This window comes from Peptostreptococcus anaerobius VPI 4330 = DSM 2949 (genome assembly GCF_000381525.1).
GTDB lineage: Bacteria > Bacillota > Clostridia > Peptostreptococcales > Peptostreptococcaceae > Peptostreptococcus > Peptostreptococcus anaerobius.
Window position 1 is genome coordinate 1 of sequence record NZ_KB906605.1, and the last position, 168,347, is coordinate 168,347.

Annotated in this window: 144 protein-coding genes, 1 pseudogene, 2 riboswitches and 2 other annotated features; of the genes and pseudogenes, 22 read left to right on the forward strand and 123 right to left on the reverse strand. The window is 36.5% G+C overall.

Going from position 1 to position 168,347, the window contains the following annotated elements; genetic code table 11:
* Window positions 1–366: 366 nt before the first annotated feature.
* The 15 genes from brnQ to F823_RS0100075 all read right to left on the reverse strand — a co-directional run bounded on the left by brnQ (window position 367) and on the right by F823_RS0100075 (window position 16,929).
* Complete coding sequence (gene brnQ / locus F823_RS0100005; RefSeq protein ID WP_002845536.1) at window positions 367–1,662, reverse strand: branched-chain amino acid transport system II carrier protein; 1,296 nt, start codon at window positions 1,660–1,662, stop codon at window positions 367–369.
* A 700-nt stretch (window positions 1,663–2,362) separates the two neighbouring features.
* On the reverse strand, window positions 2,363–4,342 hold the full coding sequence (locus F823_RS0100010; protein WP_002845537.1) for a C39 family peptidase: 1,980 nt from the start codon (window positions 4,340–4,342) through the stop codon (window positions 2,363–2,365).
* A gap of 64 nt (window positions 4,343–4,406) precedes the next feature.
* A complete protein-coding gene (locus tag F823_RS0100015) occupies window positions 4,407–4,844 on the reverse strand; it encodes an RrF2 family transcriptional regulator (protein ID WP_019595218.1) in 438 nt (145 codons plus the stop codon).
* Between the two features lie 276 nt (window positions 4,845–5,120).
* Window positions 5,121–6,431 (reverse strand): phosphomethylpyrimidine synthase ThiC, encoded by a 1,311-nt coding sequence (gene thiC / locus F823_RS0100020; protein WP_002845541.1) that lies wholly within the window; start codon window positions 6,429–6,431, stop codon window positions 5,121–5,123.
* Window positions 6,432–6,550: 119 nt separating this feature from the next.
* Window positions 6,551–7,180, reverse strand: a complete 630-nt coding sequence (gene thiE / locus F823_RS0100025) for a thiamine phosphate synthase (protein ID WP_002845544.1) — start codon at window positions 7,178–7,180, stop codon at window positions 6,551–6,553.
* 48 nt (window positions 7,181–7,228) lie between these two features.
* Window positions 7,229–8,059: a bifunctional hydroxymethylpyrimidine kinase/phosphomethylpyrimidine kinase gene (gene thiD, locus F823_RS0100030; RefSeq protein WP_002844022.1), complete on the reverse strand. Its 831-nt coding sequence runs from the start codon at window positions 8,057–8,059 to the stop codon at window positions 7,229–7,231.
* A gap of 106 nt (window positions 8,060–8,165) precedes the next feature.
* Window positions 8,166–8,271: riboswitch (TPP riboswitch) on the reverse strand.
* 126 nt (window positions 8,272–8,397) lie between these two features.
* Window positions 8,398–9,324: an AEC family transporter gene (locus F823_RS0100035; protein WP_002844008.1), complete on the reverse strand. Its 927-nt coding sequence runs from the start codon at window positions 9,322–9,324 to the stop codon at window positions 8,398–8,400.
* A gap of 108 nt (window positions 9,325–9,432) precedes the next feature.
* Window positions 9,433–10,017, reverse strand: coding sequence for an ATP-binding cassette domain-containing protein (locus F823_RS0100040; RefSeq protein WP_002843990.1), 585 nt, complete (start codon window positions 10,015–10,017; stop codon window positions 9,433–9,435).
* Window positions 10,018–10,057: 40 nt separating this feature from the next.
* Window positions 10,058–10,846 carry an ABC transporter permease gene (locus F823_RS0100045; protein WP_002845546.1) on the reverse strand — a complete coding sequence of 263 codons (789 nt, stop codon included), beginning with the start codon at window positions 10,844–10,846 and terminating at the stop codon, window positions 10,058–10,060.
* On the reverse strand, window positions 10,818–11,816 hold the full coding sequence (locus F823_RS0100050) for an ABC transporter substrate-binding protein (protein WP_002845547.1): 999 nt from the start codon (window positions 11,814–11,816) through the stop codon (window positions 10,818–10,820). The genes F823_RS0100045 and F823_RS0100050 overlap by 29 nt, the downstream gene beginning before the upstream one ends.
* 171 nt (window positions 11,817–11,987) lie before the next feature.
* Window positions 11,988–12,551 (reverse strand): alkyl hydroperoxide reductase subunit C, encoded by a 564-nt coding sequence (gene ahpC, locus F823_RS0100055; protein WP_002843996.1) that lies wholly within the window; start codon window positions 12,549–12,551, stop codon window positions 11,988–11,990.
* 168 nt (window positions 12,552–12,719) lie between these two features.
* On the reverse strand, window positions 12,720–14,174 hold the full coding sequence (locus F823_RS0100060; protein ID WP_242831483.1) for a PH domain-containing protein: 1,455 nt from the start codon (window positions 14,172–14,174) through the stop codon (window positions 12,720–12,722).
* A gap of 69 nt (window positions 14,175–14,243) precedes the next feature.
* Entirely contained in the window at window positions 14,244–14,636 is a 393-nt protein-coding gene (locus F823_RS0100065) for a GntR family transcriptional regulator (RefSeq protein ID WP_002843974.1), read from the reverse strand.
* A 370-nt stretch (window positions 14,637–15,006) separates the two neighbouring features.
* Window positions 15,007–15,579, reverse strand: a complete 573-nt coding sequence (locus F823_RS0100070) for a xanthine phosphoribosyltransferase (protein WP_002844015.1) — start codon at window positions 15,577–15,579, stop codon at window positions 15,007–15,009.
* Window positions 15,580–15,600: 21 nt separating this feature from the next.
* Window positions 15,601–16,929, reverse strand: coding sequence for a nucleobase:cation symporter-2 family protein (locus F823_RS0100075; protein ID WP_002845551.1), 1,329 nt, complete (start codon window positions 16,927–16,929; stop codon window positions 15,601–15,603).
* A gap of 67 nt (window positions 16,930–16,996) precedes the next feature.
* Window positions 16,997–17,093, reverse strand: a riboswitch (purine riboswitch).
* A 355-nt stretch (window positions 17,094–17,448) separates the two neighbouring features.
* On the opposite strand from F823_RS0100075, the gene F823_RS0100080 reads away from it, so the two are divergent.
* A complete protein-coding gene (locus F823_RS0100080; RefSeq protein ID WP_002843978.1) occupies window positions 17,449–18,159 on the forward strand; it encodes a YwaF family protein in 711 nt (236 codons plus the stop codon).
* Between the two features lie 10 nt (window positions 18,160–18,169).
* Window positions 18,170–18,790 (forward strand): ECF transporter S component, encoded by a 621-nt coding sequence (locus tag F823_RS0100085; protein ID WP_002845553.1) that lies wholly within the window; start codon window positions 18,170–18,172, stop codon window positions 18,788–18,790.
* A gap of 88 nt (window positions 18,791–18,878) precedes the next feature.
* On the opposite strand, the gene F823_RS0100090 is transcribed toward F823_RS0100085, so the two are convergent.
* The 11 genes from F823_RS0100090 to F823_RS0100140 form a co-directional block, all read right to left on the reverse strand.
* Window positions 18,879–19,550, reverse strand: a complete 672-nt coding sequence (locus tag F823_RS0100090; RefSeq protein WP_002845554.1) for a Crp/Fnr family transcriptional regulator — start codon at window positions 19,548–19,550, stop codon at window positions 18,879–18,881.
* 145 nt (window positions 19,551–19,695) lie between these two features.
* Window positions 19,696–20,061 (reverse strand): DUF1667 domain-containing protein, encoded by a 366-nt coding sequence (locus tag F823_RS0100095; RefSeq protein WP_002845555.1) that lies wholly within the window; start codon window positions 20,059–20,061, stop codon window positions 19,696–19,698.
* The gene (locus F823_RS0100100) at window positions 20,051–21,310 is read right to left on the reverse strand and encodes an NAD(P)/FAD-dependent oxidoreductase (RefSeq protein WP_002845556.1); all 1,260 of its coding nucleotides are present in this window, start codon (window positions 21,308–21,310) and stop codon (window positions 20,051–20,053) included. Before F823_RS0100100 ends, F823_RS0100095 begins: the two co-directional genes overlap by 11 nt.
* 8 nt (window positions 21,311–21,318) lie before the next feature.
* Window positions 21,319–22,752 (reverse strand): NAD(P)/FAD-dependent oxidoreductase, encoded by a 1,434-nt coding sequence (locus F823_RS0100105; RefSeq protein ID WP_002845557.1) that lies wholly within the window; start codon window positions 22,750–22,752, stop codon window positions 21,319–21,321.
* Between the two features lie 164 nt (window positions 22,753–22,916).
* The gene (gene glpK, locus F823_RS0100110) at window positions 22,917–24,422 is read right to left on the reverse strand and encodes a glycerol kinase GlpK (protein ID WP_002845558.1); all 1,506 of its coding nucleotides are present in this window, start codon (window positions 24,420–24,422) and stop codon (window positions 22,917–22,919) included.
* A 101-nt stretch (window positions 24,423–24,523) separates the two neighbouring features.
* The gene (locus F823_RS0100115; protein ID WP_002845559.1) at window positions 24,524–25,225 is read right to left on the reverse strand and encodes an MIP/aquaporin family protein; all 702 of its coding nucleotides are present in this window, start codon (window positions 25,223–25,225) and stop codon (window positions 24,524–24,526) included.
* 170 nt (window positions 25,226–25,395) lie between these two features.
* Window positions 25,396–25,977: a glycerol-3-phosphate responsive antiterminator gene (locus tag F823_RS0100120; protein WP_002843360.1), complete on the reverse strand. Its 582-nt coding sequence runs from the start codon at window positions 25,975–25,977 to the stop codon at window positions 25,396–25,398.
* 156 nt (window positions 25,978–26,133) lie between these two features.
* Window positions 26,134–27,015 (reverse strand): nucleotidyl transferase AbiEii/AbiGii toxin family protein, encoded by an 882-nt coding sequence (locus tag F823_RS0100125; protein WP_019595220.1) that lies wholly within the window; start codon window positions 27,013–27,015, stop codon window positions 26,134–26,136.
* Between the two features lies 1 nt (window position 27,016).
* Complete coding sequence (locus F823_RS0100130; RefSeq protein WP_019595221.1) at window positions 27,017–27,604, reverse strand: type IV toxin-antitoxin system AbiEi family antitoxin domain-containing protein; 588 nt, start codon at window positions 27,602–27,604, stop codon at window positions 27,017–27,019.
* Between the two features lie 59 nt (window positions 27,605–27,663).
* Window positions 27,664–30,120, reverse strand: a complete 2,457-nt coding sequence (locus F823_RS0100135; protein ID WP_002845563.1) for an ABC transporter permease — start codon at window positions 30,118–30,120, stop codon at window positions 27,664–27,666.
* A gap of 10 nt (window positions 30,121–30,130) precedes the next feature.
* On the reverse strand, window positions 30,131–30,841 hold the full coding sequence (locus tag F823_RS0100140) for an ABC transporter ATP-binding protein (RefSeq protein WP_019595222.1): 711 nt from the start codon (window positions 30,839–30,841) through the stop codon (window positions 30,131–30,133).
* A 370-nt stretch (window positions 30,842–31,211) separates the two neighbouring features.
* Here F823_RS0100140 and F823_RS0100145 point away from each other — a divergent pair, with 370 nt between their 5' ends.
* Window positions 31,212–31,622: a TOBE domain-containing protein gene (locus tag F823_RS0100145; RefSeq protein WP_019595223.1), complete on the forward strand. Its 411-nt coding sequence runs from the start codon at window positions 31,212–31,214 to the stop codon at window positions 31,620–31,622.
* A 338-nt stretch (window positions 31,623–31,960) separates the two neighbouring features.
* Here the strand turns inward: F823_RS0100145 and F823_RS0100150 are convergent, their stop codons facing one another.
* From F823_RS0100150 to F823_RS0100175, 6 genes are all read right to left on the reverse strand, one after another.
* Complete coding sequence (locus F823_RS0100150; RefSeq protein WP_002845566.1) at window positions 31,961–33,352, reverse strand: ABC transporter ATP-binding protein; 1,392 nt, start codon at window positions 33,350–33,352, stop codon at window positions 31,961–31,963.
* Complete coding sequence (locus tag F823_RS0100155; RefSeq protein ID WP_002845567.1) at window positions 33,349–34,077, reverse strand: energy-coupling factor transporter transmembrane component T; 729 nt, start codon at window positions 34,075–34,077, stop codon at window positions 33,349–33,351. Before F823_RS0100155 ends, F823_RS0100150 begins: the two co-directional genes overlap by 4 nt.
* A complete protein-coding gene (locus tag F823_RS0100160) occupies window positions 34,077–34,667 on the reverse strand; it encodes an MptD family putative ECF transporter S component (RefSeq protein ID WP_002845568.1) in 591 nt (196 codons plus the stop codon). Before F823_RS0100160 ends, F823_RS0100155 begins: the two co-directional genes overlap by 1 nt.
* Window positions 34,668–34,692: 25 nt before the next feature.
* Window positions 34,693–36,417, reverse strand: coding sequence for an ABC transporter ATP-binding protein (locus F823_RS0100165; RefSeq protein ID WP_002845569.1), 1,725 nt, complete (start codon window positions 36,415–36,417; stop codon window positions 34,693–34,695).
* Window positions 36,414–38,183: an ABC transporter ATP-binding protein gene (locus F823_RS0100170; protein ID WP_002845570.1), complete on the reverse strand. Its 1,770-nt coding sequence runs from the start codon at window positions 38,181–38,183 to the stop codon at window positions 36,414–36,416. The genes F823_RS0100165 and F823_RS0100170 overlap by 4 nt, the downstream gene beginning before the upstream one ends.
* A 107-nt stretch (window positions 38,184–38,290) precedes the next feature.
* Window positions 38,291–39,076 (reverse strand): TetR/AcrR family transcriptional regulator, encoded by a 786-nt coding sequence (locus F823_RS0100175; protein ID WP_019595224.1) that lies wholly within the window; start codon window positions 39,074–39,076, stop codon window positions 38,291–38,293.
* Window positions 39,077–39,791: 715 nt separating this feature from the next.
* Between F823_RS0100175 and F823_RS0100180 the strand changes: the two genes are divergently transcribed.
* Window positions 39,792–40,064 (forward strand): type II toxin-antitoxin system Phd/YefM family antitoxin, encoded by a 273-nt coding sequence (locus tag F823_RS0100180; RefSeq protein WP_002846676.1) that lies wholly within the window; start codon window positions 39,792–39,794, stop codon window positions 40,062–40,064.
* Entirely contained in the window at window positions 40,051–40,365 is a 315-nt protein-coding gene (locus F823_RS0100185; RefSeq protein ID WP_002846677.1) for a type II toxin-antitoxin system RelE/ParE family toxin, read from the forward strand. Before F823_RS0100180 ends, F823_RS0100185 begins: the two co-directional genes overlap by 14 nt.
* Window positions 40,366–40,621: 256 nt before the next feature.
* Here F823_RS0100185 and F823_RS0100190 read toward each other — a convergent pair whose 3' ends face one another.
* The 6 genes from F823_RS0100190 to F823_RS0100215 all read right to left on the reverse strand — a co-directional run bounded on the left by F823_RS0100190 (window position 40,622) and on the right by F823_RS0100215 (window position 47,068).
* Window positions 40,622–41,518 (reverse strand): GIY-YIG nuclease family protein, encoded by an 897-nt coding sequence (locus tag F823_RS0100190; RefSeq protein ID WP_002846678.1) that lies wholly within the window; start codon window positions 41,516–41,518, stop codon window positions 40,622–40,624.
* A gap of 11 nt (window positions 41,519–41,529) precedes the next feature.
* On the reverse strand, window positions 41,530–42,888 hold the full coding sequence (gene rlmD, locus F823_RS0100195; protein WP_002846679.1) for a 23S rRNA (uracil(1939)-C(5))-methyltransferase RlmD: 1,359 nt from the start codon (window positions 42,886–42,888) through the stop codon (window positions 41,530–41,532).
* A gap of 107 nt (window positions 42,889–42,995) precedes the next feature.
* A complete protein-coding gene (locus F823_RS0100200; RefSeq protein WP_002846680.1) occupies window positions 42,996–43,730 on the reverse strand; it encodes a pseudouridine synthase in 735 nt (244 codons plus the stop codon).
* Window positions 43,731–43,815: 85 nt separating this feature from the next.
* Window positions 43,816–44,691, reverse strand: coding sequence for an Hsp33 family molecular chaperone HslO (gene hslO / locus F823_RS0100205; RefSeq protein WP_002843323.1), 876 nt, complete (start codon window positions 44,689–44,691; stop codon window positions 43,816–43,818).
* A 118-nt stretch (window positions 44,692–44,809) separates the two neighbouring features.
* Window positions 44,810–45,574 (reverse strand): class I SAM-dependent DNA methyltransferase, encoded by a 765-nt coding sequence (locus F823_RS0100210; protein WP_002843309.1) that lies wholly within the window; start codon window positions 45,572–45,574, stop codon window positions 44,810–44,812.
* 300 nt (window positions 45,575–45,874) lie between these two features.
* Window positions 45,875–47,068 (reverse strand): L-serine ammonia-lyase, iron-sulfur-dependent, subunit alpha, encoded by a 1,194-nt coding sequence (locus F823_RS0100215; RefSeq protein WP_002846683.1) that lies wholly within the window; start codon window positions 47,066–47,068, stop codon window positions 45,875–45,877.
* 282 nt (window positions 47,069–47,350) lie between these two features.
* On the opposite strand from F823_RS0100215, the pseudogene F823_RS11515 reads away from it, so the two are divergent.
* A pseudogene (locus F823_RS11515) lies at window positions 47,351–47,644 on the forward strand (helix-turn-helix domain-containing protein); the annotation flags it as partial.
* Here the strand turns inward: F823_RS11515 and F823_RS0100225 are convergent.
* From F823_RS0100225 to F823_RS0100235, 3 genes are all read right to left on the reverse strand, one after another.
* Window positions 47,624–48,124, reverse strand: a complete 501-nt coding sequence (locus F823_RS0100225) for an ABC transporter ATP-binding protein (RefSeq protein ID WP_019595226.1) — start codon at window positions 48,122–48,124, stop codon at window positions 47,624–47,626. The pseudogene F823_RS11515 and the gene F823_RS0100225 sit on opposite strands and share 21 nt — an antisense overlap.
* 128 nt (window positions 48,125–48,252) lie before the next feature.
* Entirely contained in the window at window positions 48,253–48,810 is a 558-nt protein-coding gene (locus F823_RS0100230) for a hypothetical protein (RefSeq protein WP_002843235.1), read from the reverse strand.
* A gap of 479 nt (window positions 48,811–49,289) precedes the next feature.
* The gene (locus F823_RS0100235; RefSeq protein WP_002845046.1) at window positions 49,290–49,508 is read right to left on the reverse strand and encodes a helix-turn-helix transcriptional regulator; all 219 of its coding nucleotides are present in this window, start codon (window positions 49,506–49,508) and stop codon (window positions 49,290–49,292) included.
* 625 nt (window positions 49,509–50,133) lie between these two features.
* On the opposite strand from F823_RS0100235, the gene F823_RS11520 reads away from it, so the two are divergent.
* Together F823_RS11520 and dapA are read left to right on the forward strand one after the other, a co-directional pair.
* Entirely contained in the window at window positions 50,134–50,334 is a 201-nt protein-coding gene (locus F823_RS11520) for a transposase (RefSeq protein WP_080547779.1), read from the forward strand.
* A gap of 346 nt (window positions 50,335–50,680) precedes the next feature.
* Window positions 50,681–51,565: a 4-hydroxy-tetrahydrodipicolinate synthase gene (gene dapA / locus F823_RS0100250; protein WP_002843189.1), complete on the forward strand. Its 885-nt coding sequence runs from the start codon at window positions 50,681–50,683 to the stop codon at window positions 51,563–51,565.
* Between the two features lie 89 nt (window positions 51,566–51,654).
* Here dapA and F823_RS0100255 read toward each other — a convergent pair whose 3' ends face one another.
* Complete coding sequence (locus F823_RS0100255) at window positions 51,655–51,873, reverse strand: hypothetical protein (RefSeq protein ID WP_002843301.1); 219 nt, start codon at window positions 51,871–51,873, stop codon at window positions 51,655–51,657.
* Between the two features lie 226 nt (window positions 51,874–52,099).
* On the opposite strand from F823_RS0100255, the gene hpt reads away from it, so the two are divergent.
* Entirely contained in the window at window positions 52,100–52,645 is a 546-nt protein-coding gene (gene hpt, locus F823_RS0100260; protein ID WP_002843192.1) for a hypoxanthine phosphoribosyltransferase, read from the forward strand.
* A gap of 214 nt (window positions 52,646–52,859) precedes the next feature.
* Here the strand turns inward: hpt and yihA are convergent, their stop codons facing one another.
* The 20 genes from yihA to F823_RS0100365 form a co-directional block, all read right to left on the reverse strand.
* The gene (gene yihA / locus F823_RS10450) at window positions 52,860–53,483 is read right to left on the reverse strand and encodes a ribosome biogenesis GTP-binding protein YihA/YsxC (protein ID WP_026333289.1); all 624 of its coding nucleotides are present in this window, start codon (window positions 53,481–53,483) and stop codon (window positions 52,860–52,862) included.
* Window positions 53,484–53,648: 165 nt separating this feature from the next.
* A complete protein-coding gene (gene lon, locus F823_RS0100275) occupies window positions 53,649–56,021 on the reverse strand; it encodes an endopeptidase La (protein WP_002845050.1) in 2,373 nt (790 codons plus the stop codon).
* Window positions 56,022–56,264: 243 nt separating this feature from the next.
* A complete protein-coding gene (gene clpX, locus F823_RS0100280) occupies window positions 56,265–57,533 on the reverse strand; it encodes an ATP-dependent Clp protease ATP-binding subunit ClpX (protein WP_002843242.1) in 1,269 nt (422 codons plus the stop codon).
* 24 nt (window positions 57,534–57,557) lie between these two features.
* Window positions 57,558–58,142, reverse strand: coding sequence for an ATP-dependent Clp endopeptidase proteolytic subunit ClpP (gene clpP / locus F823_RS0100285; RefSeq protein ID WP_002843239.1), 585 nt, complete (start codon window positions 58,140–58,142; stop codon window positions 57,558–57,560).
* A gap of 198 nt (window positions 58,143–58,340) precedes the next feature.
* On the reverse strand, window positions 58,341–59,624 hold the full coding sequence (tig, locus tag F823_RS0100290) for a trigger factor (RefSeq protein WP_002845052.1): 1,284 nt from the start codon (window positions 59,622–59,624) through the stop codon (window positions 58,341–58,343).
* Window positions 59,625–59,735: 111 nt separating this feature from the next.
* Window positions 59,736–60,212 carry a metallophosphoesterase family protein gene (locus F823_RS0100295; protein WP_002845053.1) on the reverse strand — a complete coding sequence of 159 codons (477 nt, stop codon included), beginning with the start codon at window positions 60,210–60,212 and terminating at the stop codon, window positions 59,736–59,738.
* A gap of 108 nt (window positions 60,213–60,320) precedes the next feature.
* A complete protein-coding gene (gene rph / locus F823_RS0100300; RefSeq protein ID WP_002845054.1) occupies window positions 60,321–61,748 on the reverse strand; it encodes a ribonuclease PH in 1,428 nt (475 codons plus the stop codon).
* Window positions 61,749–61,860: 112 nt separating this feature from the next.
* Entirely contained in the window at window positions 61,861–63,963 is a 2,103-nt protein-coding gene (gene ligA / locus F823_RS0100305) for an NAD-dependent DNA ligase LigA (RefSeq protein WP_019595230.1), read from the reverse strand.
* Between the two features lies 1 nt (window position 63,964).
* Window positions 63,965–64,450, reverse strand: coding sequence for a thioredoxin-dependent thiol peroxidase (gene bcp, locus F823_RS0100310; RefSeq protein WP_002845058.1), 486 nt, complete (start codon window positions 64,448–64,450; stop codon window positions 63,965–63,967).
* Window positions 64,451–64,597: 147 nt separating this feature from the next.
* The gene (locus F823_RS0100315) at window positions 64,598–64,867 is read right to left on the reverse strand and encodes a hypothetical protein (RefSeq protein ID WP_002843178.1); all 270 of its coding nucleotides are present in this window, start codon (window positions 64,865–64,867) and stop codon (window positions 64,598–64,600) included.
* A 15-nt stretch (window positions 64,868–64,882) separates the two neighbouring features.
* On the reverse strand, window positions 64,883–65,608 hold the full coding sequence (locus tag F823_RS0100320; RefSeq protein WP_002843289.1) for a YebC/PmpR family DNA-binding transcriptional regulator: 726 nt from the start codon (window positions 65,606–65,608) through the stop codon (window positions 64,883–64,885).
* A gap of 181 nt (window positions 65,609–65,789) precedes the next feature.
* Complete coding sequence (gene nadE / locus F823_RS0100325) at window positions 65,790–66,548, reverse strand: NAD(+) synthase (RefSeq protein ID WP_002843231.1); 759 nt, start codon at window positions 66,546–66,548, stop codon at window positions 65,790–65,792.
* A 120-nt stretch (window positions 66,549–66,668) separates the two neighbouring features.
* The gene (locus F823_RS0100330) at window positions 66,669–67,313 is read right to left on the reverse strand and encodes a YigZ family protein (RefSeq protein WP_002845064.1); all 645 of its coding nucleotides are present in this window, start codon (window positions 67,311–67,313) and stop codon (window positions 66,669–66,671) included.
* Between the two features lie 236 nt (window positions 67,314–67,549).
* Window positions 67,550–67,972 carry an NUDIX domain-containing protein gene (locus F823_RS0100335; RefSeq protein WP_019595231.1) on the reverse strand — a complete coding sequence of 141 codons (423 nt, stop codon included), beginning with the start codon at window positions 67,970–67,972 and terminating at the stop codon, window positions 67,550–67,552.
* 57 nt (window positions 67,973–68,029) lie between these two features.
* Window positions 68,030–68,707, reverse strand: coding sequence for a HEAT repeat domain-containing protein (locus F823_RS0100340; RefSeq protein ID WP_002845066.1), 678 nt, complete (start codon window positions 68,705–68,707; stop codon window positions 68,030–68,032).
* Between the two features lie 117 nt (window positions 68,708–68,824).
* The gene (locus tag F823_RS11385; protein WP_002845067.1) at window positions 68,825–68,956 is read right to left on the reverse strand and encodes a hypothetical protein; all 132 of its coding nucleotides are present in this window, start codon (window positions 68,954–68,956) and stop codon (window positions 68,825–68,827) included.
* A 134-nt stretch (window positions 68,957–69,090) separates the two neighbouring features.
* Window positions 69,091–69,696 (reverse strand): 30S ribosomal protein S4, encoded by a 606-nt coding sequence (gene rpsD, locus F823_RS0100350; protein WP_002843206.1) that lies wholly within the window; start codon window positions 69,694–69,696, stop codon window positions 69,091–69,093.
* A gap of 262 nt (window positions 69,697–69,958) precedes the next feature.
* A complete protein-coding gene (locus F823_RS0100355; RefSeq protein WP_019595232.1) occupies window positions 69,959–70,429 on the reverse strand; it encodes a YbaK/EbsC family protein in 471 nt (156 codons plus the stop codon).
* A gap of 28 nt (window positions 70,430–70,457) precedes the next feature.
* Window positions 70,458–72,191: a phospholipase D-like domain-containing protein gene (locus tag F823_RS0100360; RefSeq protein WP_002843237.1), complete on the reverse strand. Its 1,734-nt coding sequence runs from the start codon at window positions 72,189–72,191 to the stop codon at window positions 70,458–70,460.
* Between the two features lie 4 nt (window positions 72,192–72,195).
* Window positions 72,196–72,456: a cysteine-rich small domain-containing protein gene (locus F823_RS0100365; protein WP_019595233.1), complete on the reverse strand. Its 261-nt coding sequence runs from the start codon at window positions 72,454–72,456 to the stop codon at window positions 72,196–72,198.
* Between the two features lie 171 nt (window positions 72,457–72,627).
* On the opposite strand from F823_RS0100365, the gene hflX (F823_RS0100370) reads away from it, so the two are divergent.
* Both hflX (F823_RS0100370) and hflX (F823_RS0100375) read left to right on the forward strand, forming a co-directional pair.
* On the forward strand, window positions 72,628–73,941 hold the full coding sequence (hflX, locus tag F823_RS0100370) for a GTPase HflX (protein ID WP_002845071.1): 1,314 nt from the start codon (window positions 72,628–72,630) through the stop codon (window positions 73,939–73,941).
* 13 nt (window positions 73,942–73,954) lie between these two features.
* Window positions 73,955–75,247, forward strand: coding sequence for a GTPase HflX (gene hflX / locus F823_RS0100375; protein WP_002843297.1), 1,293 nt, complete (start codon window positions 73,955–73,957; stop codon window positions 75,245–75,247).
* 105 nt (window positions 75,248–75,352) lie between these two features.
* Here hflX (F823_RS0100375) and F823_RS0100380 read toward each other — a convergent pair whose 3' ends face one another.
* On the reverse strand, window positions 75,353–75,961 hold the full coding sequence (locus F823_RS0100380; RefSeq protein ID WP_002843226.1) for a Maf family protein: 609 nt from the start codon (window positions 75,959–75,961) through the stop codon (window positions 75,353–75,355).
* A 1-nt stretch (window position 75,962) separates the two neighbouring features.
* Window positions 75,963–77,234 carry a D-alanyl-D-alanine carboxypeptidase family protein gene (locus F823_RS0100385; RefSeq protein WP_019595234.1) on the reverse strand — a complete coding sequence of 424 codons (1,272 nt, stop codon included), beginning with the start codon at window positions 77,232–77,234 and terminating at the stop codon, window positions 75,963–75,965.
* A 307-nt stretch (window positions 77,235–77,541) separates the two neighbouring features.
* Here F823_RS0100385 and F823_RS0100390 point away from each other — a divergent pair, with 307 nt between their 5' ends.
* A complete protein-coding gene (locus tag F823_RS0100390; protein WP_002843179.1) occupies window positions 77,542–78,063 on the forward strand; it encodes a DUF4364 family protein in 522 nt (173 codons plus the stop codon).
* Between the two features lie 87 nt (window positions 78,064–78,150).
* Here the strand turns inward: F823_RS0100390 and F823_RS0100395 are convergent, their stop codons facing one another.
* The 6 genes from F823_RS0100395 to F823_RS0100420 form a co-directional block, all read right to left on the reverse strand.
* Window positions 78,151–78,765 (reverse strand): hypothetical protein, encoded by a 615-nt coding sequence (locus tag F823_RS0100395; protein ID WP_002845078.1) that lies wholly within the window; start codon window positions 78,763–78,765, stop codon window positions 78,151–78,153.
* A 233-nt stretch (window positions 78,766–78,998) separates the two neighbouring features.
* The gene (gene hcp / locus F823_RS0100400; RefSeq protein ID WP_002845079.1) at window positions 78,999–80,645 is read right to left on the reverse strand and encodes a hydroxylamine reductase; all 1,647 of its coding nucleotides are present in this window, start codon (window positions 80,643–80,645) and stop codon (window positions 78,999–79,001) included.
* A gap of 278 nt (window positions 80,646–80,923) precedes the next feature.
* Window positions 80,924–82,336, reverse strand: coding sequence for a bifunctional folylpolyglutamate synthase/dihydrofolate synthase (locus F823_RS0100405; protein WP_002845081.1), 1,413 nt, complete (start codon window positions 82,334–82,336; stop codon window positions 80,924–80,926).
* Between the two features lie 150 nt (window positions 82,337–82,486).
* The gene (locus tag F823_RS0100410; RefSeq protein ID WP_019595235.1) at window positions 82,487–83,917 is read right to left on the reverse strand and encodes an aminoacyl-histidine dipeptidase; all 1,431 of its coding nucleotides are present in this window, start codon (window positions 83,915–83,917) and stop codon (window positions 82,487–82,489) included.
* A 150-nt stretch (window positions 83,918–84,067) separates the two neighbouring features.
* Window positions 84,068–84,694 (reverse strand): GntR family transcriptional regulator, encoded by a 627-nt coding sequence (locus F823_RS0100415; protein WP_002843254.1) that lies wholly within the window; start codon window positions 84,692–84,694, stop codon window positions 84,068–84,070.
* 257 nt (window positions 84,695–84,951) lie between these two features.
* Window positions 84,952–87,603: a valine--tRNA ligase gene (locus tag F823_RS0100420; protein WP_019595236.1), complete on the reverse strand. Its 2,652-nt coding sequence runs from the start codon at window positions 87,601–87,603 to the stop codon at window positions 84,952–84,954.
* 67 nt (window positions 87,604–87,670) lie between these two features.
* Window positions 87,671–87,960, reverse strand: a binding site (T-box leader).
* Between the two features lie 537 nt (window positions 87,961–88,497).
* Between F823_RS0100420 and F823_RS0100425 the strand changes: the two genes are divergently transcribed.
* Window positions 88,498–90,045, forward strand: a complete 1,548-nt coding sequence (locus F823_RS0100425) for a 4Fe-4S dicluster domain-containing protein (protein ID WP_002843191.1) — start codon at window positions 88,498–88,500, stop codon at window positions 90,043–90,045.
* Window positions 90,046–90,278: 233 nt separating this feature from the next.
* Here the strand turns inward: F823_RS0100425 and F823_RS0100430 are convergent, their stop codons facing one another.
* Window positions 90,279–90,521 (reverse strand): DUF1653 domain-containing protein, encoded by a 243-nt coding sequence (locus F823_RS0100430; protein WP_002845088.1) that lies wholly within the window; start codon window positions 90,519–90,521, stop codon window positions 90,279–90,281.
* 7 nt (window positions 90,522–90,528) lie between these two features.
* On the reverse strand, window positions 90,529–92,079 hold the full coding sequence (locus F823_RS0100435; RefSeq protein ID WP_002845089.1) for an ABC-F family ATP-binding cassette domain-containing protein: 1,551 nt from the start codon (window positions 92,077–92,079) through the stop codon (window positions 90,529–90,531).
* A gap of 152 nt (window positions 92,080–92,231) precedes the next feature.
* Here F823_RS0100435 and F823_RS0100440 point away from each other — a divergent pair, with 152 nt between their 5' ends.
* Entirely contained in the window at window positions 92,232–94,982 is a 2,751-nt protein-coding gene (locus tag F823_RS0100440) for a transglycosylase domain-containing protein (RefSeq protein WP_019595237.1), read from the forward strand.
* Window positions 94,983–95,139: 157 nt separating this feature from the next.
* On the opposite strand, the gene F823_RS0100445 is transcribed toward F823_RS0100440, so the two are convergent.
* From F823_RS0100445 to F823_RS0100490, 10 genes are all read right to left on the reverse strand, one after another.
* On the reverse strand, window positions 95,140–96,783 hold the full coding sequence (locus tag F823_RS0100445) for a DEAD/DEAH box helicase (protein ID WP_002845095.1): 1,644 nt from the start codon (window positions 96,781–96,783) through the stop codon (window positions 95,140–95,142).
* A gap of 226 nt (window positions 96,784–97,009) precedes the next feature.
* Window positions 97,010–98,020, reverse strand: coding sequence for a D-2-hydroxyacid dehydrogenase (locus tag F823_RS0100450; protein WP_002845406.1), 1,011 nt, complete (start codon window positions 98,018–98,020; stop codon window positions 97,010–97,012).
* Window positions 98,021–98,100: 80 nt separating this feature from the next.
* Window positions 98,101–99,114, reverse strand: a complete 1,014-nt coding sequence (locus F823_RS0100455) for an electron transfer flavoprotein subunit alpha/FixB family protein (protein WP_002843234.1) — start codon at window positions 99,112–99,114, stop codon at window positions 98,101–98,103.
* 22 nt (window positions 99,115–99,136) lie between these two features.
* Window positions 99,137–99,922 (reverse strand): electron transfer flavoprotein subunit beta, encoded by a 786-nt coding sequence (etfB, locus tag F823_RS0100460; RefSeq protein WP_019595238.1) that lies wholly within the window; start codon window positions 99,920–99,922, stop codon window positions 99,137–99,139.
* A gap of 15 nt (window positions 99,923–99,937) precedes the next feature.
* Entirely contained in the window at window positions 99,938–101,080 is a 1,143-nt protein-coding gene (gene acdB / locus F823_RS0100465; RefSeq protein ID WP_019595239.1) for a putative isocaproyl-CoA dehydrogenase AcdB, read from the reverse strand.
* A 23-nt stretch (window positions 101,081–101,103) separates the two neighbouring features.
* Complete coding sequence (locus tag F823_RS0100470) at window positions 101,104–102,225, reverse strand: 2-hydroxyacyl-CoA dehydratase subunit D (RefSeq protein ID WP_002845409.1); 1,122 nt, start codon at window positions 102,223–102,225, stop codon at window positions 101,104–101,106.
* Complete coding sequence (gene hadB / locus F823_RS0100475; protein ID WP_002843284.1) at window positions 102,225–103,457, reverse strand: (R)-2-hydroxyisocaproyl-CoA dehydratase subunit alpha; 1,233 nt, start codon at window positions 103,455–103,457, stop codon at window positions 102,225–102,227. The genes F823_RS0100470 and hadB overlap by 1 nt, the downstream gene beginning before the upstream one ends.
* 108 nt (window positions 103,458–103,565) lie before the next feature.
* Entirely contained in the window at window positions 103,566–104,777 is a 1,212-nt protein-coding gene (locus F823_RS0100480; protein ID WP_002843229.1) for a CaiB/BaiF CoA transferase family protein, read from the reverse strand.
* Window positions 104,778–105,371: 594 nt separating this feature from the next.
* A complete protein-coding gene (locus F823_RS10455) occupies window positions 105,372–106,541 on the reverse strand; it encodes a YkvI family membrane protein (RefSeq protein ID WP_019595240.1) in 1,170 nt (389 codons plus the stop codon).
* 112 nt (window positions 106,542–106,653) lie between these two features.
* A complete protein-coding gene (locus tag F823_RS0100490) occupies window positions 106,654–108,366 on the reverse strand; it encodes a sigma-54 interaction domain-containing protein (protein ID WP_019595241.1) in 1,713 nt (570 codons plus the stop codon).
* A gap of 254 nt (window positions 108,367–108,620) precedes the next feature.
* Between F823_RS0100490 and F823_RS11110 the strand changes: the two genes are divergently transcribed.
* Window positions 108,621–108,770 (forward strand): hypothetical protein, encoded by a 150-nt coding sequence (locus F823_RS11110; RefSeq protein WP_002843245.1) that lies wholly within the window; start codon window positions 108,621–108,623, stop codon window positions 108,768–108,770.
* Between the two features lie 90 nt (window positions 108,771–108,860).
* Here the strand turns inward: F823_RS11110 and F823_RS0100500 are convergent, their stop codons facing one another.
* The 3 genes from F823_RS0100500 to F823_RS0100510 are packed head-to-tail and all read right to left on the reverse strand — an operon-like array spanning window position 108,861 to window position 112,153.
* Window positions 108,861–109,763: a patatin-like phospholipase family protein gene (locus F823_RS0100500; protein ID WP_002845415.1), complete on the reverse strand. Its 903-nt coding sequence runs from the start codon at window positions 109,761–109,763 to the stop codon at window positions 108,861–108,863.
* A 17-nt stretch (window positions 109,764–109,780) separates the two neighbouring features.
* Entirely contained in the window at window positions 109,781–110,962 is a 1,182-nt protein-coding gene (gene thiI / locus F823_RS0100505; RefSeq protein ID WP_002845416.1) for a tRNA uracil 4-sulfurtransferase ThiI, read from the reverse strand.
* Window positions 110,963–110,989: 27 nt separating this feature from the next.
* Window positions 110,990–112,153 carry a cysteine desulfurase family protein gene (locus F823_RS0100510; protein ID WP_002843225.1) on the reverse strand — a complete coding sequence of 388 codons (1,164 nt, stop codon included), beginning with the start codon at window positions 112,151–112,153 and terminating at the stop codon, window positions 110,990–110,992.
* A gap of 219 nt (window positions 112,154–112,372) precedes the next feature.
* On the opposite strand from F823_RS0100510, the gene F823_RS0100515 reads away from it, so the two are divergent.
* From F823_RS0100515 to F823_RS0100525, 3 genes are all read left to right on the forward strand, one after another.
* Window positions 112,373–113,326, forward strand: a complete 954-nt coding sequence (locus F823_RS0100515; protein ID WP_002845417.1) for an AEC family transporter — start codon at window positions 112,373–112,375, stop codon at window positions 113,324–113,326.
* Between the two features lie 113 nt (window positions 113,327–113,439).
* The gene (locus tag F823_RS0100520; protein ID WP_002845418.1) at window positions 113,440–113,946 is read left to right on the forward strand and encodes a PH domain-containing protein; all 507 of its coding nucleotides are present in this window, start codon (window positions 113,440–113,442) and stop codon (window positions 113,944–113,946) included.
* Window positions 113,947–115,509 (forward strand): PH domain-containing protein, encoded by a 1,563-nt coding sequence (locus F823_RS0100525; RefSeq protein WP_002845419.1) that lies wholly within the window; start codon window positions 113,947–113,949, stop codon window positions 115,507–115,509. It abuts the gene before it with no gap.
* A gap of 176 nt (window positions 115,510–115,685) precedes the next feature.
* Here the strand turns inward: F823_RS0100525 and F823_RS0100530 are convergent, their stop codons facing one another.
* From F823_RS0100530 to F823_RS0100565, 8 genes are all read right to left on the reverse strand, one after another.
* A complete protein-coding gene (locus F823_RS0100530) occupies window positions 115,686–116,426 on the reverse strand; it encodes an amino acid ABC transporter ATP-binding protein (protein ID WP_002845420.1) in 741 nt (246 codons plus the stop codon).
* An 8-nt stretch (window positions 116,427–116,434) separates the two neighbouring features.
* Window positions 116,435–117,100, reverse strand: coding sequence for an amino acid ABC transporter permease (locus F823_RS0100535; RefSeq protein WP_002843292.1), 666 nt, complete (start codon window positions 117,098–117,100; stop codon window positions 116,435–116,437).
* Window positions 117,101–117,141: 41 nt separating this feature from the next.
* The gene (locus tag F823_RS0100540; protein WP_002845421.1) at window positions 117,142–117,987 is read right to left on the reverse strand and encodes a transporter substrate-binding domain-containing protein; all 846 of its coding nucleotides are present in this window, start codon (window positions 117,985–117,987) and stop codon (window positions 117,142–117,144) included.
* Between the two features lie 158 nt (window positions 117,988–118,145).
* Window positions 118,146–118,348, reverse strand: a binding site (T-box leader).
* 100 nt (window positions 118,349–118,448) lie between these two features.
* Window positions 118,449–120,326 (reverse strand): ATP-dependent helicase, encoded by a 1,878-nt coding sequence (locus F823_RS0100545; protein ID WP_002845422.1) that lies wholly within the window; start codon window positions 120,324–120,326, stop codon window positions 118,449–118,451.
* Window positions 120,327–120,364: 38 nt separating this feature from the next.
* Complete coding sequence (locus F823_RS0100550) at window positions 120,365–121,930, reverse strand: ClC family H(+)/Cl(-) exchange transporter (protein WP_019595242.1); 1,566 nt, start codon at window positions 121,928–121,930, stop codon at window positions 120,365–120,367.
* 25 nt (window positions 121,931–121,955) lie between these two features.
* The gene (locus F823_RS0100555; protein WP_002845424.1) at window positions 121,956–122,873 is read right to left on the reverse strand and encodes a bifunctional 5,10-methylenetetrahydrofolate dehydrogenase/5,10-methenyltetrahydrofolate cyclohydrolase; all 918 of its coding nucleotides are present in this window, start codon (window positions 122,871–122,873) and stop codon (window positions 121,956–121,958) included.
* A gap of 16 nt (window positions 122,874–122,889) precedes the next feature.
* On the reverse strand, window positions 122,890–123,513 hold the full coding sequence (locus F823_RS0100560; RefSeq protein WP_002845426.1) for a cyclodeaminase/cyclohydrolase family protein: 624 nt from the start codon (window positions 123,511–123,513) through the stop codon (window positions 122,890–122,892).
* A 306-nt stretch (window positions 123,514–123,819) separates the two neighbouring features.
* Window positions 123,820–125,496, reverse strand: a complete 1,677-nt coding sequence (locus F823_RS0100565; RefSeq protein WP_002845428.1) for a formate--tetrahydrofolate ligase — start codon at window positions 125,494–125,496, stop codon at window positions 123,820–123,822.
* A gap of 529 nt (window positions 125,497–126,025) precedes the next feature.
* Here F823_RS0100565 and F823_RS0100570 point away from each other — a divergent pair.
* Both F823_RS0100570 and F823_RS0100575 read left to right on the forward strand, forming a co-directional pair.
* Window positions 126,026–127,006 (forward strand): hypothetical protein, encoded by a 981-nt coding sequence (locus tag F823_RS0100570; RefSeq protein WP_019595243.1) that lies wholly within the window; start codon window positions 126,026–126,028, stop codon window positions 127,004–127,006.
* A 43-nt stretch (window positions 127,007–127,049) separates the two neighbouring features.
* Window positions 127,050–127,262 (forward strand): helix-turn-helix domain-containing protein, encoded by a 213-nt coding sequence (locus tag F823_RS0100575; protein WP_002843201.1) that lies wholly within the window; start codon window positions 127,050–127,052, stop codon window positions 127,260–127,262.
* Window positions 127,263–127,368: 106 nt separating this feature from the next.
* On the opposite strand, the gene F823_RS0100580 is transcribed toward F823_RS0100575, so the two are convergent.
* The 9 genes from F823_RS0100580 to F823_RS0100625 form a co-directional block, all read right to left on the reverse strand.
* A complete protein-coding gene (locus tag F823_RS0100580; RefSeq protein WP_002843287.1) occupies window positions 127,369–127,797 on the reverse strand; it encodes a flavodoxin in 429 nt (142 codons plus the stop codon).
* Window positions 127,798–127,812: 15 nt separating this feature from the next.
* Window positions 127,813–128,397: a DUF3793 family protein gene (locus F823_RS0100585; RefSeq protein WP_002843200.1), complete on the reverse strand. Its 585-nt coding sequence runs from the start codon at window positions 128,395–128,397 to the stop codon at window positions 127,813–127,815.
* A gap of 246 nt (window positions 128,398–128,643) precedes the next feature.
* Window positions 128,644–129,969 (reverse strand): cytochrome c biogenesis protein/redoxin, encoded by a 1,326-nt coding sequence (locus F823_RS0100590; protein ID WP_002845433.1) that lies wholly within the window; start codon window positions 129,967–129,969, stop codon window positions 128,644–128,646.
* Complete coding sequence (locus tag F823_RS0100595) at window positions 129,951–131,084, reverse strand: tetratricopeptide repeat protein (protein WP_002843217.1); 1,134 nt, start codon at window positions 131,082–131,084, stop codon at window positions 129,951–129,953. The genes F823_RS0100590 and F823_RS0100595 overlap by 19 nt, the downstream gene beginning before the upstream one ends.
* A 1-nt stretch (window position 131,085) precedes the next feature.
* A complete protein-coding gene (locus F823_RS0100600) occupies window positions 131,086–132,138 on the reverse strand; it encodes a hypothetical protein (RefSeq protein ID WP_019595244.1) in 1,053 nt (350 codons plus the stop codon).
* Window positions 132,139–132,469: 331 nt separating this feature from the next.
* Window positions 132,470–133,924, reverse strand: a complete 1,455-nt coding sequence (locus tag F823_RS0100610; RefSeq protein ID WP_002845437.1) for a carbon starvation CstA family protein — start codon at window positions 133,922–133,924, stop codon at window positions 132,470–132,472.
* Window positions 133,925–134,251: 327 nt separating this feature from the next.
* Window positions 134,252–135,964: an arginine--tRNA ligase gene (gene argS, locus F823_RS0100615; protein ID WP_019595245.1), complete on the reverse strand. Its 1,713-nt coding sequence runs from the start codon at window positions 135,962–135,964 to the stop codon at window positions 134,252–134,254.
* A gap of 123 nt (window positions 135,965–136,087) precedes the next feature.
* Window positions 136,088–136,564: a 2-thiouracil desulfurase family protein gene (locus F823_RS0100620; protein ID WP_002845439.1), complete on the reverse strand. Its 477-nt coding sequence runs from the start codon at window positions 136,562–136,564 to the stop codon at window positions 136,088–136,090.
* A gap of 16 nt (window positions 136,565–136,580) precedes the next feature.
* The gene (locus tag F823_RS0100625; RefSeq protein WP_019595246.1) at window positions 136,581–139,004 is read right to left on the reverse strand and encodes an endonuclease MutS2; all 2,424 of its coding nucleotides are present in this window, start codon (window positions 139,002–139,004) and stop codon (window positions 136,581–136,583) included.
* A gap of 207 nt (window positions 139,005–139,211) precedes the next feature.
* Here F823_RS0100625 and F823_RS0100630 point away from each other — a divergent pair, with 207 nt between their 5' ends.
* Window positions 139,212–140,663, forward strand: a complete 1,452-nt coding sequence (locus F823_RS0100630; protein WP_002845441.1) for an aminoacyl-histidine dipeptidase — start codon at window positions 139,212–139,214, stop codon at window positions 140,661–140,663.
* Window positions 140,664–141,075: 412 nt separating this feature from the next.
* On the opposite strand, the gene F823_RS0100635 is transcribed toward F823_RS0100630, so the two are convergent.
* The 13 genes from F823_RS0100635 to trkA form a co-directional block, all read right to left on the reverse strand.
* Window positions 141,076–141,924 carry a DegV family protein gene (locus F823_RS0100635; protein ID WP_002843183.1) on the reverse strand — a complete coding sequence of 283 codons (849 nt, stop codon included), beginning with the start codon at window positions 141,922–141,924 and terminating at the stop codon, window positions 141,076–141,078.
* 12 nt (window positions 141,925–141,936) lie between these two features.
* Window positions 141,937–142,407, reverse strand: a complete 471-nt coding sequence (trmL, locus tag F823_RS0100640; protein WP_002845442.1) for a tRNA (uridine(34)/cytosine(34)/5-carboxymethylaminomethyluridine(34)-2'-O)-methyltransferase TrmL — start codon at window positions 142,405–142,407, stop codon at window positions 141,937–141,939.
* Window positions 142,397–143,077 carry an endonuclease III gene (gene nth, locus F823_RS0100645; RefSeq protein ID WP_002843203.1) on the reverse strand — a complete coding sequence of 227 codons (681 nt, stop codon included), beginning with the start codon at window positions 143,075–143,077 and terminating at the stop codon, window positions 142,397–142,399. The genes trmL and nth overlap by 11 nt, the downstream gene beginning before the upstream one ends.
* Entirely contained in the window at window positions 143,077–144,729 is a 1,653-nt protein-coding gene (locus F823_RS0100650; protein WP_002843274.1) for a nucleoside kinase, read from the reverse strand. The genes nth and F823_RS0100650 overlap by 1 nt, the downstream gene beginning before the upstream one ends.
* Before the next feature lie 103 nt (window positions 144,730–144,832).
* Window positions 144,833–145,435, reverse strand: a complete 603-nt coding sequence (gene lepB, locus F823_RS0100655) for a signal peptidase I (RefSeq protein ID WP_002843246.1) — start codon at window positions 145,433–145,435, stop codon at window positions 144,833–144,835.
* Between the two features lie 33 nt (window positions 145,436–145,468).
* Window positions 145,469–146,887, reverse strand: coding sequence for an RsmF rRNA methyltransferase first C-terminal domain-containing protein (locus tag F823_RS0100660; protein ID WP_002845445.1), 1,419 nt, complete (start codon window positions 146,885–146,887; stop codon window positions 145,469–145,471).
* Window positions 146,874–147,479, reverse strand: a complete 606-nt coding sequence (locus tag F823_RS0100665) for a DUF3867 family protein (protein ID WP_002843216.1) — start codon at window positions 147,477–147,479, stop codon at window positions 146,874–146,876. The genes F823_RS0100660 and F823_RS0100665 overlap by 14 nt, the downstream gene beginning before the upstream one ends.
* Window positions 147,480–147,569: 90 nt before the next feature.
* Window positions 147,570–148,520, reverse strand: coding sequence for a DUF975 family protein (locus tag F823_RS0100675; protein ID WP_019595249.1), 951 nt, complete (start codon window positions 148,518–148,520; stop codon window positions 147,570–147,572).
* Between the two features lie 89 nt (window positions 148,521–148,609).
* On the reverse strand, window positions 148,610–149,440 hold the full coding sequence (locus F823_RS0100680) for a carbon-nitrogen hydrolase family protein (protein WP_019595250.1): 831 nt from the start codon (window positions 149,438–149,440) through the stop codon (window positions 148,610–148,612).
* A gap of 140 nt (window positions 149,441–149,580) precedes the next feature.
* A complete protein-coding gene (purB, locus tag F823_RS0100685) occupies window positions 149,581–151,005 on the reverse strand; it encodes an adenylosuccinate lyase (RefSeq protein ID WP_019595251.1) in 1,425 nt (474 codons plus the stop codon).
* Between the two features lie 112 nt (window positions 151,006–151,117).
* Window positions 151,118–152,395 (reverse strand): adenylosuccinate synthase, encoded by a 1,278-nt coding sequence (locus F823_RS0100690; RefSeq protein WP_002843211.1) that lies wholly within the window; start codon window positions 152,393–152,395, stop codon window positions 151,118–151,120.
* A 331-nt stretch (window positions 152,396–152,726) separates the two neighbouring features.
* On the reverse strand, window positions 152,727–154,178 hold the full coding sequence (locus F823_RS0100695) for a TrkH family potassium uptake protein (RefSeq protein ID WP_019595252.1): 1,452 nt from the start codon (window positions 154,176–154,178) through the stop codon (window positions 152,727–152,729).
* A 10-nt stretch (window positions 154,179–154,188) separates the two neighbouring features.
* Complete coding sequence (gene trkA / locus F823_RS0100700) at window positions 154,189–155,544, reverse strand: Trk system potassium transporter TrkA (protein ID WP_002843304.1); 1,356 nt, start codon at window positions 155,542–155,544, stop codon at window positions 154,189–154,191.
* A 249-nt stretch (window positions 155,545–155,793) separates the two neighbouring features.
* On the opposite strand from trkA, the gene F823_RS0100705 reads away from it, so the two are divergent.
* Window positions 155,794–156,513, forward strand: coding sequence for a PepSY domain-containing protein (locus F823_RS0100705; RefSeq protein ID WP_002845453.1), 720 nt, complete (start codon window positions 155,794–155,796; stop codon window positions 156,511–156,513).
* 78 nt (window positions 156,514–156,591) lie between these two features.
* Here the strand turns inward: F823_RS0100705 and F823_RS0100710 are convergent, their stop codons facing one another.
* From F823_RS0100710 to F823_RS0100745, 8 genes are all read right to left on the reverse strand, one after another.
* Window positions 156,592–157,650, reverse strand: coding sequence for a galactitol-1-phosphate 5-dehydrogenase (locus F823_RS0100710; RefSeq protein ID WP_002843295.1), 1,059 nt, complete (start codon window positions 157,648–157,650; stop codon window positions 156,592–156,594).
* Between the two features lie 98 nt (window positions 157,651–157,748).
* Window positions 157,749–158,789: a zinc-binding dehydrogenase gene (locus tag F823_RS0100715; protein ID WP_019595253.1), complete on the reverse strand. Its 1,041-nt coding sequence runs from the start codon at window positions 158,787–158,789 to the stop codon at window positions 157,749–157,751.
* A 189-nt stretch (window positions 158,790–158,978) separates the two neighbouring features.
* Window positions 158,979–160,253, reverse strand: a complete 1,275-nt coding sequence (locus tag F823_RS0100720) for a PTS galactitol transporter subunit IIC (RefSeq protein ID WP_002845456.1) — start codon at window positions 160,251–160,253, stop codon at window positions 158,979–158,981.
* A 73-nt stretch (window positions 160,254–160,326) separates the two neighbouring features.
* Complete coding sequence (locus tag F823_RS0100725; RefSeq protein WP_002843240.1) at window positions 160,327–160,605, reverse strand: PTS sugar transporter subunit IIB; 279 nt, start codon at window positions 160,603–160,605, stop codon at window positions 160,327–160,329.
* A gap of 18 nt (window positions 160,606–160,623) precedes the next feature.
* Complete coding sequence (locus F823_RS0100730) at window positions 160,624–161,082, reverse strand: PTS sugar transporter subunit IIA (protein WP_002845458.1); 459 nt, start codon at window positions 161,080–161,082, stop codon at window positions 160,624–160,626.
* A gap of 246 nt (window positions 161,083–161,328) precedes the next feature.
* Entirely contained in the window at window positions 161,329–164,250 is a 2,922-nt protein-coding gene (locus tag F823_RS0100735; RefSeq protein WP_019595254.1) for a sigma 54-interacting transcriptional regulator, read from the reverse strand.
* A gap of 103 nt (window positions 164,251–164,353) precedes the next feature.
* Window positions 164,354–167,440 (reverse strand): ABC transporter permease, encoded by a 3,087-nt coding sequence (locus F823_RS0100740; RefSeq protein ID WP_019595255.1) that lies wholly within the window; start codon window positions 167,438–167,440, stop codon window positions 164,354–164,356.
* A 10-nt stretch (window positions 167,441–167,450) separates the two neighbouring features.
* Window positions 167,451–168,152 (reverse strand): ABC transporter ATP-binding protein, encoded by a 702-nt coding sequence (locus tag F823_RS0100745; protein ID WP_002845462.1) that lies wholly within the window; start codon window positions 168,150–168,152, stop codon window positions 167,451–167,453.
* Window positions 168,153–168,347 lie beyond the last annotated feature (195 nt).

Genomic DNA, 168,347 nt, shown 5'->3' on the forward strand with positions numbered 1-168,347 from the left:
GACTTCTCACAGTTCGTTGTTACTAGGTTTTCCCTCTGTGAGACCTCACGGGATAAGTCGTCAGTCTTTCCTCGTCTACCTGCCTAATTTACTTACATAAGTTACGTTTGCCTTTTGGACTTCGTGACTTTGGGCCCACTCATCCTTTATGTAAGCCTTTATATTAGGTTTCTGTACGTCAGGCTACGATTTTGCTATTGCTTCTTCTCGCCATCACCTCACGGTGATAACCTTGCAAGTTGCTATGAGGTTCGTCGGCAACTACGCCCTACGTGGACTTTCACCACAGACTGACGGCATGCCCGTCATACCCAAAAAAAGAAGCCCACAGTATATAACTGAGGGCTTGTATCTTCTATTATTTTATTAAATAAACTCGGCTGCCTTTACCTTTGAAGGTATAAATTTACCTATAACACCACCTATGATAGCTGGTACTACCCAGTTGAATCCTAGGAATCCAAGTGGTAGGTTGTTTACAGGTGCTAGTGATGGTATACTTGCTGATAATAGTGTAAGAGCACTTGTTATCACAGTAAATAGTACAGACACCTTGTAGATGTTGTCGTTCTTGATCTTGTCATTGAAGAATGCAAGAACTATTAGAACTATTGTTGGTGGGTATACTATTGCAAGTATTGGGCTTGCTACCTTTACTAGTCCAGATACACCTAGTGTAGCTGCTGCTGTAGAGAATAAACAAACAAATAGTACAACTCTTTCATAAGTTACCTTTCTACCTGATAATTCTGATAGGTAGTCAGCTGTGGCTGATGTAAGACCTATTGAAGTTGTCAAACAAGCAAGTGACACTGCTATTGCAAGTATTGTCTTACCTGTGTTACCTAGAAGAGCTTTAGTAATATTAACTATTACCTTAGCAGCCTGTACATCTTGGTTGTATACTGTAGATACTGTAGCACCTAAGTAAGTAAGTCCACCGTATATTAATGCTAGACCAACACAAGCAACTATACCAGCCTTTATAAGAACTGAAACCTGATGTTTAGCATCTGTGTAACCCTTGTTTATAAGAGTTAATATTAGAACTGAACCAACTGCTATTGATACGAAACAGTCCATTGTCTGGTAACCATCCGCTACACCTCTAGCGAACACCTGGTTAATCATTGGAGCAGAGTTTATTGGTCCAACTGGTGTTATAATACCTTTTACTATGATTACAGAAAGTGCGATTATAAGGAATGGTGTAAGTACCTGACCTATAATGTCTATAACTTTTGATGGTCTTACCGTTAAGAAGTAAGTAAGTGTAAAGAATATCACTACAACAAGTAAGATTGGAACACCTTCACCAAATAGTGGCTGGATGCCCATTTCGAAAGTAGTAGCACCAGTTCTAGGTATTATTAGAAGTGGTCCAACACACATTATATCTGCGAAACTTAGTAAAATTGCTGGGACCTTGCCAATTCTCTCAAACAATGACATAATCTTACCATTACATAGAGCTATAGCTATAACTGCTAGTAATGCTAGACCAGCATCAGCAAATGTGAATCCTGCGAACCCTATCATCCACTGTGGTCCTGATATAATTCCTAAATATGGTGGAAATATTAGATTTCCTGCTCCGAAGAACATAGCGAATAGTGCAAAACCAAAGGTTAGGATGTCCTTAATGCTTCCATTTTTTTCCATTTTGAAATTCTCCCTTCATATTACCTTTAAACACAAAAAATACAAAAAATATTATTTCATTAAAATATAAGTTTGACTTATTTTTTAATCCATGTTTTTATTATAATTTTGCTTTATAAAGTTGTCAAGCTACTTTTTATAGTAGAACTTTTTTTTGTTAATCTTATGCTTTTTAAGAAATTATGGGATTTTATTTACTTAATAAGGTCTTTAATCATTCTTACATACGTTTTCATAGAATTATCACCTTATCAATCTATACATTTTGTTATTTACTTAATTAATCTTTGTTGAATGTCAACTTGAAAACAATGTGAAAACGTTATCGAAACACCCTGTGTTTATTGATTTAACTTATAGTTGCAACTTATTATGCAATTATAGAAATATTTCAATTGTTATAAAAATAACGCTAGAATTACTAATATATATTATATGTTTTTTAGTGTTTCTTTTATCTTTTCCAGTTAAAAACCAAAAAAAGTATTCTTTAGTTTAGTATATTTAATTTTATTTCTGGCAATACAATAAATCAAAAAACTATTTACAATGTATAATACTATAAATACAATCAAAAAAAGGGCTAACTAATATTCAGCCAACCCTTTATTAAGCGATTTTACAACAATATTTGAATTATGCTAACTACTAATTTATTTTTAAAAAACTTGTAACTAGGCATAAGACTAATAATTGTTAATTATTCTATATCTTGTATTATGCTTGGATCCGAACTGTCTCCATCCCCACCAGAGCTTTGTTTTTTATCTTCATTATCTCCAGTTGAGTCTCCACCTCTTGACATAGAATTTGAGACATCTTCATCAGATGATTTTATCCTACTAACCCCCCAAATCTTTCTTAGGTAGTTTTTAAGCTCATCAAATGACCAAGCCTTATTTGTATTTACAATACTGTTAGGATCATTAATCAAAAAGTCTCCATCTGAATTATAGCCCTTTATTACAATTATATGCCCTCTAGTAGAAAATAGACCTGGATTTAAACTTGCTATCAATACATGACCACCATCAAGAGATTTCTTCATTTTGGCCTCTACTGGTAATACATCAACGGATTGTAGGTCAAACTTCTTTATACCGTCTTCAAACAACTTCCAGCTTGTAGTATTTGTATTTGATACATAATTGTTATCCTGACTATACTTGGCTATATCATATGGGTTTACAGCGGACTTAGAATCAAAATGTCTGATAACCATGGCCAAAGATGTAGGACCACAGCCTGATAGACCTATCATTTCGCTTCCGTAATTCCTATACCCCCATCTTCTATCCCATTGTAAGAACAGAGGTACTTCTCCATCTACATGATAGCTTGATGTAACATTCTTGGCAAGTTTTCTAGCATTATATTTTTCCTTGTCCTTGTAACTATATACATAATCAACTGTCTCATTATTTCTTAAAAGTAGATCTATTAAATCTTCAGGATAAGAACCTATATTCTCAATTATATACTCAAGTCTCTTAGCTTCGTCATAATTGAGTTTAGACTTGATATTTTCAAGCTTTTTCTTCTTATCTTCAAGGCTCACTTTCTTTTGAGTAGTTTTAGGACTAGTCTTTTCCTTAGCCTTATCCTTAGTTTTACTTGTTTCAACCTTAGTAATAGGATTTTCTCTCTTGTAAGTCATATATTTATCTGCAGCTGCAGCTATAAATATACCTATCAAGGCAAGAAGGATAAGCAAGGTAACTATTCTCTTAACATTTAGCTTACTTGATTTATCTTGTCTTCCCCTCTTGTATACCTCAGCCCTAGATGTACCCGCATTGCCAATAGACTGGTTAACTCTCCTAATTGCTTCTTGCTCCTGTCTCTTGGCCTTTCTGGACCTCCTGCTCTCTTTTTTGTCCCTAGCCTCCTCAGCCTTCTTACGTCTCATTATCTCTTCAACAGCGGACTCCTGAGCCCTTACTTCATCCCTGTAATAGTCTTCCTCAGGTTCTACTTTTTCTAGGTCAAACCTAAAGTCCTCAAGATTTATCTTCTTAGTCTTATTTTTTAAATCTTCTATACTATAACTATTATTAGGTTCTTCTATACTAGTTCTTTCAAAATCAGAGTACTCTTTAAATATTTCGACATCTGACTTGTCCATAGAGACCCTTTCTTTGGCCTGTATTTTTACAACCTCAGGATCATTATTAAAGTCATCAATCAAGACCTTTTCTTCTTCACTTGAACTAGCCTTCCTCCTAAGCTCATTTAGGATTTCATCCAGGCTCATATTTTTAGTGTCTTCCATTGTGGATTGCTTTGACGCCCTTTTTTCTCTTTTTAATTTTTCAAGACTTAGCTCCCTATCCAGCTCTGGTGTCTTTCTTTTTGAAACAACAGGACTAGACTTTTGCATAGCCAAGCGCCTCTGGTTTTTTATTGATTTTTTTCTCTCCTGTGCATTCAGTTCCGCTTCTTCATGACTGACCTCTCTTACAGTCGACTTTATATGGTCGTCTATAGACTTTACGGTCTTTTGTACTTCTATTGGCTCACCATTTTCATCCAAGCTAGTATTTGACAAATTCATGCTATTGTTGTAGAATGCATCTTTTTTCTTTTCTATATCTTCATATATATTGGCATACTTATTATTTAGTTTTGAATTACCCTTAAAAGTATACTTAGTCTCAAATTTCGATTTTTTTGAAGCCATACTTGCCTCCTTTCACTCTACTCATAACCTATAATACCATAATTTTTTTTATTTGTACATTCTACTAGTCGCCCTGCTCAAGCCTTCTGTCTCTTATTTCCTCTAACTTGCCATCTATATCTCCAAGGCTTATTTTCTCAAGCAAAAATACAACTTCTTCATTTAGGTAGGCAAACAAATTGTCTACATACTCAGACATACCACTAGCATATATACACTCTGAATCTATATCTCCTGAATGCCATTTAGACTCCACTATTGGTTGACCTATCGCATCATATATCTGCTTAAGATTTATATTTTTTCCATTTTCAACAATTTGGTATCCACCATTGACACCAGCTTTGGTCTCTACTAGATTAGCCCTCTTGCACTTTGCCATCACCTTCCTAATCCTTGCCGGGTTGGTACATAGGTTGTTGGCTAAGGCCTCACTTGACCAAGACTTAAAATCATGGGCCAAAAGACACAGTGCATGAATAGCTATTATAAATTCACTCATTCAGTTCACTTCCTATTAAATTCTATAACAAATTTCTTTACTAATACTAAATACATTCTCTCCATCATATTATACCACACTATCTAGCAATTAAAAACATTCCATCAAAAAAGAACCCATAATAAGTCTATTTCTGCCTAGGTTAGGTATTTATATCTAGTCCTAGTATCAAGCATAGGTTATTCGGGCCCTTTTCTGGTTTATTTGCATAAAATGGTATTGGTTTACTTGCCCCTCATGGTATGAGGTCTATTACACCTTTTAAGGTCTATTTAGTTAATTATCGTCTCTAAGTATGTTTAGGTCCTCTCCAGACATTATCTTCTTCATTGTCCTCATTGAACACATCTTACCACACATAGTGCAAGTGTCATGGTGCTCAGGAGTAGACTCTTCTCTATATCTTCTAGCCTTTTCTTTATCAATAGCCAAATCAAACATGGCATCCCAATCTATATCTGCTCTTGCCTTTGCCATCTTGTTGTCCCAATCTCTTGAATGAGGAACCTTCTTGGCAATATCTGCAGCATGGGCAGCTATCTTAGTAGCTATTATACCCTCTTTCATATCTTCTAGGTTTGGTAGTCTTAGGTGTTCTGCTGGTGTTACATAGCATAGGAAGTCTACACCTGCAGCGGCTGCAATAGCCCCACCTATAGCTGATGTGATATGGTCATAGCCTGGTGCAACATCTGTTACAATTGGTCCTAGGACATAGAATGGTGCGTTGTGGCATAGTCTCTTTTCAAGCTTAACATTAGCTTCTATCTCGTCAATTGCCATATGACCAGGTCCCTCTATCATAACCTGTACATTCTTCTCCCAAGCCCTTAGAGCAAGTTCTCCAAGAGTTGTAAGCTCCTTAATCTGGCAAGCATCTGTAGAATCATCTAGACATCCTGGTCTCAATGCATCACCAAGGCTAAGTGTAAGGTCGTACTCCTGGCATATGTCTAGCAATTCATCATATCTTTCAAAGAATGGGTTCTCTGCGTTGTTTAGCTCCATCCATGCATACATCAAAGAACCACCCCTAGAAACTATGTTAGTTATTCTCTTGTTTCTCTTGAATACATCCATAGCTTCCCTGTTCATGCCAGCGTGGATAGTTACAAAGTCAACACCGTCTTTTGCGTGCTTTCTTACAACATCCAAGAATTCATCAGCTGTTATGTCCTTTAGTTCCTTATCATAAAAACCTATAGCATCATACACAGGTACAGTACCTATCATAGCAGATGACATAGCTATTAACTTCTGTCTGAACTCTTCTGTCTTACCAAAAGAAGATAGGTCCATTATTGCTTCAGCCTCCATTTCTATAGCTTTTTTAACCTTTTCAAGTTCCTTGTCTACATCTGGACAGTCTCTTGATATACCAAGGTTAACATTTATTTTTGTGCTTAGACCAAGACCAACACCTTCTGCAAGTAGACTCTTGTGGTTTTTATTTGCAGGTATAGCTATTTCTCCCTTGGCTACCCTTTGCATCAATAGCTGTGGATCCATATGCTCCTTTTCAGCTACTCTCTTCATCTGTTCAGTTAATATTCCCTTTTTTGCTGCATCAATCTGTGTAGTATACATTGTATCCTCCTAAAATTTAAATCAATATTGTTTTCTTTATATTTAATTAATTATTGCCAATCACTATAAATAGGTTGATATTACTTCTCGCTAATAAGTTTTATATAGCAAGCAAGCGACTACCTATTGTTAATCTTATCAAAAATCTGCCTAGACCTAGCCTCACAATCATCACTTGCAAGTATGTCCGATATTATACAGACCCCATCCATATCATAGGACCTGATCTTATCCACATTATCAAGACCTAGTCCACCGATTGCATATTTCTTTATTCTGACTCTTTCAAGTATCATATCTAGCTGAGACCTGTCTAGGAGCACTGCGTCCTTTTTAGACGGTGTCGGAAAAAATGCTCCCACACCAATATAGTCAGCTCCTGCCTCCTGAGCATCAAGGGCTTGGTCAATGGTCTTGGCTGTTATACCTATTATCTTGTCTGGACCTAATATCTCTTTGGCTACCTCAATAGGCATATCCGTCTGACCTAGGTGGACCCCGTCAGCACCTATGGCCTGGGCTATATCCAACCTGTCATTTACTAGTAGGGTCACCCCATAGTCTTGGCATAGCTTTTTGAGTTTTAGACCCTTTTGGTAAAAGTCTCTAGTAGATAGGTTTTTCTCCCTTAGCTGAACTATGGATACTCCACCCCTTATGGCAGCCTCTACCGATTCAAAAAAGTCCTTGCCCCTACAAGCAGCCTCATCTGTTACAAGGTATAATATTTTATCACCTATATTTGCCATATTTTATCATCTCCAATATTCTAGTTGTTACAAACAATCTCTAGGACCCTAGTCGCCCTTTATCATATCTAATTTATCGTATATATCCCCCATAGGATTGGTAGGACCTGCCCCCCTGCCTATATCTAGTGAATGTTCAATAGCCTTGGTTATAAAGTCTTTGGCCAATGACACAGCTTCCTTTAATTGGTAGCCTAGTCCTAGATAGGCGGCAATGGCAGAAGATAGGGTACAGCCAGTCCCATGGGTATTTTTTGTATCTATCCTTTTGTTTTTGTAGTATATTAAATTGTCTCCATACAAGAGTAGGTCACAGGCATCGTCCTCTAGGTGGCCTCCCTTGATCAGGACTGCCTTATTGGTATGATTTAGAATTTTTCTACCTACATAGACCATATCATCCGTATTCTTTATTGAATAATCTTCATCCGGTTCCAATATAGATGCTATTGCAATAGCCTCATGGATATTGGGTGTAACAAGGTCAGCGATTTTAAATAACTTCTCTATCATAGCACTCTTGGCCATTTGGTCTATCAGGTCATATCCTGAAGTAGATATCATGACTGGGTCTAGGACAATATTCTTGGCACCATACTTGGTCAAACCCTCGTAAACACTGTCTATAATAGAGCTCTCAGACAGCATACCAATCTTTACTGCATCTACTTCTATATCAGAAAATACAGCACTCATTTGGGAAGAAACCATACTTGGAGATACATTTTCCACACAAGTCACTCCCATGGTATTTTGTGCTGTAATCGCCGTAATAACGCTCATACCGTAAGTCCTACAAGCAGAAAAAGTCTTCAAATCTGTTTGTATACCTGCGCCACCTGATGAATCAGAACCAGCTATTGTGAGTATTTTTCTCATAGTCTCCTCCTTATTTTTTTGACAAGATCAAAGATGATATCCGACTGAAACTAGACTTATAATCAATAAAATCATATAAAAAAGCACCTACCCGTCTGATAGATGCTTGGAAAGTTCTACAAATTCCTACGCTGGCATTATCCAGATCAGGTCAAAGGTCAAGGCTCAATATCCTTATCTCAGCCGATTTATCAGCTCCCTATAGATATATAGTTGTCTGTCTACGTTTATATAGTACCATAGTAAGAAAAGTATTTCAATGATTTTTATAAACAAAGTGTTTTTTATAAACAAATAGTATAAAAGGGCAAGACCATACAATCTCACCCTCAATATCACTAAAGCATACCAGCTAGAACCGGTACTGTAATTATACTTATTATTGTTGTTATAAAGACGCACTTAGACGAGAATTCTATACTCGTGTTATACCTCTCAGCCATTATAGTAGTAAAGGCTGGTGCTGGTAGTACAGCTGTAAAATATAGGATTGCTAGCGGCAAATCCTTGTTGGCATTTATGCCCAAGCCCTTGTAGGCAAGTAGCATGATGATCGGTATAATCACCATTCTTATGGCAGTTAACCTATATACTTCACCATCTGTAAACATGTTTCTAACATCATACCTAGACAGGGATAGACCTACTACTATCATTGATAGGGGCACTGTCAAGTTAGACACATATGTTATCAAAGTTACAATAGGCTTTGGTATTGCTATTTGAGTAAAGAATATTATCAGACCAATCACTACAGCTATATTCTGCTTTGTGATTATAATATTCCTCAATCTCACATGTTCATCTTTTCCGTAATTCAAGTTTGTCATCTTAACGCCTATCGAGAATATAAGTATATTCTGTACTATATTACCCATAGCCATCAAGAATAGACCGTCATTTCCGTATAATGCATACATTAGAGGATATCCAATAAAGGCATTATTGGAAAATACTAGGGCAAATATCCAACTTCCCTGCTTTAACTTGTCTACCTTTAGGATCTTGGACAGGCCATAAGAAATACCTGTCATAACCAAGTGGAAAATTAAGATACATAGACATACCTTGATAGTATCACCTATCAACCTCTGGCTAAATGGCCTAATCAAAGACACAACTATCGTACATGGGATACTTACATCGATTAGAATATTTGTGATGTCATTAATAGACGAGTGGGCAACAATCTTCTTTGTCCCCATTATAAATCCCAGGAATAATAGCATGAATAATATTAAAACATTAATAAAAATTACCTGCACATTATCATCTCCTTAAAAAAAATACCTTGTTAGTATACCACATATCCCAATAGGATTCTAGGTCAAAAACAAGGTTTTAGCAAAGTTTAAGAATAATCAAGATTATTGTTAGTCCATGCACTTTAGGAATACATTATCCTTTAATTTTTTTCTAAAATACCTATATTCACTTTCATCATGACTGACGATAATGGCACTTTTTGTCTTGTCTATTATATAGTCCATGACTATTTTCTTGTTATTTTCGTCTAGCCCCTTAAAGGGTTCGTCCATTATAAAAATATCAGACTCATAAAGCGATGCCCTCAAAATTGCTACCCTTCTCTTTTGTCCACCACTCAAGTCTCTTACCCTCTTTCTGATGGACATATCCAGTCCAATTTTTTGCATTTCACTTTTTAGGTCATTTTCAGAAATTGAGTCATTTACCAGTTTTATGTTGTTGTAGATACTCATATTCTCAAGAAGACTATCAGCTTGACCAACATAGGATACCCTTGAGCTTGATATAGGAGTCACGCTGCCAGCCTCGTAGCCTTCTAGTCCCATTATAATCCTAATAAGACTTGTCTTGCCACAACCAGATGGCCCCATCAAAAAGTTGATTTTGCCTCCATAAAACACATGGCTAAATCCATCAAAAACAGTATAGTCCTTGTATCTTTTACATAGGTTATTTACCTCTATATCCATAGTCACATCCCTTTCAATAGTAATTTGCAATTAAATATACCTAAAGTTCCAAGCTCTCAAATATACATCCTAATACCTTCATAAAGACCCACTTAAATAATAGACTTAGAAGTATTATAGTGATAGTCCATGCAAATAGCTGGCTAGTGTTTAAATATATCTTTGACTCGTACAATTTCTCACCTATGGTATTGGTTGGCATACCTATGACTTCCGCTGCTATACCGGACTTCCAGCAAAAACCTAGACCAACCTCGCACGCTGCCCTAATAGATGTCTCTATCCGTGAAAAATATATATACCTAATCTTCTTGTAGGTGCTGACCTTGTATCCCCTAGCAAGGTCCAATATTTCCCTATCAATAGAAGATAGACCACCATATACATTCCTATAAAATATCGGACTCACCATCAAAAAAGACACCAGTACAGATAGGTTTGAGGGCTTGATCCATATAAGAAATATTATTATAAACGACACTACAGGAACAGTCTGGATAGTCAAGATCAGGGGTTCAAGTAGAATCTTTATAGTCCTTGACCTATAAGACATAATTGCAAGGCCAGTCCCCAGGACAAACCCTAAAAATAGGCCTAAAAAGACCCTTACAAATGAGTTAAATATCGACTGCCAAAACGATATATCAGCAGCCATCACAAACATAGTCTTTACAGCCAAAAGAGGAGACACCAATAGTATCTCCTGATCGACAACCATACTTAGAATCTGCCATACCAATAGCCAGAATATAAGCGACAAGGTATACTTTATGAACTTGTCATGCCTCTTATCAAGCACCTTATTTCTGAATATAGTAGAAATCTTCACCTGGCAACTTTCCTCCTACAGATTTTGGGTTAGCATCAAAAAGCACCTTTAGGTACTTGTCCATGCTAGTCTTCATTTCCTGTCCGTCTATATATTTGATATTGCATTTTGGGATGGCAAGCTTGGCAATTGGACCCGGTACGATCTTTTTGTCACCAATAAGCTTCGACGCATCCTCTATGTTAGTATTCGTATATTCAATAGAAGCCTTGTACTTCTTTAGGAAGTCTCCTATCTTTTCAGGGTGATCCTTAATAAAGTCCTTCTTGGCAACTACGACACCAGTTACAAGGTTAGACTTGCCACCGTTGATCTTATCCCATTCCTTAGTCATATCAAGGGCTATATTTAAGTCCTTATTTTTTGCCTTGGCAACACTTACAAAAGGCTCCGGCAACATAGCTATTCCATTTGGATCATTGACTAGGGCTGCTAGGGCCTCAGTGTGTTCAGTCTTATAGACTATATTTAGGTCCTTGGCTGGATCTATCTTGTTAGACTTTAGGATATAGTTCAATACATACTCTGGACTAGCCCCCTTACCACTAGTGTAGATAGTCTTACCCTTTAAATTAGATACATTCTTTATAGACTCATCCTTGGACACAATATATAGGACTCCAAGCGTGTTGATAGATAGGGTCTTTATGCCACCCTTTGTATTATTGTAGACAACAGATGCTAGGTTGGCTGGCACTGCTGCTATATCAACCTCACCCTTCACAAGTTTTGGAGTTATTTCATCAACAGAATTGGCAATGGTAAATTCATATGCCTTGTCCTTACTAGTCTCCTCATCCTTGATAAACTTGACCATGCCCATAGATGTAGGCCCCTTTAATGAAGCTACCCTAGCTACTACTGGTTCCTGACTTGGCTTAACCTCTTCCTTGGCAGACTTTTGACCACACGCCACAAGAGAGGTCATGACCATTATAACCGACAATATAAGCGATAATTTCTTTTTCATAATACACCTCCATATTTTATTACCTATTCTTATTTTCAATTATACTATTCATAGCTAGTATCTGCAATCATATATAAAAAACTGGTGCATATCTTTTAGACTCATGTGAGTTTTAGATAGCACCAGCTCCTCTTAAAAATTTATTATAATATTTTGTTGGTAAATCTTTTACTAGATCTTTCCTACTAGGTCTAGGCCTGGCTTTAGAGTTTCCTTACCCGGCTTCCACTTGGCTGGGCAAACCTGGTCTCCGTACTTAGTTACAAACTGAGCTGCCTGAACCTTTCTCAGTAGTTCACCTGCATCTCTACCAATTGGTGTGTCGTTGATTTCATAAGCCTTGATCACACCATCTGGGTCTACTACAAATGAACCCCTAAGTGCCTGACCCTTGCCTTCGATCATTACGTCAAAGGCTCTAGCTAGTATACCTGCAGGGTCTGCAAGCATTGGGTACTTGATCTTTGCTATTGATGGTGAAGCCTCTGCCCAAGCCTTGTGGACAAATTCTGTATCACAAGATACTGAGTATACTTCACAACCAGCTTTTACGAATTCCTCATAATTGTCAGCTAGGTCGCTTAGCTCTGTAGGGCAAACAAATGTGAAGTCTGCTGGATAGAATACAAATACAGACCACTTACCCTTTATTGATTCATTAGTTACTTCTTCTATGTTACCTGAATGAAAAGCATTTACCTTAAACTCAGGAACAGTCTTATTAATTAAACTCATACTATTACCTCCTTTTTAGTAATGATTACTGCTTTCTTTTATATACCCATTATATTTTTTCGTAATCATTTTTATTGAAATATTTAAATTAAATTTAATCCTGCTTTATAGAGTTTGCTTTGCTTACAGAACTATACTTAACTGTGGAGATATCCTTAACAAGACTGCTTATTTTTTTGATGATATATTATCGTATATTTTTTTGACATCTAAATCATCATCACTAGATATATAAACAAACCTATCCTTCAACTTAATTTTCAAAAGCGGCCTTTTACTGCTGTTTATATACAGCATTAGCTTGCCCTCTTTTTTGCCAAGGTAGTGTCCAATATCTATATCACCTATGCTGACACCATTTGTTCTGATTACAGAAGTATCCTTCAAGTCGTCAACAAGGCTCATCTCCTCTATATCAGAAAGATCAAAGCTTGTCTTGTAAAAAGACGAACTTACACTTACCCTATCACCATTCATAACTAGTTCTATATTATTTGAGCCACTTGTCAGACTAAAAACAAGTACCATAGACCCTACAAGTATTAGACCAAGACCTATATTTATGACCTTGGCAGACTTTTTAGCCATATTAAATGTAAGGTTAGTCGAGCTAAACCTGTCCTGGACCATCAATTTTTTGCTATCTGGATTATAGTAATATCCCTTCCTCCAATAATAATCATCGTCCACATACTCAATGTCTTTGGCTAGTCTTAGTATATCATCTCTCTTAGTATCTACAAGCTTGACAACATATATAGTGACTATACTTGTCATTGTCAAAATACCTATATATATTATAATATCAGAATTGTATATCCAACCCTTCATAGATATAGCCACCAGCATATATACATGGGTTACAAGGTTTAATACACCACCTATAAGCATGGCAAAAGACCAATACCACTTGTCTACCATGTTGGCCCTGTAGTTTATATCGGTGTTATCACAATAGACTATGTTAGCCTTTTTTGCATGCCACTTATGCAAGATATAATACGTTACAGCTATAAATAAGCCAAGTCCAAATATCAATACCAAGGTCATCCTAATATCATTTGCTCCTGTTAGGCTACTGGCATGAGTCATATCTTTAAATACCGACCTATAAATGAAGGACTTCATAAATATATCCAATACTATATAGGAAAATATCAATATAAAAGCTAAGTGTATGTTAGGATTTATGTACATCCTATGCACCATGGCTGAAACCCTAGTATCTACCTTCACTAGGTTCTTGGTATCAGAGTTAATCCAGCCCTTAGTCTCTTTCAAGGAATACATCGACCTCATTGCAGATGTAGAAAAAAACTGGCTATAGGCACATATGACCATAATCCATACCATAAACACCCTTATAAATATCTCGGTGTCATACCATATTAAGAAAATAGTGAAAACAACCCCAAACAAAACAATCTTGTTGAGAACCCTAAACCTCTTTTTGTACTTATCCACTAAAGACACAAGGTCTTGATCTTCAATAGATTCTTTTGGAACGTGCATACCAAGGATCATACCGTTCCTATAATCAAAAACCCCCTTTAAAGAATGCTTGATTGCAAAATAAACAATCAAATTACATATAGCAAATATTATAGTTAAAGCAATTTCCATATCCATACCTCCCCCTTAATTGAGTCAATAGTTTTGTCGATTTTCTTTTACTCTTCAACTTCTCCATAACTATACTCCTTCTGCACTAGCAAGCTTGAAATTGGAAAATGCATCTTCACACATCTTCATAAATTCTTCCTTGCTAAGGCCCTTGACACTAGCCTCAGCCGATAGTAACTCTAGCTCATCTTCTAGCTTGTCTTTGAAGTCAATATCAGCATACTGGTTTGTAGCTACAACGGCCCCCCTTCTTCTGTCAATCTCTATAAAACCTTCAGATTTCAAAATTTGGTAGGTCTTATTGACCGTCATAGTATTGACCCCAATGTCCTTTGCCATTTGCCTTACAGATGGTAATCCCTCGCCAAGCATAAGGTCTCCTCTGCCTATACCCATTACAATCTGGTTTCTCAGCTGAACATATATGGGTGTAGTCGAACTGGTATCAAGTGTAATTATCATAATTGTCCCTCCTAATCATTATTTTTGTCGTGTATGTATTATTATATATAATACTTAATTGTTACAATCATACGTCTATAGGCTCCTTAATTACTATAGCTATTCTAGTAGATATAAGTTTTATTGTTATACGTGTATTAGTTTGTATAATACTTAATTGTATTACTTATTATAATACTTAATTGAGAAAAAAGCAAGAAAAATATTTAAATAATGTATTTGATATCAACTTATCTGCATAAAAATAGCGAGGTAGCCGAAGCTGTCTCGCTAATAAAGTCTAACTTTTTATGTTTACATAATTTGTTGAATTTAGCATTTTTTATACTTTCTAAGACTTATGAATCAGCCCCAGTAAATTTCCTACTAACTATCTCTTAAATTTTACACTATCCTCAGTAAACTCTTCTATCATAGCCTGACTATATACATCATAACCCATCTCTCTGAACTTCTTACCTCCGTCCTGGAAAGATTTTTCGATTGCTATACCTATTCCCTTAACCTCAGCTCCAGCCTGGTCACACAAGCCAACTAGACCATGTAGAGCCTGTCCTGTAGCCAAAAAGTCATCTATTATTAGAACCTTGTCATCCTTAGTCAAGAAGTTTTTGTCTACCTTGATATCGTACTCTTTCTTCTTTGTATAAGATATCACCTTGCTTGAATATACATCATCTGCCAAAGTAAGTGACTGAGACTTCTTGGCAAATACAACTGGGCACTTAAAATATGTCGCTGCTGCAAATGCAACTGCTATTCCTGATACTTCTAGTGTAAGTATCTTGTTAATACCCTGTCCTTTAAAATGTTCATAATAGTCCTTTCCCATCTCCATAAATAATTCTGGATCTATCTGATGGTTTAGGAATTTGTCAACTTTTAATATGTTTCCTGGTAGGATTCTTCCGTCCCTCAAAATTCTTTCTTCTAATAACTTCATTTTCATTCCTCACTTAAAATATTAATTAGTTTTTCTCTTGTCTACCAATATGATATTTAGTATCAAGGCTGCCAAAGTACCTGTTGAAATACCTGAAGATAGGATCATCTTTAAGGCATTTGGTAGTCCCTGTAGTATTTCTGGCTTGACTGTAACACCTATACCTAGTGCAAAGGCAACAGATATTATCAATAACTCACGGTCTCCAAGATTTATTGATGATAAAGTCTTGATACCCTGTGCTGCAACAAGACCGAACATTATAACTCCAGCTCCACCTAGAACAGGTGATGGCATTACTGCTATTAGGGCACTCAACTTTGGAAATACACCTAGTATAGTAAGTATTATACCAGCAATTATCATTATATGTCTACTCGCAACTTTTGTAAGTGTAATCAATCCAACATTCTGCGAGAAGGCAGTGTTTGGCCCAGCACCTAACATACCTGATATCATAGAACCGATACCGTCGCAAAGTACACCGGCTGCTGCTCTATCTGAAGTGATTCTTTCATGTGATGCTTCACCTATAGCCATCATTATACCGACTGTACCAATTGTTGAAACAAGATAAGCTGGAACAAATGACAAGGTAGAAGCCATGTCAAAGTGGAAGCCATATCTTAATATGTTTGGTATAGCTATCCAATCAGCATTGGCTACTGAAGCAAGGTCTACCATTCCTAGAGGTATACACACTATATAACCGAATATCATACCTATAAATACCGCAGCAGTAGATAAGATTCCCTTTCCGAAGTGGTTTAAAAATAGGGTGAATAACATTATTACAAATGCAATAGTCAAGTTCTTCAATGAACCGTAGTCAGCAGAACCAACACCACCTGCTGCCCAGTCTATACTTACTGGTAGTAAAGTAATACCTATTAGAGATACAACTGTACCTGTGATTAGCGGTGGGAAAAACTTCATCAATGGCTTTATAAACCTACTCAAAATAATTTCTACAAGCGAACCTGTGATAGTAGCTGCTACTATACCAGCTATACCAAACTTGGCTCCTACACTGATTGACGGATTAACAAACGTAAAGTCCGTTCCCATCATCCCTGATACTCTCGATCCAACCGGACCTAGACCCCTTGACTGCAATATTGTTGTAAGTCCTGATGCGAATATTGTAGCACCTACCATTATAGTAGTCTGCTCTACACTCAACTTAAGGGCTGCACACACAACTAGTGGCACAGCAATTATACCTGCAAAAGCAGCTAGTATATGCTGTAGCGCCAATAATATTGATACACCTAGTGGTGGTACAGACTCAATAGAATACTTCAATTCTTCCATAGGTCTATCTGTAATGTTTTTTGTCTGATCTTCCATTTTACCTCCTAGATTCCCTCATAAAATATTTACCAATAAAAATAGGCTCCTAGCTACTATGAGTCAGAAGTCCACGTTTCTGACTCATAGTCCCTGATTAAGGTCAGGGGTAGAGACACTCCACCAAATTTGGAGCATATATGAGCCTATATTAACTTATAATAAACTATTATATACAAAAAAACGAAAATTGTCACCATAAAACACAAACATTATTCATGATTTTCAATTTAATATTGGTAAAATAATAAAAAATGGTACATATCTCCTACTACCTGAACCTAAAATATATTCATATCTAAATAATAGCTTTACTCGATTAAAAATATATGTTACACTAGAATATGTATTTAGGCTAGACGGAAAGTGACCCTCTAGCCAATATTTTCTTTAATTAATAAAGGAATTCTAATGCTTAAAGTAATACTATAGTCTAGTGGATTCGTATTAAAAAGTTAGACTATATATTAAAAAGATAATTATAGATAATTATAATAGTAGAAAAATAGGAGATTAGTTATGAATATGGAATATTTTTTTAGGGCAGTACAAGACCCAAACTTTTTCATGCCATCTTGGATGAAGATTTCAGTAACAGTAGGACTAATAGTAGTAATGCTACTAAGTCTATTTATAAAGAACAAGGAAAGAGCTATCAAGATAGGTCTATGCCTATCATTATGTCAGCAGTTTATACTCTACTCATGGTATATAGGTACAGGCTACCACCTTGCAACAGAAGGCCTACCCCTATTCCATTGTAGAATATGTATGCTTGGTCTAGCATTTGCCTACTTCGCAAAAAAGGAAAAGCTAGTCAACTACTTCGCTATTCTAGGGCTAATTTGTGGAAGTATGGCATGTATAGTAGTAGACCTTGATCACTTTGTATTCCCACACTGGACAAACTTCTCATATGTAGTAGGCCACTATCTACTAGTATTCAACGCATTTATGCTAGTTAGGGAAAGATCAAAAATACAGGTTAAGGACATCATCATCATAACACTAATAATGAACCTATTTATACTTGTAGCAGACCTTAGTCTAAAGGCAAACTATGGCTTCTTGATGAAACTACCTAGTTCACTTAGCTTCGTTCCTTTGACAGGAGTATCTGTAGGAGTATTTATAAGCCTACTGATGATACTTGTACTTGCAATATTTAACAAGGTACTTCCTTACAACAAGTTACTACTAGAAGACGAGGAAGAATATATCAGAGCATAGAGGAGAAACAATGAAAAACAAGAAAAACAATACTCGTTGGAGTGTACAAGTTGCACTTATGGCAGCCATCATTATCCTATTGGCAAATACTCCACTGGGAATGATTCAGCTACCTATCATCAAGGCGACAACAGTACATATACCAGTTATTGTCGGTGCAATAACACTAGGTCCAGTCGCCGGTGCGATACTTGGTGGTGTGTTTGGACTGTGTTCACTAGTTAGCAACACTATGGCTCCTAGCCTACTGTCCTTTGCATTTTCACCATTTCTTAGTACAACAGGTCTAGTGGGAGTAATCAAGGCACTTTGGATATCAGTTGGATGCAGAATCCTAATAGGATTGGTCGCAGGCTGTGTCTGGACCGGATTGAAGGGTCTAAGGGTCAATCAAACAATATCCCTAGTCATAACAGGATTTGTTGGATCAATTACCAACACCATACTGGTAATGTCCAGTATATATTTGCTATTTGCCCAACAATATGCCGCAGCCAAGCAAGTGGCTATATCAGGAGTCTTCAAGCTGATAATGGCAACTATACTAGGATCTGGAATACCAGAGTCAATCGCAGCAGCTGTGATTATAGCACCTATCTGCAAGGCTATATTTAAAAACTTGAAATCATAGGTATAGGTTGAGAATTATTGAAATTTAAGATAAAAATAAAGGACTGATTCATAAGCGTTAAAAATCGCTTTTGGGTCAGCCCTTTTTCTTATGCCTTAAAATATCTCTCAGTGTCCTTCATATTGACGTAGAACTTCTTGCCCTGCCTCTTTACTATGCCCCTCTCAAGGAGTATCTTCAGGGCTCTAGAAAGGGATTCTCTCTGACATCCCATGGTCCTAGCTAAATAGGTTACAGATAGGTCTATAGATATTAGTACTAGCCCATCTTCTTGGTCTTTGCCATGTTCTAGGCCAAGTCTATACAGCTTGGCTGCCAGTCTCTTATCTAGGTTGGATGTGACAGAGTTCTTGAGCTGTCTGTATAATCTCCTGATCCTGTTCTCCATATAGAGGATGCAGTTCCTAGCAAGTGTGTAGTCGCTCTGCATGATGGAATCAAAGTCCTCAAACTTAATCCTCATAATCTTGGAGTTTTCAAACCCCCAACACTCGACTGCAGAGGTGTTCTTCCTCATGATAGGCTGGTTGATCATGTCCCCTGGCTTGAGGGTAAAAATGATCCTAGACTCACCGTTCTCATTGCACTTGGACAAGGTGACCATGCCCTCCAGTAGAAAATATACATAGTCCAGCTTCTCCCTATCCATATATAGGCTCCTATTCTTCTTTAAACATATCTCATCAGATAATTCGTATATTCTCTCAAGTGTAGAATCTGATATGCCTTCAAATACACCAATATCCTTAATTTCAATCATAATATTCCTCCACTAAGTACATGATATCATCAGAGTATATAAAAGTAAATAGAAAACAGAACGGTCGATAGTGCTGACCGTTCTGTCTTGTTGTTTGTTTAATTGTATCCTAGTACTAGTCTATATGCCTTGTAGCTATTGTTGGCTATTTTTTCCCTATATTCCTCGTTGCTACTATATTTGATCCTGTTCCAAGAACGTCTTCAATCAAGATGTCCCCTACCTTGATTGGGGCCTTTACCTTATGCTGGTTTATTTCCTTCATCACATCAAATATCAGTTCTTTTGGTATCTGCTTGTCTGTCTTTACTGGTACAAGCTTTAAGAATCCGTCTTCTACCCTGATTGTAGATGCGATATTACGCTTAGGTGCTATCATTTCCTGCTGGGCGTAATTTTCTCCCCTCTTACAAGTGTTGCCTGTCACCTTGTACTGGTCATCTTCACTTGTAACTGTCAAGTGACAGCCTACAGGACATACTATGCAAGTAAACTCTCTCTTATTTTCCAATTTCTTCCACCTCCACTATTATCTTGTCGTTTAGGTCTTTTATATCCTCTGGGCTAAGTGGTATGTTGACCATTTCAGATGGTATCATTGCAGGCATCTTCTTTATCTTGATGAGTTTGTCTCCTATGCTGACCTTGACCTCAACCTTTTTGAATGGCTTTCTTGACCTAAAGAATAAATTGGCTCCATCCTTGCCACCAGCTACAACATAGTTTGGTATTACATAGGATATTCCATTTCCTGCCTGTGTTTCAAATAGGTCCTTGCCATCGGAATCATTCATCCCCTTTATATAGTCTGCTGCATTTTTGCCAGCAACCCTAGATTCCTTTGTAACAAAGTCCACTATATCATGGACATGGAGTACGTTACCACAACTGAATACACCATCCATGCTTGTTTCCATATTTGATTTTACCTTTGGTCCATTTGTCACCTGACTTAGCTCTATACCAGCATTGACTGTCAATTCGTTTTCAGGTATTAGGCCTATAGATAGTAGCAGGGTATCGCATGAGAAGTATTCTTCTGTGCCCTCTATTGGCTGCCATTTTTCATCAACCTTACAGATAGTCACTCCCTCTATCCTCTCCTTACCGTGGACCTTGTTTATATTGTGGCTTAGGTATAGTGGTATATCGTAATCGTTTAGGCACTGGGCTATATTTCTGTTAAGTCCACTAGACTGTGGAGATATCTCAACAACGCACTTGACCTTGGCTCCTTCAAGTGTCATCCTTCTAGCCATTATAAGACCTATATCACCTGAACCGTAGATAACAACTTCCTTACCTACCATTAGGCCTTCCATATTCATCATTCTCTGAGCCATACCTGCAGTGTATACTCCAGCTGGTCTATAGCCGTTCATAGCTACTGCACCTGCAGTTCTCTCCCTACATCCCATAGCTAGGACTATAGACTTTGCACCTATATTTACAAGTCCGTTTTCGCTCATAGCTATTATCTCTTTGTCTGGTGTAAGCTCTATAACCATAGTATTTAGGATGTATTCTATTCCAAGCTCGTCTACCTGGTCTACAAACCTCTGGGCGTATTCAGGTCCTGCTAACTCTTCCTTGAACTCATGAAGACCGAATCCACTGTGGATACACTGGTTTAGTATACCGCCCAATTCCCTGTCTCTCTCTATAATTAAGATAGAATCTATTCCATTTTTTTTAGCTTCAACCGCAGCTGCAAGTCCAGCTGGACCTCCACCTATCACTACTAAATCGTAATTTAACATATTTCCCCCTATTTTTTCAAATGTCTTTCTACTATTTTTGAACCAGAAAGGTCTTTTCTTACTTCTGTAGGATCTATATTCAATTCTCTTGCAAGAATCTCTATTACCCTAGGTCCACAAAATCCGCCCTGGCATCTTCCCATACCGGCTCTTACCCTTCTTTTTACTCCATCTACTGTCTTTGCTCCAGCATTTCTCCTGATAGCCTCTATTATCTCGCCCTCAGAAACTGTTTCACACCTACAGATGATCTTTCCATAGGCTGAGTTTTCCTTTATCTTTACAGCCTTTTCTTCGTTTGTAAGCTCGGAGATTCTAACTATGCCCTTTCTTTTTGGATTGTAGTTAGACTTTTTCTTTGTATCCATTCCATTGTCTATTAGGATTTCTTCTACATATTCAGCTATTGCAGGAGCAGATACTAGACCTGGAGACTCTATACCTCCACAGTGTACTAGGCCTTCCATATTTTTAGATGCATATATCATGAAGTCGCCTGTGTCTGGTTTTGCCCTTACACCAGTAAATACACGGATGGTATTCTTAGGATTTAGGCTAGGTACAGATAGTTTTCCTAGTCTATCTATTACTGCAAGTGATTCAGCCTCTGTTGTAGTATCTTCTACTGTTCCTATCTTGTCTGAAGTAGGTCCTATCATAGTGTTTCCGTCATATGTTGCAGTTACTAGTACTCCCTTACCCCTCTCAGTTGGAGTCTGGAATAGGACTGTATTTAGGTTGTCCCCCTTTTTCTTGTCAAATAGTCTATATACTCCCTTTGTAGGTATTATGTTAAAGTCAAAGTCCCCACCCATGTTGGCAACCTTGTCTGAGTATAAACCTGCTGCATTTATAACGTATTTAGCCTGGTAGTCTCCCTTGTTAGTCTTTACAAGTATACCCTCTGAGTTCTTTTCAAGGCCTATTAGCTCTGTCTCAGTAAATAATTCTACCCCATTGTCCATTGCATTTTCCATCATGGCATAAGTAAGGTTGAATGGGTCTACAACACCTGCTGAACCACAGTAAAGGGCTCCAACTACCTCATCTGATACCTTTGGCTCTATCTCTTTGACCCTCTTGGCATCAATTATTTCTAGGTCCCTAGCGCCATTTGCAAGACCCCTCTGGTATAGTTCTTCAATCGTTTTCATTTCCTCTTGACTAAAGGCAAGGACTAAAGAACCTATCTTGTTAAATGTAAAATCTAACTCCTTGCTAAGTTCTGGGTACATAGCATTACCCCTTACATTCATCTTGGCTTTTAGTGTTCCTGGCTTACAATCGTATCCACCATGGACTATGGCTGAATTTGCCTTTGTAGTCTCCTGGCATATTTCATAGTTCTTCTCTATAAGAGCTATCTTCTTATCGTATTTTGATAGGGTTCTGGCAACTGAACATCCAATTACACCGCCACCTACAATTATAATATCGTACATATTACCTCCATAAAATTAAAAAAGAGTACACAAAACAAGTTGAATCTGTTTCGTGTACTCTTTTAATTCAATAAATATATTTTTATTAATTTTTCTTACATATTATATCACAAAACTGATTTGTTTGCTAGTTATCTTGTAAAGTCTATTTATCTACTAAATTACTATTCGTCTTCTTTGTCAACCCAATCCATAGATCTCTCTACAGCCTTTTTCCAGTACTTGTAGTTCTTTGCTCTCTTTTCTTCTGACATTTCAGGAAGGAATTCCTTGTCTATTGCAAATTCTTCAGATATTTCTTCTAGGTCCTTCCAATATCCAACTGCAAGACCTGCAAGATAGGCTGCACCTAGGGCTGTTGTTTCAAGAGTCTTAGGTCTATGAACCTGTGTATTTAGCATATCTGCCTGGAACTGCATCAAGAAGTTGTTGGCAGATGCTCCACCGTCAACTCTTAGATAAGCAAGTGGTAGACCTGCATCTTCCTGCATTGCATCTATTACATCCTTAGACTGGTAGGCAAGAGATTCAAGTGTAGCTCTTACAAGGTGCTCTCTCTTAGTTCCTCTTGTAATACCGAATATTCCACCCCTAGCATACATATCCCAGTATGGAGCTCCAAGGCCTGTAAATGCTGGAACTACTACTAGTCCATCTGTATCTTCTATCTTGTTGGCATAGTATTCAGACTGTGGTGAGTCATATACCAATCTCAATTCATCTCTTAACCACTGGATGGCAGCACCAGCTATAAATACTGATCCTTCAAGTGCATAGTGAACCTTGCCATCTATACCCCAAGCTATAGTTGTAAGTAGGCCATTCTTTGACTGGATCATCTCTTCACCTGTGTTCATAAGTACGAAACATCCTGTACCATAAGTGTTCTTTACCATACCAGGTTCAAAACAGTTCTGTCCAAATAGGGCTGCCTGCTGGTCACCAGCTATACCTGCGATTGGTATCTGGGCACCACCGTATGTACCAGTGTCAGTATGTCCGTATACGTCACTTGAGTTTCTAACTTCTGGAAGCATTGACTTAGGTATATTTAATCTTTCTAGGATTTCGTCATCCCACTTTAGTTCCTTGATGTTGTATAGCATAGTTCTTGAAGCATTTGAGTAATCTGTAACATGGACCTTACCCCTAGTCAAGTTCCATACTAGCCAAGTATCAACTGTACCGAAAAGTAGTTCTCCTCTTTCAGCCTTTTCTCTAGCTCCCTCAACATTGTCAAGGATCCAAGCTATCTTTGTACCTGAGAAGTATGCGTCTACTACTAGACCTGTTTTGTCCTTTATCTTTTCTGTCCAGCCTTCTTCTTTTAGCTTTTCACAGTAGCTAGCTGTTCTTCTACACTGCCATACTATAGCATTGTAGACTGGCCTTCCAGTGTTCTTGTCCCATACTATTGTAGTCTCTCTCTGGTTTGTTATACCTATAGCTGCTATCTGTTCTGGTCTTATAGCTGACATCTCTAGAACCTCTCTAGCAACACCAGACTGAGATGCCCATATTTCCATCGGATCATGCTCAACCCATCCAGCCTTTGGATATATCTGCTTAAATTCCTTCTGGGCAACGTTGATTATTTCACCCTTTTTATTGAAAATTATCGCTCTAGAACTAGTTGTTCCAGCGTCAAAAGATAATACATACTTTTCCATTATTCAAATCCTCCTTTTTATAATTGAGTAACCTGTCTTTTTTGTAATTAAGCAATCTGTTATTTTATACAATATTACTTATGATCTGGTAAGCTATTTTTCTATACAAATAGCATCTTGAATAGTACAGCTCCTACTACTCCACCTACTAATGGTCCAACGATAGGAACCCAAGCATACTTCCAGTTACAGTCTTTCTTTCCACCGATTGGAAGGAACATATAGGCGATTCTTGGTCCCAAGTCTCTTGCTGGATTGATAGCATATCCTGTTGCACCACCGGCAGATACACCCATTGCTAGTATCAATAGACCTATTGCTATGGCTCCAAGACCGTCACTTATCTTGTTGTTGTTGATTAGCTGTATACAGAAAACCAACATAAATGTACCTACTGCCTCTGAGATAACGTTTAACATAGGCCTGTCAATAGCTGGTCCTGTTGCGAATATACCAAGCTTGTTACCCTCTGTTTCTTTCCAGTGTGGTGCATAGATTAGGTATACTAGACAGGCACCTAATATAGCCCCTATAACCTGTGCTATGCAATACCCTATTACCTGCGACCAAGGGAATGCTCCAACAACTGCTAGACCTAGAGTTACAGCTGGATTTAAGTGAGCCCCACTGATGCTTCCGACAGCATAGACACCTAATGTAACACCCAGTGCCCAACCAAAAGTTATAGTTAACCATCCCGCACCGTTTGAATACGATTTCTTCAAGTTTACAGATGCACAGACACCCACACCAAAGAAAATCAAAATCATTGTTCCCACTACTTCTGCTAAATAAACTGACATACTAGTCCTCCTGATTTACCTTGCTGAACCTAAAAAAGAGTATAGAGGGTCCACATTGAATAGACTCTGTATACTCTTATATTCATGATCTCAGCAAATATTTATTTTTCTCAGGAAAATGATATCATGAATCAGGGGTCAGTGTCAACGTTTTCTTTTTTAAATTTTATTTAATCTTGAAGCAGTTTTACACTACTTGTTGAAATTGCATCAGCTCCACTATTGATGATTTCATAGATTTCTTTTTTGTCTGTTACTAATCCACCGGCAATTATAGTCATCTTAGGCAACTTGTCCCTAACCTCTCTGATGACTGAGTGAACCATGGCTGGCATAATTTCAACTGCATCTGGCGTAAAATTTTGAGTAATATTATCTAAAAATATATTCTTAGACTTTGAATCCACCATAAAGGCCCTGTGGATTACCCTGATATTTTCACTGATTGCCTTTTTGACTAGGGCTGGCTTTGTAGTTATTATACCGATCTTTTTGTCAAATATGTCACCTATATACTCGACAACTGCAGGTGAACTAGACATTCCGGATATCATGTCTATATGGACAAATACTAGCTTGCCCTTGTCCAGTAACTTATTGACAGTCACCCTCAAATCAGATATTGTCCCCGATAGCAGGAACACTATTTCATTGGTCGAATTTAAGGCAAACCCTAGGGTAGCTTCATTGGTTACAGCCACTACCATAGGATTGTCTTCGAATTTCTCTTTTAACTTTCTTGCTGATATCATTGCTTCTCCTCACCTTAACTATAAATTATCCAAAACTAAGACCTATTTTTTATACATTAGTTGATTTCACTTAATTTTACTTTAAATTCCTTTACTTAACTTTATTTAACTCAATCAAATTTATTTAAATCAATCATCTTCTTTAACTCAATCAAGTTAATAAACTTGCTCCTCTAAGTACCTGTCTGTTATGTCAGTAAAAAAATCAGCATCCCAAATACTCAGGCCCTTCTGTTCTTTCGGACCTAGGAAGTGTAATACATCCTCTCTTGCGTTATCAAAGTCAATAACTTTAAAACGGTCATTTAAAAGATTCTTCAGGGTTCCTATATCTAAAGTTCTGCTAGGAGCCCAATGATCCGATTGTTCCATTCTTTTCTGAAGGTGATATATATTTACCCTCGTCCCCCTCTTTAAGTACCATATATAGTCAAAAAAATCTCTACCCTTAACCCTATTTTTATAATCTCTACACAGGACTGCATGAATCTTTCCCGCAAATAAGGATGGCATATCGTACAATTTGGCTCTATAGGTATCTGGTAGAATTGCGTTTACATATTGAAACTCAGCTCCCTCAGGTGTATTTGTGTCTATTTCGAACTTTATCCTTATCAAAGCATTAGAATTAAATCCATATGTCATAGAGTCATCAGATGTTATTTCTAATACATTTTGAATAGTATTGCCTTTTATAAATGCAGATTGTATGGCTGTTTGTTTAGATTTATTCTTTTTTTTAACTGTCATTTTAAAGTTGTACGAAGTCAGTTCCTTTTCAACATAGGATAGGTACTTGTCCAGATTAAAATCTGCTTCTGGCCTTTCAAGTGAAAAATCTAAATCCTCACTATACCTTGGAAGACCGTAAAATATTCTGAGTGCAGTCCCACCATAAAAAGCTGCCTTGGTAAAAAAGTCACTCCTAGACAGCCCCATTAGAGCAACCTCTTGTACAACCTCTTTTAGTGCATTTTCGTAGTCTTCACTACTTTTACAAGTATACTTGTCAATCATGGCCATTATTGCATCATTCATGCTAATAACCCTCCTTGTCAATAAACCTGATAAGCTGATTCAAGTTGGTCTTATGGTACATTGGAGCTATCCTTCTAATTTTATCAAACTCAAGTTCTTCAAATATATCTTCATCAAGCCTCATACCATCAAAAAGATAATCCTCAAAATCTTTCAACCCCCTTATAGGTTTTAAGATACTAAGTATGTCGCACAAGGCCTTTTCCCTACTAGCAATATTAAATGAACGGTTGTTTACTATTTCACGTGTATAATAAAATGGAAACACTTGCTTGGGTACATCTTGATACGTATAGATGCCAAATACATTTTCAAACTTTTTATTCTTTTTTAGATCAAAAGAGGCAGAAGTATATGTATGCACTCTCTCTGGTATCATCCCATAATAGGACAAGGCCCACTCAAAAGATAAGTACGATGGGCCTAAAATATCATTTGCCAGAACGTAGCCTGGTATTTCGGGATCCGTTTCATACAGCCCTCTTTTTACAGGCAACAATTCCTCTTTTTCTATCAAGGACTTAATTTTTTGATAAGGTACCTTGTATTCCTTATACTTGTATAAAAGCTCGCTTGTATCTTGTATCATGTCTATTTCCTCCACTTATTATATATAATACTATATTTAGTGGAGGAAATCAACATCTACTACCTATCTTTTAAGACATCTGTCATATTGATTTTTTTGATTCTCCTAGTCAGTATCCACCTATCCACCATATATACTAATATCCCGCAAGCTATAGTTGCAAAGTATATGTACATTGGTATGTCAGCATTGACATAGCCATTGAATTTGTAAAAAGCTACTTTTATAAGTTTGTTTACCAAATACTTCTCAACAGGTATAAGTATCAGCAAAAATATTACTACTGCAAGGCTTGATACCCTAATAAATATCTTTTCTATCTCCTTGTCGTGGTAGCCAAATATTCTAAGATAGGATATAGACTCTTTGTACTTGTCTATAATTGCCTTGGTCAAAACATACATGACCACAAGGTATATAACTAGGGCAACCATCATAATAGTAGGCATAACATTTTTGAAGTTATTTAAAAACTGGTCAGCAATCTTCCTCATGCTCTTCCCATCTATAAGTGTAGATAGGTCCTTGTCATCAATCTTCAGGGCCCTGTCTGAAAAGGCGCCATTGTAATAAAACTCGTCCATACCTAGCATCTTGTTGCAGGACTTTCGATCCATTATTATGGAAAATGAAGTCTTTAGTTGCTGGCTAGTTCCAACTATTCTCATCCTGTATTCCCTGTCCCTGTTTTCATCATTGACAGTAAAATAATCTCCTATACCTAGACCGAACTTGTCCTTGATGCCCTCAGTTACGTATACATCATAGGTCTTGCCCTCGCTAGATCTTGTACTAATATTTTTTATATTATTTCTTTTTAGGCCATCCTTTACATAGCTTCCATCAAGGTCAGTCCCATAGATACTAGCCCTTGTTTGATCGTCAACTTTTTTACCCCTTATTTTAACTTGGTATAGGGTGAATAGGTTTGTATCTACCTTGCCGCCGACTAATTTGTTTTGGTAGTCATAGCTAGGATGGTCAAATATATTTTTATCCTTCTTGCTTAGAGAGTCTTTTAACCTCTCCTCTACTTCCTTTCTTATAGGCCCCTTAAATACCGTCTGATAACTAGATGGCATGGACTCTTGAGTCTTATCCATGTAGTCATTGAGTATACCCTTGATTGACATACCATATATCATCAGGATATTTGCCAGCAGTAATCCCAACAAGAGTACAAGGTAGTTGCCCTTGTTTCTAAGGAAGATCCTCAACCTAAACCTGGATATAAATGACACATTTGGCAGTTTGACAGCCTTTTTATTCCTAGACCTAGATAAATCACGCCTTAGAAACTTTAGGGGACTCATCCTTAGCTTCCTAGTTATAAATACGAGATTCACTAGTAGCATAAGACCTATAGGTATAAGCGTTGTCAAAATAAAGGCATAGGCTGACCACACAAGTTCAACTGGAAATAGGGAGTATGAAATTGTATAAAGGCTCAAATACATGTCCTTCATAAATGTATAAGCAAATATGTTGCCCAAAAGCGCAGAAAACACTGTAACATATAGGGGTAATTTGATGTAGTGCCATACTAGGCTTGGTCTTTTGTAACCAAAGGCTAGGAGTGTACCTATAACAGCCGATTCCTCTTCTATCATATTCTGGACTAAGACGGCAAATATAAATGACATCACCAATAAAACAATAACCATCAGACTAGTAATCATTGGAACATCACCACCCATATCATCCATGACATAGGATATACGAGAGTTTGTATACTTGGTCTGGGCATCAATTGGAATTATACCCTTTGAAGAAAATCCCTTTATTATATCCTTTAGCTTATCTGTTTGGAGTTTCTTATCGTCCTGACCATATTTATAACCTTGCCTATTCTTATCATACTGATTAGTCTTATCTCTCCTTTTACCATCATCAAGACCATGCCTATATGAGTAGCTATACTTTAGTCCCGCACCACTTTTGACCAGCCTATCAAAGCCACCTGAACTAAGGCTTGCAACACCGAAGTTTTTGTTGTCCATCAAAAGGTCACCAGGTCTCCTAAGTAGACAGCTATAATCTGGAAAGGCACCTATACCAGATATCTTGAATTCTTGACCAAGCAAGCTTATCTTATCGCTTATTTTTAATTTATTTTCTCGTGCAAAATTTACATTTAAAAATATCTCTTCACTATTTCTAGGCATTTTACCCTCATGAATTGCTGGTATATCTATCTTTTCCCTATTTTGATACACCCTAATTGTTTTGCCCTTGTCATAGTCAAGAGCCATAAAATAGTTGGGATAGGCCCTCACACCATTATCCGTAAATATCTTTTCTTCTTGGCTAGTGAGCTTCCTATCAAATTCAATGTAGCCATCCTCAATCCTTCCTAGCTTATGGCTATCGTAGTAGGTCTTTTCAATAGATTTTTGAGCTATAAAAAATGATGATACAACAGATATAGTAATCAGCATAATTATAAATATGGCTCCGTACCTACCTATATTGGACTTGAGGTCTCTAAAAATTCTCTTGTTAAGTGGATTTTTCATGAGACACCTCCTACCAAACCAACTGATCTGCCATTAGTGGATTCTCATTTATCCTATGGTCCAAAATCCTACCATCATGTAGGTTGAGAACCTCGTGCGACATCTGTGCAATAGCTATATTGTGTGTAGCTATAATAATTGTAGAGCCGTACTCTTTGTTGATCTTTTGTATCATCTCGAGGACCTGCTTGGCTGTAGAGTAGTCAAGGGCACCTGTAGGCTCATCACAAATCAATAGGTCCGGTCTCTTCGCCAAAGCCCTAGCTATAGCAGTCCTCTGTTGTTGACCACCAGATAATTGGTTAGGAAACTTCATCTCATGTTCTCTTAAACCCAAGATATCTATCAATTCATCAATATCAAGCGGATTCGGACTAAGGTAGGCTCCAACTTCAATATTCTCCCTTACTGTGAGATTGGATACCAGATTATAAAACTGGAATACAAATCCCAACTTGTCCCTCCTATAGTCCAACAATTGAGACTTTGACAGGCTATTGAGTTCATAGTCATCAACCCTTACGCTGCCATCTTCAAATGATTCAATTCCCCCTAAAATATTCAAAAAGGTAGACTTGCCCGAACCAGATGGACCTAAAAGAGTGCAAATTGACCCCTTGTTTATAGAGCAGTCTATACCCTTGAGGACGTCAACTGTATTAGAACCACTTGTGTATGACTTTTTTAGATTAGAAATTTCAATAAAGTATTGTCTTTTCATAGTAATCCCCCCTGGAAACATAATAATTGCTGTTAATTCAATCTTTAATATTAATTATAACTTTGCTATTAATTCTGTCTTTATTGCTAATTATAATTTTGCTATTAATTCTATCTTTACTGCTAGTTATAATTTTGCTATTAATTTGAATTATAGCACTAATGATAATTAAACTCAAGTGAATTCTTATTGCCTATAACTTAATTTCTTTTTCTAGAATTTAAATCTAAAGCAATAAAATTATAAATTAAACTAGATATTAGCTTATGTTTTATATATTGAAAATTTGAACTAGTTACTGTATAATAAACTTATGAAAATAAATGTTTTCTATCTATTTAAATCTAAGTATAAACCCAGGAGGTATAGAATGAAATTAAGTGCAAGAAATCAATTTGAAGGTAAAGTAATAGGAGTAAATGAAGGTGCTGTAAATGGAATCGTTTCACTAGATGTAAACGGAACAAAAATTAGTGGCACTATTTCTATGGCTGCTATTAAGGAGCTAGGTATCATTGAAGGTGTAACTGCAACAGCAATTATAAAGGCTACTGATGTAATGGTTGCAGTTGGAGAATTAAAATTAAGTGCGAGAAACCAGTTTGCTGGTAAAGTAACTTCTATTACGGAAGGTGCTGTGAATGATATCGTAGTTATTGACACTCCAGTCGGTGCTGTTTCAGCTACAATATCTAAGGCTGCCGTTGAAGAATTAGGCCTAGCAAAAGACTCTGAAGCAATAGCAATTATAAAAGCTACTTCTGTTATGTTTGCTCGTTAGTAAATATTATCGGCCTATAGTTCTAGGTCTTGTATTACAACTATGAAATATAATATCTTAATGGTATTAGATTATTCATATTTTGACTTACTAGAAAAACAACCCCCAATCATTAGATTTTTAGGTCTAATTTTTGGGGGTCACATCATTTTGTCTTCATCTAACGGTTAGGATTTTTTCTGCCAACGCTAAAATGTGTAGAGTCGTTTTTTTCACCTGCTCCAAATAATATTATAAAATTTATTTTATGGAATATTATAAAAAATACTATTTACAATTTCTCATTTTTTTGCGTTTTTATCATATGTTCCTCTTATAATTTACTATTGTATACTTTTTCATAAATAAGTAAAATCAATCACTTTATCACAAACTGACTCTAAAAACTCAATATCATGGGATATTATTAAAATCAGCTTATCTTCTTCCTTTACTTTTTTTATGTTTTTAGCTACTATTTTCATATTTTTATAGTCCAATCCACTGGTTGGCTCATCGAAAAATAGAATTTTCTTGTCGGATAGTAAAGCGGATAAAATAATTACTCTCTGTTTCTGTCCTCCAGATAAAGTGTGCGGATTTCTATCAATAATATTTTCGAGTTCCATATTTTTTAACCAATTGTTTATAATATTTTTGTCTATAACTTTTGACGTTAATAATATTTCATCAAACACATTGTCAGTAAATAGTTGATAATTCACTTCCTGCATAATAAGTAGACTTTCATTTAACCTGCTTCTTATATTGAAATTCTCATCCTCTTTTAAAATTTTCCCTTTATTTGCTTTGTATAAGCCACATATGATTTTTGCTAATGTAGACTTTCCAATTCCATTTTCTCCAACAATCCCAATAATATTTCCATAGCAAAATGTAAGATCCTTGATGGACAAAATTGTTCTGGTATTTCTTTTAAATATCAGATTTTTCAATTCTAATAAAGCCCCTTTATTTGAAGTTTCAAAATCTTCAAATCCTTCAATAGCTTTATAATCAGAATGTCTAAGTCCAGTTCTCATTCGTTCATCCTCACTTAGATTTTCAATTTCATCCATACTATATTCTCTGATGATTTTCCCATCCTCTAAATATATTGCTCTGTCAACAATGTCTTCTAAATACCACAGCCTATGTTCTGCAATAATAATAGTTTTTCCTAAAGATTTAAGCTTCTTCATTGTAAGTGATAGTTCTTTCATTGACTTTATGTCTAAGCTTGAAGACGGTTCATCAAGAATAAATATCTCAGGGTTTAATGCGTAAATACTTGCTATAGCAATCTTCTGCTTTTCTCCTCCGGAAAGATTGAATATATTTTTATTCATCAAGTTTTCAAGACGAAGCTCTTTTTCGACCTCTTTAATCCTTTTGTTAATTACTTCTCTTTCTATTCCGTAATTTTCTAAACCAAAAGCAATCTCATCTGTAGTGTTTGTTGTATAAAATTGTGTTTTAGGATTTTGAAAAACTGAACCTACATCCTTAGATAATTTATAAATTGGTGTAGTAAATGTATTCATACCATTGACCATAACACTGCCTGAAATGTCCCCATCATAGAACTCAGGTATTATACCGTTCATAAGTTTTAATAGGGTCGACTTTCCGCAACCACTCCTGCCACATAGAAGAATGCATTCCCCTTTTTTTATTTTCAAGTTTATATCTTTTAATGAGTAATTATCTCCTCCTTTGTACTTAAAACTTAATTCTCTAATTTCAATCATAAATCCCACCCTGACACTTTCATAAATATTACTATCAATAAAATTAAAATCATAAGAATTAAAACGCCAATGTCATTTTTTCTAATCTTAATTAGGTATCTACTTGTTTTTTGAACAGGAGCATCAAGCCCTCTTATAATGGCTGATTGGGATAGCTCATCCCCGATTTCTATTACACTTACGAATAATGGTACAAAAAAGTATTCCATTGTCGCAGCAGGTTTATGAAATAAATTATAAAGACTAACGCTAATCCCTCTTGTTTTCATAGCCATATTTATATGACTCCACTCATCTTTAATCGTAGGTAAGCATCGAAATATTACAGAAATCATTATAAGTGAGTCTTTTGAAAGTTTTAATTTTTGTAGAGTTGCTACTGCACTGGAAACAGATGTGAAATTTAAAATCCATTTACCCACAATAATACATGGCAAAAATTTTCTCCCAATTGCCAAGAGGAATAAAATTAAATTCAAAAGAAAATTTATATTGAAATAGGCTAAAGTTTTTTCTAATACAACGCTTGTTACAAAGAATAGAATATACCTTATAGCGGATTTCTTATAACCATCACTAATAATGATGGCAAGAAATAATAAGCTAATAAGGCTTTGATATATCAAACCAAAACCTAAAAATATTAAAATATTCGCACCTATAAGTAAGATAAGTTTTGTTCTGAGGTCATATTTTGACCCCAGAGCAATCTTTGAATTTTCCATTATAAGACTCCTGCTGATTCCAACTTTTTATTTAGTATTTTCTTTGTAAAATAAGAACCAATTAATGAGAATATAAATGTTCCAATAATCATAACTGGTAGCATCCATATTGGTGTCCATGCTCTTACTGTATTACAAAAGTTTTGATCTAAGCCACCTTTTATAACGCTTTCAAAAAATGCTTCTCTCATAAGCCAAATTGGTAAGAATCCTCCAAATAAGTTTAGAGAAAAAAACATATGGCTAATTGTATTTTTCTTAAAGTCTGTATAATTTCCACCTCTTGCTATGAACATAGCAATTATTCCGGCAGGCACTGCCGCTAATGGTGCAATTGGAATATGTCCAGTTGCAACTAATAAAATACTTGGTAAGATAGCTGCGATTACAATAGCGGTGGCTGACTTTGTTTTTGCAAGAAGCATATGATAGGTTGGTGCAGCAAGTAGTGCTACAAGCATAGGCATTAGTAAAAATAAAACAGGGACAGGCATAGATATTGCCCCAATTACTAAATATGTTACAAAGTAAAGTGCAATTAAAACACCAGCTGTAACTGCATTTTTTGATGATTTCTTTTGTGTTTTCATAAATTTCCTCCTTTAAAATTGATTGTTACTGTACAATCTTCCATTCTTTAGACTTTTCTTGATAATCCCATAAGTCTTTATATAGCCCTTGATTTTTTAAAAGGTCTTCATGCTCCCCAACTTCTTCTACCTTTCCTTTGTCTAAAACAACAATTTTATCAGCTCCCATTACGTTTCTTAATTTATGGGCTACAACCACAACTGTTTTATTTTTAATTAAATTTGATATTGCTTCTTGTATAATAAGTTCATTTTCAGGATCAAGCGAAGATGTTGCTTCATCAAGTAGTATTATTGGTGCATTTTTTAATATTGCTCTCGCTATTGATATTCTTTGTTTCTCACCTCCAGACAGAGTCGCTCCTCCTTGTCCAATCATAGTGTCAAATCCATCGTCTTTTTTGACTATAAAGTCATAAGCTCCTGCCATTTTTGCAGCATTCATGATTTCATCTTTACTTGCATCTTCATTTCCAAATTTTATGTTGTTATAAATTGTGTCTTTAAAAAGATACACATCTTGAAAAACAACAGAAAATTTATCCATTAATTTATCAGGATCGGCTGTTAGCAAATCTACTCCACCAATTTTAATTGTCCCTTCATTAGGATCATAAAATCTGGAAATTAATTTAATTAGTGTAGATTTTCCAGAGCCAGAGTAACCAACAAAAGCAGTTAATTTGTTTTCATTAATGTCTAATGAAACATTATCGATAACCTTAGATTCCTTATAAGAAAATGAAACATCGCGGATTACAATTTTGTTGCTTTCGTTTACAGAACAATTTCCTGACATAGGTTTAGCCTTAAGTAAGTTAATGATTCTCTCTCCCGAAACTGATGCCATTTGCAGACCTGTATAATTTACAAGTGCAAGCTCCAAGGGATCAAAAATCCTTGTGCCTACAAATAAGAACATTAAAAATGTATCAATTTCCAAAGATCCATTTATAAATAAATAGGAACCAGCTAAACTCATCAAAGGAAGTCCTATTCTTAGAATCATACTTGCTATAGTAGTTAATGAACCAACTCCTTTCTCACTCTTAATATTTGCATCTCTTGAGTTATCTATATCTTCTTCAAGTTTTGTTAATGTGTCCTCTAAGCTGTTATAAGCTTTTAGAGTCTTAATGGCATCCAAATATTCATTTATATCTTCTTCCTCTTTTATCCTCATTTTCTTTGTTTTTAAATAAATTTTTTTCTGAAAGTTTTGCATGAGCGTAAGAAGTAGAACAGAAATAGGTAGTCCAATAAGTGTTGCTATTCCCATTTTTACATTGATTATCAAAAATAATATCGAGCAAAGAACCGCTACACATATACCACTGAAAAATTGAGGTAATTGATGCGTTACTGCCGTTTCAACTTTGAAAAAATCATTCATTAATGTATCTAAGATCTCTGCTGAACTTTTCCCTGAAATATAACCTATCGGCAGTTTTCTTATGTGGTCTGCAAGCTCTATTCTTCCATCTGCACTTGTCTTGTATCCAAGTTCATAGGTATATTTTGTGGCTAAATTTTCCAATAAGAATGTTATTAAGAAAAATATTGCCATTATCCCAAAATACTTCCATAAAAGGCTCGTATCTATACTATCTGCACCTCTATTTAAAAATAGTGTCTCTACAATTTTCGCCAAAGCAATAAATGGTATAAGGTTGGAAATAGATGCCAAAACATTTAAAATAATTGATTTTCTTATATTATTCATCTTTCCTAAAGTAATATTTCTTATCATTTATTCTCACTCCCTTCTATATCCATTTGCCAAATATTTGTCTTCTTATAAATATCAAAGAGTCTCTTATATATTCCATTTGCAAGGATTAAATCTTCATGCTTGCCTCTTTCTGCAATTTTTCCATCAGATATTACTAAGATTTGATTTGCATATTCTATGGTATTTAACCTATGAGCGATCATAATAACAGTCTTATCCTTAACCAATTCAGATAAAGCTTCCTGCATAAGATATTCATTTTCAGAGTCTGCAAAACTTGTTGCTTCGTCTAACACTAATATTGGTGCATCCTTCAAAATCGCTCTTGCTACTGCAATACGTTGTTTCTCTCCTCCAGATAAGTACGTTCCTTTACCCAAAACAGTGTCATACCCATCAGGAAGTTTTACAATAAAATCATGACATCTTGCTTTTTTACAGGCTTTTATAACATCTTCTTTTGTAGAGCCTGTCTTTGCCATAGCAACATTATTGAAGACTGTATCTGTGATAAGATCACTGTCTTGAAAAACAAATGCTATCTTGTCCATTAAGGCGTTTATCGGAATATTTTTTATATTAACCCCACCAATTTTAATAGAGCCTTCTGAAGGATCGTAAAATCTTGGTATTAGCGTTCCAATGGTAGATTTACCCGCTCCCGAATAACCAACTAATGCTGTAACTTCTCCTTGTTTAGCACAGAAGCTTATATTCTTTAAAACCTCTTCATTTCCATAAGAAAAGCTTACATTATTAAATTCAAGATCATGACCTTTTATCGCTTCCTCAGTATTTTCAATTGCCAATTCTTTTTGATCTATAATTTCATAGACTCTCAAAACAACTTCATTTAGTAAATTCATTCCTTCTGCAAAATCTCTAAGCTTTAATGCAGGTACGCTAATGGCAGGTGCAAGAATCAAATAGAAAATAAAGACTGTAGCAAAATCCAAGTTATTATTTCGTGACATTAAAAGTATTCCTACAGGAACTATGAATGTAGCCACAGATAAAATGAACATTCTAAATGAGACAAATCCTGGTCTTATCATTGATGTCATCGAACTTGTAAAATCTCTATATTCTCCTACTGACTTTGAAAAAGTTTTAAATGATTTTGTTCCTGTTCCAAATATTTTAACTTCAGGCATACCTTTAACATATTCAGTAGTTGCTGAATTAATTTGATCCAAAATCGCAAAGTTTTTTTCAAGTCCGCCAGACTTAATAATTCTCGCCATAATGGCAATCTGAATTCCTAAACCGACAAATATAATTAACAAAGTAGTAAGACCTAATATTAAATTTATCTTTAACATAACAATTATCATTGCTAAAATTAGTGTTAAAGTTGAAATTAAATTTGGTAATTGATGAGAAAAGTATCCCTCAATTTGATTCATGTCTGATCCTAATACTTGCCTTATTTTTGACTTGTTGTCCCCAGTAAAAAATCCTAAAGGAAGGTTCCCAATATGAAATAATATCTTCTTTTTTAAGTTAGCTATTAAAACATATGAAAACTTATGGCATAAAATACTACCAATATAAGTTAAGCAATATGCCAATACCACTGCTGCAAGTCCATAACTACAGAACTGTATTGCACTTTGTTCTAATTTCCCATATAAAAATAGAGATTTTATAACTTTGTATATCACCAAAATTGGACAAATACTTAATAGCATTCCAAGACTAACAAATAATATTCCTCCTACAAGTTGTCCTTTTTTTATTTCACTGTAGAAAATAATATCTTTGATAGATTTCTTCTTTTTCATCTAAAACATACCTCCTTACCGAACGAATTCGTTCATTTGCCTTAAAACTAATACAAGGAAAACATACTTGATGTTTTCCTTGTAAAATACTTATATTTTATTTTTCTCTACTGAGGTCTCTGAAATAGTTCGCTTATTATTCCAAAGGCTTCACTTGAATTTGTTTTGTTTTCTCCCTTAATAATATAGTCATTATATATTGTTCCAACAGCTCCGTATAAAATAAAAGCTGCGAAACTTCTCATATTTTCTCTATTTATTCCAATATTATTTTCTATTTTTTTATTTTCAATTCCTTCAATTATAAACTCTGAATAGACATCTATAAATTTTCCAATGTAATGAATCAATTCCCATAGCCTGTAAGAGTTATCCGTAATTGAATTCTCTTTTGAAAAATTATATTTTGTCGTAAACTGACCGATATCTTTTACTATAAGTTCTCTTAAAATTTTTATTCTTTCTTCGTAATCTATTTCCTTATTTTGAAGTATATCCAACTTATTTTTTAGTTTTTCTTCAAAATATGTTTCCATGCACGCCAAGAAAATATCTTCTTTTGATTTAAAATAGTAATAAAACATTCCCGGCGCTCCGTTAACTTCTGCGAGAATATCTCGCACAGAAACTTTCTCATATCCATCCTTTTCAAAGAGTCTAGATGCTATATTTATAAGCTCCTGTTTTCTTTCTCCTGGATCTTTTACATTTCTCTTTTCCAAAACCTCACCACCTATTGACCGACATTCGTTCTTTATCTTTATATTAGCATACTCTAACCGAAAAGTCAAGTTACATATGGAAATTATGGCGTCATTATTCTTAGTTGTCAATACATATGTTACACTTACGAGAAAGTTTTTCAAAATACTTGCTATTTTATCTTCTTTCATGCTTTGCCACCTGATTTATCAGATCTTTTTCGCTAGTAAATACTTTTCGATTATATAAAATCTTACCATCTTCCCTATGACTTCTTTCTACTTTTCCATTTTGCCATGGTTAATATGGTCTTGTTCGTTTAATCGTGATACCAAGATTGTAAGCAACTTTTTCAAATGAATTCTCTTTGCTTGTTTTGTCATCATCATTAAATTTACAATATAGATCAATATTTTCTGTAAAGCTCAACTTATAATCATCATTAAAATCTTTAATTATTTTTTCGTTAACATTCCTGAGACTTCCACAAAATTATTTTGTAATTTTATTTCTACATTTTACCTGGAATCTGAAATTTTATCACCTAGTGGATTGATTTCTGCATGAGGATAATCCTTTTTCAAATCCTCTGTACTTGCATTGCTTTGACAAATGATAAGTCGAGTATTATCAAGAATGTACTTTCCATCATGTCATCGTGTGGTGTTCAATCTTTGGCCATACAGACTCCTTTCATATTTTTATAACTTTTTTCGTGGAGTATTAGTATTCCCTGTGAATATATTATTGAGAGGCGTTTGAAATACTAGTTAGTCTATCTGCGAGTTTTCCCTATTTATTGATCGTAATAGAAATGGAAAAGTAGAGATTTTAACTCCCCTTTTATAAAATTGACATTCTAAAGAAATAATAGTATAATATCTTTAGATTAAAGGGGGTGTTATTATGCCAAACATTAAATCAAGTACAGATTTACGAAATAATTACAATGAAATCTCTTCGTTTTGCCATGAAACAGGCGAACCTATCTTTATTACCAAAAATGGCCGTGGAGACCTTGCTGTTATGAGCATTGATTTATTCAATAAAATCATGGGAAAATATGAGCTGTATCAACTTCTAGAGCAAAGTGAATCTGATTTCACAAACGGTCGTACCCTAACTTTTGATGACTCCATGAAAAGTTTAAGGGAGGGACTAAAAAATGGAACACTATAAGATACTTGTTTCCGAGACCTATCACAGAGACCTAAAAGGTATAATCCATTATATTTTCTACAATTTTGATGCACCATTCACTGCATCTGATTTACTTGACGAGATAGAATCTACTGTTTCTAGTCTATCTACCATGCCTCATCGCTATGGATTGGTGGATGATGCCTATCTACGCCATAAAGAGTTTAGAAAATGTCTTGTTAAGAATTACATCATTTTCTATAAAGTTCATGAAGAAAGTAAAACTGTAATGGTTCATCGAATTCTTCATGCAAGACAAAATTTGATTGATATTCTGTAAAATAGCCATTCCACTCGGTGTGGCTATTTTTTACATATACTCCATAGAAGTCTAATTTACAGAAAAAATTACATACACTCTATAATGATTCTGTTCTTTAAGGAGAGTCTAAGACTCTCACTACTTTGATACAATTTAATGTGCTAATTTACGAATGATTATTTTATGCTTTTGAACACCATCTTGCACATTCATTAAAAGGTATAAAAAATAGACGATATAGCTATTGCATATCGTCTAAATTCTAATGTTAATACTATTTCATTTCATTTTCTTCTAGGTCTTTTAATGTTATACCGTTTTCAGTTTTCCAATGTGTTTTCCCATTTGCGTTAGTTCCTAGAACAAAGGCAGCTGCGTAGGATGGACTGTTGAATAAATAGTCCTTGCTTATTCTACCATCAATAATCTCATTTTTATTTATGCATTCCTTTCTAAGTTCTTTAATTGATTTTGGAATGGCAGTGGAATCTATAGTTTCTATCATGCTATCTTTTAATACAACAAAACCCTCATCTGTTCTTTTACATTTTGCTTCTATCTGTCTATTTGACTTACCACTTTTTCTTGAAAGATAGAGAATTGACTCTTTGTCATTATTATTTTCATATTTTTCTTTTGTATCTTTATCGACTATAGGAACGAATATTTTATATCCCAAGACACCAAGTACCATTTTTGAATACTCTACAAAATCTTCCAACTCTGATTCTTTTTCTTCGGTTACATTTCCAGGGTTTGGATCATTTCCATTTCTTACTTTGTACCTATCTACATAGATAGCCATGTTAGTGAATTTATTCTCTAAATAAGAAATTTCTGTTGGTCCAAATGAGTTATTTTGTGTGGTTAACATGACTGCATCTGAAAAATAAATTTCATCTTTTAAGTGTTCTGATACCCTAAATAAAACTCCCTCGCCATTTTTTCTTATTCCTGCTTGACCGATATACACTTCGTCATCCCCGTCATCGTTCTTGCCAAATAAAAAATATACTCCACTTTGCTTTAAATCTAGTCTATCCTTACATTTATCAAGATACGTTCTTGGAATTTTATATGCAATGCCTGTCCAATTAGATAAAGTACACTTTATTCTTCCAGTTACTTCTCCATCCATTAAAAAAAGATTAAAATTTTTACTATTGTTCATTTTGTACGCCTCTATTTTCTTGTCATCAATACGACACTCTCACAATGTGGTGTGTTCGGAAATAAATCCATCAACTCCAACTTGTCCAACTTATAGCCCCTAGCCTCAAACTCGACCACATTCTCAACTAGCGATCTTGGGTTACAGCTGACATATACTATTTCCTTGGCTCCAAACTCAGCTATATCCTTCACTCCATTACCCAATATTCCTGCTCTTGGCGGGTCTACTATGATCAGCTCCGGCTTTTCTGGAAGTGAGCTGACAACCTTGGCAACGTCTCCTGCTATAAACTCACAGTTATCAAGATTGTTAAGGACTGCATTTTGGTTGGCTGCAACAACTGCCTCTTCGACCAATTCAATTCCGTATACTTTCTTGGCAGTCTTTGCCATCAGCTGGCCTATAGTGCCTGTCCCACTATATAGGTCAAATACAACCTTGCCATGGCCCCTGTCTCCTGCGAACTTTCTTGCTATAGTATACAGGGCCTCTGCTCCCTTGGTATTAGTCTGGAAGAATGAAAATGGAGAAACCTTGAACCTAAGTCCTAGGACTTCTTCATAGAAGTAATCTCTTCCGTATAATATTCTCATCTCGTCACACTGGACTGCATCTGCAAGTCCATCATTTATAGTGTGTAAAACTCCTACAAGTTCACTATCTAGGTCAAGCCCCAATAAAAAGTCCTTGTATTCATCCATATTGTAGTCTAGCTGAGAAGAAGTGACTATATTGACCATCAACTCCCCAGTATTCTCACCCTTTCTAACTACCAAGTGTCTAAGGTAGCCCTGGTGGTTAAATGACCTGTAGTAAGGTAGTCCCTTCTCTTCAAAAAAGTCCCTTGTCCTTGTCATGATAGTCTTAAAATCTTGGTCAACTATCCTACAGTCATCTACTGTCACTATATCTATAAACCTACCCACCTTGTGCATACCAAGTGATAGTGGACCATCCTTGTACTCATCTCCAAATGTGTACTCCATTTTATTCCTGTATGCAACTGAAGATGGACTAGGGTTGATACCTACAAACTCATAATCTTTAAGTCCTGCCTTGTCAAACAAATCTAGTACTTGGTCCTTTTTTATCTCCAACTGTTTTTCATACGGAATGGATAATATTGAACATCCACCACACTGTCTAAAATGCCTACAGACATCTGCTGTCTCTATTGGTGATGGCTCTACTAGTTCTAACTGCTTGACTTCACCACTGTCTGACCTAGATTTTTTGACTACAGCCCTGACCCATTGACCAGTGATTCCACCCTTCATCTTTATTCTCTTGTCCTCGTACATGGAGCGTGATATCCCACCAAACTCCATCTTGCCAACTTCAAACTCTATTATATCTTTTCTCTTCATCTAAGCTCCTCTGCAATATAAATCTGCAACACAATTATATCCACTAGTCACCACTTTATCCGTAAATATCACTATATTGTTTTAGTTGTAGAAATATAATCTATCAACTAAATATCTCTTATTTCTAGTAATTCAACCTCTTCAGGTGTCAACTCCCTATATTCTCCTAGGTCCAGTTCTTCGTCAAGTTCCAGCCCACCCATCTGAATCCTCTGCAGATAGACAACTTCCTTGACGACAGCCTCAAACATTCTCTTTACCTGGTGGAATTTGCCCTCACTGATGGTCACATGAACCTCAGATCCAAGACTTCCATCTTCAAATTCAAATGGATTTAATACTACTAACTTAGACGGCTTAGTTGTATAGTCTTCTCCTATATATACACCCTTTTCAAATATCCTAACATCCATATCATCAACTTCTTTGTCTATAATCGCATAATACTTTTTGGGTACATGGTTTTTGGGTGATAGGACCCTATGGCTCAACTTACCGTCATTTGTTATCACTAGCAGGCCTTCAGTGTCCTTGTCTAACCTACCAACTGGAAATGGCTCAAAGGGAAGGTATTCTTCTCCTATAAGGTCTATAACCGTTGGGTCATACTTGTCAAAGGTAGCTGATACATAACCAGCCGGCTTATTTAACAACAAGTATACAAACTCCCTGTAGTTTACAAGCTCTCCATTAAATACTATCTCATCATTTTCTGGATCCACATGGACATCAGACTTCTTAGCCTCTGCTCCATTCACCCTTACAAAGCCCTGCTTGCAGTATTTTTTTATCTCTGACCTAGTTCCATAACCTAGGTTTCCCAATAATTTATCCAGTCTCATAATATCACCCCAACCTATTGATATATCAAATTAAACATATAAGTAACTCTATCATCAAATTATATACATTTACTTATACGAATGCCTACATTTCACCTAGAATTTCTCTTAGCTCTTCTTCTGTAAATTGGTACTTTGAGTTACAGAACTGACATCCTACCTCTGCGCCATGGTCTTCTTCTATAATGTCTGTCAGCTGGTCCTTGCCTATAGCCACAAATACCTTGGCTACCCTGTCCTTAGAGCAATCACATTCAAAGCCTATCTCCTTGTAGTCTAGTATCTGTGGGTCAAGTCCCTTCATGACTACTTCCATGATATCTTCAGGTGTCATTCCCTTGGATAGCATCTGTGTTACAGACTCTAGCCCGGATATATTATTTTCTAGTATTGATATAGTCTCCTCTGTTGCATCTGGCATCATCTGTACTATAAAGCCACCAGCCTGCTCAACCTCATCAGACCTAGTCAATACACCTAGGGCAACTGCTGATGGAGTCTGCTCAGACACTGTGAAATAATATGTAAAGTCCTTGGCTATCTCTCCACTGACCATCTCATACTCACCATTGTATGGCTCTCTCATACCTAGGTCCTTTATAACCTTGATTGTACCCTCATGACCAACTGCACCAGCCACATTTAGCTTGCCATTGGCGTAGTTTTCAACCTCTACTCCAGGATTTGTAACATAGCCCTTGGCCATACCATTGACATCTGAAGTCGTAAGTATAGTACCTATGGGTCCTCCACCCTTTATGATAATAGTCACCTTGTCATTTGGGTTCTTCATCATTAGACCCATCATTGAGGTAGCTGTCAAAGTCCTTCCTAGGGCCGCAGTTGCAACCTTTGTAGTATTATGAAATCCCCTTGCTGCCTCTACCATATTTCTAGAAGTTGAGAAAAATCCCCTAACTTCACCATTTTTACTAGTTACTCTTAAACAATAATCTTTCATTTTATACCTTTCCTTATATATATTATTAAAGCATTTTACATATTTCTAGATATCTTATTAAAGCATTTTACATATTTCTAGATAGCCAATTTACATATTACTTATACATATCAAAATCCTACTTCTTGGCTAGGAAAAATACTCTTTCAGATTTTTTATCCACATCTTCAAGAGAAAAATCCCCAAACATCCTTATATCTTTAAAGCCAGCTTCTTCTAAGATAGCAGCTAGCTCTTCTTCCTTGTGGGCCCTCTGTAGGTGGACCTCCTTATATCTCTCATACAGGTTGTCCTCATCATCATCTTCTGCTTGAACTTTTACAAAAAAGTCTAAGTCCATATTTAATAGCTGTGTCATATCATCATAGTAGTTTGTCCACATATATGATATGTCATCCCTAGCCTCTCCCATAAAATTGTTACCCAAAATACTGGACAACTTGTAATATGAGCTGATATCAAATATAAATATCCCCTCTTTCTTTAGGAGTTCATATACCTTGCCAAAGAGATTTTTGACGTCCTCTAGGTCGGTAATATAATTTATACCGTCACAAGCACACAAGATGCAGTCTAGATCATACAGGTCAAAATCCAATTGTGTCATGTCCTGTTGTAGGAGTACAAGAGGTATATTTTCAAGTTCAGATTTTTCCCTTGCAACATCGAGCATCTCTTCAGATATATCAAGACCTGCAATATCATATTCCTTTCTAGCTAGGGGAAGAGTTATATTTCCAGTACCACAGGCCAGTTCTAGTATATTCTTGACGTTAGCACCACTTATAGCTATTAACTTTTCTATATGTTCCACCCAAGCCTCATAGTCTACATCGTCCATAAGCTGGTCATAAATATATGCGAAATTACCGTACTGATCCATAAAAAACTCCTTTTATAATTATAAATGTATTTTAAAACATAGCTCTTTACATTATATACTAAAAAAAACTAGGATGCAATTAAATCAAGGCTTTCACATCAGGCTGAAAAAGATGGATAGAACTTGCCGCATATCAGCTTTGCTATCTTTACTAGGGCAAATAGGAGGAATAGCTGAGATTTTAATTATGTTAAATAATCTTTCTATAAAGAGCTTAATAAAAAATCTCACTCAACTAACATTTAAGGATAGAAAAGTGAGATTATATTAAAATTTATATTTTATATTACTAGCTAATAATTAACATTCAAACCACTTGGCAAGACCACCCTTAGCAGTCTCCCTGTACTTGTCCATTAGGTCAACACCTGTTTCCATCATTGTAACAGTTACCTGGTCAAATGATATAGTGTGACTACCATCAGTATTTAAGGCATACTTGGCAGCTGCTATCGCTCTTTCTGCTGCCATAGCATTTCTTTCTATACATGGTATCTGTACATATCCATATACTGGGTCACAAGTCATACCTAAGTGGTGTTCTAGACCTATCTCTGCAGCATATTCTATCTGTTCAAAGTTACCTCCAAATAGGTAGGCTGAACCTGCTGCTGCCATTGAACATGCTGTACCAACCTCTGCCTGACAACCAGCTTCTGCTCCAGATATTGAGGCATTAGTCTTAATAAGGTTACCTATAAGACCTGCAACTATTAGCCCCTCTATTATATGTTGCTTTGTATAACCGTTGTGGTCCATCAATGAGAAGAATACTCCCGGTATAACACCTGCTGCTCCACATGTTGGTGCAGTTACTATTGTACCTCCTGATGCATTTTCCTCTGATGCAGCTAGGGCATATGCATAGTCTAGGCTAGTATAGTCCTTAGTTGCAAGGTATCTCTTGTAGAATATAGATGCCCTTCTCTTTAGCTTTAACTTGCCTGGTATTAGCTCTCTGCTCTCTATTCCCTTGTCTATAGCTGACTTCATCGTGTCTGCTATGGCTTCCATATATTCTAAGAAATCATCATCCTCACGCTGTAAAACATATTCAACAAAGTTCAAATCATTTTCCTTGCAGTAGGCTATTATATCGTCTAACTTGTTATGTTCATAGTATACCTTACCCTCAACCTGTCCTCTCTTACCTTCCTCTGCAAGTGTTCCTCCACCTACTGAGAACACTGTCCAGGGATCATAAGCGTTTCCATCCTGGTCTATAGCTTCTAACATCATTCCATTTGGATGGAATTCTGGGTTTATATCCGCTCTCCAAACTATTTCAACCTCTCTTGGCTTGATAGTCTTTATTATAATGTAGTCTGTTAAATGACCTGCTCCTGTAGCTGCCAAACTTCCGTATAAAGTAGCCCTAAAGCTAACTGCCTCAGGATGCTTGTCACTGTACCTCTTAGCTGCTCTTTGTGGTCCCATAGTATGAGAACTAGATGGCCCCGAACCAATCTTGTATAACTCCTTTAATGTATCCATATTATCCCTCCTAATATTATCCTATATACTTTTAAATAATAATTAATATGCGTCTATAAAAAGCATACCGATTTCATTATATTAAAGTCCTATACAATTATACACGTTTGCTTGTATATAATCTACCCTTTAAGAAAATTATTTACCAAAAAATAAGATAAGTCTCGAAAAATATTATTGGTTGATTGTATAATCAATTTGTACAACTAAATAAAAAATGATTCATTGCGAATCCTGTGTTAAAATATAAGTCACAACACAAATACATACAGGAGGTCCACAATGAATCAACTTAATTTTAACACAAAAAAGAGAAACTTTAAACACCTAAGTGAGTATGAAAGAGGAGAAATTTATGCCATGATCAAATTAGATTGCTCAATATCTTCTATTGCTAGGCACCTAAAAAGGTCAAGAACTACTATTTACAATGAGCTTAAACGTGGCAGGGTAGAACAGATAAAAAATGGACACAAGGTCACATTATACTACCCCGATGCAGGACAAACACAGTATAAAAAAAACAGAAAAAATTCAAAAAAGAAGTTCAAGGTATTAGAATGTATAGATTTTATACACTAAAATTATAATCATAGTACTCAATATTGTTATAATTTCTTTGAAAGTATTAATATAGCTATCAATATATGTTATTATACTACTAGCACCTTGCATTTGAGCTCTAGTGATTATATCATAAGTATTTTTACTGTCATAATCTTTCATTCCTAACTCACTACTTTTTTCCAAAATCATAACCGATATCATATTATCAAATAGTAACGATATCTTAGAAATATAATATCCATATAATTTCCCAAATACTAAAGAGAAAATTTTAACAAAAATACCTACAAGAGCAAATAAAATTGCCTTTGAATCAAGATTTTGAACTTCATTTAATGTATATTTTGATATTATTAGCATAACAGTAGGAATAAACCCTTGAATTATACCTGATAAGATGATAATAACAATGGTAAACTTACTAATTTTTGATAATAAACATATACACCTAATAAACATGCTTTTGGCTATTTTTTCATTTATTTTCATAACTTTAAAACACACCACACTTTTTAACATGCAAATCGCGTGTTAATAACTAAATTGTTTTAGAATAATAACTTAATATCTATAAAGTACGATTTAAAAATTTTAAATAAACTTTAAAGTTCGCTTATTTAAGCAAATACTTCTACATAAATACATGTTCCTTTCAGCTCTGATACCTTTACCATACCACCAATCGCTAAGTTATCTTTAGAATAAACAGTTACTCTTTTTGAATTTAAATCCATAACATATTTACCATTTCCATTATTTTTTATAATTGTACCAGTTTTATTAATAAACTTATCTAACATTTTTTCCCTTGACTTTCTTCCTAGCTCTCTCGACATAATAATTATAATATCAATAACTATCAAACTTGGGATTAATCCAAATCTAAATGATGTAAGAAGTATAACTACACCAGCACCAATAAAACTATTTATAACACCAAATGTTAAAGTTTTACCAGTTACAAAAGGGTCGTTACTCTTACTTTCAAAGTAAGACACGATAACTGTAATAATACCACCTATAACACCAATATATGAAAATATTATTGCTTCAGTAGTACCTACAAAATATTCATTTATGAATAAGAAAATAAATGCAGATACGACTGTGGTGATAAAAATGGAAATAAAATCTTTCTTTCTTAAATAACTCAGCTTTTCTTCTCTGTTCTTCATTAAAATCACTCCTTATACAATATATTTATGTTTATCACTATAACATACAAATTTTTATAAACAAATAATCGACAACACAATACTCTCATCTTATTTATCCTGAATTAAAATAAAAATCTATATCACAACAAAAGTTATACTCTAAATCGATAAAATTCAGATTGTATTTATTCGTTTCCCTTAAGAGTTGGTTTTTATTAAATTCTCCACATTTTTAAATTATCCAGAAACAAAACATATATTTAAAAGATCTTTTATAATATTAATCCACCCCACTTTACCTCTTTATTTGGGTTTTAATACAGTGTCAATACTTTTTGCTGTAATTTCCTCTACCAACTTTCACCATACAACAACACATATCTACGACTTTCTTATAAAAAAATGAATATACTCTGTTCAAAATAAATCTTTAGTCATACTTTAGACTATATTATATTTTAAAACATTAAATTTTTTTCTTAATCTTTCTTATATTATCAATCTTTTATTTCACATTTAAAAAATAATTCTCCATGACAAACTCCTAATACCTCTGCTAATTTAATCGCTTTAGCAATAGATGGTATTAATACTCCTCTCTCAATATTACTAATATACTGTTGAGAAAAATCTGCCAACTTTGCCAATTCCAACTGAGTATACCCCCTTTCTTTTCTGATAACAGAAACACTATTACAAACCTGAAATTTTTCCAAAATATGTCCTCCTAAACTTTATTAAGTGTATTATAAACTTTTACTCTAAAAAATACAACCAAAAATTGTAAAATTAAAAATTGTATTTTATTATTTTCAAAGATATGTAAATTACGATGTAATAAAGCACGGTTTCAAAATTTCGAAAGTAAAGTAAAACAATGTAGGTAAATACACATTTACGTTGGTTGTAAAAAAGCAAAGGTTCTACTGTAAGCACTGCAACTCTACTTTTACAGATGAAACATCTATCACAGATAAAAGATAATACATATCAAATAATGTGAAAAAATCTATAAAATTAAATCTATGTTAAACAATATCTATGGATTTAATAGCAAAAGAACAAAATGTATCTACTTATACAATTATCAGAGTTCTTCATTCGACAGAACAGAAAAAAGAAAATACTATTTTCCTACTGTGCTTGGAATAGACGCACCCGAGGGCATTAAAAATTCAATTAGTTAGCATAGTTGATTCCTCTATGAGTGTAAATATTATGGATATAGAGTCAGGATGTATCTTTGATATACTTACTGACAGAAGTCAAAGGTACTTGTTGGAATACTTTAATTTATTTCCTTTAAAGGCTAGAAATATAGTATAATCCGTAACAACAGACATTTATACACCGTATATTTACTTGTCAAAAAAAGTATTTCCCAATGCTAAAATAGTAATTGATAAATTTCATATCGTTCAGTTGCTTACCAGTGATTTATACAAACTTATAATCAATGAAATGAAGGTCTTAGACACAAAATCAGTTGAATACAAAAGGTTAAAACACTACTGGAATATTGTACTTGCAAAGAAATGGTAATTAAATAATGTACAATTTTACAAAAACAAGTATTCTAAAAATGTAACCGACTCATTGGATATATTGGACCATATTATGAATAGTAACGATAGTTTGAAGGTATGGAAGCCCTCTTTCAAATATCAGTTTACTAGTCCTAAAATACTAGTCAAGACTAAAATGAATAGGCAAGGCCTAGTCTTGACATATATTTTAGGACTAGTACCGATATTTTTGCAAGAGTGGCAAAAAAGTGTACAAATTGATATTGCAATTTACGGGAAAATATTATTTTATACTTAATATAAATAATATTCACTAATTGTGGTATAATTACAAATATATACAGCGAAAGGAGTATTAATATATGATTTTTAAAGGATGTGCAATTAGACTTGTTACACCATTTTCTGATACGAATGAAGTAGACTTTGATAAACTAGAAAAATTATTGGACAAGCAACTAGGACTCGGTGCTGCTGCAATAATAGTAGGCGGCAACAACGGAGAGTTTTTGACTATGTCAGATGAGGAGATATCTTCTCTTATAGACTTTGTGGTTAAGAAGGTAGACAAAAAGATACCTGTACTTGCCCAGACAGGTTTTAATGATACAAGAAGGTCAATAATCCTAGGTATAAAGGCTAATCAGTCAGGTGTAGATGCCCTTATATTTGAACCACCTTACTACAATGTTGGTAACGAAAAGGGAATCTTGAGTCACTACAGGTCTCTAGCCATGACTTGTGACCTACCTTGCTACATATTTAGCGACTCTGAGCACTCAGGCTCAAACCTACCTATAGGTCTTTTGGCAAAACTAGCCGCTATAGACAATATTGTAGGAATCATAGAGACATCAAACGACATAGAGCATATAGCTAGAATGATATCTAGCCTTCCAAGCAATTTCGATATAATCTCTGCAAACGACTCAATAGCACTTGCAGCCCTAAGCCTTGGAATAAAATCCCTAGCATCTAGCTTGATTAATATCGTACCAAACCAGGTACTAGATATGTACAAGCATTTTGAATCAGGCAAGATTGAATACGCTCGTGAAATACAGATAAATAACTTTGCCCTTATAGATGCACTTAAACTTGAAGTAAACCCTATTCCAGTAAAGACTGCAATGAATATGATGGGAATCGAGGTTGGAGACTTTAGACTACCTATTGGAACAATGCACCCTGATAGGGCTGCCCAGCTAGCTACCATACTAATGGACAATAATATTAAATCATACTAAAATAAAAAAGCAGTTAGACCAAATATGTACCCTTTCACTGGTTGACCAGTAAAATATATACATATGAAGTCTAGCTGCTTTTATATTTACTATGAAAGTTTTGTTCTCTTCTTCATCCTATCAACAAATTCTTCACTAAGTTGTGAATCTAAATCAGTATTCAAGGATAATTCTAGGGCAAAAAACATATCATCTTCAAATACGTCTCCATATTTTTCTATGGCTATCTTCTGCTTCTCATTGAAAATATCCCTTGTGTTAGACTTTGACCACTTATCGCTATAAAGTTTTTTCTTCTGATTATTCATAATAAGGTGTCTCCCATTGTAAAATTTATACCACAACTATCTATTATATATTAACCTGAGAATTTTTCAAGTTATTTTTACTTTCTTGCTGGTAATATTTGACCATAATGATACTAATAATATATAATAGGTTTATTAATAAAATATGATTCTTATCTTATTACCTATATACCCCTTAAGTATCTGGGTAATCCAAGATAAATTCTCAAATAATACGGAGGAAACAATGAATATAGAAGATAGAAAATGGGAAATGATGTTTGATAGCTACATCCTATCTAAGAGAATTAAAGAGCTAGGTGACAAGATAAACCAGGACTACAAGGGAAAAAATCTACTTGTAATATCCCTACTAAAGGGTAGTTTTATCTTTTGTGCTGACCTTGTAAGGGCCATAGATTCTTATAATCTTACTGTAAATTTTATGACTACTTCAAGCTATGGTAGGTCCACTGAATCTAGCGGTAATGTTGTAGTAAAGTCTGATATATCAATCGAAGATATATCTAATTTTGATGTCCTTATAGTTGATGACATAACTGATACTGCTCATACTATGGACTTTGTAGTTAAGCATATAGCAAAAAAGAATCCGAAGTCTATTAGGACTTGTGTTCTTTTGGACAAGCCTTCTAGGCGTGAGGTTGATTTTACTGCTGACTATATAGGATTTGAGATTGAAGATAAGTTTGTTGTTGGATATGGATTTGACTTTGAAGATAGGTATAGGAATGTGCCTTATATTTTCTGTGTTACTGACGAGTTGAGATAGTTATTAGTTTGGATGGAGGCAGGAGGATAGTTGTTTTATCCTTTTTGTATGGTTTTGAATTTAGTGGATTGATAAGTTGTGCTCGCATTTCGGGGGATATTTTTCAAAATTATAGCGTTGATGGTAATTATCTTTTCCATGCTATATATGGTATGATTCTATTACTATCAACGCTATTTGTTTATATCCAGTTTTCAATATATTTCAACATATTTTAGTCTACTGTTTTTTCATATGTCACTGTATATCCATGTTGGGCATATTGGTCTACAATTTCGTCCCAAAGTGCTTTCATTCCTACATTTGATGATGAGGATGTAAGTATTATCTTGTCTTCTTTTGCCATTTCAAGTTTCTTCCTAATTATGCTTGTATGTTTCTGGTATTGACCTCTTGATATCTTGTCTGCCTTTGTAGCTACTACTACGCAGTTGTATCCAAAATGCTTGATCCATTCGTACATCATCTTGTCATCTGCTGTAGGTTCATGTCTGCAATCTACCAATAGGAATATTGCGCATAGTTCTCTTCTATCTGATAGGTACATCTCCATGATTGCACCCCATTTTTCTTTTTCCGTTTTGGCTACTTTTGCATATCCATAGCCTGGTAGGTCAACAAAGTAGAATTCTTCATTGATTAGATAGAAGTTTATTGTCCTTGTTTTTCCTGGTGTTGATGATGTCCTAGCGAAGTTCTTCCTAGATAGTAGACCATTGATTACTGATGATTTACCGACATTGGATCTTCCTGCTAGGGCTATCTCAGGTATTCCCTCTCCTGGATATTGTGATCTATTTACAGCACTCATTGTAATCTCTGCTGTCCTAATCTTCATCTTTTCTTCTTGTCTCACCTTTTCGTCTATTGTCGTAGGTTTTTTAGGTGCTACTTTTTTTTTGACAGGCTTTTTGCCCTGTGTTTCTTGCTTGTTCTGATTTCTTCTTCTGTTTTTCTTTGGTTTTGTTTCAGCCACTTTAGTATTTTCTGCCATTTTTTCACCTTACATTCTCTCTAGAAGGGCAACTTCCAATACCTCTTCCATCTTATCTACCAAGACAAATTCTATGTCATTTCTTACTGTCTCTGGTATTTTTTCTATGTCTGCTTCGCACTCTTTTGGTAGGATAATCTTTCTTATTCCCATCCTGTATGCTGCAAGGACTTTTTCTCTTACGCCACCGACTGCAAGGACTCTACCTCTTAGGGTTATCTCTCCTGTCATGGCTATATTTCCTGGTACTGGCCTATTTGTAAGTGCTGATATTGTTGCCAGTGTCATGGTAATTCCTGCTGATGGCCCGTCTTTTGGTGTTGCTCCTTCTGGTATATGTATGTGTATGTCCTTGTTCTTATAGAATTCTGGCTCTATATCCAACTTATCCGCTATTGACCTGATATATGAAATACCTGTCCTAGCTGATTCTTTCATGACGTCTCCCATCATTCCTGTTAGGACTATCTGGCCCTTGCCTGGTAGGACGCTTACTTCTATCTCTAGTGTAACGCCGCCTACTGCTGTCCATGCTAGTCCGTTTACTAGGCCTACCTGTGGGTTCATATCCAGTGGTTCTTGTCTATATTTTTCCTTGCCTAGGTATTTTACTACAAGTTCTTTTGTCATTGTAACTGGCTTTAGCTTTGGATTTTCGACCATTTCCTTGACTACTTTTCTGCAAAGTTTGCCGATTGTCCTCTCTAGCTGTCTTACTCCAGCTTCTCTTGTATACCTATTGATTACATACTTGATTACTTCATCATCCATCTTTATGAAGTCTTTGTTCAAGCCATTTTCTTTAAGCTGCTTTTTAAGGACAAAGTTCTTGACTATCTCTAGTTTTTCTTCTTCTAGGTAGCCTTCTATATCTATTACTTCCATCCTGTCATACAGCGGTCTAGGTATATTTCTTAAATCGTTGGCTGTTGTTATAAATAGGACCTTTGATAGGTCAAACGGCAGCTCTAGGTAGTGGTCTACAAAGTACTTGTTCTGTTCTGGGTCCAATACTTCTAGCATTGCTGATGTAGGGTCTCCCTTAAAGTCGCTTGCCATCTTGTCTATCTCATCTAGTAGTATAACTGGATTTTTTGACTTGGCTTCTTTCATGGCATTGATTATTCTGCCAGGAATAGCTCCTATATATGTTCTTCTATGTCCTCTTATCTCTGCCTCGTCTCTTACTCCACCTAGGGATATCCTAACAAAGTGTCTTCCAAGTGATCTTGCAACTGACTTTGCTATTGATGTCTTACCAACCCCTGGAGGTCCTGCAAGACATATGATAGGTCCCTTTAGGTTTTTGGATAGCTTTCTCACTGCTAGGTATTCTAGAATCCTATCCTTGACATCATCTAGGCCATAGTGGTCTTCGTTAAGGATCTTCTCTGATTTTTTGATATCAAATCTGTTTCTTGATTCCTTGTTCCAAGGAAGTGAGAATATAGTATCCAAGTAGTTCTTTGACACATTATAATCTGGTGAACCAACTGGTGTCCTCTCAAATTTTTCGATCTCTTTTTCAATCTTTTCAAATGTTTCTGCGTCTATCTTTAGTTCATTTAGCTTGGCCCTATAGCCGCTATCTTCTCCCTCGTCTGGTATTTCTCCAAGTTCTTTCTGGATAGCCTTCATCTGTTCTCTTAGATAGTAGTCCTTCTGGATCTTGTTCATCTGCTTTCTTACATCTTGATTTATCTTCTTGTCTATCTTGATCACTTCTAGCTCTCTTTGTAGATAGTCGTAAATCATCTTCATTCTTTCTTCTACATCAAGTGTAACAAGGATTTTTTGTCTATCTGAGAACTTCAAGAATAGGCTTGATGCTATTATATCTATCAGCATTGAATATCCCTCTGCATCTGCTAGGTCCATAGATGCATCTGATGTCATCTCTACTGCTATAGATATATAGTTTTCAAATCCCTTCATCAGACGTCTAGAGTATGCCTCTAGGGTATTCTTCTCTTCGTCTGTAAATTGGTCTTCATCAAACTCTATAGGCGTAATCTGACCCATCCATGCATTGTTTTCGTCTATCCACATCTTTTCAAGTTTAGCTCTTCCAAGACCTTCAACCAAGACCCTAATAGATGTCTCAGATGTTCTGATCACCTGCTTTACGCTACAGATAGTACCTATAGTGTATATGTCATCTATGTCTGGCTCCTCAACTAGTGAATCAAACTGGCTGGCTAGGAATATTTTCTCCCCATTTATCATGCTCAGTTCGAAGCTCTCTATAGAGTTTAATCTACCTATATCAAATGACTGCAATATACATGGAGAAATTGATATTCCCCTTAGTGGTATCATAGGCATTTCTATAGTATCTTTGTATATTATTACATTATTATCTTTTACTTCATTGTTTTCCATAATACTCTCCTTTCAACATAAATCCCCTAAGACTTTAAATCAAATTGATTTAATAGCACCATCGGGCAAATACGTATATATTATTATATATGTAAGTATACCTATTTTCAACTGATTTGTAACATTTAATAGTGCTTATTCAATAATTTTCGCAAATTTTTGTTCCTTATTGTACTTTTACTGCAAAAATATGCTTCTTAACTAAAAAAAGGAACCCAATTTCAAAATTGGATTCCAAAATTACTAACTTATAGGGCTATCGTTTATTACTTCTCTTACATCTTTGAATACTATCTCTGGTTTTGCATTTTCTTCTATGCAGTCTCTTTTTATTATTACTTTTTCAACATTCTCTAATGATGGAACTTCATACATCACATCCATCAAGGCATGTTCAATAATACTTCTAAGACCTCTTGCACCAGTTTTTCTCTCGATAGCCTTTTGAGCAACTGCTCTTAGGGCATCTTCTTCAAACTCAAGCTTTGCATCATCATACTCGAACAACTTCGCATACTGCTTTGTAAGAGCATTCTTTGGTTCTGTAAGTATCTTGACTAGGGATTCTTCATCTAGTAGGTCAAGAGTCGCTAGCACTGGAACTCTACCTATAAACTCCGGTATCAAACCGAATTTTAGTAGGTCATCAGGTACTACCTGTGAATATAGCTTACCTATATCCATGTCGTTCTTAGATTCTATTTTGGCACCAAATCCTAGAGACTTTTCCTTACCACGCTTTTGTACTATCTTCTCTATACCATCAAAGGCACCACCTAAGATAAATAGTATGTTAGTAGTATCAACCTTCAAAAATTCTTGGTGAGGATGCTTTCTTCCGCCTGATGGTGGAACATTGGCAACCGTACCTTCAAGAATCTTTAGTAGGGCCTGCTGTACACCTTCACCACTTACATCTCTAGTGATTGATGGATTTTCAGACTTTCTAGATATCTTATCTATCTCGTCTATGTATATAATACCCTTCTGGGCTCTTTCAACATCAAAATCAGCTGCCTGAACCAACTTTAGAATGATATTCTCAACATCTTCTCCTACATATCCTGCCTCAGTAAGTGAAGTTGCATCAGCTATTGCAAATGGAACATTCAAAATCTTGGCTAGGGTCTGGGCAAGCAAGGTCTTACCTGATCCTGTAGGTCCTAATAGGAGGATGTTTGACTTTTGTACTTCAACATCACCTGTAGTATTCTCTGAATATATTCTCTTGTAATGGTTGTAAACAGCTACTGATAGGGCTTTTTTGGCCCCACTTTGACCTATTACATAATCATTTAAGATTTCCATCATCTCTTTTGGCTTTGGAAGATTCATCTCGCCATTTTCCTGGGCTGCATTTGCCAGCATCTCTTCCTCTATTATCTCACTACACAATCCAACACATTCATCACAGATATATACACCAGGACCTGCTATTATCCTCTTGACCTGGTCTTGTGTCTTACCACAAAATGAACATCTGAATTGTTTTTCATTATCTTTATTAGGCACTTAATCACCTCTTTCTATCTCTTCTTATACTCTTCCTGCTATTACTTCGTCTATTAAACCAAAGTCCCTTGCTTCATCAGCAGTCATAAAGTTGTCACGTTCTGTATTGGCCTTTACTGTTTCAAGGTCTTGACCAGTTCTCTCTGCCAATATCTTGTTCAACTTTTCTTTTATACTCAATAGGTACTTAGTGTGTATTTCTATATCTGTAGCCTGACCCCTTGTTCCGCCTAGTGGCTGGTGGATCATAACTGTGCTGTTTGGGAGGGCATATCTCTTACCCTTGGCACCTGCAGCTAGTAAAAATGCACCCATAGATGCAGCCATACCTACACAGATAGTGCTGACATCAGCCTTTATATACTGCATTGTGTCATAGATAGCCATACCAGCTGTTACACTACCACCTGGTGAGTTGATATATAAATGTATATCCTTGTCTGGGTCATCTGCCTCTAAAAACAGCATCTGCGCAACTACAAGGCTAGCTGTTTGGTCATTGACTTCATCGCCCAAAAATATTATTCTATCCTTTAATAGCCTTGAGTAAATATCATAAGATCTTTCACCCCTGCCATCTTGTTCTACGACGTATGGTACTAATGCCATATTATCTCCTCCAAATCTCTTTTTTCTAATAAAGACCACATAATATGATGTGGTCTTTAAAACTAACATACTACTTTATATTATATCATATACCTAAAATTTTCCTATACTAATTTGTTTTTCGCAGCAAATTAGCATAAAGTAACAAATATAATCATAAAGCATGTTATCAATATTCTAGTTTAAGCCTAGTTAAAATTACTTAACTACAGCAGCATCTAATATAAGATCTACAGTCTTTTCTGATCTTATTCTGTTAGATATATTTTCTATATCTTCTGGCTGAAGACTCTTCTTTACCTTTTCTATGTCTATCTGGTACATAGCAGCAAACTTTTCAAGGTCTTTGTCTAGGTCTTCCTGACTTACTTCAACATTTTCAAGTTCAGCTATTTCTTCTACAACTAGAGTACTCTTTACAATGTTTAGGGCATCTTCTCTTCTAGCTTCTCTGATTTCTTCCATAGACTGACCTGATAATTCAGCGAACTGTTCTATTGACCAACCCTGGTAGCTTAACTGCATATTAAGGTCATTTAACATTCTGTCCATCTGAGCTTCTACCATTGAGTTTGGTATTTCTACTTCAACGCCTTCAGCAACCTTGGCAACAGCAGCATCTCTCATCTGTCTCTTAGCTTCTTCTTCTGCATCCTTTTCTAGCTTAGCCTTAACGTCAGCCTTTAATTCAGCTAGTGATTCAAATTCAGTTGTATCCTGAGCGAATTCATCATTTAGTTCTGGTAATTCCTTTACCTTTACTTCATGAAGCTTAACTTCGAATACTACTGGCTTACCAGCTAGTTCTTCTGCTGGGTATTCTTCTGGGAATGTTACGTTTACTTCGAATTCTTCTCCAGCCTTCTTACCTATTATCTGTTCTTCAAATCCTGGTATAAATGTACCTGAACCTATTTCTAGTGAGTAAGCTTCAGCAGTTCCACCTTCAAATGCTTCACCGTTTAGAAGACCCTTGAAGTCTATTACTGCAGTGTTTCCATTTTCTACTGGAGCATCTACAGTTACAACTCTAGCATGGCTCTGTAACATTGAGTTTAGTTCAGCATCTATTCTTTCTTCTTCAACTTCTGCTGATACCTTTTCTATTTCAACACCCTTGTAGTTCTTTACTTCAACTTCTGGTCTAACATCAGCTGTAGCAACAAGTACTAAAGATCCGTCTTCATTTGCTTCCTTGATGTCTAGCTCTGGCTGGCTAACAACCTTTAGGCCTAGTTCATCTACTGCTACTGGATATATTTCTGGTAGTAATATATCTAGAGCATCATTGAAGAATATTCCCTTTCCATAGTTCATTTCGATTATTCTTCTTGGAGCCTTTCCTTTTCTAAATCCATCTATCTTATATCTAGATCTAGTCTTCTTGTATGCCTTTTCTACAGCTGCATCAAATTCCTTTGCATCAACTGCCATCTCGAAGCTTACAGAATTTCCTTCTTTTTTGATTAGTTCTGCTTTCATTTCAATCCTCCTGATTTATTTTAATTTTTCATTATCTTTTATATTTTTTAACACAATTCGACTTCTTAATTATACTATAAAAGTACTTAAATTGCACCTATTTTATGAAATTTATATGTAAAAATAATTATATTGATAGCTTCCATTATCTACGTCCATGACAACATATGATCCTCTGCTTCCATCTCTTGGTTGGGAAAGACTGCCTGGGTTTAATATTAGTAAACCACCCATATATGTATCGTCCTTTATGTGGGTGTGACCATATACTACTATATTGGCGCCTATCTCCTGCCCCTTACTAGCGAGTATCTCCGGCCCATACTTTACACTATACCTGTGTCCATGGGTCAAGAAAAACTTGAGCCCTTCAAGCTCAAACTCTATCTCCCTGTCAGTATTTTCAAAGTCGCAGTTGCCTATGACTCCTATAACTGGCTTTTTGGATTTTTCCTTGAGATATACAGAATCTCTAAAATTGTCGCCTGCATGGACTATTATATCTATTTTCTCTTCCTCTATTATAGGAAGTAGCTTGTTTAGCCTATCTATTGAATGGTGGCTATCCGATAGTATCAATAATTTCATTCCAACTCCTATTTCAATACACTTAAAATTCTAGAACTTGATTTCATATAGTTATTTCTTTTATTTAATATATTTAGTCTATACTATTCTCCATTCTAGAACTTTTATCTATATAGTTCTCTCTGCTAGAACCTTTATTAGTTTGTCCTTCATAATCTCCAAGGCACGTGACCTGTGACTAAATGAATTCTTGATCTCTGGTGACAAGACTCCAAATGTCTCATCATAGCCTTCAGGTATAAACATAGAGTCATATCCAAAACCATTCTCTCCACTGGTCTTAATAGCTATCTTGCCCTCTACCTTACCCCTTGCAAGGATTTCTTTTCCATCTGGGAACACAAGGGCTATCACACATACAAACCTTGCTGTACGCTTATCCATAGGTACACCTTCAAGTTCCTCAAACATCTTGTTCCTGTTGTCTTCATCTGTAGCATTTTCCCCTGCATACCTAGCCGAATATATACCAGGTCTTTTGTCAAGAGCGTCTACCTCTATACCAGAGTCATCACCTATAGCTATCATTCCTGTTTTTTGTGCTATTGTTCTAGCCTTTATAAGGGCATTGTGCTCAAAAGTCCTTCCATTTTCTATTATTTCAAGACCTTCTAGGTCTACATCCTTCATAGATAATATCTTAAAATCAAGGTCTGATAACATAGTCTGGATTTCTTCTAGCTTGTGCATATTTCCAGTAGCTATAACAGCCTCTCTCTTGTATTCACAACCTATAATTGCATCTGCAACCTCACCCAAGGCCTGTCTTTGAAGTCTCATAAGATCCCTATTTCCTTTTTCAGCAAGTTCTAGTATCCTGCTCAACTCTTCTCTAGTAAAGGGTCTTTCTTCACCAGTCCCCTGGATTTCGATAAATTCACCCCTGTTATTCATGACAACATTCGTATCTACCATAGCCTTAGAGTCTTCCTCATAACATATATCAAGCCTTACCTCATCATCAATTATACCTATACTTATTGCTGCCAATAGGTTCTTTACAGGCATCTTCTTGATCTGACCAGACTTATACAGCTTGTATAGGGCATCTGCTAGGGCTACATAGGCACCTGTAATTGAAGCTGTCCTAGTACCTCCATCTGCCTGTATAACATCACAGTCTATCCATATAGTCCTCTCACCTAGGGCTTCCATGTCTACAACAGACCTGATAGACCTTCCTATCAACCTCTGTATTTCCTGACTTCTGCCATCCACCTTGCCCTTGGATGAATCTCTTTTCTTTCTAGATTCTGTAGCACTAGGCAGCATAGAGTACTCTGCTGTAATCCATCCTGACCCAGCCCCCTTCATAAAATGAGGCACTCCTTCTTCTATAGATGCTGTACAAATAACCTTGGTATTTCCAACTTCTATCAGTACTGAACCAGCAGAATACTTTGTATAATTCCTAGTTATCTTTACATCTCTTATTTGATCAAGCGACCTGCCATCAGGTCTAGAACTTGTATTTTCTTCCTTGTAACCACAGGCAACTTCACTTTTCTTGCCTAATGGGTTCTCTATAATTGCCATCAAACCACCTCACTTGTACTTATACAATTAGCTAAAACATCACTGTTCGTCATTTATTTATAGTTTTTGTCATTTATTTATAGTTTTTGTCATTTATTTATAGTTTTGTCATTTATTCATTAGCTAGGCTGTTTATTACATCTTCCTTTGAATCAAGGTCCAAGATTGAAACAAATCTCGCTTCATCTATAACCTTGACACCTAAGGATATAGCCTTATCAAGCTTTGATCCAGCCTCTTCACCTGCTAGGACAAAATCAGTTGATTTACTTACACTTGATGTCGCCCTGCCTCCAAGGTCTTCGATAATCTTCTTGGCATCATTTCTCTTCATAGTTGGAAGAGTACCTGTAAGGACTATCTTCATACCTTCAAACAGCATAGGTCTATCCGTTTTTTCCTCTTTTATATTTTCAAAATTCAGACCAGCTCTTCTAAGCTTTTCTATTGTGTCCTTGTTCTTGTCTTCTTCAAAGAACTTCTCAACACTGTCTGACATTATAGTACCAAACTCGTCTATCTTGATCAAGTCATCTGATGACGCTGCCATTATCTCGTCAAGGTTATTATATGCCTTGGCAAGTAATTTTGCTCCCTTTAGTCCAACAAACTTGATACCTAGACCGTTTATCAGCCTCCAAAGTTCGTTTGTCTTTGATTTTTCAATTGATGCCATAAGGTTTGCTACCGACTTCTTACCCATTCTTTCAAGCTGTTCCAAATCGTTTGGGTCCAGATAGTATAGGTCTGCTATATCCTTGATCAATTCCTTATCTAATAGGAGCTTGACAATGGATTCTCCCATGCCCTCTATGTCCATGGCGTCCCTAGATACAAAATGGATTATACCACGCCTGATCTGGGCTGGACAAGATATATTGATACACTTGACCGCAGCTTCACCCTCTAGCCTTACTGTCTCTTCTCCACACACAGGACAGTGCTTAGGCATTTCAAAGACAATTTCAGAACCGTCTCTCTCATCAAAGTCTACCTCTAATACCTGGGGGATTATCTCTCCCGCCTTTTGAACCAATACTGTGTCACCTATCCTGATATCTCTTTCCTTGATATAGTCTTCATTGTGAAGAGAGGCCCTAGACACACTGGTACCTGCTAGTCTAACTGGCTCTAATACTGCTGTAGGAGTAAGAGTCCCTGTCCTACCAACCTCGATTTCTATATCTAGTAACTTGGTCTTTTTCTTCTCTGCTGGGAACTTGTAGGCAGTTGCCCACCTAGGACTCTTAGCAGTAAAACCTAGAACCTCTCTTTGGTCTAGAGAGTCTACCTTTATAACCATTCCATCTATATCATAGTCAAGTTGACCCCTCTTGTCTGTCCAATATTCTATATGGTCTATCACCTCGTCTATATTGCTACATAGTTTATAGCCTTTATTTATCTTTAGACCTAGTGATTCCATATATTCAAATGATTCGCTGTGCTTTTTTATACCTAGTTCATCCATATTCTCAAGGTTGAATATAAATATATCCAGCGGTCTTTTGGCAGCAAGTCTAGAATCGAGCTGTCTTAGGGATCCCGCCGCAAGATTTCTAGGGTTTGCATAGACTGGCAGGTCGTGGTCGATCTGGTAGGCATTTACCGCCTCAAAATCAGCCTTAGATATGTATACCTCACCTCTTGCAATCAACTTCCTGTCTTCATCTATTTTTATAGGTATCGTCTTTATAGTCTTTATGTTGTCTGTTACATTTTCACCTATAAAGCCATCACCACGTGTAGCCCCTATTTGAAGTACACCTTGGTCATATGTAAGCCCTACAGATAGGCCGTCTATCTTAAACTCAACCACGTAGTTCACATCACCACTTACAGATGACCTGACCCTCCTATCAAAGTCCCTAATCTCCTCCTCAGAAAATACATTGCCTAGGCTGAGCATGGGTCTTTGGTGCCTATACTGGTCAAATTTTTCAAGGGCCCTACCACCAACCCTGACACTAGGTGAATCTGGTGCCTTTAGGTCTGGATACTTGTCCTCCAAACCTATCAGACACCTCATCATCCTATCATATTGGTAGTCACTTATTTCAGGATTGTCCTTGTTATAGTAACTATCACTGTGGTAGTTAAGGGTATAGGTAAGGTCTCCAACAAGGTCTCTTGCCCCATCAATATCCAAACTACCTATGTCTATATCTTCTATCTCTTCAAAACTTATAAGTTTAAGCTCTTCTCTATTCGTCATACTAGTCTCTCAAAAAATCTCCCTTTAATATATCATCTGCATTAGTTGCAGCCTTCATTCTCTTGCCGTCTACAATATCTACTATTATACCTTCTTCGTCTATTAGGAAGGTAGTCCTGCTGATTCCAAATCCTATCTTGCCGTATAGTTTTTTCTCAGTCCATACACCATAAGCCTCTATAACCTCTCTTTCTGGATCTGAAAGCAGTGTAAATGGAAGGTCATGCTTGGCAGTGAAGTTTGTATGAGCCTTCTGACCGTCCCTACTGATTCCTATGACCTCTGCACCCTTTTCCTGAATCTGTGGGTAATTATCCCTAAAGTTACAAGCCTGCTTAGTGCATCCCGGTGTATTGTCCTTAGGATAAAAATAAAGTATTACCTTCTTGCCCCTGTAGTCTGACAGGGATACCTTATTGCCATCCTTATCCTCTAGTGTAAAATCTATCGCCTTGTCTCCTATGTTTAACTTTCTTTCCTTAGTCATAATCAATACCTCTCTTTCATTTCATCTCAATATCTATATTATACCCCATATATCAAGTCCTTTAATAGGTAAATAAGGAAAAATCAATATTGTTTGCAAAATAAAAAACTATGCAGAAATTAATCATACATAGTTTCTATCTTCGTATTATTTTTCTTCTGAAGAGTCTTCAGATTTTTCATAGAATTCTTCATAAAGGGCCTCACACATATCAACCGGTCCAGCTCCATCTAGTAGAGGTGCCTGGTATGTCTTTATGTATAGGACCACTGGGTCACTGTACTTGTAGACATCTATCTCCACATGAGTATCAGCATCTTCTTCAACCAACCTATAGTTGAATACAAATGTCCCTATCCTATAGCCCTTCATATTATAGTCGAATACTTCAAATTCATTGCCTATATTTTCCAACATATTATTCTCCATCAATTATTCAACGTCAGGCATTTCCCAGTTGTGGTGAACCTTCTGAACATCATCATCGTCTTCAAGTATATCAAGAAGTTTCTCAAGTGACTTAACCTGTCCCTCGTCATCTACTACACTTGTAGTCTGAGGCAATAGCTTAACATCAGCTGCTACAAACTCATATCCCTTTTCTTCTAGTCCATCTCTAACAGCATTGAAGTCTTCTGGTGATGTAATGATTTCAAATCCATCTTCATCTGGTATAAAGTCTTCAGCACCTAACTCTAATGCTTCTTCCATCAACTGTTCTTCTTCAGCATTTTCGTTTGATATAAATATCTGTCCCTTTCTATCAAACATGAAAGATACGCAACCTGGAGTACCTAGGTTACCATTGTTCTTGTCGAAGTAGTATCTTACATTACCTGCTGTTCTGTTCTTGTTGTCAGTAAGTGTTTCAACTATTATTGCTACACCACCTGCACCATATCCCTCATAAGTGATAGATTCATAGTTTTCACCATCTCCACCACCTACACCTTTTTTGATAGCTCTATCTATATTATCATTTGGCATATTGTCAGACTTAGCCTTTACAATAGCCGCCTTTAGTGATGCATTGTATTCTGGATCTCCGCCGCCTTCTCTAGCTGCAACTGCAATAGCCCTTGCATGCTTTGTAAATACGTTTGATCTAGCTGCATCCTGCTTATTCTTTCTTCCTTCAATATTATGAATACGACCCATAAAATTTCTCCTTACCTTCAAAATTTATTTATTTGAAATTATTTAATCAATATACTACAAGATATTATTTTACCATACTATAGCTTATAAGTAAATAATTTGCGACTCTGGTTAAACAGTTTATTTCATTAATCTAAGTTATTGTTTAAATTCAACCAATAACTACTACACTAATTCACTATTAGTCCCACTTAGGTGGTCTTGGCACTGGCACCCTCTTGTGTTCGCTGACCCTATGTAGCCTATCGATGATAGCAAGGTCTTTTTCAGGTACCTGGTCCCTCTTGCCCTCAATCACCATATCTATATACTTGTAAGTTGTTCCCATCTCGTTTTCATCAGTCTGTCCATCCCATAGACCTGCTGATGGAGCCTTGCTGATTAGGTCATCATGGATTCCTAGCTCCTTAGCCCATTCATATACTTCAGCCTTTGTAAGGTTGGCAAGTGGTAAAAAGTCTACACCACCATCACCATACTTTGTAAAGTATCCTGTCAATAATTCAGCAGCATTGTCTGTACCAGCTACCAAGTAGCCCATGTTGTTGGCTATTGTATATATAGTAGACATCCTGATTCTAGCCCTTAGGTTGGCATCTGACATCTTCCTAGTCTCTGGTCTATATAGGCCTTTTTCATCTAACTTGTCCTTGACCATCTCAAGTATCATCCCCTGAGGTTCATCAAGAACTAGCTCAAGGTATTCTATACCACATCCGTCTATAACCTTCATAGCATCCACCCTGTCCTGAGGATTAGACTTGATATTTAGTATTACACCCATAGAATCATTAGGGAATGCCTTTTTGATCAAGTAGGCTACAACAGCAGAGTCTATACCACCTGATATACCTACTATTACACCCTTACAGTGGGCTTGTTCAACCCTTTCTCTTATCCACTGAATTGTCTTGTTTATCTGTTCACTTCTAGTTGACATAACTACAGCTCCTTTTAAAATTTTTATTTATCTTATTTACAACATTGCTATCATCTTAATATACTACATTATCTATATCTTATTTACAGCATTGTCTCTCATCTTATTTTGTTTAAATGCCTACTTTAATATCTTGCCATCGACAACTGAAAAATACATCTCTTCTCCATCAATAATATCAGCCTGACCTGAGGAAATTTCGGTTGCAAGGTTTTTCAAATCATCTATCCTATCAAATTCGCAATTTACCACTATAGTAACATTGTCTGTATACAAAATATCCTCTAACTGGTATTCATTGCCAGCAAGTTCATTTTGCAGCTTGCCTAGCAGTGTATAATCACAAGCTATGGATATCCTCCTAAATAACTTCTTTTCCACAATCTTAGCTGCTTCAAGACCTATCTTTGCACCCTTGGTATAGGCACGAACTAGACCACCTGCCCCAAGTTTCACTCCACCAAAATACCTAGTGACAACTACTACAACATCTCTTAGGTCTTCTTTTTTTATGAGTTCAAGTGTAGGTATACCAGCTGTTCCCTGTGGCTCCCCATCATCGCTATATCTTTGTATATTCATAGATTGACCTATAGTATAGGCCCATACATTGTGGGTAGCATCCTTGTACTTGGCCTTCATCTCGTCTATAAATGCCCTCGCCTCTTCTTCGCTAGTCACTGGCTTGGCATGACCTATAAAGACAGATTTTTCCACAATATACTCATCTTTTCCATATTCATGTAAGGTTTTGTAGGTTTGCATCTTACATCTCCTTTCAAATCGCTATTAATATTATAGCATAAAAAACGTTGATGGCATATGACTTCCTAGTTTTAATAACTAGGACCACCAGATACCATCAACGTCACATAATGAAGAAAATAAGAAAATTATATTGAAGTTACTCGTAATTTACTATTCTTTCATAAAGTATTTATTTTTAACTAAGCCTCAGACCTACTCAAAAAGTAAGCCCTACTAACCTACTATATTACCTATTAATTAGTGTCGTTTTTCTTATAGTTCTTATATTTCTTATAAGAAACATCTACAAGAGATTTTTCCTTGCTGTGAGTCAACATTTCAAGGGCCTCAGACACCTTATAAAATCCACCACGAAGAAATTCTTTTGATATATCTAGTTCAACGCTTTCAGCTTCCATAACATACCACATAATAGCATTACAAACACGTTGATTTCTACTTCTTGAGAAAAACTCGTATATAGTGTCTCCAGCTATATCTAGAATTCTGGCATCAACACCTGTTTCAAGCTTAACTCTCTGAATAGCACTTTCATGAGGTAGTCCATCACCGACTATTTTTCCCTTAGGTAGGGTCCATTCACCTCTGTCATTTTCTACCAATAATACCTTGTTTGCATAAAATACAACACCACCAGAACAACGTCTCACTATCATTTTGAATCCCTCCAATTATTTAGTAATATTACCTACTACGCACCTACGTAGCGCCGACTAGACTGAGTACTTGATATGTAAGGCATCTAGAGATTCTCTTGCAGCCCTCAGTACATAGTCCTTCTCAAAGTCAGCCTTGAGTTTTATAAGATTTTCAAGAATCTTTATGCTGTCCTTGGTACCCAAGTTGGCAAGAGATTTGGCACAGTACTGTCTGACCTGTGGATTGGTATCTGAAAGTCCCATCTCCATAATATTTGAACTTGAAGTACTGCCTATCTTTCCAATAGCTGAATATGCTATTCTCCTGATATTGGCGTGCTTTTTCTCAGTTATGGGATATAGGATATCCAAAAACCTAGCATCTCTAAATTCACCTGCTGCCCAAACCAAGACCATCAAATCATCAACATTGTCTAACCTTAGTATACCCCTATAGACCTTCCTCTTAAAATCGTTTATGTCTGAGTTCTTAAGCTTGGACATAAAGTCGAGCCTCTCATCCTTAGACAATGATAGAAAATAATCTATGATATCCTTTTCTTCTTGTCCCTGAACAAGACTTTTCTTGGTCTTTCTTATGATATCTTTGGCTGTTATAAGGTCATTATTGACCTCTTCTACTGACTTGTTTCTGACCCTGGCAATTTGTTCAACATTAAGAGATTCTCTATAAAGGAGATATGTTATATAGTAATCCTCAAGGTTGTCGACATTTTCCCATCCTATTACCATCTATCCTCCCCCTATCTCAGTCTTATTAATATTATATTCTCTATAAAAATTGAAATTCCTTTAAGTTTTCGCAATTTTTTTATAAATATCATAAAATACTTATTTTTCACCGAAAACCTAATCCCAGTCTGTAAACGTTATGCCTAACAATATCAAGCATAGTCCGCAAAATATAAGCTTCATGAAGGATTTGAAGCTATCCCATGCAAGCTCTATTCCACCGCATAATATTTGTAAAAATAGTTCCATTTTATCACCACCTATACTGTAATTATATCACCATTTAGATATCTTTATCAATCGTTAAAGTGGTTTTAATATAAGTATTAATTTGCATAAAAAAAGAGGGTAAATATACCCTCTTTTGAATATTCGTCTTTTTCTTATAATGAAGACTTAGAGTAGAATTCGACAACTAGTGAATCGTTGATTTCGATTGGCACTTCTTCTCTCTCTGGAAGTCTTGTAAGAACTGCTGAGTAGTTAGCCTGGTCCTTAGTTAGGTAAGGATGTTCGTTTAAAGCAGCTGCTTCAAAGTTAGCCTTGAATAGTTCATTAGTTCTGTACTTTTCTCTTAGTGATATTTCGTCTCCTACTGAAACGATGAATGAAGGTATATTAACCTTTCTTCCGTTAACATGGATATTTCCATGTCCAACCATCTGTCTAGCCTGTCTGATTGAGTTAGCAAGACCCATTCTGTATACTAGGTTGTCTAGTCTACATTCTAATGTTCTTATAACTGCTATACCAGTAGGTCCCTTCGCCTTCTGAGCCTTCTTCATGTAGATTCTCATCTGCTTTTCAGATACTCCATAGTAAGCTCTTAGTCTCTGCTTTTCAAGTAACTGCATACCGTATGGTGATAGCTTCTTGTCGCTTCTTGCAGTTCCCTTACCAGCTCTGTTCATTGCCTTTGGATGACCACATACGTTTAGTCCTAGTCTTCTAGATAACTTAAACTTAGGTCCTCTTGTAATTGATGACATATTCTTTCTCCTTTAAAAATAAATTGTGTGGATGCCTCTATTGGCATTGTCCATTGTAATATGATGGATGTGTGGACCAAGGTCCGCTACATTGTCCATATAGAAGATAAATGCTTGATATGTTTCCCTAATCTAGTAGATATAGGGTTCTATACCTGCATCTAAACTATTGTCGCTCACTACACGACTTTAATATTATACTATATATAATAGTCCTTGTCTAGTATTTTTTCCTAGTATCCTGTGGTATCAACTAAATATCCTAAGCTTCTATCAACTTGCAGACATCTATCCACTCTGCGTCTATAACCTTGTCTAGCTCATCTACCCTAAAAGCTGCCGTACACTCTGGAGCCCCCGCTGCTGAATAGACTACTTCAAACCTCTTTAATGATTCATCCAGATAAGCTACTACGCCTTTATTTAGACCAAGAGCACATACGCCACCTGGCTTGTGTCCTATGATTGATTCTACTTCTTCCCACGGAACCATCTTGGCCTTTTTCTTGAACATATCCTTGTACTTCCTGTTGTCTATCTTGGCATCTCCAGCTGCAACTATGACAATCGGCTTATCATCTAGCAAAAATGACATAGTCTTGGCTATTAACTTCTCCTCACAACCTATCATCCTAGCTGCATTTTCAACTGTATCACAAGGGTTAGGGTGGATTGTTATCCTATTCGCATATCCCTTTCTCTCCAACTCTTCCTTTACACTTTCGTAAGACATAACCTCAACCTCCTAATAGATATTAATTCTATAGTAGTGGAGATATAAACCTCAACACTCCATGCCAAATCCTAGTCCTCATACTTCTACGTCCAGAATACTTACTAGTGACATCTTCTGACTGGGCAAACATATTTTCCATGTCTATTCTCATCTCTTTTACTAGATCTTCGTCATATATGTAGACCCCGTTTTCAAAGTGCAGGTACAAACTCCTGTAATCCATATTTATAGTACCTATTACACCACACTTGTCGTCTGATATATGCTGTTTAGCATGGACAAATCCAGGACTGTACTCATATATCTTGACTCCATTTCTAGCTAGATTGGCATAGTTTGACCTTGTTATAGCATATATTATCTTTTTGTCTGGAATCCCAGGCGTTATGATTCTTACATCTACACCTCTCTTGGCAGCAAGGGTAAGCTCATCCCTCATTATATCGTCAATTATAAGATATGGAGTTGTTATATATAGGTAGTCGTTTGATGTTTTGGCAAGATTTAGGTATACATTCTCTGCAACCTGTTCTTCATACAGGGGATTTTCTGCAAATGGCTGAAGTATCCTTAGTTTATTTTTGGACTTAGTAACTGATGATTCCTTATTTTCAATGGCTACAGTCTTGTCTTGTGTATCTATAGGCTCGCCTTTTGTGTCCACAATCTTGTCCTCGCCTTTTGTATCCACAATCTTGTCCTCGCCCTTTGTATCTACAAGTTTGTCTTCGATATCGTCTTCTAGTAGGTCTTTTTCATTTAATACATCGTATGATATATTGCACATATCGTATTGGTTTATAAGATTTTCAAGGCTCTCCCTCTCACTCTTATTCCTCCTCATTGCGTGCCACATTTCCAAAAATATCATAGTGAGATTGTCAACCGACCTACCCTTAATCATAATTCCTGTATCTTTCCAGTAACCAAATGGGTTTACAATATTAAAGTACTCATCTGCAATATTATAACCACCTGTAAAGCCTACCTTGCCGTCTATTACAGTTATCTTCCTGTGGTCCCTGTTGTTCATAAATATATTTACTATTGGTATAACCGGATTGAATACCCTACACTTGATACCTTCCTTGTTTAACCTTTTTGAAAACGGCCTATCTACAAAGCCTAGGCTACCGACATCATCATATATAACCCTGATATCCAAGCCCTCGTCAGCCTTCCTCTTAAGTATGTCCTCTATAGCCCTAAAAGAACCAGCATCCTCTATAGCATGATACTCCATAAAGATAAATTTTTGGGCATTTTCCAACTCTTCTTTTAGTTTCTCAATAGCATCCGAAGCCTCTGAAAAATAGACTACATCGTTGTTGCTATAGGCAGGATAGTTTCCGAACTTATCAATATAATTAACATGTCCATAGACATCTGGATCTATATTCTTCAACCTAGACATAAGCTCCCTGTCTCTTTGAAGGACACCATCTGCCATTCCATAGATATATTTAAATCTCCTTCTGATAGATATAGAAGTAAACCTACTCCCTAGCAAGGCATACAGTATAAGTCCTGCAACTGGAGCTACCAATATTCCAATTATCCAAGGAATCTTGATTGCTGAATTGGTGTGCTTGCCTAGGATCCTAAATATTAGTAGGATAGACAATACCCTAAGTACTATGTCCAACTTTGGATACCAAATATTGAGGGCATATACACCACTCAAGATCCAAAATATCTGAAAGGCAAAGCCGAGACCAGCTATAATCGCCCTGTTAGTTCCATTCTTCTCCTTTTTCAAAATATCACCTTCCCTTCGCTAAATCACTGATTTGATCAAACCTACTTATTATATAGTCATAGCCATTCTTACTATGAGGTATCATGCAATTAGAACAGTCTTTTATTCCTCTATCGCTGTATTTATAATTACCGCCACACTTGGTCCCCAGGGCATACAGGGGACAATAGCAAAAAAGGCAGTTAAAATTCTCCAAATCATCCGTCTTGTGACAAGGAAAGAACTCGCACTCTCTATGACTAAAAAACTTATACTTATTTTCCATGTAAGCCCCCTCTCATTTAAGTATTTTCTCTTTACATTCACTAATTATACCATACTCGAGTAATTAATTTAACATATCTTATGTTTATTTATTGATAGTCTATCTGTTTTTTATATGGTATAATCAGATTAATTAACATTTTTTAATAAGGAGTAGTGCATAAATATAAATATGAGCGATTTAGATATAAAAAATAAACCAGAAGACCAGCTTGTTGAAAGGGCCCTTTGTGTAGGACTGAACCTTACTAGCAGAGTAATGCGTGGATCAGACATCAGCATAGAAGAGTCCATGGCAGAGCTAAAGGAACTCGTCAAGGCTGCCGGTGCTGAATTTGTTGGTGAGTTGATCCAGAACAAGGACAAGGTCGATACTGCTACCTACCTAGGGAGCGGTAAGATAGAAGAGATAAAAATATATGCAGAAAGTCTTGATGCAACAATGATAGTTTTTAACGATGAGCTATCAGGTGCCCAAATCAGAAATATAGAGGATATAATCGGTAAGAAAATAATAGACAGGACTACCCTTATTCTCGATATATTTGCCCAGAGAGCCCTATCTCGTGAAGGTAAACTACAGGTTGAATTGGCCCAGCTAAAATATAGGCTTCCTAGACTATACGGTATGGGTGGTCAGATGTCCAGAACTGGTGCTGGTATAGGTACTAGGGGACCCGGTGAACAGAAGCTTGAAAAAGACAAGAGGCATATCCTAAACCGTGCAGCAGCCATACGTAAGGAACTAAAAGAGGTTGTCAAGCACAGGGAAATCCAGAGAAGCCAGCGTCAGAAAAACAAGATTCCTATTGTAGCCCTAGTAGGCTATACCAATGCAGGCAAGTCTACCTTACTGAATGAACTTATCAAGACCCATCCAGACTACGAGGCAGAAAAAGGTGTATTCGTAAAGGACATGCTATTTGCAACCTTAGATGTAACCCTTAGAAGGGCTCTTCTTCCTAACAAGAGAGAATTTTTACTTGTTGATACAGTCGGCTTTGTAAGCAAACTACCACATGACCTTATCGAAGCCTTCAAGTCCACTCTTGAAGAAGTAAATTATGCAGACCTAATACTTCATGTAATAGACGCTACAAATGAATCTTCAGATATACAAAAACATACAACCGACTCAGTCCTTAAGGACCTAGGAGCAGACGAAAAAGCCACTATAACTGTCTACAACAAGATAGACAGATTAAACCTAGATATATATCCAAAAAGCCAGGAAGATCTTGTATATGTATCTGCTAAACAGGGTATAAATTTAGACAAATTAGTGAAACTAATAGAAAAGAAACTTACGGAGGATTCTTATGAGGTAAACCTACTCCTTCCATATGACAAGGGACAGATTTTTAGCTATTTAAGTGATAAGTATCCAATAGACAAGTTCGAATATACAGATGAGGGAATAGACCTACTTGTATCGTTGGATGAAGTTGATTTTGATATTTATAAAGAATATATAAAAACAAAATAGTGTGGAGGTAAATATGGAAAAATTAATTATTTCTAACAAGGACGTCAGCAAATTCGACGAGGTCGCAGTGTTACTAGCTGTAAATGAGGGTGAGGAATTTCATGCAACTACCGTCTACGAATCAATGATTGAACTAAAGGAATTGGTTCAGGCTGCTGGTAGCGAAACTAAGGCAGAGCTAGTACTCAACCAAAAGATAGACCCTGACTACTATGTAGACAAGGAAAATCTAGAATATGTAGCAAAACACGCACAAGAACTGGAAATAGACATGATAGTGACTATAGACAGCCTAAGTGGTAACCAAATCAAGAACATGGAAGAAGTAACTGGTCTAAAAGTTGTAGACAGAACTATACTCTTACTTGATATCTTCAGCCAAAGCTCAAGCAGGCGTGAAGGAAAGCTTGAAATTGAAAAGGCCCAGTTAAAATACAGGTCTACTAGAATTGAGGGATTCCAGGGAAAATACAAGTACGGAAGTGGTATCGGTGTTTTCAGCCCTAGCAAGAAGAGACTCCTAACTGACCTTAATGAGATAAACGAAAGAATTGATTCCATAAAAACAGATCTTTCTGTAATAGTTAAGAATAGGTTTGTTCAAAGATCTAGAAAAACAGATGTAAAAGCCCCACTAGTGGCCTTTGCAGGATACACTAATTGTGGTAAGTCAACTATTATGAACAAGTTAATAGAACTTGGCCCTGACCATACTAAAGAGAGCGAAGTAATAGTAAAAGACCACATGCTTTCTACACTTGATGTATCACTTAGAAAATCAATGCTTCCAAACGGCAAGGACTTCATGATAGTAGACACTATAGGATTTGTAAGTGACCTTCCTGGAATCATAAGAGAGGCATTCAGGTCTACATTTGAAGAGGTGAGTTACGCTGACCTTATACTAGTTGTATACGATGCTAGCAGGGACGACTTAGAAGCTCAAAAGAGTATCATGGACTTCACATTTGAGAAGATCGGTGTTTCAAACAAGAGAAAAATCGAAGTCTACAACAAGGCTGATAAACTTGACCCAATACCTGAATCAAGCGACAACAAAATCTATGTTTCAGCAAAATCAGGCTATAATTTAGACAAGTTAATCGAAGCAATACAGTTCAATCTTTTTGAAGATAACCAAGATGCTAGCCTTCTTATACCATACTCAAGATTTGATATTTTCAATGAAATAAAGAAAAATAGGGTTATTGAGATGGACGACTTCAAGCATACTGATTTTGGTATAGAGCTAAATATCGTTCTTAGCAAGGATGAGTTTGAAAAATATAAATTGTTTATAAAATAAAGCTATTTTTATAAGATTTATATCCAAATAAATATTTTCAAATTATTTGTTGGATTTTTGTAATCGAGAACTTAAGACAAAATTTAGGGGCTGAATATTCAGCCCCTAAATTTTTCTTATTAATTCTGCAAGAGGAAGGCCCATCACAGTATAATAGTCCCCTCTTATCTCCTTTACAAGCAAGGCACCCATATCCTGTATACCATATGCACCAGCCTTGTCCATTGGAGATCCGCCTTCTATATACTTGTTGATTATATCCTCCATCTTCTGGTCATAATCATAAAATAGAACTTCTGTATGACTGACGAAGGACTCTACCCTATCATCATAGACTAGACTCACTCCAGTATAGACCCTGTGTAGCTTACCACATAGACTCCTAAGTATCCTATAGGCATCATCCTTATCTTTTGGCTTACCTAGGATCTGATTTTCGTCTACAACCAGAGTATCAGACCCTATCACAATATAGTCTTCACCATATTTTTTCTCAGCTTGGTCTTTAACAACAAGGGCTTTTTCTCTAGATAGCCTTTCAACCATTTTCTCCGCTATATAATAGGATTGCTTACCTGAATAAGTGCTATTTATTTCCTTTTCTATTATCTCTTCATCTAGGTCTGCTGTTATTACATCAAACTCCAAACCACACATATCAAGGAGCTGCTTTCTCCTTGGTGAACCACTTGCCAAAACTATATTTTTATTCATATTAGTTACTCTCATTCATTATTGTAAATACTGGGTATTTAGGTTTGTCTGACTTGGTGCTACCGGTGATATCGCCTAGAAGTGCCAGACCTGAATAGTAAGCCCTCTCAATAAAATTAGCGTCTTTAAGAGCACTCTTTGGATATAGGTCAACACTAGTTGCTATATTACCCCAAGCATCAATCAATTGCATCTGGGCAATTGGCTTGTCGTAGTCTTTTAGTATATTTACCCTCTTATATACCAACCTCTGCTTGAATTTCTCATCCTGCCTCTTTATTATACTAATATTTTCATCAGGAGAAAGGTCCGTCTTAATCATTCCGTTTATGTTCTTGCTAGCCAATACCTCACCCTTCTTGTATAGGTTTTTGGTCTTGTACTTTTGAGTTATAAAATCTAGGGTATTATAGGCAGAATCTCTTCTAGCTTCTTTACTTGAAGCTCCCATACTCACCCCTATCAGCCTGTTATCAACATCATTTTCTCCGCCCCTATTAGTCCTAGATGAATATGCCAGACAATAACCTGCCTTGTCTGTAAAACCAGTCTTCAATCCATCTGACTCCTTGACTAGGGGAAGTATTGGGTTGGTATTTTCTTCATCAATCTGCTTTTTAGTATTTACAAATCTTTTTTTAGAAGTTATATTAGTCAATTCTTTTTCGTAATTGTCATACAAAAATTTGGACAAAATCACTACATCTCTAGCACAAGTCGTATTTTCATATGTGAATTTTTTGCCGTCTCTTTCTCCATATATAGGTAGACCATTTGGATTATAAAAAACTGTCTTGGTCATACCAATCTCACTGGCCTTATCATTCATCCTCTTGACAAAAGTCTTGTAGTCTCCTCCTACGTGCCTTGCTATGGCTAGAGCTGAGTCATTTGCTGATATTATCATCATAGAGTCCAAAAGTACATCTAGACCTACAATATCTCCCTCATTTAGCTTCATATTTGTTCCATCTCTGTTGACATCGCTAGCTAGTATTTTTACCTGATCATGCATTGAAACCTTTCTCGCCTTTAGGTCATCGAATGTGATCAGCAAGGTCATCATTTTAGACAAGCTCGCCATTGCAGTCGGTGTTAGAGAATCCTTTTCGTATACTATCCTATCTGATTTCGTGTCAACCACTATAGCATGTCTTGAATTCCTATCACTAAACCTTGTATATGCCATAGACCTTGGAGATAGTCCAATCAAGAGCGATAAACTAATCGATACAAATTTAATTGTCGTATTTACAAACCTAGTATTTCTCATATCAATACATCCTTTACTAAAAATATCCCTTTAATTATATATAGTCAATAAAATAAAACCCAATAAAACAACAAGATTTATTAATGTTGTTTTCAATCTGCAATCCTGTTTATAATTATAAAAAACCTGCATTTATTATTATAACAAAAATAATATACATTTCACATATTTTATGCAAGGAAAAATCAATTATGACTATAATGTAATAACTCAAATGACAAAAGTTACAAGTTGACTAAATTAAGACCTTTGACAAATAGGAAAATATCAACTAAAATTAGATTATAATAAATAATGGAGGTTACCTATGTTTGAAACCAGTGCAGATGATCTAATACTTGAAAAATTGATAATTTTATATACATTTAATAACCTTAGAGAAGATGTTACCGATTCACAGCTTACTCAGATAATAATGGAAACAGATGCAATGAACTACTTTACATTTAGGGCATTACTTCCAAAAATGTTGGAATCAAAGTTTATAACAAAATACCAGTCGCTTGATACCGACCTATATTCAATCACTCAGAGTGGCCTTGAAGTCTTGGTATACTTCCAGAATAGGATCCCTGAGTATTTCAGAAATAAAATACTTGACTACATTGTCAACCACGATGAGGATATATTCTCCTCTAAGATTGTCAGACAGGCTAAGTACTCTAGTCAAGACGACAAATATGTAGTTACCCTAATACTTAACCAGAACAGTAGAAACCTTATGACAATAAATGCAAATGTTGATACTGAACCAGATGCCAAATCCATGTGTGATAATTGGGACAAGAACTACAAGGAAATAATGTCCTTACTAAAATCTACTTGCTAGTGAATTATCCTACAAGACAATATATCAAACAAAAAAATGAAGATAAGTGTATAAACTCCACCTATCTTCTTTATTTTTGATTAAATTTTATCTTCTAACTAACTGGCACACTGTGTCATCTAATTTTTCAAACTTTATATCTGTCTTTTCTAGCATTCCCTGTATGAATCTACTTCTAAGCTTCAGGTAGTACTTAGCAAAATCTATACCCATTTCATCCCAATATTTCTTTGTAGTCGGTCTAACCCTTGACCATACTATCTCATCATACTCTTCATTTATTATCTGATTTATCTCCTCAGTTTTGCCACCATCAAGTAGCATATCCCTTATTGCATCATATACATACCTGATAGGTTTCCCCTCATAATCTGTCTCAACCTCTTGCCCCAGCTCATAAAAAGCATTCTCTAAATTTACAAGTTGGCTCTCATCTGCATCTATAACAGACTTGACAACGTATGCAAATCTCTTCTCAACAATCTCAAGATTTCTATCAAGCCACCCATATTGTGACATTTTTTTCAAAGTTTCTTCTAAGCCAAGATCCTCAAAATTTCCAAAACGTTCTTTTACTTCATTTATCAAGTTTTCATTTATGCCTTCTTCATCAGCAACCTTAGCAACTGTTTCTATAAACTTTTCTTGCTGCCTAATCCTCATGTATACCTTTTCCGGCTTGTTGGTATTAATGTTTCCCATAATATACTCCTTTGTTTTGCCTTTTTATAACTATTCTATACATACTATTATACATTATTTAACAAAAAATTCATATAAAAAAGTACAAAAAATTCTAATAAATTTATATTATTAATCTAAAACAAAATAATCTAGGGCTTTTCACCTAAACCCTAGATTATTTTCGTAATATTCTTATTTTTTATTAACTAAGCAATAGTTAGTTAATAGTTAATCATTTCTCGTTTGCTATATTATTTTCCTTCACCGAAGAATAGTTCTATGTCATCTTCGACTGTTCCTATTCCTGCTATACCAAAGTTTTCTACTAGAACCTTGGCTACATTTGGTGATAGGAAGGCTGGTAGAGTTGGTCCAAGATGGATATTCTTTACACCTAAGAATAATAGTGAAAGCAATACTATTACAGCCTTTTGTTCATACCATGCTATATTAAATACTAGTGGTAGGTCGTTGATATCCTCTAGTCCAAATACTTCCTGTAACTTCATAGCTATTACTGCTAGTGAATAAGAGTCGTTACACTGGCCTGCATCTAGAACTCTTGGTATACCATTGATATCTCCAAGGTTTAACTTGTTGTACTTGTACTTAGCACATCCAGCTGTCATTATCACAGCATCCTTTGGAAGAGCCTTGGCAAAGTCTGTATAGTAGTTTCTACCCTTCTGTCTTCCGTCGCATCCTGCCATTACTACAAATTTCTTGATAGCTCCTGTATTTACAGCCTCAACAATCTTATCAGCAAGAGAAAGTACCTGGTTGTGGGCAAATCCACCTACAAGTGTTCCTTCTTCTAACTGAGTTGGAGCAGCACACTTCTTAGCGTGTTCAATTATTTCTGAAAAGTCCTTAGTTGATCCTGCTTCGCCTGGTATATGCTTACATCCTGGGTATCCTGCAGAACCTGTTGTATATATCCTATCCTTGTATGAGTCCTTTGGTGGTACTATACAGTTTGTAGTCATCAGGATAGGTCCATTGAAGCTTTCAAATTCTTCCTTCTGTAACCACCAAGCATTTCCATAGTTACCAACTAGGTTGTCATACTTCTTGAACTCTGGATAGTAGTTGGCTGGTAGCATTTCTGAATGTGTATATACATCTACTCCAGTTCCCTTAGTCTGTTCCAATAATTCCTTTAGGTCTGATAGGTCATGACCTGAAATTAGTATAGCTGGGTTGTTTCTAACACCTAGATTTACTTCTGTTATCTCTGGGTTACCAAACGTTCCAGTATTGGCTGAATCTAGAAGGGCCATTCCCTTAACGCCAGCTTCTCCTGTTGCAAGAACTAATGATATTAATTCATCCACACTTAAATCCAAAGTAGTCTTGTATAGGGCTTCCTGAAGGAAAGCATCTACTTCTTCACTATCGTAGTCTAACATATTAGCATGCTTTGAGTATGCTGATAGACCCTTTAGTCCGTATATAGTAAGCTCTCTTAGAGACCTTATATCTTCATCTTCTGTAGCAAGTACGCCTACTTGTCTAGCCTTTTCATCAAACTTTGAAGTATCTCTCTCATCCCAAAGAGCCACTTCACTAAGTCCACTCTTGTCGTCTAACTGTTCTATCAAATTTTTCTTTACATCTAGAGTCTTAATCACCCTACCAACAAAAACATCAAAGTCGAAATTGGCATTTGTAATAGTTGTAAATAGGTTAAGAGTTATCATGTGGTTTACTTCCTTAGATATAGTCTTACCTTCAGCTCTTAGCCTAGTAGTAACTTCTGATATTCCCTTGTTGGCATATACTAGTAAGTCCTGGATTCTAGCAACCTCTGGAGTCTTTCCACAGACACCCTTTACCGTACAGCCTGAACATCCTGCTGTTTCCTGACACTGATAACAAAACATATTTAATTCCTTCATAATTTTACCCTCCTTATATTGTCATTTCTTTTTATTTATATTTAGCAATCGGTTGAAATATCTTGTCTTTCTCAACCCTATGTCATTATTATATATCTTGACTTTAAAAAAGTCGGTTGCATATGCAACCGACTTAAATTTTTTAATTATATCCAGTTTTTTTCTTGTGCAATTCTAACTGCATCAGTCCTATTTTCTGCAGACAACTTCTGTAAGATTAATTTAGAAATACATTTAGTTTTATATTTTAGAGGTATTACTACTTACAGACAAGGTACCTAAAATTGAACTTTCCTTAAAACAGTCCTCATAGAACCGACCAGAAAGAGTGAACCTGCTCCAATAACTAGATTGTTTTTCTTCGCAAGCGTAGGTTCCTTGCTTTTGTCCACCTTTTTAGCCTTCTTAGAAGATGTCTTTTTATTCTTGACCTTGCTAGCACTATTTCTCTCTTCTTTAATCTTTTTTTGTAGGTCAAGCGAGTACTTGACAGCATCCTCACTGTTCTCTATACAGATTATGTCATCACAATACATACCAACCCTATATGCAAGCTCTTCTAGGTCCATAGCCCTAGAGTTGTCTGGTAGGGTCAATATTATGTGGTCAAACTTAGGCGCTAGGAGCTTGACCATAGAGTCAACATCCTTGTCAGCCAATATACCTAGAACTAAGGTTTTTTCCCAGCTATCATCAAACTGTCTATCCATTTCTTTTGCTAGGGCCTTGGCTCCATCTAGATTATGGCCTCCATCTAATATATAAAGAGGGCTCTCGCTTACTACCTCAAATCTTGCTGGCCACTTAGTTTTTATGAGACCCTCATATATAGTTTCATCATTTATCTTGTCAAAGCCAAGCTTGTCCTTGAGATATACTAATACGTTAATGGCCAAAAGGGCATTTCTAGACTGGTATTCACCTACCATCCTAATCTTTATATCCTCATACACCCTAGTTCCAACCCTACAAGTAAATACCTGGTTATTTAGGTTATACTTGCTAATAACTATAGACTCGTTATCAGTAACCAATATGTCAGCATTATTTTCACTAGCAACTTTTTTTATTACATCCTCCACTAGCTTGTCCTGACCGTATAGTATTACATGGCCACCTTCTTTTATAATACCAGCCTTCTCCCAAGCTATCTTTTCTATATCGTCTCCAAGAACCTTGGTATGGTCCTTACTTATTGACGCAATTACACTCACAAGAGACTTGTCTATTACATTTGTGGCATCATACCTACCTCCTAGTCCTACTTCCAGTACTACAAGGTCTACATTTACCTTTTTGAAATAGTAAAATGCAACGGCTGTGACAACTTCAAATTCTGTAGGATGGTTTAGTCCATCACTGACCATAGTCTCTATCTTGTCCCTTACAATTTCAACTGTGTCTGCAAGGTCTTGGTCACCTATATCTATACCACCTACCTTTATCCTCTCATTAAATCGTTCTAAAAATGGAGATGTGTACAGACCTATCTTATATCCACTCTCGATTAATGAGCTCGCTATAAATGACGAAGTAGATCCCTTACCATTGGTCCCAGCTACGTGTATAATTTTCAATTCATCCTGGGGATTTCCCAGCCTTTTAAGTAGTTCCCTGATGGTATCTAGACCAAGTACCATACCAAACCTATCTATCTTATGTATGTATGCTAATGCTTGTTCGTAATTCATTATTTGCTCCTTATCCTTAATCTATATTACTAATTATACTACAAAAGGCCACCCCATTAAACACGGGATGACCTATTATAATAAACTTTATTGCAATACTATTTTAATTGTGTATTTGATTATAGTATTCTGATTATACATTAAATACTACTATTTTAAGTTAGCTAATAATGATTTAGTGAATTTCCAAACTCTTTCAACTGATTCAATACCCATTGATTCAAGTGGTGTATGGGCATCTGTAATGTCTGGTCCGTAGCTTAGCATATCACAGTTTGGTAGTATTCCCTTTAGAAGACCACACTCAAGTCCTGCATGGATTGAACTTACTTCTGGTTCTTGGCCATACTGAGCCTTGTAAGTTTCTATTGCTATATCTCTTAATTCAGAGTTAGCATCAAACTGCCAAGCTGGGTAAGCTGCATACTCTCTAGTCTTAACACCCATAACTTCACCAAGAGTGTTTATTCTATCTAGTATTTCTCTAAGTGAGCTAGTAGCTGCTGAACGAACAGAAGTTGTAAGAACAATCTTTCCATCTTCTTCTGCTATTATAGCGTTATTTAGAGAAGTCTGTACTAGACCTTCTATATCCTTAGACATATACTGTACTCCATCTGGAAGGATCATTAGGAAGTTGATTATCTTGTCAGATACTTCCTTAGTGTAAGACTCTTTTACTTCTACCTTATTAACAAGAGCCTTAAAGTCTGGTTCTTCAACCCTGTATTCTTCTGTTAGGTCGGCTACCATTGATTTTATAGTATCTTCAATAGCAGAGAACTTGTCAGTTACTATGACAGCTTTTGCATAGCTTGGTACAGCATTGTGCTTGATACCACCCTCTATTGAAGCAAGCTTTATCTCAGCCTTAACACTGGCCAAAATTCTTGTAAGCATCTTTATAGCATTACCTCTCTGGCAGTCAATTTCAGATCCTGAGTGTCCACCCTTAAGACCTGATAATACTATTTCGTATGCTTCAGATGAACTAGCTTCCTTAGCTACATCTATAGTACATTCTATATTTGATCCACCTGAACAAGATACAAGGAATATTCCCTCTTCTTCTGTATCTAGGTTAAGTAGTCTTGTTCCACTTAGGTGGTCAGCTGTAAGAGCCATAGCCCCATCCATACCTGTTTCTTCGTTAGTTGTTATCAATAACTCGATTGGTGGATGTGGAATATCATCTGCATCAAGTATAGCTAGTCCATATGCTACTGCTATACCATCATCTCCACCTAGAGTTGTATTATTGGCTCTTATTCTATCTCCATCTATTACCATTTCAATCGGATCAGTGTCAAAGTTGTGGTCAGAACCGTCAGCCTTTACACATACCATATCCATATGTCCCTGGATTATTAGAGTCTGTGAGTTTTCATAACCTGGTGTTCCAGGCTTCTTTATTATTACATTTAATATCTCATCCTGGTAAACTTCAAGATTTCTATCCTTGGCGAATTTTACTAAGAAGTCACTTACTTCTTTTTCTTTTCCTGAACTTCTTGGATGCTGATTCAATTCATAAAACCACTTAAATACTTCCTTTGGTTCAAGATTGCTTAAATTATTCATGTGTTTTCCTCCTGAATGATAAATTTTTTAATTGATATTCCTTAATTTATTAATTAAAGAGTAATTGTTTTCCCAATTATAATACTACTCCATTTAATGACTAATTTCAATATTTTTCCTAGAATTTAGTAAATACTGAATATTATTTTTTTAGAAAAGAGCATCTTTTACCCTAGAGACAAAATCATCTATATGTTCTCTAGAATATCTCTCTGCCTTGTCTTCATCACCCTCTTCCATAGCCTCTACAATTTTACTAAATGTCCTAATGAAAATAGTAACATCAGTAAAGTATTCATTACAGTAATGCCATAGCCTCTCAGTATGTATGTGTAATGAACCAAGCAAAGATTTTAACCATGGATTTCCACAAGCATCGATTACTATTGTGTGGAACTCTTCATCAAGGTCAATGGCCTTTTGATAGTCATCGTCAGCGGCCAATTTTTCAAGTTCACCAGTTATGAACTTAAGTCTTTCAATGTCCATCTTACTTATTCTAGACACAGCTTCTCTTGTAGCCATAGGATCCAGTACCCTAGTAAGATCAAACAAGGACCTCATATTTGTAAAATCAATAAAGGATACCTGTACTCCATATCTAGGTACAATCTTTAGGAGCATATCCATCTCTAGTCTCTGAAAAGCACTCCTTACAGGTGTTCTTGAAATATCGAATTCCTTAGATATTTCTATTTCATTCAGTACCTGTCCTGGTTTATACTCATTTTTAACTATTCTTTTCTTTAATTCTTCATAGATATCTACTTTTTTCATTCCTCTTCACCCCATTTTTTAACAACAACATATAATTACATTTTTCATATTTATACAAATTATATTATAATATGTTTTTTTGTGAAGTACAACACCATCTTGTTTAATTTTCACATATTATAAAAGGACGACATAAGTGTCGTCCTTTAGTATATTAGCTATTATTAGACTAGGTCTAATTAAAAAACTGTACTTTAGTTAATATAGGTGTATCTTTAAATCAATATGTAGGTTACACTTAAATTGATAGTCCTATATTATTTAAGCTTAGCCAGTCTTTCTTCTATTGTTTTAAGTATTTCCTCAAACTTTTCCTTCTTAGCCTTTTCTTCTTCAACAAGTTTTTCAGGTGCCTTGTTCATAAATCCAGGATTGTTTAGCTTACCTTCAACTCTTTTGATTTCAGAAATAGCTTTTTTCTTTTCTTTCTCTAGTCTTTCCTTCTCTTTTTCAAAGTCTACTAGTTCATCAAGTGGTATAAACAGCTCAACTCCATCTATAACTACAGATACTGCATCTTCAGGAATTCCAGACTTGTCTTTCTGTATTTCAACTTCTGAGGCAGATGCCAGTGACTTAAAGTAGTCCTTACCGTCTTCCATAGCATCAATCTTTTCATCAGTTGGTACTATTAATATTTTAGCCTTCTTTGAAGGTGGAACATTCATCTCTGTTCTGACATTTCTTACCTTCCTTATAGCCTCCATTATTAGGTCCATCTTTTCTTCTTCTACCTGCATATTGTCAGCTTCATCGTAGTGAGGGTAGTCAGCTGTGATGATTAGGCCCTCAACTGTTGGTAGGTATGAGTAGATTTCTTCTGTTATAAATGGTATAAATGGATGAAGTAGCTTTAATATCTTTTCTAGAACATATGTCAATGTGTATAGGGCTGCCCTCTTAGCATCTCTATCATCTCCATATAGTCTAGGTTTTACTATTTCTATATACCAGTCACAGTATTCTGACCAAGTAAATTCATATGACTTCTGTAGGGCTATTCCTAGCTCAAACTTGTCCATATTAGTATTCACTTCGTCTACTATCCTATTAGCTCTTGATATGATCCACTTGTCAGCAAGTGTCAAGTCTTTTTCAACTGCCTCTCTTGTAAGGCCATCAAGTAGGCTTTCATCTTCAAGATTCATAAATACAAACCTAGATGCATTCCATAGTTTGTTGTTGAAGTTTCTAGCAAACTCAACTCTCTCCATATAGAATCTCATATCGTTACCTGGTGAGTTACCTGTTATTAGGGTAAATCTTAGGGCGTCTGCACCAAATTGGTCTATTATCTCAAGTGGGTCTATACCATTGCCCAGTGACTTGGACATCTTCCTACCCTCTGAATCCCTTACTAGACCGTGGATTAGGACGTGTTCAAATGGCTTGTCATTCATACAGAACATTGAAGAAAATGCCATCCTTACTACCCAGAAGAATATGATGTCATATCCTGTTACAAGTACACTTGTTGGGAAGTAGTAGTCTAGCTCTTCACTCTTTTCTGGCCAACCTAGTGTCTCAAATGGCCATAATCCTGATGAGAACCAAGTATCTAGGACGTCTTCATCCTGCTTGATATTGTTTGAATGACACTTAGGACACTCATGTGGTGCCTCTTCTGCAACTATCAATTCACCACAATCCTGGCAATAGTAGGCAGGTATTTGGTGCCCCCACCATAACTGTCTAGAAACACACCAGTCTCTTATATTTTCTAACCACTGTAGGTAAGTCTTGTCAAACTTTTCTGGAACAAACTTTAGTTCCTTGTTCTTTAGTATTTCTATTGCTGGCTTGGCAAGCTCATCCATCTTTACAAACCACTGTAGTGATAGTCTAGGCTCTATTGTTGTATGACATCTGTAGCAAGTACCAACAGCATGGTCGTGCTTTTTGATACCTATTAGGTAGCCTGCCTCATCAAGGTCTGCCACTAAGGCTTTTCTGCATTCGTACCTATCCATGCCAACATACTTACCAGCTAGGTCATTCATTGTGGCATCATCATTCATTACGTTTATTTCTTCTAGTCCATGTCTCTTACCAACCTCAAAGTCATTAGGGTCATGGGCTGGAGTCATCTTAACTGCACCTGTTCCAAATTCCTTGTCTACATATTCGTCGGCAACTATAGGAAGCTCTCTTCCTACAAGCGGTAAAACTGCAATCTTTCCAACTAAGTGAGTGTATCTCTCATCTTCTGGGTGAACCGCTACACCTGAGTCACCTAATAAAGTCTCCGGTCTAGTAGTTGCTATTTCTAGGAACTCATCAGAATCCTTGATTGGGTACTTTATATGCCAGAAATTACCTTCCTGGTCCTCATGTTCAACCTCTGCATCAGAAAGTGTAGTCTTACATGATGGACACCAGTTTATAATCCTGTTACCCCTATAGATATGACCTTCTTCATATAACTTTACAAAGAACTTAGTTACTGCCCTATTACATCCCTCGTCCATTGTAAATCTTTCCCTATCCCAGTCACAAGATGCACCAAGCTTCTTTACCTGGTTTACTATCTTGCCACCGAATTCGTCCTTCCACTTCCAGGCTTCCTTTAGGAATTCCTGTCTTCCGAACTCGTACTTAGACTTGCCTGTTTCCTTCTTGATCCTGTCTACTACCTTTACCTCTGTAGCTATAGATGCATGGTCTGTGCCCGGTATCCATAGGGATTCAAAACCATCCATCCTCTTCCACCTGATAAGAGTATCCTGTAGTGTATCATCTAAGGCATGACCCATGTGTAGCTGACCTGTGATATTTGGTGGCGGCATCACTATAGTAAATGGCTTCTTGTCCTTGTTGACACTTGACTTGAAACAACCCTTGTCCTGCCAGTCCTGGTAGATCCTAGATTCAAAATCCTTGGGATCATAATTCTTTGGTAAATTCTCCATAATTAACCTCCTTACAATCTGTTAACAATAAATATAATTCCTGAAAATAAAAAATGCCCTTCATCCTAAAAAGGACGAAAAGCTCGCGTTACCACCTTAATTCCGAGAAAATTTCTCGGCACTCAATATCCTTAACGTGGATAAACCGTACCCTGCTAAATTGACTAGATAAACCGTCAATAATAATAACTATACAAATCTCCTAGATCATCGACTAGGCAAATCTCTAAAATTCACGTCAACATTAACAAAGTATGCTCCAAAGCTACCTTCGATACATTCAGTTAAGGACCTTGCACCCCTAGTCCTCTCTCTGTAAACATCCTTATACCTACTCCTCTTCTTCACAGCATGTACTTATTTATATTTGATATCAACTAAACTTTATTAGCTGATTAACAAAAATTATATACTAAAAAAAGTTTTTTTGCAACTAATTAAGGTCCTAATTTCAAAAAATATTTTTTTGTCTATATTAATCTTCGTAAAAACATCAATCAAACCTTGCTCAATTGAAAATACACTTGGTATTTTAGTCCCTAACTGCTAGTATAAAAACACTAAATTAATATAATATTCTGAATAGTTTATTTTGCCTATATGCTAGTATTTTAAATACTTATAAGACTCGGTATCAATAATATATATACTTAAATTTTATCATGGATAATTTCTTTTTTCTATTTATTTCCAAGAGATAATATGTTATACTTTCTCTATACAAGAAGACAAATTTTTGTACAAAATATTAACATATAGTCAAGTTTTTGCCAATCTTTATTTTTGTCTTTTGTTGGCAGGGCTAATACCTATGTTTCGTTGATAAAATTTGTTTTTAACTAATATTACTAAAATGTATATACTAATTACTATTTTTTATTAAGGAGTACTACTATGAGTTTTAAAGGCATTTACACAGCTATTAACAAGGTTAGACGTGATGTCTTCACTGAAGTTGCAAAATTTGCATACGAAGATATCCATGATTTCAGTAAGCTTGAACAGATACCTTACCAGATAATACCTGGTGAAATCGCAACGCACAGAGAAAGTATATTCTTGGAAAGAGCAATCGTTGGAGAACGTATAAGACTTGCTATGGGTCTACCGCTTAGAAAAATCAACGAACACGCTGCCCTTTCAACAGGGATTACTGAAGAAACAGTTAACAATAATATATACAAGGCGCCATTTGTAAATATAATCAAGTTTGCATGTAATTCATGTCCAGACAATGAATTTTTTACAACTAACACATGTCGTGGATGTCTAGCACGTCCATGTGTAGAGGTCTGTCCAAAAAATGCTATTTCCATGGTAAACGGCAAGTCATTTATAGATCAGGAAAAATGTATCAAGTGTGGCAGATGTAAGTCTTCCTGTCCATATGGGGCCATAGCAAAGCTTGAAAGACCTTGTGCTAATGCTTGTGGTATGGATGCCATAACATCAGACAAGTACGGAAGAGCAAAAATAGACTATGACAAGTGTGTATCATGTGGACTTTGTATGTCTTCCTGTCCATTCGGTGCAATATCTGATAAGACACAGATTTACCAACTAATCAAGGAAATGAAATCAGGAAGCAAGGTAATAGCAGAAATAGCTCCAGCTTTTGCAGGTCAGTTCGGACCTAAAGTTACACCTGAAAAGTTAAGAGTTGCCATGATAGAACTTGGATTCTTTGATGTTGTTGAAGTTGCTATAGGTGCAGACCTATGTACTATAGAAGAAGCAGAAGACTTCTTATCAAAGGTTCCTGAAAAACTAGACTTTATGGCTACATCGTGCTGTCCAGCTTGGTCAGTAATGGCCAAAAAGCAGTTCCCTGAGTTCAAGGAAAATATATCAATGGCAATGACTCCAATGGTATTGTCAGCTAGGTTTATAAAACAGGCCCATCCAGACTCAAAGGTTGTATTTATAGGACCATGTGTTGCCAAGAAATCTGAAGCAACTAGAAAATCAGTAAAGAGCCACGTTGATTACGTACTTACATTTGAAGAAGTAATGGGTATGTTTGAAGCTAAGGGTATCAACCTAGAAGAAATGGTTCCAGATAAGGAAGTAAACTACGGAACAGGAGCTGGACGTGGATTTGCGGTATCAGGTGGAGTTGCCAATGCAGTACTTGACGTAATCAAGAAAGAACACCCTGATATGGAAGTACCTATAGATAGCGCTGATGGCCTAAAAGACTGTAAAAAGATGCTAATGCTAGCCAAGGCAGGTAAGAGAAATGGATACCTACTAGAAGGAATGGCATGTCCAGGAGGATGTGTTGCCGGAACAGGAACAATCCAGCCAGTTGCCAAGTCAACAGCTACAGTAAATACTTACAAGAAAAAAGCTGATAAAGTAACAGCAGACGAAAGTAAATTCGCCCCACAATTAGCCAAACTAGACGATTCATGGTTTAACGACTGGGATATAGAAAAATAAGCTAAACAATAGCTGAGAATATATAAATTCGTACCATATAAATTTTGAGGGCAGGACCTGTAAGGATTCCTACCCTCTTTTTTATTCGATAAAATACTTAAAGTTCAATATGAAGACAAGCTATTAAAGGCGACCTGACGCAAAGCGTATTGAGCCTTCGATTGTCAAATATATAAACTTTAAAGTTCTTTGAATTGATTACAGAAATAGATTTCTATGCCTTAGCTCACATTTTATAAATTCTTGCAGTCACCCACAAATTCAAATCTATACTCCTGCTCTATCTCCGGATACTTTTCTCTATCAACCCTACTCATAAACATTTCATAGGGCCTAATATATGTAGAAAAATCATCGTACAACTTCTGATAGACTACGAACTTCTCTCCTGTCTCACTGTGAATTGCAATATCCTTTACATAATAGGGCATCCCCTTAAAGTGCCTATATAGGCCTCCTATCACTAATTCTCTCATAGGTCACCTACACTATCTTTGTAGTAAAGTCTTCTATATTCCAAACATCATTCACTACATCATTATAGAATTCAGGTTCATGGCTTACCAATAGAACTGTTCCCTTAAATTCCTTGACTGCCTTTTTCAGCTCATCCTTAGCTTCAACATCCAAGTGGTTGGTAGGCTCGTCAAGAACCAAAAAGTTTATGTCTTTTAGCATTATCTTGCACAGTCTGACCTTGGCCGCTTCCCCTCCTGATAGGACCCTCATCTGGCTTGTTATATGGTCATTTGTAAGTCCACACCTAGCTAGGGCACGTCTAACATCTATGTTATCTAGGCCTGGATATTCATTCCATACCTCGTCTAGGGCTGTATTGGTATTTTCGTGTGATGATTCCTGTTCAAAATAGCCAACTTCAAGATAGTCTCCTAATTTCACCTGACCTTTAAATGGCCTTACTATTCCTAGCAGGGTCTTTAATAGTGTAGATTTACCTATACCATTCATACCCTTTAGGGCTATCTTGTTTCCCCTTTCCAGTCTAAAGTTTAAAGGTTTTGTAAGTGGTTCATTGTACCCTAAAATTAGATCTTTGGTTTCAAAAACCACCTTGCCTGATGTTCTTGCATTCTTAAAATCAAAAGTGGGTTTTATCTTTTCCTTTGGTCTTTCCAATATTTCCATCTTGTCTAGCTGCTTTTGTCTAGAGTTGGCCATACCACGAGTTGCTACCCTGGCCTTGTTCCTAGCTATAAAGTCTTCTAGCTTCTTTCTTTCCTCTACCTGCTTTTCATAGGCCTGCTCTTCCTGACGCTTCTTTATTTCATTTAATCTCACAAACTCGTCATAGTTACCCTTGTACCTGTTTAGCTCACCATTTTCCAGGTGGTAGATTACATTACAAGTATCATTGATAAAAGGTATATCGTGGGATACTAGGACAAAGGCGTTTTCATATTCCTGAAGATACCTAGTAAGCCATGTAATATGGTCCTCATCTAGGAAGTTGGTAGGCTCGTCAAGGACTAGAATTGTGGGGTTTTCAAGTAATAACTTTGTAAGAAGCACCTTTGTTCTCTGTCCACCTGATAGGTCTTCAACATCCCTGTCTAAGCCGATTTCTCCAAGACCTAGACCATTGGCTACCTCTTGAATCTTTGCATCTATAGTATAAAAACCAGAATTCTCAAGTAGTGTCTGGATATCTGCTGTATCCTCCATATACTTGGCCATCTCTTCATCTGTAGCATCCCCCATCTTGTCATATATAGCAAGCATCTCGGATTCAAGTTCGTACATATGCTTAAAGGCATCTCTTAAGATATCCCTAATTGTGTTACCCTTGGCAAGGACTGTATGCTGGTCAAGATAGCCTACAGTTACCCTGTTTGACCACTTTATATCGCCCGCATCTGGTACCAACTTCATAGTAATTATATTTAAAAAGCTTGATTTACCCTCTCCGTTCGGTCCAACCAAGGCTATATGTTCTCCCTTACGTATCCTGAAGGATACATCTTCTAATATGGTTCTCGATCCAAAACCATGACTCACATTTTCAACTACTAGCATTCATTTCCTCCTAAAAATTTCTTTATAAAATTCAATTTTTCACATTATCTACCTATTATATATTATTATTATTTAGCCATTTATTCAAGCAAAATTATTGTAAATTCACCATATTTCAAGTATAATTAGTGATAGTAAGGAGGTTTATGAACATGAAAAAAGATAACCCTGAAGATAAAAATAAAATCAGAAGAAAAACTGTCTCATCAAAAAGACCCGATTCTTCAAAGAAAACTGGTTCTGGAGATGAGGACCTGATCCTACCTTCAGAGAGAGGAAAGAGCAAGTCTTCAAATCAAAGAAGATCCTCTTCATCAAACCCTGCTTCAAAAACAAGATCAGTTAGTGCATCTGGATCAGCAGGAAGAGATAGAAAACCAAACACAAACAAGAAAACGAGATCAAAAAATGCATCAAATTCTTTAAAAAGAAAGTTGAAAATAAAGAGAAGAAAGAAAATAATAGGTGGTGTTGTAGCTGCTGCTATCATAGTATTTGCAGGAGGCTTAGGTTTTATATTCGCTTCACTTAAGGATGTAAAACCTGTAAATGAGAACTTGCTTGACAAGTTGACTCACCAAACTACTACAATTAAATATGCAAATGGAGAAACTCTTTCTACAGCACCTACGCTGTACAAGAAGACCCCAGTTCCACTAAGCGATATGTCACCATACCTTAGAAAAGCCATCGTCTCGATAGAAGATGAGCGTTTCTACTCACACAGCGGTGTCGATTATTGGGGACTAGCTAGATCTATTGTAAAGACCCTAACTGGTAGCAGACAGGGTGGTTCTACTGTTCCTATGCAGGTATCTAAAACACTGCTTACAAGTAGTGACCAGACATATAGCCGTAAGATCAAGGATATCTACTATGCCCTTGAAATGTCCAAGACTGTAAACAAAGACAAGATACTTGAAACATACCTTAACAACTACTTCGTTGGTAAGGGCTTATGCGGTGCAGAAGCTGGTTCATTGGGATATTTTAACAAACATGCCAACGAACTTAGTCTTGGTGAAGCCGCAATGCTAGCTGGTGTAACTCGTAACCCGTCTAAGTATGCACCTTATATTACATCTAGAATATCAGGTGATGAATCAAAGGCAGACCTTAACCACAAGTTATTGTTCTTCCTTGCAACTGAAGGACTTGCAGCTGCCAACAAAACAGAAAAAGATATGTACGAAAAGCTATACGAATGGGACCTTGTAGATGAGGATACATACAAGCAGCTAAAAAGTGGTGACTTGCTAGTTCGTAAGGCCATCAGCAACCCAGATGCCAAGGTTCGACAGCAGGTCGTACTTGCTAAGATGAAGCAACTAGGTGTAATCACTGACAAGCAATATGTAGCAGCTGTCAATGAAAAGATAAACATCCAGTTCCCAGACTCTAAGGAAGAGGTTGCCAACTCAGTTGAAAGTTTGGTCGAATACGACGTAGTTAGCGCCTTGATGGAACAGGGTAAAACAGAAGAAGAAGCAAGAAATATGTACTATAATGGTGGTTTGATTATAAACACTACTATAGATCCTAAGATACAAAAGTCCATCGAAAAGGAATACGAAAATAATTCAAACTTCCCTAACGATACTGTTGCTGCAAATGGACTAAGCCAGCCACAGTCTGCATCAGTAATAATAGACTACAGAACAGGTAATATAAAGGGATTAATAGGTGGTAGAAATATAAAGGCTAGGAAGACCCTAAACCGTGCTATTACACCGTACCAGCCAGGATCTACTATCAAGCCTTTATCAGTATATACACCTGCTATAGATACTCAAAAGGTAACTCAGTCTACCCTAGTATCTGATTCAAGAGGTGGATATAGGTTCAAGGAAAATAGGGCAGACAATCCAGAAACTACTACAAATGGTTATGGATCAATGAGTTTGAGACATGCTCTTGCTCTATCATCAAATACTATAGCTTACAAGACTGGAGAATTATTAGGACCTACATATGATGACTGTATAGACGTCATGATGGACTACCTAAGAAACTTCGGTATAACATCAATACTAGACTTCAAGGAAGAAAATAAGGCCGGTATGCAAAGATCGGATAGGCACTTCAACTCATTAGTACTTGGAGGTCTTACAAAGGGTGTCAGCCCACTTCAGATGGCATCAGCCTTTGGTACCCTAGCAAATGGTGGTACCTATGTTGAACCAGAAGTATTTACTACAGTAACATCATTCAACGGTGAGTTAATAATCAAAAACACACCACAGACACATAAGGTTGTCGATCCTGAAGTAGCCTATGTTATGACAGATATGTTAACAGCTGTTGTAAAAGAAGGTATCGGTAATAATGCTTCCCTTAACTCTGGAATACCAGTAGCTGGTAAGACAGGTTCTACAAATAGCTACTTGGATACATGGTTTGTCGGATATACTCCATACTATGTAGGTTCTACATACATAGGAGACGACGCTGGTATCAAAAACTCAGACGGTTCCTCTGTTCCAAGAAGAACTATCGAGGGTGGTGGATCAATGTCATCTGCCAAGCTATGGGGAAGAATAATGAACAGGGTTCACCAGAACCTAGAATACAAGACATTCGTTAAGCCTGACAAGGTCTATATGACTATGGTCAGCCCTACAGATGGTGGTAAGACTTCATATGGTGTATTGGCTGCCTTTATAGATGGTACAGCACCAGATAGGTATAGTTATACACCGGTATTACCTAAGAAGCCAAAAGTAACAAACCCTAACCAGAATCCTCGTGCAGGAATTGGTGGTGCTACGGGCGGTGCATATGGTACTGGCGGTGCTACGGGCGGTGCTACGGGCGGTGCATATGGTACTGGCGGTGCTACAGGTGGTGCATATGGTACTAGGTCAAATTACGGTACAAGATCTTCCGGAACAAGAGGATATTAATAGAATTATATATAAGAGGATGGGTTTTTCCCATTCTCTTTTTATGTTCTACCTATATTATAAAAAATTGTCATATGCTAGCATTCAAATAATAGAACATAAAAAACAGTACCGGGTTTCCAGTACTGTTAATTTTAATATTTACTTTTAATAGAATCTACTTGCTAAAACGTCTTCTCTTGTTCACATTAGCTCTTTCTATATTCAGCTTGTTGCCCCTTATTTTTCTAGACTTCATCTTTTCAATTACCATCTTAGCCTTATTCTGGTCAACATCTACAAATGTGTACTTGTCATAGATATCTATCGTTCCTATATACTTAGAGTTAATACCTGTTTCACCAGCTATAGCACCTAGTATATCCTTGGCCTGAATCTTTTGGTTTCTACCAACGTTTAAGAATAACCTAGTCATATTTTCATCATTTCTTCTATGTCCACCGTTTCTTCCACCATTCCTGTTTCTTCTTGAATCATAGTAAGATTCTTCCTTTATCTCTTCCTTTTCATCTGCACCCAAGCTATTTTTTAGCATAGCAGCACATATGTCTATTAGAGAGTAGTCTTCTTCATTCAAGAAATCTTCAACCCACTGTAGCTGTTTTGAGAAATTGCCTTCTTCTAGTGTTTCTTTAATATCTGAGAAGAACTGACCAATCTTTTTCTGCTCTACATCATTAACTGTAGGTATTGAATGCTTCATAACCTTAGACTTTGTATATCTTTCAATATCCTTTAGCTTTCTCATCTCTCTACCGAAAACAAATGAGAATGCTATACCATCCCTACCAGCTCTACCAGTTCTTCCGATTCTATGTACATAGTATTCTTCGTCCTGTGGTAGCTCGTAGTTAATTACACATTCGACATCATCAACGTCAATACCTCTTGCTGCTACATCTGTGGCAACTAGGATATCTATTGTTCCATGCCTGAACTTGTCCATTACTATATCTCTTTGTACCTGCTTTAGGTCTCCGTGTAGTGAGTCTGCACCATAACCCCTAGCCTGTAGGTCAGAAACTAGTTCATCAGCTCCCTTTTTAGTATTTGTAAATACTACTGTAAGCTTTGGATTGTAAACATCTATCAGCCTTGTAAGTACTTCTAGCTTGTTTGACTTCCTAGTTTCGATATAGAACTGCTTGATATTGTTTACTGTAAGTTCTTTTCTAACTACCTTTATATGAACTGGCTCCTTTTGGTATTTCTGAGTTAGTTCAAGTATAGCCTTAGGCATAGTAGCCGAGAATAAACTTGTCTGTCTTTCTTGTGGTGTTGAGCTTAGGATAGTTTCAATATCTTCCCTAAAGCCCATATCCAACATTTCGTCTGCCTCGTCCATTACGACCATCTTTACTGTAGATGGCTTAAGAGTTTTTCTGTTAATATGGTCTATTACTCTACCAGGAGTACCTATTATTACCTGTACTCCGCCCTTTAATGCTTTAATCTGTCTATCTATTGGTTGTCCACCGTATATTGGAAGAGTCTTAACACCATGTAGGTATTTTGCTAACTTCCTCACCTCTTCTGACACCTGTATAGCTAGTTCTCTAGTAGGGCATAACACTATCGCCTGTAATCTCTTGTCGCTTGGATCTATCTTTTCCAACAGCGGTATAGAAAATGCTGCTGTCTTTCCTGTACCAGTCTGCGCCTGACCTATTACATCATATCCCTCTAGCACTACTGGTATCGCTTTTGCCTGAATTGGTGACGGTTGTTCGTATCCTAAATCTGCAATCGCTCTTGTTATTTCTTCTTTTACTGCCAATTCGTTAAAATTTGTTATTTCCATTCAAACTTCCTTTCCTACGTACTAACATACGCTTATTCATTATACATCTTATTATGCCAATATGCAAACACTTTCGCTAGGGAAATCCTTGTCATCTGAGAAATATTATAAAATAAAAAGAGCCTCCGACACTAAAGTGTCAAAAGCCCCTTTTATTTATGCAATCTATGATTTTCTCTACTATAGATAAGTTTTTAAAAGTACAAACTCTAAGCCTATTTTTGACTTATAAAGCCATACAGTTCATGCAGTTTTGAATACTACCTGTCTCTATAGTATTCTTTATGTTGTCACATGAAGTTGAAACCAAGTTATCTACTGCAGTTTCAGTGAAGAAAGCAAAATGACCAGTAAGCACAACATTGTCCATCTTCATTAGTTTTTCTACAACAGTACCCTCAATTTTACAAGGATCTATCTTTTGGTTGACATACATAGTCTCGCATTCAAGAACATCAAGGCCTGCCCCAAATAATTTGCCACTCTCAAGAGCCTCTATTACATCCTCTACATTTACAAGACCGCCCCTGCCTGTGTTTACAAGTATGGAGTTATCCTTCATATGAGCTATTCTTTCTTTATTTATTATATGGTGTGTATCCTCTGTCAAAGGAAGATGAAGTGAAACTATGTCGGCTTCATTCAATAATTCTTCAACTGTATCCCTGTATTCAAGAATGTCTTTTGCACCTTCTTCGTCTCTAAAGGCATCATAACCAATAACATTGGCACCTAGTCCCTTAAATAGAGCCGCAGCTGTAAGACCTATCTTTCCTGTTCCTACTATACCAACTTTACAATTTCTGATTTCCCTTGAGATAAGATCTTTATTCCAAGTAAAGTCCCCCTTTTTATGGGCAGACCTTATATGTCCAACATTCCTCAATAACTGCATTGCATGAGTAACGGCAAGTTCCGCTATTGCGTTAGGTGAATATCTTGGAACATTTGTTATAGCTACACCGTATTCTCTTGCAAGATCCAATTCAAACATATCCACACCAGCAGTTCTAGAAGATATTTGAGAAACCCCGTACTCCTTTAACTTCTTAAAGATTTCCTCGTCTTTCACAGGTATAACCTGCTGTGTTGTAACACCATCAAAACCCTTTGCCAATTCAACAGACTCATTTGTAAGAAGTCCTTTTTCTATAACTACCTCAACGTTATTTCTCTTAGCCCAATTTTTAAAGGCTTTCTCCTCATAAGGCTGAACGTGATATGCTAAAATTCTCATACTAACCCTCCTATATTGTTTGCAACTACTCTATGCTTTTTATAAATTATCATCAAAAAATACTATATACTGTATCTATACTATTTTGCAACACTGTCTATAGCTTCAATTATTTCTGGGATAACCTTGTATAAGTCTCCTACTATACCATAATCTGCAACATTAAATATCGGTGCATCTGCATCCTTATTTATAGCGACAATTATGTCTGAATCTTTCATACCAGCCAAATGCTGTATAGCTCCTGATATACCACAAGCTATATATACGTTAGGTTTTACTGTAACACCAGTCTGTCCCACCTGGTGGCTTCTGTCTATCCAACCAGCATCAACTGCAGCTCTTGAAGAACCGACTACTCCACCAAGCTTGTCAGCTAACTGCTTAATAAGTTCAAATCCATCTGGAGTTCCTAGCCCCTTACCAGCAGATACTATTATATTGGCATCTGTTAGAGATACTTTTTCATGGGCTGATTTTACTATTTCTAAAACCTTAGTTCTGATATCAGATTCCTTAAGGTCTATATTTAACTTTACAACCTCACCAGTTCTAGTTTCATCCTTTAGAGCCTTGTCCATAACTCCAGGTCTAACTGTTGACATCTGTGGTCTGTTGTCTGGGCATATTATTGTAGCCATTATATTACCACCAAATGCAGGTCTTGTCTGCTTGATCTTACCATCTTCTTCGTCTATTTCTAGCTTAGTACAGTCTGCCGTAAGACCTGTATTTAATCTAGATGCTATTCTAGGTGCAAGGTCTCTTCCTATATTAGTAGCACCGACAAGTACTATCTCTGGTTTTATTTGACCTATAGCATCAACTATAACCTTTGTATATCCATCAGTTGTATAATTCTCCAATAATTCGTCATCAGCTAGGTATACCTTTTCTGCTCCGTAAGAAATCAATTCCTGAGCCAGATTTTCTACATCCTTACCTAGTAGTATAGCATTAAGCTTTATACCCTTAACATCAGCTAGCTTTCTACCTTCTCCTAGTAGTTCTATTACCACTGGAGTGATTTTTCCCTGTCTCTGTTCGGCAAAAACCCATATATCTTTGTACTGTGTAATATCTACTCTATCCATAATAATCTTCTCCTAATACCTACTATATAATGTGTGCCTTCTTGAATTCGCTTACTAGTCTAGCAGCTACTTCCTTATCAGAACCCCGTAAAATTTCACCCTGACCCTTTACTTCTGGTGTAAATGACCTAAACACTCTTGTTGGAGAAGCCTTTAGACCAACCTGTTCTGGAGTAATATCAACATCATTTATTGAAAATACCGGTATTTCCTTCTTATAGGCATCAAAAATCTTATCTATGTACATGTGTCTCGGTTCATTAAGTTCCTTAACTGCTGTAAGAAGTACTGGCATTGGAGCTTCGATTATTTCGTATCCATCTTCTAACTGTCTTTGTACTTTTACCTTGTCGCCAACTATTTCCATACCCTCAACGTATGTAACCTGAGGTATGTCTAGTTTTTCTGATATCTGTGGTCCAACCTGAGCTGTATCACCGTCTATTGCCTGTCTACCAGCAAATATGATGTCGTATTCACCTATTTTCCTGATAGCTGAAGCTATAGCATTAGATGTTGCCCATGTATCTGAACCACCAAATGCCCTATCACTTACAAGAACTGCTTCATCAGCACCCATAGCTAGGCATTCTCTTAGCATAACATCTGCCTGAGGAGGTCCCATAGAAACCACTGTTATATGGACATCTTCCATCTTGTCCTTTATAGCTAGAGCCTGTTCTAGTGCATTGGCATCATCTGGGTTTAATATACTTGGAACACCTTCTCTTATTAATGTGTTAGTTTTCTTGTCTATCTTAACTTCTGTCGTATCTGGAACTTGCTTTACGCATACAATAATCTTCAAAATTCACACCACCCTCTATTTTAATAGTTTTCCTGCTATTACTATCTGCTGTACCTGAGAAGTACCTTCATATATTGAAAGTATTCTAGCATCACGGTAAATTCTTTCTATTCTGTAGTCCTTAACGTATCCGTAACCACCATGTAACTGTAAAGCCTTGTAAGCTACTTCATTTGCTACTTCAGCAGCGTAGAACTTGGCCATAGAAGATGCAATCGCTGGAGACTGACCGTCGTCCTTTAACTGAGCTGCCTGATAAACTAATAGTCTTGCAGCTTCAACCTTTGTAGCCATATCTGCTATTGTAAACTGAGTGTTCTGGAAAGCTGATAGAGGCTTACCAAACTGAACTCTTTCTTTTGTATATTTGATAGCTTCGTCAAGTGCACTCTGAGCAACACCAACAGCCTGAGCAGCAACACCTATTCTACCAGCTTCAAGTGTATTCATCATTACTACGAAACCTTTACCTTCTTTACCAAGTAGGTTATCCTTTGGTACCTTAACATTTTCGAATATAAGGTCAGAAGTTCTTGTACCCCTGATACCCATCTTGTCTTCATGAGCTCCGTGAGAGAAACCTTCCCAACCAGCTTCAACTATGAAAGTAGATATCCCCTTTGTTCCCTTGCCTTTTTCAGTAACAGCTGTTACTATAGCAAAGTCACAGAATGGAGCATTTGTTATCCAGCACTTTCTACCATTTAGGATATAGTGGTCTCCATCAAGAACTGCAGTAGTAGCTGTTGCACCAGCATCTGAACCAGCTCCTGGTTCTGTAAGACCAAATGCACCAACCTTAGTACCTTCAGCAAGTGGCTTTAGGTATTTTTCCTTCTGTTCCTTTGTACCAAAGTTTATAAGTGGTAGGGCAACTAGTGAAGCACCAGCTGTTAAATAAGTACCAGAAGATGCATCTGCTCTAGATAATTCTTCCATTATTATTGCATAAGATACATAGTCTGCACCTGCACCAGAGAATTCTCTTGGAACTATTGGGCAAATAAATTTGTATTTAGCTAACTTATCAAGGAATTCCTTAGGCATTTCAAGACCTTCTCTATCCATCTTTTCAGCTAAATCAGTATTGTATAACTCTCGTTCACAAAAATCTTTTATAGATTTTCTCACCAATTCGTGCTCTTTTTTAAATATCATTTTTTACCTCCGACTAAATTTTTTTACGCTAATATTTCAGCAAAAGTTTGGATTCTTGTTCTTAACTGCTCTATACTAGTTGTTCCCTGTTCTATTTCTATTAAAAGATGTGGTAGACCATCTTCTTCCATATCCTTTTTGAAAATTGGATAGTCATACTCTTCTGGATCACAGAACTTCATAAGTGCATAAATTGCACCATCTGCGCCTAATCTCTTAGCATCTTCAAGGACCATCTTACCTCTTAATTTCTGAGGATCATAGGCAAGTGAACATCCTTCGATTTCAGCCCATAGTTTAGCCAATCTTTCAAGTGCATCGCCACCTTCTGGTACAAGTGTTCTAAACTGTCTTGTTTCCTGGGCAATATTGTCATAAACTACAGCTATATTATTGCTTTCAAGAACTTCTAAAATTCCCTTGTCATCTAATATTATTCCTGAAGTTATTATCTTCTTGCCCTTGAAGTCTTCTTTTGGCATAGCCTTTAGTTCCTTAATCAATTCCTTAACTAGATCAGTATGATCTTCCTTTTTCATAAAGCATCCACTTCTTATAACGGCATTTCTCATATAAGGAGTGATTGTATTTAGATAGTTAGGAACTAACTCAACAAACTCCTTCATTACACGTCTGTGTTCGTTGTATATTTCTATACTCTTTATAATTGATTCCTCACTTATTTCATGACCAACTAATTCCTCTAGCTTAGTCTTTACATTCTTGAATTCAGACTTAAGAAAATCTACACCAGCCTGTATCTTTCTTGACTGTGGATATGTCAGACATATCATAGGAATCTTTGTACCAGACTTCCATACCTGAGTCATGGCGTTTAGTGTATCACACATACCCGGTATGATAACAGCTGATAGTTCATCGTAACTTCCCTTTAAACCATATTCCAAAGTTGACTGCATTATTGAGCAACAGAAAGCTGGGAAGTACTGCTTAGCCTTTTCTATAGTAGTGTTTCCACCCCATATAGCCATTGGAACTAGGCCTGCAGCGTGCACTATCTCTTCAGGTGTATAAACTGGAAGACATCCAACTACCTTATCACCCTGAGTTACATATCCCTTTAACAATTCCTTAGGATTATTTGATGCATGTTCTAATTTTTCTAGTATATCCTTAACAGCCATTACTGAGCGCCTCCTTTGTTCTTTATTTCTTCCATAACTTCTACAAGACCTTCCACTCTTGTTTCAAACTGTGCCTGTGCAAAGTTTCTTGGGTCGGCCTGGTCACCATCAAAGCCCGCATACGGAAGTCCTGTTTTTTCAGCTACTCTTCTTTGCATTTCGTACTGAACAAAAGACATTATCTTACAAGATCTATTCATGTGATAAAGTGCTCCATGACAGTTACCATCCTTTAGAGCGTTTACTCTATAGTCAACCATCTTCTCAATGTTTACATTATTGAACATTGAACTATAGGCCCTAGCCATTCCATCTAGGTCATTTGCTTCGTAACAAAGTGCCCAAGCATGAGGATAAACTGAACCAGTCATGTTGATACCCTTTTTAGCTAGTGACTTCATCTTGAATCCTATTGATGGCCAGCAAGGTATGCCTTCCATCATGATTCTGTACTTCTCTTCACCCCTAAATGATGTAGCTCCAGTTTTAGCATTTTCTTCAAGCTCTGTAATCAGCAATTTGAAGGCTTCTGTAGTTTCCTTTTTACCTCTAGCTGCAACTATTGCCGCCATGTAGTTAAATAGGTCAAATCCATTCATTGGAGATGGGAAGTTTCCTTCTGGAAGACTCATTGAATACTTCCATAACTTACCGTTTTCAGAAGATATCTTCATTACTTCTTCGAGTTTCTTAGGGTCGAACTTCTTTCCAGAAATCTTTTCGAATTGCTTTATAGCCTCATCGAACTGCCCTCTCATATACTTAACTCTTTCTTCACTTATTTCGTCATCAAAGTTATAAGGTGTTTCTATCATTATAAGTGGTATATTTAGTTCTCTAGATATATTTTCATACCATTTAACAACCTCTCCACATATGTTGTTACAGCAACATAGAAAATCTGGTTCTGGCATTGGTAGAGCATCTGAGTGACCCTTTATCAAAACACCAAAGTTTGTTCTAGCATATGCACATAGGTCATTTGAATATCCCTGAGCCTCAGATAATTCACAAAGTTCAAGAGATTCTCTCTTGGCTGCAACACCCGCTGCGTGGTTTTCTGGATATAATAACTGTAGGTCAAATGCTTCTGCCAATTCCTGAGGGAAAACAGAAGTAGCCCAACCTATTGGCTTTCCTGCTTCTTTATCTTTAAATGCATTGTCATACTGTGCTTGTAGTAAGTCAGCTATGGCTGTTTTTGCGTCCTTTTTTACTTCATTTGCTTCCACTTTAATACCTCCATATCTACTAAGATAGTAGGTTCCAGGTGGGGCGACACCTGGTCTACTTTCTATATAATAATCTTAACTATTATTACGTACCGATTCTTTTATATATTAAAGAATTACCTTCTTTTCCTTTAACTCCTCTAATTCAGCATCACCTATACCAGCTTCAGCTAGAACTTCTTTAGTGTGTTCACCAAGCTTTGGTGCCCTAACATATTCTGGCTTTGGAGCCTCTGTAAACATTACTGGAGTGTTGAATATAACGCCTTCGTGTCCACTCTCGAAAGTATGTCTGTGTAGGTACCCATTTTCCCAACACTGAGGATCTTCAAGCACTTCTTCAGTTGTAGCAAGTTTTTCGTAAGGGATTCCTGCGCTCTGAAGTCTATCACACCATTCATCAACCGGTCTCTTTGCAAATTCAACTTCCATCATTTCAACGAACTCTTCAACATAGTTAACAGCACTTCTTAGAGTTGAATACTTAGTATCCTTTAGGTCTGGTCTTTCGATTACTTCATCACAGAATTTAGGGAACCACTTGTCATACTGGAAGAATGCTATCTGAATCCATCTGTCATCAGAACACTTGAATGTAGTGTTTAGTGGGTTTGGTGGGTTCTTTCTAGATATTGGCATTCTATATCCGTAATGAGCTGCAGATACCATGATACCCATACCAAATACTGCTGTGTGGAATAGAGAAACAGTAACTCTTTCGCCCTTGCCTGTTTCTTTTCTCTTGTAAAGAGCTGCTGCTACACCACCTGCTAGACCAAGACCCGCATAATGGTCACCAAGACCTGCAACTGGGTTGGCTGGAGAAGTTCCCTTTTCCATTAGAGATGCTGCTACACCACCTCTTGCATAGTAAGCTGTATAGTCGAATGCTGGGTTATCCTTAGCAGGACCCTTTTCCCCATATCCTAGTAAGTGAGCATATATGATATGTGGAGCTCTCTTCTTTACTTCTTCGTAGTTTAGGCCAGACTTGTCTAGGGCCTTCTGCCTAGTGTTAGTTAAGAAAACATCTGCGTTTTCAAGTAACTTATATATAATTTCTACACCTTCCTTAGTGTTAGTGTCGATTACGATATCTTTTTTACCTGCGTTCTCTATTTCAAACATCGGGTTTTCATCTTCTTTAGCTGGGAAGCACCACTGGATACCAACAATTCTCATTGAATCTCCAAAGCTTGGCTCAATCTTGATTACTTCAGCACCCCAATCTGCTAGTATTCTACCACATACTGGAGCAGCAACAAAGTTTGCATACTCGATAACTCTTATGCCTTCTAATGGCAAACCTTTCTTTGACATAACTCTACCTCCTAGTGTTATTTAGTAATTTATCAGAAGTTCCTCTTCCTGCCTTATATATAGCAAGAAGCATGCCACCTTTTATATTTTTGTTATTTTTTTATTTATAAAATCTCCTAATAGACTAAAATTTACTGATAATTGTTTACAAAATTTATATATGAAAACTAGCATTTAAAAGGCTTGTAGTACACAAGTATATCAATTCTATATAGGTATATAATCCCCCTATATATGAGTCAAACTTATACAAATATTTTTTTAATACGCCTATATTCGACTTTAAATATGATAAATAGTTTATTTTTATATTTATTTATCAGCTTTAGCCAAGTATTTTTTTGCATTTTGCAAAATTGCTTTATTAATCAAGAACTAAAAAAAGTGATGCTCTTACTCTAATAAAAGCACCACTTTTAATAAAATCACTACTTATCACTTGATAATTATATGATTATTTCTATAAAACCTGTTTATTATTGTTATAAAAATATCTTTTGCATTATGCAAATTTTTGCTTTTTGCAAATTAATTTGTGAGCTCAAACTATATCTGATTTCATGCAAATAATTTTTATAAATTTGATCCAACTAGTTATTCCCTATTTTCTTCAGATCCAGTCCATACATGGTTAGGATGTTCTTTTTTAAACTTTCTGTTCTTATAAACACCAATGGTCAAAAATGGTATTACAATCGATACTATACCCAGATAACCACAATATCCATAGCCATACTTAACTATATTGCTAAGCCCTGTTAGAGAAATTAGCATAGCTATTATCATTATTGCAACCGCTGTAAAGGCCCTTCTCTTAGTTCTAGACTTTAAAAACATCAATTTCTCGTAGTCTTCAAACCTATTTACAAGCCCAAAGATACAAGTTACTCCTGTAGACATCAAACATAGGAAAAGAGATACTTGATAGGCAACAGCTATAAAGTCATTTCCAGTATGTTTAGCAACATAAAGAGTTGGAAGTGTCAACTGACCAGCCTGGCTAAAATCCTTGAACCAACCAAGCAACATAGTTACAGCAAGGGCTAGGGCTATGGCATTCATGAAAAATGATAGGACCATAGCCTTTGTTGCTTCTTTTTCATTCTTTAGCAGTTCCCTAGATGAAACAGCTAAAGATGGTATTACAACAGATTGGAAACCTGCATATGTAAATATAAGCACAAATGGCTTTAGCTTGCTGCCTCCCCAAAATTCATAATTTGATAGAATCCTTGATATTTCAGGAGTTTTCAACCTGATGCCAGTTACAAATATCAATAAACAACAAATCATTATCACAATAGACATAATACCTGCAGCACTTGATACTACGACCGCACCATAGATAGTCAAGAACAATAGGACTAAACCCACTATAAGTACCGATACTATATATGGGATGCCCATTGTTTGAAAAACAGCTGAAGCACCTGCTATTACTGCACCAACTGCTATTATAACCATTAGATAATAGTATATCTCCCACACAATTTCTAATTTTGTATAGGGTCTCCATAATTCGTGAAATAATTCCTTATAGTTCTTACATTTGAAGTTGTTATACATTACAATGGCCTCTCTCATAGTGGCCGTCAAAAGCAACATAGCAAGTACTGCAGTTAAGGGTGCTGTCCACCCAAACTGAACATAGTACTGGGTTTCTTGATTACCCGTAGCAAAACCACCGCCTGCATGAGAACCAAATAATACCGCTGCTACACCAAATATTGCAGCCAAAGATCCAATTTTACCTTTCTTTTTCATTCTACTACTCCTCCTTTTTTTAATATGTAATAGTATATAACTATACATTCTAAGGAATAGCAGAAAATATGCCAAATAATCTATAGATTTTTGATTATTTGACATATCCATTTTATAAGTTTATATATCCGCTCTTTATTTTTCTGTAAACCGTAGAAGGGTTTATACCAAGAGACTTTGCCGCCTTTGTTATATTACCGTATTTTTTTACTGCCCTTCTAAGTAACTCTTCCTCTACAATCCTATGGGCCTCATCTATATTTTTTATATTCCTAAGCACTATTGAATCATCGCATATATCAGTTAAGCCATCTCCAATATGATTATGTGGGTCTTCTATAGTCGTATATCCATCTTCTGGTTTTCTGTCGTCTGCCTCTTCATACCCAAGATGGTCAATACTACCCAAAGTCATAACCCTATCTAATTGGTCCTTGTAGATTTTTTCATGTGGAGATAGGATAACCAATCTTTCAATTACATTCCTAAGCTCTCTGATATTTCCCTCCCAAGGATTTTCCATCAATATATTTTTTGCCTCATCTGTAAGTATTATCCTCCTGCTGTACCTCTCATTGAAGTACTCAATATAAAAGTCACTTATCTCCAGTATATCCTCTTTTCTCTCCCTAAGGGGTGGTATAACTATTGGAATTACACTAAGTCTATAGTAGAGGTCCTTCCTGAAAATTTTCGGGTCTCTTAGTTCAGCCTGAGTCTTGTTGGTAGCACAAATATACCTTACATCCACTTTTTTAGGCTTTATGGATCCAATTCTCATAATTGAGTTTTCCTGTATTACCCTGAGAAGTTTTTTTTGGGTCTCAAGTGGCAACTCACCAATCTCATCAAGAAATACCGTACCCCCATCTGCAGATTCAATAAGACCAATTTTTCCATCTTTTTTAGCTCCCGTGAAGGCTCCCTTTTCATAACCAAACAACTCAGACTCTATAAGCTCACTAGGAATGGAAGCACAGTTTATGGCTACAAAGTTTTTATCTCTTCTTTTGGACTGGTTACAGACAGTGTTTGCTATTATCTCCTTACCTACGCCTGATTCCCCCATTATAAATACTGGTGTATCAGAGGGGGCTATCCTAGCTATTATAGATTTTATTTTGTCTATTTCATGGCTCTTACTAATATATTCTGTCACCTCTATTTTTTTAGATGACCCTTTTTTTGCTATATTCAGAAGTCTTGAAACATCTCTGCCTGTCAGAATACCTCCCCTGAATGTAGAATCTTTGTCTATGATAGGTATTGCTGTATATGAAATCACCCTCCCATCTGGATATACAATTTCCCTATATACCTTTTCTTTTTTTTCTATCATTTCTATGATGATAGGGTTTTCCACCAAATCCATGCCGACTAATTCATTTATATTTTTTCTGAGTACATCTTTCCTTTTGAAAGGTAGAAGCTCATCACATATAGCATTCATCTTTCTCAGGGTACCATTTTCATCAAACAAGACAACAATTTCGTCAATATGCTCTATAACATTTGATATAAGATCATCAAGTATCAGCAATCTATTAAAAATATATAGATAGTATTTTTCTCCATCTGAAGATACTATCTTGTGTTCCCTACCAATTAAGTTAGTATCTTTAATCCTAACCCCCTTAGTGCCTCTTACATTAGACTCCCTCATCTCTAGTTCAACCTTACTAAGATCTCCACCTGTGGCTATATTCAAGACTTCATATACCTGATCGAACTGCTTGTTCTTTGATATTAGGTTTCTCTTCTTGTCAAAAATGATAGCTGGATTATCTATGTTTCTTATTATCTTTTCCAACATCTGCAGGTTCATAATCTAGCCTCCGATTCGCTTAATTTTCATCTTTTATATTATTATTTATTTTAACTAGTGTCAACAAAATATTTTGTCTAGTTTAGGATTTTGGCACTTGAATTTATTCTCTAATTGTATTATCATTTCTTGTATACAGTTATATTATCAAGAATTTATGTATTTATATTATTAATCTTCAACTATACATCTATATTTTCACATTGAGTTGAAGCTATTTAATATATAAATTTTATATGTGAACAGGAGACTATATGAGCAAATACTTAGACAAAAAAAATGAAGAGAAAGAAGTGGCAAGACATATGAAAAAAATAAGAGGTCTTAATACTCTTATGATAATAATTGTAATCTGTCTAGTACTTTTATTTGGACTAGTTTACCTCTCCAAATATTTTATGTAAAGAAAAAGAGTAGTCAGCGCAAATCCTTAAATCAAGATATGCCACAATGACTACTCTATATTTTTTATATTATTAAACTCTTATATGTTTCTAGTCCTCGACATAGTCACTCAAAAAATTCTTCCACTTGTCTATATCTCTTTTGCCCATGTCTAGGGCCATTTCATAGATAGCTTCAAGTTTTTCCCTATCCAACTCCCTATTTTTTATGGGCATAATATCTGGATATACAACATAGGCTTTCCCTTCTTCTTCAAGCTTTTCAACCATGTCACACTGCTTGTTATATATATCAGGCCTTGCTATTATAGCCTCTGCAACATTAGGAAATTTCTTGAAGTATGTCCTCGTCATTTTAGGGTGTTTTACTTGTGGTTTTCTATAACCCCTCTCTTGAGTCCTAACAATAAAGAACTTGTCAAAACCATCTTCAATAGCTATATCTATAGGTATTCCACCTGTAAGACCACCATCGTAGTAAACTTTATCATCTATCTTTGTGTATGGCATTACTATCGGTAGGGAAGATGACGCCCTTACTATCTTTGTAAGATCTGATAGGCTGGACACATCATCTCTTGAAAAGTTCTTAGCCCTTCCTGTCTTTACATCATAGGCTACAATCCTATAAAAGGCTGGATTTGAAGAGAAGTCTTCATAATTTAAAGGTAGACTACCACCGGGATAGGCTGTATGCTCATATACATACTCGGCATTAAAAAATCCCTTCCCCTTTATAAAGTAAGACCATCCTGCAAACTGTGGATCATCTACAATACCTACAAAACTATCCTTAGTCCTCTTAGGGTCCCTTGTCATATAGTTTACTAAGGTTGATGTACCCGCTGATATACCGGCTATATAGTCAAAAAATAAGTTATTTTCTACCAAACTATTGGCAATGCCCGACGAAAAAGCACACCTCATACCTCCGCCCTCAAATATAAGGGCTACTTTTTTTATGTTGTTCTTCTTTAAGGCTTTATCTGCCATGGTTTCACCTTCTTTATCTATTCAAATGATATAGTTTCCATAACTGAATTTTCTATTGCTGATTTTATTAGTCCTTCAACATCCAACTTAGTCTCTGATTTTTCTATTCTCTCAAGTCTTGGCTTAGTGACTGGCTTTTTAGGTGAGAATAGTGAACAGCAGTCTGCTTCAGGTATAATAGATGTCTCATAAGTTCCAATATCTTCTGCAATCTTTATAATATCTATCTTGTCCATTGCTATTAGCGGTCTAAATACAGGCATAGTTACAGATGCATTAGTACAATATAATCCCTGCATAGTCTGAGATGCAACCTGACCTATAGACTCACCTGTTACAAGGGCAGTACAGTACCTTGATTCACCTATTTGCTGGGCTATTCTCATCATAAATCTTCTAGATAGGATTGTAGTCTCTTCTTCATTACAATTTTCTGCTATTGCCTTTTGTATATCTAGAGTGTTTACCATATGTAGCTTGATAGGTCCACAGTACTTTGATAGGATCCTAGCTAGGTCCCTAACCTTCTCCTGAGACCTTTCATTTGTGAAAGGATACGAATGGAAATGAACTGCCTCTATATCCACTCCTCTTTTGGCTACCATCCATGAAGATACAGGTGAGTCTATACCACCTGATAGAAGGCACATAGCCTTGCCATTTGTTCCAAGAGGAAGACCACCGTAACCAGCAACAGAATCTGCATAGACTAGGGTATGCTCATTTCTATACTCGCAAGTTATAGTTATCTGAGGATTTCTAACATCTACCTTTACAGACTTGTTATCTAGGTTTGACAGTACAAAGCCACCTATATCTATAGACATCTCCTGAGAAGTAAACTTAAAAGACTTGTCCCCCCTCTTTGATGCTATCTTGAATGTTTCAATATTTCCTTTTTCTACTTTTTCCTTTAATAATTCAAGGGCTGTCTCCTTTAAGACATCATAGTCCTTCTCTCTTTTTATAGCAGGACAAACTCCCACAACTCCAAATACCTTTCTTACCTCGTCCATAGCCTTTAGGTAGTTGGTATCATCTACATCTATATATATTCTTCCGTACTCCTTATATACATGAAATTCACCTATAGACTTTAACATATTTCTGATATTTCTTATAAGCTTGTTTTCAAATAGGTACCTATTCTTGCCCTTTACACCTATCTCACCGTATTTTGCTATTAATATATTGTACATTTATTCTCCTTTTCTCATATTATAATATTACCTTCTTCTATTTCTTCCTGATAGGAGCCTTATTGTTTCTACATAATTCTTTAATTTTTCAACTGCATAGTCTATCTCTTCCTTGCTAGTCTCATAACATAAACTAAATCTCACTGTCCCATCTATATATTCTGAATCTAGACCTATGGCATTTAGGACATGAGACCCCTTTTTCTTGGATGAACAAGCAGACCCTGTAGATACACATATATCATCTTCCTCTAGGTAGTGAAGTAACACCTCACCCTTTACCCCCTTGAAAGACACGCTCAAGATGTGACATACTCCTTTTTCAAGGTCTGAATTTAGCCTTATATCCTTGATATTAGCCTCTATTTGTGAATATAAGTAGTCACGCATAGACTTCATCTTGTCTATCTTAGAGTCCAAATCGTCAAATAATATCTCTACGGCCTTGCCTAGACCATATATACCAGGCACATTTTCAGTTCCAGGTCTCATATTTGACTCCTGACCACCACCCCTTATAAGTGGATAAAACTTGTTCAGGTCCCTAATATACATAAATCCGACTCCCTTAGGACCATGTATCTTGTGGGCACTAACACTCATAAAATCTATATCAATATCTGACAACTTGTAGTTTATCTTTCCATAGGCCTGGACAGCATCAACATGGAAGTATATATCAGGGTCTATAGACTTGATAAGTCTCGCTATTTCCTCTACAGGCTCTACTACTCCTATCTCATTATTTACATACATAATACTGACAAGACAAGTCCTATCATTTATGCTTGCCCTTAATTCGTCGAGGTTGATCCTACCACTTTGGTCAACTCCTAGTCTTGTAACTTCAAATCCCTCTTCCTCTAGGGCTGCTATTGTATTCAAAACAGCCGGATGCTCAATCTGGCTTGTTATGATATGATTTCTTCTCTTTTTATTGAGCTTGGCAACACTGTTTATGATTGCATTGTTTGACTCAGTGCCTCCTGATGTAAATACTATATGTTTGTCCTCTACACCTAGGCTCCTAGCTATATTCTGTCTAATACTCTTTATCTTCTTTTCAACCGTAAAACCATTCCTATAGGCAGCCGACGGATTATAATAGTCCTCTGTAAGGGCCAATACCATCTCTTCGACAACTTCCTTATATGGCTTTGTAGTTGCACTATTGTCTAAATAAGCCTTCATTTTATCACTCCTTTTAACACTTTATTATATCATATATATATGTATATTAGGTAGACCAACTTATCTTTTATCTAGTTCTATCCAACTTGTATGCCTATTTTATGTGTGCTATACTAAAAAGTAGTTTTATTAGTTAAATCCATAAATATAGAGATGGATTTATTCTTTACATAATAATTATTTTACTATAAACTATATATTAAATAATGAGGTGATATCTTGGAAAATTTTATATTTGCCCTAAACGCAACAATACCTGTTTTTATAGTTATAATATCAGGTAAATTATTTATAAAGTTGGGAATTATTGACGAGAAGTGGACGAGTGTTTCAGACAAGCTGGCCTTCTACGTATGTCTGCCGCTTGTACTTATGGTCGATATAGCTACTATAAAGGTCAAATTTGCAGACAATGTCAAATTTATAGTTTTTTGCTTTTTGGTAACTCTTGCAATGTTCTTTATAATGTGGATCTTGTCAGCTGCCTTTGTTAAAGACAAGACCATGGTAGGATCCTTTACGCAGGGTTCTGTCAGGGGTAGTGCTGCTATTTTGGGTATGCCCTTCGCCCTAAATATATACGGTAACTCTGGCATGGTGCCTATGATGATACTCGCCTCTGTTCCTATATTCAATGCATTTTCAGTTGTTATACTGACTGTTTCTGCAAACAAGTACAATGGAGGTCAAAAAAAGGCTCTCAACCTAAAAACTATCTTAAAATCTATAATCAAAAATCCACTTATTATAGGTATAATGGTAGGATTTCTTGTATGTCTACTAAATATAGACCTACCGCCAATAGTTCTTAAACCAGTCAAAACAATAGGGGCTGCAGGTGTTCCCCTAATGCTAATATCTCTAGGTGCCAATTTCAAGATGACTGATATAAAATCCAGGCTCATACCAGCTGCTATGGCAAGCCTAATCAAGCTAGTCTTGTTGCCACTTGCCTTTATACCACTAGCAGTATACCTAGGTTTCAGGGGACCTAGCCTTATAGCAATCCTAATTATGCTAGGAGCACCATCAGCAATATCTGGATATGTAATGGCAAAGGAGATGGACAATGACCACATACTTATGTCCAATATAGTTGTCTTGACTACCCTATTCTCATCAGTTACATTTACCCTATGGATATTCGCCCTAAAATCCCTAAACCTGCTTTAGTATATAGCAAGAATATCTACCTCAGTATATAGCTTATGAGTATATAGCTCAGTATAGAACTCAAAAGTATATAGCTCAAGTCAAATTCAAATAATAAAACTCAGGAGGACCAAATGGAGCAAAGCTACAAAAAGTTAAACCCCAAGGCAAAAATAGCTATGGTATTGTCATCAATACAGATCAGCCTGATAGTTGCACTAATACTAATAGTCATAAGAACCATAGTACATCTTTTTGAAATAACAAGGCCAATACATAGGTCTTTGGACCTAGTGTTTTTACTAATACTTGCCATACCAGTTCTTAAAATACTACTCTCTCCAACAATCGGCTACAAGAGACATGCCTATAGGATCAGTGACCTTAGCGTAGACAAGATAACTGGAATTATAAATATAGAGAGACAGGTAGTACCCATAAGGCGTATGCAGCAGATAAACATAGAATCTGATTGGATAAATAGGCTCTTTGGTCTAGCTGATATACATATAGTAACTGCTGGAGGAGATATGGTTCTTGAATATATAGAGTTAGAAGAGGCCTTAGAAATAGCCGATAACTTAAAAAATATCATCCATGAAATAGCCCTTATCCAGGCACAAAACAAGGAGGATGAGTAAATGGCAGATAAAAAAGTTTATCGTTACAGCCCCCTTTATATACCCATATCAATCCTAAGGGATGTAGGCGGTCTCTTATTTAGCTACCTCTTGATTCTGTACTTTTCAAAAGACTGGACCATGTCTTTTATACACGAGACTCTAAGAGACTTTAAAAGCGGAGACTTCTCTACAAAGATTTCCATGATTATTATATTGATAGTAGCAGCACAACCCTTGATTGTAGCCATCCTACTAACCTACAAGACCCTAAAATGGAAAAATACTAGGCTAATACTTGAAAAAACTAGTATCAAGTCTGAGTACAAGGGACTCTTAAAAAAGGAATCCAAGGAAGTACCCCTATCTCATATATCCAACGTCAACCTAAACTCTGGCATACTATATATGATCTGTGGCCTAAAGGACGTAAAAATAGACATCAATTCATCTGAAACAGCCATGACAGAAGATTATTCTATAACGATGAAAAAATCTGATGCCATGGACTTAAAGAACAGAATCAAAAACTACAACCTTGGACTTGTAAATTCTCCGCTAGAAAATATTGAAACTGATAAAATAGAATCGGCATCCAAGACTTGCATAAGCTCCGAAAATACAAGCTTTGACTACAAGTTCAGTATCAACCAGGTGATTAGACACGTCTTACTTTCAGCCGGACCATTTACAATCATCATGTTTTGCTCCGGTATTGTATCTAGTCTAAATAACAAGGATGGACTACTATTTATATCCATATTGATTATTATAAAGGACTTTATAACAGGTCTAAATGATTTTTATGGCCTGAGGGTAGTAGCTGACTCTGAAAATATCCATATATCCCATGGTCTTACAGAGGTCAAGTCCTTTGATATAGCTAGAAAAAACATAATATCTGTATCCACAAGGCAAGACCTTGTCGCTAGGTTACTTGGATTTAAGTGCATCAGCATCGATGTAATAGGTATGGGCAATATGTCAGGAGAGGGAAACCTAGTCAGCCTCTATATGAAAAATAACCAGCTAGAAAAATTTGCTAGTGATGCTGGCCTAGTGATAGACTACATAGACACGGAAAAAAGCAACTCTAAAGAGACCACAAAAACTAAAGATACAACAATCTTTAAGGACAAGCCAAGGGAAGCCTATATAGAAAAGCCGCTTGATATAATCTACAGATACAAACTTACGAGAAATATCTTGTTGCTACCCTTGGTTTTAGCGATTGTATACCTTATAAACCCAAACCCTATAGTCCTATTCTTATCTGTAATAGGAGCCTTTATCCTAGTAGCTGTGGAGGCAATAGTATCTACCAACATGACCAATGTATATATGTCACCAAAAAAATTGGTCATAATCAGGGGCATAATGTCAAAATCTACAGAGATAATCCCCTATACGAGGATAGATATGGTGGAAAAGAAACAAAATATCTTCCAGAAACGTCTAAAACTAGCGTCCCTAAATGTATATATGAGGGACCACAAGACGGGAAAAACAGTAGAATCAACCGGACTATACAGGGAAGATACCTTTGATAGTCTAATAGACTACTATGTGAACGGAGAAAAATAAAAATATACAAATGACCATCCTTTCAGATTATGATAGGATGGTCATTTTAGCTTTATATAAATATCATCAAATAAATGGCATCTAAAAGACCATTAACATAACTAAAATAGTAACATTAATGGTCTTCTAGGATTATAAGGATTTTATATTTTAGTGATGGAAAACCACTCTAGCTGCTATATCAATACCTTGGCAAAGAATTCTTTTGTCCTGTCTGTCTTAGGAGATTCAAATACCTCTGCTGGTGTACCATCCTCAACAATTACACCGCCATCTACAAATATTACCCTGTCTGCTACTTCCTTGGCAAAGCCCATCTCATGGGTAACTATGGCCATTGTCATACCTTCTTGGGCAAGCTCCTTGATTACATCAAGAACTTCCTTTACCATCTCTGGGTCTAGGGCTGATGTGGGCTCGTCAAACAGCATCATATCCGGCTCCATAGCAAGGGCCCTAGCTATTGCTATACGCTGCTGCTGGCCACCTGATAACTGGGCTGGATAGGCATCCTTCTTGTCTATCAGGCCTACCCTCTTTAGTAGCTCTACTGCCTTTTTCTCCGCCTCTTCCTTGGATTTGCCCTTGACCTTCATAGGCGCTAGGGTGATATTGTCCATTATAGTCTTGTTTGGGAATAGGTTGAAGTTCTGGAATACCATACCTATTTTTTCCCTAGTCTTGTCTATACCCTTGCCTGATGTTATAGGCTGGCCTTCAAATATTATCTGACCACCTGTAGGCTCTTCAAGTAGGTTCATACACCTTAGTACAGTAGACTTACCAGAACCTGATGGTCCAACTATTACCAGGATGTCTCCCTTATCTATTTCTAGGTCAATCCCCTTGATAACATCTAGGTTACCAAATGATTTTTTAAGATTTTTTAATTCCAATAGTACTTCTTTTTCATTCATAGCTCTTCCTACCTTTCTGTTGACATCTTCTTTTCTAGTAGACCTACTAGCTTTGATAGCGTAAATGTAATTACAAAATATACCACCGCAGCAAATATATATGGTCCAAAGAAGTCACCAGTTGAATTCTTCACTGATGATGCAAAGAAAGTAAGGTCTGTAATACCAACTACAGACACTATAGCTGACTCCTTGATTAGTGATATAAACTCATTTGCTAGGGCTGGCAGTATGTTTTTCACTGCCTGAGGTACTATTACATACCTCATTGCCTGCCAGTAATTAAGTCCTAGAGATCGGCTGGCTTCCATCTGTCCCTTATTGACAGCCTGGATACCAGAACGCATAATCTCTGCTACATAGGCACCTGAGTTTAGGGTAAGGGCAAATACACCCGCTGTAAACTCTTCTGGTAGACCAAACAAGCTTGGGAAATTAACCCCTAGTGATGGTAGTCCAAAATATATTATAGCTAGCTGAATCATAAGTGGCGTATCCCTTATGACTTCAATATATATACTAGCTATAATGCTAGCTACTTTTGAATTAGATATCTTTCCTATACATGCTATCAATCCTACAAAGAAACCCAAGAACAGGGCCAAGAATGACAGTCCTATTGTTATGCCAGTCCCTGATAGGAAGGAACTGTAGTAATTAACTAAAAAATCCATTATAATCTCCTAACTTATACTTTAAATCAATTTTATATTTCTTATTTCTTATCCTGCTTACCAACTAATTCAACTGCATCTGCAAGAATCTTGTCGTATTCACCTGAAGCATTAAGGTCCTTGATTACCTTGTTCATCAACTCTATTAGGTCCTTGTTGTCTCCCTTTTTAACTGCTATAGCCATGGCTTCTTCTTCACCAGCGCTTGTCATCTTTATGTCTTTTACTATCTCAACACCATCGTACTTAGTGGCGTTGATGCCTGCTACCTTGTCATTTAGAACTATAGCATCTACATTACCATTCTTTAAGTCCATAACTAGGTCTGGTACTGCTGTTAGGCCCTTATAACCTGTAACCTTCAATGTATCCTTTATATATGTTTCCTGAGTAGACCCTTTCTGAACACCAAGCTTTGCCTTCTTTAGGTCATCTTCTGTCTTGTACTTGCCAGCGTCTCCCTTTTTAACTATCACACCATTTTTACCCTGGAAGTATATATCTGAGAAGTCTATGTTTTTCTTACGTTCTTCTGTTGGTGACATACCTGTTATAACCACATCTACCTTGCCTGACTGAAGGGCTGGTATTAAGGCATCAAAGTCTATTGTCTTTATCTCAAGCTCTACGCCCATTTTTTCTGCCAACTTCTTAGCAAGTTCTATATCTGCTCCTACTACATTTCCCTTACCACCTTCTGACACCAAAAATTCAAATGGTGGGTAGTCTGGTGATGTACCAAGTACTAATTTCTTATTTGCCTGTATCTTGGCAAGGGCTGTCTGTGATGAGTTTGCTCCTGCATCCTTCTTACCACATGCTACCATTCCTAATGCCATTACTGCTACTAATCCTAATGCTGCTAATTTCTTTAATCCCTTTTTCATAATCCTTATCTCCTTATAATATAAAATAAAAAAAGCCCCTTGGTCACTATGACCAAGAGACGAATATACCGCGTTACCACTCTTGTTGACAGTAAATGAAATAACACGTCTAGTAAATTCCGGACTATACTAAAAAAGTCCCTTAATCCCCTGGGGGATTAAGAGACGAATACACCGCGTTACCACTCTAATTGACATTTGACTGTCCACTCAAACCCTTAAGGCGGGAAACCTATTGGAATACTAAATTCCTCCAATAACCTCAGAAGCTCTCTTCACTCAAAATCCAATATCGGGCTCACACCAAAACCCCAACTCGCTGTAAATTCATCTAAACTACTCTCTCCGTCATCGGCTGTATTTATTTGATGTTTTAAATTATAGTACTTAAGTTAGATAATGTCAATAGCTTTTTTATATTTTTTTATTTTTTATTATCGACATATTTTACAATATCAAACTTACATTATCTCATCCATAAAGAGTGATTTACCTATCCTCTTTCCAAATCTCTTGGCTGGACTGGATATGACAAGAGAGTCCTTGGCCCTAGTAATAGCAACATATAGGAGCCTTCTTTCTTCCTCTAAGTGGTCCTCATCTATATCTTCATCTGATGACCTCACATACGGAACCAAGCCCTCATTCAAGCCCGCTATATAGACATTTGGAAACTCTAAGCCCTTACTGCTATGCATAGTCGTTAGTACGACACCCTTGGTCTCAAAGTCACTAAGGCTTGCCGGATTTTTAGATTTATTGGTCCTCTTTCTGACCTCTTCTTTAACCTCATCTATATGCTTAAAAAAGTCAAAACTCGTCTTAAAGGCCTTAGATGAAGTCTCCAGTTCGTCCAAAATCTCTACAATGGCCTTAGACTTAACCCTTCTCTCGTGGCAGTATTCTAGGACATACCTGTCATAATCAAGGGTGGACCTGATATATGATATAGCATACTCTGGCCTCAGACCTCTTACATAGTTGAGATCTTCAAATAGGTCTTCCAAGTCCCTCTTTTGGAATGACTTTAAATCGTCATCCTTGAGTAGGCTGTCAAAGAAGTCATCTGACTTACTAGCCCTACTTACACTGGCCTTGGATATATACCTAAAGGGCTTGTTTATTATCCTGACCCAGTCATCATTAGTCCCTATATTCATGGCTATCCTAAGGTAGGCTAGTATATCCAGGCTGACCCAGTGCTCATATATTGTCTTTGCAGAGTCCTTCAATACAAAGGGTATCCTCTGGTCCATAAAGGCATCTACAAATGGCCTTGCCTGCCTATTGGTCCTATATATAACAGAAAAGTCTTCATACTGGTAGTCAGAACTTTTTTTCTCGACCATAGACTTTATTTGATTGGCTATTTGGATAGCCTCATCATCACTGTCTTTAGGCTCTATAAACCTCAACTTGACCTCTTCATTCCTAGATGCAACTATCTCTTTTTCATAACGGTTCTTGTTGTTTTTGATCAACTTGGATGACATATCTACTATGGTCCTTTTGGACCTGTAATTGTTCTTCAAAACCAACTTTTTGGCACCCTCAAAGTACCTATCAAAGTCCAACATAAAATCAGGCCTAGCTCCCCTAAAACCATATATTGACTGGTCCTCGTCACCTACTACAAATATATTATTTTGAGGACTGGCTATCAACCTGATCACTTCAAATTGAACCTTGTTTATATCCTGAAACTCGTCAATTAATATATACCTAAATACCTGCCTCACAATAGACAAGACTTGGGCATTTTCCTTCAAGAGGTCAAATGCCTTGATCAACATATCATCAAAATCTATCTTATTGTATTTCTTTTTTTCTCTCTCATATAATTCAAATATCTTTTGAAAAACCTCTGACTCAAAGGTGCTAGACTCGTAGTCCCTATAGTCTATCAAGTCATTTTTGACATAGGATATCTCACCTAGGACATCTAGCACGTCATCATCACTAAAGTCCTTGACCTTCAAAAATTTTAGTATGCTCTTGGCAAGTTTGAACCTATCTACCTCTGATAGGAGGTCCTCAAGACTGACCCCATCATACCTTCTCAAGATCCTAAAAAATGCTGAGTGGAAGGTTGCAAAATTGACCTTTTTCAACCTATCATCCTGCCCCATATCAAGGGTTCTAGACTTCATCTCAAGGGATGATGCCTTGGTAAATGATATAGCTAGGATCCTAGTAGGTGGGATTGAGTGGTTCTTTACCATGTTGATTATCCTATGGGCTATGACCCTGGTCTTACCTGATCCAGGACCTGCTATCACCATACAAGGTCCATCTATATGGCCAACTGCCAATTTTTGTTCATTATTTAGTTCGGCCATATCAAACCTCCTTATATGTGATTAGTTTACGCCTAAAATTATATGTGACTAGTTATAGCTGTAAAGTAGTCTATCATCCTAGCAGATTCAGTTTGGTTGACCATTACGGTTATCATGTCTCCCTCTAAAATCTGAGTATTCCCCCTAGGAATTATCTCTTTGCTTGCCCTCTTGATGGATACTAGAAGACAATCATCAGGCCACTCTATGTCCTTGACCATATTCCCCTCTATCTGACTTGTCATCTGAACAGAAAATTCAATAAGGGTCTTCTTGTCAGGTTGACCTTCATATCCTGTGTGATTACCCTTGAGTATATCCTCTAACAACATGTCGTATACAGGCTCTACATTCAGTAGGTCTGACACTATCAAGGCTACAAATACAACTATAGAAAGGGGTAGCAAGTGTTCAAATGTACCTGTCATCTCAAATATAAGTATAATACCTGTAATAGGTGCCTTTACTGTAGCTGCAAAATGACCTGCCATAGCTAGTACAGCAAAATTGACAAGATAGTCCTGTGGAACACCAAGCTTGATACACACTAGACCTACTAGGTTGCCAGCTAGGGCTCCTATGCCAAGTAGTGGTAGGAAAATTCCCCCTGGAACTCCAGAACCAAACGCCACAAAGGTGAATATATACTTTATTACCAAAAATGCAAATGTCATAAATATAGTCAGATGAAGGACCTGCATATTTACTATAATATCATGGCCACCACCTAAAAGCACTGGAAAAGTAAGTCCTACCAAACCAGAAAACATGAAGGGAATCAATATCTTATGCTCTAGTCTAATAGGCATCTTTTTGTATAAGTGCTTTGAAAATATGACCCCGTGGTTGAAAATATATCCACATATTCCCAGAACTATTCCCAGAATTATCAATGACCAATAGTATTTTATAGGCATTATATTTAGGTGTTTAAACATAAGGGCCGGATTTATCCCCAATATGGACTTGGTTATAACATCCGCTGTCACGGCAGATACCATGGCTGAAAGTAGGACTATAGGTGAGAAATTCTTATGTACTTCCTCTAAGGCGAACATAACACCAGCAAGAGGAGCATTAAAGGCAGCTGCAAGACCAGCTGATGCCCCACTTGTCATAAGGTACTTGTGCTCATAGTCAAGCTTGTTTGTAAACTTGGAGACACCCTCTCCTACTGATGCTCCCATCTGTATAGACGGCCCCTCCCTACCAACTGACAAACCAGCTGCTAGAGCTACAATACCACCGAAAAACTTATAAAAAAGTACCTTCTTCCAATTTGTAGATATCCTCTTTGTAATAGCTCCTTCTACCTGGGGTATACCAGACCCTGATATATTAGGCTCCTGTCTTACACAGTATGCAACGAAATATGCCATTATAGCCAGAAGCAAGAATATCCCCACTATATATATAGGCCCATTTTCTGCAAAGATATAGGCTTTTTTAAAACTTTTTAATAAAACTTCCCCCAGTAACCTATAGCCAACTATAATTCCTCCTGCTAGCAAGCCAACAACAAAGGAATGTATAATCATCTTGTACTTTAGGCCACTGGATCTTTTTAAAATTGTCATTACATTTTCATTCTTCTTTTTAAACACTACTTTCGCCCCCAATGTCGCATAATTATTTTAATTTAGTATCGATAAGATTTTCGCAAGCCCTCAGTGTATGTGCAACTAGTATAGAACTTGTAACTCCTCCAACACCCTTAGGAACTGGGGTGATCCTTGAGCACCTGTCAATAACTGAGTCAAAATCTATGTCTCCACACATCTTACCATTTTCATCAAAATTTATACCTACATCTACAAGGCAAGCCCCTTGACCTACATAGTCAGCGCCGACCATTCTAGCCCTTCCCATGCAAGAGACTATTATATCAGCCCTAGAAGCTATCTTTTCTATATCCCTTGTCTTTGAATGGCATATAGTAACTGTTGAATTTTCATTTAACAAAAGCATTGATAGAGGCTTGCCTACAACCATAGACCTACCCAATACTACTACATTCTTTGACACCATATCTATATTGTAAAACTTCAAGATCTCTATAACTGCCTCTGGTGTGCAAGGTGAAAATGCCCTCTTGTCACCATCGACCAACCTAGCTATATTTATAGGAGAAAAACAGTCAACGTCTTTTTCTGGAGAAATCTTATACTGGACTAGGTCCTCATCTATGTGACTTGGCAAGGGTCTAAAACACAGTATACCGTGCACCTTGTCGTCTTTATTAAGTCTTTCAAGGGCTGCTATATAGTCTTCCTGGCTTACCCTATCATCAAGTTCTACAACTTCAGTCTCAATTCCACACTTTTCAGCCCTTGACATAGCCCCCCTTTGGTAGGCCTCGTCATCTGGTCTATTGCCCACTTTTAAAATAGCAAGCTTGACCTGTATACCCTTTGATTTTAGGTTTTGAACCCTTTCTGTAACCCCCTGCGTAATTTTATCAGCAAGGGGCTTTCCATACATTATCTTATCTTCATTTGTAAGCTCAATCTTATTATTTGTAACTTCACTCTTCTTATTTTCGATCATTATTTTCCCTCACTAACTACAATCTATTCATCACTTCACTATATATTCTATCACACTTGTCTTCTATAACCTTCAAAAGATCAGCATACTTTAGGACTGCCTTGTCAGCATAGTCCCTGTCCTTCATATATTTTGTGTTTACATTTATATTTATATAGGCACTCTTGGCAGCTACTCTAACCATTTCAGCACCCACACCGACATCACTTAATAGCATAACTGAGCCCTTAATAAGGAGTTCTTCATGTAGGTCAAGTATATCCTTGGATATATCAAGTATCTCCATTGGAACCATGGCAGCGCCCCTCAAGCATTTTTCCATCTCTAGGGCCTTGGCTTTTTTTTCTTCCTCAGTATTGGCTTGCATCTTATAACAGTTTGATAGTGGCAAAAATGCCTCTATATCCTTGTCAACCAAAGACATCACATCTTCAGACATCTTCTGTGCCCTATCTAATATCCTGACTATGTCCTCTTCATAGTCAGCATACTTCTTCTTTCCTAAGGTGAAGTTTGCAACCATCATGGCTAATGAATTTGCCATAGTCGCAGCATAGGCAGCAGCTGAACCACCACCCGGCATAGATTTTTTGGCTCCCAAATCACCTGCAAATTCTTTCATACTATTGTTTATATACATATATTACCCCCAGTCTAAATTTTATTTATTATTATTTACTTTTATAATCTAAGTTGTCCAATCGCCAAGCGATTAATTAATAGAATATGATTTTCACATTAACTAGTATACCATAATATAGGCAATATTTCTCATGAAGAGACCAACTTATACAGACTCTTGTTGAGCTTAATAACAATGTTAGTTGCTACAATGGTCTCTTTAAAAAATTTTTATGCTTAAATAGCAAAAGTGCCCTAGGACTCTAAGGCACTTTTTTATTAAAAAGCATAAGTTTATTATTGTGAATAATCTAGAAATTTTTTACTAGAATAGACCTGATATCTTTCCATTTTCATCTACATCTATTCTTTCTGCTGCTGGTAGCTTTGGTAGACCTGGCATCTTCATGATCTCACCAGTCATAACTACGACAAATCCAGCTCCTGCAGATATATTGGCCTGTCTTACCTCAATTGTAAATCCTGTAGGTCTTCCAAGCTTTGTCTGGTCATCAGAAAGAGAATACTGAGTCTTGGCAACACACACTGGTAGATTTCCAAATCCAAGCTCTTCTAGTTCAGCTATCTGCTTGTTGGCTTCCTTAGTGTAGTTTACGCCGTCAGCTCCATATATTTTAGTTGCTATAGCATTTAGCTTTTCCTTGATAGTCATGTCTTCTTCATAGCAGTATTCGAAGTTGTTTTCTCCTTCTTCAATCAGCTTTAGGACTTCATTAGCAACTTCAATTCCGCCTTCTCCACCATTTGCCCAAACTTCTGATAGGGCAACCTTTACACCTAATTCTTCACACTTAGACCTAACAAGGGCTAGCTCTGCATCAGTATCTAGTGGGAATCTATTGATTGCAACTACTGCTGGTATCTTGTATACCTGAGTTATATTCTCTATATGCTTTAACAGGTTTGGAAGTCCCTTTTCTAGGGCTTCAAGATTTTCATTGTTTAGCTGGTCCTTGGCAACCCCACCATTATACTTAAGAGCCCTTACAGTTGCTACTATAATTACAGCATCTGGTCTGATGCCAGCCTTTCTACACTTGATGTCTAGGAACTTTTCAGCACCTAGGTCCGCTCCAAATCCAGCCTCTGTCACAACATAATCAGCCATATGCATACCCATCTTTGTAGCTATGATTGAGTTACATCCGTGAGCTATATTGGCAAATGGTCCACCATGTAATATTGCTGGAGTACCTTCAAGAGTCTGCACTAGGTTTGGCTTTAGGGCATCCTTTAGGATAGCTGCCATAGCACCATGTGCATTAAGGTCTCTTGCTGTTACAGGCTTACCTGAATAATTGTAGGCAACTACTATGTTACCAAGATTTTCCTTTAGCTCTGATATATTGTTTGATAGACAAAATGCTGCCATTACTTCTGATGCAACAGTTATGTCAAATCCATCTTCTCTAGTAACACCGTCGACCTTCTTACCTAGACCGTCTACTACGTTTCTTAACTGTCTGTCGTTCATATCAACACATCTTCTCCAAGTTATTCTCTTTGGATTGATGTTTAGGGAGTTTGTCTGGTAGACATGGTTGTCTAGCATGGCAGCCAATAAGTTGTTGGCAGCTCCTATAGCGTGCATATCACCTGTAAAGTGTAGGTTGATATCTTCCATAGGTACTACCTGGGCATAACCACCACCTGCTGCACCACCCTTGATACCAAATACTGGTCCCATTGATGGCTCTCTTAGAGCTGCTATTACGTTCTTACCAAGCTTTGCTAGGGCATCAGCTACACCTATTGAAGTTGTCGTCTTACCTTCACCAGCTGGAGTTGGGTTGATAGCAGTAGTAAGGATCAGCTTACCTGCCCTTGACTTAGTTCTATTTAATACATTGTAGTCTATCTTAGCCTTGTACTTGCCGTATAGCTCAATGTCGTCTTCTGATAGATTTATTTTTTTTGCTATGTCCCTTATATCCTGAGGATTAGCTTCCTGTGCTATTTCAATATCTGTCTTAAATTCCATTATAAACCTCCTAAAATATAGTTTCTTTTGACTTTTTAGAAACAAAGTGACTAAAAAAAGTTTTTTTCTTAATAAAATAAATTTTATCAGTATATATAGTTCGTATAATCACGAACATTGTTCTTTATTTTCACAATATAATTATATAATTTTTGTTCACATTAGTCAATATAGATTTTCATCTATAAGTTAATTTAAAAATATACGTACCTACAAATTACTTATTGATAAAGAAATATAATTTATTGTTTTTCAATAAATATATATTGACAAAGACAAATTAAATATTTATAATAAAAATACATATATATGTTGGTTTTCGTTAAATATATTAAGTGGAACAACATATACACTGTTAATATTTGCTATGCTTACATATATGGTCAGATATATATGCAAAAAATCCATTGAAATAAAGGACTACCAAGACCTGACTATTTAGACTATAATAAATAAGTAGACTCAATCAATATATAATATGGTCTAATATAAATCTAAAATTGGAGAAATAATTGGAGAAATAAGGTAAATGTATAAAAAATCACTTAAAATAAATGCTGGCCTAAAGTTGATAATGAGCTCTGTTTTGATGGTCTTGGCCATATTGTCATTAGCATCTATAAAAATGCTAAACTACAAACTAAGACTTCTGACATACGCCTACAAATCATCTAGCCTAAGCGATAACTTAATAGCCAGAAACCTACCTGACATAGCCTGTATTATACTACTAATATTGTCACTAGTGGCCTTTTGTGTCTACTTGTTCAACAAGAAGAGATACTTCTTCACAGTATCATTGTTAGTATTTTTATGCGCCTGCATGAACATAGCTGAAGACCTATTTTTGATGTCTCCGGTCAATAACACACTTATGGGAATTCCGTTATCTGAATCATGCTGCAGTTACTTGTTTACAAGCTCTATCTTCTTATTTGTTGGAATATCCCTATTGGAAGGTTCAAAAATTGGAAGGTATATAAGCATAGGATTAATTTCTATACTTATCTTATACAGCTTTAAGGCAGCTTCAACCTTTATTGCTGGTTTCCTGATATTGATACTGGAAATAACTGAAAAAACTTGTGATAAAAGAACTTTTATACTCAATATAATATCCGTCCTAAACAATATGCTGTACCCTATGATCACTATCTACCTATTTAAAATATATAACTATAGGGTACCTATCTTTAAATCACAGGCTACAGACTCATCATATAGACTTGTAGCAGCTAGATGGTCAAAGAATAAAAATTTAGGGGATAGTCAAGATAAACACGAAGGTGGATATGGTGGACATAGGCTTATAGTCTTTATCATAGTAATTTCAATTATCTGTGGACTACTAAACTTATATACTGGCTATATAACCGACAAAAAGGTCTTGGAGGCACTTATATTGCCTCATTCCTACAGGTCTTTTTTGAACTTTAGTATAGCCCTACTTGGAATATTGTCTTATGACTTATTTCATGCCTGTGATACCCACATACCAGCTAACAAGTAACCTAGCTCTTCAATCGTAAAGCCTATCAGAAAGGAAGTTTTATATGTCAATAAAGGTAAATCTAGACATGGTAATGCTGAAAAATAATATTTCACTAAAAGACCTATCTAATAAAATAAATATCACCAACTCCAACCTATCTATCCTCAAAACTGGCAAGGCAAAGGCAATCAGATTTTCTACCTTAAATGATCTTTGCAGGGTCCTAAACTGCCAACCTGGAGACATACTGGAGTATATAGATGATGAAGATTAAAGTTGATACAATAAAACAAAACCGTGACACAATACTGGTCACGGTTTTGTTTTATATTTCAATATATAGGTTAGTATTAACGCAATAAATACTGTTGATTACTGTATTAGCAAGCTGCAAATTCTTTTGCGAACTTTTCACACTCAGCAATACCATCATCATCTGGTGTTTCGTTGATAATTAGTCCTTCATCGTTGAATACAGATGCTCCTGATCCTTCAACTCTTTCAACCCAATTTCTCATCCATTCTCCGTCTCCCCATCCGTAAGATCCGAATAGAGCTACGTCCTTACCTGAGATTGACTTTTCTGCTTCGTCAAAGAATGGCTCGAATTCAGCTTCTTCTAGCTGCTCAGCACCCATTGATGGACAACCAAACATTAACTTTTCGTAGTCAGCTACATTCTTAGAATCACTTGATATATTTACTACATCATATTCAACACCAGCTGCTGCTAGTCCTGCACCGATAGCTTCTGCCATCTTTTCTGTGTTACCTGAACCACTCCAATAAAATACTCCTACTTTTTTCATTACAAAAATTCCTCCTTATGCTGTGAATAATTTATTTTTATTTTGGCTTAGAATAGAATCCAAACTCTCGCCCCCGCTTAGTTTACCCAACATGTAATTTCTTAGCTTGTCATAGGTATTAAATCTCCTAATGGCCAAATTACAGTCACCATAGACCTTCCAATAACCATTATACTTATAATCTCTACCCTGTTTTTCTACAAAGCCTCTTACGTCCTCAACTGGATAACCCAGGAATAGACCTATCTCATGTGGGAAGTTTCCCTTCTTCATTCTCATACTCAAGATTGAAACATAGTAGTTCAATGACTTATGCTTGTGGTAGCCATATTCTTCTAGCATGGAACTGACATTTTCCTCTCTCAAATACTCGCCAAGAAGTGACTGCCTATATACAAATAATAAAACCCTATTGCCACACTCGCATACAGGCAATATATTTATGTCATACTTGGCAAAATCTTTATTGTAGGACTGCACAAGCCCTATAACGCTTGGAATCTCTTGCTTAGAAATTGATACCAAGTTCGACACCTTGCTAGCCATCAATACTGGCGAACAAAAATATGCTAAAGTTGACTCAAACTTTTTATTATCCATACATATACCAGCCTCTCAAAAACTCAATATTTAAATGATATAATCAATCATCAAATATCTATTATCATTATAGCAACCGATTGTCTCCTTGTCAAGTTATTTGATATTTATTTTCATATATTTTATTTTATCACTAAAGATTACTTGCATAAAAATAACGCTGGTGGCAATTCCACTCTATATTCCTAGAATTAGAGTTTGAAATTACCACCAACGCAGTATTTAAATAATTTATTTTTATGGCTATTAATTGTATACCTTACCAGACTTTGTATCATCTATTGCCTGGTCCATAGTTTCCCTATTGATACCACCTTCAATATAGGCGTAAATATTTAGGTCCTTGTCTATAAAGAAACTTGTAGGTAGTGAATATACTTGATATTGTCTAAATATCTCACCTCTTTTATCCATTAGTACTGGATAACTTATCTTATGGTCTTTTATAAACTTTTTGACACCCTCAAGGTCTTGCTCTCTCTGTTGACCAGGAGACGCTACACCCACTACAACCACATCTTTCTTGTTGTAGCCATTAGCCTTGTATACAGCTTCTATATCCGGTATTTCTGCCCTACAAGGCGGACACCATGTAGCAAAGAAATTGATAAATATAACCTTGCCCTTAAACTGGGAAACATCTACCATATTTCCATCTTGGTCCTCTAGCTTGATTGGCATCATAGGTATTTTCTTTGTATCTTCCTTATCGCTATTTTCTGATGACTGGTCTGAACTATCTTCATTCTTAGGACCATTCTCCTTAGAATCGTCCTTACTAGGTCCTGAACCTGAGTCCTTATTGGCCTCTATGCTAGCACCTAGAGAATTAAACATAGCCTCAAACCTACCAAATGTTCCAAGAGCCAGCATTAGGCCCATGATGATTAGAATTACACCGCCTATTTTGACTATATATTTCATAAGATTGGCATTTTTCTTTATAAAGTTTAGTACCTCACTTGTAAATAAGCCCAATCCTATAAATGGTATTACAAATCCTACCGCATATACTAGTACCAATAGGTTGCCTTCAAATACGCTACTGGCATTTGAAGCTAGTATCAAAACAGATGCCAATGCTGGACCTACACAAGGAGTCCATGCAAATGAAAATACAAATCCCATTACAAAGGCACTTATAGGGTTTACCTTCTTCTTTGAATGTGACTTTGAAAGCCTAAATTCCTTGTTTAAAAAACCTAGCCTTAGTACTCCAAGCTGGCTAAGACCCAGCAAGATTATTATTATACCACCTATTCTGGCTATCATATCCCTGTTTTCTTTTACGAGACTACCCAAGGCTGAAAAACCAAGCCCTAGTATAAAGAATGATACTGATACTCCTGCAACAAAGCATATAGTGTGAAAAAGTACAGTAGATCTTTTATATGTTGTATTTCCTGCTTCATCTACATTTCTAGCATTGCCAGCCAGATATGCCATATAAAGCGGAATCATAGGTATCACACAAGGTGAGAAGAATGATGTTATTCCCTCTAAAAACACTAGTAATAAATTAACGTTTGATCCTACTATAGGACCACCTCCTCTTATAATTGTTTCATGCAAGCTATTGTGACTTCATCCATAGGGTCAATTTGATATGCCATTTCTATAAAATATTTTGCATCATCATAATTGCCATTGTGTAGATAAGCCATACCTAGGTTGCAGAGAATCTCTGGATTGTCTCTTTTTATCTTTGCTGCTTTTGAAAGGTAGTCTATAGCCATTTCAAGGTTTCCCTCTCCTGCATAACAAAGGGCTAGCTCTACCAAGCTATCAACTTGAGTTGGCTTCATTATAAGGATTTTTTCCAGATATGTCTTGGCCTGACCTATATCATCCATGCTCTTATAGGCCAAGGCTATCATAAATAGTAGATTCCACCAGTCTGGATGTCCATCTTCAAGTGGAAGTAGATAGTCTAGCCCTTCCTGAGCCTTGCCCTGTAGAACTAGGTTATAGCCCTGCTCATACCTCACCTTAAAGTCCATACTGTCGATATTTTCCTGTAACTCTGCAACCAAGTCATCTTCAAGACCTAGTTGGATAGCCCTCTCCCAAGTCAATTTAGCCTTTAAAAATTGGCTCTGGTTTGAATAATGGAAACCAAGCTGGTAGTGTGCAAGAGCAAATGAATCATCTATATCTATAATATCCTCTAAGGCGTCCAACGCCTCTAACAAAAAGTCATTCATAGCCTTTAAATTCTCGTCCTTCTGGTACCTTAGGCTCAATTCCTGACATATGATAGCATACTGATAAAGCGCCATTATATCAGTTGAGTCCTGTCTTAGGAAAGACCTTATATATATCAAGGCTTCTGTAGGTTCGCCCCTCTTATAAGCCTCAGTTGACATATAGCCCATATACTGCATCTTGTCGAAATTCACCTTCTTTGAAAATGCCTCTATAAACTTGTCATACTCCTGATTATAGGCAAAACCGCTGTCTATGCCCTGTATATATATCATGGCATCAACCATTGATACCATATTGAGTTCTTCCTGAGCCTTGTTGTCCTTTATAGACTTTACCAAGACTTCACTTTTCATTGGAACCTTCAAACCATCTAAAGGCACCTCATAGCCATCCAAATTCAATTCTCCAGATTCTTCTATGGTTATAAATACCAGGTCTTCTGATCTTTCAATCAAATATTTTTCTATCCTATTCTTCATACTAGTCTCCTTTTCCCCTAAAAACAAACCCATAAATACCTGTCTTGGTCTTTATCTTCATTTCACATAATTGATTTTTGTATTCCTTAGTTAACACCTGACTTCTATTGAGCACAGGGTCCATAAACACATCTCCAACACCGTATTCTAATAGCTTTTTAGGACTTGATTTTTGCTTGTATATATCCCTATACTTTATACTATTTATCTCATTATTTCTCAGTCTAATGCAGTAGTCTGCCATAGACTGGATAAAACTCAAGTCTAATCCGGAAATATCTTCCCTTATATTATAGCTGTCTTTTGTAAACTCTTTCATATTTAAAACGTCTTTATATTTTATGTTTTCTTCTATTTTATAATTTTTATCTTCTATATATAGGAGGTTTGTGATTACACTTTTAACACTCTCTAATCCCATGTCTACTATAATACCATCCCCATCATAAGCCTCTCTTAACAAAGTCAAGAAAGATGAGTTCAGTTTTATCTCTTTTTGGCATCTTTCTTCTCCGATCTCAAAATATGAAATCAAAGAATGAAGGTCGTCTATATACTTTATCTTCCTTACCTGCAAGCCTATATTTTCCTTCTTATTATACTTATAAGGATTGAATATCAGTAGTTTTTCCTTTATTACATAGAGAAATTCTAAGATGTCAAACTTGCTGTTCACCAATGTATACCTATATAGACTGTCATAGATATATTGGTCAAGTATATAGTCATATTTCCTATATTCCTGCTTGTAGAACTTGGTCACCTTGCCTAACAAGTCTATGACCTGGTCTTGGTATAAGCCATATGCCCTACTTGTAAGAATCAGAGGCAGGGTAAAGTTCAGTAAATAAATATCAGTCATAGAGCTATAATATTTATAATATACCAGCTCATCATAAAGCCTATCTATATCAACAGAATTGGCATTATTTGACTTATTTCCAGAAATAATCTTCGTTCCTATCAGTATAAGATAAGATATTTCTCTAGTACCACCATCAAATGCTGACAAATAACTGCTTCTAATTATATTTTTCACTCTATCATTTAGCATTTTACCACCCCTCATAATAAATACACTATTATATATTTTATCTTTTATGCCAAAAACTAGCAAGTTATTTTTCATTCTTAGCAATTACACAAGAAAATCTTAAAAATTTTTAAACTAATTATCAACTAATTTTCTACCTTAAATAAAACAGATTAGATGAGGATGTATCAGTTTGGATCACTAAGTAAAGGTGATTGGGATAAGATAGCAAACATAGCTAATAATAAAGATAAAAATAGTGTAGCCAATGGAAATCCTCCATCAGCTACACTGATTAATCTTAAGTCTGATCCTCTATCAAATAAATTGATAAAGACCAATAAATTATATACTATGCGCTTAATTTATCCTGGTTCTTAAGAGCTTTCTTACCAGTACTTACAACTAGGTAAGCATATACAATAGCAAATACCACACCTACTATATTAGCAATATTCTGAGGAAGTCTAAATCCTATCTTAGCTCCAAATAGGTATGCTGTTATTATGAATGTATAGAACATACCTGGAAGAAGAGATATTAGGTACTGCTTCTTCTGCTTGTAAAGGTAAAGTGATATCATAGCAAATGCGAACACTGCTATAGTCTGGTTAGCCCAAGAGAAGTACTGCCATAGGATATTGAATCCCTGTGCATCTACCTTTGCAAATATTAATATAGCAAGAACTGGTATAAATATTATAGTTGTAAGTATAACTCTGTTCTTAGCCTTAGACTGGTCAAAGTTAATTGCATCTGCAATCATTAGTCTAGCCGCTCTTAGTGATGTATCTCCTGAAGTTATAGGAAGAACTATAACACCTAAAACTGCTATAAGACCACCTATTGAACCAAGCATGTCATTAGCAACCATACCTATTATAGCTGGTTTACCAATTAATTCTGCTGGAACACCCTTTGCATAGATACCCATCGCTGCTGCTGCCCATATCATAGCTATAAATCCTTCAAGTATCATCATGTCATAGAAAGTATATATACCTTCCCTTTCACTCACAACAGATCTACCTATTAGTGTAGCCTGAGTTGAGTGGAAACCTGATACTATACCACAGGCAACTGTAACAAAGAATATAGGAAGTATAGGAACTCCTGCCGGGTGAATACCCTTCCAGTTTGCTGCAGTTACATTCTGTAACTGATATCCCTTAACGAATAGACCTATAAATATACCTACAGCTGATAATAATAGTATTGCACCAAATATTGGATATACCTTACCTATTATCTTGTCTATTGGGAATAGAGTTGCACATAGGTAGTAAACAAATATACATCCGTATACTATCCATACTACTGGATTGTTTACTAGAGCCTCCTGCTTTAATAGGTTTACAACGATAAGGTCACCAGGAGTGTAGATAAATACCGCACCTACTAGTATCATAAGGAATATGACGAATACACTATATACCTTGTATACCTTACCACCTAAGTGTTCACTTATTAGGGCTGGCATCTGCTTACCTTCGCTTCTGATAGAAATCATACCAGAGAAGTAGTCATGCATTGCTCCACCTAGAACACAACCTATTGGAATTAATAAGAATGCTATAGGTCCAAATAATATACCCTGGATAGGTCCAAGAATTGGTCCAGTACCAGCAATATTCAGTAATTCTATCAAAGCATTTTTATTTTTCTTCATTGGGACATAGTCCACACCATCATTGATTTTAGTAGCAGGAGTTGGTCTATCATCTGGACCAAATACGCTTTCCACGTATCTACCATATAGGACTCCACCTACCACTAGGATAACTAAACCTATTAGAAAAGTTATCATAATAATACCTCCATATATAAAATTATTTAAACCATAATATGATTTACAAACCAATAGCGTTAGGTATATACTAAAACTTAAATACATACATAACAAATGAGTATAATTTTCAACTATACTCCATTATGTATCCAAGATACATCTTTCACATATCAACTATTATACTCTCTATGTGTTGTTTTTTCAATTAAAAAGTTACTTTTTTTCTTATATAATTTTATTTTCTAGGATAAAATCTATGTTAAATAACCCTAAAAAGATACATCAAAAAAAATTCCCAGACTTAATTTATTATAGTCTAGAAATTTTTATTATATTAAATTATAACTACATCTTCTCAGGTGCTTTCATACCTAAAAGATCAAGTGCGTTTTCTATTGTCTGCCTTGTTGACTCAACTAAGGCTAGTCTTGCTATCATAAGGTCCTTATCTTCTACAATAATCGGATTGTTGTGATAGAACTTGTTGAAGGCCTGGGCAAGATCAAGTACAAATCTTGTAACTATATGAGGCTCGTTCTTTCTCATAGATGTCTGTATTGACTTATTAAATGTTTCTATTACCTTAAGTACATCTGATGAATCTTCATCTGAAAGTAAATCAAAATTAATATTAGCTACTAAGTCAGCACTGATTTCAAGATTTGCCTTTCTCTTTAAGGCACAACATCTAGCATGAGTATACTGAACATATGGTCCCGTCTCCCCTTCAAAGCTAAGTGTTCTACTCCATGAGAATGTGTAGTCTTTGATTCTTGAGTTTGATAGTTCCTGGAATACTACAGCTCCAACACCAACCTCTTTAGCTATCTTGTCTATATCCCCAGCTCCAGGGTTTTTTTCCATTATTATTTCCTTTGTCTTGTCTATTGCCTGTCTAAGAACATCTTCTAAGAATACTACTCTACCCTTTCTAGTTGACATAGTTCCTTCTTCTAGGGCAACCATACCAAACTGTACATGGTTCATATCCTTGTACCAATCATAGCCCATCTTTCTTATAACATTGAACAACTGCTTGAAGTGAAGTTCCTGCTGTGAACCAACTACATATATAGCCTTGTCAAAGTCATAAGTATTCTTCCTGTAGAAGGCTGCTGCTAGGTCTCTAGTTATGTATAGAGTTGACCCGTCATTTTTCTGGATTAGGGCTGGTGGTAGGTTGACATCTTCTAGGTCAACTATCATAGTCCCCTGTGACTCAACCAATAAGTTTTTTTGTCTCAATTCTTCAAGCACTGCTGGCATCTTGTCTGAATAGAAAGACTCTCCTGCATATGAATCAAAATCTATCTCTAGTAGGTCGTATACTCTCTGGAATTCCTTAAGTGACTCATCTCTAAACCACTGCCATAATTCCTTAGCTTCTGGATAATTGTTTTCAAGTCTTGTAAACCAAGCTCTAGCTTCATCTTCCATTTCTGGCTTAGATTCAGCCTCGTCATGGAATCTTACATACAATTTAAGTAGTTCCTTTATAGGCTCCGCTTCAACGGCACTCTTGTCACCCCATAGCTTGTAGGCTACTATTAGCTTACCGAACTGTGTGCCATAATCACCTAGGTGGTTTATTCTCTCTACCTTGTAACCCTGTGATGAGTATATCTTGTATAGGGCATTACCTATTACTGTCGTTCTTATATGACCTATATGGAATGGCTTTGCTATATTAGGAGATGAATAGTCTATTACAACTGCTTTTCCCCCACCTAGATCGCTCTTACCATAGTTTTCTCTCTCATAAAACACCTGAGTTATGACCTTTTTTGCTAGGGCATCTTTTGCCACAAAAAAGTTGACATATCCACCAAGGTTTATGCACTTAGTCACACCTTCACCTAGTTCTATTGAAGTAGATAGGTCTTCTGCTATCATATTTGGTGCCTTTCTAAATATCTTTGCCAATTTAAAACATGGAAATGCATAATCACCCATTTCCTTGTTTGGCGGTACTTCTAATAGTCCTTTTATTTCTTCAACTGTCAAGTCTTCTACTTTTGTCTTTATAGATTCAGCTATCACTTGCTTGAAATCTGCCATGCTCTTCCTCCTACATTATTATCTATTTTATAAATCAACAATTTTTTTCTAATAATTCTAACCCAAATGTCCAATCCATCCAATATACTATCATATAACAAGTACATAGAAATTGCAATACTTCTAGCCTATATTCTCAAGATTATCAAGGTCTTTTTCGCTAATGGTTTTTATGCCGTGTTTTTTTAATAGGGCTACCGTAACACCTTGACCTGGTTTTTTATTTCCTACAAAATTGCCATCGTGTATAAGACTAGACCCACATGATGGGCTAGATTCTTTGAGTATTGCTAGACCAACCTCGTTTTCAAGGGCTATATCAAGACTCATCTTGGCTCCCTTTAGATATTCAGCAGTTACGTCCTTGCCATCTTTTGAATATACCTTAGCACCCTGGTCAATGACATTACTTCCGTCCATGCCCTTTTCTATCTCTGATGGTAACCTTGGTATAGCAAGTCCGCCCATACTTTCAGGACAAACTAAGACATACTCCTTATCCTTTAAATAGTCAAGCAACTTCTGGTTCTTGTTATTTCCACCGTTGTATTTGCAATTTTCTCCTATCAAGCAGGCTGAAACCAATATCTTATTCATCATACTATCAACTCTCTTTCTACTTTACTTCTACTATCGTAACTCCTATACCACCTTCTCCGTACTGACCCTTTCTCTGGCTCTTAACGTGTGGGTGTCTCTTTAAATGCTCTCCTATACCTGACTTTAGGACTCCTGTACCTATACCATGAATTACTGTGACCTCATCATGACCTGCCATACAAGCATCATCTAGGTACTTGTCTACTGCGACTATGGCCTCTTCAAGATTCATACCTCTTAGGTCTACTTCACGCTTTACGTTTCCTGACTTCGACCTTATGACCTTCCTAGTAGTCCTTGTAACAGTATTCTTATCTTTCTTTTCTATTATCTTTAGGGACTTGTATGGTAGGGTCATCTTCATTATTCCTACCTGGACTACAGCCTCTTTTTTGTTGTCATCAGCAGATATGACAGTACCTTCCTGTCTCAGGCTGACTATATTTACCTCTTGACCCGCCTTTAGACTCTTTATTTCCTTTGAAGCAAACTTTGGTACCACCATGCTTTCAAGACTAGGCTGTAGACCACCCATAGTCTGACCGATTTCCCTTCTTATTTCTTCTATTCTTCTGTCCTTGTCCTTGGATGCAGATTCCCGCTCTAACTTTCTAAGCTTCTTTATTAGGACTTCTGTCTCTTCCTTGGCCTGTCTCACTATAGAAAAAGCCTCACTTCTAGCATTTTCCATAACCTTGGCCTTGGATTCTTCTAGTTTTTTAATCTTGTCTTCGTACTCGTTTTTGCGGTTCTCTATTTCAGACCTCATAGCCTCTGCTCTAGACAACTCTTCTTCTATTTTTAGCCTGTTCTTTTCTACAGATTGAAGTACATCTTCAAGCTCTATATCATCGTTATCCATATAGAACTTGGCGTTTAGGATTACCGATTCATTTAGGCCTAGCTTTCTAGATATCTCGAAAGCATTTGACTTACCAGGCACACCTATCAATAGCCTATAGGTTGGAGATAGGGTCTCCATGTCGAATTCAACCGCAGCATTTTCCACACCTTTTTTAGCTAGGGCGTATTTTTTAAGTTCAGAGTAGTGGGTAGTCGCTATACAAAGAGCACCAACTGTCCTGATATCCTCAAGAATCGCTATTGCAAGTGCTGCCCCTTCTTCTGGATCAGTACCTGCCCCCAATTCGTCAAATATAACCAGAGAATCCTCAGTCACCCTATCCACTATGTTCACAATAGATGTCATATGGGACGAGAATGTAGACAAGTTCTGCTCTATAGACTGGTTGTCACCTATGTCAGCAAATACTTGATCAAACACACACATACTAGTTCCAAAGTCGGCCGGTATATGAAGACCACATTGGGTCATCAGCGAAAACAAACCAACCATCTTGATAGTAACTGTCTTACCACCGGTATTTGGTCCTGTTATAAGTAGGCTGCTAAAATCTTTACCAAGATATACTGTATTGGCTACGACTGTTTTTTTGTCTATAAGAGGGTGTCTCCCCTTTACTATCCTAAATGACTTGTCCCTATTTAAAATAGGATCCACTGCCTTCATGGCTATAGACAGCTTGCCCTTGGCAAAGGCAAAATCTAGTCTGCCTAGAATCTCTTGGTTGGATATCAGCTCTCTTGCAACCTCTCCTACCATGCCTGATAGTTCAGCTAGTATCCTCTCTATCTCCTCTGTCTCTTGGAGTTTCAACTGCCTAAGGTCATTGTTCATCTCAACAATAGACATGGGTTCTATAAACAGTGTTGCCCCAGACTGAGACTGGTCATGTATTATACCAGATATTACGGACCTATACTCAGCCTTTACAGGTATAACAAACCTATCCCCTCTCATGGATATAATCGCATCCTGTAGGTATTTTTGGTAGCTAGTAGATGATATAATTGAATTTAACTTGGACCTTATATTTTGGTTCTTCTGAAGAATCCTCCTTCTTATCATCCTAAGTTCACTTGAAGCATTGTCAGATACCTCTATATCGCTCACTATTGCATTATATATTGCGTCCTCTACATCCCTGTGGACATATAGGGACTGGGCCATAGTCTGTATTATGGGATACCTTGTCACCTCTTCCTTGTCCTTGTTTGAGTTTTCAGCATTTCCGAAAGTTTCAACTTTTATGTCTCCACTCAACAAGTTTGAAAGTATCCTAGTAGCCCTCATAGTATCTGCTACCTTTATAAGACTTGCATTATCTAGGACACCACCTATATCAGCTCTCTTGGCCATGTCTTCTATATTGTGTATTCCCTGCATAGAAACATGCCCCCTCTTTATTAGTATTGACTGGGCCTCAGTAGTCTCTTCAAGTGCTTCCTTGACCTGGTCATATTTTGAGAAGGGGTTTAGTTTTTTTATTATATTACGTCCAAGATCAGACGAGGCCTTGTCCATAAGTAGGTCAAGTATCTTGTCTAATTCTAGGAGTTTAAAATACTTATTATCCATATTCACCATCCATTCAAAAATTCAAAATCAATAGTATTATTATACCATATATTTAATAAACTTGTTTATTGGGTCCTCCCAATTTATTAAGACTAAGCAAAATTTTTCCTCATATATACATAAATCATAATATACATGGTATAATGTAAATATATATTTTTTATTGCAATTATATTAATATACAAACCCCTTAAGGAGGTGCATACTATGGACTATGTAACAAAGGGTTTATATCCAGAAAAAGTATTCAGAAACTTCGAAAACATCTCTCAGATTCCAAGGTCATCTGGGAAAGAAAAGCAAGTGAGCGACTATATCGTTAACTTTGCTAAAGACCTTGGACTTGATACATATCAAGATGAATATAATAATATAGTTATAAGAAAACCAGCAACCAATGGCAATCCTGATGGACCAACTGTAATGCTACAGTCACATATAGACATGGTCACAGAATCTGGAGATTTTTCAAACCACGATTTTGACAAAGACCCTATTGAATTGATTATAGACGGTAACCATTTACACGCCAATGACACTACATTGGGTGCAGACAATGGTATAGGTGTTGCCTATATGATGTCTGTCCTTGAGAGTCAAGATATCAAGCATCCTAACCTTGAGTGCGTGTTTACATCAGATGAAGAGGTTGGTCTGATAGGTGTAAACAGACTAGACTTTTCAAACCTAAAGTCATCTCTTGTAATCAACCTTGATTCAGAAGAAGACTACAATATACTTGTAGGTTGCGCCGGTGCAGTTGACTCTATACTTTCAATTAGAAAAGAGTATAAACCAGCAACCCCTACAAATGTAGCCCTTGAAATAACAATTAGGGGACTATTTGGCGGACATTCAGGCATGGATATAGATAAAAATAGGGGTAATGCCAACCAAATTATGGGAAGGCTTCTTAACTCTATAAGCGTTGATTTTGATATGTTCAATATAGATGGTGGTTCAAAAAGAAATGCTATACCAAGAACTTCTGAGACAGTTATATCTGTAAGTGACAAGGACATTGAACAGGCAGCAAAAGATATACAGAAAATGTCTGCAAAGATCCAAAAGGAGCTGTATGCTACAGAGCCAAATCTTAAGATAAGCCTTAGAAGAAGTGCTTCTATGGACTTTAAGGTATTTACTAATGCTTGTAAAGACAAAATCATAAAAACACTTATGTTGATGCCAGCAGGTGTAATTGCTATGGAGGCAGAACTTGATGAGCAGGTTGAGACATCTACAAACTTTGCTCTTGTAAAAGAGACTGACACACATATAGAATTTAAGAACCTTACAAGGTCATCAAGCCAGTCTAAAAAAGAATATGTCAAGAGTAAAATAGAGGCCTTGGCAGACCTACTAGGAGCTGAGATTGAATTTTCTGCAGGCTATCCTGCTTGGGAATACAACTCAAACTCTCAATTAGAGAACAAGGCTGTTGATATATACAAGGATGTATTCAAAAAAGCCCCTAATGTACTAGTAATGCACTGTGGTCTTGAGTGCGGAATCCTAATAAGCAAGCTACCACAAAAGGCTGAAGCAATTTCAATAGGGCCTACTATGTATGATGTGCATACACCAAAAGAGTACGTAGAGATAGACTCTGTTGGGAAAATCTGGGACTACTTGCTAACATTACTTGAAAGAATATAGTTTTTAGATAATAGAAGAGACCGCATATAGTCTAGTAAGCTGTACGTAGTATTTGTTATATCATATGCTTAACTCACTAATTCTTCAAGGCCTGCCTAGCCGCAGGCTCACTCGAATTAGACGTTCGTTTTCGCATTGATATAACAAAAATACTACTCTATGCTTACTTTGACAACATACGGTCTCTTTTTCTATTATCTATATCTCTCTATTCTCAATCTACTCTCAGCTACGTGAAATGATGTAAAATCATATACATATCACTTGTCAAATATCATCCATATATTGCCTCTTTTTACAAACTCTTGTTTCTATTTAACAATTTCATGCTGCGTGATTGAGCAATAAAATCGTATTTAAACTTATAATAACTATGTCAAAATGACTTTTTTAAAATAATTCCTATGTTTTATTATCCTTTTAAACAGATAAATCCTGTTGTTCCTGGGCCTCCATGTGTTCCTATACCGCAGCCTATCCTAAAGTACTCGATATGTTGTGCTCCAAAGTCCTTTGTAAGGACTTCTACCAACCTATCTCTTTCTTTAATGTCATCGGAGTAACCTATAAATATCCTCTGTTGCTTAAAGTCAGTCACTCCATTTTCTTTGGCTGTCTCTATCAGCTTGTGGGCTATGTTCTTTTTGCCTCTTGCCACTGCTACATTTTCTACTAGGCCATCCTTGACTACACATATAGGCTTTATGCCTAGAACTGAACCGATCATCGCCTTTGTTCCGCTTATTCTTCCACCCTTTGAAAGGTATTCTAGGTCATCACAGAAGAATGTTGCATATACCCTGTTCTTGATGCTTTCTATATAGTCTACAATTTCATCCAGGCTCTTACCATCCTCTCTTAGTTCACATGCCATCAATACCTGATATCCTATACCATAACAAAGGCTGTTAGAGTCTATAATCTTTATGTTGTGACCTTCAAATTCTTGACTTGCAAGAACTGCACTCTGGTATGTTCCAGTAGCATTTGGAGACACTGATATATACAAAATATCGTATCCTTCTTGTGTATATTTTTCAAATACCCTATAAAAATCTGCGTACGTAGCCTGTGAAGTCTTTGGTATGACCTTATCATTTCTGATTATACTATAAAAATTATCAATACTTATATCTTGTCTATCCTTGTACTCATTATCCCCTATAATTATGTTTAGAGGTATAAACTCAATATCATATTTTTCTATCTGTTGGTCTGTGACATCACTTAAACTATCACAAACTATCTTTATTTTATTCATTTTAACCTCCGCTTATTTTAAATCAGGAAATCCTAGCTGTCTCAATGCTTCATAGACAACTATTGCTACCGAATTAGATAGGTTGAGGCACCTTGCTCCTTCTATACCCCTCATTGGTATCCTTATACAATGACCCTCATTTTTCTCTATTAGATCTTTAGGTAGCCCCTTTGTTTCTTTACCAAAAACTAAAAAACAACCCTCATTATACTCGACATCTGCATATGATTTTTGGGTCTTTGTTGTAGCATAAAAGTAATTAGCCTCTGGATATTTTTCTTGTAGTTCCTCAAATGAATCATAATACTTTATATCTGCTATATCCCAATAATCAAGTCCACATCTCTTCAGATGCTTGTCATCAAGTGAAAAACCTAATGGTTTAATCAAGTGGAGTTGAGCTCCCGTATTGGCACACGTTCTAATTATATTACCTGTATTGTGAGGTATCTCTGGTTCCACTAAAACTATATTAATCGGCATTTTTATTTCCTTTCTTTTCTTTCTTCTTCTCTTCAACTGCATAGTAATTACAGTAATCTCTTATATTGCATAAATGACACTCAGGCTTTCTGGCTTTACATATTCGTCTTCCCTGAAATATCAATAAATGATGCGAATGTGTCCACCTATCTTTTGGTATGGCCTTCATCAAGGCAAACTCAGTAGCTTCAACATTGTTTTCTTTTACTAGTCCTATCCTATTGCTCACCCTAAAAACGTGTGTATCCACTGCAATAGCCGGCACTCCAAAAGCATTGCTCAGGACGACTCCCGCTGTCTTTCTTCCCACACCCGGTAACTTTACTAGGTCTTCAAGTGTATCTGGAACTTGACCACCAAACTGGTCGACTATTATTGTAGATGTATCCTTAATTTTCTGGGCTTTAGACTTGTATAGACCACAAGTCTTTATCATCGCCTCTATATCTTTTATACTCAGGTCCTTAAAGTCTTCAGGTTTATTGTACTTTTTGAACATTTCTTCTGTAACTATGTTGACTCTTACATCAGTACACTGGGCCGATAGTATCGTCGCAACTAGCAACTCAAAGGCACTGGTGTGTACCAACTCACAGTGTGCATCTGGATGCATCTGTGTCAACATATCTAGTATCTCTACTACTTCTTTTTTTGTTTTCTTTCTCGGCATTACACAATCCTACTTCCACCAATAAATTCTCTAATAATCGCAGTCGGTCCTATATCTTCTGTATCATCTAAGTTGACAAAATACTGAAGTAGGCTCTTTAACCTCTGAGCCTCCATATAGTAGTCACTGTCCTCGCTGACTTGTTTTAACAGGTCCATAGCCTGAGTCTTAAGGACTGCTAACTCGTATACACTAGCTGAGTTGAACATTATATCCGCCTCTTCAGCATAAGGGAATATATATTTTTCCTCGCCCCTTCTGACTGACGACCATTTTTCCATAGTCTCAACTGCAGATATACCCCTGAACATACTGTCTCTCACCATTCTCCTCAAGAGCCTAAGATCTGTTGTAGGTATTCTATTGTGGTCATCAAGGTTGAGCTGTGTTATTACACTCAAATATATCTTGAATATAGATGAATTATCTATAGACTCTGTTAGAACCGGATTAAGTCCGTGTATCCCCTCTATGATTATAGGCTGATTAGGTTCAAGCCTTATCTTTTTACCTGTATAAATCCTCTTGCCATCTATAAAGTCAAATTTAATCTCGTCTATCTCATGGCCTGCCAACAAATGACTAATATCAGCTTCAAATTTTGAAATATCAATAGCATCTATAGATTCATAGTCATAGTTTCCATCTTGGTCGAGAGGCGTATTGACCCTATCTACAAAATAATCATCCATTGATATTGGGAGTGGGTTCTGTCCTATTACCCTCAACTGAATTGATAGCCTATGGGCAAAACTCGTCTTTCCCGAAGAAGACGGTGCAGCTATTAGTATTAACTTGGCCTTCTTTTCGTGTATTATATCAGCTATCTCTGCTATCTTTTTTTCATGTAGGGCTTCGACAGTTCTTACCATATCACCATATGCATTGGACTCTATAATCCTATTTAGGTCTACAACATTGTCAATTCCTAATGTTCTAGACCACTCTTCGCTCTCCCTATATACTTCAGATAGCTTGTCCATATTCCTAAGCTTGCTGATTTTTCCCTTAACTCCATTTTCTGGCCCTAGTATTACAAGGCCATCAGCCATCTTAGCAAGGTCCAAGTCCTTTATATGGCCTGTAGATGGAAACATTAGACCATAAAAATAATCAATGTATCCATTGCACTCATATACTTTTATAATGTCATCTTTTCTATACTTTAGTAACTCAGCTTTTTCATCCCAGTTGATCGAACAGAATTTTTCTATCGCCTCGTCGCTCGGTAGGTAGTTACACTTGATTGTAAGGTCTTTTTCTACATATTCAAGCATCTTGGCCTTGATAGATTCTATATCCTTATCGCTTAAAGAGTCTTTTTTCTTGACTACACAATAAAGACCACCACTCATGGAATGGTTGATATATACCTTAGCTTCCTCGAAAAGGTCCTTGCAGGCCATCACCAACAAAAGTGACAAGCCTCTAAAATATAGCCTCTTTCCGTCTTCTTTTAAGGTATCTATAAACTCTACTTCTGAATCCTTGTATAGTATGTGGTTTAGATTGTAGAGCTTGTTGTTGATTTTGGCCATACATATATGTCCTTCATAATAATCTTCAACCAAGCTTGCAAGGTCATTTAGTCTAATCCTATCTGAATTGACCTCGATAGCCCTGCCATCGACTAGTAAATTTATCTTTTCCACAAGCTCACCTCCAAATCACTAATTTATTGTTTCCTACTTATATGCTACTTATAACTTTTCTAATTGAATACTGGTTTTAACTTTCCCAATTAGATACTAGTTATTATTTAACTACTCCCATACTTGATATTGGTAGCAGTCTCACTAAAACAGTACCTATTATCTTGTTTTCAGGTACGTTACCTACTTCAGAATACCTACTGTCCAAACTTCTCATCCTGTTGTCACCCATACAAAATACATGCCCCTTAGGAATTACAGTATCTATATTGCCTTCAGTCCTGTTCCCCTGAGAAACATAGTCTTCTGTCAAAAGCTTCCCATTTACCCTGACTTCGTTGTTTGACACCTGAAGATGGTCCCCTCCAACTGCAATTACTCTTTTAACTAGGTCCTTGGTATTACTGTCGTCCTGTAGGGCAAAATCAACTATCTTCTTAAATATTGACTTTTCCTTGTTGAGGCTATTTATCTCCATAGAACTGTCAAATACTACTATGTCTCCTCTTTCGACCCCCGTATACCTAGTCACCCTATTGATTATTAAATAGTCGTTGTTATCAAGAGTAGGATACATAGACAAACCATCAACTCTAGTTGGTCTAATAAACTGCACTATAACGAGTGCAAGTACTATCGCCATAACAAAAATATTTATAATTTCCATTAATTCTCCGACAAGGCCTTTTTTCTTTTCCCTGCTCAAAACATTCTCCTTTCTCAGCCAAAGCTGCACATATTATCTCTTTATTACTCTTCTCAGCCCCTTTGGATACTTATTTTTAAGAACACCGGATGACTCTTTACCCCAACCAATAGAACACCCTTCTACACAAACTAATACCCATCCTCTTGACTGGCCAGTCTCTATGGGCTGCCCTTCAAGATACTTATATATTTCTTCACTATCATGGTCTAGGTCTAGACAGTACTTTACATCTGACTTTTTAAGGGCCATAGCTAGTGAATGTGCTGGTTCAAACCTGTTCTTTTTTAATTGTCCAAGCAGTATACCATTCCTAAGCACCTTTAGTCCTTTGAGCTTATCTTGGTCAATTGATGCAAGATAAATCATATCCTTATTTTCCACCAATCGATCTTTAAAATTCTGCAAGTCCTCAAACTGGTTCTCACTTAGGTAGTCCAAGAAAAACTTTTTTAAATCATCTGGTATTTTACTGCCGGAAGATGTTCTTTTAGATTTTGATGCCTTTTTATTTTTAGACTTAGAATTTTTGTTATTAGCTATTTCAAAATCCACATCGCCTAGTCCAAAATCTTCATCATTGTCTGAATCTGGTTTGGATATCCTAGCACAAAAATGACCTTCTCCCCTATCTATATGGGGCCAGATCCTCTCCATAGAATCTAAACTTGCCATCTTGTATTCACCTAAGAAGTCATTTATTATGTCTTCATTCTCTATCTTAGTGAAAGTACAAGTAGAATAGATAAGGCTTCCACCTGGTCTTAGCATTGCGTAGGCGTCTCTAATCAGGTCTTTTTGTATATTAGAACACTCTTGAACCTTGGCTATAGACCAATCTTCAATAGCATAGGCATCCTTCCTAAACATCCCCTGTCCAGAACATGGAGCATCGATGTATATTTTATCAAAGAAACCTTTAAAAAACGTTAATAGTCGCTTTGAATCCTCGTTGGTTATTATGGCATTCCTAGCACCAAATCTCTCAAGATTGTCACCTAGGCTAGTCACCCTCTGCTTGTTGATTTCATTTGAAACAAGAAGGCCTCTACCACCTAGTTTAGATAGGATATAGGTAGACTTGCCACCAGGGGCTGCACACATATCCAGAATCCTTTCCCCAGGTACTATATTACTTTTGCCAACTACAGATATTGCAGAGGGCTCTTGTAGGTAATAGGCTCCAGCATCGTGGAGTGGATTTTTACCAGGATTGGTTTCTTCGTCTATATAGTAAGATTCATCAGACCATTCAATTCTATCCCTGTCAATATCTATTGAAAACATCGCCAAGTCTTCAAACCTTTCCTTGGTCATCTTGAGTGTGTTTATCCTTATTGCACTGGTCTTTTTTTCGTCGAATGATTTTATAAAATCATTATAAGAAGGACCTAAAAGGTCCTCCATTTCTTTTAAAAATTCAATTGGTAACTTGTTTTTACTTATAGTCATACGAATTTGTTGCCTCACATATCTGTACTCTTATGCTATCCCCAACTATTACCCTATAATTGGCTATAGCCTTGTTGATATCTTCATCACTAAAGTCTATCTTATTCTCACTTATAACTGTTACATTCTCTCCATTAAATATAATCTTAAGGTCATTCTTGTCGTTTTTAAGATCAAGCTGGATAATATTCTTTTCGTAGGCCTTATCCTCAAAGTCCGCCCTCAAGCTTAGGAGCGCCGAAGTACGGATCATAGACACTGGATTATTCATGTCAAGACTTTTAAGTTTATCAATATTAGCCTTACTGTTAAGAGATTTTTTTATTTTTTCAAGTTCTTCAGGAGATGGATTTACTAATTCAAAACCATACCTCTCCATAAATTGCTTTTGCATATCTAGAAATTTCTTGTTCGGTATATTATTTTCCTCTTGGTAATCAGAAACCTTCTTGATAAAATCTAATAGGTTTAAATCTCCTTCGTAATCCAAATCCATTATTTCTTCACCAATAAATTCTTCAAATAGGTCAATATCAGATTCCTTAACCCTATTTCTAATATCTTCAAAACTTATTATCTTTTCATCAGACATACCTATACCTCACCTTTCTCTTCTTGATTTACCTTGTGTTCTAAGACATTGTCCTGGTCATCACTGCTCTTTTCAGTCTCCTGATTCTCTTCATTTGTCCTGGTCATCACTGCTCTTTTCAGTCTCCTGATTATCTTCATTATTCTGACCCTCTTCTGAGCCTTCCTCAACATCTTTATCAATTTCTTTATGTTCCTGATTGTTATCATTATCCTCATCTTTTATCACCTCTAAACTTTCAGTATCGACTACTCTATACTCATTCATCTCAACAAAATCATTATGAGATACTAGACCCACTTCATCGGCCAACTCAGCCTTGTCTTTTAGTAGTTCTACATAGAATATACCCATACTTGTCATAATATAAGAATTTAAAAACAATATTCCTATACCTAAAGTCAATATTGACAGCAATGACCAACCTATAAACGATAGATAAAGACCAAACAACTTAGCCTTACGCTTTTTCATAAGCTTTCTCGAATACTTCATAGATTTTATAATTCCTATGTCAGAATTTTTTTCTAGTATTATATATATAACCATTGAATACATAAGGTCTATCAAGATCAATATAAATACCATCACTAATAAAAATCCAACCGCAAGACCAATATTTTCAGGGTGCATATGTTTTATTGATTGAGCCAAATCGAGATTACTAGGCTTTCCAATAAGGGCCGCAACAGAATTTGAAACGATTAAAAATACAAAAACGATCTCTATTGCTACAACCATCAGTCCTATTAGGATATTATATCCAAATGACCTTAAGTATTCTTTAATACCAACAAAAAAGTTACCGGCACGCCACTCTTTTCCCTTGGCTATATTAAAAGTTAGGTTTGTCTGCCCTGTAACTAGTATTACAGATATAATAGACATAACTAGTGTAATGTAGATAGCCTCCTTTACTGTTGAGAAATAAGAACCTGCACCTATTATAGCGCACACAATTATATTCACAAGTAACATTTTTAACCAGTTACCCGACAGTCTTTCTCTAGCAACTGCCCTAATTTCTTTATTAGTCATCATTTTTGTAACCTCCATTTTATATATTTTATTAAATAAGTTTATAAGTGTTTTTAGACAAGCCCTTGATTTAGGTTGTCTGACCACACAAGTTACCTAACCTCACAAGCTAGATTGTACCTATCTTTTCTCAGGTGCTTTATAAGGGGTAGTTGGTTTCTTACGGATTCTATCTTTGAACCATCTATATCCGCATATATTATTGACTCTTTTTCATCTGTCCTAGCGATTATACTGCCCCATGGATCTATTATCCTTGAGTTTGCATAGGATACATATGAAGAGTTGACATCCCTTGCTGAAGATGCCCCTACCATAAAGATTTGATTATCCAAGGCCCTCATCCTCAATGATATCTCCCAGTGAAGGGGACCTGTAGTCATATTAAAGGCAGCCGGCAAAAGCACCATCTCTGCCCCCCTTATAGAAAGTATCCTAAAATACTCTGGGAACCTAACATCATAGCAAATGCCTATGCCTATACACCCTAAATCCGTATTGACAAGAGTAAAATCATCTCCTGGTGTAAGCACGTCAGATTCTTTAAAATACTGGCCGCCATCTATATCTATATCAAAAAGATGCATCTTCCTATGTCTAGCTATCATATGTCCATTTCTATCATAGAAATAGGCTGTATTATAAATTTTTGAACCATCAATTTCTGGTATAGACCCTGCCAGTAAGTATATGCCCAGATCTTTGGCTATGCCCATCATAGCATTTGATGTAAGTCCTGGATAAGATTCAGCATAGCTCGAAAAACACTTGGTGTCATAAGGACAATTAAAAATCTCTGGTAGCACAACTAATTCTGCCCCATTTGCTGCAGCTTCTCTAATCATACATACAGATTTTTCTATATTCTTTTGTTTATCATCAGTCACAGACATCTGACATACTGCCAACTTAAAGTCCTTCATAATAAGCCCCCTTGTCCATCCCATTTTGTTACCAATAATTAAGAAAAATTAATTTATATGCTTATATTATACTTTATTTTGGCAAAAAAAGACAGGACCTTGATTAGTCCTGCCTCAAATTAATTTACAATCCACTATGACTATACAGTTATTTCTGCAGTCTCTACAGTATCTTCCTCACTAAGGATTGGGTTTACAACATTTTCCAAGAAATCTGTAACCTGTAGTGTGGCACATCCAACATATAAGTTTGGCTTAAGAACCTCTAGGATTTCTTCCTTTGTAACACCAAAGACTGGGTCGTTGGCAATTCTATCAACTAGGTCATTTTCCTTACCTTCAACCTTTACCATTCTAGCTGCTTCTAGTGAATGAACTCTTATCTGCTCATGTAGTTCCTGTCTGTTTCCACCCTTCTTTACAGCATCCATCATTATGTTTTCAGTAGCCATAAATGGTAGTTCCTTCATAAGTCTCTGTTCTATAACCTTTGGATATACAACTAGTCCATCACTTACATTGGCACAAAGGTTTAGGACTGCATCTATAGCTAGGAAACCTTCTGGTACAGATAGTCTCTTGTTGGCTGAGTCATCAAGTGTTCTCTCAAACCACTGACCTGCAACTGTCATGGCTGGGTTTAGCATATCAGCTATAACATATCTTGATAGTGATGCTATTCTCTCACTTCTCATTGGGTTTCTCTTATAAGCCATGGCTGATGAACCTATCTGGTTCTTTTCAAATGGCTCTTCAACTTCCTTTAGGTTCTGAAGTAGTCTGATGTCGTTTGAGAACTTTGTAGCTGACTGGGCAATACCTGCTAGGATGTTTACAACCTGACTGTCTATCTTTCTTGAATATGTCTGTCCAGTAACAGGGAATACATCATCATAACCCATCTTGTGGGCAACAGTCTTATCCAATAATTTCACCTTTTCAAAGTCTCCATCAAATAACTCTAGGAATGATGCCTGAGTACCAGTTGTACCCTTGGCTCCTCTTAATCTTCTTCTCTGTAGGAAGTCTTCTAGAGCTTCAAGGTCTAGTAAAAAGTCCTGGATCCATAGTGTTGCCCTCTTACCTACAGTTGTTGGCTGGGCAGGCTGGAAATGAGTAAATCCTAGTGTTGGTAGATCCTTGTACTCATCAGCAAACTTGGCAAGTATAGCTATAACATTTACTAGTCTCTTCTTGATTAGGTCTAGTGCTTCATACATAATAATCAGGTCAGTATTGTCTCCAACAAAACAAGAAGTTGCTCCAAGGTGGATTATACCTGCTGCGCTCGGACACTGAACACCATAAGCATATACATGGCTCATTACGTCATGTCTTACTTCTTTTTCTCTAGCCTTGGCTACATCATAGTTGATATCATCCTGAAACTTCTTTAGTTCATCTATCTGGTCCTGAGTGATATCTAGGCCAAGCTCTTTTTCAGTCTCAGCTAGGGCTATCCAAAGTCTTCTCCATGTTCTAAACTTCTTGTCAGGTGAAAATAAGGCCTGCATTTCCTTACTAGCATATCTTGATGTTAGCGGTGATTCATATGTATTGTTCATCTAATACCTCCATTTAATAATCTACATACAACAATATAACTTTTAAATTACTTACTTATTATAAACATGGACATACCCTAAGGCATGCCCATAAATTTTTGTTTTGTGCCTACTATGGCATTACAATATACTGTTCTCTTTGTGCACCTACAGAAACATACTTGATCTTGCAATCAACTGCTTCTTCTATATACTTGATATAGTCTATAGCTTCCTGAGGTAGGTCTTCTAACTTCTTACAGTCGGATATATCCTTGTTCCATCCCTTTTTGTATTCATATACAGGAGTAGCCTTGAATAACTTTTCTCCTATTGGGAAGTGGTCTAGTCTCTCACCTTCAAATTCATAACCAACACATACTGGTATCTGGTCTAGGTAAGACAATACGTCAAGCTTAGTTAGGGCTATTTCATCAGCTCCCTGACACATAACACCATATCTAGATGCTAGTACATCAAATCCACCAACTCTTCTTGGTCTACCTGTTGCAGCACCGTATTCGTTACCAGACTTTCTTAATTCTTCTGCTTCATCACCAAACATCTCTGCTGTGAATGGTCCTTCACCTACACAAGTAGAGTAAGCCTTCATTATACCGATTGATAAGTCTAGCTTTAAGTTTGGTACACCTGATCCAATTGGCGCATAGGCTGCTATTGAAGATGATGAAGATGTATATGGATATATACCAAAGTCAATATCCCTAAGAGCTCCTAACTGGGCTTCGAACATTATGTTCTTACCTTCCTTTGCAGCCTTGTTTAAGAATAGACCTGTATCACATACAAATTCCTTGGCTATTGTTCCATATTCTTCAAGATATGCCCACATTTCATCAAATGAAATCTTGTCCTGACCATATCCTTTTTCTATCATTAAGTTCTTGTAATCTATTATACCCTCTAGTCTCTTCTTTAGGTCTTCCTTGCTATCAAGAAGTTCACCCATTCTAAGACCCTTCTTCATATACTTGTCACCATATACAGGTGCTATCCCCCTCCTAGTTGAACCATACTTGGCATCTAGTAGTCTTTCTTCTTCTAGACAGTCCATCTGTACATGGTATGGCATTACTATTATTGCCCTATCACTTATCTTTAGGTTGGCTGGAGTTATTTCTATTCCGGCTGCCTTTAACTTATTCATCTCTTCACTAAGGTGCTTGATATCAACTACTACACCATTACCAATTACATTTACTACATCTGAGCGTAGTATACCTGATGGTAATAAGTTAAGTATAAACTTACCTCTTTCATTAACTACAGTATGACCTGCATTGTTGCCACCCTGGTACCTAACAACTACATCGTAGTCACTAGATAGTAAATCTACCATTCTTCCCTTACCTTCGTCGCCCCAGTTAATTCCTGTTATTGCTGTTAACATCTACTAATCCCTTCTTTCAAACATTCCTTTAATATATATTTTCCTTTAATTGACATCCTATACTAGGCTTTTTGTAAAAAACAAAAAAGTGCCCATGCAGATATGCCGTTTGTAACAAACTCATCCCACAAGAACACCGCCTATTACTAATAGATTATAGCATATGTTATATACAAAGTCCATAAAAACGTAACTGTAAATACATATTTTTTTTAATTTTTATCAATAAATATTCGTTTTTTATATCTTTTTTTCTAGTGTCATACTTGAAATAATCGTTTTTCATATCCACCTTATTTTTTCCACTACTCTATATTTGGGAAAAAATTTTTTAGAACCTTCTCTTAAACATCCTAGGACTAAATATGAATAGTATTGGATATATCTCGAGCCTACCTATCAGCATATCTAGGGTCAAGACAAGCTTGGAAAAATCAGACAAGGTCGAGAAATTCTGAGTAGGCCCTATTATCTCTCCAAAACCAGGTCCCACATTGTTGATACAAGTGATCACTGAAGTTAGAGTTGTTTCTAAGTCTAATTCATTTAGGGATATCATCAGGTATGACACAACTAAAATAGACATGTATATCATAATATAGGCTGTAACACTTCTAATCACTGTATCATCCATGACCTTTCCATCAACCTTAACAGATACAATACTTCTAGGATGAACTATTTTTCTTATCTCACTCTTGATATATTTACCTAGAAGCAAGACCCTGGATACCTTGAGTCCACCACCAGTAGACCCTGCACAGGCACCTACAAACATCAACATCAAGAGTATTCCCTTTGAAAAACTAGGCCAAAGATTAAAGTCAGTAGTCATCATACCAGTTGTCGTGATTATAGTAGTAACCTGAAAAGACGAGTACCTAAATGAGGTTAAAAATGACCCGTACATAGGATATATATTTATAGTTATTAGAAGGGTCGCCACTGCTATAATACCTATATAGGTCCTCAGCTCCTCACTCTTGAATACCCTAGCAAATTTACCTAGTAACAAGAGATAAAATAAGTTGAAGTTGACCCCAAAAAGAGCCATAAATACCGTAATCACCCCGTCTATATAGGCACTGTCATAAAAGGATACGGAATCTGCCTTGTTTGAAAATCCACCTGTTCCCGCTGTAGAAAATGTATGTATTAATGCATCAAATAAGGGCATACCACCTAGGACCAAGAGCACGACCTCAGCAACTGTCATCACTACATATATAAGGTATAATATCTTAGCAGTCTGCCTAGTCTTTGGTACTATCTTGTCCATTGTAGGACCTGGAACCTCAGCCTTCATAATATTAAGAGACTTACTACCTGCAAGGGGTATAACAGCCATTACAAATACAAGTACACCCATACCACCTACCCAGTGGGTAAAGGCCCTCCAAAAGTGTATACCATAAGGAAGGGATTCAATATCTGTAAGTATAGTAGAACCCGTAGTAGTAAAGCCCGATACGGTCTCAAAAAATGCATCTACAAATCTCGGTATAGCACCAGTAAAGTAAAAGGGAAGAGCTCCTAGCAAGGAGAACATAACCCATGCTAGACCAACTATCATCAATCCATCTTTGACAAATATATCCGATCTTTTAGGTCTTTTCCTAGAAAAAACACTTCCCAAGCAAATACATAAAACTGCGATTATTAATATTTTTCCAGCTACTGTATTCTCACCATAAATAAGGGCCACAAGGGCAGGTAGCAACATCAAGGCCCCCTCTACCCTAGCTATATTCATAATGACAAACAGCATCATCTCATAATTCATAATTTAACTCCTACTCCACTATGTCATCAACATCACTGATATCTTGATGCTTAGTGACAATAATTATATTATCCTTGGCATTTACAATGTCGTTACCACTAGGGATTATTATACTGCCTTCCCTGACTATGCAGGCTAGCAATAGGTGCTTTCTAAGTTTTAAGTCAGCAAGTCTTTCACCGACAATTTTACTAGTCTCTCCTACTGAAAACTCAAGCACATCGACCTTGCCATCAACCATCCTGTAAAAACTGTTAAGTTTACTTCCGTATGAGGCTTCCATAGCCTTAACATACCTTAAAATTATACTGCCCGTTATGTCCTTAGGAGATATTACTGTATCTAAATTTAGGGTCTCTGTCATATTTAAAAATGTAGAATGACCCACCTTAGTTATGACCTTGCGAATATTTTTTGAATTTGCATACATAGACAGTATTATATTTTCTTCATCTATTCCTGTAAGGCAAACAAAGGCATCTACATCATCAATCCCCTCTTCTTCAAGCAACTGCTGGTCTGTTCCATCACCGTGAATAACGTCAACATATGGAAGTAGGTCTGCTATATTATTGCAGGCCTTTATATCCCTCTCTATAATTTTTATCTTTATATTTAGCTTTTTAAGACTCTCACATAGGTAATAGGCTATCTTGCCACCACCTATTAGCATAACTGTCTTAACCTTCCTCTTTAGGCCACCTATCCTTCCAAGGAAGTTCTCAAGTTCTAGGTGGGATGCTGCTATACTCAACTTATCTCCAGCTTCAAGGACTAGGTCACCATTTGGTATTATAACATCATTGGCCCTCTGAACAGCACAAATAAGGACTTTAAGATTAAACTTATGACTTATCTCCTTCATTTTCATTCCTACAAGTACAGAGTCTACACCAACCTTAAACTCTAGCAACTCGACCTTACCCTTGGCAAATGTCTCTACCTTTAGGGCAGATGGGAACCTCAGTATTCTGGATATCTCATTGGCTGCCACATATTCAGGATTGATAACCATACTAAGACCAAGATCGTCCTTTATATAGTTGAGTTGATTATAGTATTCAGGATTACGAACTCTTGCTATTGTATGCTTTGCCCCCAGTTTTTTGGCAAGTAAACAAGAGAACATATTAATCTCATCTGATGAAGTACAGCCTATCACTATGTCAGCTGCATCTACACCAGCCTCTTTTTGTATATCATAATTAATTGCATTACCATTGATACATGCAATATCTAAATAATTATTAATCTTTTGTATTACTTCAGGATTTTTCTCTATGACTGTAACATCATGCGATTCTTTTGATAGCTGCTCGATAATCTTGTTGCCTACCTTGCCACCACCAATAACGACTACTCTCACCTTCTACCTCCAAACCAATAATACATCTATATTTTAGACGTTTATTATATTCCTTGTTGTAAGATTGATTATAGCACATTACAATTTTAAATACTACAAATTTGCCCTTAATATCACTTACTTACTTTTCTTTGGATCATATATTAGATTTTTTTCATAAATTTTAATTTTTATTATCAGTAAAGAGGTTCTTTTATATAGATCTTTATTGTATAATTATATTGCTAGTTTTTTTAAGTGGAGGTAACTATGAATAATAAAAATAAGAAGATACTTGCCCTAGGACTATGCAGCATTATGTGTATAACAAACGTAGGATGCAGTAGCTTAGGTAAAAAAGAATCAAAGAAAAAAGTAGAAACAAACGTAGATTTGTCAAATATTAAAGATATCAGAACTGTAAAGGTAAACCAGGATCAGGCTATGCTGAGATTTACAACACAGAACAAGGCTGGCTCTATATCAAGCCTTATACTTAAGGAAAAAGATGGAAAATACATCTATTCAATAGACGGTATAGACAAAAAAGGCCAGGGAATAATCATGACTGTAGATGCTAAGACTAGTGATGTGATATCATCAAAGCCTATAGTAGCTGCAAGTGCTGAAAAAAAGGCCAACGTCTTAAACTTTTCAATCATCAAAGACTTAAAATTGGCTATACAGGCAGCATTCAAAAATGTAGACAGGGACGTTTATAGTCAGATAGATTCTTATAAATTGATGTATGCAAACAATAAGAACATATACAAGTTTACTTTTTCTAACGGAGAAACTGAAAAAGAAAAATCTAAGAAAAAGACTGTATATATAGATGCATCTAGTCTTAAGGCTATAGGCAAAGAAGAAGAAAGCCAGATTAGATCTTTTGAAGAATCATTAAACAATCCAACTCCTACATCAAATGACAAGGCCAGTGCCACTAATTCACAGGACGGATCAGGTAAAGTAACAAAATCTACAAACTAATATCACAATAAACAGACCCCTATATAATCAAAAATGATTGTATAGGGGTTTTATAGCTAAAAATCTAATATTTACTTTTTATTCTGGTTTACCATTTGGATAGAAAAGAACCTTGCCTATGCCTGGAGTTCTTTCTGCTATCTTTTCAAATATTTCAGGACCCTCACTTAGGTCTAACCTATGTGTTATAAGAGGTGATGGATCAACTGCTCCTGTCGCCATAAAATGCTCTGCACTCGTCCACTCTTTGCCTGGGAATGGTGAAGATACTGAGTTCCATGAACCAAATATTGTAAGTTCATTTCTAACTATTCTCTCAAAATAGAATCTCTCAATATTTATATCTCCATATGGTATTCCTAGGAATACTACCTTCCCACCCTTTTTAGCTAGGGCAAACACCTGGGCTGAAGTTATCTTTGAACCAGCAGACTCAACAGCAACATCTACACGTCTACCGTCAGTTATTTTTTCCAATTGTTCATGTGGAGGACCATCTAAAGAATTAATAGTGTGTGTAGCCCCTAGACTCATAGCTAGGTCCAACTTAGACTGGTCTATATCTATTGCAACGATCTTTCTAGCTCCAAATATCTTGGCCCACTGGATAGCCAATAATCCAATTGTTCCACATCCCATTACAGCTATATCATCCCCTGGCTGCAACTGAGTTTTATAAAGACCATGTAGTGCAACACAAGAAGGTTCTACCATAGATGCCTTTTCAAAGCTAACCTCGTCTGAAATTTTAAGGACATTTTCAGCAGGTAATTTTGTATACTGGGCAAAGCATCCAGGATCTTTGGCACCTATTACTTTTAGAACATCACATCTTGCAAATTCACCCTTCTTGCATGACTCACACTCTCCACAGTATAGTGTAGGACAACCTGTCACCCTGTCACCAACCTTTAGGTTAGTCACACCAGGTCCAACCTTCTCAACTACACCTGAAAACTCATGTCCCCATACCATGCCTTCAATGTATGGACCAAGTAAAGAATACCTATGTCCATCTGAACCACAAATACCAGCAACCATTACCTTTATTATTACATCGTCATCTTTTATTATTTCAGGCATTGGAGCTTCTTCATACCTAATATCTCTAGCCTTATATAATCTTAAACTCTTCATTTATTTGCCTCGTTTTCTTATATCTTTTTATTTTTCTTACTCTAATGTAGAGTTTTAATATTTTTATATTCTTAAATATTTTTATATCTTTTCTTATCTTATAATTTTGAAGAATCGACTGCTACCTTAATTTCCTTACCAGCCATCAAGTCTTCTATACCTTCATGGAATTCACCTAGTCCAACAACCTTGGTAATTAGGACCTCTGTATCTACCTTGCCCGCTGCAAGTAGTTCTAAAGAAGTGACCCAAGCACTTGGCTTTTGTGATCTTGTACCAACATATGCTATTTCCCTCTGGATTATTGTTTCCTGGTCCATTTCATTGAACTTCTTGGCAAATATACCAAGCTGAACAAAAGTAGCCTTCTTCTTTAATAGTACAAGGGCATCGTTTACTGCCGGCATAAATCCAGAACAGTCAAAGCCCTTATCTACACCATAGCCCTCAGTCATTTCCATAATTACATCTTTTAAAGACTCAGCTTGAACATTTACTGTCCTATCTACACCTAGTTTTTTGGCAAATTCAAGTCTTTCCTTATCCTTTTCTATACCAGTCATTATAACTGTAGCCCCCTGAGATTTAACTACCTGAGCAAGTAGTAGTCCCATTGGTCCTGGTCCTATAATAAGTACCTTGTCACTTGGTTCTATTGTAGTCTTTTCCAATGCTGCATGGACACAGCATGCTAGGGGTTCTGTCAATGAAGCTGCAAGTAATGATACACTTTCTGGTAGTACATGGACACTCTCTTCCCTAGACAATACATACTCTGCAAATGATCCATTTACCTGAGTACCTATACCCTTTCTAGATGGGCAAAGATTGTAGTCTTTTGATGCACAATATATACACTCTTCACAAGTTTCAAAAGTTGTCTCTGATGTAACCCTGTCTCCTATCTTTACATTTTTTACATCTGGACCAACCTCAACTACGACACCTGAAAATTCATGACCCAAAGTTACAGGAGTCTTTATGTTTGCGTATTCTCCCTTGAAGGAATGAATATCAGATCCACAAATACCACTGTATGCCACCTTAATCTTTACCCTATCCCCATAAACCTGAGGTTCTTCTAGGTCTAATAACTCGACATTGTCATAACCTGGCCTTGCCTTTACCACTGCTTTCATACTTTTCTCCTTTCAAATTACCATAATCATTTAATGCTATATCTAGCCACACTCAAACGACTATCAAACTAGCTATATTGTAATTGACCTTAGCCTTATATTGTAATTGACCTTAGCCATTATGGAAAACATTTCCATATATAAAAAACTCTCCTTTGTACACCTGTACAAAGAAGAGTTTTAATAAACTTAGAATAAGCCCATCGCCTTGACTATCTCTGAGAGCTTGAATATACCCCATTTATACAAGTTACCACCAGCATCTATAGAAGATACCATTGTAGTTCCCTTTGGTAGCATATTTGCCTGAGAAAGTAGCTCTGTATGTACAGGTGCAAGATCTGTTGCCATATATAACGCTAGTGCTATTACTATTGTTCCTGTAATTACTGACTGTACTATGTTACCCTTTCTAAAGCATACGATGAATGCTATATAGAATGGTATAGTAGCCAAGTCACCGAATGGAAGTACCCTGTTTCCCGGTAGTATTACTGCTAGGAATAGAGTTATAGGTACTAGTATTAGAGCTGTTGAAAGAACTGCTGGATGTCCAGTTGCAAGAGCTGCATCTAGACCTATGTATAGTTCTCTGTCTCCATACTTAGACTGTAGATAGTCTCTTACTGCCTCTGAGATTGGAATTAGACCTTCCATTAGGATCTTAACCATTCTAGGCATCAAGAACATTACTGCACCCATTGATATACCTGTATTAAATACCTTGGCTACATCATAGCCTGCAAGTCCACCAAGAATGAATCCTAGGATTATACCCATCATCATTGGCTCACCGAAGATACCAAATCTCTTCTGGATTGTATCTGGGTCTGTATGTATATTACCGATTACTGGTATCTTTTCTACTATTTTACCAACTAGGAAACCAAGTGGTGCGAAAGATGCTGTTGAACCTGTTGGTAAACAAACACCCTCAAGTCCATAGAAGTCTCCCACATACTTGGCTGTTTTGTCTGCCGTAAATAGTACCAATAATTCCATTATGATTGCACATATGATTGCCCATGTATAACTTCCTGTTACAACGTAACCGAATGCACCGGCTACTATAAAATGCCAGTAGTTCCATAAGTCTATGTTTAGAGTCTTAGTCAACTTGAAGTAAATTAATATTAAGTTAACACCCAAGCAAACTGGTATTATTATCGGTGCTACTGGTGATGCCCAAGTAGCTGATGCTGTTGTCGGCCAACCAACATCTATTACTGTCAATGAAAGACCGAAACGTTTTACCATTCCCTGTGCTGCTGGTCCTAGAGTTGAAGTTAGTAGGTTAACTACTAGTCCAATACCAACAAATCCTATACCTATTGTAAGACCTGACTTTAAGGCCTTGGTGAACTTGATCTTGAATACCATACCTAATAATAGGATTGTAATCGGTAGGATTACTGTCGCACCCATGTTAAGTATGTACTGCACTACTGCTAATACTTTATCCATTTTCCCCTCCTGAGTTATAAATTATATATAATAGCTTTTTACTAATATAAACAGATAAATTAGATTGATTTTATTATACTAAGTGGTCTAGTATCTTCTGGTCTAGAGCCTTAGTATTGATACCAGTAATGTATGATGTAGCTATTATTGCTGGTATCTTGTATGTAGTTGGTAATATTGTTGTAGAAACTATAAGGTCAGCTTCATCCTGTTTAGAAGCAACCTCAGCTATCTTACACTGGATTATTTCTGCATCTATGTTGTTGTCTTTTACTAACTGCTCAACCTTACCACATACTACTGTTGATGTTGCTATTCCTGCTCCACATGCTACTAAAATTTTCTTTTTCATTTTTCTACCTCCAAATAATTAAATGTTAAATATAATGTTTTCTAATTCTTCTTTACTAGACGAATTAATAATCTTTGCCATTCTTTCCTTGTCCTGGAATATGCCCATCAATTCTGTTAAAACTTCTAACTGACTGTGTGGCTGGTTTAAACCAAGCATAAATGCTGCTCTTACATCTAGTATAGCGCTTGCATCTTCCATAGAACTAAATTTTACTGGTTCCTTAAACACTGCTACAGCTATGAATTCTTCTTTTACATACTCTGCATCAGTGTGAGGTATAGCTACTGCAAAATCTTCTAGCTGGATACCTGTAGGGAAATTATCCTCTCTCTTCTTGACATTCACTTCAAACTCATCTGTCACCTTGCCTAGTGAACATGCCTTCTGTGATAGTATTGTAAAAAATTCTCCCTTATCTGCTACAGATAAATCATGGAAAACTAATTCTTTTTTAAAATATTCCTTTAATTGCAAGTTTTTGTCCTCCTAACATAATCCATATAGTCGGCCTATTGAGTAGCCAGTATATTTTCTAATGCCTTATATATAGCAACTACCGTGCCAACTTTGCACAAAAAAGTAAAATAACGTTTTTTTGCTTTCAATTAAGCTGTGGCAAAGGTTTCGACTTTAATTTTTTTCAGAAAAATATTTTCCTAAACATAAAAAACAAATATAACAAAAAAAACCACAATAATTGCGGTTTTTTCTGTTATAGACCTAGTCTACAAATATGTCCATTATCTCTTTTTTACTAGTAGCCTTACTTATCTGTTCTATCTTGTCATCATCTCCAAGTATCTTGAACAATTTCTTCATCTCAGCCTGGTTGTTCTCCTTGATAGCTATAAGGGCAACACAGTCAACCATGAACTCATTGTCCCATACTATCGGCTTGCTAAGCTTGGCTATGGATATTACTGGCTTTTTTACATTCTCAGGTAAGCCATGAGGTATTGCTACCTTTGACTTAAAGACAAGGGTGCCCATGGACTCTCTCTTGTATACACTAAGTATGAATCTCGAGTCTACATAGCCTTTCTCCTGTAACCTTGCAACCATGCTGTCTATCACGTATTCTTTGGATATACCTTCAAAATTTTCATAGATAAATTCTTCAAGGATTATATCACTTAATCTACCCTCACTTGTTCCTGATAGTTTAAGATCGTCGTCTTCTTGATAGCACAAGTTTACAACCTCTTCTATACCATACCCAGAAAGAACTTTTCTGTAATTTATATATGGTATATTCTTGTAATTTATACCAATCGTTCCTACTATACATACAATTTTCTTAGTCTTTTCTATTTCTTCAAGCCTGTTTTCAACACCGATTTCATCCAAAAATCCTACAGGTATAACATTTATATCCAAACCTCTCGTCGATATACTACTGTCTAGTAACTGCTTTAGGTTTTTGGCATTTCCATGTCCACTCAAACAAAGGGATATTACAACCTTTTCTCGTTCTTCTTTTTCAGTATATTGGTCCTTATTTTCATCACTTGGATTTTTGTTTATCTTATCGCAGTAGTCAGATATATCTTCAAACTTTTTAGATTCTATAGCCGCCATCTTACCTATTTCCATGGCTAACAAGGTATCTACCCTAGATATAGTCTTGGTCTTTATCTTAAATCTTTTTTCAACTTCATTTCCAATTATGACTAGTGAACCCATGTCTATTAAAATTATAAGTCCATTGGGTGCATTTATAGAGCTTATCTGAGATATACATTTCTCAATTCCCTCTGATGAAGAGGATTCTAGTGGTATTTCAAGACCTATAGTGCATTCTACACCCATAAGGTTGTTGACTACATTGGCCATTTCTATACCAACTTTGCCGTGGGTTACTATTAGTACCTTTACATTTTCCTTGACCTTGTCATCCTTTATGCAGAACTTATTGATATAGTAGGCAAGGTATCCCAACTCATCTTCGGGAATAGATAACTTGGATATATTTTCTGATATACTCGCAATGTACCTAGCCAACTCGTATTCTTCCGGCATAGATGAAGATATCTTAGAAAGACTTGGATTTACTATTTTCTTTCCATTTTTTATCCTTTCTAGAGTATGTTGAATATGTATAGCAAGTGCTGGATACAAGGATGAGTTTATATGTTCATACTGGGTCCTTAACATTGCTATGACCTTCTGCATTATCTCAAATACCTTCTCAGACATCTCACCGTTTATATATGACTTTAGCTCTTCTCTAACTGCTGCAGACCTGTCTAGGATCAACTCATCAAACTTCTTGTCTAACTTTCCAAGGAATATATTTTTTATCTCCTCTTCACTATAGTGGCTGTGACCCAGGATCTTAAGCTCTTTTTCGGCATATTGGTGGATTTCTGATATTGCATTTTTATGCATACCTGTAGATGTTGACTTAAAGTCACTTATATCTATAAATACATCCTCTATCCAAGAGAATACCTCCTTGTCAGAAGACTTTCTAACATAAGACCTCAATGAATCTTCCCCGACAAATACAAAATCTTCCCCGATTTCAATCTTAGAGAATGCCCTAGCACAGGTAACCTGTATATCACTTTTTAGCTGACCTATATTCCCACTGCACTTGTAATTCATCAGCTTGTTTATGACATTCTTGGCTATAACAAAGTTTTTATTCACCCTCTTTGCCTCTATTTCAAAGAACTTGAGTATAAGTTTGTACCTTTCTTTTTTTGGTCTCGAATCAAGACTTGGAAGCTCTATTATCATGGGAATCCTTCTCTTAAATGTATTGAGAAGGTCAGAATTTGGGTCTCCAGTTGTGGCACAAATTATCAGGACCTTGGCCTTTCTCTCAGCTGTTGTCTCGCCAAGTCTCCTATATACTCCCCTGTCAATCAAGGAAAATAGGATTTCCTGACCTGTTGATGGTAGCCTATGGACCTCATCTAAAAATAAAATACCACCGTCAGCCCTCTCTACGATACCCTCCTTGGAAGAATCAGCACCTGTGTAGGCCCCCTTTTGAACACCGAACAAGTGAGCTATAAGCAAGTTGGGATTTTCTGCATAGTCAGCACAATTAAAAACTATAAATGGACTTCCCTTTTTCTTGAAGCCATTAATTACAGAAAATCTGTACATACACTCAGCCATATCGCTCTTACCAACTCCTGTCGGTCCGTGTATAATTGTGTTGAGTCCATTTGGAGGATACATCATGGCAGACTTGAGTGATGATATCTTTTCCTTAAGACTTCCATCTGCACCTATCAACCCTTCAAATCCATCCTTTTCGTCAAGCTTGTCTTTTACAACCTTGATCTTGTTGGCGTAATCGCTAGCATGACTATAGTCTATGCCATCCTTATTTTTTGCCTCTATCTCCTTCATAAGACCTCTTACCTGAGACCTTGATATCACAAAACCATCATCTAGAAGAATATCCGTTATATACCTATCCGTATAATCAGCCTTTGCCAGCATTATCTTTTCCATAACACCTATAATCAGGGCCTTTCTCCTATTATTAGAAGATGCTATATTAGATCTAGTTCTAAGGCTCGTAACCTTACTCCTAGAAATGCCTAGCTTTTGTGCTATCTCTTGGTCAGTTAGAGGATTTTTCTTATCTTCATTTTTTATAATACTCAGTAATTGATCTTCCATAATTACTCCCCCTCTTGTCTTGCTATAAATTATTCTGCATATATATTTATTATCTATTCTACATATATATTATATCTTCAACTTTACTTATAGGCTAAGAACCCTAGTCAACGGATTTTAATGCCTCTAACATATTCAGTTTCTTTAGTATGTGGTTTACAAAAAATCCCAGTAGCAACAAAATCCCAACTACTGCTATACAAGGAGCAGTATATACAAATAGACCTATACTTGGATTAAACATTATATTGTCTGGTGGTGCTGAATTGAGGATAATCTTATGAAGTATGCCTCCCATAAATATACCAAATCCAATACCTATAAGAGATAATATTATAGTCTCCCTGTATATATACATGGTCACTTCCTTATTCAAAAATCCTAAGACCTTGACCGTAGATAGTTCACGTATTCTTTCGTCAAGATTGATATTTGTGAGATTGTATAGGATTACAAGAGCCAGAGACAATGACATGACAGTAAGTACAAGCATGACTTGTGTCAGCGAGCCCGTAATAATATCGACTTGAGAAATGACGTTGGTATTTTGCCCTACTCCCCTTACTCCCTTCAAGTTCATAAATCTTGAAGTTACTTCCTTGATATTTTTAGGCGACCTGTCCTTCATTGATACTAGGTAGCTATTTGGTTGAACAAGCTTGCCATAGACCCTTGAGTAGCATTTTGAATCCATAAATACAAAGTGGCCTGCATACATTTCACAGATTCCTCTAACCTTGAGATTATAGTCCTTGTCTTTACTATTCAATTTAAAGCTATCTCCTACTTTTAACTTGAGGATCTCAGCCAATTTTTCAGACACTACAATACCATCTTGACCTAGGTCTAGCTTAGTAGAGTTCTTACGGTCTTTAAGGACAATATATTCCGAGAAGTCATCTCTAGGACTAACCATCAAATTTATATCTTGAGGATCAGATTTTCCTTCTACCTTCTGACTGATTGTCTCTGCATATATAGGAAGGTATCCACTGATATCTTTAGACCTGAGTAGCTTGTCTATAGCAACTTGCTCATCCTTAGTTACCCTATCTTCCTTAGATACAAGGGCATCATACCTGATTATATCCTTAAATTGCCTGTCCTTGACTCCGTTTATAGATGATGCTATACCCAGTCCAGCAAATAATAGGGCTACCGAACCAGCCACACCGAATATAGTCATCAGCATCCTTTGCTTGTAGCGGAAAATATTACGGGCTGTGACCTTGTGGTTAAAACTCATCCTTGACCAAACAAAAGTTAAACGCTCCAAAAATATCTTAGAACCCTTGCTTGGTGGCTTTGGTAGGAGTAGCTGTGATGTGGTTTCCTTTAGCTCCTTGTGGGCTATGTAGACTGCTGGAACGACGCTACACATCATAGAACAGATAAATGCAAGGGCAACTATTCTCCAGTCCCAATAGAGACCAATACTTGGCATTGTAGTATCTGCTAGAAGAGATGTAGACAAAATATATGGTATGCCGTACATTCCCAATATAGAACCTAGCAGACTTCCACTTCCACCGGCAAATAGACCATATATGGCAAACTTCTTGATAACATCCCTATCAGTATAGCCCAGGGCCTTTAAAATTCCTGCATTATTGCGCTCTTCATTTACAAACCTAGTCATAGTAGTAATGGTCACTAGGGCAGCAACTAAATATAAGACAAGGGGGAATACATCAGAGACCTTGTTAATGCCCATAGATGTAGATTGGACTGTCTTGATTCCGTCCCCTCCTGGTAGGGTCCTCCTAGTATATACTGTATATTTAGGAAGGCTCAAACCATTGACCAAATCCTGTGCATGGCTAAGGTCAGACTTGGCGTCTTTAATTTCTTTAATCGCTTTTTCTTTCTCTACTATATAATCTTGTCTTTTACTGTCCAATTCCTTTTGAGCCTTGCCTATTTCATACCAACCCTTGTCAATTTTAGACTTACCAGCCTGGTATTGGGCCATACCCCTTCTGTATTCTCCCTCTTTGGAAGATATGACGGACCTTGCCCTGTCATATTCAGCTACCCTTGCCATGCCAGATTCATATTCCTTTAGACCAGTCATATACTTTTCATAGGCAGGTTGGAGCTGACTCTTGTCCCCATCAGGTCCTAGACTCTCAGACTTATGGTCGAGGTCTTTCTTCGTGGCATCCAACTGGGCCTTGACTGATGCTAATTTGTTACGTGCCTGTTCTACTTGGTCTTTCTGAGAATCCAGGCTAGCTATTGACCTGTCTAGGGATAGCTTGGCATTCTTTAATGTCTTACGGCTACTTTCTAACCTGTAACTAGCACTTTTAAGTTCAGCCTTCTTTTGGTTTATAGTATTTTGAGCCTTGTTTAAGCTTGTCTCACCTTGCTTTAATTTATCTTCAGCATCCCTTATCTTGGACTTGCCCTCATCGATTTCTTCCTCTACCTTGGACCTTATAGTATCAAGCCTAGCCCTTGGATTATCTGCCAAGGCCTTTTCTAATCTCTCTTTATGGTAGTCTAGTCTCTTAAAATAGTCCTCACTGGATGAGCTGATTTTTCTTAGATCATCAAATCTGAATCTAGCTATCGTATATGTATCCGCTTTAAAATTGTCCTCTGTAATTAAGCAATATCCATCTAAAGACCCCGAACCCACAGATGAATTTCCCATAGCAGACTTGGATATAATTTCACTAGAATTTACAAATCCACTTATAGTATACTTGCTATCCCTAAGTTGAGACTTGTCTTGGTCTTTTTCAACTAGTTCTATCCTATCTCCCAATTTATATTTATCCATATAAGTTGAGCCCAGGGCAATCTCACCTTTTTTGTCAGGAAACCTACCAGATAATAGGTCAAATTTGGAGATAAATTTAGGCTTTGAAAATGCACGTATAGAACTTCCAGACTTAGCTATAGTAGCATCTGTAAAATATCCAAACTCTAGATCTCCATTCTTGACAAGACCCTTCAACTCCCTTGTATCGTCTTTGTCAAGACCATAATCACCGATAACAGCCAGGTCTAGGAGTCTTTGCCTTTCAAAATATGCATCAGACCCCCTATCAATATCAGGACCTGTCACCTTGAGACCTATCAAGGTCATAGAACCCAACATCATCAAGAGCATAATAGAAATAAATCGCCCCTTGCACTGGATAAAGGCCTTGACTATGGATTTATTTAAAGTCTTTTTCATATCATGCCTCCTAGTACTCTAAACTATCTATGCTCTGTGGATTTGGATTTAAGTCTATTGACCTAACTCTTGAGTCATGCATCCTTATAACCCTATCAGCAATCGGTGCTAGTGCTACATTGTGGGTAACAATGACCACAGTTGCCCCTTGGTTTTTGGACATATTCTGGAGTATCTTGAGAACCTGCTTACCAGTTTGGTAGTCAAGGGCTCCAGTAGGTTCATCACATAGGAGAATCTTTGGGTTTTTGGCTACTGCACGAGCAATTGCAACCCTCTGCTGCTCTCCACCAGATAGCTGAGACGGAAAATTGTCCAAACGTTCTCCTAAACCCACTGCCAAGAGAGCCTCTTCAGAATCCTGGGCATCTTTTACAATATCAGAAGCTAGTTCAACATTCTCCTTTGCCGTCAAGTTAGGTACTAGATTATAGAATTGAAATACAAATCCTACGTCATTTCTACGGTACAGAGTCAGGTCCCTGTCGTTGAATTTGGCTATATCAACCCCATCAATTATGACCTGGCCCTCATCACAGGTATCCATGCCACCTAGTATATTTAGGACAGTGGATTTACCGGCACCGGATGCCCCTAGTATCACCACTAGCTCCCCTTTTTCAACCTCAAAATTTATATCGTTATTGGCTATGATCTGGGATTGACCTGAGCAATAGCGTTTATAGCAGTGCTTCATCTCAATATAGGCCATGTCTACCTCCTTAGATTTATATTTTAAATAGTATCATATTTTGAATTTATTTACACCTAATAATTGCCTTATCTGTAGCAATTGATTTACCTATATTTATCATAATCGAGTAGGGAGGACTTTCTCCTCCCTCTCACACCACCGTACGTGCCGTTCGGCATACGGCGGTTCAATTCATGTAATAATCTAAACAAC

Coding starts and splice junctions, on each gene's coding strand:
- brnQ (WP_002845536.1), bottom strand. CDS start 1,662: ATGGAAAAAAATGGAAGCATTAAGGACATCCTAACCTTTGGTTTTGCA.
- F823_RS0100010 (WP_002845537.1), bottom strand. CDS start 4,342: ATGGCTTCAAAAAAATCGAAATTTGAGACTAAGTATACTTTTAAGGGT.
- F823_RS0100015 (WP_019595218.1), bottom strand. CDS start 4,844: ATGAGTGAATTTATAATAGCTATTCATGCACTGTGTCTTTTGGCCCAT.
- thiC (WP_002845541.1), bottom strand. CDS start 6,431: ATGTATACTACACAGATTGATGCAGCAAAAAAGGGAATATTAACTGAA.
- thiE (WP_002845544.1), bottom strand. CDS start 7,180: ATGGCAAATATAGGTGATAAAATATTATACCTTGTAACAGATGAGGCT.
- thiD (WP_002844022.1), bottom strand. CDS start 8,059: ATGAGAAAAATACTCACAATAGCTGGTTCTGATTCATCAGGTGGCGCA.
- F823_RS0100040 (WP_002843990.1), bottom strand. CDS start 10,017: ATGGATATAGAGGTAAATAACCTATGTAAAAGATACAAGGACTATACT.
- F823_RS0100050 (WP_002845547.1), bottom strand. CDS start 11,816: ATGAAAAAGAAATTATCGCTTATATTGTCGGTTATAATGGTCATGACC.
- ahpC (WP_002843996.1), bottom strand. CDS start 12,551: ATGAGTTTAATTAATAAGACTGTTCCTGAGTTTAAGGTAAATGCTTTT.
- F823_RS0100060 (WP_242831483.1), bottom strand. CDS start 14,174: ATGGAAATTGCTTTAACTATAATATTTGCTATATGTAATTTGATTGTT.
- F823_RS0100065 (WP_002843974.1), bottom strand. CDS start 14,636: ATGATAATTACACTTGATACCAGTTCGACTACACCCATATATGTTCAG.
- F823_RS0100070 (WP_002844015.1), bottom strand. CDS start 15,579: ATGAAGTTATTAGAAGAAAGAATTTTGAGGGACGGAAGAATCCTACCA.
- F823_RS0100075 (WP_002845551.1), bottom strand. CDS start 16,929: ATGGAAGATCAGACAAAAAACATTACAGATAGACCTATGGAAGAATTG.
- F823_RS0100080 (WP_002843978.1), top strand. CDS start 17,449: ATGAATATGGAATATTTTTTTAGGGCAGTACAAGACCCAAACTTTTTC.
- F823_RS0100085 (WP_002845553.1), top strand. CDS start 18,170: ATGAAAAACAAGAAAAACAATACTCGTTGGAGTGTACAAGTTGCACTT.
- F823_RS0100090 (WP_002845554.1), bottom strand. CDS start 19,550: ATGATTGAAATTAAGGATATTGGTGTATTTGAAGGCATATCAGATTCT.
- F823_RS0100100 (WP_002845556.1), bottom strand. CDS start 21,310: ATGTTAAATTACGATTTAGTAGTGATAGGTGGAGGTCCAGCTGGACTT.
- F823_RS0100105 (WP_002845557.1), bottom strand. CDS start 22,752: ATGTACGATATTATAATTGTAGGTGGCGGTGTAATTGGATGTTCAGTT.
- glpK (WP_002845558.1), bottom strand. CDS start 24,422: ATGGAAAAGTATGTATTATCTTTTGACGCTGGAACAACTAGTTCTAGA.
- F823_RS0100115 (WP_002845559.1), bottom strand. CDS start 25,225: ATGTCAGTTTATTTAGCAGAAGTAGTGGGAACAATGATTTTGATTTTC.
- F823_RS0100120 (WP_002843360.1), bottom strand. CDS start 25,977: ATGATATCAGCAAGAAAGTTAAAAGAGAAATTCGAAGACAATCCTATG.
- F823_RS0100125 (WP_019595220.1), bottom strand. CDS start 27,015: ATGAATGATGCAATAATGGCCATGATTGACAAGTATACTTGTAAAAGT.
- F823_RS0100130 (WP_019595221.1), bottom strand. CDS start 27,604: ATGATACAAGATACAAGCGAGCTTTTATACAAGTATAAGGAATACAAG.
- F823_RS0100135 (WP_002845563.1), bottom strand. CDS start 30,120: ATGAAAAATCCACTTAACAAGAGAATTTTTAGAGACCTCAAGTCCAAT.
- F823_RS0100140 (WP_019595222.1), bottom strand. CDS start 30,841: ATGAAAAGACAATACTTTATTGAAATTTCTAATCTAAAAAAGTCATAC.
- F823_RS0100145 (WP_019595223.1), top strand. CDS start 31,212: ATGAAATTAAGTGCAAGAAATCAATTTGAAGGTAAAGTAATAGGAGTA.
- F823_RS0100150 (WP_002845566.1), bottom strand. CDS start 33,352: ATGATTGAAATTAGAGAATTAAGTTTTAAGTACAAAGGAGGAGATAAT.
- F823_RS0100155 (WP_002845567.1), bottom strand. CDS start 34,077: ATGGAAAATTCAAAGATTGCTCTGGGGTCAAAATATGACCTCAGAACA.
- F823_RS0100160 (WP_002845568.1), bottom strand. CDS start 34,667: ATGAAAACACAAAAGAAATCATCAAAAAATGCAGTTACAGCTGGTGTT.
- F823_RS0100165 (WP_002845569.1), bottom strand. CDS start 36,417: ATGATAAGAAATATTACTTTAGGAAAGATGAATAATATAAGAAAATCA.
- F823_RS0100170 (WP_002845570.1), bottom strand. CDS start 38,183: ATGAAAAAGAAGAAATCTATCAAAGATATTATTTTCTACAGTGAAATA.
- F823_RS0100175 (WP_019595224.1), bottom strand. CDS start 39,076: ATGAAAGAAGATAAAATAGCAAGTATTTTGAAAAACTTTCTCGTAAGT.
- F823_RS0100180 (WP_002846676.1), top strand. CDS start 39,792: ATGCCAAACATTAAATCAAGTACAGATTTACGAAATAATTACAATGAA.
- F823_RS0100185 (WP_002846677.1), top strand. CDS start 40,051: ATGGAACACTATAAGATACTTGTTTCCGAGACCTATCACAGAGACCTA.
- F823_RS0100190 (WP_002846678.1), bottom strand. CDS start 41,518: ATGAACAATAGTAAAAATTTTAATCTTTTTTTAATGGATGGAGAAGTA.
- rlmD (WP_002846679.1), bottom strand. CDS start 42,888: ATGAAGAGAAAAGATATAATAGAGTTTGAAGTTGGCAAGATGGAGTTT.
- F823_RS0100200 (WP_002846680.1), bottom strand. CDS start 43,730: ATGAGACTGGATAAATTATTGGGAAACCTAGGTTATGGAACTAGGTCA.
- hslO (WP_002843323.1), bottom strand. CDS start 44,691: ATGAAAGATTATTGTTTAAGAGTAACTAGTAAAAATGGTGAAGTTAGG.
- F823_RS0100210 (WP_002843309.1), bottom strand. CDS start 45,574: ATGGATCAGTACGGTAATTTCGCATATATTTATGACCAGCTTATGGAC.
- F823_RS0100215 (WP_002846683.1), bottom strand. CDS start 47,068: ATGGATACATTAAAGGAGTTATACAAGATTGGTTCGGGGCCATCTAGT.
- F823_RS0100225 (WP_019595226.1), bottom strand. CDS start 48,124: ATGAAAATAAATGAAAAAATAGCCAAAAGCATGTTTATTAGGTGTATA.
- F823_RS0100230 (WP_002843235.1), bottom strand. CDS start 48,810: ATGAAGAACAGAGAAGAAAAGCTGAGTTATTTAAGAAAGAAAGATTTT.
- dapA (WP_002843189.1), top strand. CDS start 50,681: ATGATTTTTAAAGGATGTGCAATTAGACTTGTTACACCATTTTCTGAT.
- F823_RS0100255 (WP_002843301.1), bottom strand. CDS start 51,873: ATGAATAATCAGAAGAAAAAACTTTATAGCGATAAGTGGTCAAAGTCT.
- hpt (WP_002843192.1), top strand. CDS start 52,100: ATGAATATAGAAGATAGAAAATGGGAAATGATGTTTGATAGCTACATC.
- yihA (WP_026333289.1), bottom strand. CDS start 53,483: ATGAAGATTAGGACAGCAGAGATTACAATGAGTGCTGTAAATAGATCA.
- lon (WP_002845050.1), bottom strand. CDS start 56,021: ATGGAAAACAATGAAGTAAAAGATAATAATGTAATAATATACAAAGAT.
- clpP (WP_002843239.1), bottom strand. CDS start 58,142: ATGGCATTAGTACCATACGTCGTAGAACAAGATGGCAGGGGTGAAAGA.
- tig (WP_002845052.1), bottom strand. CDS start 59,624: ATGAAAGCAGAACTAATCAAAAAAGAAGGAAATTCTGTAAGCTTCGAG.
- F823_RS0100295 (WP_002845053.1), bottom strand. CDS start 60,212: ATGAAATTATTGATACTATCGGATAGCCACCATTCAATAGATAGGCTA.
- rph (WP_002845054.1), bottom strand. CDS start 61,748: ATGGCAATTATAGAGAACCCATTAGGCAAGAAAAGTGAAGTTGCCTGT.
- ligA (WP_019595230.1), bottom strand. CDS start 63,963: ATGACGAATAGAGAAGAGCTTAAACTTATAAGTTTTGAAGAGATAGAA.
- bcp (WP_002845058.1), bottom strand. CDS start 64,450: ATGACTAAGGAAAGAAAGTTAAACATAGGAGACAAGGCGATAGATTTT.
- F823_RS0100315 (WP_002843178.1), bottom strand. CDS start 64,867: ATGTTGGAAAATATAGGCAATGAATTTGAAGTATTCGACTATAATATG.
- F823_RS0100320 (WP_002843289.1), bottom strand. CDS start 65,608: ATGGGTCGTATTCATAATATTGAAGGAAGAAAGAATAAGCAGGATGCA.
- nadE (WP_002843231.1), bottom strand. CDS start 66,548: ATGTCAACTAGAAGTGAACAGATAAACAAGACAATTCAGTGGATAAGA.
- F823_RS0100330 (WP_002845064.1), bottom strand. CDS start 67,313: ATGCAAACCTACAAAACCTTACATGAATATGGAAAAGATGAGTATATT.
- F823_RS0100335 (WP_019595231.1), bottom strand. CDS start 67,972: ATGATAGTGAGACGTTGTTCTGGTGGTGTTGTATTTTATGCAAACAAG.
- F823_RS0100340 (WP_002845066.1), bottom strand. CDS start 68,707: ATGGTAATAGGATGGGAAAATGTCGACAACCTTGAGGATTACTATATA.
- F823_RS11385 (WP_002845067.1), bottom strand. CDS start 68,956: ATGGAACTATTTTTACAAATATTATGCGGTGGAATAGAGCTTGCATGG.
- rpsD (WP_002843206.1), bottom strand. CDS start 69,696: ATGTCATCAATTACAAGAGGACCTAAGTTTAAGTTATCTAGAAGACTA.
- F823_RS0100355 (WP_019595232.1), bottom strand. CDS start 70,429: ATGTCTTACGAAAGTGTAAAGGAAGAGTTGGAGAGAAAGGGATATGCG.
- F823_RS0100365 (WP_019595233.1), bottom strand. CDS start 72,456: ATGGAAAATAAGTATAAGTTTTTTAGTCATAGAGAGTGCGAGTTCTTT.
- hflX (WP_002845071.1), top strand. CDS start 72,628: ATGAGCGATTTAGATATAAAAAATAAACCAGAAGACCAGCTTGTTGAA.
- hflX (WP_002843297.1), top strand. CDS start 73,955: ATGGAAAAATTAATTATTTCTAACAAGGACGTCAGCAAATTCGACGAG.
- F823_RS0100380 (WP_002843226.1), bottom strand. CDS start 75,961: ATGAATAAAAATATAGTTTTGGCAAGTGGTTCACCAAGGAGAAAGCAG.
- F823_RS0100385 (WP_019595234.1), bottom strand. CDS start 77,234: ATGAGAAATACTAGGTTTGTAAATACGACAATTAAATTTGTATCGATT.
- F823_RS0100390 (WP_002843179.1), top strand. CDS start 77,542: ATGTTTGAAACCAGTGCAGATGATCTAATACTTGAAAAATTGATAATT.
- F823_RS0100395 (WP_002845078.1), bottom strand. CDS start 78,765: ATGGGAAACATTAATACCAACAAGCCGGAAAAGGTATACATGAGGATT.
- hcp (WP_002845079.1), bottom strand. CDS start 80,645: ATGAAGGAATTAAATATGTTTTGTTATCAGTGTCAGGAAACAGCAGGA.
- F823_RS0100405 (WP_002845081.1), bottom strand. CDS start 82,336: ATGAATTACGAACAAGCATTAGCATACATACATAAGATAGATAGGTTT.
- F823_RS0100410 (WP_019595235.1), bottom strand. CDS start 83,917: ATGAATAATTTAAGCAATCTTGAACCAAAGGAAGTATTTAAGTGGTTT.
- F823_RS0100415 (WP_002843254.1), bottom strand. CDS start 84,694: ATGAAAAAAGTAGATATCTATGAAGAATTAAAGAAAAGAATAGTTAAA.
- F823_RS0100420 (WP_019595236.1), bottom strand. CDS start 87,603: ATGGAGAATTTACCAAAGAATTATGATCCCAAGGATTTTGAATCTAGG.
- F823_RS0100425 (WP_002843191.1), top strand. CDS start 88,498: ATGAGTTTTAAAGGCATTTACACAGCTATTAACAAGGTTAGACGTGAT.
- F823_RS0100430 (WP_002845088.1), bottom strand. CDS start 90,521: ATGAGAGAATTAGTGATAGGAGGCCTATATAGGCACTTTAAGGGGATG.
- F823_RS0100435 (WP_002845089.1), bottom strand. CDS start 92,079: ATGCTAGTAGTTGAAAATGTGAGTCATGGTTTTGGATCGAGAACCATA.
- F823_RS0100440 (WP_019595237.1), top strand. CDS start 92,232: ATGAAAAAAGATAACCCTGAAGATAAAAATAAAATCAGAAGAAAAACT.
- F823_RS0100445 (WP_002845095.1), bottom strand. CDS start 96,783: ATGGAAATAACAAATTTTAACGAATTGGCAGTAAAAGAAGAAATAACA.
- F823_RS0100450 (WP_002845406.1), bottom strand. CDS start 98,020: ATGAGAATTTTAGCATATCACGTTCAGCCTTATGAGGAGAAAGCCTTT.
- F823_RS0100455 (WP_002843234.1), bottom strand. CDS start 99,114: ATGGATAGAGTAGATATTACACAGTACAAAGATATATGGGTTTTTGCC.
- acdB (WP_019595239.1), bottom strand. CDS start 101,080: ATGATATTTAAAAAAGAGCACGAATTGGTGAGAAAATCTATAAAAGAT.
- F823_RS0100470 (WP_002845409.1), bottom strand. CDS start 102,225: ATGGCTGTTAAGGATATACTAGAAAAATTAGAACATGCATCAAATAAT.
- F823_RS0100480 (WP_002843229.1), bottom strand. CDS start 104,777: ATGTCAAAGAAAGGTTTGCCATTAGAAGGCATAAGAGTTATCGAGTAT.
- F823_RS10455 (WP_019595240.1), bottom strand. CDS start 106,541: ATGAAAAAGAAAGGTAAAATTGGATCTTTGGCTGCAATATTTGGTGTA.
- F823_RS0100490 (WP_019595241.1), bottom strand. CDS start 108,366: ATGAACCTGCAGATGTTGGAAAAGATAATAAGAAACATAGATAATCCA.
- F823_RS11110 (WP_002843245.1), top strand. CDS start 108,621: ATGAGCAAATACTTAGACAAAAAAAATGAAGAGAAAGAAGTGGCAAGA.
- F823_RS0100500 (WP_002845415.1), bottom strand. CDS start 109,763: ATGGCAGATAAAGCCTTAAAGAAGAACAACATAAAAAAAGTAGCCCTT.
- thiI (WP_002845416.1), bottom strand. CDS start 110,962: ATGTACAATATATTAATAGCAAAATACGGTGAGATAGGTGTAAAGGGC.
- F823_RS0100510 (WP_002843225.1), bottom strand. CDS start 112,153: ATGAAGGCTTATTTAGACAATAGTGCAACTACAAAGCCATATAAGGAA.
- F823_RS0100520 (WP_002845418.1), top strand. CDS start 113,440: ATGGAGCAAAGCTACAAAAAGTTAAACCCCAAGGCAAAAATAGCTATG.
- F823_RS0100525 (WP_002845419.1), top strand. CDS start 113,947: ATGGCAGATAAAAAAGTTTATCGTTACAGCCCCCTTTATATACCCATA.
- F823_RS0100530 (WP_002845420.1), bottom strand. CDS start 116,426: ATGAATGAAAAAGAAGTACTATTGGAATTAAAAAATCTTAAAAAATCA.
- F823_RS0100535 (WP_002843292.1), bottom strand. CDS start 117,100: ATGGATTTTTTAGTTAATTACTACAGTTCCTTCCTATCAGGGACTGGC.
- F823_RS0100540 (WP_002845421.1), bottom strand. CDS start 117,987: ATGAAAAAGGGATTAAAGAAATTAGCAGCATTAGGATTAGTAGCAGTA.
- F823_RS0100545 (WP_002845422.1), bottom strand. CDS start 120,326: ATGGCCGAACTAAATAATGAACAAAAATTGGCAGTTGGCCATATAGAT.
- F823_RS0100555 (WP_002845424.1), bottom strand. CDS start 122,873: ATGATCGAAAATAAGAAGAGTGAAGTTACAAATAATAAGATTGAGCTT.
- F823_RS0100560 (WP_002845426.1), bottom strand. CDS start 123,513: ATGTATATAAACAATAGTATGAAAGAATTTGCAGGTGATTTGGGAGCC.
- F823_RS0100565 (WP_002845428.1), bottom strand. CDS start 125,496: ATGGAATTTAAGACAGATATTGAAATAGCACAGGAAGCTAATCCTCAG.
- F823_RS0100570 (WP_019595243.1), top strand. CDS start 126,026: ATGTATAAAAAATCACTTAAAATAAATGCTGGCCTAAAGTTGATAATG.
- F823_RS0100575 (WP_002843201.1), top strand. CDS start 127,050: ATGTCAATAAAGGTAAATCTAGACATGGTAATGCTGAAAAATAATATT.
- F823_RS0100580 (WP_002843287.1), bottom strand. CDS start 127,797: ATGAAAAAAGTAGGAGTATTTTATTGGAGTGGTTCAGGTAACACAGAA.
- F823_RS0100585 (WP_002843200.1), bottom strand. CDS start 128,397: ATGGATAATAAAAAGTTTGAGTCAACTTTAGCATATTTTTGTTCGCCA.
- F823_RS0100595 (WP_002843217.1), bottom strand. CDS start 131,084: ATGAAGAATAGGATAGAAAAATATTTGATTGAAAGATCAGAAGACCTG.
- F823_RS0100600 (WP_019595244.1), bottom strand. CDS start 132,138: ATGCTAAATGATAGAGTGAAAAATATAATTAGAAGCAGTTATTTGTCA.
- F823_RS0100610 (WP_002845437.1), bottom strand. CDS start 133,924: ATGATAACTTTTCTAATAGGTTTAGTTATCCTAGTGGTAGGTGGAGTC.
- argS (WP_019595245.1), bottom strand. CDS start 135,964: ATGGCAGATTTCAAGCAAGTGATAGCTGAATCTATAAAGACAAAAGTA.
- F823_RS0100620 (WP_002845439.1), bottom strand. CDS start 136,564: ATGATGAATAAGATATTGGTTTCAGCCTGCTTGATAGGAGAAAATTGC.
- F823_RS0100625 (WP_019595246.1), bottom strand. CDS start 139,004: ATGGATAATAAGTATTTTAAACTCCTAGAATTAGACAAGATACTTGAC.
- F823_RS0100630 (WP_002845441.1), top strand. CDS start 139,212: ATGGACTATGTAACAAAGGGTTTATATCCAGAAAAAGTATTCAGAAAC.
- F823_RS0100635 (WP_002843183.1), bottom strand. CDS start 141,924: ATGAATAAAATAAAGATAGTTTGTGATAGTTTAAGTGATGTCACAGAC.
- trmL (WP_002845442.1), bottom strand. CDS start 142,407: ATGCCGATTAATATAGTTTTAGTGGAACCAGAGATACCTCACAATACA.
- nth (WP_002843203.1), bottom strand. CDS start 143,077: ATGCCGAGAAAGAAAACAAAAAAAGAAGTAGTAGAGATACTAGATATG.
- F823_RS0100660 (WP_002845445.1), bottom strand. CDS start 146,887: ATGACTATAAGTAAAAACAAGTTACCAATTGAATTTTTAAAAGAAATG.
- F823_RS0100665 (WP_002843216.1), bottom strand. CDS start 147,479: ATGTCTGATGAAAAGATAATAAGTTTTGAAGATATTAGAAATAGGGTT.
- F823_RS0100675 (WP_019595249.1), bottom strand. CDS start 148,520: ATGATGACTAATAAAGAAATTAGGGCAGTTGCTAGAGAAAGACTGTCG.
- F823_RS0100680 (WP_019595250.1), bottom strand. CDS start 149,440: ATGAAGGACTTTAAGTTGGCAGTATGTCAGATGTCTGTGACTGATGAT.
- purB (WP_019595251.1), bottom strand. CDS start 151,005: ATGAACAATACATATGAATCACCGCTAACATCAAGATATGCTAGTAAG.
- F823_RS0100690 (WP_002843211.1), bottom strand. CDS start 152,395: ATGTTAACAGCAATAACAGGAATTAACTGGGGCGACGAAGGTAAGGGA.
- F823_RS0100695 (WP_019595252.1), bottom strand. CDS start 154,178: ATGAATTATGAGATGATGCTGTTTGTCATTATGAATATAGCTAGGGTA.
- F823_RS0100705 (WP_002845453.1), top strand. CDS start 155,794: ATGAATAATAAAAATAAGAAGATACTTGCCCTAGGACTATGCAGCATT.
- F823_RS0100710 (WP_002843295.1), bottom strand. CDS start 157,650: ATGAAGAGTTTAAGATTATATAAGGCTAGAGATATTAGGTATGAAGAA.
- F823_RS0100715 (WP_019595253.1), bottom strand. CDS start 158,789: ATGAAAGCAGTGGTAAAGGCAAGGCCAGGTTATGACAATGTCGAGTTA.
- F823_RS0100720 (WP_002845456.1), bottom strand. CDS start 160,253: ATGGATAAAGTATTAGCAGTAGTGCAGTACATACTTAACATGGGTGCG.
- F823_RS0100725 (WP_002843240.1), bottom strand. CDS start 160,605: ATGAAAAAGAAAATTTTAGTAGCATGTGGAGCAGGAATAGCAACATCA.
- F823_RS0100735 (WP_019595254.1), bottom strand. CDS start 164,250: ATGGAAGATCAATTACTGAGTATTATAAAAAATGAAGATAAGAAAAAT.
- F823_RS0100740 (WP_019595255.1), bottom strand. CDS start 167,440: ATGAAAAAGACTTTAAATAAATCCATAGTCAAGGCCTTTATCCAGTGC.
- F823_RS0100745 (WP_002845462.1), bottom strand. CDS start 168,152: ATGGCCTATATTGAGATGAAGCACTGCTATAAACGCTATTGCTCAGGT.